222 protein-coding genes, 6 pseudogenes and 1 riboswitch (1 of these 229 only partly in view) are annotated in these 206,640 nt (G+C 36.2%); of the genes and pseudogenes, 192 read left to right on the forward strand and 36 right to left on the reverse strand.

The features are described 5' to 3' along the window. The 7 genes in view from cbiB to J2S19_RS01195 are tightly spaced (at most 39 nt apart) and all read left to right on the forward strand, a layout consistent with a single transcriptional unit that may run on beyond the window. On the forward strand, positions 1–394 hold the final stretch of the coding sequence (gene cbiB / locus J2S19_RS01165; protein WP_307335940.1) for an adenosylcobinamide-phosphate synthase CbiB. The gene continues 590 nt to the left of window position 1, outside the view; only the last 394 of its 984 coding nucleotides appear in the window; its start codon lies off the left edge, out of view; it ends in the stop codon at positions 392–394. 16 nt (positions 395–410) lie between these two features. Continuing rightward, positions 411–1,496 carry a threonine-phosphate decarboxylase CobD gene (gene cobD, locus J2S19_RS01170; protein ID WP_307335944.1) on the forward strand — a complete coding sequence of 362 codons (1,086 nt, stop codon included), beginning with the start codon at positions 411–413 and terminating at the stop codon, positions 1,494–1,496. Next, complete coding sequence (locus tag J2S19_RS01175) at positions 1,493–2,044, forward strand: bifunctional adenosylcobinamide kinase/adenosylcobinamide-phosphate guanylyltransferase (RefSeq protein ID WP_307335948.1); 552 nt, start codon at positions 1,493–1,495, stop codon at positions 2,042–2,044. The genes cobD and J2S19_RS01175 overlap by 4 nt, the downstream gene beginning before the upstream one ends. Further along, positions 2,041–2,799 carry an adenosylcobinamide-GDP ribazoletransferase gene (cobS, locus tag J2S19_RS01180; protein WP_307335951.1) on the forward strand — a complete coding sequence of 253 codons (759 nt, stop codon included), beginning with the start codon at positions 2,041–2,043 and terminating at the stop codon, positions 2,797–2,799. Before J2S19_RS01175 ends, cobS begins: the two co-directional genes overlap by 4 nt. Continuing rightward, on the forward strand, positions 2,751–3,380 hold the full coding sequence (locus tag J2S19_RS01185) for a histidine phosphatase family protein (RefSeq protein ID WP_307335953.1): 630 nt from the start codon (positions 2,751–2,753) through the stop codon (positions 3,378–3,380). The genes cobS and J2S19_RS01185 overlap by 49 nt, the downstream gene beginning before the upstream one ends. Further along, entirely contained in the window at positions 3,332–3,760 is a 429-nt protein-coding gene (locus J2S19_RS01190; RefSeq protein WP_307335956.1) for a bifunctional adenosylcobinamide kinase/adenosylcobinamide-phosphate guanylyltransferase, read from the forward strand. The genes J2S19_RS01185 and J2S19_RS01190 overlap by 49 nt, the downstream gene beginning before the upstream one ends. A gap of 39 nt (positions 3,761–3,799) precedes the next feature. Then, positions 3,800–4,627: a cobalamin-binding protein gene (locus tag J2S19_RS01195; protein WP_307335960.1), complete on the forward strand. Its 828-nt coding sequence runs from the start codon at positions 3,800–3,802 to the stop codon at positions 4,625–4,627. Between the two features lie 224 nt (positions 4,628–4,851). Here J2S19_RS01195 and map read toward each other — a convergent pair whose 3' ends face one another. Together map and J2S19_RS01205 are read right to left on the reverse strand one after the other, a co-directional pair. Further along, positions 4,852–5,595, reverse strand: coding sequence for a type I methionyl aminopeptidase (gene map / locus J2S19_RS01200; RefSeq protein ID WP_307335964.1), 744 nt, complete (start codon positions 5,593–5,595; stop codon positions 4,852–4,854). A 426-nt stretch (positions 5,596–6,021) separates the two neighbouring features. Then, positions 6,022–6,168 carry a hypothetical protein gene (locus J2S19_RS01205; protein ID WP_307335967.1) on the reverse strand — a complete coding sequence of 49 codons (147 nt, stop codon included), beginning with the start codon at positions 6,166–6,168 and terminating at the stop codon, positions 6,022–6,024. A 216-nt stretch (positions 6,169–6,384) separates the two neighbouring features. Between J2S19_RS01205 and J2S19_RS01210 the strand changes: the two genes are divergently transcribed. From J2S19_RS01210 to J2S19_RS01255, 10 genes are all read left to right on the forward strand, one after another. Beyond that, complete coding sequence (locus J2S19_RS01210; RefSeq protein WP_307335970.1) at positions 6,385–7,395, forward strand: macro domain-containing protein; 1,011 nt, start codon at positions 6,385–6,387, stop codon at positions 7,393–7,395. Between the two features lie 78 nt (positions 7,396–7,473). Then, on the forward strand, positions 7,474–8,124 hold the full coding sequence (locus J2S19_RS01215) for a vWA domain-containing protein (protein ID WP_307335974.1): 651 nt from the start codon (positions 7,474–7,476) through the stop codon (positions 8,122–8,124). A 265-nt stretch (positions 8,125–8,389) separates the two neighbouring features. After that, the gene (locus tag J2S19_RS01220; RefSeq protein ID WP_307335977.1) at positions 8,390–9,430 is read left to right on the forward strand and encodes a LacI family DNA-binding transcriptional regulator; all 1,041 of its coding nucleotides are present in this window, start codon (positions 8,390–8,392) and stop codon (positions 9,428–9,430) included. Positions 9,431–9,633: 203 nt separating this feature from the next. Then, entirely contained in the window at positions 9,634–10,950 is a 1,317-nt protein-coding gene (locus J2S19_RS01225; protein WP_307335980.1) for an ABC transporter substrate-binding protein, read from the forward strand. A gap of 68 nt (positions 10,951–11,018) precedes the next feature. After that, complete coding sequence (locus J2S19_RS01230) at positions 11,019–11,927, forward strand: carbohydrate ABC transporter permease (RefSeq protein ID WP_307335983.1); 909 nt, start codon at positions 11,019–11,021, stop codon at positions 11,925–11,927. 55 nt (positions 11,928–11,982) lie between these two features. Further along, on the forward strand, positions 11,983–12,861 hold the full coding sequence (locus J2S19_RS01235; protein WP_307335986.1) for a carbohydrate ABC transporter permease: 879 nt from the start codon (positions 11,983–11,985) through the stop codon (positions 12,859–12,861). An 84-nt stretch (positions 12,862–12,945) separates the two neighbouring features. Beyond that, the gene (locus J2S19_RS01240; protein WP_307335989.1) at positions 12,946–13,419 is read left to right on the forward strand and encodes a VOC family protein; all 474 of its coding nucleotides are present in this window, start codon (positions 12,946–12,948) and stop codon (positions 13,417–13,419) included. A gap of 12 nt (positions 13,420–13,431) precedes the next feature. After that, entirely contained in the window at positions 13,432–13,905 is a 474-nt protein-coding gene (locus tag J2S19_RS01245) for a VOC family protein (protein WP_307335993.1), read from the forward strand. A gap of 12 nt (positions 13,906–13,917) precedes the next feature. Then, a complete protein-coding gene (locus J2S19_RS01250; RefSeq protein ID WP_307335998.1) occupies positions 13,918–14,619 on the forward strand; it encodes an SDR family oxidoreductase in 702 nt (233 codons plus the stop codon). Positions 14,620–14,699: 80 nt separating this feature from the next. After that, on the forward strand, positions 14,700–15,347 hold the full coding sequence (locus J2S19_RS01255) for a ThuA domain-containing protein (RefSeq protein ID WP_307336002.1): 648 nt from the start codon (positions 14,700–14,702) through the stop codon (positions 15,345–15,347). 95 nt (positions 15,348–15,442) lie between these two features. On the opposite strand, the gene J2S19_RS01260 is transcribed toward J2S19_RS01255, so the two are convergent. Further along, a complete protein-coding gene (locus J2S19_RS01260) occupies positions 15,443–16,543 on the reverse strand; it encodes a 5-methyltetrahydropteroyltriglutamate--homocysteine S-methyltransferase (RefSeq protein ID WP_307336005.1) in 1,101 nt (366 codons plus the stop codon). 105 nt (positions 16,544–16,648) lie between these two features. Continuing rightward, positions 16,649–16,749, reverse strand: a riboswitch (SAM riboswitch). 614 nt (positions 16,750–17,363) lie between these two features. Here J2S19_RS01260 and J2S19_RS01265 point away from each other — a divergent pair. From J2S19_RS01265 to J2S19_RS01300, 8 genes are all read left to right on the forward strand, one after another. Continuing rightward, positions 17,364–18,002, forward strand: coding sequence for a 2OG-Fe(II) oxygenase (locus J2S19_RS01265; protein WP_307336009.1), 639 nt, complete (start codon positions 17,364–17,366; stop codon positions 18,000–18,002). 230 nt (positions 18,003–18,232) lie between these two features. Continuing rightward, positions 18,233–19,762 (forward strand): malate:quinone oxidoreductase, encoded by a 1,530-nt coding sequence (locus J2S19_RS01270; protein ID WP_307336013.1) that lies wholly within the window; start codon positions 18,233–18,235, stop codon positions 19,760–19,762. A gap of 226 nt (positions 19,763–19,988) precedes the next feature. Next, positions 19,989–21,011, forward strand: a complete 1,023-nt coding sequence (locus J2S19_RS01275) for a Wadjet anti-phage system protein JetD domain-containing protein (RefSeq protein ID WP_307336016.1) — start codon at positions 19,989–19,991, stop codon at positions 21,009–21,011. Then, the gene (locus tag J2S19_RS01280; RefSeq protein WP_307336019.1) at positions 21,002–22,513 is read left to right on the forward strand and encodes a replicative DNA helicase; all 1,512 of its coding nucleotides are present in this window, start codon (positions 21,002–21,004) and stop codon (positions 22,511–22,513) included. The genes J2S19_RS01275 and J2S19_RS01280 overlap by 10 nt, the downstream gene beginning before the upstream one ends. After that, entirely contained in the window at positions 22,503–23,240 is a 738-nt protein-coding gene (locus tag J2S19_RS01285) for a DUF6063 family protein (protein WP_307336023.1), read from the forward strand. The genes J2S19_RS01280 and J2S19_RS01285 overlap by 11 nt, the downstream gene beginning before the upstream one ends. Beyond that, positions 23,227–27,633 (forward strand): coiled-coil domain-containing protein, encoded by a 4,407-nt coding sequence (locus J2S19_RS01290; RefSeq protein ID WP_307336026.1) that lies wholly within the window; start codon positions 23,227–23,229, stop codon positions 27,631–27,633. The genes J2S19_RS01285 and J2S19_RS01290 overlap by 14 nt, the downstream gene beginning before the upstream one ends. 27 nt (positions 27,634–27,660) lie before the next feature. Next, positions 27,661–28,032, forward strand: coding sequence for an iron chaperone (locus tag J2S19_RS01295; protein ID WP_307336028.1), 372 nt, complete (start codon positions 27,661–27,663; stop codon positions 28,030–28,032). Between the two features lie 190 nt (positions 28,033–28,222). Further along, entirely contained in the window at positions 28,223–29,914 is a 1,692-nt protein-coding gene (locus tag J2S19_RS01300) for a methyl-accepting chemotaxis protein (protein ID WP_307336031.1), read from the forward strand. 73 nt (positions 29,915–29,987) lie between these two features. On the opposite strand, the gene J2S19_RS01305 is transcribed toward J2S19_RS01300, so the two are convergent. Continuing rightward, entirely contained in the window at positions 29,988–30,278 is a 291-nt protein-coding gene (locus tag J2S19_RS01305; RefSeq protein ID WP_307336032.1) for a hypothetical protein, read from the reverse strand. Between the two features lie 146 nt (positions 30,279–30,424). Here J2S19_RS01305 and J2S19_RS01310 point away from each other — a divergent pair, with 146 nt between their 5' ends. The 11 genes from J2S19_RS01310 to J2S19_RS01355 all read left to right on the forward strand — a co-directional run bounded on the left by J2S19_RS01310 (position 30,425) and on the right by J2S19_RS01355 (position 36,461). Next, positions 30,425–30,853, forward strand: a complete 429-nt coding sequence (locus tag J2S19_RS01310; protein ID WP_307336034.1) for a GNAT family N-acetyltransferase — start codon at positions 30,425–30,427, stop codon at positions 30,851–30,853. A 10-nt stretch (positions 30,854–30,863) separates the two neighbouring features. Next, positions 30,864–31,358, forward strand: coding sequence for a hypothetical protein (locus J2S19_RS01315; RefSeq protein ID WP_307336039.1), 495 nt, complete (start codon positions 30,864–30,866; stop codon positions 31,356–31,358). Between the two features lie 127 nt (positions 31,359–31,485). Further along, positions 31,486–32,130, forward strand: coding sequence for a DUF3885 domain-containing protein (locus J2S19_RS01320; RefSeq protein ID WP_307336042.1), 645 nt, complete (start codon positions 31,486–31,488; stop codon positions 32,128–32,130). 36 nt (positions 32,131–32,166) lie between these two features. Beyond that, on the forward strand, positions 32,167–32,475 hold the full coding sequence (locus tag J2S19_RS23810) for a hypothetical protein (RefSeq protein ID WP_503128642.1): 309 nt from the start codon (positions 32,167–32,169) through the stop codon (positions 32,473–32,475). Further along, positions 32,403–32,699: an NUDIX hydrolase gene (locus J2S19_RS01325; protein WP_307336045.1), complete on the forward strand. Its 297-nt coding sequence runs from the start codon at positions 32,403–32,405 to the stop codon at positions 32,697–32,699. The genes J2S19_RS23810 and J2S19_RS01325 overlap by 73 nt, the downstream gene beginning before the upstream one ends. 158 nt (positions 32,700–32,857) lie before the next feature. Further along, entirely contained in the window at positions 32,858–33,271 is a 414-nt protein-coding gene (locus J2S19_RS01330; protein WP_307336048.1) for a VOC family protein, read from the forward strand. A 36-nt stretch (positions 33,272–33,307) separates the two neighbouring features. Then, entirely contained in the window at positions 33,308–33,493 is a 186-nt protein-coding gene (locus tag J2S19_RS01335) for a hypothetical protein (RefSeq protein ID WP_307336052.1), read from the forward strand. A gap of 82 nt (positions 33,494–33,575) precedes the next feature. Further along, positions 33,576–34,172: a DJ-1/PfpI family protein gene (locus tag J2S19_RS01340; RefSeq protein ID WP_370875007.1), complete on the forward strand. Its 597-nt coding sequence runs from the start codon at positions 33,576–33,578 to the stop codon at positions 34,170–34,172. 353 nt (positions 34,173–34,525) lie between these two features. Beyond that, positions 34,526–35,554, forward strand: coding sequence for a stage II sporulation protein D (gene spoIID / locus J2S19_RS01345; RefSeq protein ID WP_307336056.1), 1,029 nt, complete (start codon positions 34,526–34,528; stop codon positions 35,552–35,554). A 135-nt stretch (positions 35,555–35,689) separates the two neighbouring features. Beyond that, positions 35,690–36,046, forward strand: a complete 357-nt coding sequence (locus tag J2S19_RS01350; protein ID WP_307336058.1) for a VOC family protein — start codon at positions 35,690–35,692, stop codon at positions 36,044–36,046. 16 nt (positions 36,047–36,062) lie between these two features. Further along, positions 36,063–36,461 carry a DUF4275 family protein gene (locus J2S19_RS01355; protein WP_307336060.1) on the forward strand — a complete coding sequence of 133 codons (399 nt, stop codon included), beginning with the start codon at positions 36,063–36,065 and terminating at the stop codon, positions 36,459–36,461. A 261-nt stretch (positions 36,462–36,722) separates the two neighbouring features. Here the strand turns inward: J2S19_RS01355 and J2S19_RS01360 are convergent, their stop codons facing one another. Then, a complete protein-coding gene (locus tag J2S19_RS01360) occupies positions 36,723–37,574 on the reverse strand; it encodes a LysR family transcriptional regulator (protein ID WP_307336062.1) in 852 nt (283 codons plus the stop codon). 146 nt (positions 37,575–37,720) lie between these two features. Between J2S19_RS01360 and J2S19_RS01365 the strand changes: the two genes are divergently transcribed. The 9 genes from J2S19_RS01365 (at position 37,721) to J2S19_RS01405 (ending at position 45,238) form a co-directional block, all read left to right on the forward strand. After that, positions 37,721–38,689, forward strand: coding sequence for a DMT family transporter (locus tag J2S19_RS01365; protein WP_307336064.1), 969 nt, complete (start codon positions 37,721–37,723; stop codon positions 38,687–38,689). Positions 38,690–38,827: 138 nt separating this feature from the next. Then, a complete protein-coding gene (locus J2S19_RS01370; protein WP_307336067.1) occupies positions 38,828–40,936 on the forward strand; it encodes a penicillin-binding protein in 2,109 nt (702 codons plus the stop codon). Between the two features lie 229 nt (positions 40,937–41,165). Next, positions 41,166–41,603, forward strand: a complete 438-nt coding sequence (locus J2S19_RS01375; protein ID WP_307336070.1) for a GNAT family N-acetyltransferase — start codon at positions 41,166–41,168, stop codon at positions 41,601–41,603. A 56-nt stretch (positions 41,604–41,659) separates the two neighbouring features. Next, positions 41,660–41,926: a DUF3986 family protein gene (locus J2S19_RS01380; protein ID WP_307336073.1), complete on the forward strand. Its 267-nt coding sequence runs from the start codon at positions 41,660–41,662 to the stop codon at positions 41,924–41,926. 14 nt (positions 41,927–41,940) lie between these two features. After that, the gene (locus tag J2S19_RS01385) at positions 41,941–42,429 is read left to right on the forward strand and encodes a hypothetical protein (RefSeq protein WP_307336076.1); all 489 of its coding nucleotides are present in this window, start codon (positions 41,941–41,943) and stop codon (positions 42,427–42,429) included. 183 nt (positions 42,430–42,612) lie between these two features. Continuing rightward, entirely contained in the window at positions 42,613–42,984 is a 372-nt protein-coding gene (locus J2S19_RS01390; RefSeq protein WP_307336079.1) for a GntR family transcriptional regulator, read from the forward strand. A gap of 1 nt (position 42,985) precedes the next feature. Further along, positions 42,986–43,858, forward strand: a complete 873-nt coding sequence (locus J2S19_RS01395; protein WP_307336082.1) for an ATP-binding cassette domain-containing protein — start codon at positions 42,986–42,988, stop codon at positions 43,856–43,858. Position 43,859: 1 nt separating this feature from the next. Then, a complete protein-coding gene (locus J2S19_RS01400) occupies positions 43,860–44,636 on the forward strand; it encodes a hypothetical protein (RefSeq protein ID WP_307336085.1) in 777 nt (258 codons plus the stop codon). A gap of 32 nt (positions 44,637–44,668) precedes the next feature. Then, on the forward strand, positions 44,669–45,238 hold the full coding sequence (locus J2S19_RS01405; RefSeq protein WP_307336575.1) for a nucleotidyltransferase family protein: 570 nt from the start codon (positions 44,669–44,671) through the stop codon (positions 45,236–45,238). Between the two features lie 98 nt (positions 45,239–45,336). Here J2S19_RS01405 and J2S19_RS01410 read toward each other — a convergent pair whose 3' ends face one another. Continuing rightward, positions 45,337–45,903 (reverse strand): TetR/AcrR family transcriptional regulator, encoded by a 567-nt coding sequence (locus J2S19_RS01410; protein WP_307336089.1) that lies wholly within the window; start codon positions 45,901–45,903, stop codon positions 45,337–45,339. Positions 45,904–46,279: 376 nt separating this feature from the next. On the opposite strand from J2S19_RS01410, the gene J2S19_RS01415 reads away from it, so the two are divergent. From J2S19_RS01415 to J2S19_RS01435, 5 genes and pseudogenes are all read left to right on the forward strand, one after another. After that, positions 46,280–47,206, forward strand: coding sequence for a DsbA family protein (locus J2S19_RS01415; protein ID WP_307336092.1), 927 nt, complete (start codon positions 46,280–46,282; stop codon positions 47,204–47,206). Positions 47,207–47,527: 321 nt separating this feature from the next. Then, positions 47,528–47,998: pseudogene (locus J2S19_RS01420) on the forward strand (AraC family transcriptional regulator); the annotation flags it as partial. A gap of 417 nt (positions 47,999–48,415) precedes the next feature. Then, positions 48,416–48,859 carry a VOC family protein gene (locus tag J2S19_RS01425; RefSeq protein ID WP_307336577.1) on the forward strand — a complete coding sequence of 148 codons (444 nt, stop codon included), beginning with the start codon at positions 48,416–48,418 and terminating at the stop codon, positions 48,857–48,859. Between the two features lie 121 nt (positions 48,860–48,980). Continuing rightward, positions 48,981–49,403: a FosM family fosfomycin resistance protein gene (gene fosM / locus J2S19_RS01430; protein WP_307336094.1), complete on the forward strand. Its 423-nt coding sequence runs from the start codon at positions 48,981–48,983 to the stop codon at positions 49,401–49,403. A gap of 162 nt (positions 49,404–49,565) precedes the next feature. Next, positions 49,566–50,333: a MerR family transcriptional regulator gene (locus J2S19_RS01435; RefSeq protein ID WP_307336098.1), complete on the forward strand. Its 768-nt coding sequence runs from the start codon at positions 49,566–49,568 to the stop codon at positions 50,331–50,333. 69 nt (positions 50,334–50,402) lie between these two features. Here the strand turns inward: J2S19_RS01435 and J2S19_RS01440 are convergent, their stop codons facing one another. Further along, positions 50,403–50,879 (reverse strand): small multi-drug export protein, encoded by a 477-nt coding sequence (locus J2S19_RS01440; protein WP_307336101.1) that lies wholly within the window; start codon positions 50,877–50,879, stop codon positions 50,403–50,405. A 284-nt stretch (positions 50,880–51,163) separates the two neighbouring features. On the opposite strand from J2S19_RS01440, the gene J2S19_RS01445 reads away from it, so the two are divergent. The 4 genes from J2S19_RS01445 (at position 51,164) to J2S19_RS01460 (ending at position 54,447) form a co-directional block, all read left to right on the forward strand. Further along, the gene (locus J2S19_RS01445; RefSeq protein ID WP_307336104.1) at positions 51,164–52,168 is read left to right on the forward strand and encodes an ROK family protein; all 1,005 of its coding nucleotides are present in this window, start codon (positions 51,164–51,166) and stop codon (positions 52,166–52,168) included. Positions 52,169–52,191: 23 nt separating this feature from the next. Further along, positions 52,192–53,400, forward strand: coding sequence for an MFS transporter (locus J2S19_RS01450; protein WP_307336106.1), 1,209 nt, complete (start codon positions 52,192–52,194; stop codon positions 53,398–53,400). Between the two features lie 190 nt (positions 53,401–53,590). Continuing rightward, on the forward strand, positions 53,591–53,782 hold the full coding sequence (locus J2S19_RS01455; protein ID WP_307336109.1) for a hypothetical protein: 192 nt from the start codon (positions 53,591–53,593) through the stop codon (positions 53,780–53,782). Positions 53,783–54,003: 221 nt separating this feature from the next. Beyond that, positions 54,004–54,447: a VOC family protein gene (locus J2S19_RS01460; RefSeq protein ID WP_307336113.1), complete on the forward strand. Its 444-nt coding sequence runs from the start codon at positions 54,004–54,006 to the stop codon at positions 54,445–54,447. 41 nt (positions 54,448–54,488) lie between these two features. Here the strand turns inward: J2S19_RS01460 and J2S19_RS01465 are convergent, their stop codons facing one another. After that, on the reverse strand, positions 54,489–54,644 hold the full coding sequence (locus J2S19_RS01465; RefSeq protein WP_307336115.1) for a hypothetical protein: 156 nt from the start codon (positions 54,642–54,644) through the stop codon (positions 54,489–54,491). Positions 54,645–54,856: 212 nt separating this feature from the next. Between J2S19_RS01465 and J2S19_RS01470 the strand changes: the two genes are divergently transcribed. The 6 genes from J2S19_RS01470 to J2S19_RS01495 all read left to right on the forward strand — a co-directional run bounded on the left by J2S19_RS01470 (position 54,857) and on the right by J2S19_RS01495 (position 59,247). Further along, a complete protein-coding gene (locus tag J2S19_RS01470; protein WP_307336117.1) occupies positions 54,857–55,450 on the forward strand; it encodes a TetR/AcrR family transcriptional regulator in 594 nt (197 codons plus the stop codon). A gap of 44 nt (positions 55,451–55,494) precedes the next feature. Beyond that, positions 55,495–57,462 carry a cyclic peptide export ABC transporter gene (locus J2S19_RS01475; RefSeq protein ID WP_307336121.1) on the forward strand — a complete coding sequence of 656 codons (1,968 nt, stop codon included), beginning with the start codon at positions 55,495–55,497 and terminating at the stop codon, positions 57,460–57,462. Between the two features lie 52 nt (positions 57,463–57,514). Next, positions 57,515–58,000 carry an HIT family protein gene (locus J2S19_RS01480; RefSeq protein ID WP_307336124.1) on the forward strand — a complete coding sequence of 162 codons (486 nt, stop codon included), beginning with the start codon at positions 57,515–57,517 and terminating at the stop codon, positions 57,998–58,000. 25 nt (positions 58,001–58,025) lie between these two features. Then, positions 58,026–58,469 carry an HIT family protein gene (locus tag J2S19_RS01485; protein ID WP_307336127.1) on the forward strand — a complete coding sequence of 148 codons (444 nt, stop codon included), beginning with the start codon at positions 58,026–58,028 and terminating at the stop codon, positions 58,467–58,469. A gap of 47 nt (positions 58,470–58,516) precedes the next feature. After that, entirely contained in the window at positions 58,517–58,753 is a 237-nt protein-coding gene (locus J2S19_RS01490) for a hypothetical protein (RefSeq protein ID WP_307336130.1), read from the forward strand. Positions 58,754–58,884: 131 nt separating this feature from the next. Then, positions 58,885–59,247 (forward strand): VOC family protein, encoded by a 363-nt coding sequence (locus J2S19_RS01495; protein WP_307336580.1) that lies wholly within the window; start codon positions 58,885–58,887, stop codon positions 59,245–59,247. A 165-nt stretch (positions 59,248–59,412) separates the two neighbouring features. Here the strand turns inward: J2S19_RS01495 and J2S19_RS01500 are convergent, their stop codons facing one another. Further along, complete coding sequence (locus J2S19_RS01500) at positions 59,413–59,556, reverse strand: hypothetical protein (RefSeq protein WP_307336133.1); 144 nt, start codon at positions 59,554–59,556, stop codon at positions 59,413–59,415. 28 nt (positions 59,557–59,584) lie between these two features. Beyond that, positions 59,585–59,716 carry a ribbon-helix-helix domain-containing protein gene (locus tag J2S19_RS23640; protein ID WP_370875008.1) on the reverse strand — a complete coding sequence of 44 codons (132 nt, stop codon included), beginning with the start codon at positions 59,714–59,716 and terminating at the stop codon, positions 59,585–59,587. A gap of 576 nt (positions 59,717–60,292) precedes the next feature. Between J2S19_RS23640 and J2S19_RS01505 the strand changes: the two genes are divergently transcribed. The 39 genes and pseudogenes from J2S19_RS01505 to J2S19_RS01695 all read left to right on the forward strand — a co-directional run bounded on the left by J2S19_RS01505 (position 60,293) and on the right by J2S19_RS01695 (position 97,123). Beyond that, on the forward strand, positions 60,293–61,516 hold the full coding sequence (locus tag J2S19_RS01505; protein ID WP_307336136.1) for a phenylacetate--CoA ligase family protein: 1,224 nt from the start codon (positions 60,293–60,295) through the stop codon (positions 61,514–61,516). A 27-nt stretch (positions 61,517–61,543) separates the two neighbouring features. Beyond that, a complete protein-coding gene (locus J2S19_RS01510) occupies positions 61,544–62,893 on the forward strand; it encodes a phenylacetate--CoA ligase family protein (RefSeq protein WP_307336138.1) in 1,350 nt (449 codons plus the stop codon). 19 nt (positions 62,894–62,912) lie between these two features. Next, positions 62,913–63,677, forward strand: a complete 765-nt coding sequence (locus J2S19_RS01515; protein ID WP_307336140.1) for an amidohydrolase family protein — start codon at positions 62,913–62,915, stop codon at positions 63,675–63,677. A gap of 4 nt (positions 63,678–63,681) precedes the next feature. After that, positions 63,682–65,031 carry a phenylacetate--CoA ligase family protein gene (locus tag J2S19_RS01520; RefSeq protein WP_307336142.1) on the forward strand — a complete coding sequence of 450 codons (1,350 nt, stop codon included), beginning with the start codon at positions 63,682–63,684 and terminating at the stop codon, positions 65,029–65,031. A gap of 63 nt (positions 65,032–65,094) precedes the next feature. Beyond that, a complete protein-coding gene (locus J2S19_RS01525) occupies positions 65,095–66,207 on the forward strand; it encodes a 3-dehydroquinate synthase II domain-containing protein (protein WP_307336144.1) in 1,113 nt (370 codons plus the stop codon). A 31-nt stretch (positions 66,208–66,238) separates the two neighbouring features. Further along, positions 66,239–67,084, forward strand: a complete 846-nt coding sequence (locus tag J2S19_RS01530) for a class I fructose-bisphosphate aldolase (RefSeq protein ID WP_307336145.1) — start codon at positions 66,239–66,241, stop codon at positions 67,082–67,084. Between the two features lie 20 nt (positions 67,085–67,104). Next, positions 67,105–67,614 carry a tetratricopeptide repeat protein gene (locus J2S19_RS01535; protein WP_307336148.1) on the forward strand — a complete coding sequence of 170 codons (510 nt, stop codon included), beginning with the start codon at positions 67,105–67,107 and terminating at the stop codon, positions 67,612–67,614. Beyond that, positions 67,601–68,539 carry an ABC transporter ATP-binding protein gene (locus tag J2S19_RS01540; RefSeq protein WP_307336151.1) on the forward strand — a complete coding sequence of 313 codons (939 nt, stop codon included), beginning with the start codon at positions 67,601–67,603 and terminating at the stop codon, positions 68,537–68,539. Before J2S19_RS01535 ends, J2S19_RS01540 begins: the two co-directional genes overlap by 14 nt. Before the next feature lie 16 nt (positions 68,540–68,555). Next, on the forward strand, positions 68,556–69,899 hold the full coding sequence (locus J2S19_RS01545; RefSeq protein WP_307336153.1) for an ABC transporter permease: 1,344 nt from the start codon (positions 68,556–68,558) through the stop codon (positions 69,897–69,899). Between the two features lie 155 nt (positions 69,900–70,054). Further along, positions 70,055–71,530, forward strand: coding sequence for a class I adenylate-forming enzyme family protein (locus J2S19_RS01550; protein WP_307336157.1), 1,476 nt, complete (start codon positions 70,055–70,057; stop codon positions 71,528–71,530). Positions 71,531–71,568: 38 nt separating this feature from the next. Further along, complete coding sequence (locus J2S19_RS01555) at positions 71,569–72,342, forward strand: tetratricopeptide repeat protein (protein WP_307336160.1); 774 nt, start codon at positions 71,569–71,571, stop codon at positions 72,340–72,342. A gap of 91 nt (positions 72,343–72,433) precedes the next feature. Further along, the gene (locus J2S19_RS01560; RefSeq protein ID WP_307336164.1) at positions 72,434–72,856 is read left to right on the forward strand and encodes a hypothetical protein; all 423 of its coding nucleotides are present in this window, start codon (positions 72,434–72,436) and stop codon (positions 72,854–72,856) included. An 82-nt stretch (positions 72,857–72,938) separates the two neighbouring features. Beyond that, a complete protein-coding gene (locus J2S19_RS01565; RefSeq protein WP_307336167.1) occupies positions 72,939–73,352 on the forward strand; it encodes an acyl-CoA thioesterase in 414 nt (137 codons plus the stop codon). Between the two features lies 1 nt (position 73,353). Continuing rightward, on the forward strand, positions 73,354–74,319 hold the full coding sequence (locus tag J2S19_RS01570) for an ACP S-malonyltransferase (RefSeq protein ID WP_307336170.1): 966 nt from the start codon (positions 73,354–73,356) through the stop codon (positions 74,317–74,319). Positions 74,320–74,334: 15 nt separating this feature from the next. Then, positions 74,335–75,084, forward strand: coding sequence for a 3-oxoacyl-[acyl-carrier-protein] reductase (gene fabG / locus J2S19_RS01575; RefSeq protein ID WP_307336173.1), 750 nt, complete (start codon positions 74,335–74,337; stop codon positions 75,082–75,084). Positions 75,085–75,096: 12 nt separating this feature from the next. After that, the gene (locus tag J2S19_RS01580; RefSeq protein ID WP_307336175.1) at positions 75,097–75,399 is read left to right on the forward strand and encodes a phosphopantetheine-binding protein; all 303 of its coding nucleotides are present in this window, start codon (positions 75,097–75,099) and stop codon (positions 75,397–75,399) included. Beyond that, positions 75,392–75,883 carry a 3-hydroxyacyl-ACP dehydratase FabZ gene (gene fabZ, locus J2S19_RS01585; RefSeq protein ID WP_307336178.1) on the forward strand — a complete coding sequence of 164 codons (492 nt, stop codon included), beginning with the start codon at positions 75,392–75,394 and terminating at the stop codon, positions 75,881–75,883. Before J2S19_RS01580 ends, fabZ begins: the two co-directional genes overlap by 8 nt. Before the next feature lie 17 nt (positions 75,884–75,900). Beyond that, positions 75,901–77,016, forward strand: coding sequence for a hypothetical protein (locus J2S19_RS01590; protein ID WP_307336181.1), 1,116 nt, complete (start codon positions 75,901–75,903; stop codon positions 77,014–77,016). A 23-nt stretch (positions 77,017–77,039) separates the two neighbouring features. Next, on the forward strand, positions 77,040–79,454 hold the full coding sequence (locus J2S19_RS01595) for a beta-ketoacyl-[acyl-carrier-protein] synthase family protein (protein ID WP_307336183.1): 2,415 nt from the start codon (positions 77,040–77,042) through the stop codon (positions 79,452–79,454). Between the two features lie 15 nt (positions 79,455–79,469). Then, positions 79,470–79,868, forward strand: coding sequence for a holo-ACP synthase (acpS, locus tag J2S19_RS01600; protein WP_307336186.1), 399 nt, complete (start codon positions 79,470–79,472; stop codon positions 79,866–79,868). Positions 79,869–79,939: 71 nt separating this feature from the next. Continuing rightward, complete coding sequence (locus J2S19_RS01605) at positions 79,940–80,485, forward strand: hypothetical protein (RefSeq protein ID WP_307336188.1); 546 nt, start codon at positions 79,940–79,942, stop codon at positions 80,483–80,485. Between the two features lie 467 nt (positions 80,486–80,952). Next, entirely contained in the window at positions 80,953–81,237 is a 285-nt protein-coding gene (locus J2S19_RS01610) for a hypothetical protein (RefSeq protein WP_307336191.1), read from the forward strand. A gap of 60 nt (positions 81,238–81,297) precedes the next feature. Continuing rightward, on the forward strand, positions 81,298–82,266 hold the full coding sequence (locus tag J2S19_RS01615) for an SMI1/KNR4 family protein (protein WP_307336193.1): 969 nt from the start codon (positions 81,298–81,300) through the stop codon (positions 82,264–82,266). Between the two features lie 392 nt (positions 82,267–82,658). Next, positions 82,659–83,216 carry a cache domain-containing protein gene (locus tag J2S19_RS01620; RefSeq protein WP_307336196.1) on the forward strand — a complete coding sequence of 186 codons (558 nt, stop codon included), beginning with the start codon at positions 82,659–82,661 and terminating at the stop codon, positions 83,214–83,216. Between the two features lie 18 nt (positions 83,217–83,234). Continuing rightward, entirely contained in the window at positions 83,235–84,443 is a 1,209-nt protein-coding gene (locus J2S19_RS01625; protein ID WP_307336201.1) for a methyl-accepting chemotaxis protein, read from the forward strand. Continuing rightward, complete coding sequence (locus tag J2S19_RS01630) at positions 84,444–84,746, forward strand: hypothetical protein (protein ID WP_307336204.1); 303 nt, start codon at positions 84,444–84,446, stop codon at positions 84,744–84,746. It begins immediately after the preceding gene. Positions 84,747–85,448: 702 nt separating this feature from the next. Beyond that, the gene (locus J2S19_RS01635) at positions 85,449–86,165 is read left to right on the forward strand and encodes a class I SAM-dependent methyltransferase (RefSeq protein ID WP_307336207.1); all 717 of its coding nucleotides are present in this window, start codon (positions 85,449–85,451) and stop codon (positions 86,163–86,165) included. 174 nt (positions 86,166–86,339) lie between these two features. Continuing rightward, positions 86,340–86,674 (forward strand): annotated as a pseudogene (locus J2S19_RS01640) (IS1595 family transposase); the annotation flags it as partial. Positions 86,675–87,523: 849 nt separating this feature from the next. Beyond that, the gene (locus J2S19_RS01645) at positions 87,524–87,724 is read left to right on the forward strand and encodes a helix-turn-helix transcriptional regulator (RefSeq protein ID WP_307336209.1); all 201 of its coding nucleotides are present in this window, start codon (positions 87,524–87,526) and stop codon (positions 87,722–87,724) included. Positions 87,725–87,728: 4 nt separating this feature from the next. After that, complete coding sequence (locus tag J2S19_RS01650; RefSeq protein WP_307336213.1) at positions 87,729–88,154, forward strand: hypothetical protein; 426 nt, start codon at positions 87,729–87,731, stop codon at positions 88,152–88,154. 307 nt (positions 88,155–88,461) lie between these two features. Beyond that, positions 88,462–90,783, forward strand: coding sequence for an RNA polymerase recycling motor HelD (helD, locus tag J2S19_RS01655; protein WP_307336215.1), 2,322 nt, complete (start codon positions 88,462–88,464; stop codon positions 90,781–90,783). A 208-nt stretch (positions 90,784–90,991) separates the two neighbouring features. Continuing rightward, positions 90,992–91,597 carry a transglutaminase domain-containing protein gene (locus tag J2S19_RS01660; protein ID WP_307336218.1) on the forward strand — a complete coding sequence of 202 codons (606 nt, stop codon included), beginning with the start codon at positions 90,992–90,994 and terminating at the stop codon, positions 91,595–91,597. Between the two features lie 435 nt (positions 91,598–92,032). Further along, positions 92,033–93,715, forward strand: coding sequence for a diguanylate cyclase domain-containing protein (locus tag J2S19_RS01665; protein WP_307336221.1), 1,683 nt, complete (start codon positions 92,033–92,035; stop codon positions 93,713–93,715). A gap of 662 nt (positions 93,716–94,377) precedes the next feature. Continuing rightward, on the forward strand, positions 94,378–94,671 hold the full coding sequence (locus J2S19_RS01670) for a hypothetical protein (RefSeq protein ID WP_307336224.1): 294 nt from the start codon (positions 94,378–94,380) through the stop codon (positions 94,669–94,671). 112 nt (positions 94,672–94,783) lie between these two features. Further along, the gene (locus J2S19_RS01675) at positions 94,784–94,972 is read left to right on the forward strand and encodes a hypothetical protein (protein WP_307336227.1); all 189 of its coding nucleotides are present in this window, start codon (positions 94,784–94,786) and stop codon (positions 94,970–94,972) included. A gap of 35 nt (positions 94,973–95,007) precedes the next feature. Then, positions 95,008–95,421 (forward strand): hypothetical protein, encoded by a 414-nt coding sequence (locus J2S19_RS01680; RefSeq protein ID WP_307336231.1) that lies wholly within the window; start codon positions 95,008–95,010, stop codon positions 95,419–95,421. A gap of 83 nt (positions 95,422–95,504) precedes the next feature. Beyond that, positions 95,505–95,810 carry a hypothetical protein gene (locus J2S19_RS01685; protein ID WP_307336234.1) on the forward strand — a complete coding sequence of 102 codons (306 nt, stop codon included), beginning with the start codon at positions 95,505–95,507 and terminating at the stop codon, positions 95,808–95,810. Between the two features lie 122 nt (positions 95,811–95,932). After that, the gene (locus J2S19_RS01690) at positions 95,933–96,280 is read left to right on the forward strand and encodes a GNAT family N-acetyltransferase (RefSeq protein ID WP_307336237.1); all 348 of its coding nucleotides are present in this window, start codon (positions 95,933–95,935) and stop codon (positions 96,278–96,280) included. Between the two features lie 276 nt (positions 96,281–96,556). Next, positions 96,557–97,123, forward strand: a complete 567-nt coding sequence (locus J2S19_RS01695; protein ID WP_307336240.1) for a histidine phosphatase family protein — start codon at positions 96,557–96,559, stop codon at positions 97,121–97,123. Between the two features lie 31 nt (positions 97,124–97,154). On the opposite strand, the gene J2S19_RS01700 is transcribed toward J2S19_RS01695, so the two are convergent. Beyond that, on the reverse strand, positions 97,155–97,604 hold the full coding sequence (locus tag J2S19_RS01700; protein WP_307336243.1) for a DUF1569 domain-containing protein: 450 nt from the start codon (positions 97,602–97,604) through the stop codon (positions 97,155–97,157). A 211-nt stretch (positions 97,605–97,815) separates the two neighbouring features. Here J2S19_RS01700 and J2S19_RS01705 point away from each other — a divergent pair, with 211 nt between their 5' ends. From J2S19_RS01705 to J2S19_RS01715, 3 genes are all read left to right on the forward strand, one after another. Next, positions 97,816–97,956 carry a hypothetical protein gene (locus J2S19_RS01705; RefSeq protein WP_307336246.1) on the forward strand — a complete coding sequence of 47 codons (141 nt, stop codon included), beginning with the start codon at positions 97,816–97,818 and terminating at the stop codon, positions 97,954–97,956. A 236-nt stretch (positions 97,957–98,192) separates the two neighbouring features. Beyond that, positions 98,193–98,576 carry a nuclear transport factor 2 family protein gene (locus J2S19_RS01710; protein WP_307336250.1) on the forward strand — a complete coding sequence of 128 codons (384 nt, stop codon included), beginning with the start codon at positions 98,193–98,195 and terminating at the stop codon, positions 98,574–98,576. Between the two features lie 39 nt (positions 98,577–98,615). Then, positions 98,616–99,371: a DUF3891 family protein gene (locus J2S19_RS01715; RefSeq protein ID WP_307336253.1), complete on the forward strand. Its 756-nt coding sequence runs from the start codon at positions 98,616–98,618 to the stop codon at positions 99,369–99,371. 43 nt (positions 99,372–99,414) lie between these two features. Here the strand turns inward: J2S19_RS01715 and J2S19_RS01720 are convergent, their stop codons facing one another. Next, positions 99,415–99,681: a hypothetical protein gene (locus J2S19_RS01720; RefSeq protein ID WP_307336256.1), complete on the reverse strand. Its 267-nt coding sequence runs from the start codon at positions 99,679–99,681 to the stop codon at positions 99,415–99,417. 197 nt (positions 99,682–99,878) lie between these two features. Here J2S19_RS01720 and J2S19_RS01725 point away from each other — a divergent pair, with 197 nt between their 5' ends. The 7 genes from J2S19_RS01725 (at position 99,879) to paiA (ending at position 105,857) form a co-directional block, all read left to right on the forward strand. Next, positions 99,879–100,736 carry a hypothetical protein gene (locus tag J2S19_RS01725; RefSeq protein ID WP_307336259.1) on the forward strand — a complete coding sequence of 286 codons (858 nt, stop codon included), beginning with the start codon at positions 99,879–99,881 and terminating at the stop codon, positions 100,734–100,736. Between the two features lie 49 nt (positions 100,737–100,785). After that, on the forward strand, positions 100,786–101,484 hold the full coding sequence (locus tag J2S19_RS01730) for a hypothetical protein (protein WP_307336262.1): 699 nt from the start codon (positions 100,786–100,788) through the stop codon (positions 101,482–101,484). Positions 101,485–101,519: 35 nt separating this feature from the next. After that, the gene (locus tag J2S19_RS01735; RefSeq protein ID WP_307336265.1) at positions 101,520–102,179 is read left to right on the forward strand and encodes a suppressor of fused domain protein; all 660 of its coding nucleotides are present in this window, start codon (positions 101,520–101,522) and stop codon (positions 102,177–102,179) included. 40 nt (positions 102,180–102,219) lie between these two features. Further along, entirely contained in the window at positions 102,220–103,020 is an 801-nt protein-coding gene (locus tag J2S19_RS01740; protein ID WP_307336267.1) for a class I SAM-dependent methyltransferase, read from the forward strand. A 133-nt stretch (positions 103,021–103,153) separates the two neighbouring features. Beyond that, on the forward strand, positions 103,154–104,125 hold the full coding sequence (locus tag J2S19_RS01745) for an NAD(P)-dependent alcohol dehydrogenase (protein ID WP_307336270.1): 972 nt from the start codon (positions 103,154–103,156) through the stop codon (positions 104,123–104,125). 742 nt (positions 104,126–104,867) lie between these two features. After that, positions 104,868–105,320 carry a MarR family winged helix-turn-helix transcriptional regulator gene (locus tag J2S19_RS01750; RefSeq protein ID WP_307336273.1) on the forward strand — a complete coding sequence of 151 codons (453 nt, stop codon included), beginning with the start codon at positions 104,868–104,870 and terminating at the stop codon, positions 105,318–105,320. A 21-nt stretch (positions 105,321–105,341) separates the two neighbouring features. Next, positions 105,342–105,857, forward strand: coding sequence for a spermidine/spermine N(1)-acetyltransferase (gene paiA, locus J2S19_RS01755; protein WP_307336583.1), 516 nt, complete (start codon positions 105,342–105,344; stop codon positions 105,855–105,857). Positions 105,858–105,959: 102 nt separating this feature from the next. Here the strand turns inward: paiA and J2S19_RS01760 are convergent, their stop codons facing one another. The 3 genes and pseudogenes from J2S19_RS01760 to J2S19_RS01765 all read right to left on the reverse strand — a co-directional run. After that, positions 105,960–106,457: a DUF3231 family protein gene (locus J2S19_RS01760; protein ID WP_307336276.1), complete on the reverse strand. Its 498-nt coding sequence runs from the start codon at positions 106,455–106,457 to the stop codon at positions 105,960–105,962. A 15-nt stretch (positions 106,458–106,472) separates the two neighbouring features. Continuing rightward, a complete protein-coding gene (locus J2S19_RS23645) occupies positions 106,473–106,661 on the reverse strand; it encodes a DUF3231 family protein (RefSeq protein WP_370875010.1) in 189 nt (62 codons plus the stop codon). A gap of 17 nt (positions 106,662–106,678) precedes the next feature. Then, positions 106,679–106,969 (reverse strand): annotated as a pseudogene (locus J2S19_RS01765) (DUF3231 family protein); the annotation flags it as partial. Positions 106,970–107,436: 467 nt separating this feature from the next. On the opposite strand from J2S19_RS01765, the gene J2S19_RS01770 reads away from it, so the two are divergent. After that, the gene (locus tag J2S19_RS01770; RefSeq protein WP_307336282.1) at positions 107,437–108,000 is read left to right on the forward strand and encodes a dihydrofolate reductase family protein; all 564 of its coding nucleotides are present in this window, start codon (positions 107,437–107,439) and stop codon (positions 107,998–108,000) included. Positions 108,001–108,078: 78 nt separating this feature from the next. Here the strand turns inward: J2S19_RS01770 and J2S19_RS01775 are convergent, their stop codons facing one another. Continuing rightward, positions 108,079–109,590, reverse strand: coding sequence for a glycosyltransferase family 2 protein (locus J2S19_RS01775; RefSeq protein ID WP_307336586.1), 1,512 nt, complete (start codon positions 109,588–109,590; stop codon positions 108,079–108,081). Positions 109,591–110,153: 563 nt separating this feature from the next. Between J2S19_RS01775 and J2S19_RS01780 the strand changes: the two genes are divergently transcribed. Genes J2S19_RS01780 through J2S19_RS01795 form a run of 4 tightly spaced genes read left to right on the forward strand, consistent with a single transcriptional unit; the run spans position 110,154 to position 117,898 of the window. Further along, positions 110,154–111,212 (forward strand): Wadjet anti-phage system protein JetD domain-containing protein, encoded by a 1,059-nt coding sequence (locus tag J2S19_RS01780; RefSeq protein WP_307336286.1) that lies wholly within the window; start codon positions 110,154–110,156, stop codon positions 111,210–111,212. After that, positions 111,203–112,717, forward strand: coding sequence for a hypothetical protein (locus J2S19_RS01785; RefSeq protein WP_307336288.1), 1,515 nt, complete (start codon positions 111,203–111,205; stop codon positions 112,715–112,717). Before J2S19_RS01780 ends, J2S19_RS01785 begins: the two co-directional genes overlap by 10 nt. Then, positions 112,714–113,460 (forward strand): DUF6063 family protein, encoded by a 747-nt coding sequence (locus J2S19_RS01790; RefSeq protein WP_307336290.1) that lies wholly within the window; start codon positions 112,714–112,716, stop codon positions 113,458–113,460. Before J2S19_RS01785 ends, J2S19_RS01790 begins: the two co-directional genes overlap by 4 nt. Next, entirely contained in the window at positions 113,438–117,898 is a 4,461-nt protein-coding gene (locus J2S19_RS01795; RefSeq protein ID WP_307336292.1) for a coiled-coil domain-containing protein, read from the forward strand. The genes J2S19_RS01790 and J2S19_RS01795 overlap by 23 nt, the downstream gene beginning before the upstream one ends. Positions 117,899–119,312: 1,414 nt before the next feature. On the opposite strand, the gene J2S19_RS01800 is transcribed toward J2S19_RS01795, so the two are convergent. Further along, entirely contained in the window at positions 119,313–119,636 is a 324-nt protein-coding gene (locus J2S19_RS01800; RefSeq protein ID WP_307336294.1) for a winged helix-turn-helix transcriptional regulator, read from the reverse strand. A gap of 230 nt (positions 119,637–119,866) precedes the next feature. Here J2S19_RS01800 and J2S19_RS01805 point away from each other — a divergent pair, with 230 nt between their 5' ends. The 11 genes and pseudogenes from J2S19_RS01805 (at position 119,867) to J2S19_RS01855 (ending at position 127,821) form a co-directional block, all read left to right on the forward strand. After that, positions 119,867–120,718, forward strand: coding sequence for a VOC family protein (locus tag J2S19_RS01805; RefSeq protein ID WP_307336296.1), 852 nt, complete (start codon positions 119,867–119,869; stop codon positions 120,716–120,718). Between the two features lie 15 nt (positions 120,719–120,733). Then, positions 120,734–121,795, forward strand: a complete 1,062-nt coding sequence (locus tag J2S19_RS01810; RefSeq protein WP_307336298.1) for an LLM class flavin-dependent oxidoreductase — start codon at positions 120,734–120,736, stop codon at positions 121,793–121,795. 42 nt (positions 121,796–121,837) lie between these two features. Next, a pseudogene (locus J2S19_RS01815) lies at positions 121,838–121,971 on the forward strand (NADPH-dependent oxidoreductase); the annotation flags it as partial. Positions 121,972–122,020: 49 nt separating this feature from the next. Beyond that, on the forward strand, positions 122,021–122,659 hold the full coding sequence (locus tag J2S19_RS01820; RefSeq protein WP_307336301.1) for a nitroreductase family protein: 639 nt from the start codon (positions 122,021–122,023) through the stop codon (positions 122,657–122,659). A gap of 372 nt (positions 122,660–123,031) precedes the next feature. Beyond that, entirely contained in the window at positions 123,032–123,181 is a 150-nt protein-coding gene (locus J2S19_RS01825; protein ID WP_307336303.1) for a hypothetical protein, read from the forward strand. Positions 123,182–123,477: 296 nt separating this feature from the next. Continuing rightward, entirely contained in the window at positions 123,478–124,500 is a 1,023-nt protein-coding gene (locus J2S19_RS01830; protein WP_307336305.1) for a serine hydrolase domain-containing protein, read from the forward strand. A gap of 40 nt (positions 124,501–124,540) precedes the next feature. Beyond that, positions 124,541–125,368 (forward strand): GNAT family N-acetyltransferase, encoded by an 828-nt coding sequence (locus tag J2S19_RS01835; RefSeq protein WP_307336308.1) that lies wholly within the window; start codon positions 124,541–124,543, stop codon positions 125,366–125,368. A gap of 399 nt (positions 125,369–125,767) precedes the next feature. Next, a pseudogene (locus J2S19_RS01840) lies at positions 125,768–126,290 on the forward strand (DinB family protein). A gap of 53 nt (positions 126,291–126,343) precedes the next feature. Beyond that, positions 126,344–126,550, forward strand: coding sequence for a hypothetical protein (locus J2S19_RS01845; protein ID WP_307336310.1), 207 nt, complete (start codon positions 126,344–126,346; stop codon positions 126,548–126,550). Positions 126,551–126,977: 427 nt separating this feature from the next. After that, a complete protein-coding gene (locus J2S19_RS01850; RefSeq protein ID WP_307336589.1) occupies positions 126,978–127,277 on the forward strand; it encodes a PadR family transcriptional regulator in 300 nt (99 codons plus the stop codon). Next, positions 127,264–127,821 (forward strand): DUF2812 domain-containing protein, encoded by a 558-nt coding sequence (locus J2S19_RS01855; RefSeq protein ID WP_307336312.1) that lies wholly within the window; start codon positions 127,264–127,266, stop codon positions 127,819–127,821. The genes J2S19_RS01850 and J2S19_RS01855 overlap by 14 nt, the downstream gene beginning before the upstream one ends. 107 nt (positions 127,822–127,928) lie before the next feature. On the opposite strand, the gene J2S19_RS01860 is transcribed toward J2S19_RS01855, so the two are convergent. Then, complete coding sequence (locus J2S19_RS01860) at positions 127,929–128,405, reverse strand: pyridoxamine 5'-phosphate oxidase family protein (RefSeq protein ID WP_370875020.1); 477 nt, start codon at positions 128,403–128,405, stop codon at positions 127,929–127,931. A 261-nt stretch (positions 128,406–128,666) separates the two neighbouring features. On the opposite strand from J2S19_RS01860, the gene J2S19_RS01865 reads away from it, so the two are divergent. From J2S19_RS01865 to J2S19_RS01890, 6 genes are all read left to right on the forward strand, one after another. After that, the gene (locus tag J2S19_RS01865) at positions 128,667–128,987 is read left to right on the forward strand and encodes a putative quinol monooxygenase (protein ID WP_307336318.1); all 321 of its coding nucleotides are present in this window, start codon (positions 128,667–128,669) and stop codon (positions 128,985–128,987) included. 60 nt (positions 128,988–129,047) lie between these two features. Beyond that, positions 129,048–129,380 (forward strand): chaperone CsaA, encoded by a 333-nt coding sequence (gene csaA, locus J2S19_RS01870; protein ID WP_307336322.1) that lies wholly within the window; start codon positions 129,048–129,050, stop codon positions 129,378–129,380. 518 nt (positions 129,381–129,898) lie between these two features. Further along, complete coding sequence (locus J2S19_RS01875; RefSeq protein WP_307336325.1) at positions 129,899–130,276, forward strand: GntR family transcriptional regulator; 378 nt, start codon at positions 129,899–129,901, stop codon at positions 130,274–130,276. Next, a complete protein-coding gene (locus J2S19_RS01880) occupies positions 130,276–131,157 on the forward strand; it encodes an ABC transporter ATP-binding protein (RefSeq protein WP_307336329.1) in 882 nt (293 codons plus the stop codon). Before J2S19_RS01875 ends, J2S19_RS01880 begins: the two co-directional genes overlap by 1 nt. Further along, positions 131,138–131,746, forward strand: a complete 609-nt coding sequence (locus J2S19_RS01885) for an ABC-2 transporter permease (RefSeq protein ID WP_307336332.1) — start codon at positions 131,138–131,140, stop codon at positions 131,744–131,746. Before J2S19_RS01880 ends, J2S19_RS01885 begins: the two co-directional genes overlap by 20 nt. Positions 131,747–131,809: 63 nt before the next feature. After that, complete coding sequence (locus J2S19_RS01890; protein ID WP_307336335.1) at positions 131,810–132,109, forward strand: YfzA family protein; 300 nt, start codon at positions 131,810–131,812, stop codon at positions 132,107–132,109. A 277-nt stretch (positions 132,110–132,386) separates the two neighbouring features. Here J2S19_RS01890 and gnd read toward each other — a convergent pair whose 3' ends face one another. The 4 genes from gnd to J2S19_RS01910 form a co-directional block, all read right to left on the reverse strand. After that, positions 132,387–133,790, reverse strand: a complete 1,404-nt coding sequence (gene gnd / locus J2S19_RS01895) for a decarboxylating NADP(+)-dependent phosphogluconate dehydrogenase (RefSeq protein ID WP_307336338.1) — start codon at positions 133,788–133,790, stop codon at positions 132,387–132,389. A gap of 89 nt (positions 133,791–133,879) precedes the next feature. Continuing rightward, the gene (locus tag J2S19_RS01900) at positions 133,880–135,226 is read right to left on the reverse strand and encodes a GntP family permease (protein ID WP_307336341.1); all 1,347 of its coding nucleotides are present in this window, start codon (positions 135,224–135,226) and stop codon (positions 133,880–133,882) included. Positions 135,227–135,249: 23 nt separating this feature from the next. Beyond that, a complete protein-coding gene (gene gntK / locus J2S19_RS01905) occupies positions 135,250–136,785 on the reverse strand; it encodes a gluconokinase (protein WP_307336343.1) in 1,536 nt (511 codons plus the stop codon). Beyond that, entirely contained in the window at positions 136,778–137,509 is a 732-nt protein-coding gene (locus J2S19_RS01910; protein WP_307336345.1) for a GntR family transcriptional regulator, read from the reverse strand. The genes gntK and J2S19_RS01910 overlap by 8 nt, the downstream gene beginning before the upstream one ends. Positions 137,510–137,818: 309 nt before the next feature. Between J2S19_RS01910 and J2S19_RS01915 the strand changes: the two genes are divergently transcribed. The 6 genes from J2S19_RS01915 to J2S19_RS01940 all read left to right on the forward strand — a co-directional run bounded on the left by J2S19_RS01915 (position 137,819) and on the right by J2S19_RS01940 (position 143,199). Beyond that, positions 137,819–138,892, forward strand: a complete 1,074-nt coding sequence (locus J2S19_RS01915) for a PQQ-dependent sugar dehydrogenase (protein ID WP_307336347.1) — start codon at positions 137,819–137,821, stop codon at positions 138,890–138,892. Between the two features lie 296 nt (positions 138,893–139,188). Beyond that, positions 139,189–139,617, forward strand: coding sequence for a MerR family transcriptional regulator (locus tag J2S19_RS01920; RefSeq protein ID WP_307336350.1), 429 nt, complete (start codon positions 139,189–139,191; stop codon positions 139,615–139,617). Continuing rightward, on the forward strand, positions 139,614–139,964 hold the full coding sequence (locus J2S19_RS01925) for a DUF4260 domain-containing protein (protein ID WP_307336353.1): 351 nt from the start codon (positions 139,614–139,616) through the stop codon (positions 139,962–139,964). The genes J2S19_RS01920 and J2S19_RS01925 overlap by 4 nt, the downstream gene beginning before the upstream one ends. Positions 139,965–140,389: 425 nt before the next feature. Beyond that, the gene (locus J2S19_RS01930; protein WP_307336356.1) at positions 140,390–140,830 is read left to right on the forward strand and encodes an NUDIX domain-containing protein; all 441 of its coding nucleotides are present in this window, start codon (positions 140,390–140,392) and stop codon (positions 140,828–140,830) included. Between the two features lie 1,250 nt (positions 140,831–142,080). Beyond that, entirely contained in the window at positions 142,081–142,701 is a 621-nt protein-coding gene (locus tag J2S19_RS01935; RefSeq protein ID WP_307336358.1) for a DUF7010 family protein, read from the forward strand. A 336-nt stretch (positions 142,702–143,037) separates the two neighbouring features. Next, positions 143,038–143,199 carry a hypothetical protein gene (locus J2S19_RS01940; RefSeq protein ID WP_307336361.1) on the forward strand — a complete coding sequence of 54 codons (162 nt, stop codon included), beginning with the start codon at positions 143,038–143,040 and terminating at the stop codon, positions 143,197–143,199. 407 nt (positions 143,200–143,606) lie between these two features. On the opposite strand, the gene J2S19_RS01945 is transcribed toward J2S19_RS01940, so the two are convergent. Together J2S19_RS01945 and J2S19_RS01950 are read right to left on the reverse strand one after the other, a co-directional pair. Then, complete coding sequence (locus tag J2S19_RS01945) at positions 143,607–143,999, reverse strand: rhodanese-like domain-containing protein (protein WP_307336364.1); 393 nt, start codon at positions 143,997–143,999, stop codon at positions 143,607–143,609. Between the two features lie 19 nt (positions 144,000–144,018). Beyond that, complete coding sequence (locus tag J2S19_RS01950; RefSeq protein WP_307336367.1) at positions 144,019–144,438, reverse strand: MarR family winged helix-turn-helix transcriptional regulator; 420 nt, start codon at positions 144,436–144,438, stop codon at positions 144,019–144,021. Positions 144,439–144,904: 466 nt separating this feature from the next. Between J2S19_RS01950 and J2S19_RS01955 the strand changes: the two genes are divergently transcribed. The 3 genes from J2S19_RS01955 to J2S19_RS01965 all read left to right on the forward strand — a co-directional run bounded on the left by J2S19_RS01955 (position 144,905) and on the right by J2S19_RS01965 (position 147,223). Further along, on the forward strand, positions 144,905–145,360 hold the full coding sequence (locus tag J2S19_RS01955) for an NUDIX hydrolase (protein ID WP_307336370.1): 456 nt from the start codon (positions 144,905–144,907) through the stop codon (positions 145,358–145,360). Positions 145,361–145,995: 635 nt separating this feature from the next. Next, the gene (locus J2S19_RS01960; protein ID WP_307336373.1) at positions 145,996–146,454 is read left to right on the forward strand and encodes a GNAT family N-acetyltransferase; all 459 of its coding nucleotides are present in this window, start codon (positions 145,996–145,998) and stop codon (positions 146,452–146,454) included. A 109-nt stretch (positions 146,455–146,563) separates the two neighbouring features. Continuing rightward, positions 146,564–147,223, forward strand: coding sequence for a CPBP family intramembrane glutamic endopeptidase (locus J2S19_RS01965; RefSeq protein ID WP_307336376.1), 660 nt, complete (start codon positions 146,564–146,566; stop codon positions 147,221–147,223). A 562-nt stretch (positions 147,224–147,785) separates the two neighbouring features. Here the strand turns inward: J2S19_RS01965 and pdxR are convergent. After that, complete coding sequence (pdxR, locus tag J2S19_RS01970) at positions 147,786–149,231, reverse strand: MocR-like pyridoxine biosynthesis transcription factor PdxR (protein WP_307336378.1); 1,446 nt, start codon at positions 149,229–149,231, stop codon at positions 147,786–147,788. Between the two features lie 170 nt (positions 149,232–149,401). Between pdxR and hisC the strand changes: the two genes are divergently transcribed. The 3 genes from hisC (at position 149,402) to J2S19_RS01985 (ending at position 152,706) form a co-directional block, all read left to right on the forward strand. Beyond that, positions 149,402–150,472, forward strand: a complete 1,071-nt coding sequence (gene hisC / locus J2S19_RS01975; protein WP_307336382.1) for a histidinol-phosphate transaminase — start codon at positions 149,402–149,404, stop codon at positions 150,470–150,472. A gap of 316 nt (positions 150,473–150,788) precedes the next feature. Beyond that, positions 150,789–152,099: a hypothetical protein gene (locus tag J2S19_RS01980; protein ID WP_307336385.1), complete on the forward strand. Its 1,311-nt coding sequence runs from the start codon at positions 150,789–150,791 to the stop codon at positions 152,097–152,099. 217 nt (positions 152,100–152,316) lie between these two features. After that, positions 152,317–152,706 carry a tautomerase family protein gene (locus J2S19_RS01985; RefSeq protein WP_307336387.1) on the forward strand — a complete coding sequence of 130 codons (390 nt, stop codon included), beginning with the start codon at positions 152,317–152,319 and terminating at the stop codon, positions 152,704–152,706. A gap of 289 nt (positions 152,707–152,995) precedes the next feature. Here the strand turns inward: J2S19_RS01985 and J2S19_RS01990 are convergent, their stop codons facing one another. Continuing rightward, the gene (locus tag J2S19_RS01990) at positions 152,996–153,964 is read right to left on the reverse strand and encodes a helix-turn-helix transcriptional regulator (protein WP_307336390.1); all 969 of its coding nucleotides are present in this window, start codon (positions 153,962–153,964) and stop codon (positions 152,996–152,998) included. 106 nt (positions 153,965–154,070) lie between these two features. Here J2S19_RS01990 and J2S19_RS01995 point away from each other — a divergent pair, with 106 nt between their 5' ends. Next, the gene (locus J2S19_RS01995; protein WP_307336393.1) at positions 154,071–154,550 is read left to right on the forward strand and encodes a GyrI-like domain-containing protein; all 480 of its coding nucleotides are present in this window, start codon (positions 154,071–154,073) and stop codon (positions 154,548–154,550) included. A gap of 206 nt (positions 154,551–154,756) precedes the next feature. Here J2S19_RS01995 and J2S19_RS02000 read toward each other — a convergent pair whose 3' ends face one another. Beyond that, complete coding sequence (locus J2S19_RS02000; RefSeq protein ID WP_307336396.1) at positions 154,757–155,629, reverse strand: helix-turn-helix transcriptional regulator; 873 nt, start codon at positions 155,627–155,629, stop codon at positions 154,757–154,759. A gap of 195 nt (positions 155,630–155,824) precedes the next feature. Here J2S19_RS02000 and J2S19_RS02005 point away from each other — a divergent pair, with 195 nt between their 5' ends. The 4 genes from J2S19_RS02005 (at position 155,825) to J2S19_RS02020 (ending at position 158,149) form a co-directional block, all read left to right on the forward strand. After that, positions 155,825–156,394 carry an NADPH-dependent FMN reductase gene (locus J2S19_RS02005; RefSeq protein WP_307336592.1) on the forward strand — a complete coding sequence of 190 codons (570 nt, stop codon included), beginning with the start codon at positions 155,825–155,827 and terminating at the stop codon, positions 156,392–156,394. Positions 156,395–156,425: 31 nt separating this feature from the next. Beyond that, positions 156,426–156,728 carry a Dabb family protein gene (locus tag J2S19_RS02010; RefSeq protein ID WP_307336398.1) on the forward strand — a complete coding sequence of 101 codons (303 nt, stop codon included), beginning with the start codon at positions 156,426–156,428 and terminating at the stop codon, positions 156,726–156,728. A 49-nt stretch (positions 156,729–156,777) separates the two neighbouring features. Beyond that, a complete protein-coding gene (locus J2S19_RS02015; protein WP_307336401.1) occupies positions 156,778–157,521 on the forward strand; it encodes an SDR family oxidoreductase in 744 nt (247 codons plus the stop codon). A gap of 244 nt (positions 157,522–157,765) precedes the next feature. Beyond that, positions 157,766–158,149, forward strand: coding sequence for a DUF1398 family protein (locus J2S19_RS02020; RefSeq protein WP_307336404.1), 384 nt, complete (start codon positions 157,766–157,768; stop codon positions 158,147–158,149). 181 nt (positions 158,150–158,330) lie between these two features. On the opposite strand, the gene J2S19_RS02025 is transcribed toward J2S19_RS02020, so the two are convergent. Beyond that, on the reverse strand, positions 158,331–159,779 hold the full coding sequence (locus J2S19_RS02025) for a serine hydrolase domain-containing protein (RefSeq protein WP_307336407.1): 1,449 nt from the start codon (positions 159,777–159,779) through the stop codon (positions 158,331–158,333). 166 nt (positions 159,780–159,945) lie between these two features. Between J2S19_RS02025 and J2S19_RS02030 the strand changes: the two genes are divergently transcribed. Together J2S19_RS02030 and J2S19_RS02035 are read left to right on the forward strand one after the other, a co-directional pair. After that, positions 159,946–160,698, forward strand: a complete 753-nt coding sequence (locus tag J2S19_RS02030) for a class I SAM-dependent methyltransferase (RefSeq protein ID WP_307336410.1) — start codon at positions 159,946–159,948, stop codon at positions 160,696–160,698. A 201-nt stretch (positions 160,699–160,899) separates the two neighbouring features. Then, complete coding sequence (locus tag J2S19_RS02035; protein WP_307336413.1) at positions 160,900–161,937, forward strand: NAD(P)/FAD-dependent oxidoreductase; 1,038 nt, start codon at positions 160,900–160,902, stop codon at positions 161,935–161,937. A gap of 403 nt (positions 161,938–162,340) precedes the next feature. On the opposite strand, the gene J2S19_RS02040 is transcribed toward J2S19_RS02035, so the two are convergent. Then, positions 162,341–162,724, reverse strand: a complete 384-nt coding sequence (locus J2S19_RS02040) for a RidA family protein (RefSeq protein WP_307336417.1) — start codon at positions 162,722–162,724, stop codon at positions 162,341–162,343. A 106-nt stretch (positions 162,725–162,830) separates the two neighbouring features. Between J2S19_RS02040 and J2S19_RS02045 the strand changes: the two genes are divergently transcribed. After that, a complete protein-coding gene (locus tag J2S19_RS02045) occupies positions 162,831–163,166 on the forward strand; it encodes a winged helix-turn-helix transcriptional regulator (protein ID WP_307336420.1) in 336 nt (111 codons plus the stop codon). Between the two features lie 44 nt (positions 163,167–163,210). Here J2S19_RS02045 and J2S19_RS02050 read toward each other — a convergent pair whose 3' ends face one another. Continuing rightward, on the reverse strand, positions 163,211–163,417 hold the full coding sequence (locus J2S19_RS02050) for a DUF5316 family protein (protein ID WP_307336424.1): 207 nt from the start codon (positions 163,415–163,417) through the stop codon (positions 163,211–163,213). 187 nt (positions 163,418–163,604) lie between these two features. Between J2S19_RS02050 and J2S19_RS02055 the strand changes: the two genes are divergently transcribed. The 6 genes from J2S19_RS02055 (at position 163,605) to J2S19_RS02080 (ending at position 169,689) form a co-directional block, all read left to right on the forward strand. Next, the gene (locus J2S19_RS02055) at positions 163,605–163,793 is read left to right on the forward strand and encodes a hypothetical protein (protein ID WP_307336427.1); all 189 of its coding nucleotides are present in this window, start codon (positions 163,605–163,607) and stop codon (positions 163,791–163,793) included. A gap of 462 nt (positions 163,794–164,255) precedes the next feature. Further along, on the forward strand, positions 164,256–164,588 hold the full coding sequence (locus tag J2S19_RS02060) for a DUF3221 domain-containing protein (RefSeq protein ID WP_307336430.1): 333 nt from the start codon (positions 164,256–164,258) through the stop codon (positions 164,586–164,588). A 465-nt stretch (positions 164,589–165,053) separates the two neighbouring features. Beyond that, positions 165,054–167,174: an MMPL family transporter gene (locus J2S19_RS02065; protein ID WP_307336433.1), complete on the forward strand. Its 2,121-nt coding sequence runs from the start codon at positions 165,054–165,056 to the stop codon at positions 167,172–167,174. A gap of 52 nt (positions 167,175–167,226) precedes the next feature. After that, on the forward strand, positions 167,227–167,898 hold the full coding sequence (locus J2S19_RS02070; protein WP_307336436.1) for a response regulator transcription factor: 672 nt from the start codon (positions 167,227–167,229) through the stop codon (positions 167,896–167,898). Beyond that, on the forward strand, positions 167,895–169,277 hold the full coding sequence (locus tag J2S19_RS02075; RefSeq protein ID WP_307336439.1) for a sensor histidine kinase: 1,383 nt from the start codon (positions 167,895–167,897) through the stop codon (positions 169,275–169,277). The genes J2S19_RS02070 and J2S19_RS02075 overlap by 4 nt, the downstream gene beginning before the upstream one ends. Positions 169,278–169,293: 16 nt before the next feature. Beyond that, entirely contained in the window at positions 169,294–169,689 is a 396-nt protein-coding gene (locus J2S19_RS02080; protein WP_307336442.1) for a hypothetical protein, read from the forward strand. A 367-nt stretch (positions 169,690–170,056) separates the two neighbouring features. Here J2S19_RS02080 and J2S19_RS02085 read toward each other — a convergent pair whose 3' ends face one another. Further along, positions 170,057–170,539 carry a CBO0543 family protein gene (locus J2S19_RS02085; protein ID WP_307336445.1) on the reverse strand — a complete coding sequence of 161 codons (483 nt, stop codon included), beginning with the start codon at positions 170,537–170,539 and terminating at the stop codon, positions 170,057–170,059. A gap of 188 nt (positions 170,540–170,727) precedes the next feature. Between J2S19_RS02085 and J2S19_RS02090 the strand changes: the two genes are divergently transcribed. The 4 genes from J2S19_RS02090 to J2S19_RS02105 all read left to right on the forward strand — a co-directional run bounded on the left by J2S19_RS02090 (position 170,728) and on the right by J2S19_RS02105 (position 173,763). Next, the gene (locus tag J2S19_RS02090; protein WP_307336447.1) at positions 170,728–171,516 is read left to right on the forward strand and encodes a hypothetical protein; all 789 of its coding nucleotides are present in this window, start codon (positions 170,728–170,730) and stop codon (positions 171,514–171,516) included. Positions 171,517–171,521: 5 nt separating this feature from the next. Continuing rightward, complete coding sequence (locus J2S19_RS02095; RefSeq protein WP_307336449.1) at positions 171,522–171,980, forward strand: hypothetical protein; 459 nt, start codon at positions 171,522–171,524, stop codon at positions 171,978–171,980. Positions 171,981–172,539: 559 nt separating this feature from the next. Next, entirely contained in the window at positions 172,540–172,998 is a 459-nt protein-coding gene (locus J2S19_RS02100) for a 2-thiouracil desulfurase family protein (protein WP_307336452.1), read from the forward strand. A gap of 327 nt (positions 172,999–173,325) precedes the next feature. Further along, the gene (locus tag J2S19_RS02105) at positions 173,326–173,763 is read left to right on the forward strand and encodes a hypothetical protein (RefSeq protein ID WP_307336455.1); all 438 of its coding nucleotides are present in this window, start codon (positions 173,326–173,328) and stop codon (positions 173,761–173,763) included. Between the two features lie 702 nt (positions 173,764–174,465). Here J2S19_RS02105 and J2S19_RS02110 read toward each other — a convergent pair. Then, positions 174,466–175,113, reverse strand: a complete 648-nt coding sequence (locus J2S19_RS02110) for a nitroreductase family protein (protein ID WP_307336458.1) — start codon at positions 175,111–175,113, stop codon at positions 174,466–174,468. 108 nt (positions 175,114–175,221) lie between these two features. On the opposite strand from J2S19_RS02110, the gene J2S19_RS02115 reads away from it, so the two are divergent. Beyond that, the gene (locus tag J2S19_RS02115; protein WP_307336460.1) at positions 175,222–175,590 is read left to right on the forward strand and encodes a helix-turn-helix domain-containing protein; all 369 of its coding nucleotides are present in this window, start codon (positions 175,222–175,224) and stop codon (positions 175,588–175,590) included. A 357-nt stretch (positions 175,591–175,947) separates the two neighbouring features. Here J2S19_RS02115 and J2S19_RS02120 read toward each other — a convergent pair whose 3' ends face one another. Then, the gene (locus tag J2S19_RS02120) at positions 175,948–176,784 is read right to left on the reverse strand and encodes an AraC family transcriptional regulator (RefSeq protein ID WP_307336463.1); all 837 of its coding nucleotides are present in this window, start codon (positions 176,782–176,784) and stop codon (positions 175,948–175,950) included. 354 nt (positions 176,785–177,138) lie between these two features. Between J2S19_RS02120 and J2S19_RS02125 the strand changes: the two genes are divergently transcribed. The 21 genes from J2S19_RS02125 (at position 177,139) to J2S19_RS02225 (ending at position 196,583) form a co-directional block, all read left to right on the forward strand. Beyond that, positions 177,139–178,770 carry an extracellular solute-binding protein gene (locus J2S19_RS02125; protein ID WP_307336467.1) on the forward strand — a complete coding sequence of 544 codons (1,632 nt, stop codon included), beginning with the start codon at positions 177,139–177,141 and terminating at the stop codon, positions 178,768–178,770. A gap of 89 nt (positions 178,771–178,859) precedes the next feature. After that, positions 178,860–179,840, forward strand: a complete 981-nt coding sequence (locus tag J2S19_RS02130; protein ID WP_370875012.1) for an ABC transporter permease — start codon at positions 178,860–178,862, stop codon at positions 179,838–179,840. Positions 179,841–179,852: 12 nt separating this feature from the next. Continuing rightward, positions 179,853–180,728 (forward strand): carbohydrate ABC transporter permease, encoded by an 876-nt coding sequence (locus J2S19_RS02135; RefSeq protein ID WP_307336469.1) that lies wholly within the window; start codon positions 179,853–179,855, stop codon positions 180,726–180,728. A gap of 509 nt (positions 180,729–181,237) precedes the next feature. After that, positions 181,238–181,648 carry an SRPBCC family protein gene (locus J2S19_RS02140; RefSeq protein ID WP_307336472.1) on the forward strand — a complete coding sequence of 137 codons (411 nt, stop codon included), beginning with the start codon at positions 181,238–181,240 and terminating at the stop codon, positions 181,646–181,648. Between the two features lie 20 nt (positions 181,649–181,668). After that, a complete protein-coding gene (locus J2S19_RS02145; protein ID WP_307336474.1) occupies positions 181,669–182,049 on the forward strand; it encodes a VOC family protein in 381 nt (126 codons plus the stop codon). A gap of 360 nt (positions 182,050–182,409) precedes the next feature. Further along, the gene (locus J2S19_RS02150; protein WP_307336477.1) at positions 182,410–182,658 is read left to right on the forward strand and encodes a hypothetical protein; all 249 of its coding nucleotides are present in this window, start codon (positions 182,410–182,412) and stop codon (positions 182,656–182,658) included. A gap of 346 nt (positions 182,659–183,004) precedes the next feature. Continuing rightward, positions 183,005–183,481, forward strand: coding sequence for a hypothetical protein (locus J2S19_RS02155; protein ID WP_307336480.1), 477 nt, complete (start codon positions 183,005–183,007; stop codon positions 183,479–183,481). A 59-nt stretch (positions 183,482–183,540) separates the two neighbouring features. Then, the gene (locus tag J2S19_RS02160; RefSeq protein ID WP_307336483.1) at positions 183,541–183,717 is read left to right on the forward strand and encodes an amino acid transporter; all 177 of its coding nucleotides are present in this window, start codon (positions 183,541–183,543) and stop codon (positions 183,715–183,717) included. A 968-nt stretch (positions 183,718–184,685) separates the two neighbouring features. Further along, complete coding sequence (locus J2S19_RS02165) at positions 184,686–186,362, forward strand: glycoside hydrolase family 2 protein (protein ID WP_307336485.1); 1,677 nt, start codon at positions 184,686–184,688, stop codon at positions 186,360–186,362. Positions 186,363–186,771: 409 nt separating this feature from the next. Next, positions 186,772–187,302 (forward strand): hypothetical protein, encoded by a 531-nt coding sequence (locus tag J2S19_RS02170; RefSeq protein WP_307336490.1) that lies wholly within the window; start codon positions 186,772–186,774, stop codon positions 187,300–187,302. Next, positions 187,278–187,646, forward strand: a complete 369-nt coding sequence (locus J2S19_RS02175) for a YxiH-YxzG fusion protein (RefSeq protein WP_307336493.1) — start codon at positions 187,278–187,280, stop codon at positions 187,644–187,646. The genes J2S19_RS02170 and J2S19_RS02175 overlap by 25 nt, the downstream gene beginning before the upstream one ends. A gap of 119 nt (positions 187,647–187,765) precedes the next feature. Continuing rightward, positions 187,766–188,809, forward strand: a complete 1,044-nt coding sequence (locus tag J2S19_RS02180; RefSeq protein ID WP_307336496.1) for a flavin-containing monooxygenase — start codon at positions 187,766–187,768, stop codon at positions 188,807–188,809. A gap of 138 nt (positions 188,810–188,947) precedes the next feature. Further along, positions 188,948–189,151 carry a hypothetical protein gene (locus J2S19_RS02185; RefSeq protein ID WP_307336499.1) on the forward strand — a complete coding sequence of 68 codons (204 nt, stop codon included), beginning with the start codon at positions 188,948–188,950 and terminating at the stop codon, positions 189,149–189,151. A gap of 237 nt (positions 189,152–189,388) precedes the next feature. After that, the gene (locus J2S19_RS02190; RefSeq protein WP_307336502.1) at positions 189,389–189,829 is read left to right on the forward strand and encodes an NUDIX hydrolase; all 441 of its coding nucleotides are present in this window, start codon (positions 189,389–189,391) and stop codon (positions 189,827–189,829) included. A 397-nt stretch (positions 189,830–190,226) separates the two neighbouring features. Then, positions 190,227–191,267: an ABC transporter permease gene (locus tag J2S19_RS02195; RefSeq protein ID WP_307336505.1), complete on the forward strand. Its 1,041-nt coding sequence runs from the start codon at positions 190,227–190,229 to the stop codon at positions 191,265–191,267. 149 nt (positions 191,268–191,416) lie between these two features. Next, positions 191,417–191,596: a DUF4083 domain-containing protein gene (locus tag J2S19_RS02200; protein WP_307336508.1), complete on the forward strand. Its 180-nt coding sequence runs from the start codon at positions 191,417–191,419 to the stop codon at positions 191,594–191,596. Positions 191,597–191,888: 292 nt separating this feature from the next. Continuing rightward, positions 191,889–192,221, forward strand: coding sequence for a peptide ABC transporter permease (locus J2S19_RS02205; RefSeq protein ID WP_307336511.1), 333 nt, complete (start codon positions 191,889–191,891; stop codon positions 192,219–192,221). 765 nt (positions 192,222–192,986) lie between these two features. Continuing rightward, a complete protein-coding gene (locus J2S19_RS02210) occupies positions 192,987–193,319 on the forward strand; it encodes an ABC transporter (protein ID WP_307336514.1) in 333 nt (110 codons plus the stop codon). A 778-nt stretch (positions 193,320–194,097) separates the two neighbouring features. Beyond that, positions 194,098–194,511: a DUF3139 domain-containing protein gene (locus J2S19_RS02215; protein WP_307336517.1), complete on the forward strand. Its 414-nt coding sequence runs from the start codon at positions 194,098–194,100 to the stop codon at positions 194,509–194,511. 214 nt (positions 194,512–194,725) lie between these two features. Then, positions 194,726–195,499: a phosphatidate cytidylyltransferase gene (locus J2S19_RS02220; protein WP_307336520.1), complete on the forward strand. Its 774-nt coding sequence runs from the start codon at positions 194,726–194,728 to the stop codon at positions 195,497–195,499. A 631-nt stretch (positions 195,500–196,130) separates the two neighbouring features. Next, complete coding sequence (locus J2S19_RS02225) at positions 196,131–196,583, forward strand: hypothetical protein (RefSeq protein ID WP_307336523.1); 453 nt, start codon at positions 196,131–196,133, stop codon at positions 196,581–196,583. Positions 196,584–196,655: 72 nt separating this feature from the next. Here the strand turns inward: J2S19_RS02225 and J2S19_RS23815 are convergent. Next, positions 196,656–196,994: pseudogene (locus J2S19_RS23815) on the reverse strand (hypothetical protein); the annotation flags it as partial. Between the two features lie 825 nt (positions 196,995–197,819). Between J2S19_RS23815 and J2S19_RS02230 the strand changes: the two are divergent. The 4 genes from J2S19_RS02230 to J2S19_RS02245 all read left to right on the forward strand — a co-directional run bounded on the left by J2S19_RS02230 (position 197,820) and on the right by J2S19_RS02245 (position 201,199). Next, positions 197,820–198,845: a DUF1835 domain-containing protein gene (locus J2S19_RS02230; protein WP_307336526.1), complete on the forward strand. Its 1,026-nt coding sequence runs from the start codon at positions 197,820–197,822 to the stop codon at positions 198,843–198,845. A gap of 557 nt (positions 198,846–199,402) precedes the next feature. Continuing rightward, complete coding sequence (locus J2S19_RS02235) at positions 199,403–199,954, forward strand: SMI1/KNR4 family protein (RefSeq protein WP_307336529.1); 552 nt, start codon at positions 199,403–199,405, stop codon at positions 199,952–199,954. Positions 199,955–200,092: 138 nt separating this feature from the next. Continuing rightward, positions 200,093–200,527 (forward strand): GNAT family N-acetyltransferase, encoded by a 435-nt coding sequence (locus J2S19_RS02240; protein ID WP_307336532.1) that lies wholly within the window; start codon positions 200,093–200,095, stop codon positions 200,525–200,527. Positions 200,528–201,031: 504 nt separating this feature from the next. Beyond that, entirely contained in the window at positions 201,032–201,199 is a 168-nt protein-coding gene (locus J2S19_RS02245; RefSeq protein ID WP_307336534.1) for a hypothetical protein, read from the forward strand. Positions 201,200–201,351: 152 nt separating this feature from the next. Here J2S19_RS02245 and J2S19_RS02250 read toward each other — a convergent pair whose 3' ends face one another. Beyond that, entirely contained in the window at positions 201,352–201,813 is a 462-nt protein-coding gene (locus J2S19_RS02250) for a YozF family protein (RefSeq protein WP_307336537.1), read from the reverse strand. Between the two features lie 560 nt (positions 201,814–202,373). On the opposite strand from J2S19_RS02250, the gene J2S19_RS02255 reads away from it, so the two are divergent. The 5 genes from J2S19_RS02255 to J2S19_RS02275 all read left to right on the forward strand — a co-directional run bounded on the left by J2S19_RS02255 (position 202,374) and on the right by J2S19_RS02275 (position 205,910). Then, positions 202,374–202,985 carry a group-specific protein gene (locus tag J2S19_RS02255; RefSeq protein ID WP_307336541.1) on the forward strand — a complete coding sequence of 204 codons (612 nt, stop codon included), beginning with the start codon at positions 202,374–202,376 and terminating at the stop codon, positions 202,983–202,985. A 154-nt stretch (positions 202,986–203,139) separates the two neighbouring features. Beyond that, positions 203,140–203,556 carry a hypothetical protein gene (locus J2S19_RS02260; protein WP_307336544.1) on the forward strand — a complete coding sequence of 139 codons (417 nt, stop codon included), beginning with the start codon at positions 203,140–203,142 and terminating at the stop codon, positions 203,554–203,556. 66 nt (positions 203,557–203,622) lie between these two features. Further along, the gene (locus J2S19_RS02265) at positions 203,623–203,883 is read left to right on the forward strand and encodes a hypothetical protein (protein ID WP_307336549.1); all 261 of its coding nucleotides are present in this window, start codon (positions 203,623–203,625) and stop codon (positions 203,881–203,883) included. A 136-nt stretch (positions 203,884–204,019) separates the two neighbouring features. After that, positions 204,020–204,874 (forward strand): DUF3888 domain-containing protein, encoded by an 855-nt coding sequence (locus J2S19_RS02270; protein WP_307336552.1) that lies wholly within the window; start codon positions 204,020–204,022, stop codon positions 204,872–204,874. A gap of 262 nt (positions 204,875–205,136) precedes the next feature. Continuing rightward, positions 205,137–205,910 (forward strand): GNAT family N-acetyltransferase, encoded by a 774-nt coding sequence (locus J2S19_RS02275; protein ID WP_307336555.1) that lies wholly within the window; start codon positions 205,137–205,139, stop codon positions 205,908–205,910. A gap of 358 nt (positions 205,911–206,268) precedes the next feature. Here J2S19_RS02275 and J2S19_RS02280 read toward each other — a convergent pair. Further along, on the reverse strand, positions 206,269–206,640 hold a 372-nt coding region (locus J2S19_RS02280), incomplete at its 5' end, for an ExeA family protein (RefSeq protein WP_370875016.1).

Genomic DNA, 206,640 nt, shown 5'->3' on the forward strand with positions numbered 1-206,640 from the left:
TGACAAATATGAAAAGTTTGGCTGGGCTTCTGCACGCTTAGATGACATTGCAAACTGGATACCTGCACGATTGACTGCTGCTTGTATGTTTGTTGCATCATTGTTTATAAAAGGGTCAAAGAAGCAAAATGGTTGGAAAATTGTCCATCGTGATGCAAGGAAGCATCCAAGCCCGAATAGTGGCTGGTCAGAAGCACTCGTTGCCGGCTTGCTAGGTGTACAGCTTGGCGGTTTGAATTACTATCAAGGTTTAAAATCAGAAAGAGCGACGATGGGAGACCGAACGAGACCACTAAATCGAAATGATATAAGAAAGACGATTACATATATGCATGGTGGCTGGATTGTTTTTACAGCTGTCGGCATGTTGATTATGTTTACGATGGGCAAGTGAGACAGAGGTGAAAAAAATGAAGTGGCCAAATCATGGCGGACAGCCGGAAACGATAAAAAAGTTACTACAAATTGAAAGTGAAAAAACGATGCTTGATTTTAGTGCAAACTTAAATCCGTTAGGACCACCTTCTTGGTTAAAGGAATCATTATTTGAAGAGTTTGAAACAGTGATACGTTATCCAGACCCTACTTATGAGAAGAGTACTTCTGCTATTGCAACAAATGAAGAGATTAATGAAAATCAGGTGCTCGTAACAAATGGAGGCGCTGAGGCGATATTTTTAGCAGCGAAGAATTTTGAAGGTGGGAAAGCTCTCGTTGTTCAGCCAACCTTTCTCGAATATGAACGGGCATGCAGTCATTACAATATCGAAGTTGAAGATTACTTTTTAGACATGGAAGACGATTTTACACTATCAGGTCATAACTTAATTGAAAAACTACCCGATAAAGATGTCATTTTTATTTGCAGACCGAATAATCCAACGGGGACAGTTATTCCTGAGGAGATACTTAGAGATATTGTTACTGCAGCGGAAAATACTGGGACATATGTTGTTGTCGATGAGGCTTTTGCTGATTTTTTACCAGCTTCAATACCTCCGCTAACAAACTGGCTGGCTAGCTTTGACCATCTTATTTTATTGCGCTCTTTAACAAAGATGTACACGATACCTGGGTTGAGATTCGGTTATTTAATGGCGAGTCCGACAATTATTAGTAAGCTTAAAGGTGTGCAAATACCATGGAGTATTAACGCGCTAGCTGATAGTATTGTGCCAAAACTTCTTAATGACAAAGCGTTTCTCGAAAAAACGAAGGTGTGGCTTGCAGACGAATCAGAATTTGTTTTAAGGCGACTGAACGAAATGGATCTTGAATTAACTGATACGAAGACGAACTTCTATCTATTAAGAGATAAGAAAGCACCGAATCAAACGGAGCAACTATTCCGTTTCCTCTTACAACAAGGTATTGTGACAAGACATACTCATAACTTTAAAGGTTTGAATGGCGATTTTTTACGAATCGCTATTAGGTCAAGAGCTGAAAATGAACGTTTAATTGAAGCTTTTCAGAAATGGAGACAGCTAGAATGATCGTATTTATTTCAGGTGGAGCGCGTTCAGGGAAAAGTCAGTTTGCGGAGGACAAAGCATTGGCACTGTTTGAAAAGCAAAAGCAAACAAATGAAACAGCTTACCTTTATTATGTAGCAACAGCAAAAAGGACAGATACGGAAATGGTGGAGCGGATTGGTATCCACCAGCAAAGCAGGTCAAATAAGTGGTCAACAATCGAAGAGCCGTTTCATGTTCTAAATGTGCTAAAGACTTGTCGGACAGGTGGTGTAATTCTGCTAGATTGTTTAACGATATGGCTAAGCAATGCGATGTTTGACCATCACAAGTCAAAAGAAGAGTTAATAACGATAATAAATAGCTGGATTGATACTGCCAAGTTACGAAATATCCAGTTAATCATTGTCTCAAACGATGTAAATGAAGGTTTTCCTGTAACCGATAAATATGTCAGCAATTATATGTACCTTCTTCAAAAACTGCATCAGCTAATTGTAAATAGAGCGGAGCATGTCATCCAACTGCAAGCAGGGATTCCGACTGTTTGGAAGGGAGGGGGCTTATGAATCAGGTTTTGGCAGGTTTTTTGCTTGCGATTCAATTTTTGACACGCATACCAATCCCGGTCGAGGTACCATGGAATCAGCAATCAAGCCGATGGGCTTTACGGTTCTATCCGGTTGTGGGATTAATTATTGGTGTAGCGCCAGCATTACTTATTAGTTTTATAATCCCGCATATTTCGTTGCCGATTGCAACGTTGCTAATCATTTCGTTATGGGTTTGGATGACGGGTGGGCTGCATTTAGACGGGGTAATGGATGTTGCGGATGCTATCGGGTCAAATGCACCACTAGAGAAAAAGTGGGAAATTATGCGTGACCCACATGTAGGCAGCTTCGGTCATCTCGCGCTTTATTTTTTACTTGCCTGGAAAACAGTTCTCATTTATAGTCTCTTAAAAATTGATGTACCTATATTCAATTTCCTACTCATACCTGCATTTGCGCGTTATGGTGCAGCACTATTTATTACACTGTTACCAACAGCAAAGCAGCAAGGGCTTGCGTTCGAATGGAAAAAAAATATAACAATGCTTGATTGCATCTTTGCCGCAGTACCGCTTGTCATCATTGTACTATTTGTTCCGCAAGCTTTGTATATGCTTATTGGCTATTGCCTCTATTTTGGTGCAGCAGCGGTTTGGATTCAAAAGACTTTCAAAGGGACGAATGGAGACTTATTAGGCTCGACAATTGAAGGAGGAGAATTATGGGGACTAATCATAACTTGGATTTATATCTCGTACGTCATGGTGTAACGGATTGGAATCAACAAAAACGGTATGTTGGCCATACTGACCGACCGGTTATTGAAAGTGAATTATCGTTATTAGCTCCTTTGAAACAAGCGTTAGCAAATATCGAGTTCGACAAAATAGTTGTCAGTGACTTGCGCCGTTGTCAGGAAACCTTCGCCTATTTACAAATAGATGGTGAACCGAATACAGATTCCCGTTTACGAGAAATGAACTTTGGTGATTGGGAAGGGAAAACATATTACGAATTAAAGGATGATAAAGTCTATCAAAACTGGTTAAACAATTGGGAAGAGCATACAATTCCTAATGGCGACTCAGGAGATGATTTTAAGTCACGAGTTGATTCAGTTTTGCAAGAGCTATTAGCTGAAGCAAAAAGTGAGTCAAATGTTCTTCTTGTCACACATGGTGGCGTAATTCGTTATATTGTTCAAAAATATCATCATACTACATCATTTTGGGACTTTCCAATTAAGCATGGTACAGCAATTACGCTTTCATTAAGTTTTAATGAAGAAAAGGGGGAATGGCAATGCATCTCATTATCGGCGGTGCCTTCTCAGGAAAGCGACAACGTGTAAGAGAAACTTATAAAAAAGTTCACTTTGTAAGTGCATATGATGGGTCGCAGTTAACAGATTGGCGAGAAAACTTGCACGAAGGTACTATTATCGTGTTGGAGGGCTTTGAAAAATGGCTCGAAACAGAGCTTTTAGAAAACAACAATAATCAACAGATTCGTGAAAAATTTAGAAGTTTTTATGACGAAATGGTTCGTACGGAGCAGGCACGAAATGGAACCATTGTTTTAATCATGCTCGAAATTGGGAAAGGCATTGTTCCACTTGAGGAATCCGAGCGAAGATTGCGTGATGTGATGGGGTGGATAACTCAAGATGCAGCACGTCTTGCGGACAAGGTTGAACTGGTATGGAATGGGTTAACGAAACGGATGAAATAAGTAGCTTGCTTTTTCATCGATTGAGAGGAGAAGAGAACGATGAGGTTAATTTCGATATGTCCTAGTAATACAGAATTGGTCGCATATTTAGGTCTAACAGACTCATTAATTGCGATTGACGATTACTCAGATTGGCCAGAACATATTAAAGACCTACCGCGGTTAGGCCCAGATTTGTCCATTGATTTACAAAAGGTAGAAGAGTTAAAGCCAGACCTTGTGCTTGCTTCTCTTTCGGTTCCTGGTATGGAGCAAAATATTGCAGGGCTCAAGGAGCGAGGGATCCCTTATGTTGTTGTTCCAAATCCTAAGTCATTATCAGAAATTATTGATAGTCTTTTATTTGTGGGTGAAGCAACGAATTCGAGTGAGAGAGCTAGACAGTTAGCTAAAAAGTTTAGCGAGATTTTGAAGCAGTATGAACAATTAACCGAGCAAATAGTAACGCCAAAGTCGATTTATTGGGAATGGTGGCCAAAGCCCATTTTTACTCCGGGAAAGACAAATTGGATCACGGAAATTAGCCGATTAGCAGGTGGACGCAATATATTTGCGGATGTACCTGAAGCAAGTGTGAAAACAGAATGGACTGAAGTAATAAAGAAAAAACCGGATGTTATATGTTTAATATGGGTCGGTGTTCATAAGGAAAAGGTGAATGTGAAGGTTGTTGAAAAACGGGAAGGTGCGGAAAATCTAAGTGCTTTAAAGGAGAATAAGCTATATGTTCTAGAGGAGCCTCTTTTTTGTAGGCCTTCACCGCGCTTATTAGTAGGGTTAATGAAAATTGCGTATCTTCTTCACCCTGATGTGTATCCACCATATGACGAAGGCTATGACCCGTTAATAGAACTAGTTTGTAATTAAGGTAGGGAAACTGAACATGGTTTCACTGCCTATTTTGTTCTAGAAAATGATGAACATGGAACAAGATGCATCTGTTAATTCAGGTTAGTGAAATCGGAAGTGTTACTTCAACACTTCCGGCTAATGACTTGAAACATGACCGAGACAGAGATAACTATGCATGTGAAGATAAGGTGGAGGTTCCTCTTACTTCCAGGAAGCAAGAGAACCGTCCCCACGCTTCTTTATTCGGTGATGACGACGGGGCCGTCTTTTGTGACGATGACGGTATGTTCAATTTGGGCGACAAAGCTTTTTTCTTCAGTTGTGAATGTCCAGCCGTCATCCTCTTGATAAATTTCTTCGGCTCCAGTTGAGATAAATGGTTCGAATGCTAGGACCATTCCTTCTTTTAAGAGAATCGGGTCTTGTGGATCATAATAGTTTAATATATGGTTTGGTTCTTCATGTAAGGCGCGACCAACACCGTGTCCAGTTAAGTTCATGATAACCGTAAAGCCATTTGAACGTGCTGTTTGAAAGACAGCTTTCCCAATTCGATTTAGTCGTGAACCTGGTTTCATTTTTGTTAAACCAGCATCGAAAGCTTTTTTTGCTACTTCACAAATTTGAGTTAATACTGGGTCACCGTTACCGACAACAAATGATAAACCCGTATCAGCAAAGTAACCATTTTTCGAGCCGGAAACGTCAATGTTTACTAAATCACCTTCATGAATGACGCGATTACCGGGAATTCCGTGTGCAACTTCTTCATTAACGCTGATACATGTATAGCCAGGAAAGTCATATTCACCTTTAGGGCCTGAAATGGCACCATATTTTTCAAAAAGCTCACCTGCAAAATCGTCAAGCTCCTTCGTCGTTACTCCTGGTTTGGTCATCTTTATCATTTCGTCACGGATTGTCCCGCAAATTTTTCCGATTTCTTTTAATGCTTCTAGTTCTTCTGTTGTTTTAACGATCATTGTATATCCTCTTTTCTAATCAAACTATAGTATTCATTCTACCACTTATTTTACTTGAATTTACGATGAATGAAACAGTAAATTTATTATTGGTGTTTTTACTCTTTATTAGTATGTGACAAAAGCTAGATTAAACTAATGGTTTCAATGTAACCGATTGGCTTGGAAAATGGAGTAATACATTTGCTCCGGATGAGAAAGGACTTCGAAAGATAGTGTTGATTCATTAATAGGTAGAAATTCTTGATATAGCCAAATTTGTATTTCTCTATTAAAAATACTTTCTAGATTGTGAGAATTATGGTGTTGATATTGATAGAAAGAGACATCTTTCAAAGCTTAGGCATATCTGTTTATGATTATCGTTTGCCACAGTGAAATGAAGGACCAATTGAATAAGGCTTTTATGGATGATTTCCATCTTTATTAATTGAAAGTCGTGAAAACCCCATGTGGAAAAATGGTATCAAGTAATCGACTTTCTAACGTATGAAATAATTTTTGATACGTTGAGACGTTTTGTTTCCATTTTTTATCAACACGCTCTAGTTGTTCATCACTTATATTGTCCATATTTTGTGCTACATGCAAGTCAAATGTAAAATAATCAAGTCAATTTGCTCCTGTTCAACCTTCAGTTTATCTGATGCACGTGGTAAATAAACGAATGTTTGTTCTGTAATATATTATACAAGGATTTAAGTATTGGAGCAAATCGAATATCTTTCTATTGTTGAACATAGAAAAGTTTCGTTATGATAATAGAAGTTACATAGTGGAGGTGGGGACATGCCGTTGCAAATTGTCCGTGATGATATTACGAAGATGAAGGTTGATACAATCGTAAATGCTGCAAACCCGCAGTTGAAAAAGGGTGGCGGTGTTTGTGGTGCAATTTTTCAAGCTGCTGGAGCAAAAGAATTACAAAAGGCTTGTGATGAAATAGGGGGCTGTTCGATCGGACAAGCTGTTATAACGGATGGATTTCGTTTATATGCTAAGCATATTATTCATACACCTGGTCCGATTTGGCGTGGAGGCAAATATAATGAAGCAGCACAGTTAGCCGCTTGTTATTTCAATTCGCTTCATTTGGCAAAAGACTATCAGCTTCATTCAATCGCAATTCCTCTCATTTCGACCGGGATATTCGGTTATCCTAAGGATGAGGCGTTAAACATAGCTGTTTCAACAATAAGTGAGTTTTTATTGGTTCATGAAATGGACGTCTACCTCGTTGTATTTGATAAACAATCTTTTCATTTAAGTAAAAAGTTGTTTCATTCGATTCATGAATACATTGATGAGCATTTTGTCAAAGATGCAGGGCTTAAAGGAAATAGGCGGGAAGAGGCATTTATCCTAGAAACTTTGCAAGAGGAAAGCATTCGATCGGATTATGCAATTGAAAAGGATAGACCTCTAGAGGGTACGAGCTTAGTAGAGTATTTGAATATGCTAGATGAGACATTTTCAATGAGACTACTACGAATGATTGATGAACGGAGAATGACGGATGTTGAAGCATATACAAGAGCAAATATTAGCCGGAAGCTATTTTCAAAAATTCGAACGAATCACGATTATCAGCCGAAGAAGAAAACGGCTTTAGCATTTGCAATTGCATTAGAATTATCGGTTGCAGAAACGAATGAATTATTGCAAAGTGCAGGATATACACTATCACATAGTAGTAAATTTGATGTCATCATTGAGTATTTTATCATTCAACGAAATTTTAATATACATGAAATCAATGAAGCGCTGTTTGCGTTTGACCAGCCTTTATTAGGAGGATAAAATGTCGCTTCAGAAGCGACCAATTTGAAGCCATCCATTGTTATCCTTAGTTTACCAACTAACAAAGGATGATTTGAAATGACAAAGGAAAGTATTGAATTGGTATTTATTCTTGATAAAAGTGGCTCAATGGCTGGATTGGAACCAGATACAATTGGCGGCTTTAATGCGATGCTTCATAAGCAACAAAAGGCAGAAGGCGAAGCATATGTGACGACGGTGTTATTTAATCATCACTATGAACTTATCCATGACCGTATCAATATAAATGCGATTTCTCCAATGACAGAAGATGAATATCGTGTCGGTGGTTCGACTGCACTATTAGATGCTATTGGGTCAACGATTCAAAAAATTGTTAATGTCCAAAAGTATACAATAGAGGAGCAGCGGGCTCATAAAGTTATGTTTGTCATTACCACAGATGGAATGGAAAATGCTAGCCAAGAATATACGGCTAGAAAAATCAAACAAATGGTGCGTCATCAAAAGGAGAAATATGGGTGGGAATTTATCTTCTTAGGTGCAAACATCGACTCTATTTCAACAGCTGCTCAGTTTGGGATAAATGAAGATTTTGCAGTTAATTACCATGCAGATAATCTTGGTACACAACTAAACTATGAAGCAGTCAATGAAGCGGTTATGAATATGAGGAACGGGAAGAAAATTGACCGCAGCTGGAAAGACCAAATCGAAAAAGACTATAAGCTACGTTCAAGTAAGTAAAAAATATACAAATAAAGATTAGTTAACCCTAAAAATCATTCATGAAAAGTGGAGAGGTTTTAGGGTTTGCTCTTTACTTAATAATAGGTTGGAAGCATTGTATAAAAAATAGTGTTCATAATATTGTTCAACTTACATATCTTTTAGTTAAGAAAGCGCGTTCACGAAAATTTCAAAATATTTCTACATTTCATTGACATGCAAATCATATGAGCTTAGAATAAAACCAATTAATAAACACGTGTTCACGGAGAGGGAAGATAATGTGAAAAGAAATAAAGTCAATAGCACACAAATTGCTCAGCTTGCTGGTGTTTCGAGAAGCACCGTAAGCAGGGTAATTAACAATTATCCCAGTGTTCCCCCAGAAACTCGCGAAAAAGTAATGAAAATAATCAAAGAATACAACTACTTTCCTGATATGTCCGCACAGGTTCTTGCTGGAAAAAATATGAGAAATATCGGGTTATTTATCATCGATAAAGGCAGCGTTTCAAGTGATCCGACTAGTAATACCCTAATTACTAGTGTCATAGAAGAAGCATCTGCACAGGATTATTATGTGATCACGAATATTATTCGAGACTGCAAATCACCGAAAAATATTGAACGTGTGAAAACAGTTTTTTATCAAAATAGAATTGATGCTGGAATTTTTATGGGCGCTGATAACCATGAACCTTTTATCGAAGAACTGATTGCTGAAGGCTTTATCATTGGTATTGTAGACCAAGATTTACCTGGGCGAAATGAACCGAATCGAATTGTTTATAGTTTCGACAATGAAGATGGTGCCAAAAAAGCGGTAGATTATTTAGTTAGCTTGAAACATAGAAAAATAGGAATTATTAACGGTGATTTGAAAAGGCATGCTGGATCTGCAAGATTTGACGGCTTTGTGAAGGCGATGAAGCTTCATGGATTACCTGTAAAAAAAGAGTGGGTCATTCAATCGGATTTTAGCAGCACGAGCGGCTATCATTCCATGAAACATTTTTTGAAAACAGCTACTGATTTACCTACTGCATTTTTCGCTGCAAACGATAGTATTGCATTTGGTGTTATTCGTGCACTAAACGAAAAACAAATCAATGTTCCGTCAGATGTATCGATTATTGGGATTGATGACCACGTACTTAGTAAATTGTATCATCCACCACTAACGACTTTTAAAGCGGATTTCAGTAAAATGATGCAAAGCCTAACAGTTGATGTAATAAATTCAATCGAACAATCAAATAAGAAGGGGATTAAAGTGACGATGGGTTCTAAATTGATAGTCCGGGAGTCTTGCCGTTCACTTTAATCTACTTCTCCTTTTATTAATGAAATGTATGCGTTTACTTTTACTAAAAATCTATATAAGCCACTTCACCAAAAAATAAACGCGTGTTCACAAAGCGTATTCTATTTAAAGGGGGTGAGTACAGCAAAATATCGTGACAATTTCATCAATGTTCGTTGTTAATTACTTGGGGGAATTTTTCATTTAATTTAGGGGGAATTAGTTTGAAGAAAATCATCTCAAAAAGTATGGTCTTATTCCTTATCTTGTCTTTGGCGCTTTTTGGTTGTTCAAGTTCAGAATCTTCTTCATCTACATCAAGCGGAGACTCCGATAGCTTTACATATTGGTACCCGTGGGGTGGGGATTCTGAAAAATGGGATAAAGAACGAATCGCTGCATATGAAAAAGAGGAAGGAACGAAAATTAATGCAGTATACGTTCCAGACGGTATTACAAATGGGAAGTTGCTTTCTTCTATTTCTGGGGGGAACCCGCCGGATTTAGTATTAGGGGATGGAAATGATTATCAACTTGCATATAGCTTAGCGGCTCAAGGTGCATTAGAACCTCTTGATGAATATTTAGAAAAGGCAGGCTTTGATGAAGATAGTGTACTTGATGGTTTTCGAGATTTAATGAAGCAACCAGATGGAAAAACATATATCCTGCCACAAGATTCGAACGTTAATTTGCTGTACTACAATGTAGAAATGTTTGAAGCGGCTGGATTAGACCCGGATAATCCTCCAAAAACAATTGAAGAACTAGATAAAGCTGCAGAAGCGTTAACAAAAATAAAGGATGATGGAAGCTTTGAAACACTAGGTTTTATTCCTTGGATTGATGCTGGTGAAGATCCATATACGTGGCCATGGGCATTTGGTGCAACAATGTATGATACAGACACAAAAAAAGTGAACTTGAATGAAGAACCAATGGTAGAAGCATTTAAATGGATGGACGGATATGCGCAGAAATATAATCCAGAAAAAATAAAGTCATTTACATCCGGATTTGGAGGAGCGTTTTCACCTGATCATCCATTTATGAATGGAAAAGTAGCAATGACGGTAAATGGAAACTGGTTCGCTAATGCGTTAAAGATTTATTCACCGGATACGAAATATAAAGTGGCAGCAATTCCAAGTCCACCAGAGGGAAGAAAAGATGCAACGGTATTTGGAACGAATGTATTTTTTATTCCTAAAGGTGCAAAAAATCCTCAAGCTGCAGTTAACTTTGCACTATATGGAAACCAAGACAAAGTATTAGCGGATAACATAAATATTTGGCGCTCGATTTCAATTTGGAAGGAGAAATCTGATGCGATCAATTGGGATAACGATCACGTTTATGAAACCGTGTTAAAGGTAGCAGAATCAACAGAATCAGGGCATCCGGCCTTAACTGCTGTCGCGAGTGAGATGGGGGATGAAATAACAAGTATTCGTGATGCAGTTATCTATAATCACGAGGACCCTGTTCAATTGCTTCAGAAATCTCAGGATAAACTCCAAGAAACTCTTGATAATAAGTAAGGTAAATGTTAGCCGGATTTTGTGTAGGCAAAGTCCGGATCCTTTAATAAGTTGAGGAGGGAGATTTTATGAAGATGGCACTCCCGGCATCGGAGCCGCACCAACAGCGTAAGTTGGTTCCTAATCAGGGTAAAACTAGGAGATTCGATAAATTAAATCGAAAAATGAGTAAACTATTAGTCTATTTGATTTTACTATTATTCTCTTTAGTCTTTATTGTACCGTTTCTATGGCTTATCTCAGGCTCATTAAAAAGTAGTACGGAATTGTTTGCAGACCCGCCTATTTGGATTCCAGAGGTTTTAAATTGGTCAAATTATAAAGAAGCTTTTTCGTCCTTCCCGTTTCTTTTATATTTAAAAAATACACTGATTGTTGTTGTTTTTTCATGTGTTGGAGCTGTGCTATCTAATGCTTTTATAGCTTATGGGTTTTCAAGAATTGAATGGAAATATCGCGATGCTGTATTTATTGTGGTTCTGGCGACTTTAATGCTACCATTTCAGGTCATTATGATTCCGTTATTTCTATTATTTAAAGATATTGGTTGGATAGGGACGTATTTACCATTAATCGTGCCACATTTTTTTGGCAATGCTTTCTTTATCTTTTTGCTGAGACAGTTTTTTAAAGGCATCCCAAAAGAATTGTCAGAAGCTGCAAAAATGGATGGGGCAAATGAATTTATTGTGTTTTGGAAGGTTATTTTACCGCTGTCTAAACCTATTTTAGCAACAGTTGTTATCTTTCAATTCATCGAAGCTTGGCGTGATTTCCTTGGTCCACTTATTTTCTTGAGTGATAATAGCCATTACACGCTTTCGCTAGGTGTGCAACAAATTATGTCTCAAAATGACCCGAGATGGGGCTTGTTGATGGCAATTGGGGTTGCGATGACATTGCCAATTATTATTATCTTTTTCTTCCTGCAGAGATATTTCATAGAAGGTATTACATTTACGGGTTCGAAAGGGTAAAGATGACAATGAACCAACACCTTTTCCTTATTATTAAAACAGGGGTGCTCATTTTATGAATATACAAAGAAGGAATTTGAGAAATGGTCTCCTTTTCATTTCTCCGTGGATTATCGGGTTTCTTTGTTTTACAGCCTATCCAATGTTTAGTTCACTTTACTATTCAATGACAGAGTACAATTTAATTGCTGATCCAGTTTTTGTGGGTTTGGAAAACTATAACCAGCTTCTGTTTAAAGATGACTTATTTTTCAAAGTTCTCGGCAACACCTTATATATGATTTTTGTAGGTTTAACAATGACAACGATTGTCACAATCTTTATTGCAATTCTATTAAATACGAAGAATATTAAAGCGATTTCTTTCTTTAGGGTTGTCTTCTTTATTCCAACATTAGTGCCTTTTGTTGTCCTTGCAATTTTATGGATATGGGTATTACAACCTGATTCAGGTGTTGTGAACTCATTGTTAGGAATGATTGGAATTGAAGGGCCTGGATGGTTTTCGAGTCCTAGTTGGGCAAAGCCTGGCTTTATCATGATGTCAATTTGGATGTCAGGAAATATGATTTTAATTTATTTAGCGGCTTTAGGTGATATCCCTAAATCGTTATATGAGGCAGCTTCAATTGATGGTGCAAATGTATTTCAAAAGGTCTTTCATATCACATTACCGGGGTTAAGACCTGCAATTCTCTTTAATTCAATTACCGGTATGATTGGTGTTTTTCAATCATTCGCAGAGGCGTTTATCATTACAGATGGTGGTCCAGATAATTCGACCTTGTTCTATTCATTATATCTCTATCGAAATGCCTTTCAGTATTTCAATATGGGGTATGCTTCTGCACAAGCATGGATTCTTTTAATAATTGCTTTACTGATGACAATGACCTTTTTCAAATTGTCCAAAAAATGGGGATTCGATGACTAATTTTTTTACTACTAATAGTGTGTATGGCAATGGATTATCCATTGTTAATATAAATCATCTTATATACAAAGGAGAGAGTATTCAATGACAAATAAAACTCAAGAAAATAATGGTGTGTTAGGTACAAATGTAATCGCGCAAATTGGTATTTTAGTTCATGATATTGAAACCGTTTCACAAAGCTATGCAGAATTTTTTGGTGTTGAAAAGCCACAGTGGAGTTGGACTGATCCAATCGATGTTGCCCAAACAGAATTTGAAGGTGCACCTTCTGAGGCACGTTCCAAGTTAGCCTTTTTCGATATGGGGTCACTGCAATTGGAGTTAATCGAACCTGATGAACATCCTAGTACATGGAGAAATCACCTCAATGAACATGGGGAAGGGCCACACCATATCGCATTTATCATTAATGGTATGAAAGAGAAAGTAACATTAATGGAAGGGAAAAATATGCCTCTAGTTCAAAAAGGTGAATATACAGGTGGACGCTATGCTTATATGGATACGTTTAAAGATTTGAAAATTATGCTCGAGCTACTTGAAAACGATAAATAGGGGGAGTTGCTTTTGAACAAAATTGATAATCCTCATCTAGTTAAATTAGGCTTAGTTGTTGATGATATTGAAGCAACGGCCAAACACTTTTCACGATTATTTGGAATTGAAATGCCGAAAATTATTATGCCAGCAGAAGAGTATAGCCCTGATCCAACGGGGGCTACTTATACAGTGTTTCGTGGTGAGCATGTTCCGGCACGAGTCAAGCTAGCGAATTTGCAAATGGGGGCAGTTACGGTTGAACTGTTAGAACCAGTTGATGACAAAAGCCCTTACGCAGAATTTAAACAAAAGCATGGTCAAGGGGTACAATTTATTACGTTTACAGTTGGTGGCTTTGAAGAAAACATTTCATTTGTTGAAAATCAAGGTATACCACTCGTACATAAAGGTGAATACGGGTCTGGACGTTATTGTTTTATGGATTCTGTTCAGCAATTAGGTGTCATGCTAGGTTTACAAGAATTAGGTCCGAAAAAATGATAGGAGGTTTATATGAAAGTACTTATCACAGGGGCAAATCGTGGTTTAGGTCTTGAATTAACTAGAGAAGCGGTGAAAAGAGGGCATAGCGTGTATGCAGGTGTTCGAAATCTAGAGTATCGTGTGGAGCAATTACAACAATTACAATCGGACGCACAAAGTCAGGTTTCTATTATACAACTAGATGTTGCTGAGGAAGCAACATGTCAGCAGGCTGCTTCAAAATTAGCTAGAGAAAATATGAAGCTAGATGCAATCATTAATAATGCAGGAATCTTAACTGAACGCTCTAAAACGATTGAAGAATTAGACATTGCACAGGTTGAGCGAACATTTCAGATTAACCTTTTTGGACCGATGCGGGTTATAAAACATTTTTTACCGTTAGTAAATAAAGGACCTGATGCAACAATTATTAACATTTCATCAGAAGCAGGAAGCTTTCAAAATGCGTATGGCGGGGATTACCCTTATGCATTGTCTAAAAGCGGATTAAACATGTTCTCTGAGCAATTAAGAAAATATTTAGCAGATAAAGAGGTTTCTGTCTATGCGGTTCATCCTGGCTGGATTAAAACAGATATGGGTGGTGAGCATGCTCCAGGTACACCAGAGGAGTCTGCACGCGGTATCATGGATATAATTGAGAAAAAACAAACTATTAATCATTCATCTTCTTTTATTAATAGTAGAGGAGAAGCAATGCCATTGTAGTTCACTGTCCGATAATGGAATGTAATAATTAGTAAAGTGTGAGAGATTCTATCCGTTAAGTTTTTTAAGGAGGGGTGAACATGAAAAGAATTATTGCCGTTTTAGGTGATTATTATCATCCGAAAGAAAGGATAGTAGATTCGTTACATCATGCTGTTAAATTTATCAGTGAGCTGGAGGACATTGATCTAGTAGAAATCCAACTAGAACAACTATGCTCCGAATTGGGGAAAAAGCCTGATGCAGTGATTTTGTTTAAAGAAAATCGGATCAATCCTACTGATGAAAAAGTCGATACGTGGATGACAGAGGAGATTGGAACTGCGATTACTGAATATGTTAATCAAGGTGGCGGGTGGCTAGGCTGGCATTCGGGGCTTGCTTCGTATCCACCTGATAGCAACTATATTAAACTGTTAAAGGGTCACTTTGAATACCATCCAGAGCTTCATCAACAAGTGAAATATACGAGTGTAGATGGTAATGATAGCTTTGGAGCAGTTGCTTTTGACATATTAGATGAGCATTATTTTGTAAATGTAAATGAAGCGGAAACGAACATCTTCTTAACATCACAATCTGAAGATGGGCATTCTGTTGCAGGTTGGTCACATTCTTTTGGGAATGGCAGGGTATCCTGTTTAACTCCAGCGCATAATAAAGAGGGGTTAGAGAACGGGGAATTTATTAAACTTCTTGCAAAGACAATAAAGTGGGTTTGTGACTAATAGATTAAAAATAGTAAAAACATCATCCTTACTTATGGAGAATTTTTTCTCCGAAATGAGGATGATGTTTTTTATTATTTACTATCTAGGTTATCTTAACCCCATATTTCTTTTGAAATATCAACAATATACTTTAACTTCGCCCATTGCTCATCTTCAGTTAAAATATTACCGTGATGTGTTGATGCGAAACCACATTGTGGGCTGAGACATAATTGCTCTAATGGGACATATTTTGTTGCTTCTTCAACACGTGCTTTAATCGTTTCTTTGTCCTCTAATTTACCGTGTTTTGAAGTGAATAAACCTAGAACAACTTGTGGTCCACCGTTAGGTATGTGCTGTAACGGTTCGAAATCTCCTGAACGGTCATCATCATATTCTAGGAAAAATCCAGTTACTTTTTCTTTAGCAAATAGTGTTGGCGCAATTTTCGCATAGCTGCCTTCGAAAGCCCATGTAGAACGGTAATTTCCTCGACATAAGTGTGTTGTAATCACTAAATCTTCAGGCTTATCTTCTAATACACCATTGATTACACGTAATGCTAGTTCAATCAATTGTTCGCGGGAATAACCGCTATCGTTGAACGGAATTTCTGGTGCATTCAGACCTGCAATATAAACATCATCTAGTTGTAAATAACGACAGCCAGCATCATAGAAAGCTTTCACTGCATCGCGATATGTTTGGATAACGTCATTTGTGTACTCTTCAATGTCAGGATAGATTTCAAGGTTACGTATCCCTGCATTAAATAATTGATTTGGACTAGGAATCGTTTGTTTCGCAACAGCGCGGTCACCAACGATTTCTTTAAACTCGATAAAGTCTTTTATATGAGGGTGATTTTGATTAAAGGAGATTTTCCCGATGACACGCACATCGTATCTTTCCGTTTCCTCACCATTAAATTTAAAGCCGTGGCCTGGTACATAACCTTCAACACCATTTAAATGTTCTAAGAAATCGGTGTGCCAAAATCTACGACGAAATTCTCCGTCTGTCACAGCTTGTAGACCAACTTCAATTTGTTTGTCGACAATTTTTTTGATTTCTTCTGTTTCGATTGCATGTAATGTTTCTGCAGTAATGTTTCCTTCTTGAAAATCTTTGCGGGCACTATGTATTCTTTCTGGTCGCAATAGGCTTCCTACATGGTCTGCTTTGAAAGGTGCTTGTACGTTTTGTGTCATAATGTTTTCCTCTCCTAGATGTGTATTTTTCTATCTATTAAGCTTGGATCTAAAAACCCTCTTCCTGTTAATAAGAAGAGGGGTAGATAGTAAATGAATCTTCTCCTCTTATCTATTAGCAAGTTTGCTACTGGAATTGGCACAGTACGAAATCGTCCGCTGCCGAGGAGTCATTGGGCCAGTCCCTCTTCCTCTCTTGATAAGAAAATGTCGAAATATGAAATTATACTTTTCACAATATACCTAATCTTTAAAATTGTCAAGGAAGGGGAAAGCACAGGGACGGTTCTTCTGCTTCCTTTTGGAAGCAGAAGAACCGTCCGAGGCCACTGAAAAAGTCTTGTTAATAGAAAAAAGAATCGATTTTACAAAGTTGACGTTCACTTTGATTTCCGCTACAGTACTCGCTTTCCGCGGGGTGGGTGCTGAGCCTCCTCAGCGCAAACGCCTGCGGGGTCTCAGCTCTCCCACGCATCCCGCAGGAGTCTCGCACTTCCGCTCCAATCAAACTATACGTAGGATAAGCCGCATTATATGTACAATAAATTGCTTGAAAGTAGATACTTATCAGAAATCAGTATACTTTTTCAGTGGTTTCGAACCGTCCCCGCGCTTCCATAAAAAAAAGATAGTCAATATTTAAAAGAGGGAGTAAAATATTTTCATGCGATATGCTAGTTTGCTCTATTATCTGTTTTATTGAAGGGGGAAGGGACAACTAAATAGTGTTCAAATAGTGATTTAAAAATAGATTTGCTGATTTAAAAATGTTCTATTTTAAAAGAATTAGAAATATACAGTGAAGGTCGAGGAAATCACGATGGAAACAAGAGAATTAGCTTTAAAAGAACAAACAATTTTTAATCACTTAGGTAATAAAATTAAAACAGATGATAGAGAGATTCACATTATTGCGAAATTCGACGAACCATTAATTGTAATATTAGGAAATGTGTTAAGTAACGAAGAGTGTGATGAACTGATTCAATTGTCAAAAGATAAACTAAAACGGTCTAAAGTAGGAAATAGCCGTGATGTTCATGAACTAAGAACGAGCAGCAGTATGTTTTTTGATGATGGACATCATGAATTAGTTGAAAGAATTGATAAGCGTCTAGCTCAAATCATGAATATACCTGTAGAGCATAGTGAAGGATTACAAGTGCTGCATTATGAGGTGGGACAAGAGTTTAAAGCACACCATGATTATTTTGTAGCAGCAGAAAATACGAGAATCAGCACTATAGTTATGTATTTAAGTGATGTTGAGCACGGTGGAGAAACATATTTCCCTAAATTAAATTTAACAATTTCTCCACAAAAGGGAATGGCTGTTTACTTCGAATATTTCTATAATGATAAAACAATAAATGAGTTAACACTACATGGTGGTGCACCTGTCATCGTTGGCGATAAATGGGCTGCAACACAATGGATGAGAAGGAAAGCGGTACGGTAAGGAGCACAGGGGCGGTTCTTTTGCTTCATTTGGAAGCAGAAGAACCGTCCCCTTGCTTCGTTTTTCACAAATTGATATTTTAATTTTCAAATAATAATGATACACTAGAAGCAAGCTTTAATCGCTCCAGAAATGATGTGAATTAGGTAGCGCATTGGGTTTCTGTGTTTTTTAGCAGGTTTAGCGCCTACATCCTTTCTGAAAATCTTAGGGGTATAAGGAAGGTTATTATGAGCAACAGTGAAACGAAATCAGACGTTATCTTAATTGGGGCCGGCATCATGAGTGCAACATTAGGGACACTTTTGAAAGAGTTAGTGCCGGACATAAACATTAAAGTTTTTGAAAAGCTCCCAAGTGCTGGAGAGGAAAGCTCGAACGAATGGAATAATGCGGGGACGGGACACGCGGCACTTTGTGAACTTAATTATACGGTTGAAAAACCGGATGGCACAATCGATATTAGTAAAGCAATTAACATTAATGAACAGTTTCAAGTTTCAATGCAGTTTTGGTCTTATTTAGTAAGTAGGAAACTAATCAAAAAGCCACAAGATTTTATTATGCCATTGCCACATATGAGCCTAGTTCAAGGTGAAGAAAATGTAGCGTTTTTAAAGAAACGTTTTAAAGCGCTAACAAAAAATCCTCTTTTTAAAGGAATGGAATTTTCTGAAGACCCAGAAAAACTGAAGAAATGGATTCCGCTTATTATGCAAGAACGTGAAACAACTGAACCAATCGCTGCAACGAAAATCGACAGTGGAACAGATGTTAACTTTGGTTCGTTAACACGTATGTTGTTTACACATTTAGAAAATCAAGATGTTCAAATTCATTATAATCATAGTGTAAATGATATGAAGCGAACTGCTGATAATAAGTGGGAGTTAAAAGTTAAGAACCTAGGTAATGGTACGGTAGAAAGGCATACAGCAAAATTCGTCTTCATCGGAGGCGGTGGTGGCAGCCTTCATTTATTACAAAAATCAGGAATTCCTGAAGGGAAACATATTGGTGGATTCCCGGTTAGTGGAATTTTTATGGTGTGTAATAATCCTGAGGTAGTTGAACAGCATCATGCTAAAGTATACGGAAAGGCAAAGGTTGGTGCTCCACCAATGTCTGTTCCTCATCTTGATACTAGATTTATAGACAATAAAAAATCATTATTATTCGGACCATTTGCAGGGTTCTCACCTAAGTTTTTAAAAAATGGCTCGATGTTTGATTTAATTACATCTGTAAAACCAGATAATATATTAACCATGTTAGCAGCTGGTGTGAAGGAAATGGCTTTGACAAAATACCTTATTCAGCAGGTCATGTTAACGAAAGAGCAACGTATGGAAGAGTTACGTGAATTTATTCCGAATGCAAAAGCAGAAGATTGGGATTTAGTTGTCGCTGGACAACGTGTCCAAGTCATTAAAGATACAGAGGCTGGTAAAGGGACACTACAATTCGGTACAGAGGTGATTACGGCTAGTGATGGTTCCATTGCTGCATTGCTCGGTGCTTCACCAGGCGCATCTACAGCAGTTCACGTCATGCTAGAAGTGATTAGAAAATGCTTCCCGGAAAACATTGATAAATGGGAACCGAAGCTGAAGGAAATGATCCCTTCATATGGTTTATCACTGATGGATAACCCAGATTTATTGAACAAAGTTCATTTGTCCTCAGCAGAAATATTAGGTTTAGTTGGAACTAAAAAAGCTAACTTGAAAACAACTACATCCTTTTTACAAGAAGCATAGTCTGCCATTGGTAGATTGTGCTTTTTTTTATTGATATAGTAAACAGTAGTAGACATTTGCAGTCACAATAAGTGCCCATTCCCAAAGATGAGATTGTAATAATATGAGAGTACTACCACTTTTTTAATTGCTCAATGAAGCATTACCTCGTCAATCATTACTGACTTCCTACAAATAGTCTTGTAAAATAGAACTTATTAGATTTACATGTGTTGAGGTGAATCGTATGAAATCCATAATCATTCAAAAACTATTAAACTATCCAAAAAAAACAATAACATTAGAAGAACTTGAAACAATTATAAGTAATGACATGATGTCATATGATTTGTTTGCAAATCACATTCTTGCATTAGAGGACGAGTCTGTTTTAGAAATGATAAAAACAAAGGGGAGAAATACCCGCACTCCATCGTTAGCATATTCCTATCGAATTCATAAGCAACAGCTAAAAAAAGATTATCATGATGAATTGAAACGATATCGACTCAAATTACACCGGGAGATACAGCTAGACAGTTACTTTCGCTTAGACCCTACACAATGGCAAAAGGACCTCCCATATTTACAATCTATTCATACTTATCTTCAAGTGAATGGATTTCCAGATTATAAAGTGCCAGCACCGGAGCGGAGTGTAGAGTTATTTGGTGATGAAAAGTGGATAACCGAGGGAAATGGTAAAGAATTACTAGAACGAATTGGTTTATGGTCAAAATTGAAAATTATGCCAGTTTCAGACCCATTAATGTTTGCGATAAATCCTACTACTCTATCAAATTTGGAACACAAACATTTAATCGTTGAAAACAAAACAACATATCAAGCACTTGTTGAGATATTACCTGAAACGGATTTTACATCACTTATTTATGGGAGCGGAAATAAAATAATTAAAAGCATTGAGCAGTTTGAACGTCAGCTACCGCTACCATGTCGGAATGACTGCTTTTACTATTTTGGTGATCTTGATAGGTCCGGATTGTTTATATGGGAACGACTAAATGAAAAGAAGCCACCGATACAGCCTGCTTTACCTTTCTACAGGGCATGTCTCACAAAGCCCCCAATAGCTGGTAAAACGAATCAACGATTAGATGCAACATCAATCGAGAAATTTGTAATGTACTTTACAGATAAAGAGCAGGCTGTGATTCAATCTCTATTAAACAGTGGACATTATTATCCGCAGGAAGTTCTGAAAACACGTGAACTGCAACATATATGGAGGCATTCTGAATGGAACTAACCGAGTTATCAGATATTACAGGCGGTTTTCGCGAGCGAATGCGGCGTCTTGCTTTATTTGACCCGTTATATGAGCTTGATAGAAAAAAAGTAAAGGATGAACAAGGGGAGCAAGTAGATATGAAAGGTTTAGGCTTGCTTACTCTCTTATTCTTTTTTGAACAAAAAATTGCTAGAAATCACAAGGTTGGGACGAAAGATTTAGCTGTCTTTTTAAAACGTCTTACCGAAAGACAATATTTGTTATCTGTCCAAGAGTGTGAGGAAATTGCAGCAACGCTTATCCAAACGTTTCGGCCGACAACAGGGAAAAAGCGAACTTATCCCTTTTATGATTGGGAAGCAACTGATTATGGTGAATTAGACTATTCGATTTTAAAGGCAAACGCATTTGATTCAAAGACGAATACGCAATATTACACATTAGATGATGATGGGCTTGAGCTTGTGTTTGCAACGAAGGAATTTTATAGTGAATTTCAGCTTTCGATTAACCAATTAATGCTACGAAAACAGCTTGAAAAAGGCGAGTTTCGTGGGGCTTTACGGCAAATAAATGAAATGCGGATTGATGTGGAATCACTTAATGACCGGATGGTGAAATTACGCCATGAAATCCAACGAAGCATTGTTTCAGAGGAAACGTTTGAAAGGTACAAGCAGCTGCTTGAAGATATCCACGCACGACTAGAGCGTGAAAACGATGAATTCTCTGAACTTAGACAGTTTGTGAAGGAAACGAAGGAAAGGTTATATGAAAAGGATTACCATCAAAAGGAAGCGAAAACATATGCATACATTCTTGAAATTACGAACGAGCTCGAAGAAGTTCATTATGAACACTCTAGACTGCTTGAACAAAGCATCGAGCTTAAAAACCATACATTAAAAGCAGCACAAGAATCATTATATTATACTGGAATTGATGCGTTTAATTTCGACCAAGACATTAATGCGAGATTAATTAGTGCACCTCTTCCGTTAGAAGCGATGAAGGGCTTGCTGCATCCGTTTTTACCTCTACACCATGAATTGCAATGGTCACCGTTAACAGTCTTTGCTGAACAAAATATTCGTGAAGACCGTGAAGAGACAGTTGATTTTCGGTTTATTGAGGTTGGAAATGACCATGAGAACTACGATGATAAACGTGTTAGGAAAAACTTTGGCTATGTAATGAAGGTAGCATTACAAGCAATTGACTTAGGCTGCAACGAACTCGCACTTCTTATCGACTATGTAAAAAAGAATGAACCGAAATTATTAGATGAGCGGGTTTTTTATGATTTTTGGATGATTCTTCACCAACGCTCACCAATTGTCTCGGGTAAGCTTGAAACAGAGGAAGATGACCAAACACATCTATTGGATGATGCATTAGCAGCACTAGGAAACCGAACTTTACATGTAAAAGAGCTCCCAGAAACAATACATGTGACAGACCGTTTTTCTATTCAAAATATGGATATAACACTAGTGGAGGTGCCAGTAGATGAACTATAGTGAGCACAAGGTGATGCAAGCATTTGAGCTGTACACAAGTTTAGCTCGTAATGGATCGGCTGATGCTGAAGCACAATCGTTATATATAGCAGATGATTCTATTCGCGGGTTAGTGGATAGCTTTGCCCATCATGTCGATTGTGTCGTGATTCGTGCAGGTGATATGCTTTATATGATACCTAAAACGAAGCTATCCCCATTTCATGTTAATAACGACTTTTTGAAACGGACTTATTTAAAATCTGGTGCAACGAATGCTGATCTGTATTTACTTTATTTTTCAACAATTGTCTTGTTTGGTACGTTTTATGATAGTTATCAAACGTTAGAGCCTACCCGGGATTTTATCGCACTTGATGATTGGGTGCGCCATGTAAATGATCGGATTAGTCTATTGATGGAGCATGATGAAGAACAGCTTCGTGCTAAAGAGCAGGAATTTTCTTATAATTGGAAGCAGATAATTGAAAAATGGGAAGACATGAATGATATTAAAGAAACAGCAAAAAAACAGGCAGGGAACACGATTAGCAGATTAAGCTTCATTGATAGTGCAAAACGTTTTTTAATTGACCAAGCACTCGTTAAGGAAATTGGTAATAACGAAATTACGTTAACAGAAAAGGCAAAAACAATTGTACAACGATTTTTCATGGAGGTTGAATACAACAAAGGGATTTTAGAATTTATTTATGAGTGGGAGGAGGAAGAGCATGCCATCAATTAGTAAAATCCGTTTTACAAATGTCGTATATGAAGACGGAATGAAGCGCTATAATAATGAAATTTTTAAATTTGATGGGTTTAACGGGGCAATTCTCCTTGAAAATGGGGGAGGGAAGACCGTTTTTATCCAAACTGCGCTTCAAGCGATTATCCCACACACAAATCTTTCTGACCGGAAAATTAAGCAAACTCTCCAGCTCGATAATTATCCTGCCCATATTGCGATTGAATGGATAATAACTGAACAGCCACGTCGATATTTAGTTACTGCGGTTAGTTTGTTTTTAACTAAAGATGGGTTAGGGTCATATCGTTATGTGTACCCATACCAAGCAGGTGACCGTCATCGTATTGAAGAAATTCCGTTCGTCCGTAAAGATTCAAATCGACCTGCTGACCGTGGTGAAATTGCTGATTATTATCAGCAAATGGCACAACAGCATATGAATGCACATACATTTTCAACGATTAAAGACTTCCAGCAGCATATTGAAGAACAATATCATATTATCGCAAATGAATGGGATGCAATTGTGAAAATTAACAGTACTGAAGGTGGAGTTGAAGCGTTCTTTGATGAGTGTAAGCAAACAAACCAGCTATTTGACAGGCTGCTTATCCCGACAGTAGAAAGTGCGATCGCCGGTCATCATGAACACACTTTTGCAGATACATTCGAAAAGCATCGTGCCAGCTTCAAATTATATAAAGAACTGAAAGAACAAATCGAAGAAAATAAATCAATCGAAGAACAATTAAATCGTTATGTTGCGACGTTTGAGCATTTACATGACAGACAGCAGGCCTATGAGCACAAGAAACAGCGCGCAAAAGCAGTGTTGAACCTTATCCACCTTCAGGAGAAGGAGCATGAAGCAAAACTTTTGGCGCTCGAGGAAAAACGCAATACTGCAAATCTTGAACTAAGAGAACTCCAAGAAAGTGAGCAATCATTAAACATTCAGATTGAACAATCGAAGTTAACAGACTTAAAAGTAGAATTACAGGAATACACTAGTCTTCTGGAACTAAGCAAGAATGACTTCACTCATGCGAAAAAAAGCTTCTATTCTTTAAAGCTAGCAGAGCAAAAACAGGCTCATAAAGTAGAGCACGATCGTTTGCGCTCTCTGCAAGATCAGTTAGAAGCACTCGAACAAGAGGAGGATTTTCAGGAATTATCCGATAGATTTACTGAAAACAGTGAGCAGTTAAACGGTTATTTTACAAATGAATTAGAAGAAAGCAAGAAGCGTCAAAATGGTTTGAAAATTGAAAAGCAGCCGTTAACCGACGGAATAACCGAGGCAGAGACTCATAGAAAAACGTTACGACAGCAGCTTGAACAGACGAAAGGGATATTCAACAAAAATGTTGGAAAGATCGATTCTTTAGAAATGCAAATGGACCGGATTCGTCATAAAATATTGGCTAAGCCTGACCAGGAAGCAGTAGATGATTTTGTAGGACAATGGGAGAAACGTCTCGTTTACTTGGATGAACAGATTGTTTATTTGAAGACAGAAAATAAACAACTGCAAGGCAAAATAAAAGATTTGAATGGACAGCATGATACGATAAAGAGTTTAATCGCTGAAAACGAATTAAAACGTACTGAGATTGATATGGAAGTAAAGCAAGCAGAACAAGCACATCTAAAGATGATTGAAGAATTAGGGTCATTACGCCCACAATGGACGAGCTTGGATTCCGTATATTTAAAAGAGGATTCACTAACCCAACAAGTTGCCGATTCGCTTGAACGTTTAAAAAAGGAACGAAATGATTGCTTATATAAAGAAAGACTCGCCCACCGCTTTATTGATGACTATGGCAGCCAGGATATATTCTTTGCTGATCCTTTTGTTGAACAACAAATAAAGCAATGGAGCAATCAATTTCACTTGCTAGAGACAGGGAGCCAATTTATCCAAGGGCTAGAAGGGTCTCATCTCGAACAGGCAAAAAATTATCCGCTTTGGCCGATTACATTAATTACAACAGAAGTGGAACAAGCGCAGCTAAAGGAAAAAATCATCCACGTTAACAAGCGACTTCAGTTTCCAATTGACGTATTATCTATCGAGCAGGCACGTGCGATTGTTCAAGGTGAGTATCAATCAACATTAACGATTACACCAGCTCATTGGCTAGAAAATCAACAAGTGACTTCCTTTCAGCAATGGAAACTAACAATGAAGGAAAGAGCAGAAACGGCTTCACAAGCTCGGGTCGAAGTGGAAACAAAGCTGGATAGTTGGAAACGAGTATTGGAGAAACTAGCAAACTTTTTTGTTGATTACCCATATCACAAACAGCAGGAACGAAAGGAACAATTAACAAGCATTGCTAAAGCTGTTCATGATTTAGGAGTAGAGCAACAAGAAATAGCCGCGAGTATTGAGGCTAGTGGTCAGCTTCTTACGACACAACAAGAGCGCATAGATACCTTTGAGAAGGAATACCAGGGCTTGCAAACAAAACTAGACCTAGGCTATGACTATCTTTCATTTTCAAAGGAAACGAAACAGCTAAAGAAAACGCAGGATATGCTTTCAGAGCAATTAACAGAAATTGACCGTATTATAAAAAAACAAGAGCTTCATATTCGAAGATTGTCAGATGAAAAGGACCGAATTGAAGAGCATGAACGGGATGAACGCTATTATTTTAATTCATTGATAGATGACCCCTTATATAATGAAGTGAAAAAAGAACGTACCACATTTACGGACAAAGAGCTTGACATATTAAAAGAAGAACGTGAAGAGCTTAAATTATCATTACGCAAGCTCTCAACGACAAGAAATGAGTTAATCATTAAGCTGGAACATTCACAAAAGGAAATCAATCGGCTTAATAAAGTAATTGAAGAGTTAATCAATGATTATGGTCCGTTAGATGAACAGCTCTCTTTCCCGCCAAATGGGACCGAACAAATTACTTTGTTGCGCGAGCGGATTAGACAATTAGAAAAACAGGTTGATGAGATAACAGAAAACTATCATCGTGCCAATGAGGAAAAGCTCAAACAGGAAAAGGTTGTAGAACTTGCCCTAGACCAGTTTCATCAGCAGTTTGCACATGAAAAGCCGAAAATATTTAATGAGCCGCTCTCAGATGTTCGTGAACAACTTAAACTAGAAAATCAAAAAGTATTAGCGAAGTTTGAGTATTTAGATCGTGAAAAAGCACGAACAGATAAAGGGCTTAATTCAATCAGAACTGCCTTTCATGAGCTTGATCGCTATGAGGAAGCCCACCATTTTAAAGGTCCATCTGTACAAGCAGATATGTTATCAGATGGAGAGATTCAAGACTTTTCATATGAACGAATCAATTTTGTGAAGACGGTCACCACAGCATTAAAGCAAGCGAAAGCGCTAGTTTCTAAAGAGCAGGAGAAGGTTGAGCATGCAAAAGAAATGTTTAAAGCATTTTGTAAAACAAAAATTACAAATGTAAAAATGCAAAAAATGGCCCGCGATGGCATTGAGACAAAGCGGACCTATAAAGAGGTCATTGAATTCCAGGCAAATATGCAAAAACGAATTCAAACAGCGATAAAATACAATGAAACCAGTATCATTGACCATGATAAACAGCTAGAGCAATTTGTGACACATATTAATAGCCATTTATATACAATTGCTGGTGAACTCGAGCTCATTCCGAAAAAGACTAAGGTAAAGGTAGAAGATAAATGGAAGGAAATTTATAAGTTTACTATCCCTGAGTGGACAGAAGAGGATGGCAAAAGTAGAATTCGCAAGCATATTGAATGGATTTTAGAACAGCTAGAGTCAGAACGCTTTAAAAGTGAGGATGGTGTCGAGGATTACGGTAAGGTACGCAAGGAAATTGAAACATGGATACAATCAAAGCAGCTTCTGCGTGTTGTCATGAACAATGAAACGATGAAAATTACCTGTAGGAAGGTTACGAATGATAATGAAGTGACAACACGTTCGTATTCGTGGGAGCAATCAAATGTTTGGTCTGGTGGTGAAAAGTGGAGCAAAAACATGACACTGTTCTTAGGCATACTCAATTATGTTTCAGAAAAGAAGCATGTCGATTCAAGAATGAAACGCAACCGTGTTGTCATCCTCGACAATCCGTTTGGTAAAGCATCTAGTGACCATGTGCTAAATCCTGTATTTTTTATCGCCGAACAACTCGGTTTCCAAATCATTGCCTTAACTGCACATGCGGAAGGGAAATTTTTAAGAGACTACTTTCCAGTTATATATAGCTGCCGATTACGGAAAGCTGCAGATTCGAATAAACAAATTATGACGAAGGTTAAACAGCTGCACCAAGCATATTTCCAAGACCATGAGCCACAAGCGCTTGAACGGCTTGGTGAGATGAAGCAGATGGAGCTATTTTAAATCAAACATACTTTTGGAGGTTTTACTATGGAAATCTTTGCTGAGTTTTTATCGAAAATTGATAACGGCGAGCATCGCACTCGAATAGAAGAAGTATTAACATGGATAGGTGACAAATACTCAAATCTCGAGCCAGTTGTGAAGTGGAATCAGCCGATGTTTACAGACCATGGCACTTACATCATCGGGTTTAGTGTTGCAAAGAAGCACTTTGCTGTAGCTCCTGAACAAGTAGCAATGACTCGCTTTACGAAAGAAATCGAAGAAGCTGGCTATGAGTACACAAAGGAATTGATAAGGTTTAAGTGGGACAAGCCGACAAATTATGAACTGCTAGAGAAACTTATTGACTTTAATATTTCAGATAAGGCAGATTGTACAACGTTTTGGCGGAAATAAAGATAAACAAATTAATAATGTTACAAGCGATACTTTGATTTGTGAAGTATCGCTTTTGTTTTGAAATTTAAGAATAATTATCTAATCTGAATATAGTGAAAATTATAACTTTAGGTTCAGCTATTAAGGTTTTGTTCGTTCATCCGATATTATGATAAGGCTAATTATTGGAAGAACGAGGAGTGTCAAAATGAAAATGTTGAAGTTAAATAGTATCAAGAAAAAAATCATATTCGGTTTTTCAATTGTATTATGCATTGTTGTGTTACTAGGTGTTTTTAACTTTTTATCTATAAAAGCTTTAAACGATAACGCAGATAAAATCATTGAAGAACAACTACCACTATTAATTCTTGATGAAAAAATTGCGTTAAATATGTCAGAGAGAACGTCATTAATTCGTGGTTATATTCTTTATGGAGATATTGAATTTAAAAATGAATTTGAAAGCTTCATCGAAGAAAGTATACAACTTGAGAATGATTTATTAAAGCTTAGTAATACTGACAAAACAAAAGGTCTGATAGAAAAGAAAATCTTGTGGGGTGAAACGATAAACAGAGTGCTCGCTGCATATGATGCAGGAGATAAAGAGGCAGCAATGCACATATTAGATACAGAGGTAATACCATTAGAGCAAGATATCATGGAGGGATTTAAGGAGTTAGCAACGACAAGAGAGTCAATTATATCTGAAATAGGGAAAGAGATTCAAAGTTACGGTGAATCTACATTGATTGTTGGCATCATCGTGTCAGTTATTGTTATTATCGTTGGTTTATTTGTAGCACTTAAAACTGCTAGTCATTTATCAAAACCGATAACCGCTTTGAAAAACCGAATGAAGCTGATAGCGGATGGAGATCTCAGTCAAGAAGCATTAGAAATTAATTCAAATGATGAAATTGGACAACTAGTACTCGCAACGAATGAAATGACAGAGAAAACTAGAAGTGTCCTGTATAAAATAAATAACGTTTCCGATACAGTATCTAGCAAAGGGGAAGAATTAACTAAGGCATCGAGTGAAGTCAAGTCAGGTACTGAACAAGTTGCCACAACAATGGAAGAGTTAGCGATGGGTGCTGAAACTCAAGCTAATCGTGCCGGAAACTTAGCAGAAATAATGGATACGTTTGTCAATGGAATTACCGAGGCAAATGATAACGGGGAACGCATTCACGCTCATTCAGGTAATGTTTTAAAAATGACAAATGAAGGTAGCAGGTTAATGCAAACGTCAACGACGCAAATGATGAAAATTAATGACATTGTGAGAGACGCAGTAGGGAAGATGCAAAATTTAGATAATCAATCACAAGAAATTTCAAAGCTTGTTGCTGTTATCAATGATATTGCCAATCAAACAAACCTTTTAGCATTAAATGCAGCGATTGAGGCGGCACGAGCAGGAGAGAATGGTAAAGGCTTTGCCGTTGTTGCAGATGAAGTGAGGAAGCTTGCTGAACAGGTAGCAAGCTCAGTTAATGATATTACTGGGTTTGTAACGAATATCCAAACTGAATCCGGTAATGTAGCGAACTCCTTAAAATTAGGATATGAAGAAGTCGAGCTTGGCACTGCCCAAATAGAACAAACAAGTTATACATTAAATGACATCCAATCAGCGGTTATAGATATGGTGGAAAATATTCAAGCGGTATCGACAAATCTAACAAGTATTGTCGCAAACAGTCAGGAAATGAACAGCTCAATTGAAGAAATTGCCACGGTTACCGAAGAAGCCGCAGCAGGTGTTGAACAAACTGCTGCATCCGCACAACAAGTAAGCAGCTCAATGGAGGAGGTAGCGAGTAGTTCAGCGCAGCTATCTAAGCTTGCTGATGAAATGAACGAGATGGTTAAACAATTTAAGCTATAAAGTAGAAAAAGAATAAGTAAAAAGACCGTTTCTCGATGGAGGAACGGTTTTTTACTAGAGAATGTTTCAAATCTCACATCGGGTCATTATCAACATTTACATAAGAATTGATTGCTTGCTCTAGTGCATTATGTGCTTGACCGAATGCTGCCGATGGAGAAAAGTCCTTTGCTGTTTCCATGTGAGCGATTGAATGCTGGGCATGGATAAGAGAGTTTATCGCATCTTCAATCATTGTCCCTTTGTCGCCATACTGTTCTTTTGCTTGCTGTAATTGTTTAATCGTATCGTCTAAACTAGCTGTGTTAGGATTTTCATACGCTTTTTCTACATTTTTAATCGCTTGTTCCAGGATTTCCTTCATTATTTTCCTCATCCTTTCATGGTTAGACTCCACGTAATAGGTTGACCTAACGATAAAGTTCTATACTTGGATTTTTTGGTAATAAAAAGCTTTCCCTAAAAAGTTCCAGAATATATGATAGATTAATAGGAAAGGAGTTTGAGGCAATGAATTATTCTATAACAAAACAGATAGATGAGCATGGAAAACAGTATGTCAATAAGGAGCTGTATCAATTTAATTTGGAGCATTTTCCACAAGATTTAGCTGGGAGGTATGAAGAAGTCGGCCTAGTTTTAAAGGATGAGAATGACAATATTCGTGGAGGAATCATCGGTGCTGTCTGTTGGAATTGGTTTGAAGTCGACAAATTTTATTTAGATAAAAGTGTGAGAAAAATGGGTTATGGCACAAAAATGTTAGCAGAAATTGAGAAAATTGCTTTAGAGAAACAATGTGATTTTATTAAACTAGACACGTTGAGCTTCCAAGCATTAGGTTTTTATGAAAAGAATGGCTATCAAGTTTATGGCAGTATTGATAATGTTGGGAGAGAATTTACGCATTACTATTTAAAAAAGGACATACAGAAGTGAGGAATTGTGAATGCTTACTACGCAAACATATATTCAAGATGTGAAGCAAAATTTACAGAAAGCGTCAGAAAAATTAATACAGCAAATACGCCATTCGGTCAATTTTCAATATGATGAGAGGGTCAAAGTGTTGGATTACACTGCATTTACTCAAGTAAACGAACTTTCGATTATGATGTACTCGATGGACAGAAGCGCAAATGAAGTATTTTACCAAGGAGAAGAGAAACATCTATTTGCGGGCAGCTATGAGGTGCTCGAGGATATAAGCTTTTACCCAGTTTCTGACGAAGAACTCGATATTTTCTGGGAGTTTTATGGGCAAAATGACGAAGAACTCTCGAGGATGGAAACAGAAGTGATTGTAGCTTGGTTCATTGATTGCTGGAAACAAGCAGGTGGACAAAATGCAAAGGTACATTCATATTTTAGCTTTCACGATGTTGATAAATGCTATGACTTACATGACGATAAGTGGATTACCGATGGAGACAAATGGGAGTAAAGAGTCAGTTAATCAGTTTTGTATTTTATACAATTCATACTTCGGGAGTAATCATTGCGATTGTTAGTAGTTTCAATAGAGAAGAGTTATAGAAAATAATTAAGTCTTGTATTTGAGGTGTTTGGCTATGAATGTTACTGATTTTATGAGAGAAGCATTTCCAAATGTTAAGCTCGAGCCAGGATTGTTCTATAGTTGGGATATTGGTATGCGCTTTGAACTTGGTGGAAAATGGACAAATGAAGATGATGAAAAATATCCTGATAGTCCGTATCTTAACAGGTGTTATCAACGAACAATTACTTTATTCGAAGCATTGCATAATCCAGAGGACGATTTGTTTATCGTCATCGATGTTTATGATTATAAAAACGGAAAAAACATAAAGCGGCAGTTAGTCAATTTTCCACGTTATGTGGAGAAATCGTTCGTTAATAAAATAAAACATCAAAAGATTAGGTATCCTTATTCGGAAGGTGCGGAGGAAGATACATATGATATCCATCGCTTTTCATTAAAGTGTAAACGGAATGATTTTAAGTACAAAGCTTTGTTAAAAGCAATTTGCAATCATGACATGGGAGTTAGACCTGCTATTTATCATCCAGTCTATTTTATTAATATCCATAAAAGGACCATATTTCATGTTTATGATGACAGAGGGTGTGATTTGTTAGCCACTGCACCTGAAGCGATTCGTAAAATCTATGAAACCTATAATAATTGGATTTTGGATTATGATCGAGCTGAAATTGATCAAGTTTTTGCATAAGTGAAATAAGTAATAAAGGTGATGGAGCGTGGAATCATGGTGAAATGGCAAACGTTAAAATCAGAGTATGTGTATAAAACACCTTTTGGGAACTTGCGAAGTGATGCTTGTAAACTCCCTAATGGTCAAATTATCGAACGTTACTATGTAAATGAATATCCTGATTGGGTTAATGCGATTGTGTTAACGAAAGAGATGAAGGTTGTTCTTGTCAAGCAGTACCGCCACGGGGGTGAAGATTTCTTTCTGGAAAAATTGAAGCTGGTGAATCGATGGATGAAGCGATTTTGCGGGAGGTTAGGGAGGAAACTGGCTATCACTCTTATGAGGCACCCATTAAATTAGGAGAGTTTTTTGTTAACCCTGCAACGCAAACAAATAAGGTAATCACCTATCTTATTAAGGATGCGGTAAAGCTGTATGAGCAAGACTTAGATGAATATGAAGAAATTGACGTGTACTTGTTTGACTACAAAGAACTAGATGTAGATGAGGCAATAAAACAAAATAGAATTAAGACACAGCTTTTCACTGTAAACGCATTTTATATGGCAAAGGATTATTATTAAGGAGAAAACTGTAGTATCTAACAGCGAAAACAAACGACTTCATTAATAGTGGAATACTTATGAAAAAAATATTGTATAACTTTTTGTAAGTCATTAAAAGGAATATGTTGGAATTCGTAGAATGGTAGTTATATCTGAACTTGAAAGAGGTGTTGTTGATGTCTGCTACGGATAAAAAATCATTATTTAGTAGAGTTGGATATCTTTATATTCCGGCTAACAATATTGATGAATCAATTGAATGGTATCAATCAAAGCTTGGTTTAACGCTTAAAATGCCGAAGTTTCAAGACGATATTGGCAATGTTGCTGTCTTATCACCTCCAGAAGGGGATGTGGTCATCTTACTTGCAGAAACAAAGGATGATACAACTGCTAACTTTTTACGTAATGGACTGCCATTTCAAACAGTTACGTTAAATTGTCCTGATCTAAAATATACGCATGAGAAGCTAAAGGACAGTGGTGTTGAAGTGTCTGAAATCCGTAATCGCGGTGAAAATGCTAAATATTTTTTAATAACAGACCCTTCAGGAAATTTGATTGAGGCTGCTTGGTCAATATGGGATTAAACTATTTTCGCAGCTTTAAGGATTTGTGAAAGTGGGGTGAGTTTCCTGAAAAAAAGTTCTTTTCTGATCCAATTAGCAATTACGATTATGGTCATTTTTGGTGGGATATTCCTGATTCGTTATGTTAGAACAGGTGAACTTTTAATCGACCAGCTGATTGGTTTTGCAAGTGGTGGAATTTTGTTAGTTGCAACAGTTGGTTGGAGGAAAATAGTTAAATAGTTTTGTTCACTAATTATTCAGCGTAATCCGGCAAACGATTTGAATTCCAAATGCCTTTTATAAAGTAGGAGTTGAGGATGTTATGACGATGAAACAATGGTCTGTCGGGATTTTGTTATTTGATGAAGTTGAGGTGCTTGATTTTGCAGGTCCCTTTGAAGTTTTTTCTGTTACGACATATAAGGATTTTACGACGAATGCTTTTAAGGTATGTACGTTATCAGAATCTGGAGAAATGATTCGTGCAAGAAATGGACTAAAAGTTCAACCTGATTATTCGTTTGAAAATGCTCCTGCTTTCGATATTGTTGTCATACCAGGTGGGCCTGGGGCAAGAGAGAAAGAGGTACATAATAAACGTGTTATCACTTGGATTTCTCAGCAAATGGCCAAGGTCGATATTATGACTTCAGTTTGTACAGGGGCGTTTTTATTAGCAAAAGCCGGGCTGCTTGATAACAAAACAGCTACAACTCATTGGTTTACATATGACCGCTTTGAAAGAGAGTTCCCATCGGTGGCACTAGAGAGAAATGTGAAATTTGTTGATGAAGCGAATATCGTAACATCAGGGGGAGTTTCGGCTGGTATAAATATGTCGTTTCATATTGTTTCTCGCCTGCTTGGGAAAGAGATTGCCAAGAATACGGCACGGGGAATGGAGTTTGAGTGGGATTGAAGTTACCGGCCCACACAATAAGAGGTGTGTAATCATTTGGTGATAATCAATTTGGTGTTTTATAAACGCCTTACGATGAGCAATGAGTAAAGCGAGAATAATGATTACACCACGTGAAAGGGGGAGGTGTTATTGACTAGTGGTATGTCGGAGGATGATGTGTTGGAGTTGATGCTTAATCAGTTTCGATAATAGATGAGTATTTTTAGCTTTATTTCAGTATACATGTATCTAACTGTTAGTAAAATTTGGATATGCTTGGTCTACTAATTTGCATTTTCTAATAGAGTTTAATAAGAACATGTATATTGGAGGTTAGTTATGGACAGAAGGAAAAGAAGCCAAGGAAAAACATGGACAAACCTAGTATTATTTTTTTTATTTGTATTATTACATTGATTTTGATTGTCCCTTCAATCATCGTTATGCCTTTTAGTAATCAATCAAAAGTCTTTACAAAAAGCTCAAAGGAATCATCTAAAACAACACAACCTGTATTTGAACAACAAGAAAAAAATAATTTTGATGTTGCTGTTTATCGAACAGGTGAAGACCAGATTGAGTCTGTACCGATCGAGGAGTATGTTGTAGGGGTTGTTGCTTCAGAGATGCCAGTTACATTTGAAATTGAGGCTTTAAAGGCACAGTCATTGGCAGCGAGAACTTTTTTAGTCCATCGTATGGTTTCCAATTATGTGTATGAAGGGATACCTGATGATGCCCATATTAGTGATAATCATTTAATTCACCAAGTTTATAAGAGTATAGAGGAATTAGAGCAGCAATGGGGAGAGCGTAATCAATCAAATATTGAAAAGATAAAGGATGCAGTAAACGCTACGAAGGGTGAAATTATAACTTATGAGAATAAACCAATTGATCCGTCATTTTTTTCAACGAGTAATGGTTATACAGAAAACTCAGAGGACTTTTGGAGTAGTAAGCTTCCATATTTAAGAAGTGTGCCAAGTCCTTGGGATAAGGATTCTCCAAAATTTAAAGGGGAGAAAATATTGACCATCCAGCAAGTAGGAAAGGCTCTGGGTGTTCAATTAAACCCAAATGGAAAAGTAATCGGAAATAAAACACTGACAAAATCGAATCGAGTAGCAACTATTCTAATAGGTGGAAAAGAATTCACAGGGCCTGAAATCAAAAAAGCACTAAACCTTCCCTCAAGTGACTTTGACATAAAGCAAGAAGATGGGAAATTAATAATTACAACGCTCGGAAATGGTCATGGTGTCGGCATGAGTCAGTATGGTGCAAATGGCATGGCGAAAGAAGGGAAATCATACGAGGAGATTGTTAAATATTTTTATCAAGGTGTCGAGATATCTTCAATTGAACCATATCTTAATAAGGGGATCATGAAAAAATAGAGAGTGTTGCTGGTAGTCGTGTTTTAGCAATTAGTAATTTGTTTATGATATTTAGTTTTGTAACCGTTATTCTTTATACTTACATAACAAAAGGATATTTGCCGATGTAAATCAAATTATTAAGGAGTTTTTAATATGTCGATTTCGCTAAATCTTGTAGTGATTCGCGTTTCAAATCTTGAGAAGTCTGTTGCTTTCTATCAAACACTTGGACTCCATTTTATAAAGGAGAAACACGGGGATGGTCCTGAACACTATGCGTGCGAACTTGAACAGCTTGTCTTCGAAATATACCCTAGTCAAAAGGATAGCATTGATCATACGTTAAGGTTAGGATTTCAAGTAGATAATATAGAGATGATAATGAAAAAGTTTTCATCTTCTGGAGACATAGTTGTTTCTCCACCAACTGTGAGTCAATGGGGAAAACGTGCTGTATTGAGAGACCCTGATGGATATAAGGTAGAATTGCTCGAGAAAATAACTGAATAATATTGTGAGGATGAAAATGAATTTAGTAACAAAGCTGCAGAAAAAAGGTATCATTGTAACAGAGTATGAATCTAGAGGAGAAGAATTTAGAAATCGTTGGATTGACACGTTTTTTGATTTTAATTATGAACGCCGTCCCTTTTTATGGGAGCTATTCATCGGTATAGAGAAGGGACTACAAGAGGGGAAAGCTGCTAACGAAGCCTTCAATAAAGGAAATAAACAATATTGCTATATCTTTTTTCAACTTTCGAATGATGTCTTCAAGGTGGAAGATGGTTCTGAATTGAAGGCAGTGGATTTGTTTCATGAGATTGGTGACTATAGCGATGTGTATGTTGTTGATAAAGGGTTCAATTGGACATATATCGTTCCTCATGAAAGGGACTATGGTCCGTATTTTTATCGGAAATGAAAGTAGTATAAATTATACGTTATTCTATCTGAACACTAGTCTTTGAATTAATTATTCATCCTATATTTCTTTTCTTGGCTTGTTTATTACGGCTTGATTGGTTTGTCAATATTTATCTATATAACTTTAAATGCGTATAGGAAATTTAGGAGATTTCTAATTTCATAATTAAAATCGAAAATGAGTCTGGTATAATACCAAACTCATTTTTTTGTATGCGTTGTTTGGAAGCATAAGAACCGTCCCTATGCTTCACTACATCTATTTATTTGCCTCAATCGTCTCAATAAATTTTTCAATTGTTGAGGTTAAGTATGTGTCAGCTCTTCTTATAAAAACAGTTTTAATTTTACTATATTTTTCAGGAAGGCTATGGCATATGATGAGACCATTTCGTTCCATTTCGAGTACAGCAGATTTCGGTACAAACGTAATTCCTAGACCCATTGCGACACTGCGAAGGATTGTTTCTAATGTTCCGAATTCCATAATTTTTTGAGGTGCGATGTTTTGGTCTTTATACCATGATTTGAGGCGTGCTCGGTAACCACACCCTTCACTAAAGCATAATATTGGTTGACCGTTTAATTGTTCTAATGTAGTTGAGCGTGTATCTGAAATTAAGACAAGCTCCTCTTGAAATACTTCGTGTGAAACTAAATCTGGGTGAAATGTTGATTCTGTCACGAATGCTCCGTCGAGTTTATGTCGTAATACTTCTTCCTCCAATGTTTCTGTAACACCGGTAAAGAGTGAGAGATCGACATTTTTATATTTTTTGATATAGGAAGATAATATTTTAGGTAAATGAAAAACTGTTTCGACTGTTCCGATTTCTAGTTTTCCGTGTGGTTCTTCATTGCTTTGGACCACTTTTTCCATTTCATCTTTTAATAGTAAGATTTGATTACTATAAGATAATAGTTTTTTCCCCTCTGGTGTTAAAGTCATACCACGGCGATGGCGATTAAATAAGCGGGTATTCAATTCCGTTTCAAGCTTTTGAATTCTTGATGTAATGTTTGACTGCACATATTTAAATTCTTTTGCAACCTCTGTAACCGTTCCTCTTTCCGCTACTTTTTGAAAGATCTCTAAATCTTTAAATTCCATCGCGATTTCACCTCAATGACATATTTCGTTTATCTTTATGATATCAAAAATATTGATAGTAATCATTATAAACATTCATTTTACAAGATGTTAAAAAAGCCTGATGATTATGGTATTGATATTGCAGATGAAGAGAGGTATGTATATTGAAAAATAATGTTTTAGTAGGAGCGATTTTATGTTTTATTGCGGCAGCTTCATGGGGAGCGATGTTTCCTGTCGCACATGCTGCATTTAAACATATTGATCCCTTTTATTTTACAATTATTCGTTATGGTGCAGTTACTGTTATTTTAGTTGCGATGCTGTTGTGGAAAGAGGGTAAGCAAGCATTCCGGTTTGAAGGAAAAGGTGTAAAGTTGTGGTTTTTCGGTACGATGGCGTTTACCGTATATAATTTACTCATCTTTTGGGGAGAGGATTTATTAGGCTCGTCAGGAGTGATGGTCGCTTCAATTATGGAATCGCTCATGCCAATGATATCGATTGTTATTGTATGGATGCTATATAAAAGACGACCGTATCGATTTACATTACTATGTGTTCTTATCTCGTTTATAGGTGCTTTGTTTGTCATTACAAAAGGGAATATAAACACGTTTCTAAGCGCTACAGATTCACTTTTTCCAACGCTTCTCATCTTTATTGCCGTGATTGGCTGGGTTATTTATACGATGGGTGGCAGTGAATTCCGTGGCTGGTCTGTGTTACGGTATTCAACGTTAAGCTGTTTACTTGGAACAGTTACGGCAATTGTTATTGTTGTAGGTGCAACGATGTTAGGGATGATATCTGTACCGACGGTCAATAGTATCAGCGAAGTAGGTTATCATCTATTGTTTATGATTATTTTCCCGGGTGTCATTGCACTGCTTGGTTGGAATGTTGGTGTGAGTATTTTATCACCGTTAAATGGACTGCTGTTTATAAACTTTGTTCCGGTGACAACGCTAGCTATTTCAATTTTTCAAGGGAATCCTGTTACTAGATTTGACCTGATTGGGACAGTTTTTATTATCGTTGCCTTGTTAGCTAATAATCTTTATGTGCGTATGCTACAACGGAAAAAGTCTAATCAGAGTGTTCAAGCAACATTGCAAAGTAGTAGTACGTAAGATTCATTAAATAAACAAGGCTGTTTTCGTAGACATTGTTGCTTTAGACATAGGATTGGTCTTAAAGTTTGTCTTAAAAAAGTAACAATCTTTTAGCTAAGAGCCATAATCAAAGAGAAAACGTTCAAAGGAGTACAAATGAAACCTGTTAAGTCGTCAAATATGAAAAGAGGGGCTTCAATTTTATCACTATTATTTCTAGGATGCTTTTTAATCGTATTGGCGAGATTTATTTATATCATGGCGACTGGACATATTCATGGTGTCAATCTGCTTGAAGGGCAGGAGAAAGTCGTAACAGCGAGCGAGACGATTAAAAGCACGAGAGGTGAAATCCGAACAAGAGAAGGTAAAAAATTGGCCGTACAGTCACAAGTTTATTCGATTGTGGCAATTCTAAGTAAAAAAAATGATAATCATGTCAAAGATATTTCCCATACAGCAGAGAAATTGTCAGGTGTATTAAATGCTGATACAAGCAAAATCGAAGCTCTCCTTACGAAAGATAAAAATGCATATCAGGTTGAGTTAGGTAAAATTGGTAAGAATATTACAATAACTCAAATGCAAAAGATTAGTAAGCTAAAGCTTCCGGGCATCGTGTTAATACCGGAGATGAAGCGGACGTATCCATTAGGTGATTTTGCATCACATATCGTCGGGCTTACGAATTTTGAAGGTGAAGGAATAGCCGGAATTGAAAAGCAATATTCACCGCAATTAACAGGTGAAGATGGGTTTATTAAACAAAAGGTCGATGGTTTTATTAATTCAGGTTTAAGCTTACCTTCTGATGCGACTACTTCAAAACCGCCGAAGAACGGTAACCATATTATCACGACAATTGATCGAAACATTCAAACTGTGTTAGAGGATGCGATGAATCAAGTGATAAACAATTATCAGCCTGAAAAAATCATCGCAATTGTCATGGACCCGAAAACTGGAGAAATCGTAGCCTTAAGCAATCGACCGTCTTTATATCCTAATAAAGAGAATGAAGTAAACTATCTTAACTATGCGATTTCTTATCCATTTGAACCAGGTTCAACAATGAAGATATTCACCTTAGCAGCCGCAATAAATGAAGGAGTTTACAATGGGAATGAGCAGTTCAAATCAGGCTCAATTACGATTTCAGGAGAGACGATTCACGATCATAATGACCATGGCTGGGGTATGATTACGTATGACAAAGGCGTCCAGCTCTCTTCAAATGTTGCGTTTACGATCATTGCAAAAGATAAGTTAGGGTTTGATAAATATTATGATTATCTTCATGATTTTGGATTTACTAGTACAACTGGGATTGATTTAAGCGGTGAGAAGAAAGGAACTTTGCTAAAGGCGTATGAGATTGAGAAAGCAACAACATCGTTTGGTCAAGGCTCAACGATATCCCCAATCCAATTGGTCACTGCTGCTTCAGCTATCGCAAATGATGGGAAGATGATGAGGCCATATGTGATTAAGCAGGTAATGAATGATGAGGAAGAAGTCCTGAAAGAAAAGGTACCAGAAGTAACAGGTACGCCGATATCGAAAGAAGCTGCATTGGAGACGAGAAATCTTCTTGCTACAGTTGTGAATGATGGCACCGGGAAGAAGTTTCAGTTAGCTGAATACGAAGTAGCAGGGAAAACGGGAACGGCTCAAATTCCCGATGGCAATGGTCGCTATCAGACAGGGAGAAATAACTACATCTTCTCATTTCTAGGAATGGCACCAGTGCAGGACCCAAAATTAATTGTTTATGTAGCAGTCGAAAAGCCCCAATTAGCTGCAGACGAAGTCGGTGCAAATCCAGTTTCGGAAATCGTCAATCCTGTGATGGAATATGGATTGAAAAAATTAGATGCTACGGCAGATAAAGGGACAAAGAAGGTTACAAAAATAGATGTAGCTTCGGTTAGCTTAGAAAATTATGAGAATAAGCCGGTTACAGATGCTGTTGAGGAGTTGAAAAAAACAGGATTGGAACCAATTGTTTTAGGAAATGGCAAAAAGATAATCGAAACATCACCAGCAAAAGGAGAGCAAGTGTTGAATGGAACGAATATCTTGCTGAAAACAGATGGTGCTATGATAATGCCAGACTTAAAGAATTGGAGTTTAAGAGAAATAAATCAATTTAGTAGATTTACTGGTTTGGAAGTTCAACGTGAAGGTAATGGCTTTGTGACGTCACAAAGTATAAAACCAGGAGCAAAAGTAGGTGATGGTGTATTAAAAGTAAAGCTAGAATAATGAGATGAAATTTTCAACCCCTTCTTTCTTGTAAGAAAGGGTTTTTTTTGATGTATCTCGATTATTTTAGACTTTCAGATGTTTTGGGTATATATCTGTTTCAATTTTTAATAGCGAGCGGCTAGTATATGGTATAATTTGGATAAAATATACACCTATTTAAAATTAGTATTGATCAGCTTGTATACAAATCTATAAAACTAAGAAACTATAAGAGAGGATAGCTAAAATGGAGATTAGAGAAGCTACTTCCAACGATGTAAATGATTTAGCACGATTAATGTGCGAACTCGGTTATCCGACAACATTTGAACAAATGAAAGTAAGGTTCAACGATATTGTCAGTACGCCACATCATTATACGCTTCTGGCCTGTATAGACGGGAAGGTTGTCGCAATGATTGGTTTTCATACAGGTCATCTCTATAACATGGATGGGATGTACGCTCGTATTGTCGCGTTTGTCGTTGATTCAAGTTACCGCAATCTAGGAATCGGCACCCTTTTATTACGTAAAGTTGAAGAATTTACAAAAAAACTAGGTGTAGATGGAATTGTGTTAAATAGCGGTAACCGTGCAGAACGCGAAATCGCTCATAAGTTCTATGAAAGTCATGGCTATTTAGTGAAAAGCACCGGCTTTGTCAAAACACTTAATGAACTATGATAATCATAACGTATCAATCTCAAACAATTGAAGGCTTATCAATGAGGTGAAGTATAATGGTATATGACGATAGATATCATCTACATATAGGTTATTATGAAAATGGTCATGATATTGAAGCGATTGCTTTAAAAAGACTTAATGAAGATATTTGGGATATTTTCTTTGATTTTGAGTTCTATGGTTTTCAAGTTCCTACAGAGAAATCTGAACGATTAGAGTATTTTGGTATTAAAATATTTTCTATTGAAAACGAAGAACTGGACTATTTTGACGGAGCGAGGAAATTTGAACAATGGTTATTAACTAATAACCTACTATAAAATTTTTGGGGTGTATGAACATTTTTAGAATAATGAAGAAAGCTCATTTTCTCAGTTTCGTACTAATTATCTGTTACCTAGTTGGTTGTAGTCATAACGACGAAACAAGTAAGCAACAGCAGCTTACATTTACAGGTGAAAGCGAGTCATGGAATGTAACAGGTTATGAAGTAGCAATAACAGCTGATTCTTTCAAAGCAGGTAACGGTACTTTAACGATGAAAACTGGAAACGAGCATCTAGCTGACTTTTTTCAATATAAAATATATGCAAATTTGAATGGTGAAGATACACTCATAAATAGTAGTTCATTTTCTGGTGAAGCAGATATTAATATTGCTGAAAAGACGATAGGGTCGACGAATGGTGGAGCATACTTAGATGAGAATGGTAAGCCGATTACATTCGATGACATGCGTGATTTTTATCTCATCGTTGAATGGCAAGACAAAGGGAAACGTGATGTTGTGAAAGAAAGGATAGACTTGATAAACAACGAATAACGAAGATAACCCCGTTAACTTACATATTAAATGAACGTTCAAGCTAAGGAATCTATAAAGTTTCTTAGCTTTTTTCTATTGACTTAAAAGGTTGTCCGGTGATATGGTTATACACATAAGTATATAACCATACAACAGTTAAGGATTGAGAGTTGATGTTTAAGATGAAGAGTGGTGAAATCATTGAGTAAATTATTAGATCAAGATAAACCGATTTATTTGCAAATTCGTGAGAGGATTGAGGATCAAATTGTGAATGAGCAATTGAAAGAAGGGGAACAGGCTCCATCAACGAATCAGTTAGTTAGCTTTTATAAAATTAATCATGCGACTGTATCAAAGGGAGTTAACCAGCTAGTAGAAGAAGGTATCTTATTTAAAAAGCGGGGGATTGGAATGTTTGTAGCCGATGGTGCAAGAGAGAAGCTGGTTCAAAAAAGGAAAGACGCATTTTTAGATAATTATGTTGTTGGTCTCGTTCAAGAGGCAAAGAAGCTTGGAATTACGATGCAGGAATTAGTCGAGTTAATCAAATCATGCAAAGGAAGTGAATAAAATGACAATGCAAATTGAAATGAATAATCTTTCATTAAAATATAAGAGTAATTATGCACTTAAGGAAATAAATTGCCAGTTAAACGGTCAGGGGATTTATGGTTTGATTGGAAGAAACGGAGCGGGTAAAACGTCTTTGTTATCGATGCTTGCTTCATTTCAAGAGCCGACTAGCGGAACGCTCACAATTGATGGAGAAACTCCTTTTGAAAATGCAAAAATCATGCAGCAAGTCAATTTTATTTTTAATAAAGATTATACAGATGAAACGGATAATGTTAGTCAACTATTAAAATGGGTTAGCCAGTATCGGCCACATTTCGATAGCAAGTATGCAGATTACCTTGTGCAAAAGTTTAGGCTGCCTATGAAAAAGTCAGTGAAAAAATTATCAAAAGGTATGCAAGCTGCTGTCAATGTTACGATCGGTTTAGCAAGCAGGGCACCAATTACGATTTTTGATGAAGCATATAATGGGATGGATGCGCCAACAAGAGAGATTTTTTATGAGGAGCTGTTAGAAGAACAAGCGAGATTTCCACGCATGATGATTCTGTCTACACATCTTGTTTCTGAAATGGAGCATTTATTTGATGAAGTGTTGTTTCTTCATAAGGGGAAGCTGATTCTTCAAGAGGAGTTTGAAGCGGTTACTTCGAAAGGAACCGCAGTTACTGGTCCTGCTGAAGATGTCGATTTGTTTGTTCAAGAAAAGAAACAACTAAATACAAAATCGTTAGGTCATCTAAAATCAGTGATGATTTATGGTGAATTAAGTGACTCGGAGCGAGAAAAAGCGCAGGCGAATGGACTTGAATTAGGACCGATTTCTTTACAGGATTTATTTATCCATTTAACAGAGGAGGAGGAATAAGATGAGGCAGCCGCGAATTTATCCAAAGGTCGCAAAAGATATGTTTTTTATTCAATCGAAATGGGCATTTCAATTTCTTATTGTGATGTTGATTATTCAAGTTGTCAAAACGGTCACAACATTTTTCAAATCATCTAATGAGAATTCGTTTTATGATGCTACATTTATTGCCGCGAATATTTTTATGCTAGTCATTGGAATTATTTCAGCCATCGCATTTTTACCTAGTTTTGTTCGAAATGGTGTGACGAGAAAAGATTACTTTAAGGGGACATTGATTGGCACATTCGGTGTAGCCGTCGCGATTCCAATTATTAGTGCAGTTGTATCGACTATTCTTGACCTTATTTTTAAAATCATGAACGTCCGGGTAGTATACGAATCGTTTGAAAGTTTAAATGTTGTCGACGAAGGGAATGGAATAGCCGATATTATTATTTCTATAATTTTTACACCATATGTAGATTTAAGTTCTAATTGGATTCTTGCATTGGTCGTTTTTGCAATAAATCTTTTCACATATTATATAGCAGGATGGTTAGTTGGCGCTGCGTTTAGTCGTTTAGGAATTTTAGGTATCGTTTCGATTGTATTGGCGTTTATATTGATTTATGTTCAGGATTTACTCGTATCGATTAGCTTTGGGTTGCCTGTTCCTGCCTTTTTGAAGGAATTAGAAGTTCCAATCGTATTTCCGTTGATTGGTATAGTTGTTGCAATAGTTCTCGTTTGTCTGGTTATTCGCGTATTAACAAAACGAATTATTGTGAAATATTAAGAAGGTGAGATTAATTGGAAAGGTGCCAAGTTATGTTGCAAACGGAACAAGATATTATTGAACTCATTAAAGAAGACGAATGGATGATGGACGTACTCGTTATGGCAAAGCAATTACAGCTTCCAGATTGGTGGATTTGTGCGGGGTTTGTCCGCTCGAAAATTTGGGACACCCTACATCATTTTCAAGCACGTACGATTATACCTGATATCGATGTCATCTATTTTGATCCATCAAACATTAGTAAAGCAGAAGAAAAGCGCTTGGAAGGTGAGTTAAGAAGGCAAAACCCGACTGTACCATGGTCTGTTAAAAATCAAGCGCGAATGCACCTTGCCAATGGAATTGCTCGCTATACATCTTCTGTCGATGCGATTTCAAAATTTCCTGAAACCGCCACAGCATTAGGGGTAAAGCTCGATGAAGAAGATAATCTATTATTAACTGCTCCATGTGGGCTAAGCGATGTCTTGAATTTAGAAGTAAGGCCAACCCGATATTTTGCTGAAAATGATGCGTTGAAGAATGTATATCATGAACGGGTTGCGAAGAAGAATTGGCAAGATAAGTGGAATAAGGTGAGAGTGTTTCAAATTGAATGAATGTAGAAAGCCTAAATAAGCGATAGGAAATAGCCAGCTTATTTTAGGCTTTTTCTTATAGAAGGTAGTTTTAAACGTATGCTATGTATGTAACTAGGTCATGTTTTCGAACGAGCTATTCCTGACAGGATATAAGGAATGACGGATTTAATATAGTTTTCAGGAGTAACCTTTTCACGATTTCTTCTCCATTCAACAGAAGCCCCGAATATTCCCCAACTGAGGACGACAGCCGTCATTCTTAATGGTTCATCTTCCTCAAGAGAATGTTGTTGATGCAGCATTTTGTAAAAAATGATTTCGAGTTGTTCCCTAATAATTCTGCTAATGGTCTCTTCGTATCCTCTATGACAGCGAGTAGATAATGATTTTTGAAAATTTGTGATCGCGAAGAAAATTCGAACGAAGACGTCTTCATTGAGAGTGTCATGTTTGTAGTAATCGTAGTTTAAATTTATTAACAACACTTCTGATAATGCTTTTTCCAATAAGTCATAAATGTCTTCAAAATGATAATAGAAGGTTGTACGATTAATCATTGCTGCTGTTGTAATATCCTTCACGGTAATATCTTTAAACTCTTTCTTACTAGATAAATCGATAAAGGAATCCATAATTAATTTACGAGTTCGTATGATGCGCGGGTCTGTTTTTGTTTCCGTCATCGCAAATCTCCTCTCCTACTTTTCCAACAATTTTTATCATGTGTCGGATATCCAACACATTTAAGGAACTATTGGTATGCTTCGATTTTATTATCTACTAAACTACTAGTAAGAAGCAAATAAGTAGTCTGTCTAGGGCTCTAGTACAGTATTTGCCAGATTTATATTGGCTCTTTTCAAAAGATTGTGGCTTTTTGCACTAACCTTTTTAAGGGTTTGTTAGTCGATAGCCGCCGAAGCTAGACAGGCTCACCACCCACCCCGCGGCGAGTACTGTAGAGAAGACAAACCCTAAACGACAACTCAGTTAAAAGCAACAATGTTTACGAAAACAGCCTTTATATTAAAAACTCAGTTGAAAAGGGGAATGATTAATATGACAAGCAATAACCTTGTATGTGATGTGGAAACAGGTGTATGTGGTGTAGCAAATGACGATGCCGTGCAAACGATTGATTTTAATGAGCCGGTGAAAAAGATTGAGATGTATTATGTAACAGACCCTATTTGTTCACATTGCTGGGCATTAGAACCAATTTTGCGTCGATTTATGAAGCAGTACGGACAATATGTGCAGTTCAAAACGGTTATGGGCGGATTATTAGAGAAATGGCATGGAGGTCCGGTTGATCCAGCTAACGGCATTCATGGCCCAAGTGATGTAGCCAAACATTGGAGAGAAGTAGGGGAACATTACCGGATGCCGATCGATGGTTCATTAATGATTGACAATCCCGTTCAATCATCATACCCGCCATCACGCGTTTTTAAAGTAATTCAAAAACATTACGGTGAGGAGAAAGCATTTACGTTCTTGCGACGTGCGAGAGTCGAGCTATTTGCGTTCAATAAAAATATTGGTGAGGTACATGAGCTAGAAGCAATCGTAAACGGCGTGGGGCTAAATGGGAAGGCGATTGTAAAAGAAGCCAATGAACAAACTGGAATTGATTTATTAAATGAAGACTTTGCACTAACTAAAAAGCTAGGTGCGAGAGGATTTCCGACCATTATACTCGTAAATGAAGAAAAGAAAGGCGTAAAAATCGTTGGGAGTCGCCGTTTTGAAGATTATGTGTCAGCATTAACACAAGTGCACGGTGAACAACCAATTCCATCTCAGCAACAACCTTTATCTGCTTTACTTGAAGAAGAGGCACTGCTTTTCTCAAAAGAAATTGAAGTAATGTATCAGCTTGAAAAATCGGATGTGAAAGCCTTTGTTGAAAAAGAGCTATCGTCAGCACAATATGAGGTGAAGGAATTACTTGGGGAATCCTTTTATACGATTGCAGTAAAATGAGAGTTGATTAATAATGACCTACGTATAAGATTAAAATGATGAAAAGGTTTAGGGGTGTTTGACCCATTGTAACCTTTTGGTAGCTATCGGTTTTTGTATCAGTACCCTGAAATTTGCTGCTTGTTCGGCTCAAGAGGTATGACCACTTTCAAAGCCTTCATTTCCTCACTAATATCTTCAGGCTACTTTCACCACTATCGAAGTACGGTACTTATTTAAAGTATCGTTTTTTTTTTTTTTTTTTGATGTGATTTAGGAAGAAGGAATTCAAAGATTGATAGAGAAGTAAGGATAATATTACCAATTAAAGGGGTGAGAAAGTTGGAAATTGAATTGGTCGAACTACCCTCATATGAGGTTGCATGCTTTAGAAAGGTTGGTAGTTATCGTGAAGCAACGGGAGAACATTGGGAGAATTTATTAAAATGGGCCCTTGAAAATGAGCTATTTCCACCAGAACAAGCATTTATCGGTATTTCTTTGGACAATCCCGATTTTGTAGCAAGTGAAAGGTGTCGTCATGATGCATGTGTGACAATACCTGCACATTTTGATAAGGGGAATCATCAAGAGATTCAATTTAGAACATTAGACAGTGGCTTGTATGCGCTGTATCGATACTATGATACTCCTAATAGGCTAGAGCTAGGTTATAAGTATATGTATGGTCAATGGTTGCCCGAGAGTGAGTATGAGCCCGACTTTGAACGGTTAACTCTTGAATTTAATATGAATAATCCCGCAGATGATCCGGAAGGGAAGTCTATCATTCATTTATATGTACCAATTAAAATGAGGATCTCAAGGACAACTCCAAAGATAAGTAACCATGTCCCACAGCTCCTATACGACGGTGCTCAAATTGATGTCCACTATGAAAACCATGATGATGTGATTAAATGGTTTGAGCATTATTTAGGATGGAGAATTGAACAACAAGAAGCGTGGCTAGTTGACCCTAGAGCCATCAAAGGAAAGATGACACATATGGGAATGGGAATGTGGGTAGTATCCTATCTATCAAATCAACAGCTTCCTTTTCACTATGCAAATCGAGGTACGCCGAGTCCAGCAATCCGTCTTTGTTTTAAGGCAACAGATTTAAGTAAAACACATGTAAGTTTCTCTGAAAATCATATACAGGTTTCAGACATCTATGATGGTCCAGGTGGTCACAAATATTTTGATGCATGGGTAACTTCTGAACGGATGAGAATAACGTTTCAAGATGACATAAAAAATTCTCAGGTAGCATTTCCAGACAGTGATAATTTCAGTGATACATGCGTTCGGATTGGTGTGGGAGACTTGGAGAAATCAGTTAAGTGGTACAAGGATTTTGTTGGTATGGAATTAGAAGCTGAAAAGGTTAATGAAGATTTTGTCGTGATGTCATTAGGTGTGAATCATGATCCGAATGGAAAGTCAAAATGGATTCTTGAAAGGACTTCAGACCATAATGGGAGAACTGATGGTAGCATTCGACCGATCTGTTTTATCCAAAATCGAGATGACTTTTTTCAGTATTATCATTTCCTCAAAGAGAGCGGCATTGAAGTTGGTGAAATTGGAGGTTTTACGGAAGGAGGATTGTCGATGTTTCATTTCTATGATTTAGACGGTAACCGGTTTAATGTCAGTTCTTTTGTTTAAAAGGAGTTTACGTAATGATAGAGAAATAGATAACAAGACAATTAATAGAGTACTCGACAGGCATAGCTTCGATATTATTTGAACTAGCCTTCCGTGAAATATACTCACCTGAGGTGGTTACATGTCAATAAAAGGTTTAAATCATTTTTTATTTTCTGTGTCTAATTTAGCAAAATCAATTACGTTTTACGAAAGTGTCTTTGATGCTAAGCTGCTAGTGAAGGGGAGGAGCACTGCCTATTTTGATTTGAATGGCATGTGGCTTGCGTTGAATGAAGAACAAGATATCCCGCGCAATGAAATTAGTCAGTCTTACACACATATCGCATTTTCAATCGATGAGACGGAATTTGATACGATGTACGATAAACTAATGCGATTAAATGTAAATATTTTGTCAGGACGCCCGAGAGAGGAAAGAGATAAAAAGTCTATTTACTTTACAGACCCCGATGGACATAAATTTGAATTTCATACAGGTACTTTGCAGGATAGACTGGATTATTATAAAAACGATAAGACGCATATGGAGTTTTATGATTAATTCATGCAATGTATATTTTTTGATAATAATCGTGGACTAATCGTATGCTACGTTGTTGAAATGGTCATCTACATGGCAGTTATATCTTTCAAATTTCCTCTTGAACCTCTAGTAACTAGAGGTTTTATAATGGTTATATACTTTTTTATGGAGGGAATGTGAATGAAAGGGACTAGGAAATATTCAATAAGTGAATTTTCAAAGAAGACTGGAGTCTCAATTCGAACGCTTCATTACTATGATGATATCGGACTACTGAAACCAGATAAGCATCCCACCTCTGGGCATCGGATATACGATCATCAAGACATCTTAACATTACAAAAAATCTTATGTTTAAAGTTTCTTGGGTATAGCTTGGATAATATTGCTGACTTGTTAGGTGAAGCAAGTTTTACTAGCGATTTAAATCGTACGTTGGCACTTCACTTACAAGGATTAGAGAATGAAAAAGAGAGAATTGAACAATCGATGGCTGCTGTAAAACGAGTGATGATGCTTCTTGAAAAAGAGGGTGAGGTAGATAGTGCCATCTTACTTAGCCTTATTCATAGTATGCAAACGGAAGCGAAGCAAAGAGAATGGATGGAACACTATTTGTCAGAGGATGTTGTTGAAGGTTTGTTAAATAAATCGGAGCAGGAAAAAGTCAACTTAGACCAAACGTTTATTCAACTATCTAAGGAACTAAAAAAACTATATGGTAAACCTATTGAGGATGCTGGAGTACAAGCGATGATAAAAACGTATCTTGAGGCAACGTTCTCATTTCTTGGTGAGGATTTGATGAAACATTTAGCAGATGTTGATGTGGAGGAAATGGAGATTCAAGAATTTGAAGACATGACTCCATCGCCATTTACAGAAGATGAACAGCAATGGCTAAATCAGGCGGTTGAATATTATATGAAGCAAGCGGAAATGAAATGAACGAAATAATCATTTTGAATGTTGATGACAAGCTTAAATTGGCATCAACATTTTTAGTTAGCTTCAGTTTTATATCAAATTTAAAAGACTAAAACCATAAACCGATCCTACAGCAAAGACAATTGTCCATACTGCTAAACTAAATGTCATCCATCCGACGACATAGATTTTTGAACTCCCAAAGGTAAGTGCGATAATTGCGGCAATATCAGTACCTACAAATATGGGTGCTAGTAATGCCAATCCGGGAATACCATATTTCTCCCAAATTTCACGTGAGCGTTTTTCTTTTTTGGTTGGATTGATTATGCCTTTCTTTTGCTTTCGATTTTCCCGCCATTTGTCAATTTGCTTAAAGAAAATACCTAGTAAAAATAGTAATAGAAAATTACCAAAGAATGCCACGACGCTGACACTAATTGCAGGCAATCCCCAAACAATTCCTAATGGTACGATAATTGAGACATCCATCCACGGTGCTAATGCTAACAAAAAGAGAACAATGTACTGGATAAATATATTTGCTTCCTGAGCCCATTCGATCAACAGCAGTTTCCTCCTGACTATTCATTAATCGTTACTATTATAAGGAATTAGCAGGTGAGGCTACCATTGATTGTTCTTACAATAAACCTATCTATGTTACAGTTTTGTCACATTATTTCGCCTTTAAGAAAATTATATTTTTTAACTACTAAAGTTTTTTAATAAACTCGATTGTTAACCCCAATTCTATATGGTATAGTATCCTCATTACTTATTAAACGGATTAAATAAGTTTTTTAATGGCACTTTTTAAAGTTATTTAATAAGTGTTGAAGGAATAGGTGGTGAACGATGTGGAGCTTAGTTCCAAATCAATGAAAAAGGTAATACTTAGCAATATAAGGACTACTCTTATCGAATTAGGTAGTGCAACAAAGGTTGAAATGAATGAGAAATTAGACATAAGTTTTCCGACGATAAGTAAATTTTTAGCAACTATGGAGAAAGAAGGGGAGATTTTTTCGGTCGGCCTAGATGAGTCCAGTGGAGGGAGACGGGCAAAGCGATATCAATATAACCCTGAGTATATGCTCGGCCTAGCGATTTTTTTAGAAAGAACAGAGACGAATTATACAATCTTTAATTGTTTAGGAGAAATAAAGGAACAAGGCACCTTTTCCAGTTTTCTAATCGATGATGGGTTACAGATTTTAACAACCTATATTGATAGCATTATGACTAGGCATCCAAACATTAAATCGTTAGCAATAGGTGTTCCAGGAGCAGTAGATGAGGGGCGAATTTTTCATATTCCTGACTATGAGCAGTTTAAGCATTTTGATATAAAGGGATATTTTGAAAATTACTTTTCAATCGATGTCGTTGTAGAAAATGATATGAATGCTGCAGTACTTGGCTATCACAAAAGACAGGGAAATCAGAACAGCCACTCTTTAATCTATTTGTATATAGGTCAAAATGGACCAGGTGCCGGATTACTGATTAATGGAGATGTTGTGCGCGGCAGTACGTTTTTTGCAGGAGAGGTTTCATTCGTTCCTCAATATGATGACCGTAATTTTTGGCAGGCGTTGGAAAAGGGTAAGCACGGGGATGAAAAGGTAGATGCGATAAGTCGATTAGTTGCCTCGTTTACGGCAATGATGAATCCGCATAGTTTTATTTTTTGTAACGATGACCTTGATGAATCCTCAATTGAGAAAATTATTGAATGCAGCACAAATTATATAGCAAAGGAACATTTACCGGAGCTGACGAGAAGTGATTGGAAGGAAGATTATTTATTCGGGTTACAAAGTCTCGGGCTTCAGTTAATGATAAATAAATGATTTGTATTTAGGAGAGGTTTTTTATGGCAACATTGCTTTTGTTAATTATTTATTTAGCGTTTATTAGTTTAGGTCTACCAGATTCGTTATTGGGAGTTGCGTGGCCTGTTATGCAATCGGATTTTGATGCACCGCTTGAGACTGCAGGTTTATTGTTTATGACGATTGCAGGTGGTACCATTATTTCAAGCTTATTAAGTGGTAGAGTCCTGAAGCGGTTTGGAACGGCAAAGGTGACAGTTGTTAGTACGTTAATAACTGCATGTGCGTTGCTCGGCTTTTACTTTGCACCATCACTTATCTGGTTATTTTTATGTGCGATACCACTCGGATTAGGTGCAGGTGCAATTGATGCGGGATTAAATGATTATGTCGCGATTCATTATAAGGCACATCATATGAGCTGGTTACATAGCTTTTGGGGAGTTGGGGCAACGTTCGGTCCTGTCGTAATGGCTCAATTTATTTCTGGAGGCAATGCTTGGGGGAACGGGTATCTTGCGATTGCCGGGCTTCAATTTACTTTAGTATTGATTCTTTTGCTTTCATTACCATTGTGGAAAAGGGTTACAGCAAAAAGTAACCAAAACACGAATGAAGTAGCAGCTGATTCAAAAGCTTCTGATATGGAATTAGAGGGTAACCAGCTAAAACCGTTACAAATTAAAGGAGTCAAATGGTCACTTGCCGCCTTTTTATTTTATTGCGGTGTTGAAGCAACAGTCGGTCTATGGGGAAGCAGCTATTTAGTAAATATAAAAGATATTTCTGTTCCAGTTGCTGCACAATGGGTTTCCTTTTATTTTGCAGGAATCACGGTTGGGCGCTTTATTACTGGCTTTATTACATTTAAAGTGAGTAATCGGACGCTTATTCGCACCGGACAAATAATCGCTTTATCAGGTGCAGTATGTTTACTACTACCATTGCCAGCACTTTTCTCTCTAATTGGTCTTATTTTAGTTGGTTTAGGGCTAGCACCAATTTTTCCTTGTATGCTTCATGAAACACCAATTCGGTTTGGGAAGAAGCACTCGCAGACAATTATGGGGTATCAAATGGCAATTGCCTATACGGGTAGTACATTTTTGCCACCGTTACTAGGATTTGTGGCATCTAATACAACAATCGGAATCTTTGCATTTTATATTCTATTATTTGTTGCAGCCATGCTAGTAAGCTCTGAAAGATTGAATCTCATACTTGTTAAAAAAGGAATTGCCGCGAAATAATTCGTACTTTCCTTATGATAGAAATATAATGCGTTGCTACACGATGTAGTGACGCTTTTTTAATGATTTAGTAAAGGACATAACATAGTTACATAAAAAAAGCTAGAAAACTAGATGATGGAATAATTTGAGAGAAATTTATTTTTATTGTAACATATACATAATATAACATTTGTGAAGGAGACTTTCTATGCAAGTATTAACAATCGTTAAAATCCTGCTTTTTTTAACCGTGATCGGGCTATTTATTTGGACATTTATCGGACCAAAAAAGGCTAACAACAAAAATCATTACGATAATGGCACGTTTAAGTACGGGAAATATATGATTTATTTACTAACTTTTGAAGTCGCATTAATTGTGATTTTTACTTATGTTTAATTGTTTTCGAGATTAACAGTATTTGTTAATATTACTCTGAGACGGTGAAGCTAACGTTGCTTTTCAAAAGATGATTGAAGATAATTGGAAGATATTACAAATACAATTAATTCTTGTCTAAGCGTTAAGCCTATGGTTTAATGCTTATTTTTTGGGTAAGGAAGGGAATTGAAAAATGATAGAGAAGTAAACAGAATACCAATTAATGGAGGCTTAAAATTATGAACCGTATCAATTTACTAACTCTTGGTGTTAAGGATATTGTAAAATCTCATCAATTTTTCAAGGAACTTGGCTTTGAAACTTCTATCAAAGGCACTGAGGAAATTCCTGCGATTGTTTTCTTTCGAAATGAAGGAACAAGACTTGCGCTATATCCTCTTGAAGAACTAGCAAAAGATATAAATAAAGACAATACACCTGTGGTTTCAAATGGGTTTCCTGGCATCACTTTAGCGTATAATGCAAAGTCTGCGAAAGAAGTAGACGAAGTAATGATACGTGCAAAATCAGCTGGAGCGAAAATTGTGAAAAAGCCGCACAGAAATGATTGGGGCGGTTACGGCGGTTATTTTACTGATATTGATGGCTACTATTGGGAAGTGGCATTTGCTGAGGATTGGGAGTTTGATGAGTCGAATATGTTGGTGATAACTGACCAATAGATGTAGAAATGAAAAAGGCACATGATAAAACGTGTGCTTTTTTACAATATAAAGAACAATATTCCATTTATGGCTATTAGTGTTGCGACTAACCCGATAACTAGTTTTTTATATGAGAAGCGAATGGCACCTTTTTTTAAACCATTGAAGATGAGGGTAATAGTTATGAATGTGACGAGAAGGATAGTTAAATTCATAGGAACACTCCTTATTGCGTGAGAGATGTATACTCAGTTATATGTAAAATTATAACGTGTGATATTGTTTTTTGATATACATAATTTTGCGAAGTTGGAAATACTTGCAAGGAATTTGTTTACATATTTTACCGAATAAGGTATTATGAATAAAGATTAAATGATTGATTAATCAATCATTTTTATTTTTGATGAAGTGGAGTGAAAAGAAAATGGAATCTAGTGAGAAAAAAAGAACAGTAGAATTGAAGAAAGCTGAGGTACTTCAAGCTGCGACTGAATTGTTTAGCGAGAAAAGCTATGAAGCAACAACAATGTCAGAGATTGCAAAGAGAGCAGGAGTAAGTTTTGGGAGTGTCGCTTCATACTACGGAAATAAGGAGTCGTTATTTACTCGTTGTGTAGAACTTCCCTTAAAAGAGCTAAGCGAGTCTTTTTTGAATTTTGATTTACACCCAGTATCTTTTGCAGATGAGTTACAAAAGATGATGAAGGGCCATTTTGAACTATTTCAGAATATGAAAGTCTTTTTAAGATTAGTTGTACAAGTGATTGCTCAACATGAACGTTTTCCAAATCAATTTAATTTGGTTGTTGAACAAACAGCTTTTATTCAAGATGAAGTGACAATATTTATTCAGAACGGCCAACAAGCAGGGCAATTTCGTGAAGGTGATGCGAGTAGATTGTCAATTGTCTATATAAATCTATTATTTGGGACAATCCTTTCCTATGCGTTTAGACCAAGCCAAGAGGATGAGGCAGAATTCATTTCATTTGCAATACGAATGTTTGGACCAGTATAAATTATCAAGTACTTACTAAACTATGAGGGGTTGGAGATGTAAACGTGAATCTTGAAGAGTTCTTATTGTTAGACAAAATAGTTGGTATTTTGCTAATTGTAATAAGTTTTGTCAGTTTAGTAGTCATATTTTTTTATTTAAGATTATTTCGTCAAATAATTAAAAGGGAAAGAAGATTTAACGGATTTCATAAGCAACACGTTGTTCATTCTGTTAGTTTAGTTTGTTTTTTAATCATTTTTGCATGGAGTCTATACGATTTACCAGCAGTTTTATCAAGTGGATCCATTTTATGGGGAGATGCTCTGGAGTTGAAACTTTTCAGCGTGCTAGTAATGAGTATGTTTGTTCTTATTTCGTTAATGTTAAGCTATTATTTTGTTGCCAGTCTATTTCAACCAGATAAACATAAAAAAACAATCTTCTTTTCTATTATGTTAAGTATGAGTGTAGGCTTTGCAAATGCAGTTATTCTTTTTTTAATGAATGAATCGATATCAAGAGTAGAACTTTACGGGGCAGAATCACTGCATCATTTAATCAGTTTCTTTGTTTTATCCGTTTTTGTCTATATTTTTGGACAGAGGATTCTGAGATTAATATTAATTAAGATGACAAATGATGTTGTATATGAAAAGAGAATCGGAATTATTGGTAAATTACTAGATTCGTCGTATCATCAACTAGAAAAGATTGAGAAGGAAAAAATTTATGCAACATTAAATAATGATACAGAACGAATTGGTGGATTTGTCAACAGTCTTGTCATCGTGTCTACAAGTATTATTACAGTAATTACTTGTTTTGCTTATTTAGGATTTATCCATTTTTACACGTTTCTACTATTTACGATTATGTGTGTATTATTTATCACTGTCCATCAACTATTTGCAAGATCTGGTAACAAAATCTATAAAGAGGTTAGAGATGCACAAAATGTCTTTTTTAAGAAAATAGATGAGTTCATAAATGGATTAAAGGAATTATTTTTACACCGTGGTAGAATGAATGGATTTAAAGAGGATGTATATGATGTATGTAATCATTATCGCACGAAGCGAACGCGGGCAGATCATCTTTTTACAAATGTCAGTTTACTTGGTGAGCTAATTATTTTTACTATGATGGGCTTAGTTGTATTAGTCTTTCCGATATACTTTAGTACTTTTGATAGTAGCTCGCTACGATCGTTTATTTTTGTGTTAATCTTTGCAATTGGCCCAATTACATCGATACTTAATTTAATTCCAGATTTAGCACAGATGAAAATTAGTTGGGACCGAATTAAGGAAATCGAAGGAAGAGTTAATAAGTTAAATACCATCAATATCGCAATGCGGGAGAGCGAGCATGTCGATGAACTGCAATTAGTGAATGTAGAGTTTACATACGAGAACGAAAATATAGGTGAAACCTTTTATTTGGGACCAATTAACCTCACGCTCCGAAGTGGTGAAATTACATACTTAACAGGTGGGAATGGTAGCGGGAAAACGACATTAGCGAAAGTGTTAACAGGTCTATATGTTCCAACTAGTGGTAAGGTGTTATTAAATGGGAAGGAAATACCAGTTGACCAGCTTGGCCAATATTTCGCAGCGATTTTCAGTGATTATTATCTGTTTGAGAACTTGTATGGTATTGATTTTGATGAGAAAGAAAAAGAGATTGAAGAGTATTTACAGATGTTTAAGCTCGAACATAAAGTGAGTGTTCGAAATGGAAGGTTTAGTACGACACAGCTATCAACAGGCCAACGGAAGCGGTTAGCCTTAATGATTGCCTATTTAGATAATCGCCCGATATATTTACTCGATGAATGGGCTGCTGATCAAGACCCGCAATATCGTGCCTTTTTTTATGAGAACATTTTGCCAGACTTGAAGACAAAGGGGAAGTCGGTCATTGTCATTTCTCATGATGATAGATACTTTAATCTCGCAGACCAATTGATTAGGCTTGAGTGGGGCAAAATTGTCGTTGATTCTAATACAGTCCTTGCACCGAACTAATAATGTTTAAGTGCCTTTAGTAATTTATAATATGTAACGCGGAGGCGAACAGATGAGAGAAGTTACCTTATCAAACGGTCAAAAAGTGAACGTAGATTGTTTAAGTTGTGCACTAACAAGCGGGGTGGTTGAGCCTGATGGCGGTGTCGTAGTGGAATCGGATTATTTTCATGCTCACCAAGATGTAGCATATCCGATTAAAGGGTTAATCATTTTAGCATCGAAACGACACATCAAATGTTTTGATGAACTGACTGAAGAAGAAAAACTAGATTATATGAATGTGTTAACGTCGATTCGAAAAGCACAAAGAGAAGTATTAGGCATTCAATCTGTTTATTATTTTTATAACGAAGATACAACACATCATTTCCATACTTGGATGGTCCCTCGATACGAGTGGATGTATGAGTTCGGGCGTTCAGTTGAATCGGTTAGACCTGTATTGCTACATGCAAGAAATCATCTGAACACTGAAGAGAACAAAAAAGATGTTGTGGAGGCCATTGCATTATTAAAGACGACTTTAAATCAATAGATTACTATAAGGTTGGAGGCTTAATATGAATAGATATTCGCATGCACCTGAAGAATACGAGTGTCCGTTTTGTCGGATTGTTGCAGGGATTGAAAAACAAAACAAAGGAACAAAACAAAGAGATATTATTTATCAAAATCATGATGTCACTGCGTTTGTTGCAAGTAAATGGTGGCCGAATAACAAAGGACATGTACTTGTTGTTCCGAATCAACATTATGAAAATATGTATGAGCTTCCCGCAAATATTGCTGCTGAAATCCATCGGGCTGCACAATTAACAGCGTTCGCGATGAAAAATACATATCATTGTGATGGGATTTCGACGAGGCAGCATAATGAACCAGCTGGGAACCAAGATGTATGGCATTACCATCTTCATGTTTATCCGAGATATGAAAATGATAATCTTTATTTAACGAAAGGTGATGATACTGAACCAGATGTAGCGTCCTTACTATGCAAATAAACTGCGAATGTGGATAAATGAAAATCATGGAGAGGTGAGGTTGAGACATGATAATTAAAATCGATGGTTACTACCATCAAAAGCTTCTTACTGGTAAAAAGTGTACGAAACAGCAGTTGAAGCAAAAATATTTGGAAGTAAAAGCAATAACAAGCGAGATGAAGGACTTGGCAGCAGTTTTTTGCAGACTCAACAATTTTGAAGAAATTGCAGATGACGACGAGATTGAAGTTGATTTTGTGATTGATACGGATACAGATAGAATTTATTCCCCATCTTATTAATTGTTAAAAGCTATTGATAAGGAATTCTTATTAAGTAGCTTAATATTTTAATATTATCCTTATTGGTAAAGATTCGATAAACTAGAAGAAGATTCAAAATGAGTGTTTAACATGAGGGGGATGGATGGATGATGATTCTAGGCTTACATCATGCACAAATAACGATTCCAAGTGGGGCTGAGGAAGAGGGCAGGACATTTTATTGTAGTCTACTCGGTATGCCTGAAATAGAAAAACCGGAATCTTTAAAGGGTCGCGGTGGCTATTGGATACAGGTTGGAACTCAAGAAATCCATATCGGGACAGAAGAAGGTTTCGATCGGTTAACGACAAAGTCTCATCTAGCTTATTTAGTTGAGGATTTGGCATATTGGAGAAGTCAATTAGAACAGCATAACATACAAATCATTGATGGTATCCCAATTCCAGGTTTTCAACGTTTTGAGTTCCGAGACCCGTTCGGAAACAGGGTGGAAATGATTCAAGAAGAGTAGGAAGCAGGGGGACGGTTCTCCTGCTTCTTACATTAAATACCAATTAAGATTTGCGATCGTTACATAAAACAAAAAACTTTCTCACTAAATGTTAACGGCAAGTTACCTACATCATTCTTTGCAATGCTGTTTACTTCAGGTTTAGCTCCAATTACCGCGAAAACTTCACGAATTAATTGCTTTAAGTGCCATTTCAGTATCTATTTTCTCTTCTAACACTAACATTCCAACTATTTTTACATCTCGCACTTTATTTACCTCTAATACTTTTAAGTAGCGTATGGCGGTCAAGATGACTAACGCAAGCACAAATGATTCTTCTGTAATAACATTTTCATCAACAACATTTGCAGGGGTGATGCCGAATCGAAGTTTTTAGGAAATCAGTTCGATTGGAATAAAACCCCTGTTCAACAAATAAATCAACCTTGCCTAAAAATTGATTATTAACTTTTCTGTGCTCTCCCACTTATCCCACAGGAGTCTTTCACTTCCGCTCAAACCAAACTATACATAGGAAAAGCCACATATATATTCATAAAATTGCTAAATATTGAACAGAAATCAATATACTTTTTTAGTGGCTTAGAATCGTCCCGATGCTTCGTTTCAATCGGAAGCAAAGGAACCGTCCCCGCGCTTCCCGATCACTTTAGCTCTATTGAATAAAGGAAGCGGAAGAACCGTCCCTATGCTTCTTGTTGGTAATTTTATCCTATTTAATTTGCAATTTTCTTTGTTTAATGCGGTTGTTACAATTTTTGGTTATTTGTGACTATGAATATAGGTCTTTAGGTGATTTTGAGACGGTGACTTAAAAGGGTTGGTAGTAATTGGCTAGAAAAAGTTATTCGTGTATGTGTAGTTTATTGTCAGAATGTAAAGAATATATAAAGTTTTCTAAAAATTTGTTGACAAAATTCTCGCTATCATCTATTTTGGTTTTAGTGCGGTTGTATATAATTACCTTTATTGGAAGTGGTAGGTAATAAGGTCCAATCCGTACTTCCTAGAAATAAGCGTAAAATCGAGGGGTGGTGGAACTATGGAACTAGATGGTGCGAAGGAGAGAGCGGTTATTAGTCGGGCATTGCAGTCAGCGTTTTATAAAGAAAAATTGAAATCACATGCGATGGCTAGCATTCAGGAACTTCCATTTACAAGTAAATCTGAATTAGGCGGGCTTGATAAAAAGGAGACTATTACGAGTACATCTAGGAAAAGTTTGCATTATCACGAATCGTCAGGCTCTTCTGGACAAGAGTCATATGCGTGGTATACGAGAGATGATATTATCGCGAATGCAAAAAGTATTTTATCTAGAGGGATTAATCTAGAACAAAGCGATTATGTACTCATTCGGTTCCCGTTTTCGTTGTCATTACCAGCTTATTTTATTCAGGAAGCTGTTTATCAAGCAGGTGCAACACTCATACCGGCTAGTAGTAGAAATACGATAGCAACCTATCCAAAGGTGCTGTCATTATTGGATGAGTTGGAAATTACGGTGTTTGCAGGCTTGCCACGTGAATTGGAATTACTAGCTGAAACAGCTAAAATGACGAATGCGAACTTTGCTAAAATAAAAAGGAATATGAAATTACTAGTTATTTCCGGAGAATTAGTAACAGAAAAACGAAAGCAATACATAGAACAATTGTGGGAAACACCAGTACAAGTCATGTACGGGATGACAGAATTGGGCAATATCGCAACGACTTGTGAATTCGGATATCTTCATTTTGATGCAAATGATTTCTATGTCGAAGTGTTTGATTTCGAACTACAGGAACAAAAAACTTTTGGTGAAAAAGGAATAGCTGTCATTTCTTCTTTATACCAAGAAGGGTCGACTAAGCTTCGATTTGTGACAAATGATATCGTCTCTATACATGATCAATGTTCATGTGGAGCCACGAATGTCATTGATGTGCATGGCAGAATGTCCGAACGAATAAACGTAGATGGCAATGTTTATGATAGTGCCGATATTCAAAGCTTGATTTATGGTATGCGTCAAGTTCCTTTTGCATGGAAATTGGAATGTACTGATGAGAAGTTCATGTTTTATCTTCAATATGAGGATATGAATGGTATCGATGAGCAGGAAATTATCAGCTATCTTAAAAAGCAATTTCCTTCTTCTGTACAGGTAGACGTACATTTTGACAAGCTGCTTTTTGATACAAATACATTAACTGAAACAACTGTGAGTATGAAACCAAAATATATTGAAAAAATTGAAGGAAAGTTAGCTCAAGCGACTTAATTCTTCAAACGAACAGGGGTGGATTAAATGTCAACTTTCCCAGGCCTTGACTTGGCACCGTCAACTCGTAGGCATATTACGTTTGCTTCTAGCTTTAATGAAACGTTAGAGGCTAATGGTAGAAATTTCGAAACGATTCAAAGAGATGAGAAGAAAAGCTACCATCTTGAAATGCTGAATAGGCTTATGTTGCATGCAGTTGAAAACAATGAGTTTTATCGAAAGCAATGTGAACAAGTATTATCTCAAACGAAAACAATTACCTCCTTAGATGATTTTGCAAACATCTCCTTCTTAGAAAAAGAACACATCTATGACAATCTTGAAAGAATTTTATGTGTACCTCGTCATGAAATAGCTCAATTTCACTCAACATCAGGAACATCAGGAAAATCCATTTATACATGTTTAACTTTAAATGATATGTACGTCCACGAACAATTTGCAAAATATGAAGACACACTTTTTGCTGATATTACCCGTGAAGATGTCGTGGGCATTTCATTACCGTATGAATTAGCCCAGCCTGCACTTGGGTTTCATCGCATGTTTCAATTAGGCTTTGAAACTTCTGTTGTTTCTTTAGGTAAGGGTGGCTATATGGCCCCGCCAAAACGAACAGTGCAATCAATGAAAGACCTTGACGTCACCATTTTGATTACTACACCTTCCTATGTTTCGATGCTCATTGAGATAGCAGAAGAACTAGGACTTGATGTGAACGAAGACTTAAAGGTTAGAAAAATGATTTTAACAGGTGAAGGCTGTTCCAGTACATTCCTTAGTCGCTTAAAGGAACTATGGGATGTTGAACTCGAGTTTCATTACGGCTCAACTGAATGTGGGTTGGTCGGTATTCAAAAAGACTCACAACCATATTACACACTGTTAGAAGGTGGTAATTATGTTGAGATTGTAGACCAGGATACATTAGAACCTTTGGGAGATAACGAGATTGGTGAAATTGTCGTTACGACGTTATTAAAGGAAGGGATGCCGTTTATCCGCTATCGTACTGGTGATCTCGGCTTTGTACAAGGTTCCGATATGGAATCCGGTTTAAGGAAATTACATTTAAGAGGCCGAAAAGGAAGTTCTCTGTTCATAGAAGGTGTTGAATATAGCCCGATTGCGATTGAACATATTTTATTAATGCATAAAGAGGTTGGTCTTTGGTATCAACTAGTCGTTGAGGATGAAGAATTAACAATTGAAATTGAACCGAGACGACGTGATGCCAATGAAAACTATCTTGATGCATTAGTTCAATCTGTGCGCAGTCATATGTTCAGTGTCGGGGGAATTCCTTGTCACATTACGATTAATCAACATATCGAGAGACAATTTACGAAGGTTGTTAGAGTCATAAAAAAATAAACTGCTAGAGGGTGTAAAAATGGTTATTGATAGTCATGTTCATATTTCAAATGAAAAGTATTCGAATTTAGAAACGTTAGAAGCAGCGATGAAGGATGCAAACATTGATAAAGCTGTCCTTGTTCCAGGTGGGATGATCGATGTTAGAAAAATGACAAAGTACATCACTGGCAAGGAGCAGCCTGAGCAAATGGAGCCGCCAAATGACATCGTTAAAGAAATCATTACGAAATATCCTGATAAATATAAAGGCTTCTTCGTCGTAAACCCTAATAAAGGGGCAGACGACTGCTTAGAAAAAATCGAACAGTATAAAATCGATGGCTTTTCCGGTCTGAAGTTTTCGCCAGTCGTGTACCAGTTCTCATTGCTAGGTAAAGTATCTAAGGCGATTGTTGAGCATTGTGGAAACTTAAATTTACCAGTGTATACACATACATTGTTTCATCCAAGTGCAAATGTTGCTTCAGCGGCAGCTTTGGCAAAAGAGTTTCCAAATACGACTGTGATTATTGGGCACTTCGGCTTTGGTCCTGCAGATGTAGAAGCAATGCAATATGCAAAGGAATTGGACAACCTTTATTTAGAAACTTCAACGGCAAATTATTTAGCATTAAAAGAAGCAATTGGTATATGCGGCTCAGAGAAGATGCTATTCGGTTCAGAATTTCCACTGTCAGACCCATGTGTAGAAAAATTAAAAATTGAGCGCTTACCAATTAGTGATAAAGAACGAGAAAATATTTTCCTGAACAATATTACTAATATTTTAAGAAAGGAGTAAGCGGATGCTAAACCCTTTGACAAAACAGGACAACGAATTTTATTTAGATGCTTTAGTCGATTGGTTTCAGCAGTTCGACGAGCATGAAAGCATTGAAAAATTTTCTAGAGCTGAATTAAATGAGTATCATGCTTTTTGTTTAAGTGGCTTACTGCAATATGTCACAGAGAATAGCACCTATTATGCTAAAAAGTTCAATAACCTTAAGGCAGAAGTAGCATTGGATAATTATTTGGAATTTTTTGAGCAGGTGCCTTTTTCAACAAAGGACGAAATTAGAACAAGTTATAAAGATATGCATGTAAACAAAGATATTGCCCAAGTGTGTAAATCGACAGGGACTACTGGTGGACCTCCTACCTATATCGGTTCAACGTACAATGATTTGAACAAATATTATCCAGCTGTCGAATATAAGCAATTATTAGGGAAAATTAGAAACAGTGTTGTAGCGAATGCATTACCTTATGAGATGAGTTCATCAGGGTTAATTTTCCACCATTCATTTCAAAATTCGCTAAACTGTAACATGCTGCCGGTCGGAAAGGGTGGAGCATACTCGGATCCGAAAGATGCACTTCAATTTATGAAAGACTGGGATATTAATGTTTTAGTCACAACACCTACGTATGCGATTATCTTAAGCGAAATTGCTGAACGAGAAAACATTGATTTGAGAGAGTTTAAGCTTGATACATTGTTTTTGACTGGTGAAGGTACATCTGATAGTTTCCGTAAACGAATTGAGAAGATATGGAATTGTAAAACAAATATTTTATTTGGTTCATTAGAAGCACAGTTAGTCGGGATTGAGTGTAGTAATCAAAATGGGATCCATTTAGCAGAAGGAAATCTCTATGTAGAAGTTATTAATCCACAAACAGGTGAAAAGTTAGACAATGGTATGATTGGGGAAATTGTCGTTACAACCTTGATTCGAGAAGGTATGCCATTAATTCGCTATCGTACAGGGGATATTGGCTATTTAGATGAAACAGAATGTACATGTGGTGTAACAAGTAGCCGCTTAGTATTACGAGGTCGAATCCATGATCAACTCGTGCTCGAAAATGGCAGCTATTCTCCGTTTTACTTGGAAGATATTCTCATGAGAAATGAGCTAGTCGGAAATTGGTATAAGTTCCATATTGAAAATAAGAAATTAACAATTGAAGTAGAGCCAAGCAATTCAGAGATTGATAAAGAAGAAATCGCAGATGCTGTCATTAATTCGTTTGAATTCCACTTAAATGAAGAAATTCATGTCATCGTAAATAATGAAGTTGAACGAGCTTATTCAGGTAAGGTGAAAAGAATCTACTACACTGAAAAACAAGCAGTAGCAGGTTCATAAAATAAAAGAATTGCATATTTGTTATTGATCGAAACTAAAACTCACCAGTAGGGAGATACGAAGATGGAACGTAAAATTTGGTTAGATGCACGAAACAATCTTAATAGTGAATTTGTCATTACAGCAAATCAAATTGCTTGTTTTAATGGTGTTTTATTTAGCTTAGCAACGTTTTCAGAAAACACGGTTCAATTTTCTGAACGGATGCAAATCTCCGTTTTTTTACAATCACTAGACGAGCTGAGTGAGTTTTCTCAAATCGAAAATAAACAAGTGATGATTATATCAAATGACCCTGCTGTACTGAACGAAGCGAAATCACAAGGCTATCCAACAGGCTATTATATCTATATCGTTGACCAAAAAACGATGGATATGTCTCATGAAATTGGGATACATCATCATCTCGTCATTGCAGAATTTAAGGACCCAACGAATATACCATTAGAATTAATTATTGCAAAATTACAATCTACAGATGTCGATGTGCTAAAGCATGTTGTCTCGAGCGAAGAGGCTAAAATTTCTTTTGATGTAATGGAGATTGGCTCAGAGGGTGTGCTACTAACGACAGACCGGATTGAGGCAATGTTTGACTTCAAAAATCAATTTGAACATAAGGAGAAACAAAGTGTGGAGATTGTAAATGCAAAAGTAACGAATATTGAGCATATAGGTCAGGGGTATCGATCATGTATTGATACGACAAATCTATTAACAGAACAAGAGGCAATGATTATCGGGTCAACATCATCGGGTGGTCTGCTCGTCTGTTCGGAAACACATTACTTACCATATATGGATTTAAGACCGTTTCGCGTTAATGCCGGTGCAGTACATAGCTATGTTTGGTGTCCGGAAGATACGACGAGCTACTTAACCGATTTAAAGGTAGGATCGCAAGTGATGGTCGTTGATATCGAAGGGAACACGAGAACGGTTTCAGTTGGCAGAGTAAAGACTGAAATTAGACCGCTCCTCTTAATTGAAGCTGAATATGAAAACAAAAAGATTAATACAATCGTTCAAGATGATTGGCATATTCGTATCTTTAATGGGAAAAAGGAACCGCAAAGTGCAACAACGTTTAAAGTTGGAGACGAGATTTTAGCATATGTGTGTGAAACAGGACGCCATGTCGGGATAAAAATTGAAGAGACCATTGAAGAAAAATAAGCATAATGGTTTCGATATGAGGTGATGAAAGATGGTAAAGGCACATAGATTGAATAGACTTATTGATTCGAAATCGAATAGGTCAATTTTTTTGCCAATTGACCATGGTACTTCGCTAGGACCTTTGCAAGGAATTCGACCGCTTCATAAACTTGTGAATCTATCTATAGAACATAACATTCAAGCGATAATCGCTCATCAAGGTGTGATTCAAAAAATCATATCAAGTGGGATAAACACAAAAGGGTTGGAATTTTTGCTCCATGTTTCGTGTTCAACAAGCATGTCGAGTGACCCGTTACATAAGCAAGTGGTCTCATCTGTCGAACATTGTTTGCGCTTAGGAGTTGCAGGGATTTCAGTTCATGTCAATTTAGGGGTCGAAAAAGAATATGAGATGGTAAGAGATTTAGGAAGCCTCTGCCGAAAAGCATATGAGTGGGGCGTACCTGTTTTAACGATGATTAATGTCCATGAGAAAACGGTCGGTTCCACACATAAAGAATTTGCAAAAAATGTTTCCCATGGTGTTCGATTAGCGGGAGAACTTGGCAGTGATTTTGTTAAAGTTCAGTATCCGGGAAGTTTTGAACATGTTCTTGATGCTGTAACCGCTTTTGATTTACCGGTGTTACTTTCCGGTGGTGAAAATGTGAGCAACCACCGAGAGTTATTTAGTCAAGTGAAGACTGCAATTGATGCAGGAATGCAAGGTGCTTGTATTGGCAGGAATGTATTTGACGATGAAAATCCTGAGTTAATTAGTCATTGCCTTAACGAAATCATCCATCAAGACAAGCAACTTGACGAAGTGTGGAATTATTATGAAGCAACAAAAGTAAAACAAAAAGAAGCCGAATTAATTAACATAAGATAATACGAAGCATGAGGTGGGTTATGAATACAGTTGAAGAACGAATTGTTGATTTCATTGCAGCGAAGCAATATGATGCAGGAATTCAATACGTAAAGGGTGTCTTGAAAGAACATCCGACTGATGGTGATAGCTATGCGTGGTTGGCAGCCATTTATGGTCTTGTCATTGAAGAAGTAAATTTTAGTGAGAAGCTCAATTATGTTGAGCAACTTGAAGAGAACATCCTAAAGGCACTTAAATATAGTCCGAACTCGAAGCTTGTTCGTAAGGTTAACGGTATCCGCTTAATTAAAACACCAAATGAGTATGGCGGCGATAGTCAGGAAGGAATTGAGCTTTTAGAAGGATTGCTAGCAGAAGGTGAATCCGAATATGATCTTTATTATCATCTCGCCGTTGCATATACGGAATTAAATCAGTTTGTAAAAGCAAAGGAATACTTAGCTAATGCTATCCAATTAGACCCTAATGGACCAGAAGTAAATAAACTGAAAGAATATATAGGAATTGTTGAACATGAAGATTATTGAATTAACTGAGGTATCAAAAGCATACGGTGAAAGTACGGTTGTAAATGGCATTGACTTAGAAGTAAACGCGGGAGAAATCTTTGGCTTCATTGGTCCAAACGGAGCCGGGAAATCTACTTCAATCTCAATGATGAGTGCGCAATTAGACCCAACGCGAGGCACAATTAAAATCGATGGGGAACTGATTACGAATAAAAATGACACAATTAAAAATAAAATTGGCATTGTTCCGCAAGATATCGCGCTTTATGACACGTTAAGTGCATATGACAATTTAGACTTTTTCGCTTCTTTATATGGCATGAAAAAGAAAGAAAAGAAGGAAAAAATCAATTGGATTCTTGATATGGTTGGCTTACAGGATCGTTCAAAGGAGCTCATCCACACATTTTCTGGGGGAATGAAGCGACGAATTAATATTGCTGCGGCTTTGCTACATGATCCGAAAATTATTTTTATGGATGAACCGACAGTTGGGATTGACCCGCAATCACGTAACAGCATTTACGAACTTATCAAAGTTTTAAAAGATATGGGGAAGACGGTCGTCTATACAACACATTACATGGAAGAAGTTCAATCAATGTGTGACAGGGTCGCGATTATTGATAAAGGTGTCATTATTAAACGTGGAACAGTCTCAGAACTCGTTGCAGAAATATATGATGGGTTATTGGAAATTAAGTTAAAAGAACCTTGTCCAGAAGCAATTTTAAATGAATTAAAAGAAATTGATGGCGTTATGAACATGCAAAACAATCAAGCAACAGAGTTATCGATTGTCATTAAGGATCCTCAACAAATCATAAGTAAGATTATGAGTCTTTTAAATGAAAATGACCAAGTGATAGAAAATATTCAATTATTGCCGTCGAATTTAGAAACATTGTTTCTTTATTTAACAGGTAAAAAATTGAGAGATTAATAATGGAGTCGAAACTATGAAATTAAGTGCAATTATTAAAAAAGATGTAAAAATATTATTTAAAGATAAAGCTGCTTTAGTCGTGCTATTTTTGTTACCACTAATGTTTATAACAGTAATGAGCTTTGCATTAATGCCTGTTTTTAATGCAGACGGTGGTAATGTAGTCAAGGTTTTAGTCGTTGACCAAGATAAGACAACACAATCTAAGCAATTTATAAAAGATATTAATAAAGTTGAAGGAATTAAAGCAGTTACAGAAATCGATAAAAAGACGTTGGACTTGAAGGAATCAAAGCAATATATCACAAATGGAAAATATCCGTTGTTAATTGAAATTCCAAAAGGTTTTGAAACCAATGTCGTAAAAAATGAAAAAGTAACATTGAATGTCTTTGAAGACCCTGCCCAAGCGAATACAAACTCAGTGATTACAAAGGCAGTCGAAGGGGTCTCTCGTGAATTTTCGATTCAATTTTTAGTATCGATTATGGTTGATAACCAGGTGAAAAATATTCAAACGATGGTTGATGAAGAAATCGATACGATTCAAACTGACTTGAATAGCGAAATTCAAACGGAGCTGGACAAAATTAAAGAGCAAAGTGGTATCGATATCGCGATCCCTGCTGTTGCGAATGAAGAAGAGAACTTAGATTATGACGGGATTAAAGATGACTTAGTCACAGAAGCTGGAAATGCATTGAATGAGCCGGCAATTCAAACGAAGTCTGAAACTGTTTCTGGAGGAAATGAAAGCAAAAAGCCAGACTCTTTCCAACAAAGTGTTCCAGGCTATACGGTCATGTTTGCGTTCTTTATCGTATTATTTGCATCACGCTCGTTCATTACCGAACGGAATGAAGGTACATTTAAGCGGATTTTAGCTGCACCTGTCAGCAAAGGAAGCTTATTTGTTGGGAAAATGATTCCGAACTTTATTATTGGCTTAGTGCAAGTATTTTCAATGCTCTTATTTGGACGATTTGTGTTTGGTGTCTCATTAGGGGATTCATTGCTTGGGTTAATATTAATTTCAGTGGCAATGGTGTTTGTTAGTTCAAGTCTTGGGATGTTTGTCGCTTCGTTCGTCAAAACTGAAGCACAAGTTGTCGGGTTATCAATGATGATCGTTTTAACTCTTGCAGCACTTGGCGGTACGATGGTTCCGTTATTCATTATGCCTGAGTTCATGCAAAAAATTGCGCTCATTACTCCACATGCTTGGGCATTAACAGGATACCAGGATTTACTTGTCCGTGGTCAAGGGTTAGCTGATATATCTTTAAACATTATAGTGCTTCTCTGTATCGGACTTGTTTTAACGACTTTATCTATTTTCAGAATGAAATTTGATTGACCTGTAGTCAGCTTTTGCAAAGGAAAACTGAAGGGAAGCAAATCGTGAGAGGTGAGTACTTTCCCATGATTTGCTCCTCACTTTTCGTGAGGAGTCCCTTTTTTATGGTTTTCATTCGGAACGGAACGATTTTAGCTTTTTAGAGGGAGGAAGAAATGAGTATTTTCTTTACACATTTGAAGCTGAATAGCCGATTTATACCAAATCGTACGGCACTGCTTCATCATGAACAATCAATTTCTTACTCTGAATTATTTCAAACAACATTATCAATCAATCATTATCTTTATCACAAATATGCAAAAAAGAAACAGGATTTTATCGTATATCTCGAAAACGGTAATGAATTAGCACAACTGTTCATTGCATTAGATTTCCTCCAAGTTAACATGACGATTATTCATCGTGATACAGCGCTTGAAAACATCATCGAGCTGTTTAAAGTTGATGAGTCTAAAGTTCTCCTAACTTCAGCGCGTTTATTGAAAGAGATAGAAGCATACCTTCACCGGGATGTGGTCGTAGAAGTTGTTGAGAAAATAGATGCCCAGGAGATTACTTCCGAGAATAGGCTGCAAATAACGACAAACCCTTGTCACATTATTTTTTATACGTCTGGTACTTCTGGTCAGCCAAAAGGTGCCCTGTTTAATAAAAACATTTTTCATGCTGGTGTTTGGAGTCAACATGAGGAAGTGCATAAAGTGTATTTGAATACTAGACCACTATATTTTAAAGCGCACTTTTCACTATTTGCATTGTATATGCAAACGGGGCAAACATTGATTCTCCAGTCTGATTGTGAACAATTTAATGCCGATGTTTGTCTTAAACAAATTGAAAAATATAAGGCAACTCACATTATGTTGAGTCCACACGAGCTGCAGTTGTTATTGACATTCTTAAAGTGTGAACGTAAAAAGTTGCCATCAGAAGTGAAGGAAGTCTGCTGTTTAGGCTCGAGTGTACCGAAGAAAGTGGTAGAAAGTTTTCATAAACAGTTGAGTTGTAAACTAACAACAATTTATGGCACGACCGAGACAGGGATTATCTCCTGTAATCAGGATTTACAGCTTTCTAATGTAAGCAGCGTAGGCAAACCGTTTCTCGGTGTGGAAGTAAAGATAGTTGATGAAAATGACGAGGCGATAGACGTACTTACACGAGGGGAAATCTGTATTAAAACAAGTGGCATGATTGAAGACTATGTCGATAATCAGGACTTAAAACCAATGAATATGTGGAGAGATTATTTTCGCACCGGTGATATTGGCTACGTAGATGAACAGCAGCAATTGCACATTATCTCAAGGAAAAATGGCCTCGTCAATATCAATGGGAATCATTTTGCAATAAGTGGCCTTGAGGATGTGATTCGTGAGCTTACGGTTGTAGAAGGATGCTTTGCACATATTGAACGGACAGCAACTGATGTTTCAATTGTTTTGTTTGTTCAATTAATCGAGCATGCATTTCCAGATGAAGTGAAGGAAATCGTAACAAACTATATTACTTATAAGTTACCTAAGTATATGCATCCTAAAGAAATCATTATTGTGAAAGAATTGAAGGCTAACTACGCAGGGAAAATGAGCGTAGAACGTATGAAGGATTTAAGAAGTCTCGTTTGATGGTGAAAGTCAAATAATGAAAATTGGAGAAATTTTTAATGAAGAGGTATTTTATGCTAATTGCATCGATTGTTGTCATAGTTATTGTAGGATCGTTGTTAGGTTACTTTTATTATCAAAAAAATCTTTCTTTACCGGAAAGAAATGTTGAACCTGTAAGTAAAGAAATCACTGAACACGACGAAGCATCCGATCAGTCAAATAACGAGAATACTGCAACAGAAGATCAAGAAGCTATCAATCAGACTGAAGAGCAGACGACGGATAATACGGAAGATGAAACAGAGGAAGCACAACGAGAAGTACCTGAGGAGAAAGAGGTTCGCCATTTTATTATGGATGATGTGACGAAGGAGGCCTTTCAATTAATTGAGGAAGAAAATATTGACGAGGCCATTGAAATGCTAGAAGCACATGCGAATGAGGAACAATCGGCCGATCGCTATGCATGGCTGGCCGCAGCTTATGGGAAAAAAATTGACTCAACTGATAATGTTGCAAAAATAATGGGACTTAATTCAAAAATGTCAAACGCATTGAATAAAGCTTTTGAAATAGACCCGGATTCATTGGAAGCGACGTTTGTGAGAGGCAATAAACTATTGAACACGCCAAGCTTTTTTGGAGGAGATACAAACAAAGCGTTAAGTGATTTTCAAACATGTCTAGATCAAGGTATTGCCAGTGAAGAATTGTTCCTCGCTGTTGCAGATGCTTATGCGAAGCTCGGTGATACCGTGAAAGAAGATGAATACCGACAAAAGGCCGCTGATTTATCGAACGTTTCATTACGTAGTCCAATGGCAAATTGATGATAGAAAGGTGTGTTGAGCCATTATTAGCAGAAGAAAGAATCGAAATATAGGTATAATTCCATTAACTTATGGATTACTGGCGCTAGTTATGCTTACGCAAATGGGAAATCTCGGTTTTGATAAGGTGTTTCCATTTTATACGTTAATACCAGTAGGGGTGTTATTGAGCATTCTCTATATGTTTATCATTCCGATAAATATTCGATGGATTTTGCTTCCTTCTGGCATTCTAATTTCATTTGGGCTTATGATGCAAATCGCTATTTTCCTAGATAAATTACAATTTGTATGGGTAGGTATTCCAATTGCGATATTATGCGGGTATTTAATGCTAAGATGGGCTGGTGAAAATCATCCAATTACAAACCGAATCTTTTTTATATTAATTGGAGCAAGCTCCCTAATTGTTGTTTTCGTTTTATTCTCATTCATTATTAATCAAATAAGTATCGTGTTAATCGCATTAGCGTTTTTAATCATTGGTGTATATATTGTATTTTTTAGAAAGTAGTACAATTTGAAGTAGATTATGGAACTAAGAATTTTCGTGTTTAAAAAAAGTAGCAGTTATTAGATGTGGTGGTGGAACCAACATGCGAAAAACAGTTGTAGAGCTTGAGGTGTATTTTAGTGATTGTGATCCTACAGGCTTTGCACATAGCTCTAAGCATTTTCAATGGTTTGAGCAAGGTAGAATTACACTATTGAAAGAGGCAAATATCGATAGCAGCTTCGTGAGTGATTATCATTTCATGACAATTGATAGCTACTGCAAATATAAAAGCAGTGTGCGCTTTGGAGATAAATTAATTATCGAGGCCACTATAAATGAAAAAGATATTAGTAGAATTTTAGAATTTAATTATAAAATCACAAAAAAGCTAGGGAAAAAGCTTGTCGCAACTGGGAACACAAGACATGTTTTAACGACGATTAATGGGCAGCTGTTACAGCGTATTCCAGTCTCAATAAGAGAAAAGCTGAACCTGTACATAGAAGGTGAATGAGATGCAGGCATTTTTATTTCCGGGCCAAGGTGCACAAACAGTTGGTATGTTAAAAGATTATTATCAGCGCTATCCATCGATTTTTCGTCCACTATTGGAAGAAGCAAACGAACAATTGGGCTTTGAGATAGACGATTATATGTTTAAAGGCCCGAAACGTGTGCTTGACCAAACTGAAATCACACAGCCAGCGATGCTTATTTCAAGTGTAGGAATTGCATATTTGTTGCAAGAAGAGGGAATTTACCCAGATGTTGTAGCAGGACACAGTGCAGGTCAATTTTCTGCACTTGTCATCGCAAATGCCCTTTCATTTTCTGATGCTGTTAAGATGATTCATGTGAGAGGGAAATGCATGGGTGCGGTTGACAAAGATGGTGCAATGTTGGCTGTTCATACGAAGAATCGTGAAACCATCAACGAAATCTTACATTTTATAACCGGTTATGGTATTAACGTAGCGGCACATAATTCACCAAGTCAGCTCGTACTTTCAGGTGATAAAAAGATAATTGAGGTCATTCAAAAGGAATTAACAGCTATTCCAGCGGTGATGACAAAATCGTTAAGTGTTAGCCAGGCCTTCCATTCAACATTAATGGAGCCGGCCCGAACCCAGTTTTTACAGGAAGTAGACTTGAATTGTATTAAAAACCCTACTATTCCGATAGTTTTAAATTGTAATGCAAACAAGAGCACTTCTCGTATAGACATCATCAATGATATTATTGGGCAGTTTACTGAACCGGTTCTATGGTCGAAGACGGTGGATGAGCTTGCAGCAAGCAGTGTTAGTACGTACATCGAGGTAGGTATTGGAAAAGTTTTATCAAAGCTGTTACGTAATTTTCAATATGGTGGTCGTGCTTTTTCAACGGATACAACGAGCGGCTTTCAAAAGCTTATAAAAGTGAAACAATCGATTGGACAACCTTTAAATTCAGTTGTGGAAGATATAAAAGTATAGCATGAGGTGGAAAACATGTTTTTCAATGGAGAAATTGTCGTCGTTACTGGGGCATCACAAGGGATTGGCAGGGCGATTGCCACTGAATTTGCCAGCTATCCGGTAACGCTCATTCTTACCTATAACAGAAACGAAGAGAAAATGAATCATTTGCTTAACGAGCTTGAACAAAGCGGACAAGCCAAAGTCTATGCCTATAAAGTAAATATCGGCAATGAAGACGAGGTAAAAGAGCTGTTTAAAACGGTTAAAACGAAATATGGTAAAGTCGACATTCTCGTCAACAATGCCGGGATTACGAATGATGGGTATATTTCGATGATGAGTAACAAGAAATGGGATGAAGTCATCGATATTAACTTACGTGGTACGTTTATGTGTACACGAGAAGCAGTGAAGCAAATGATGAGTAAAAAGAGTGGAGCAGTGATTAACATTTCATCTACGAGCGGTGTTTTTGGGTCAAAGGCTCAAACGAATTACGCTGCTGCAAAAGGTGGAATGATTTCGTTTACGAAAAGCTTGGCACTCGAGCTAGCTGATTACAATATCCGCGCAAACGTTGTGGCACCTGGCTTTATTGATACGAGTATGACAAAAAGTCTTCCGAAGGACATGGTAGCGGACGTTTTAAAGATGATTCCGATGAAACGGTTTGGTAAGCCGGAGGAAGTGGCCGGGATTGTTACATTTTTAGCATCGCAAAAGGCTAGTTATATTACAGGGAAGACTTTCACGGTTGATGGTGGTCTTATCAATGGATAGGAGGTTTAAGGGATGACTGATATGAATGATTTAATCTACCAGGCAAATCAAAGAAAACGATTAACGAGTGCACTTAAGGAACTCATTGTTGATTCTCTCGATTTAGATATTGACCCGCATTATATTACCGATGATCAACCAATCTTTGGACGCGGACTCGGGTTAGACTCAATCGATGCATTGGAATTGTTCATCGCACTTGAAGATAAATATGGGGTGACAATTTATGATGATGATGTTGAGGTGTTCTCCTCCATTAATAAGCTAGCAGATTACATTGAAGAGAATGCAGAAAAGGAGCTTATTGATGCGTAAAGAGTTAGGGATTCAAGAGATATTAAAAATTTTACCACATAAATGGCCGTTTTTATTCGTTGATAAAGTGACTGATATCGAACCTGGTAAAAGAGGGATTGGGATAAAAAATGTGACAATTTCTGAGCCTTACTTTGAGGGACATTTTCCACAGTTCCCAATTATGCCGGGGGTTTTAATCGTTGAAGCCGCTGCACAGACTGCTGCTGTTATTTTTGCTGCAGGCGAGATTGAAAGGCTATCGAATGAGCCGTCCGGGGGAAGCCGTGTTAGTAAAAAGGAAATGACTGACAGCCCATTTCTAGGCTATCTCTCTTCGATAAAAAAAATGAAATTCAAAAAACCAGTCGCACCAGGCGACCAGTTGAAAATAAAGGTTCGCATTGGCGCGAGCTTAAATGGTCTAACACAGGTCATCATCGCGGTTTCAACTGAAAAAGAAACGGTCGCTGAGGGTGAAATCATTATCGCGAAAAAACAATAGGATGGAGGATGATTCATTTGAATACAACTTTAAAGCTTTCTTCCTTTACTCAATCGACAAGCCAAAATGCTGAGCTTGTTGATAAAGCAGGTTATGGTGTTGTTGAATACTATACTGACGTAAAAGCTGAGTATAGCGCAATACGTCATGGAGCAGGAATTTATGATGCGACTGCAAATGGACTAATCAAAGTTTCAGGCGGGCAATTTCTAGAGTTTGTAAATGACTTCATTACAATTGATATTGAATTTTTAGATATCGAAAAATCAGTGTTTTCACTTATTTTAGATGAACAAGGTAACATCATAGACTTAGTTACAGTTTATTTATTAGACGAGTCCATCATCATTGAAACGTCGCCGATTAAGCGAGAAACGATTTTTACGAGATTAAGAGAGTTGTCAACTGTACACGAAGTGGAAATAGAAGATTTGACTGAAAGCACAACACTTCTTCAAATTGAAGGTCCCTACTCGTGGAAGGTATGTGAAAAGTTAATTGATTTTGAAATCTCCTCGATTCCTTTTCAATCGTTCGTTGAATTCGAGTATAACGAACAAGCCGCGATACTAGCAAGAACGGGGGTAACAGGTGAGTACGGCTATAAAGTGTTCGTTAAGCATGAACATGCCGTGGAGCTATATAATTTTTTGCTAAGTCAAAATCATCGCGAATTCCTAGTAAAACCTGTTGGCTACAAAGCGTTAACGATTACGATGCTTGAAATTCGTCAACCGCATATTGAATTTGATTTAAACGGTTTATCCGTCTATGAAGCAACAGCTGAATGGTTGATTTCCTTTAATAAAGAGCAGTTTATCGGTAAAGATGCTTTATTAAATAAACGTGAGCAACAATCAAATCGAATCATTGTTGGTTTTGCGCTTCAAGCAGAAAATGAGTTACAAGCAGGGGATGTTGTTTGTGTAGATGGACCAATTGGTGAAATAATTCAAATTGAATATAGCTATGAATTAAAGAAATATATTGGATTAATCCTCATCAATAAAGAAATCGGTGTCTCCAATTTGACGATTGATTTGACAGTAGAACGACTACAAAAATCAACACAAATTCAGACGATTTCCTCACCATACATCATTCCAATCTCTTGGAAAAATAAAATCACGTAATGAAGGAGGAGCTGGAGGTGTATATGAAACACGAAGTCGTCGTCACTGGTATGGGGATTATTTGTGCAAATGGCCAAAATGTGGATGAATTTTGGCGCAATATTCAGGCAGGAACATCAGGGATTGATCAATCTAGCTTTCATATCGATGGCTTTGGTCCGGTATATGCAGGTGAAGTAAAGGAGATTAGCCCCACATTAATCGACACCTATAAACTGCATCATCATGACAAAGTTTCTCAATTTGCCGTAATTGCCGCAAACGAAGCTATTCAAATGGCCAGCTTGAACATAGAACATGTTGACCCTTTCCGTGTTGGTATTATTGTCGGGACATCATTAGGAGGAGTCGTCAACGGTGAGGCATTTTTAACACAATGGCTAGAGGAAGGCCTGGAACATGCAGATGGAGAGCTAATTAATGATTATCCTCTCCATGCCCCTTCCGATATAGTCGCTGCTAAGCTTGGTATTAAGGGTCCGAAAACAACGATTTCCAACGCTTGTGCTGCAGGTTCGAACGCGATTGGTATAGCATTAGATTACATCCGTTCAGGGATGATTGATATTGCGTTAGTTGGCGGTGCAGATCCACTATCCTATCTATCTCTTTCTGGTTTTAATAGTTTAAATGCATTGTCAACAGGACATTGTTCACCTTTTTCAACTAGTGATGGGATTAATATCGGTGAAGGTGCAGGTTTTATCGTTTTAGAAAGAAAAGATTTTGCTGATGCTAGAGGCATTGATGGTATAGCGAAAATTTACGATTATTCGTTGTCGGCGGACTGTTATCATCCGACTGCACCTGATCCTGCTGGGTCTGGTGCATTGCAAGCGATGAAAAATGTATTGGAAAAAGCAAATATACCAGCAATAGACGTTTCATATATTAATGCTCATGGAACAGGGACACAAGCGAATGACCTGTCTGAACCGAAGGCAATTCGTTCAATGATGAAAGATGTAATACCGCCAATTTCGTCTACAAAATCGATGACAGGTCATATGTTAGGTGCAGCAGGACTAGTAGAGGCAATTACGAGTATTTTAGCGATTCGAGATGACGTCCTGCCACCGACTGTGAATTTCGATGAACGCCAAGCGAAGTATGAGATGGATTTTGTGCCAAATCATTCAAAAGCTGCTACCGTTGATATTGTGCTGTCAAACTCATTTGCATTCGGAGGCAACAATTGTTCTGTTTTATTCGGAAAAAATGACAAGGACACCTTACCGACACCGCAAATTGCACAGCAAAACGTTGTCATCACAGGCATTGGTGCGATTGCGGGCAATGCTGAGAATACAGACGATGTATTCAAAATTTTATCTGGTGAGAAAGTGGCACTTGATAAACGGAAGTATGAACAGATTGAGTCGTTTACAGGGGAAATTAGTCCAATCCGCTATGAAAAATTTATCAATCCAAGCTATGTTCGTAAAATGGATGCTTTAAGCAAACAGGCGGTACTGACGACCAAGTATGCAATAAAGGATGCTAGTTTAAGAATTTCGAAACAAAATAGTGAGCGTATTGGCTTAATTTTTGCGACAGGGACAGGCCCTCTTGATACCGTTCACTCGTTTTATAAAAAAGTTTTACTTGAAGGACCACAGAAGGCTAGTGCAAAATTGTTTCCCAATACAGTGATGAATGCTGCTGCAGGTCATATCGGAGTCAACGTAAAAATAAAAGGGCCAACATCGACAATTTGTGCTGGTGGTGTATCCGGTATCAATGCAATGCATTATGGTACACTCCTTATCCAACAGGATATATGTGATCAAGTCATTGTTGTAAGCTCTGATGAATTTAATGAAACGATTTTTTTAGGTGCTTCGAGAATGAAGAACTTTTTATCGCATGAAAGAGCGAAGCCGTTTGACCGAAACCGAAATGGCTTAAACTTAGGTTCAGCAAGTGTTGCCATTGTTTTAGAAAGTGAAAGCAGTGCGAAACAGAGAGACAAACAAGCATACGCAACGATTTCTGGCTTCGGAATGGCAAGTGGCCAGGCACAAACAGAGAGTATCGACCGAAAAGGGGAGTCTTGGCAGAAAGCAATAGAGCTGTCACTATCAACTGCCGGGTTGCAGCCTGATGATATTCAACTCGTTTCATCAGCCGCATCAGGTCATAAAATTGATGCATTAGAAGCAAAAGTAATCTCATCTATTTTTCAAGAACAGGATGTACTTGTGAATGCAACGAAAGGATTATTTGGCGAAACACATGCTTCAGCAGGTATGTTAGGCATATTAGATACGATTAATGCATTTAACGGTACAGTTTCAAGTGTAGGAAACGAAACCACTGACCCGATTTCTAAATTGAAGTTGGCAAATGTAACACTGTTCAACCAAGACATCCAACATGCAGTTGTCAATACGTATAGCTTTGGAGGGAATTATGCCTCGATGGTCTTAAGCAAATAATGGGGTGGAACATAAATGGGTATTGGATTAGGCATGGATTTAGTGGAATTAAATAGAATTAACCTATCGTTAGAACGCTCCTCTGGAAATATAATTAAGAAAGTTTTGCATCCTAGTGAAATCGAACGCTATGAGGAGCTTGAACAACCTAAAAGAAAACTAGAATGGTTTGCTGGGAGATTAGCTGCAAAAGAAGCAGTAAAAAAGGCAATCGGGAATAGTATCGAAATGAAACTGCGCTTAATCGATATTATCATTAGGAATGACCGGTTAGGAAAACCTTGTGTCCAGCTTTCCGAAGAGAAAAAAACAGGCTTTGAGGAATATGCGATTGAAATAACAATAACCCATTCGGAGAGAACTGCCGCAGCAGTCGCAATACTCTATCCGAAACAAGTATTTAACATACAGTAATATGTTGATTATAGGGTAAATTGATGTACTTAAATGATAGAAGGTTTTGTTAATCATAGTGAGGTGGCCGGATGATTACAAATGTAAAGAAAGCAGAAGAAATCATTATCGAATTATTATTAGTATCTCAAGACCGAACGACAGACATCCTTGAAATTATTACAAACGAAAAACTACAACCTAAAATATTGAAGCAAATGGATGCAAGTGAACTTTTGCATAAGGACAAGCATTCTAATAGTCAATTAGGTGCAGGGATATTATTGCGAGAGACTTGCTTATATACTAGTATTTCTCAACGGTTAGTCTCTCATAATTCAGGGCTCATTTGTCAGGACCTCGTCCCAAGCGAACTCTATACAGGGATTACGGAGAAAAAGCGTGGTATCGGGGACTTAATGGCAAGTATAAAAGTCGCAACAACTCGTAACATCATCGAATGTGGCTATCGCGAAAATGATAAACTAACCGATATTTTCGGAAACAGAGTCACAAGCCACTTCGAGGATACCGAAGCGCTAATCCCCTTCAAAAAATACGAGCTAACATTTAACGGACACAACCAACCAGGCATCTACCTTCTAGAATACTTTAATCCGCAAATCGTCGGTAGCTAGGAAGCATGGGGACGATTCTTCTGCTTCCTTTAAGAGTAGGAAGCAGAGTGACGGTTCTCATGCTTCCTACTAATTGTCTTCCACTATGTTTCTAACTTATCGAAGCATGTTCAACCACAACGAATTAATTTTCTTTATTAGAGCTGGATTTCAATATTTCATCTAGCTTTCTCTCGATCTCGTCCAACCGGATTTTTGTATTGTTCATAAAGTGAGCGACTCTTGATATGAGGTAAATCATTAGTACAAAAAATAGCAAGTTTATAATAGTTCCAAATATATCCATACTCCCTCCTTATCATACATCTAATACATCTACCATTCTGTAGATACGATAAAATAACCTTCCCCGAAATCATTTTTCTTTTAAAGTTTCCTAAAAATAGAAGGGTGATAAATAAAAATGTGAAACGATATTCAAAATAATCCGTATATACTAATAAGGCTAAGTATGTAGAGTGATTTAGATGAGAGGAACGATGTCTGTGATACCTACCCTTTTAACCGTTATATTAATTGTCACATTAATCATTTCAATTACAATCGTTGTGAAAAAGCGAAGAAAAGCTGGCATAACAGGAATAAAAAGTGCGTTAACTTCCATATGTTTTTATGCCATCGGGATTATTAATTTAGTAGCTTATTGGTTTGATTTTTTAGGCTTAGTAAGCTGGACGTTAAGTTTTATTTTGATTCTTTTAGGGGCTTATTTTATGAAATATTTACCGATTGATAAAGAGGCATTGCGTTAATCAACATGGTTAGCGCATCTTTTACTTTTACTAGATTGTTTTAAAGGAGAGCAAACCAATATGTCTTATTTTTTGAAACTAGATATGAAAGATTTCTGGGATAATAGCCAATATGCAGAGCAACATTACATATCAGAGCCACCTACAGATGAAATGATTACGAAAATTGAAATCGATTTAGGCTACAAATTGCCAAAATCCTATATCTTGTTTATGCAGCATCAAAATGGAGGAATCCCGAAAAATACTTGCTTTCCAACAACTGAACCGACATGCTGGGCGGAAAATCATATTGCGATTTCAGGTATTTTTGGAATTGGCTATGAAAAAAGTTGCTCATTGGGCGGGGAGTTTGGTAGTGAATTTTGGGTCGAGATGTGGGATTACCCAAACATCGGCATTGCAATAGCCGATTGTCCATCGGCCGGACATGATATGATTTTCCTCGATTATCGTGAATGTGGTCCCACAGGAGAACCGTGTGTTGTCCATGTTGACCAAGAAGATGACTTTAAGATTACGTGGTTAGCAGACGATTTTGAAAGTTTTATAGTTGGATTAGTACATGATGATGTTTTTTCTAATCATGAAGAGGAAAAGACAGCAACGTTCCATATGGTAAATACTGCAGCGTTTTCGACAGAGTTAATGAATTTATTGAGTAAGCAAAGTGACATTCGAGATCTTGAAACAAAATTGAGAAAGCTATGCAAGGGAATTGTTGAGGAAAAAGGCTATTTTGCGTTACATTCTGACAGGAAATCACTGCTCCTTTATGATCTACAATTTTGGTTATATAGTAGTTATTATGATGAAATAACAGCTGAACGATTTTTGGATACCTACCCGAAGTTTATTGCCATGCCTAGTGAGGAGGAGGTTGTGTCAAGTGGGGGTTATGCACCAGACTTTGTTCGTGATTGGCTTAAGCAGCGGATGGAAGAAGGGGCAATTGTTGAGGTGGGATATTATATTCAATTTACAGAAAGGGAAAAGAATAGGTTAATAGAAAAATTTAATGAGATGTAAAAGTGTTAAGTGCTTCTGACTTAAAAAGTATCAGCTGTTGAAAAATCCGAACTATACGGAAATTCTGATTGGAATTTCGTATTAGGTCGGGTTTTTCTTTGCTTAATTATCGTGGAGTTTGTAGAAAGAGGTTAAATCATATTTAATTAAAATAGGAAGCAGGAGATATAGTGCACTCGCTTCCGTTCATTATGATTAAACAATCTTTATAAATTAGCGTAGAGATTGTTGGAATAAGTTTATATCATTATTATTTTAAAATAGGAAGCAGAAGAACCGTCCCCGTGCTTCCCCGTGCTTCCTTCCCGCGCTTCCCAGTAATCCCCTCTACAAATTTCGACATTCATGAAGTAGAATTTACATAATTACATGTTTGGGGGGGAGAAGGAATCTTGAAATTACGAACTAGAATGCTAGTACTATTGATAGGAGCAGTATTTGTCATTTTCGGCAGTGTGTCAGCCTATAATATATACAATACAAGTCAGATGAATAGAGATAATGCAAAGGAAATGTTAAAGAGTGATGCTGAAAATATTTCAAAGGACCTTCAATTAAGTGTTGAAACGGCTTTAACGAGTGCTAGGTCGATGGCCCATGCCTTACAAGGAATGAAGGAAATTCAAGCAACAGACAGGGAAACCGTTAATGCGATGTTATATTCACTTGTAAAAGACAACCAAGCTTTTGAAGGGGCATGGACAATTTGGGAGCCAAATGCCTTTGATGGGAAGGATAAGGAATATGTGAATACAGAGCTACATGACGAAACAGGAAGATTCATTCCGTACTTCTATCGTTCAGCAGATAACCAAATAGTCGGAGATTTAAGTGTAAATTATGATAATCCAGAAGATGCACCTTATTATTTTGAACCAATGGAAAAGGGACACGAGGTAATTATAGAGCCGTACCTCTATGAAGTAAACGGTGAAGAGAAAATGTTCTAATCTGCTGTAGTACCTATTATGCAGAATGATACATTTTTAGGTGTAGTCGGTGTTGATATCGTTTTAGACCAAATTCAATCAATGATTAATGATTATCAACTTTTTGATTCAGGTGAAGCTATCATCTTTTCTAATGAAGGACTAATTGTCTCCCATCAAAAAAAGGAATTGGTAGGGAAGGATTTAGAAGAAATGATTCCAGCTCCAGCATCTGAAGAGGTAAAGCAACTGATTAAAAATGGTGAAACGAAAGGTCATACATTTGACACAACGATGGTTGAGTATGTGCCAGTCATGTTTGGTCAAACCGATGCTCCATGGTCAGTAATGGTTGCAGTGCCAGAAAAAGAAGTAATGAGTGAGTCTCATCAATTGTTTATCGCCTCAGTAACTGGTGTGATTGTTGGTCTCATGCTTATTTCTATCGTAGTCATGTATATTGCGAACCTTATTGTGAAGCCAATCAAAGCCACAACAGTTGTCGGTAATCATTTGGCACAAGGCGATTTCACACAAAATATTTCGAGTAAATATTTGCAAAGACGAGATGAAATTGGCGATATCTCTAGAAGCTTTAATACGATGAAGCAAAATCTTTCTGCAATGATTAGTAATGTATCGTCTCATGCAGAACAGGCTGCTGCCGCTTCTGAGCAACTAGCAAGTAGTGCACAGCAGACAGGTGAAACATCACAGCAAATTAGTATGACAATTAATGAAATTGCCGATGGAGCAAATAAACAAACATATAGTGTGAACTCAATTTTAGAAAAAATGAAGAAAACCGTAACTGATGTAGAAAATGGGCAACAAGCTTCTTTAGAGGCGTTGGATTTAGCTATAAAATCAAATACTTCGGCTCGTGAAGGTGAAAGTGTTGCCCAAACAACTGTGAAGCATTTACAAGAGGTAAATCATCAGGTGAAAAATTCCGCTGAATCAGTGAAGGCACTTGGTAATCGTTCAGAGGAAATTAGTAGTATCATCACGGTTATTTCTGAAATTGCGAATCAAACAAATTTATTAGCGTTAAATGCAGCGATTGAAGCAGCTCGAGCAGGAGAGCATGGGAAAGGATTTGCTGTTGTCGCCGATGAAGTTCGAAGACTGGCAGAACAAACATCAACCTCAGCGAATATGACGACAGATATTATTAATGGTATTCAACAAGATACGAAAAACATTGTTCAGGTGATTGAAGAAACATTTGCAATGGTTCAAAAGTAAATGACATATATCGAAAACCTAGGTCAATCATTACAAGAAATCGTCGTGAACGCATCCGATACAGAACATAAGAGCGATGAGCTGAAAGACCTTTTAGCAAATGTGTTGCATAATTCACAGCAAGTTCTATCTTCAATTGAGGATATTTCAAACATTATTACAGAATCAGCCGCATCATCAGAGGAAGTTGCAGCTGCTGCTGAGGAGCAAAGTGCAACAGTTGAGGAAGTCACATCTAGCTCATCAAGCTTAGCTCAAATGGCAGAAGAATTAAATCATGAAGTATCCCAATTCAAACTATAATCTTTCGGAAGCGGGGGGACGGTTCGAAGCCACTGAAAAAGTCTTGTTTATAGATAAATAGTATTTATCATACAAGGTTGACGTTCAGTTTGATTTCCGCTACAGTACTCGCTTTCCGCGGGGTGGGTGGTGAGCCTCCTCGGCGCTAACGCCTGTGGGGTCTCACCTCTCCCACGCATCCCGCAGGAGTCTCGCACTTCCGCTCCAATCAAACTATACATGGTATGAGCTTCTATATCTGTACAAAAAGTTCATGAGGCATGGTACTTATCTTAACATAGTATACTTTTTCAGTGGTCTCGGACGGTTCTCCTACTTCCTTTTACATAACAGGAACGATTTTTACGTGCTAATTGATAATGAGCTAGCAAAACTATGGATTAGGACCCTAACTATTATAGGAATTCTAGGAATAGGGGAAGGAATATTTCTAGACATGTTTTTCCTTAATTAAATAGAACTTCACCGCCAAAACAATATCACTTATGGTTGAATAATATTTCTTTCAATTTATATTTAGTGCGTGGAGATTTTTAAAGAGGAATGAAGTCTTTGATGTTCTCTTTCTTTTAAATAAGGTTGGTTTTAAATTGGAAGTTTACCTGAATAAAAATAATTTTGCATGTCATGATCCACTTGGAAGGATTATTGAATTACATAATCGAAGTAGTTTATGCCGAAATCTTAAGAAAGAGGTGGAATATGCATAATAGAGTGGTAGACACCTTTAATCAGCTTGCGAGTGTTTATGAACATACAGTAGATACAATGAGTTTGTATAATAGTGAATATGAAAGGCCTGCAATGATGCAGCAATTACCTCAGGATTTACAAGATTTAAATATTCTTGATGCTGGTTGTGCTGCTGGATGGTATACAGAGCAATTGGTAGACCGAGGAGCACATGTAGTTGCAACAGATATCAGCCCTGAGATGGTCAGTGCGACGAAAAGGCGTATTGGAAATAAAGCCAATGTGTTGTGCTTGGATTTACAAGGGGAATTGCCCTTTGAGGACAGAACCTTTGACATCATCATCAGTTCATTAACACTTCATTATCTGAAAGAATGGGGTCCAACATTAAAAGAATTTCAAAGGGTGTTAAAACCTGATGGGCTGTTGTTATTTTCAATTCATCATCCTTTTTCAGATATCAAACTTCTTGGAAACCCTAATTATTATTTTACCGAATTAATCATTGATAAATGGTATAAGGAAGGGAAATACTTTGAAGTACCGTTTTACCGCAGACCTATACATTCTATTATTAATGAAACAGTAAATTATTTTACAATAGAAAAAATTATCGAACCACAACCGACAACGACATTCAAAATGCAAGAACCTGAAAAATATGAAAATCTCATGAAAAGCCCACAATTTCTCATTATAATAGGGAGAAAGCTGGGTGAACGTTGACTGTATCTAGTTAAAAAGGTAGGTCGTTCTAGTAAACAAAAAAACTGCAACCAAGAGGAAGAAGACATATCATTAATAATATGATAATTACTTTAATGAGAACTTTATGATAACGCCAGTAGAGTTCTTCTTCTTTTTTTAAGGCTCTTTTCGCATAAATCGTTGCTTTCTTGACCGACTTTTTTGTTATGCTCAGATATAGCAACGAACTACAAGAAATTCGTTCAAATTATGGCACTTAAACACGAGTCGATGAACCTAAGCAAAGAGGGTTATGTCAAAAGGGCTTCTACCATTTGCAAAATGTCAAAAACTATCATAAATGTCTAAAAGGCTGGATAGATAGATTCCAAGGAGTGGCTATAAAGTATTTGGATATTTAGCTTTACTTGTTCAGCTTCGTTCAGTAAAACAAAAAGTTGGCTGAAAAGGTGCAGATAAACCAAATGCTCCTCTATGCTTGCCAAAATTCAAATAGTATTTCCGCCAATTTCTTACGTGAGATATAAAAAAACAGCCATTCCTATGTTGGAACGACTGTATTTCTTTTCAGTTAAAGCCCTCTTTAAATGAATGGACGGAACACATTCTATTAATATAGCTGACTAACTCAATTTTTCAGGATTTAAAGCATAAAGTTCTATAAAGCCACAGTTAGAACAAACATAACAAGGAGAGACCTCACTCATAGTTTTAGAGTTTACCTTTTCTGTAGATTTATAAACCCTGATTGGGTAGCTATCTAACTTTGCTTCCACCATTGCCGATTCGCATTTAATACAATTTTCCCTCATAATACTCAACCTCCTATTATTTATTCGCCTATTCCGTTTAACTTCTAGTTAGCTAATTAAGCCTCCCTTTATAGAATACCATAAAAAGTAAATAAATGGATAAATTAATGGTAGGATAAGAAAGGAAGGTTTCAGCTTTAAATGAAGCAAAACCCGTCTGAGACCACTGAAAAAGTATACTAATTTTAAATGAGTAACTCTTATCAATTAATTTGTTGTACAGATAAAGTAGGCTATCCTATGTATAGTTTGATTGGAGCTGATTGAGAGACTTCTGCGGGATGTGTGGGAGAGGTCAGACACCGCAGGCGTTTACGCTGAGGGAGGCTCAGCACCCACCCCGCGGAAAGCGAGTACTCGTGCTGCAATCAAACTGAACGTCAACTTTGTAAGATAATACTATTTTTCTATAAACAAGACTTTTTCAGTGGCTTCGAAACGTCCTTGTGCTTCTGAAATGTAACATATATATTGAATTATTCCACATATATGTTACAATGCTCTTAAGGAATATCGCTGGAAGGAAGCAGAACCGTCCCCATGCTTCCGAGGAGGGTGGAAGCTTTGGAGAATAATGTGAAGATTGCGAGGACGTTAGTTGGGTTGACGCAGCAGCAGTTGGCTGAGAGGGTTGGTGTTACAAGGCAGACGATTAGTTTGATTGAGAAGGGGAAGTATAATCCGTCGTTAAAGCTTTGTCTGGAAATTTGTTATGTGGTGAATAAATCGTTAGATGAAGTATTTTGGGTAGAAAAGGGGGAGTAGGGGTATGAAAAAAATCAAGGATGAGCGGTTAGTATTACAAAACTTAAAAAATGTTCGGATTGCATATCTGATTCAAACGTTGGGGATCCTCGGTATTTTAGGCTATGATTTAATCACAAAAGGTGTCGAAGGAATGAGAGAGAACCCCCTTTGGCTTGTGTTTATGATTACGACAGTTATTTCCGCCTATTTATCTATGAGTATAGGTGTCGATCATGAGAAAAAAACAAATGAGTCGAAAAAAAGTATAACCATATCACTCATTGTCATTACGATTATATCAGCAACGGTCGGAGTGCTCGTATCAATTACAGATGGCGGTATGTTAGGAATGATTACTGGTGGAATTATCTTTCTATGTAGTCTTATACCTGTTCTCTATATCGATTATCTTCGTAAAAAAAGAAAAGCTGAAGATATAGAGGATTAATTTTATATGAAAAAAAAGTCGGTTCCTTCGCTAGGAATTCGACTTTTTTGGTTTTTTTTAATTGTGTGTTATGTAGTAATTTTGGGTATGTATTTACAGAAGAAGGACAAATGTTAATTTGAATAGACAGAGGATACACAAAAAGAATTCTATTCTTATCATTGAAAAGAATGAATTCTTGTGGTAAATTTATAAAGATGCACATCGAATGTACATTATATGACATATTTATCCCTATATTAATTATACGATGTACGTTGTATGTTAGTCAACCCTAATATAAAACTTTTTTTCGAGGAGTGTTGCTATGAGCTTGGATTTAAAGCAGGAGCAAAAACGGGTAGAACACGTAATGGAGTCAATTGAGAAGGAAATTAACAGATTAGAAGAAGAAACGACTCGACGTAAAAATGAAGTTGTTCATATTCGTAAACACTTCTGGGAGGAAGTTAAGGTTAATACGGATACGTTTGATGATTTTCTTGAAACAATTATCGGTTTGCGACAAGAGGCTCAAGCGTTGTCTGTAAGCCAAAGCACTCATAGACACGCCTCTAAACGACTAGCAACGCTGCGCCGTATGAAAGAGATTCCCTATTTTGGCCGAATTGATTTTATCGAAGAAGGAAATTCCTCACATGAAAAAATTTATATTGGGATATCTTCACTTAGTGATTCGAGTGGAGAAGATTTTCTCATTCACGACTGGAGGGCTCCTGTTTCTAGTGTTTATTATGATTACCAGCCAGGACCGGCTTCGTATCAAACACCTGGTGGCACTGTTTATGGGACTTTGGAGAAAAAGTATCAATACCTTATTCGTGGTGGCATTCTTCAATCGATGTTCGATACGAGTCTTACGATAGGAGACGAAATTTTACAACAAGTCCTGGGCAAAGGTACCGATAAACAGATGCATAATATCGTAGCAACCATACAGCAGGAACAAAATCGGATTATTCGCCACGATCAGGGCAGGCTTCTTATTGTTCATGGAGCTGCAGGCAGTGGGAAAACATCAGCTGCTCTGCAACGAATTGCTTATTTACTCTATAAATATCGAGAAAGTTTACATGCTGACCAAATCATTCTATTTTCACCGAATTCTATGTTTAGTAACTATGTTTCGAATGTGCTTCCTGAGCTAGGAGAAGAGAATATGCAGCAGGTTACTTTCCAGGAATACTTGGACCATCGGCTAAGTAGAGCGTTCAAAATTGAAACTCCGTTTGAGCAATTGGAATATGTATTGACGCAAGCAAATAGTCCTTTCTACAAAACAAGACTTGCGAGTATTCGATTTAAAGCTTCTACCTCTTTCTATGAGGTAATTCAAGCTTATCGACAATCATTAGAATCATCGGGCATGATTTTTAAAGATATTTCGTTTAAGGGAAAACCAATTGTGACAGCCCAACAAATTATAGCCAGGTTTTATGAATATGAACCTTCACTCCGCTTCCATAATAGGCTTGAAAAATTGCAAGAATGGTTGCTGGAACAAATTCAGGCATTTCAAAAGGTTGCAAGGAAACAGTCGTGGGTACAGGAGGAAATTGAGCTTCTTAGCAATGAAGAATATCATAAAGCACGTGTCTATTTAGCGAGAAAACGCGGGTTTAATCGAGAAGAAATCGCCGACTATGAAATCGAGCCAAAAGCACTTGCTCGCTTAATTGTTCATAAAAGATTGAAGCCGTTACGAAAACAAATTCGTCAGCTTCAATTTATTGATTTAAATGGTATTTATAAACAGTTATTTGCTAACCCAGAGATAATTAGACAATTAAAAGAAGAATATATTCCACCAGACTGGCCTAGTATTTGTCAACAAACGGTGATCAAGCTAAGCAATAATCTATTATCTTATGAGGATGCAACACCGTTTTTACTGTTGAAGGAATTGATTGTTGGTTTTCATACGAACAGTTCAATTAAACAAATTGTTATTGATGAAGCTCAAGATTATTCACCTTTACAATTTGAATTTTTAAAGCGATTATTCCCTGCAGCGAGGATGACAGTATTGGGCGATTTTAATCAAGCGATTTTTGCCCACGCTAGTGAACATGTAGATTTCAATTCACTTACAAGCCTTTACGGACGTGAGAAAACCGAGGTCATCAATATGACGAGGAGCTATAGGTCGACAAAACCTATTATTGAGTTCACACGTAGACTCATTCCAAATGGAGAAAAAATAACTCCGTTCGAACGAGATGGTGACAAACCAATTTTAAAACAAGTAGTTGACCATGTTGAACTGCACCGTTGTATTACCTCCAAAGTCACACATTTGCGTAGTCTAGGATTTAGTAGTATTGCGATTATATGTAAATCTGCTGAGGAAAGTAGTCAAGCATATCAAACACTATCAGGCATTGATGATTTGAAGCTGATAAAAAGCAACTCTAGTGAATATGGACAAGGAGTTGTTGTCATACCGACCTATTTATCTAAAGGAATCGAATTTGAAGCTGTGATTATTTATGATGCATCTGAGCATGTATACGGTGATGAGAACTTGCGTCGAACTTTCTACACTGCCTGTACGAGGGCTATGCGTTTTTTACAGCTATACAGTGTTGGTGAACCGAGTCCATTTTTACAAACTGTGCTAAAGAGATAGTTTCATTGAAGGTTGACTAAACAAGGTTTGATTCTTTCAACATACACCGATAAATAGAATGGGAAGCTACTTTTCGTTCTGTTTATCGGTTTTTTTGAGGCGCATTTCTTAATAGAATTAAAAAACAATAGATAATACTGAAAAAGGTGGTTGTATAAATATACAATATGATGTATTATAATGTAAATTTCTTAAAGAGGTGAATCCAATGCAACTTATTCCTGAATCAACTGAGTTGAGCAATTATCTAGAAGAAACTGAAGTTGTTAACTTTTCACATCCATCGATTCAAAATGTACGTCACCAATTGTTTCATGGCAAAACAGAACTTGAGAAGGTGGAAGCAGCATTTCACTTTGTTAGAGATGAAATATCGCATTCGTGGGATATTCAAAGTAACAGGATTACGTGTAAAGCTTCTGACGTGCTTCAATTTAAGGAAGGGATATGCTATGCAAAGGCTAATTTGCTTGCAGCATTGTTAAGGGCGGAAGGGATTCCGACTGGTTTTTGCTACCAACGGCTCACGATATTTGATACACCGGAGCAAGGCTACTGTCTTCATACATTAAATGGGGTATACATACAGCCGTTGAAGCGCTGGATTCGTCTCGATGCCAGAGGAAATAAACAAGGTGTTCAAGCTGAATTTTCAATAAAAGAAGAAAAACTTGCCTTCGAGATTCGAGAACAATTCGATGAAAAGGACTATCCAATCATCTACACAAAGCCGAATGAAAAAACGATTACAGCATTAGAAACAAACATGGAAATCCGACAATTGTATACCAATCATTTACCAGATGCCTTATAGGGATGCGTGAGGCAGTTTAACTAAATCAGTCTAATTACACGAGGTCTATATGCAAGAAATTATTCAGTGGTTTGCAGCTTATGTATAAGGTAAATTCCTGTCAACCCGTTGTTAGCGATTATCTCATGTTGAAAGCAAAACCTAAGGATAACTAATCGAAAAAATATAAAGCTGAAGAAGTAATCAACAACAATCGGACCTTATAAAAAATATTCCATTGATCAACTATATCACTCTCCATCAAATGGTAAATAGTAATATGGATCTATCTATTTTCAAAAATCACAACTAAAGCATTATATGCTTAAATGGAATAATACATATATGATTACATTAATAATTTGTAATACACATAATGGTAGTAGAACATATATTCATTGTTATCTAATATTTCTATTTTTATCATGAATTATTGTCCTGGAGTGGTGTGAGACGATGGAAGGTATAGAGAAGTACAAAGAACTTTTAGAAGTAAATCATGCGGTAATCTTTCAACTTAGTGTAGATGGCGTGTTTACGTCATTGGATAAGAAATGGGAACAATTAACGGGGCTAAAGGTATCTGAGACATTAGAAACGCCTGTCGTGGATTATATTTATGAGGACGATAAAAGAACGTTTCTAGACATTTTAAAGGTTCTGGTAGAAGCACAACGAGATGGAATACATCATGAAATCAGATTTTATGTAAATGGAAAAGATGTGGAGAATACGCATTTATTTATAAAGGGAAACTATGATGATCATCAAAAAGTTGCATCTTTTTCTGGAACGATTGCATCATTGTCCTCTCGTGTGATGGATGTTGACGACTTCAGAGAAAATTTTGAAAATTATCGCTTAATATCGGAGCATATGAATGATTTGGTTTCCGTTCTAGCTGCGGATGGTTTAGTTCTTTATGCATCACCTTCACATACAACGATTCTAGGAAGAAATTTAGATGATTATGTGGGGAGTTATCCAATTCAACATATCCATCCTGATGACCAGGAACGAGTATTTCACTTTTTTGTGAAAATGGTAGAGAAATGGTCAACGTTAGAAATAGAGTACCGCTGCTTGCATAATAATGGGGAATGGCGTGATTTGGAAATGAAGTGCACGCCAATGAAGGGACCAAAGGGTGATCTGCAGATTGTTTCAGTAAGTAGGGATATTACTGTAAGGAAAAGGGCTGAGGAAGAGTTACGACAGACAACAAATAAGCTTGAGACGTTAATAGCCTCACTACCTTACGGGGTACTAGTTGTCGATGCCAATGGAATGATTACTTTATTTAATAATGCATTTTTAGATATATTTTTTAGAGGGCAGAAAAAAGAATCTATGTCTGAAGAGGAACGCGAGAACATCATTCAAAAATCTTATGATATATTTGAAAACCATCACGATTTAAATACAAAAACTAATGAAATAACAAAAAATCGTTTAAACTATCCGTCAGAGGAAATGGAGATAAGTGATGGAAGAGTTGTTGAACGTGAGGGAATCCCAATAATAGAAGCTGAACGCTTTGATGGCTATCTATGGATTTTCCGAGATGTAACAGAAAAGAAACGTTCCGAGAAAAAGTTGAAGGAAGCGAATGAAATTCTTCAAAAGCTCTCAATGATTGACGGGTTAACAGGAATCCCAAATCGACGCTCATTTGATATTGCACTGCAAAAGGAGTGGGAAAGATTAACCGACTTATCAGAACCACTCTCCTTACTGCTATTTGATATCGATTATTTCAAATCCTTCAACGATATTTACGGTCATCAAGCAGGGGATGCTTGTTTAAAGGAAATCGGACAAATACTTAATAATTTTCCACTACATCCACATGACATAGCTGCTCGATATGGAGGCGAGGAATTTGTAATCCTCCTACCAGGTAAAAGTGAACAACAGGCTTTTGAAATTGCCAGTGAAATTCAAGAAGAGGTTAAAAAGAAGCAAATCCCTCATAAAGGGGCTAACCATTCAGAATATTTAACTCTTAGTATTGGCATCTCTACATTAATTGCAACGACATTAGAAAAACCAGAAAAACTTGTAGAAGAAGCAGACAAAGCCTTATACGAAGCAAAAAGAAACGGCCGAAATCAAATTAGAGCTTATGTTCAGAGATGAAGCAAGGGGACGGTTCGAAGCCACTGAAAAAGTATACTGATTTCAGATAAGTATTAACTCTTAAACAATTTATTGTACATTTAATGTGCTTATCCTCCGTATAGTTTGGTTGGAGCGGAAGTGCGAGACTCCTGCGGGATGAGTGGGAGAGCTGAGACCCCGCAGGCGTTTGCGCTGAGGAGGCTCAGCACCCACCCCGCGGAAAGCGAGTACTGCAGCGGAAATCAAACTGAACGTCAACTTTGTGCGATAAATTCTATTTTTCTAATAAGAATACTTTTTCAATGGTCTCGGACGGTTCCTCTGCTTCCACGATAAAAAGGCTTGACAGTGTGACCACGAAACAAAAAACACTGTAAAGAATTATAAGAGAAAATGGACTGTATTTCGTTAACATATGAAACCCGAGAATCCTGTTATTTAACAATTTTCTCGGGTTTTTTGCAGCATTTTTGAACTTACTAAAGAGTCCAGTGACATTACCATTCAAATAAGTGAAAAAAGTTCATGTTATTTAGTACAAGGCCTGCAAAAGATGTCAAAATACGTAACTTTTCAATACCATTTATACCCAAATGTGTTAAAGTTGAATAAGGAATCTTTAAGTATAATAAAAAACGAATCAACATCAATCTGACAATACCTTGTAGGGAGGTTACGATGTGGAAACAGTAACTTTGACAGAATGGTTAAAAGGAAACCATCTCACTGGAAACGAAATTGACTTCCTCGTTACACTCATACCAACATTCACTTTTTTACAACACAATCCTGAGAAAAAAGCTCAAGCTTTTAGCATGTTAGCGGAACAATTTCCAGACTTTTACGTGAATCCAGAAGGAAACTACATGGAATATGATGTGATAAACACTACGATTCAAAAAAATATCCCAGGTAAGATTTCTACTAAGGAAGTTTTGAGGCGGATGTCTGAACAAGGGTTATGTAGGTCATAATGTCAATCTATCCTTCACAACATAAGTAGAGAAGCACCACTAACGAAAAATGAAACAAATGACGGAGTAGGAACGTAGAAATATATAGACTTTCATGCAGTAGGAGGATGGGATGAACAAGTTAAACAAATTATCTAATGTTCTACTATTCATTGGTCTTGGATTAACTAGTGTAGGGTTAATACATATTTTAGATGTTTCAGACCATGTCTTTTTTAAATACACGTATGGGGCCGGTTTTCTGCTAATTGGATTAAGTATATTACTGAGTGTTTTCCCAATAAGAAGGAAAAGTAGATGATTTAGTAGTTAAGAGCAAACGAAGGATGGGGTATCATGAAAGGTTCTGAGTATTGGCTAGATGTTAATATAACGAAAGCAGATTTTAATAGATTGATAAAAAAATTATTGCCGCAAAAGAGAGTCCTATATGCATACATTCCGGAATCCTATAACGATTTTCTTACAGAAATGTCAACAAAGTTTGTTACAATTAAAAAGATTATTGATGATAAATATACTTATCCGAAATGTGTTTATACATTAGGATACATTGAAGATGATGAATTGGAATTTGCATTTGAATTTTTTGAGAGAGCTAGTATTATTCGTTTTGTTATTGCTACTGAAACGATTTGTGTTAACGGAGTAGAGGAAGATTTAGAAAAGTTCTACGATTTCTTTATGGGGGAAAACACACCTCATATTACGATAGGACCAGATCAACAGTATGTTACATATTATAGTTAAGTTTTTTATAAAAGGTTTGTAATCTTTTACATATTAATTTTTATTTAAAGCTACTCTTCTTGTGAACTGGATGGGGGTCCATAATGAAAAAAAGCCGATTTGCTCTATTCTTTATTCTCTCATGTGTTGTTGTTTTGTTTGGATATTTTCATTTTTTGAAAATGAATTTAGATAATCGAGTTGTTGAACATTTAATAACCGAGCAACATATCCCAAAAGATACAATTATTTCTACAGAGCCATTTATATCAAACTTAGAAGGAAATAAACATTTGATGGTCAGCGTAAAATTGAAAAATGATGATAGAACGTATTTTTATTATAAGGGCAAAGAGAATAATATTATTTTAGAATCTTATACCGGAAATGGAACGGAATATGTACAATGAACAATTACCGTTACGTCACTAATTTTTATGATGTTACTGTCTTTTAAACCGAGATGTGGAGGTACTATCTTGACTATTAAATGACTAAACTCCTCTGAAAAACCATTTTTGCAGCAAATCTCATGAAACTATATCAAGATGCTGGCTGGTGGGCTGAACGTAGTGAACAGCATATTGCAGAAATGTTAAGCAATGTACCAGCAGTTGGTGCATGGAAGGATGATACTCTGGTTGGATTCGCAAGAGCTGTTACAGATGGAAAATTTAGAGCATACATAGAGGATGTTGTCATCCATCGTTCATATCAAGGTACAGGATTAGGAACAAAACTAGTATCAACATTGCTAGAGGAACTAGCACATATCGATGTCGTTAGTTTATTTTGTGAGGAACAGTACATACCTTTTTATGAAAAGAACAGGTTCAAATATAGTAAGTCGCATTTTGTAATGCATAGGTTGAAAGGGTAAGTCGATTATAAAAATAGTAAAGTATTGATGATAGGAGAAGATGATATGAACGTTAAAAACTTATTTTCTAAAAGATTAACAATTTTACAGCGTATTTCGATTATCGTATCTATGTTTTTTATCGTAGGGTCATCGTTAATTTTTTGCTCAAAGTTATTTTAACAATAAGGAGATAAGCCTATTTACAGACCAATGTTATAATGCCGGTGGTTCTCCAACAGTTGAAATGACACCTTTGAATTTAGGTTATTCATTCTCATGTGTGGGGGAAGAGTGATGGAATTATATTTTATCCGGCATGCGCAAGCACAACACGTACTAAATCCGCCCGAAAGCTTACAACTAAAAGACCCCTCTTTAACGAGTACTGGAGAAAATCAAGCAAGGAAACTACACGAGATTTTTCCTATTTCTAAAGAAGATTTGCTGATTATTAGTCCACTGAGGCGTACGATTCAAACTGCGTTAGTATGGACAAATGATGTAAAGTGTCAAATGATTGTTAGCCCACTAGTTGGACCTAGAATGTTCCCGTTATTATCAGCAGCAGATGCTTATGCTTGTGACGAGAGCTTATCGAGACCAATGATTGAAAGAGATTTTCCTCAATTAGAGGTAGTAAATTGTGATCATTGGGAAAAAGGTATTAATGTGATATCAGAGCCTGAGTTTCAACAGTTAGCTGAACAATTTATTAATTGGTGCAGAGACTTTCGTCAAGATAAAATCTACATAGTTTCCCATGATGGAACAATTACTTCCTATCGTCAATTTTTAGGTGAGTCTGTTACACGGGAAGATTTTTTAGGGGATACTGGCTGGTATCGAGTTAATGTTTATTAAGATCCTTCAATATTTGGCTAGTTCCTTTTTGTTATACACCAAACTGTCCTAAATGATGGTCAAGATGCTTGTAGATTCCTTTTCCCCATTGTTCGGGAGTTAGTTTTCCGAAAAAAGGATGTGGCAGATTTGTACAATACTCTCGTCCTGTCTTTTGAAAAGCTTTTATTTTTTGTATCAGCTGCTCCTTTTCGAAAACAAAGTCTTTTTCACTTGTCATTAATGTCGTTGGAATCGTAGACATATTATGAGGTAAAGGCTTGTCATTATAAAAGATTGGCTTTGCAAATCTGCCTACGAAGATTCCTAACCAACTTCTTTGAACTTTTGATTCTCCTGTAGCGATGTCTTGAAACGAAGAGCAATGAGCAAGCATTTGAGCTGCATTCATTTTTCCCCACTTTGGTTGTGCATTTTCGTTTAAGTTTTCAATGCGATTTAATACTTCGTTTGTATATAAAACTTCAAAAATACTTTTCATTAAAATCATTCCTTTCCTGATAGTTGCGGTAACGTTGGTACTTGTTAATAGAGTAATTCAACTGTACGTCTATTTTTTCCTGCTTACAAATGAGCTCTAGACAAGGTTTTTTCAGATAGTTAATTGTAAGGGCTCTTTTCTAAGAGATTGTGGCTTTATGCACTAACCTTTTTAAGGGTTTGTTGGAGCGGAAGTGCGAGACTCCTGCGGGATGCGTGGGAGAGGTGAGACCCCGCAAACGTTAACGCTGAGGAATACGAAAAGCGTAGGCGGCTTGCCCATCGACGTACAAACTGGAGGGGCATCGACTAAAGATTTAGGAATCACGATGAGCCGAATGGCGAATCGATGATGACTTATCGTAGGGAGGTGACCTGAAGTTTGCTAGTCGATAGCCGCCGGAGCTAGACAGGCTCAGCACCCACCCCGCGGAAAGCGAGTACTGTAGCGGAGACAAACCCTAAACGACAACTGAGTTAAAAGCAACAATGTTTACGATAACAGCCATTGTAAAAATCCTTAATTAATTTTCAGTACTATCCATTATAAATGTGGAATATTCTGGTACAATAAAAGGGAGGGTTTGTGATGAATACGAATGAAATAAAACAACTAATTGAGAAATATATATACGCCTACAATGGTTTCGACATTGAAGGGATGATAAAACTACTGCATACAGATATCCAATTTCGAAATTATACAAATGGAGTAGTTGATACAGAAGCTAAAGGGATTGAAGCATTTAGGGAGCTTGCTGAACATGCTGCGAATTTGTTTACCAGTCGCTGTCAGACGATTACGGACTTTGCTGTCATAAACGACAAGATTATAGTGGGAATTGACTATGTGGGGATTCTTGCGGTTGACTTGTCTGTTGGACGAAAAGCAGGGGATGAGTTGCGGCTAAAAGGGAAGTCTGTCTTTCAAGTAAAGGATGGGAAAATAGTAGATATTGAAGATTATAGTTAACGATTTTACTTGATAGGATGAAAATAGAGGAGAAAAAATATGATCGTCATAAAAGCTGGAGATTATTTAAAAATGACTTCCCAACATGACCATGCGAATTTTTCTGGGGAACTCGCTACACATTTTGCTGATGACTGGTTTATCGATTGCAAGCGTAAAGAATCCGTTATCCGGGCGATAAGTGAACATGACCGTGCTTGGATACGCTTGGACGATGTACCTTTATGGAATGATCAGACGAATCTGCCTTATTCATTTATGGACTATCCTTTGTTCCAGAAGTTGGCGATGTACAGCAGAGGGATTGATGAAGTCGAGGAAATGGATCCATATGCAGCTTTGTTATGCAGTATTCACTATACTTCCTTCGGTCACATCCGTCGGTCGAAACAACAAGATTGTATCGATTACATGAATCATGAGCTTAAGCGACAAACAAGGTTAAGGACATCTTTACATAATCCGGATGATGCGATGTTGGATAGACATTATAAACTATTACAGTTATGCGATGAGCTCTCCCTTTACGTATGCCTTAATAAAGATGGTGCATCAAAAGCGGAGGAACATCCGTGGTATGTTAATGGTTTTGAAACAGAGATAAATGGGCAACGATTTCAAGCGGAATGGAAAAGCACGTCTGAAATTAAGATAACGCCGTTTCTGTTCAAGGAAGAATTTGAAATTGTTTTTAAAACGAAGTATGTTGCGACAGATATGAGAGAAAAAATTGGGATAAACGCCGCATATTATTGTACGAATGACACGCTAAAAAAATTAATGGTCATCCGGTGAGTAAAGTCTAGTAGGGCAATTTTTGTGTCACTTCGGACGTAGCTTATTCTTGACTAGTCTTTTTAGCGTATTCATATTTCCTCGGGATAAAATAAACCAACATTCCGATACAACTGAACGTAAACATCCGTGCATCAACTTCCGGAAATTGCGCGGTTAAGAAATACCATATAGAAAAAGTGATAAATATTAACGCAAATCCTGTTTGAAGTTCCCCGAACTTTGCGATTGTTCGTTTTCTCATGTTAAAGAATGGTTCAATGACACACTCTAAAATCAATATGAATAATAACGGAATAATGATAACCACGTTAAACCCTCCTCGTGTTTAAAACTATCATACCATTTTGCATAAAAAAGAAACATACTCCAAAACAATGATTATACTCTATTAATACAGGAATTCTATAACTCTTGTTTAACGTAGGGGTTTGTCGAACGATTTGAAACGAATTCCATTTCTATACGTATTATTATCAATAAATAGTGAAGTAAGGAAGTGCTGTGATGCAAAAATCTAAGATAAGTATTTTCGATATTTTTGCCTATTATCAAGATGAAGGCTTTTATTATAAATATATTCCTGAAAACTTATTAAACTACATAAATAAAAAATATGATGTGCCAAAAGAGGAAACGATTATTGCGTTTTTACATTGTGGATTTAAAACAGGGCTTTGCTTTACAGAGAAGGGTGTCTATTGGAAATTGTTTGGACAAGCAAAAGGAAAAAGCAAAGGGATGTTTTCGTGGGAGTATCTGAAGCAAATAGAGGATTTTAAAATTGAAAAAGATAACTTCTATCTAAATAAAGAGAAGGTTTTGATGATAGCAGGTACGTCATACCCCCCGAATGACCTTGTTCAATTATTTGAAGAAATTAAGTGGAAATGTTTTGAAGAGGAAGATTTCTTAACTATGGATATAAATGTGGAAAACGATTTTTCTTTTAATCTGAATGAAGTGTTACGTCTTTGTACTACCTTTAAAGGAAATGAGGATTGCCTACTTTGTATGATGTTAAACATAGATGTCAAGACTTCTGACGCACTTTCTCAGAAAACAAGAGCTTCTTTAATAAAGAAAAATAATATGAGTGAAGATGAAACGTTAATTGCCTACGTTAATACCTATATGGGAATTGGGACAAATGGGGTAACGATTACTGAAAAGGGTGTTTTCTTTTCTCGAGAGTTTTTGTCGGTATTTTATCCGTGGCATATTTATAAACAAATTAACTTCGAATACAATCATGAGAGTAATAAATTGTTAATAAATGATAGAATTGTGATGAACCTAAGCTGTTCGATTATAAAGGCTGATGACATCGTGTTATTTTTAGGGCAGTTGCAAAAGCAAGTGTAAAATATAATATATTTATCTACATTATCTTCGTGTAAGTGTGGTGAACTCTTTGATAGAACTTATTCTGCTATTCGCATTACTGTTGTTAACACAGCTTGCAAGATACCTTGTATATGGTGCATTTGAGCCACTTACATTTGCCTCGCTTTTTCTGTTGCCAGCATCATCTTACGTACTCTACCTAGTCAGTAAGAAATTTGCTGACAAGGAACGTGCGTATCAGCCTAAAAATATCAAGGGGTGGTCGTTTTACAATATTCAAAAATCATTGATGATTAAAAAGCCACTTTTTCATGGGGATAGGGATAGAGGGTATATAAAACGATATTTTCCAAAGAAGTGGCAATATGCATTTGCAGATATATTCGGCTTTAATTGGTACTTATGCTTAGAGATTAGCATAGACAATGATACATATAACGTGCAATGGTATCGTAAAAAGTGGTTTACAAATCAGGAGCATTGGTACATTTTCAAAAATGGTGTTCAAATTGGTTCAGCACGAACTCTAGTGAATCTTAAAAATACGTCAAAATTAAAAGAAAGTATCTCCTTTGCATTTACTGATACAGAGTATGTATCTCAGGCAACAACAATTTCCACTACGATTCAGTTAACAGAGAATGATAGGGTGATAGGGACGCTCAAACGCAATCATTTATTAAGCAATGTTCAAGTGATTGATGTAAAAGAAGACCAACAAGAAGCGTTAATCGCCTTAATTGTTCATTCATATAATTTTAAATAGAAAGAAAAATGACAAAAGCAAACGAGGAGAAATTATTGAATGTAGAAGAGTATAATAATCGTGCAAAAATAGAAGAAGATTGGGCACCAGGCTGGGAAGCAATTGACGAAGCATTTGAGCAATTATATCCGAATCAAACACCTGCACATTTCGGAACGAACTTACATGCCCGAGCGGTTTTTGGTGGTGACCAATATCTAGATGGATATAGTATCTATGCTTCACCAAATGGCTACAAACATATTGTTTCATACGGATTGACCGAGCTTTATACGAATGAGGAGGCTTTCGGTGGTGAATGGAGCGGCTGGGGTTATGAAATGACTTTTAAGCTTTCGGAGGAATCAAATGAGGAATGTATGTGGGCACTGGATATGTTTGCGAATCTTGCCCGCTATACAAATACACAAAAACGATATTTCGAACCTCTTCAATTTATCGGAGGGAATGGAACGTCAATTAAGCTTGGTTCGGATTCAAAAATCACTGCATTACTTATTGTCAACGATACGGAAGCGAAAGCGATGAACACGGTTCACGGCAAAGTTGATTTTCTGCAATTAGTCGGAATCACAGAGCGTGAATTGGATGTCCTTAAACAAGACCGTACACAAGCAGCTGTACTTGTTGAGAAAATGAAACGAGATAATCCATTTTTAGTGACAGATATGAGTCGTACTTGTTCATTTTTATAAAAGGGGACAGTCCCCCTAAAATGAGAAGGGTTGAGGTTAGATGAGTAGAGTAAATAGCAAATATGATGTGATTGGAAAGACATATAACCAGACTAGAAAACCAGATGAGAGAATCGTAAACACGATAATCGAACAAATGAACCTGAATAAGCCTGCAACCATTGTAGACATCGGAGCCGGTACAGGGAATTATAGTTATGAACTGGCCGAGCGAGGTTTCAATGTCTTGGCTGTAGAACCTTCAAAAGTAATGAGGGATCAGGCAACGCCACATGCAAATATGACGGTGATGAATGGAGTTGCTGAAAATATTCCACTTGCCGATGCAATGGCCGATGCTGTCATTTGTATCCTTGCAACACATCATTTTCAAGACTTAGAAACTGCCTTTCATGAGATGAGCCGAATCTTAAAGGAGAATGGAAAGTTAGTCATGATGATTGCAGACCCGCGCCTTTGTGGCAGTGATTGTTGGGTAGCTACTTATTTCTCTCCAATTTTTGAACAGGCCTATAAAGTGTATAAACCTTTAAACGAGGTCACAGATATTTTGAGTCATGTGTTTAAGAACAAGGTACAAATCTTACCGTTTCTAGTCCCCCATGATATTGAAGACAAGTTCTTCGTTTCAGCGTGGAGAAAGCCGGAATACTATTTACAAGCATCATTCCGGGCTGGAGTATCGCCATTGGCAAATGCACCAGCAGAAATTCTAACCCCAATTTTAGAGCAATTAACAGATGACTTAGGGAGTGGCCAATGGGAAAAGAAGTATGGTCACGTTTTAAAACAAGATGTTTATGAGGGTGGTTATCGGTTTTTAGTTTGTGAGAGAAAGTGAATAAATAGAAGATACTAGCGTTTGATGCGACAATTATATCATGCGAATTACCTATTAAAAAGTACTAACTAATGGTCTAATTATTCGTCATCATCGTATGATATATGGAATCTAACGAATTTGAGGTGAATGAATGAAAGCAGTTGTGTACACAAGGTATGGTAGCCCCGATGTTCTTGAACTTAAACAAGTTGAAAAACCGATACCGAAAGAAGATGAGATTTTAGTAAAGATAAAAGCTACTACTGTAACAGTAGCAGATATCCGTTCGCGAAGTTTTACTGTTCCTCCTGAGTTTTGGCTTCCTGCACGGTTAACACTCGGTCTGACAAAACCTAAAAAAGAAATTCTAGGTGTCGAGTTAGCTGGTGAAGTAGTGGAAGTTGGTCGCGATGTTAAACGGTTTAAAGAAGGTGACCAAGTTTTTGCAGCATCGTTAATTAGATTTGGTACGTATGCTGAGTATATTTGCTTGAAGGAAGATGGTCCTGTTGCGATGATGCCTTCTACTATCTCCTATGGAGAAGCTGCTGCACTTCCAATTGGAGCACGAACAGCATTATTTTTTCTTAAGCTAGCGGGATTGAAGAGCGGTCAATCGGTTTTGGTTTATGGGGCTTCGGGTAGTGTGGGCAGTTATGTCGTACAACTTGCCAAACATCTTGGGGCAACTGTTACAGGAGTTTGCAGTACAAAAAACGTAGAATTAGTAAAATCTCTCGGTGCGGACAACATCATTGATTATACTGCAGAGGATTTTTCCAGTGCAGACGAAATATATGATGTCATTTTTGAAGCAGTGAACAAAAGTTCCTTTTCAGCTTGTATGAAAGTGTTAAAGAACAACGGTACGTACATAAATGTAACAGAACCGCTCCCAACAGTTGAAATGTTATGGACGAAATTGACGAGCAGTAAAAAGCTAATACTGAGCCGAAATTCTCCTGAAACGTCAGAAGCACTAGATTATTTAAAAGAACTCATTGAAACAGGGAAGTTGAAAGTGGTCATTGACAGGGCTTATTCTTTGGATAAAATTGTTGATGCTCATCGTTACGTTGAGGAAGGGCATAAGAGGGGAAATGTCGTGATTAATGTGGAATAGTTTAGTAGCTAATTGAGGAGTTAGTCACCATTAGACTGACTATGTATGTTTTAGTCGAAAGCGAATAAGCTTAATCAGGTTAACTAGTGTATTTATTAGTTGACCTTTTTTTATTAGTAGCTAGATTTGGAGAATGACTATTTAAAGTATAATAGATAGTTTGTCTATAGGAGATGAAGACGGAAACGTGAGAGAGGTAATTTGGGGAAATCCTTCATTAATGTGATGAAGACGACTGTGGGTAAGGGAAACTTGAGGAAAGTTCTTCATAGATTAGATAAAGTTGAAAATGCGTAAGTGGGATTTAGGATATGTTTAAAAATGCGATGAAGCCCAAAACGAGTAAAGAAATAAATGGAAATGTCCTTCATAAATGTGATGAAGTCCAAAACGAGTAAAAAAATAAATGGAAATGTCCTTCATAAATGTGATGAAGCCCAAAACGAGTAAAGAAATAAATGGAAATGTCCTTCATAAATGTGATGAAGTCCAAAACGAGTAAACAAATAAATGGAAATGTCCTTCATAAGTGCGATGAAGCCCAAAACGAGTAAAGAAATAAATGGAAATGTCCTTCATAAATGTGATGAAGTCCAAAACGAGTAAAGCAGAAATTGAAAATGTCCTTCATAAATACATAACTGGACTTATCTTTCTATTGAGTATATTTTTGTTGCAAATACAACATAATATCACGTAAAATAATGGTGTATTTGCAACAAAATTAGCTAAGGAGATTACTATGAACGATATTCTTCGTGAAATTGGGATGATTGCGAGGGCATTAGATTCGATTAGTAATATTGAATTTAAAGAATATGACTTGACGAAGGGTCAGTATTTATACCTTGTACGCATATATGAAAACCCTGGTGTCATACAGGAGAAGTTGGCTGAGATGATTAAGGTAGACCGGACAACAGCAGCACGTGCAATTAAAAAACTTGAACAGAATGGTTTTATTGAAAAGAGGCATGATGATCATAATCAGAAAGTAAAAAAGCTATTTCCAACAGAGAAAGGGAAAGCGATTTATCCATTTATTAAAAAGGAACATGACCATTCTAATAAGATTGCTCTTGATGGGTTTTCACGGGAGGAAATTGATAACCTCTTTCAATCTCTGCAAAGAGTGAGAAGAAATATCGAAGTTGATTGGGAGCTTGTGAAAAAGGGTCATAAACGAAATTATTAATGAGAAGGGACTAAATTGAAAATGATGTTAAGCTTTAAAGAATGTACGGATGAAGAAATCTTATTGCTACAAAAAATTAGTATCGAAACATTTGATGAAACGTTTAGGGAACAAAATAGCCAAGAAAATATGGTAGCGTATTTGGAAAAGGCATTTAATTTACAACAATTAAAAAATGAATTATCCAATGCATCTTCACAATTTTATTTTGTATATGTGGATGAAAAAGTGGCGGGATATGTAAAGGTCAATACCGCCGATGCCCAGACTGAACAAATGGGGGATGAAGCGCTTGAGATAGAACGGATATACATTAAAAGTCAATATCAAAAACACGGACTTGGCAAATACCTGCTAACGAAAGCAATTGAAATAGCTAAGAAGCAAAATAAAAAGCACATTTGGCTTGGAGTTTGGGAACGAAATGAAAATGCGCTGGCGTTTTATAAGAAAATGGGATTTGTTCAAACGGGTGCTCACGCATTTTATATGGGTGATGAAGAGCAAACAGATTTTATTATGACATTGTCTCTATAATATTATTCAGTTTTACCACGGTTTTTTCATAAAAAGGAGCTTATCAAAACTCCTTTTTATTTTATACTCATTAGGGTATTTGTGTTGGAATTCTAGTTATTTTTATGATTGTCCTAGCTTCATACGATTTTCTGCTAATGGTGGCTGCTCAAGCCAGTGATGCTCGATCATGATGTTGACCCATTCATTTCCGATTTTTAAATCTTCCATTATCGAGGTCATGTATTTTGGAGATAGGTCCCGTCTAGGGGAGGTTGCCCAACCAGTCCCGTAATAAACCATGGCTGATGAGAACAAAAAGCCTATTTGAAACATCCATAACTTATCAGAAAAAGGCGAGAGTGTAGAATCAGTTAATTCAGCATCTAGGATTGGTGGACTAGGAAGTTTTTCTGCCAATAGAACTTCAAAAAAGGTTTGAACATGATTTTCTTTCATTTTTACTGCTTTTTGAAAAAACTTTTTGACCTTATTTGACTTTGCAACTTGATTGGCTGCAACGACAATTGCCTTAGCAAGGATGCTTTTCTTTAAATTAAAGTATATATCAGTGATTTCGATACAGCTTAATGCTCTTTTATCTCCAAACCAGCCTGTCAAATAGTGTTTATCATCCTAGTTTGAACGGTCTGGTGGTTGAATCGTCGGTGGACGATAATAAATGCCTTTCTGGAGCATGATATCTTTTGTTCTGTTGACTAATTCAGTTGTAGTTTCCAAACAGTTTGTGAAATATTTTCGCACATCTGCTCTCGTACTTGTCGTAACTGCTCCTGTATACCCGTGACAACCGTGTAGAGACATAATATTAATGTAATGCAAGCATAAAATATCAGAAAAAAGGCGTGGGGTATTTGGAGTGTAATCATAATCCTTAAATCCAATTGGAACGGGAAGCCTTCTACTTGGAAGAACTCTTTTATCTTTTCAAGATGATTGTTGCTTAGTGACATTCCGTATTCAAATACATTTAGAATAGCAGCATCCTCGATATGTTCCATCATATGCTTATGAAAGCAAATACTCGCCGTTTCATTAACATATTGTGTCCACAGTGCAGCGATTTCAGCTGAAGTCAATTTAACATTCTGTGCTTGTTGCAGTGTTAACACCTCACGATTTCCTCATGATTTATTCATATGGTAACCAAGAATTTGAAATACATTCGAATTCCGTTACTTAAGAAATCTGGTTTTCTAATCAAACTCGAAGCTATAATGATGATGAAAAAGAAGATGAATAATTAACGGATTAATCATATAAACTAGCCTTAGTGTTTTCTATAAAACACTACATTTCTAAGTGTGGAGGGAGATACTTTGAATATTCTTTTAAGTACCATTATTGGCTTAATTAAAATGGGTGTTCAAGTTAATGAGATGTTACAGAGCTTACTCTTAAAGGTACAACAGTTGTTAAGAGTCCCTTCACTAGCATAAAGTTCTGTAAAGAATAGATGTCAGAGGTGAGCAATCGTTGCTCACCTTTTATCTTATAACAAAATTGTAACACTACAAGGAATCTTTCTTCGTTATAATGTATGAATTGAAAGCTTTTTATATAAAGGGAGGAAGAGTGAGTGTCCAACATCATAAGACCAAGAAGAATCCTGTTAGATTTAGCGGTTAGTCTAGACGGTTTTATTGAAGGGGAAAATGGCGAAATTGATTGGTGCATCATGGAGCCTGAGATGGGGTTTCATCATTTTTTAAACCAAATCGATACAATTTTCTATGGAAGAAAAAGCTATGAGTTATGGGGACAAATTACTCCGGAGGAAAATGATCCTGATAAAGAGCTGCGGGAAAAAATTAACAGTAAAGCCAAATATGTGTTTTCACGACAAAAATATATAGATCATCATAACGTCATTTACATAAACGATCACATTCTTGATGAAGTGATGAAAATAAAGAATACGCCTGGTAAAGATATATGGCTTTATGGAGGGGCGAGCTTAATTACAGATTTTGTTAAATTAGGACTTGTTGATGAATTTAGATTATCCGTCCACCCTGTTATTTTAGGTAAAGGAAAGCCATTATTTACGGATTTAGACGACAGATTAAATTTGAATCTAGTTGAGACGAAGAAGTATTCTTCGGGCGTTGTGCAATTAATCTATCACGTAAAAGGGGATTGATTTTTTTATAACCCCAGTAAATGTGCCGATTATTTACTGGGGTCGTTAGTATAGGGAATGAGTACTACCGTTATCTCATTAAGCAGTAACTTTTCCACGTAATGTCCAAATTTGATAAAACATATGTGCACTCGCGATAATGGTTAGAATCGTTAATGTAACCCAGCCCGTCATTAAATAAGGCTGTAAAGCAGCTTGAACGGGTTCACTCGTTAAATAGTCTCGATGATCTATACATAGGTAGACAACACCTGAGATGGCTAGGATTATCACGATAATCCCTTGTATGAGTTTGCTTTGGGTTTTACCTCTTTCGGCATTGTATTGATTAGCCCAACCGTCTTTTTTATTTGCTGACAGCTTGCCGAGCCATACTTGTGAGAAGGTTATCAAGTTGGCCCATAAGTAGAGTTCGGGACTAATCAGCAGTGCAGCAAGGATGACATCAATTGGGCGATGCATTGGTGTTTTAATCGCGAGTATTGTATTTAATACAGATGCTAAGGCGATCGGTGTGAGCCAAAACCATGACCAGTAAAATTGATCTGTCGCAAAAGCAAGGGCCAGTAATACGATAAATAGCACACGTGTAATCAAGTCCATGAATGTTTTTAGCTCAGAACGCCAGATTTTGCCGATATGTCTAGTCTTGACGCCGATGTCATTATTTGTTAATAGCTCGACTGTTCCTGACTTCCATTTGTTACGTTGTTGTCTGAAAGTATGATACGACCGCATCGCATCAACAAAACAGCGTGCATCAGGGCTGATTAATGTTTTCCAGCTTGATTTTTGCAATTGCCACGTTAGCAGCATATCCTCCACATCACTATCATTTTGCCATGGTCCGTCAAGTTTATTTTCGTTGACAATGTCTTGCAATGCTTCAGGACGGAACAATGTCGCTTGACCACCAAGTACATATGTACTTCCGCCATGGTATTGAAGGTTTAACAACCAGCTTGCCATGTCTTGCTTTTGTTGATGGGTCCACCATCTGGTAATCGGACCACCATATTCGCCACTTGAAATTTTTTCCTCATAATGTACATCGTCTTTTGAAAGCAAGCTCTTTTTCTTTGGCATTCGCATCGTATATTTCGCCATGACACCGCCAATATTCCGTGCACTGCTTAAACCTTCCCATAAAGATTTTAGCGCACCAGGTGCTAAACGGCTATCGGCATCCATGCCAAGGATGGCCTTGACAGATTTTTGGTAAAGATGCTGATAAATAGATAGTTGCCGATCATATAAATCTAGTACATCACCATAAATATACTTCCAGCCGTGGTTTAATGCCCCAACTTTACGAAGCTTATTGTTTTCTGTCGTTAATACCTTAACGTTTAATTGAAATTCTTCTGCCGCCAGCATTGCCTTTTCTTCGGTTCGGTCGGTACAATTATCAGCAACTACAATGATATCTAGGTCTAAGTTTTTCGGTAATGATTGATCGGCTAGCCCTGCTAGGCAATCTCGGATTGATTTTTCTTCATTGTGCGCGGGGATAATCGCGACAATTCGAGGCTTCATATACGTGTGCTTCACACCAGGTACTTGGAAGATGTTATCACGATTAAGTTCCATTTGTAAGGTATCATAAATCCTATTCGTAGTTTCAGGTACATCCATTATGATTCTACTCATCCAACTTAACTCCAATCTTTTTATATTTTTTTATTTTTTAAGCAAGGATTTCGTTCAAAGAACACATTTGTTCTTTTTTGAGAACTTGTTTTCAAAAAAAACCGATACTTCTTTTATTCTATGTTGTTCGCTTCAACATTATGTCTTTATACTAGAGCAACTTCATTCGTCCAATTTTACTCACCCCGCGGAAAGTGAGTAACCGTTATTGAATTCAGTTCATAAAAAATCTATCGTTCTTTATATAGAACATTTATAGCTATAAATTACCTGACAAGTGAAATGTTTTCAACACCTTTTTACAAAGTTCGTGCAATTTGGGTCGAGAGCCCTATTTTTGGATGCGCAATTCGACAGAGGGGTGTTCATAAATAAACATTGTTTCATGAATAGATTTGTAGAAAATCCATTTACCAAGAATGACCGAACTAGTTTATAATAATAGGAGAGCTAGTAGGATGGTCTCCTACATAATTGATGATAAGTAGGTGAGGACAATCGATATGATTGAAACGAGGGTACGCGGCTTTATAGCCGATATTCAACACCCGAAGCAAAAGAAAAAAATTAATGTAAATGATCTCGAGCTGCAATTACGGAAGCTTACGGAAGATTACTTCGAAATGGACGGATATACGTTGTTTTACAATGCAATGGAAGCATTGCAAGCAGAAGGTATGGTCATTCCGATATTAAATAATCAATATAACGGAAGAACGCCAACATTACCGCTTTATTTCTGGGTTGATCGTAAGATAGAGCAATCAACGTGGGATCGGCTTGAAATGATGAAGCTAGCAGACCAATTCGATTTCTCCTATTATGAGCGACATCCAGAATGGCAAACGGAGCAAGAATGGTTGCGGATTAAAAATGTTTATACATTTCTTCAAACTAGTGATGAACGAGAAATGGTCTCTGTCGAAGAACGCTGTTTAGAATTGTTCGGACATGAGAAATTTTTACTAGATAGCAAGATGTTTCCTGAGGGACTAGCGTTTTTATCGAGAATTGGTGTAACAGAGGAACAACTGAAAATGGAGCACTATGGTGAGCCGTTTGTGTTTTGGTTGAAGCAAGGGAAAGAAATCGCCGATATTCAGCGTGTATTGATTGTTGAAAATCTATCATTTTTTCATACAGCAATAAAGTTAGTAGAATTAGATATGCTAGATTATGAGCCTGAACTAATTATTTATGGTGAAGGAGCAAAAATTGAACGAAGCTTTTCGTTTTTCTTCAACATGTTTCCGCCTAAATCCTACCTAATTTATTATTGTGGTGATCTTGATGCCTCAGGTTATGGAATCCTCATTCGACTAATCGAAAAATACCCAGATTGCTGTATTCAGCCAGCATTAAAAATTTATCGGAAAATGCTAGATTGTCTTGATAGGCAAAATGATCAGAAAGCAGGACAGACTGAAAACCCAAGCTATCGTGATCATTTTTTTAGGTGGTTTACGGAAGAGGAACAGGAATTACTAAATCAATTATGGCAAAATAACAAACGGATTCCCCAAGAAGTGCTGACAATTGAAACATGGAGGAGATGGATGTGAACGAATCATGGGAAGGGTTTGCCGAGCGGATGCAGCGGTTGAATCCTCTATTTGCACTTGGACGTGGGATGGAGGTTGGTGAAATCAAGCCGCATCTCCAAACGATTCTCATGCAGGTGCTTCTTGCGATTTTTTACCGCGAATTAAATGATGATGCCAACAGGAGGAAATCAGATATAAAGTATATTGTCGATGATTGCATAAAGCAAATGAAGCTGCTAGCAGATGAACGGCAAATTGACCGGATTACGAGCGGGCTTTTATATCAAGGAAAGGAAGAGCTGAGCCAGCCGTTTGAAGCATTGTATTATGATGAACTTAGACAAGCATGGGATACGCAAGTGTTTCGCTACGTGACGATGGATGAATTGTATACGAACTTAGAAATGGGCGGTGCAATTATTTATAAATTGACTGATGTCGCCCAGGAAATGATTTTCATGAGTCGGGAAATGGCCGAGGAATTTTCGATTACGATTGAGCAGCTTTACAGCATGCAGTTGATTAAAAATGGTAACTTCCGTAAGGCGACGAGAAATCTTGACCATCTCATTTCCCGAGTGAACCGGCTGATGGCAAATGAATTTTCATTTCAAAAGGAAATGATGAACAACCCGAAAATTTTGTTAGCTGAAGAGGAAATGCAAAGAGCGGATAATCGTGTTGAAATTGAAAACCAGTTTGAGGAAGAAAAAAATCATTTTCGAACGATTACAAGCATGATTGAAAAAACGAAACGTCGAAATGAAGCAGATGATTTTATTCAAAAGGAACTCATAATCCTCCAAGAAAAAATTAGCCATACACGGCAGCTCCATGATCGCTTCGCAAAGCTAGTCATTCAAAATATTTCCTACGAGATGAAATTAAAAGCAGAAAACCCATCCTTATTTTGGGAAAATAGTCTCGTTTCTTTTCGCGAGCATTTTTATGAAAATTGGCTCCTTAAAGAAGGGGTGAAACAATTTACTCAGCTTGAAACAGTGTTAAGTCCATTGTTTTCACCGAAAAACGAATTTATCTTGCCGCTTGACTGGATTTGGGGTGAGCAGGAATTCGATGAGGACATGCAGCAGACTCCGGTTATTGAAGAGGAAGCCGAGGCTGAGGTGCCAACACCGCGTGTTACAAATTGGGAATCAGTCGTGAAAGCTTGGAGCTATGTGTTTCAATATTTACAAACGTATAAACAATTTTCATTAGCCGACTTAGCTGATCTACCAGTTGAAATCCAAGATTTGTGGTTTGAAGAATCAGAAACAATTGACCTATGGATGATGTTTGATAAAAAACCGTTAAAAATCCAGGTTCTTCATCGGAAGGAAGAAACGTTAAGTGATGAACGGGAAATTTTGCTTTATAAGCTAATGAAGGAATATCCGCAATTTCAAATATTTGAAGGCTCAAACATTTTTACGGAGTTTGACCATCGTGCCAAGCCACTTAGATGGCAGCGGATGAAAATGACCCCATTTAAAATTTGTATAAAGGAAGAGATACGATGAATCCAGAAACGATTAAAAAGGCTTCAGCAGTCTACTTCTCATTATTGAAGGAAAAAGTGATCGATGAAAATAGTGAACATTTTAAAAACTACTTTGAGCCTGAAGTCAGACAAACGGTTCTGTTAATGGCTGATGAGTCAGGTACATACATTATCGAAGCACCGAAACGGATTCACTTAGTTGTCCAGCCAACAGGCTCTGTGTTTGCGACGAATTTTACGCATATGAAGGATAAACACAAGCAGATTGAAACGAAGAAGCATTTTCATTTAATGAGTATCATCATAATGGCGTTCTTAGCAGCAATCGACCAAAACCAAGCAGCTAAAATCAGGACGAAGCGTGAAGGGATTAGCTTCTACGCATTAGAGCGTCAAGTGAACGACCTAATTATGAATTGGGATAGCCTGTTAAAAGCAAAGCCAGACTTCGGTGCAGAAGAGCGGATTGATATGAAGGATGTCGTGACAACGTGGAAGTTTATGGAGGTTGACACAGAAGACTATGGTTTGAAAAAGGCAACGCGCAGAACACGAATTGGCTTAATTGCAAGCTCGATGCGTCTTTTAGAAACAGAAGGACTTATTGTCATATTAGACCGTGATGACCTGCCAAAGGTAATTCCGAAGCAGGAATTATTTGAGCGGATTGACTATTTATATCATGACTATGACCGTTATGAAATGTTTAAGAAATTGATGACGAAAGAGGAGGATGAGCATGCCGAAAATCCATCGCATTAGAATTGTCGGCCTCAAGTATGATGGCATGCAGAAGCAATATAAGGATACGACGTTTCATTTCCATAATGAAGAAACGTCAACAAACGGCCTCATCGCGATGATGAATGGCGGTGGGAAAGGTGTCTTCCTGCAGACGATTTTCCAAATTTTAAAGCCAGGTACGGCTTGGGGAAAACAAAACAACCGTTATTATCAGCAATTCTTTTTTAACAACAAAGAGCAATTTATCCCGTATACATTCCATGTCGTTATCCAATGGGAATTAGATGGAGCGGATAAACGCCACCTTATTACAGGGGGTATGTTTTCTGCCGAACAGCGAATTTCGATGAGTGAAGAAGGGCTAGACCGGAAAACGCTTGAGCAAGAAGCGAAAATCCTTCCGAATATTACGTTTTACACCCGCGAATATGAACAAAATGAAGAAGCTGCACTTGAGCATATTCCACTTTATGAAAATGAAGAAGTTGCAGACACTGAAGGCTTGAAGGATTACTTAAAATGGAACGGCTATGACGTATATCGAGATACGAAGAAGCATTACCGCATTCTTGATACTTATGGGATTAATCGCAAAGACTGGGACATTATGAAGGAAATCAACAAAGATGAAGGTGGTGTCGGCAAATATTTTGAAGGTGCTGAAGATGACCATTCTCTTTTCCAAAAACGAATTATTCCAACGATAAGTACGGTTTTACACCGGACTGAGCATCAAAAAAATGATTTGATTGAAATTTTTAAAAGCCAGGCGAGCATCGCAAAAGACTTACCAGTGCTTTTAAAGCGTGAACAAGCCCATAAAGAATTTTTAGAAGATATCGTTCCTTTTGAAGAATACGTCGCAAAAGGTCTTGAGCATAAGGCAATTGTTGACGAAAGCATCAAAGAAGGGCGGCAGCTGCTCGGAGCGTTGCAGCATTTGAAGCAGGCAGAAGGGGAACGGTTGCTTACTTTAACGAAAGAAATTGAAGATTTAACGGAAAAACAGACAGATTTACGTTATCAAAAGGATAATTTAGAATATGCAAAGGCACATCGGGAGCTTCTTGATTGGGAAAAGAAATTAGGCGAGGAAAAAGAAAAGCATAAAGCACAAGAAGCATTCGTTGCAGAAAAACAACAGCATAAAGACGAGCTTGCGTTTCAAGCATTACTGAAGGAATGGCATGAAAACGAACAAACCATTCGTACCTATGCGCAGCAAATCGCCAAGCTTGAGCAAAATAGCGGCCTCGAGCAAGTGAATCAACGGATGGACGAGGTAAAGCTAGAAGCACAATCCCAATGGGAGCAATCACAGCTTGCGATGAAAGATGCGGTGAAATCTTATTTTGGCTATCAAGCTCACTTAAAGAAACAAGAAACTGAGCTCTTGCGTCAGGATAAACAGAAAACGAAGGCTATTGCCCAGCTCGATACTGAAATTGATTTTCTCTATACGCAAATGAATGACTATGAACAGCGTGAAGCGGCATTAATTAAAGACTATGGTGACAGGCTAACGTATGATCTGTCAGGCTTTATTGAAAGCTTGCATAAACAAATTGTTGAGAAAAAGGTACATGTGGAAGAGATTCACTCAAAAGAAAAAGCGGCAAATGAGCAGCTAAACAAAATTGCAAGCTCACACGGTACTGTTGTACAAGCAATCGAATATGCCACCGAAAAATGTGAACAGCTTACGGCAAAGCATGCTGAGCAACAGAAAAAGGAAGCAAAGCTCGCTGACAAGCTTCACGGCTTATTGGACGATGTGACAGGACCATTTACTCAATCGCAGCTATCAAAATATGTCATTCAAGTTGAAGAAAAACTTAAGCAAAACCTTGAGCAGAGTGAACAAATCAAGAAGGAGCTCTGGGAAACACAGCTCGACCATTCGTTAAACGATGAACATTTCTGGATTCCGAATAAAGATGTCAAGGAACTGAAAGAATGGATAGATGACAAAACAGGCATTGATGTCTTTTACGGGACACAATATTTGCAATCATTATCTGCTGATGAAATGGCAAAGCTTTTAGCCAAGTATCCACTTCTCTCATACGGTCTCGTCGTCAGTCAGCACCAATGGGAAAAGGTGAACAAGCATGTGTTAACAGGCAGAATGTACAAAAGTCCGGTGCCTATTTTTATGCGTGAAGAAATGAAGCAAGACAATGAACACCATTTATTTGAGCTCATTCACGGAACAGAGAAAGACCTGTTAACTGATAAACACCAATTTACAAATTGGAAAATTAATATCGCTAAGCAAATTGAAGAGAAGAAAGATACATTACTGGAATTAGAGAAAACTGAACAAGCATTGCGTAAGCTTTTAAAAGAAATTGACCGCCTGCTTTCTGGAGAACTTGCGAGTGAGCTGGAAAAGGCGATTGCGAGTGAAGAAAACTCACTTGCAGCGAAGAAAATACAGTTACAGGAGCTTACGACTGAAAAGGAAAAACAACAGGAAGTATTACTTGAGTTAAAACAGCAGCTTGATAAAACGAACCGTAAGCTTGAGCAGCTGGCCAAAGATGTCGAGACACTTGAGCAATTTACGAAGGATAAAGCTGACTATGAAGAAAACAAGCGCGTCAAGCAAGAAAAAGAAAACAAAAAAGACCAGTTAACAAAGGAACAGCATGAAATTAGCAGAGAGCATCAAAAAGTTGTCGATTTAAAAAATGAATGGAATGAAACATATGTTGCCTGGAAGCTTACTATTGAGCAGCAACTTAAGGGAATTGCAGTGTTTATTGAAGCTGCGAGCTTTCCGGCTGAAGAAAAAGGTGAGCTCTCAGAAGAGGTGCCACGCTTCAACACTCACCTATTAGAAACGATAAACGGCAGCATTGATGAACTCAACCAGCTGCAAAAATCGAAGGAAGAGCAAGCGAAAGAATTACTCGTTATCCAGGCGAAAAAGGAATCAGAGCAAAAACAGCAAAAAAAGCTTGTGAAAAAATTATCTTCATTGAACTCGGACTGGAACGAGGCGCCTGAACCAGATGAACCAATTGCGATCCTTGAAACTATGCTGCAAACCGCACAAAAAGAAATGAAAGCAGCAGAAAAAGCGGAGCGTGAACAAGCAACAGCAGTAACCGTTGCTGACACCTCTGTTAAGCATGCGACAGAACAGCGTGAAAAGCTTGCGAAAAAAGTCGCAAAGCATGAGAAACAGCCTGAACCGTGGGAGGACCTTGATTTAGATGTCAAGGAAATCGAAATTAAGGATGTTACAAAACGAACGAAGTCAGAATTGAAGAAGGCAGAAAAGCATCTTAAAGACACCGAAGCGAATATTACTAGCTATGAAGGTGATTTGTTAACTCTTTCTGTTATTTTAAAAGAAGATGCAGCAGCGTTTACAGAAGAAGACATCGAGAAGCTTAAAACTCAAGGTAAACAATGCATTCTTTCGTGGTGTGATGACCACCAAGCAATCCAGGAAGACGGTCAAGAGAAGCACGCGAAAATTGAGCAATCATTAAGGAATGTGAAGCTAACGATTGAAGGCAAGGATTGGGAAACTCGTTTCAAAAATGAAGTGTTAACAACACTCGACCATATGGATACACGTCATTACGCCCATATTCAAAGTGTTGTGAAAAATATGAAGCGTTTTTCACAAAGCGGTCTTGAGCAGCTTGAACGTGATAAGGAGCGTGCTGAAAATGCACAAAACTTCTGGGCAAGCCGTGCGAGCATGAAAGTGATGGGCATTGCCGAAGCGATCCGCTCGATGCTTGCAAAAATGAAACTCAAAAACGAACGCGGTTCATTCCCACTCGTCCAGCTCAAAGAGGATATTTTACCGAAAAAGGCTGAAGAAATCGAACCATTGCTAAAACAGCATTTCGTTACTGCGATAACGAAAATTACGAAGCAATTTGACGTGATTGATGATCAAAACAGGGCACTTGACCAAGAAATTAACGAGCTGATTGGTGATGAGCAAATTTTATTTGTCGCCTTAAGAAATCGTTATCCAGAGCTGCTCGTTTACAATATGCGCACAGACAATGCATTCATGTACGGCAAGCCGCAGCGGGAGCATTATTCAACATGGCAAACGATTAACCAAGGTTCGAAAACGAAATCAGACGGAAGCGGTGGACAAAAGCTCTCCGCCCGAATGGTGATGATGATGATGCTTTTATCCGTAAAAAGTGAAACAGATCAAAGCTGGGTCCCATTAGTATGTGACAATCCATTCGGACAAGCAGCATCAGCACACGTTTTAGACCCAATCTTTGCGGTGGCTGAGAAGCTGAAATTCCAATTCATCGTCGTGACACCGCCTGAGCTCGTCAAAACAGAAATAAGCCAACGCTTTGAAGCGTATTACAAGCTCGATTTTATCCGTGAAAAGGGCAGGGAAATTGTTTCAGATACAATTGTTCCGGCGTTTCGGATATATCAGGAAGAGGAAGTTTTGCAGTAGGGTTAGATTTTTTGATTCATTTGTTTACATTAAGAGCCAAACCGATGTGATTTAGTGTTTGGCTCTTTTTTATGGATTTGATTTTATCAATTTAGAATCGAAGGTAGCTTGAATGAATAATGTTGTATTCTATATAACCCGTAGAAGCTGGTAAAATAAAAGAATTAAAGGTAAAAAAGCACTGGTTTAATAATCCGTAGAAGCAGGAAATGGAGACAGCGGTAAAATAGGATTGTCTAATAGCCCGTAGAAGCAGGAAAAAAGAAATAACGGTAAAATAGGAATGTTTTAATAGCCTGTAAAAGCAAGAAAAAGGAAACAACGGTAAAATAGAATTGTTTTAATTGCCCGGGAAGCAAGAAAAAAGAAACAACGGTAAAATAGGATTGATTTAATAGCCTGTGGAAGCAGCAAAAAAGAAACAACGGTAAAATAGAATTGTTTTAATAGCCCGTAGAAACAGCAAAAAAGAAACAACGGTAAAATAGAATTGTTTTAATAGCCCGTAGAAGCAAGAAAAAAGAAACAACGGTAAAATAGGATTGATTTAATAGCCCGTGGAAGCAGGAAAAAAGAAACAACGGTAAAATAGGATTGATTTAATAGCCCGTAGAAGCAGGAAAAAAGAAACAACGGTAAAATAGGATTGATTTAATAGCCCGTAGAAGCAGCAAAAAAGAAACAACGGTAAAATAGAATTGATTTAATAGCCCGTGGAAGCAAGAAAAAGGAACCAGCGGTAAAATAGGATTGTTTTAATAGCCCGTAGAAGCAAGAAAACGAATCAACGTATAAAAGATTATTGCTTTTTAAAGCTAATTCGAAAATGACAAGGAAGAATATGTTAATATGGAAGTAATATTAGTAATTGACTTGTCATGTACAGTGTATAGTCGCTAGTGAATTAGTTAGATTCCAATTGAGTCTAATAGGAATTCGTTTACGAGTCGGATTGTATACCTTAATCCTTGGAAAGTATGATGAGCTTAAGCCAGGCTCTGTGCATATATCAGCTTTCTAAGTAACGTGTTGTACTTCATTCCATAATTAGCAGTCATACAATAATGAATCTAGAGGAGATGAGCCTTTTGGTTATGGTTTTAAATCAAATATTTCAAATCTCAGCAGTTATCTTACTTCTCTGTTCATTCTATTATTTTCGTCATTTTAAAAAGGTGAAGAAAGAAAGAGACCTTACTTTTACTGAGTTTTCGATTTATGTGATTACACAAATTGCTATTTACCTTTGTGCCGGTAGTTATATCCTTTTGTTTTTGGATAGAAATTTTGGCTAGAATGCCCTTACATGTCCAAAGTGACAAATATAAATGAGACATGAACATAGTGACTCCATTAGGAATCCTATGTTCATGTCTCTTTTTGGTTTTTCACGATTTGCATATGAATGATTCCTTTACTGGTAATCAGATAAATCAACCCAAGTCTGAGACCAATCTTCTATTGTTTTTAAAATAGGTTGCATCGATTGTCCCTTTTCTGTTAGTGAATACTCGATGATGACTGGAGTTGCTGGTATTACCTCACGTTTTACTAACCCTTGTGTTTCCAAGTCTTTTAAACGCTCGGATAATACTTTTCCACTTATCCCAATGGCTGATTGAATCTCGTTAAACCTTTGTGTCCCTAATAATAATTGATAAATGACTAATGCTGTCCAGCGTTGACTTAATAGTGATATGGCTTTTTCAAATTTTGGGCAGATTGCAGGCTGCTTCATATCTTACACCTCTCTTTAGATTTCTATTGTATCACAAACTGCTATCTAATTATAAATTTATATTTAGTTACTTGACATAATTTTGTTTATTAAATATACTTAGTTACATAAAGTAACTTAATGAGAAAAGGAATAGTAATGACCTTACATTTTTTACAATCTAATCTTTCGAATTTTTGTTAAATACTAAAGAAAAACAGAAAATATCTGTGTACTTGAGGAGGAACAAAATGAATTTTCATACAAAACCAACGACATTTGTGGGACATGTAAACATTAATGTCGAAAAGCTAGCACGTTCTATACAATTTTATCAGGATATACTAGGATTTGATATTTTGGAACAGACAGCTTCAACAACGAAGCTTACAACCGATGGAAAGATGAGTATTTTATCGCTTGAGCAACCGGAAAATGTAATCCCGAAACAAGAAAGAACAACAGGCTTGTATCATTTTGCATTACTTTTACCTACTCAGAAAGATTTAGCCAATATCGTTGTCCATTTAATGAACAATGGTGTTCGATTTGGTTCTTCAGATCATCTTGTGAGTGAAGCATTGTATTTAAACGACCCGGATGGAAATCAAATTGAAATTTATATTGACCGAGCACCATCTGAGTGGCATTGGAATGCTGATGAGGTGGACATGGCGGTTGATCCTTTAGATTTTCAGCAGTTATTAACGCATGCAACACCTAATTCACCATGGCAAAAGATGCCTGTTGGTACAGTGATGGGGCATATCCACTTACATGTTTCAGAGCTAGTGAAAACAGAGGAATTTTATGTAAAAGGATTGGGAATGGACGTTGTGAATCGGTTTGGATCACAAGCTTTATTTCTATCCTATGGAAAATACCATCATCATGTCGGAGTCAACACATGGAACGGTGTAGGGGCTCAAGCTCCTGCGCAAAATAGTGTCGGCCTTAAATCATTTACACTAATTTTTGATAACGATGGGGTTCGCAAACAAGTGATAACAAATTTAAAGCAAGTTGGTGCAGAGGTAGTAGAAAAGGATTCAACATTTATAACTTCCGATCCTTCTGGGAACACCATCGAGTTAGCGATATAAATAGGGGGAATCCAATTGACAACAACAGGGAAAACTAGCATCGAGATAGGTGTATATACACTTGCAGACATTGGCCCTAACCCGTTAACAGGTAAGACGATAACACCTAAAGAAAGAGTAACTGAAATCATCCAAGCTGCAAAACTTGCTGATGAGGCTGGACTAGACATATTTGGTATAGGCGAACATCATCGCCTTGATTATGCGTCCTCTTCTCCTGCAGTCATCCTGGCTGCAATCGCACAAGCAACTAACAACATTCGCTTAACGAGTACAACAAGTGTATTAAGTACGCTTGATCCGGTTCGACTATTTGAGGATTTTGCTACATTAGATTTACTATCCGATGGTCGCGCTGAAATACTTGCTGGAAGAGGGGCGTTTATTGAATCGTTTCCGCTATTTGGGTTTCGGACAGACGATTATGATGAATTGTTTGAAGAACATATGAACCTCCTTTTACAACTGAATCAAAACGAGACGGTCACTTGGTCAGGAAAATTCCGTTCATCAATACAGGATGCTGAAATCGCGCCAAGACCAGTGCAAGATGAATTACCAATTTGGATTGGAGTCGGTGGATCACCTGAGAGTGCCGTCCGAGCTGGGAAATTTGGCGTCGGGATGGCGATGGCGATTTTAGGTGGGAATCCAAATCGGTTTAAGCCACTTGTCGATCTGTTTCGCCAGACAGGTAAGGAAGCTGGCCATGCACCTGATATGTTAAAGGTTGGTGTAACGGGTCACGCATATTTTGCCAAAACGTCCGAGCAAGCACGAGATGAGTTTTATCCTTATTATGCAAATTATTGGGAATATGTAAACCGTCAACGTGGAATGGGAACAAGATTATCCAGAGATGATTTCGAACAAATGGTTGGGCCTGAGTCAGCACTATTAGTAGGGAGCCCAGACCAAATCGTCGAGAAAATACTTAAGCAGCATGAACTATTTGGTCACCAACGCTTTCTAGCTCAAGTAGATATCGGTGGACAACCTTTTGAATATGTCATGAACAGCATTGAATTATTAGCAACAGAAATTGCTCCACGTGTACGTAAAGAGTTACAAAAATAGCTTTTATTAGGCGGTGTATGAAAATGGGCTTTATAGATAAAACATCCAACATTAAGTTTATTGACAGACTTTGTTAACGGCTACAGTTTAAACCACAAGAATTACATCTAGATAATGTAAATACGATGCTTGAAGAGGTCGTCGCTTGGAGTAGAGCATTAAAATCTTTACGTTAATTGTACGTGTATTTTAGGTAGATAATCTTTTTTTTAATGGGGGAGCATAGTGAATTTTAAAGAGTTGGTACAAGCACGTCATTCAGCTGTAAATTTTGTTAAGAAAGAGAAATTAACTGCTGAAGAGATAAACAATATTTTTGAGTTAACAAAGTTAGCGCCAAGTGCTTACAATTTGCAGTTTACAGATTACTTGGTCATAACAGATGAAGAAAAAAAGGAACGTATTAGAGAACTAAGCTATAACCAATATAAAATCCATACAGCAAGTGCTGTCATCATTGTCATGGGGAATAAGAACAGTATTGAAATGTCCGAAGTAGAAAAAATCTATCAACCTATGAAAATGCTAAAAATGATGGATGATATTGAATACGACATGACAATCAATCAAATTAAAGACTTTAGTGAGAACTTAAAGGCAGATCCACATAAATTAGAAACGGAATTAGTTAGAAATACAGGTCTTCAAGCCATGCTCCTTATGCTAAGCGCTAAGGAAAATGGATTTGATACGTGCCCAATGCATATTCATAATGTGGAGCAGTTACGAGAAGAGTTCCACATTCCGAATCACTTATTGCCTATCATGATGATAACGATTGGCAAAAGCGTCGATAAAACCCGTCCACGCGGGTACCGGAAACCTGTGGGTGAATTTGTTCATGTGAATGGGTTTGGTGAATAGTAGTAATGGTTTAACGATTTTGTTTGTGTTTGTTAAATTAGATTGAGTGTTGAAAAAAGCAATATATTATAAAGCGGTTTTTTACAAGGAAAGAACGATACTTTATTATGGGTATCGTTTTTTTGTGTGTTGAAATTTTCATCATCGTGATTGTGTAGAATTTTTCATTCAGCTACAATTCACAAAAACGTCTTCATCACATATTCTAGGAAGATTTCTCCAAATTTATCTTGTAATTATGTTTTCATCATGCCTATTTTATGATGAGGAAAGTAATAAAGATAAATGGTATAATAAGGTAAAAGAGGGTACTTGTGGATGTTCTGAAAGCTGAATACATTATTTAGTCTGCTAATAGGAGGAGTGAGCAATATGCAAAAAATCATTGACAACGGAAGAGAAGGTCATGAATGGCTACTGATTATTATCGTTCTTTGTTCTTTGCTAACCTTTAAAAAGATAAAAAAGTTAGAGGATTTTAAAGCTAGATTAAAAGATAACTTCAAGTATTTTGATTTTTAAAATGAGCTATAAAGTCATGTAGTAAAACAAAAGGAGATAAAGGAAGGGAGTCGAATATTGAAAACATTGCATCAGTTATTGTTTCAATTCTTTGTGTGTCCGTCGCCGGTTTTCAAATGCTACTTCGGTGATCCAATGAAAAGTACTACTTTTCCTATTAACAAGTAGTTGAACAAGTAGGGCACTGATTATGCGGTACCTACTTTTATTGGATTCAAACGAGTATACCTCTATGTGGATAAATATGGTGAAATAAATATGATAGATTATAAAATAAATATTGTTGGAGTGTAATGATGGAAGCAAATATTCTAAGTCAAATCACCGAACTTCAGGGGCGTAATCATTTCTCAGGAACAGTTCTTGTAAAAAAGAAAAGTGCAGTATTAACAGAGGGTAGCTACGGGTATGCAAATCGATCTGAACAAATTGAAAATCACTCAAGGACACGCTATGGTATTGCATCGGGCTGTAAGTTGTTTACAGCGATTGCCGTTTGCCAGCTTGTAGAGAATGGAAGGTTATCTTTTGATACGAAATTGGAAGATTGTCTGAATGTTTCTTTTCCGCATTTTGATAAGGATATTACGATTCATCATCTTTTAACACATACATCTGGAATACCCGATTATTTTGATGAAGAAGTAATGGAAGATTTTGAGGAGTTGTGGGTTCAGCAGCCGATGTATCATATGAGAAACTTAGAAAACTTTTTACCGCTATTTCATAAGCAACCAATGAAATTAAAGGTTGGCGAAAGGTTTCATTATAATAATGCTGGCTATATTTTACTAGGGTTGATTGTCGAACAAGCAAGTCAGATGAGATTTACCGAATATGTTGAGAGGTTTATTTTAAAAAAGGCAAATATGGTGGACGCTGGGTATTTTGAATTAGATGCTCTTCCTAAACATACTGCACTAGGTTATATTGACTTTCCGAATGGTACTTGGAAGACGAATTTATATTCAATTCCTGTTAAAGGTGGTTCAGATGGAGGTGCATTCGTTACTGTCAGCGATATGGAAAGTTTATGGGAGTCGCTCATAAATTTTCACTTGCTTAGTGAAAAATATACAAAATTGTTGCTTACTCCACATGTACGAACAGGTGACGAGAATGAATACTACGGTTATGGGGTATGGATTGAGAAAGATGACAAGGACGTTTTGAAATATCATATTATGGGTTACGACCCTGGGGTTTGCTTTCATTCTGCATACTATCCAAAGACCTCAATTAAAACTGTCATTTGCTCCAACAAATCCGACGGTGCATATGAGATGATGAAAACAATTGAGGATGTAATCTATAGGTAGATTAATAGAAATGTAGTGAGAATGAACAAGGAGGGAGCTTATGATTATAGAATTAGAAAGGTCGGAATTTTATAAATGTAAACCGTTGTTGTTTGAGCAAGGTTCTCTTGAGCCGAAAGCAGTTGTTGAAGGCGTAAATCCTGGTCGGATATTTGTTGATGACCTTGTTACACCCACTACAGGACTTATATGGTTAGGTAATAACGATGGATTTTATTTTATAGGTAATGAACATAACGAGGCGTTTAATAACGAATTAAATCAATTTGTCGATACAGTCATTATACCAGAAGCAAGAAAAGTAGGATTAGCCTGGTTTGAGGGAATTGGTCATCACCCGAAGTGGGATGATGTGATACAAAAGGTGTTTGGCAATCGTCTATTAGGTAGTTGGAATCAAAAAGTGTACATGCTGGAAACGACCGATTGGAAAGTGGATATTGATCCGGATATTGAAGCAGGGTATCAGATTGTTAGAATCGATGAAAGCCTGTTAAAAAATAATGATACGTTTAAAAATATTGAGTTTTTGGATTTCAAAATAAGAGAGTGCTGGGAAACAGTCGAGGAGTTCTTTTTAAATGGAGGGATTGGGTATTGTGCCGTTTATAAGAACGAAATTGTCAGTGTATGTCTATCGAGCTTTATCGTTGATGATGTTCACTGTATCGATATCGAAACGCTAAATGAACACCAAGGTAAAAAGTTAGCGCAAACATTAGCCAAATCCTTTGTAAAAGAATGTCTCGCTAATAACAAAATTCCATACTGGGATTGTATGGAGTTAAACAAGCCTTCGATTGCGGTTGCAGAAAAGGTAGGCTTTAAAAATGTCTTAAACTATAAAGGGTACGATTTTATGTTATAAATAAGAACTTGAATAATGAGTAGTGCTACATAGTTTCTTTAACTAGTGTTGGGTACTGTGGCAACTATGCAACTTACTTGAGGGAGGTATCCTGTTGCCTATTTATAAAATGTCGTATCGTTGTGTAGCCCTCAATATTGTGCTAAGTTTCATCATTATTACTGCTATCCAAATTTTCAATGGGTTTTCGGGGATTTTTATGATTAGTATCTTGCTATTGCCTATGGTGTCGTTCTCTGGAATATGCCTAGGAATAGGAGCACTTTTCATAAAAGAACCTGTAATAAAAGCGGTGCTTGCGATTATACTGAACGTTGCATATCTGTATCTGTATTTCTATTTTTTTAGAAACCTTTAATTTTATCAGTTGATTTACTTTAGCGTTAAGGAGGGATTGTGATGGTTTACGATTTAAAAGGGGAAACAAACATGTCACCGATTGTTGGAATGCTATATTCAGCGGTGAAGGAAAATGCCGAGCGGTTACAAAGTATTACTGTGGGTGTGTCACAAGAGGAAATTGATTACAAGGGGCCAGGACATGACTTTAATAGTACGGCACAGTTAGTAAGGCATATCATGTATGTCGACCTTAATTGGGTATACAGAATTAAAGGTCAACACCTTCCTGCTTCCTTAATAGAACAATATGGACCAATGATTGATGCGAACAATAAGCTTCCAATGAATAGGGAAGTTGATAAATACTCTGATGTCTGAATATGATGTCGTGTTAACGATGCTGACGGATATATGTGAACAACTAACAGATGCTGATTTAGATAAAATCGTTCACTTTGGACATGAACATGAAAAGCAAGCAACAATTCACTGGGGACTATGGCATATGGCGGATCATAATCGCTATCATCAGGCACATATTAATCAGCTTAGGAAGTGGTTTCAGGAGGAGTTTTGTTGAACTTATATGATTTAGTATAGATGTTAACCATATTACTAATAGGAGTGATTCAAATGGATTTCTTAAATTGGTATGACTGGATTCAACCGACGAACCCTTATGCATCGCTATTGTTTGGGGTTATTTTCACGATTATTATTGGTTTCGTTATATGGTTAGATAAAAAGCATGTTAAAACGGTTAGTGTGGCGGTTGCTGCTGGATTAAGCGTAACGTTTATTGGGGTTGCAGTTTTAAATTGGGTTGGATTCTATGGTTGAATTTATTAGATATGAACAAGTAATGGTGGCGTCTGTTTATCCCTCCTGGTATATGGGGAACTTTTAGTCTCACATTTTGCCACTTCAGATTCAATCATTTTTTATAGACCCGACACTGGAGATATACTCTCTCTAAACTAATTTCCCTAGATATCAACCTCCATCAGAGGTAGCCTAAAGTTTAGTTGGTGAAGCCGGACCTCGTGTGCAAATACGTACATAGTTATAAAATAGTAACTTTCCATCAACAATAGTATCGTATGAACGGGTGCATTTCTTGATTAGAAATGTATTTTTTTTTGCATTTTTTTGAAGGATATATTGACAGTCGATATATAATCGTCTATATTATGAGTATCGATATATCGTCACTCAGGCTATATATGGGGGGATTCCTATTAATCCATTATCAGAATCTACATATTTAATTTTATTAGCCCTTTATCAAGGCTCACTGCATGGTTATGGCATTATAAAAGAAATTGAAAATACGAGTGGCGGAGACTATGTCATTGCACCTGGAACCCTTTATGGAGTATTAAAAAACTTACAGAAGCAAGGGTTGATCGAAACAGTAGCAATTGAAAAGGAAAACCGTATGAAAAAAACATATTGCATTACGAAGCTAGGGAAAGAAGTTTTGCAAGCAGAATATGAGAGGTATATTCGAATGATACATCTATCAAGAAAAATAATTGAAAGGGGGAGAGAAAATGATGAAAAATAAGTCGATTAAAAAGGTGACAAAACATTTTTCTGATTTTTCTAAAGAAGAAGAGTGGTTGCAAAGTATGTTACATAAAGGGTGGATTCTAAAAAGTTATGATTCTGAGGATGTTGATGATTGTCAATATGTTTTTGAACCGCTAAATAATGAAGAATTACAACATGTCATTTATAAAATTGACTTTCGTGAGTTTAATAAAAAGGAAGAGTTTGAAGAGTATAAAGAGATTTTTCAAGAATCTGGCTGGACCTTACTTTCAAAAAACAAGTGGTACTCCAAGCATATTTTTTATACAACCTCAGCTAATGCACAAAGAGATATTTTCTCGGACCAATCGTCATATCGAGATAGGGAGAAAAGGAAAATGTCTTCTTCACTTATGCAAGCAGCTATATACTTAATCGGTTTTATCATTTTTCTTGTACTTTATCGTATTTTTGAAAGGTCTGCTTTTGGTGGAGTGGGAATCTTTTCTTTATTTTTCAGTTTTAAGTATCTGGTAGATTACTATAAGCATAGAAAGACTTTAAAATCATTGCTTTGAATATTGGATATCCGATTGAATTTTTCCTATCAATTTCTAACCAGCCACTTTACATAATTCACAGTAGTAAAAAGAGTTGTCTTTAAACGAGACAACCCTTTTTATTACTAATTAAATTCAACCGTTTCATTAATATCTATACCTCTAGAACTTTGCCCAGTCATCCGTTTATAGTAAAACACCATATTCTTAATGAGGTTTCCTTGTTCCCAATATTCGGCTGCTTCGACGTTTACCTTTATTAAGATTACGTTAGGGTCATCGTAGGAAGTTTGCATGATTTTTTCATATACTTTGCTCCATAATTGCTTTTTCTTGCCTAAGTCTTCAACGATTTCTGCTACTCCGCGGATGGAAACATATGAATTTCCTACATATGCGACATTGACATCTTGGTTATGTAAGATTTCTTCATATTTGTTCGTTTCTTTTTTTGTGAAAAACCATAGGTCACCGTCAAACTCGACTTCTTGTGTCTTCATCGGACGGGACACAAGTCCTTCTTCAGTAGCGGTCGTTAACATCGCTGTGTCGATATCTTTAATTAATTCTCTTATCGTTTTGATTTCATCGCGATTCATCATGTTGGACAATTCTAACACCTCTTTCGAAAGTTTATATTTCCCTTAATAGAAACATTTATTCATAAATGAATGCGGAGATATATAACTTAGCGTTGCCTCATCCTATGTTTCCCTTTACCTCTAGTCATACAGACAAACGGTATTATCGTGTTATTTTTTTATAAACTTTATATCATAGCTTGAATTATTTTTTAAGAAATAATAGGAGAAACGTCTGTAAAAGTAGAAATATAAACAATTGAGAGAATGAAGGAGGACAATATGAGCAAATTTAGCTTGTTTGGCAAGTTTATCGTACAAGAGGGCGAACGAGACACAATGGTACATATTTTGTTGGAAGCAGCAGAATCAATGAAGAATCTGGATGAATGCGAAATCTATCTCGTAAGTACTTCAGAGAGCGAACCACATGCAGTATATGTTTATGAAGTGTGGAGGAATGAAGCTGCTCACCAAGCCTCACTAACTCTTGAATCAACACAAACATTAATAAAACGTGCAAAACCTATCATTACGGGTATGGTGAGAATTAGTACCCTAGAGACTAGGGGTGGGAAAGGCATCTTTAACGAAGCTAACTAGTCTAATGGGTTCTTTAACTTATTTTAAATTCAAAATCAAATGGGATAGGAGGGGTAAATTGTGGTAACAATAGAGGATTTTTCGAAATTGGATATACGAATTGGCACGGTCATTAGCGCAGAACTTTTTCCTGAAGCACGAAAACCTGCAATTAAATTAGAAATTGATTTTGGTGAGGAAGTTGGCATTAAAAAATCTTCAGCCCAAATTACACGGAGATATACACCTGAACAACTTATTGGAAGTCAAGTTGTTGCAGTAGTAAACTTCCCGCCGAGACGTATCGCAGGTTTTAAATCAGAGGTATTGGTAATTGGTGGTGTTCCAGAAGAAGGTGACGTGGTCCTATTAAGACCCGACGAAGCTGTTGAAAATGGTACGCCAATTGCATAGTAGAACGACAGCGAGAGAGTACTAGAAAAGCGATGAGAAAATCACCATACGGATAACCATCTTCTTCAAAAAAAGCAAAAAGGATCTAGTCATGATTTCAATGACTTTAAAATCTGTATGAAATGTAATGATACAGACTTACAAAAATGTGCAAACTGACTGGTTGCAATTGTTGATTTTTGTTAGTAATGTACAGAGGAAAATCATCTACCAATCGTAGAAGATTTACTGCACTTGCTCTCATGGTGTTTTAAGATGTGGGATTGAGGTAAAGTGTACTTACATAAACAGGAAGCTTGATGGAAAATATAATACAAAAAACGCTTGGGTGTTTAGTTAACCAAGCGTTTTTTGTATTATATTTTATTGTATAATTTGCTCTTTTGATTGCCAAGTTTTTAATACACAGTTATTTTAACAAATTTTTGATATTTCATGTTGCAATGATTATGACATTTGTATATATTGTATATAAAGTATATATACATTATTTCACACTCGATAAGTGAGGTCGTAACATGCAAATTATCATTACGAATAATTCAAAAGAACCCATCTATAAGCAAATTTATACACAAATAAAGAAACAGATTATTACAAATGAACTACATGCTGGCCAACCATTACCGTCTATGCGGCAACTAGCAAAGGATTTGGATATAAGTGTTATTACGACAAAGCGTGCCTATGAAGATTTAGAGAAGAATGGATACATATATTCAGTTATCGGAAAGGGTTCGTATGTATCTGAGCAGAACAATGAAATGATTAAAGAGAGGAAAATGAGAGTAATCGAGGAGCAATTGATTGCGGCGATTCAAAATAGCAAAGAAATTGGGATTCATCTTACGGAATTACAGGAATTGCTTACGATACTGTATAGGGAGGAAGAATGATGGAACATGTAATTGAATGTAAAAATGTACATAAAAAGTTTGATGGTTTTCAATTAAAGGACGTATCGATAACGATTAAAAAAGGGTTCATCACAGGGTTTATCGGTGAAAATGGAGCTGGGAAATCAACAACTATTAAATTGATGATGAATTTATTGAAACCTGATAGCGGAACAATTTCGGTCTTTGGACTGAATTATCAGGAACATGAAAAAGAGATAAAACAAAGAATTGGCTTTGTTTATGACAAAAATATCTTCTATGAAAATATTACATTAGCGGAGATGAAACGTATGATTAAACCAGCCTATATAAAATGGGATGACAATCACTTCGTTCACTATGTTAAAAAATTTGAATTGCCGTTAAATAAAAAAATGAAGACATTTTCTAAGGGGATGATGATGAAAGCTTCATTAGTAATCGCTTTATCACATCATGCGGAACTTATCATCATGGATGAGCCTACATCTGGATTAGACCCAAGTTTTCGGAGAGAATTGTTAGATATTTTGCATGATCTTATGCAAGATGAGGAGAAAACAATCTTCTTTTCCACTCATATTACGTCTGATTTGGAACGGATTGCGGATTATATTACGTACATACATAATGGTGAGCATATTTTCACTAAAGAATCCTACGAAATCGCAGAGGAGTACGCCATCGTCAAAGGTGGAGTTGAGTTATTAGACCGCGATACAGCACAGGAATTTATCTCAATTCGGAAATCAAAGCATGGGTTTGAGGCTTTATCATCTAATAAGGCAAAAGTAGAGAAACAGTTTGGAGATATGGCGTTAATTGAGAAACCTACTCTTGAAGATATTATGTATTTTACAAAGAAAGGGGAAAATCAATATGCTCAATTTACTACGTAAAGATATCATCTTGCACAAACAAATGTTCGTGATTCTGTTACCGATACTGCTTGTTTATTTATTTTTAGGTGCTTCTCATATATTAGTAGGCTTTGTGTTTAGTACGGTAATGGTTATGACTTCTTTTGCAATGGATGAAAAGTCGGAGATTAATATGTTACTTAATTCTTTACCTTATACACGAAACGAAATTGTCAGTTCAAAATATCTAGGTGTATTTGTCTTAACTTTTATCGTCGTAGTGACCATATTTATTGGGAATATCATTTTTAATCAAGAATTAATACCTTTTATCGATATATTCTTTATTTTTATTATCGTGATGATGTTTGCAGCTGTCTTGTTGCCTTTTTCTTATAAATTTAAGAGCCAGTATTTGTTAATAGCTTCGATTGTTTTATTTCTAGTCTATATGGTAGTCGTTAACTTCCTCATCAGAAATTTAAACGATATCATTAGAGAGTTTATACAAAGGTTGCTAAGCGCACAAAACATGATGGTTTACTTGTTTATCACAGTGATTATTGGAGGTATATATGCAGGTTCCTGGATTCTTTCCACTCATATATATAGGAAGAAATTATTTTAGGGGTAGCCCTACTAGTAGCTAAAATATATTTGCAAACTAAAACTAAAAACGGGGGATGAACAGATGGTAATGAAACGAAAGAAAGATGGTCCTGCATCATTGCGTCGATGTATTGCAGCTCTTGGACTTTTTCTTTGTTTGCTATTAATGATGTACCTTTTTGATACTACACCGTGGACACTTAATTTTCGCGAAGGGACCTTATTTGAAAATCTATTAAATTCTACTTTTTTTACGGAATGGTTTGTTCCATACCGGACACCAGAGTTTAACGTTTTAACGGTTTTGTTTGCAGTAATTTTTGTACCAGAAATTATTATTAGTACGATTGAATATATTAATGCCAGAAGGAAAAAACAATAAATTGAACTTTTTTAAAGGAGTATGAAATTGATTGTTTTCAATTTGTGAAGAGAGTGGGGGAAAGTGTGTAGAAGCTAGACGGCTAAGGGGCAGACCCTTCCAACATCCACTTGGGTATGAAGTGACTCAAAACAATAGCGTCATTTTCTTGCAACCTTTAACGATTTTGAACTGCCCAAGGGTATAAAAATAACATTTGGTTGGTAGTGTTAAATGCATAAATAGAAAAGCCCTCATGAAGCATAAACACTTCATAAGAGCCTAATATACATTCTACTTATTGCCAGTTTGTATGGAAGACACCTTCACGATCAATTCTCTCATAAGTATGAGCACCGAAGTAATCGCGTTGAGCCTGAAGGAGACTGGCATTAGAACGGCCATTTCGATAGCTGTCATAGTAAGTAAGTGATGAGCTAAGGCATGGGAACGAAATACCTGAAAGAACGCCATCACTGACAACCTTGCGTAAGCCGATTTGGTATGCTTTCACCTTATCAGCAAAGAATGGGGCAAGAAGTAGATTTGTTAATTGTTCTTGTTTACTGAATGATTGGCTAATTACATTCAAAAAGTCTGCACGAATGATACAGCCACCACGGAAGATTAGTGCGATATCCTTTAAAGGTAAATCCCAGTCATAAAGGTCTGAGCTCATTTTATATTGCGCAAAGCCTTGTGTGTAGGCGCAAACTTTCCCCATGTACAATGCTTGACGAATAGACTCGATCCATTGTTCTTTATCAAGCTCTTGTAGCTCAGCTTCTGGACCGGATAAAACGTCTTCTGCTCGAACACGTTCTTCTTTTAATGAAGAAATATAGCGAGCGAATAATGATTCGGTAATGATGGATGATGGGATACCATTATCAATTGCTTGCATGCTTGTCCATTTTCCGGTTCCTTTTTGACCCGTTTTATCGAGGATAACATCAATTAACGGAAGGCCTGTTAATTCGTCTTTTTTACGTAAAATTTCCGCAGTTATCTCGATTAAATAGCTTTTCAGTTCACCTTGATTCCAAGTTTCAAAAATTTCCGCAATTTCATCAACTTGTAAATGTAGTCTATTTCGTAAAAATGTGTAGGCTTCAGCAATTAATTGCATATCGGCATACTCGATCCCGTTATGAACCATTTTGACAAAATGACCGGCACCCTTTGGACCAATATAGACACAGCAAGGGTCTCCGTCAACTTGTGCAGCGATTTTCGTTAGAATAGGTGCTACCTTATCGTAAACGTCTTTATCACCGCCAGGCATTATCGAAGGTCCTGTTAATGCACCGACCTCACCGCCAGAAATTCCGATGCCTAAATAGCCAATTCCTTTTGTCTTTAACTCATCATAGCGACGCTCAGTATCTTGATAGTGGGAGTTACCGCCATCCATAATGACATCGCCTTCCTCAAGGAAAGGAACAACAGAGCTAATAACAGAATCAATCGCTTTTCCAGCCGTTACCATCACAAAGATTTTACGTGGAACTTCTAAAGATTGGACAAAGTCTTGCACTTCATAATAGGGGAGAAGAGATTGTGCTTCCTTTTTTTCCATAAGTTTGTCTGTTAAATCTCTCGTGTAATTATAGACTGCTACTTTCTCTCCATGATTCGCCATATTTAAGGCGATATTACTTCCCATAACTCCTAAACCGATAACACCAATTGTATTAAACATTTTATTTACTCCCTTTTTCTCAGATGAATAGGCAGTAAACTCGCACAAAAAAGATAGAGTTTACTGCCTTACCTATAAGTAGTATGGACTTACACAAATAAACTTAGTAATAAAGTAAATCCTAATCCTGCTACAGCAATGATTGTTTCTAGTAATGTCCATGTGGCGAATGTTTCTTTCATGGTTAAACCGAAGTATTCCTTAAACATCCAGAAACCTGCGTCATTTACATGTGATGCGATGACACTACCTGCACCTGTTGCTAGAACGACTAACGCAAGGTTTACGTCAGATTGACCTAACATTGGAATCACAAGTCCTGCAGTTGTTAAGGCTGCAACGGTTGCTGACCCTAATGAAATACGTAGGATTGCAGCGATTATCCATGCAAGCAAGATGGGTGATAAATTTGTTGCACTAAATAAATCTGCTACATAATCACCAACACCGCCATCAATTAACACTTGTTTGAAGGCACCGCCACCACCGATAATTAATAGCATCATACCGATATGTGTGATGGCTGTTGTACAAGATTCCATCACGGTTTTGATTGGGATTTTTCTCGCTAAGCCCATTGTATAAACAGCAACTAATAATGAGATTAACATAGATGTCGATGCATCCCCAATAAAACGAATTGCAGCAAGTATACTATTATCTTCAAAGCCGATTGTTTTTTGCAATAAATTAATAATGGTTGCAATCGACATTAAGATGACCGGAAGCATCGCAGTAAAAACACTAATACCAAATCCAGGTGTTTCTTCTAATTTAAATGTTTTTTGTTCACCTAAAGAGGCAATACTACCTGTTTTTGTGAAAGAGTTCGGAACAAGCTTTTTCGCAATTTTTGTGAAGATTGGACCTGCTAAAATAACAGTAGGAACGGCAACGATAAAGCCGTAAAGTAATACCTCACCAAGGTTTGCCCCATATTCACCAGCGATGACGGTTGGGCCAGGGTGGGGTGGTAAAAATCCGTGTGTGACTGACAATGCTGCTGCCATCGGAATACCGAGAAACAAAACTGAAACTTTTAATTCTTTCGAGATTGCAAAAACAATTGGAATTAATAAAACTAGTCCAACTTCAAAGAATAAGGCAACACCAATAATAAATGACGCAACAACGACAGCCCATTGAATATTTTTTTCGCCGAATTTATTGACGAGGGTCATCGCAATCCGTTGTGCACCACCGGCATCAGCGATTAATCTTCCAAGCATTGCACCAAGTCCGAAGATTAATGCTAAATGTCCGAGAGTTCCGCCTAATCCAGCTTCAATCGTTTTAACGATCTGGTCAAGTGGCATTCCAAGTGCTAAAGCAACACCGAAGGAAACAATGATTAACGAAATAAATGTGTTTAATTTCAATCCCATAATTAAAATGAGTAATGCTACGATTCCGATAGCTACGATAACTAATGGCATGATAAATCCTCCAAATGTTTATTCTAGTTGAGTAAATTTCTTTGATAAGTCGCAATACGTGTATAATCTTCTGTTAAGACTCTTGATAAACTGATGAAAATTGGCATCAATTCTCGATATTCCTTTGTAGCTTCCTCTTTTGGAGCATGCTTATAAGTGCTGCCAATCATTTCTGAAACGATTTCAAAATTGTCAATCTTCCCAGTTGCATAAAGACCTAAAATACAAGCACCAAGGCATGAGCTTTCATAGCTTTCCGGAACGACTACTTCAGATTCAAAAATATCGGCCATCATTTGGCGCCATACTTCTGATCGTGCGAAGCCTCCAGTTGCCTGAATCCTTGTCACAGGACCATCCATACATTCTGTTAAGGCAAGAAACACTGTGTATAAATTGTATATGACACCTTCCAAGGCAGCGCGAATCATATGCTCTTTTTTATGTGACATTGTTAAGCCGAAAAATGAACCGCGTACATCTGGATTCCAAAGTGGGGCACGTTCACCAGCGAGGTAGGGGTGAAATAAGAGTCCATCAGAACCTGGTCTTACTCGTTCGGCAATTTTTGTTAATACCTCGTATGGGTCAATGCCTAATCTTTTCGCTGTTTCCACTTCAGAGGAGGCAAGCTCATCTCTTATCCAGCGAAGCACCATTCCGCCATTGTTAACAGGACCACCGATTACCCAATGGTTTTCCGTTAAGGCGTAACAAAAAATTCGTTCTTTATCATCTGTTTGCGGCTTATCAATGATTGTCCGAATGGCGCCGCTCGTTCCTATCGTTATCGCGACTTCACCTTTTTGAATCGCGTTAACTCCAAGGTTTGATAAAACACCGTCACTTGCCCCGATGACAAATGGTGTGTCAGGATGAATTCCGATTTGTCGGGCTAATTTAGGTTGGCAGTTGCTAAATAGTTCTGTAGTTGGTACGAGTTTCGATAATTTATCAGTTGTAATTCCCGCAATTTGTAAAGCTTCTTCATCCCATTGCAACGTTTCGAGATTCATCATTCCCATTGCAGAGGCGAGGGAGTGATCGACGACATATTCGTCAAAGAACTTGAAGAAAATATATTCCTTAATACCGATATACTTTTTCACCTTGTTAGCGATTTCACGACGGTCATTTTCAATCCAGGTAATTTTCGTTAATGGTGACATTGGATGAATTGGTGTACCAGTTCGCCTGTACACTTGATGACCGTTTAATTCATCCTTGATTTTATGGGCCCATGCTTCACTGCGATTATCTGCCCATGTAATACATGGTGTGAGCGGCTTATCATCTTGTCCAACGGCAATCAAACTGTGCATTGCACTGCTGAATGAAACAAAGCCAACTTTCTTTTCCGGATGTTTTTTCGTAATCGATGTCATCGCTTGTAATACAGCTTGAAAAATTTCATCTGGATTTTGCTCTGCCGTCGAAATATCGGGAGTATGTAGCGGGTAACCGATATTTTCATTCGCAATAACCTGACCCTTTTCAGTAAATAAAACTGCTTTCGTACTTGTCGTACCAATATCAATCCCTAACATATAGCTAGTCATTATTTTGTTCGACTCCTTTTGAATACATTTGTTGTGATATCCATAGGTCTTCAACTTTTCCTTGAACATCATCAAAGTTTTCATGTAAAGACTTAATCATCAGTTCGCGATTTCGATTTTTAATCGCTTCCAAATATAGCTCATGATTGTTAATGATTCTTGTGAAATCCTCATGCTTTTCTTTGAAACGAGTTCGCATTGAGATAAGAATAAAGCTTTCCATAACCGGCTTTAAATTTTCCCAAATCATCAGGATGTATGAGTGGTTAACTGAGCGAATAATCGTTTCGTGAAACAGGACATCTTGATAGGAAAAATCGTCAGCGTCATGATATTTAATCGCAACCTTCATCATTTCGATTATTTTGCTAAGTTCAATGACGAGCTCGGTTGTGTCAATTTTGACAAGTCGCTCAAACACAAAAGTTTCAATGAGTAAGCGGACATCATAAATTTCTTCAATTTCCTTTTCGGTTAAGCCAATGACAACTGCACCCATTCTTTCTAAGCGAATGATATTTTCAGATGCAAGAATTTTTAGTGCGTCTCGAATAGGAGACCTACTCACGGCAAAATCGGCAGCTAATTTATTTTCAGATAGAACGGTACCGCTTTCAATTAGGCCAGAAATAATTCTCATTCTTAGCTCATAAGCAACTCGGTCGCCAGCGGAAGCCTTTGCTAGCCATTTTGAAGGATAAAGTAATTCCTTTGATTCTGACATTTTTTCACCTGCTTATTATTCAAGTATACTTGTATACAAGTATTATATCGAAAATGAATAGCATTGCAAGCGTTTTACAAAAAGTTTTTCCTGATTGTAAATCTCAGTTTTAATGTGGAAGGATAGAAATGGTTGATTTAATAGGGGTTTAGACATGTTGGGATAATAGGTAATAGATAGTAAGATAGTAGTGAGTATTGGCTATGATGTGACTAGTTTCACTTTTTTATATAAAATATAATCTGAATATTATAAATTCATAGGGAGGAGATTGAATACTATAATTTTTCACGAGGAGAGGTTAAACAATTGAAAAAAGTCTTTATTGTATATTTAGTGTTTATTTTCTTACTAGTTGGATGTTCATCAAGTAGACAGCAAGATGTTAATATTGAGTCCAATCGTGAACAAAAAAATGACCAATTAGAAGTAATTGCTGACAATCTAAATGTCCCTTGGTCGATTACAAAGCTTGATGATACGTTTTATCTGACGGAAAGACCTGGAACAATTGTGAAAGTAGAAGATGGAATTGTGGAGAGACAAAGCGTGGAACTAGCAAAGAAGGTTTCGACGACTTCAGAGGATGGGGTGCTCGGGTTTGTGCTCGCGCCTGACTTTAAGGACTCGGGTCTCGCCTATGGGTATTATACATATGAGGACAATGGCGGTATGTTGAACCGTGTTGTCACACTTCAATTAGAGGGTAACATTTGGAAAGAAGAACGTGTGCTTCTCGATAAAATACCAGGTAACTCCTGGCATAATGGTGGGCGCCTCAAAATTGGACCTGACGAAAAGCTCTATGTAACAACTGGGGATGCATATGAGAATAGTATATCCCAAGACCCTGCTAGTTTAGCTGGGAAAATATTGAGAATGAATCTAGATGGAACGATTCCGACTGATAACCCGTATCCGGATTCATACGTCTATAGCTATGGCCATCGAAATCCTCAAGGGCTGACTTGGTTACCGGATCGAACGCTTTATGCGAGTGAGCATGGGAACAGTTCACATGATGAAATCAATAAAATTGAAGCAGGTCTTAATTACGGCTGGCCAGTAATTGAAGGTGATGAAAAGCAGGAAGGCATGGTTCCGCCTCTATTTCATTCGGGACATGACGCAACTTGGGCTCCATCTGGTATGGAATATCATGACGGGAAACTGTATGTTGCTGCATTAAGAGGAACGGCTGTTTTAGAATTTAACCTTGAAACAGGAGAGTATCAGAAAGTGATTTCTGAGCTTGGTAGAATTCGAGATGTCTATATTGAGGATAACTATCTCTATTTTATTAGTAATAATCGGGACGGTCGGGGAGAGCCAGTGGAGAATGATGATAAGCTATATAGCATATTGCTTTCTGAATTCGATTAATTGTTGGCAAGTAAGCTGCTTAGCATAGATTTTTTAACCATTATTTTTTAACGTAGTTAGGGATGAGAAAAATAGAATATTCTTAATTACAAAAAGTGCAAAGGTTTGATAGGTGAGGAAGTTGTGACATCAAAATCGTATACCAATACTTAATGGACGCTATTCTTTAATAGGATAGCGTCCATTTTTGAGGGCCATTTTACTTATAGATTCATAAGTTTTAAGTTCGTGCTTAGAATTACTCTTGACCTTAGAGCTTACTCCAATGTTAATGTTGTATGTAAGGAGTGGTGAATATGCAAATTAAAGACTTTGCGAATAAATATCAAGTGCAGGCTGATACAATTCGTTATTATGAGAAAGAAAATATCCTGAAGCCAAAAAGACGCTCAAATGGGTATCGTGAATATGACGAAGAATGCGAAAAGCAGATTGAGCTAATCATCGTGTTAAAGGAATTAGGATTTACATTAAAAGAAATACAACAGTTACTCTTACTAAAGGACGAAGCAATATCAACCAGTTGCAACAACACAACCGTTTTGTTGTTAAATGACAAAATAAGCAAACTTGAGGACAAAATTCTTTTTTATCAGAAAGCATTGAAAGTCGTGCAAACCCTTAAAGAACTAATAGTCGAGGAAAAATATCAAGAAAATAAAAAGGTGATTGAAGAAATGATAGACATGTTTTTTCGAAGTGTACATGAACGGAGGATGTTATGAAGATGAAACAAGTGGTACGTATTGAAAATGGAATAGCCTTTGTCCTTTCGTTCTATCTATTTACACTGTTAGATTTTCCGGTCTGGTTATTTTTTCTTCTCTTAATGATTCCTGATATCACAATGGTTGGCTATGCATTTAACAATAAAATAGGTGCAAAAGTTTATAATTTCGGGCATAGCCTTGTCGTCCCGTTGCTGCTAACAATCGGTTATTTCTTCTATTTAAATGAATATTTACTTCTTACGATTATCATCTGGGTTGCTCATATTTTTATGGACCGTTTTCTAGGGTTTGGATTGAAATATGAAGATTCCTTTAAAAGTACACATATTCATAGGCTTTAATAATAAGATACGGAAAGTACTGCAGGTATAGCTGTTGTAGGGAGGCATGCCCATTGAATGACATGATTAGTTTAGCATGCACTACCTGGGATTTATTTTGTTTTTTTAATCAGAAACGAGCAACAAACGTGAAGTTTTAGTATACCTTATTAATTATTTGATGATGAGGATATTCTAGTTGCAGATTCTAAAAATGAAAATAGCAGGTACTTTCATTTTCTAATGATTAATAGTAAAATCAACATGAACTGGAAAAATGTAGCTAGGGTTCCGCTATTAGATAGGTCAGTGACCGAGGGCTATATCTTTTACAATATGTAAGAGGCACCTATTGACATAAAAGGTCCGAGGGGAAAGGTTCAGCGTATTTGGTATGCGTTGAAATCTTTCTCTTCGGACCTTTTTTATTTTTCAAGGAGGTTTATATGAAAAGGATTGATGATGTAAAAGCTGGTGTTGCAGTAGTTATTTTGACGAAGGATAACCAAGTGTTGTTGCAAAAAAGGGCAGATGTTGGACTTTGGGGAATTCCTTCAGGACATATCGAAATTGGAGAAACAGTTTCGGAAGCTGCTATAAGAGAAGTAAAAGAGGAAACAAATTTAGATATAACCATAAAGAAATTAATTGGTGTTTACTCTGACCCGAAATCACAAGTATTTGAATACCCAAACGGTAAAGTCGTACATTTTATTACAACGTGTTTTCTTGCAGAGATTACTGGTGGAAAACTTACATGTCATTCAGAAGAGTCATTAGATATTAAGTTTTTTGATAACGATAAACTACCGAATGATTTATTGAACATGCATCCGAAATGGTTAAAGGATGCTTTGTCTAATAGGGGGGAAGCGTTTATTCGTTAGGACCTTTTTATTTTAAAAAACTGGTACGTTACTATAATGTGCAGAAACACTCAGGGAATGGTTGAATGGAAGAAGGATTCTCATATAAAGTCGTATTCTGAATAATAAGAATAGCTAGGTGATAGGACCTAGCTATTTGAAAGCTCATCAGGTTGAGGGTATATTTTTTCAAAAACCTTTTGAAATACAAAGTTTAGTAAGGCATCGGTAATGAGTAACAGAAAAAAATATATAGATTTCACCTTAATGTTAAAGACATTAAGCTTCTTGAATAAAGCAACGATTGGAAAAGCATAAATAATATCTCCAACAAAATTTATTAATATGTATAGTAGGAATTTACCTTTTGATAAATAGAAACTCCACACTGTTAATACTATGTAAGGTCCAAATAAAAGTAAGAATGTTGTTTGTGTAAGGCTTTTCTTACCACCTTTTACCTTCCATAATTTATGAATGGAAAAATAAAAAATTTCACACATGACGACCACAGTAGAGAACAAGGTAACAGGAAGGTATTTTATAAAAACCTTTTTCTTATTAGGGATAAAAATTACAGATATCCATGAAATTAAAAATAGGGATAGTCTTATGTAGGTTTGCATGATTATATTATTCCCTTAGTGTTTATAAAGTAGGATTCAATGAATTTATTTCTGGTCTTAATTATTTGAAATAATAATATCCGACGATAACTGTGTAGAATAATCAGATCAGAATAACCACTAGTGTGATTATTCTGATGTGTTCTTATATACTTTACTGAGTAATTCACTCATCTTTGTGTGATGAAAAATTGTCAAAGAAATCATAATAAGGCTAAAAATTGCTGAGACTATTGTACTTAATAACAAACCTCTAATTACATTTTGATTAAACAGTTGTATCACCCTTTCGTACATTCATCATAACTATTATTCATGCTAATCAGTATAAATATTCATAATGTAAGTTTATTTCTAAATCGTATATCTGTTTAAGGTTAAAAAAGACCACCACAAAGTAAACTATCAATTTCTACAGTAAATTCCTGTACATATAGTTAATGGACAACATTTTTAATTAATCTACTGTAATAGTCCCAATATCTAATTGGACATATAATTAAACATACAAAATGGTTCAGTCATTTGTCTATCTGAATATAAATGTTAAGAAGGTATCAGCTTAAATCGCGAATAAGCTGCTTTATCATTAATCCTAGTTGAAATATTGTATGAACAAATACGTTAATAAGGGGATTGTTATTTGTGACACAAACTACAAGTACTATTTCTGGAACAGAAGTACGGGAAACGGCATCTGGTGTATTTTTCATGGCGTTTTTCGGTACTTTATGGGCGTATACAGGCATTATGGGATTGCAAGGTTGGGGAGTTGCATTGTTGTTAGTTGCTGCGATTGCCATAGGTATAGTTCTGTTCCTTGGTGGTGTTTTATTAATTCATGGATCGCGGAGATTAACGAGTCAAGTTCCAAAAGTAGATTTAAGTCAAAAGAAGCGTACGACGTTTAGGTTTAACATCATTTTCGCGGCTGAGGGTTTGGCTATAGCGATTGCGATAGCTGTCTGTCATGCTACTCAACGTATTGAACTACTGCCTATCGTAATCGCAATGATTGTCGGTGTTCATTTTATCCCACTTGCTCACTTATTCAAAGTTAGACTTTATTATGTTACAGGGATACTTCTATGTTTACTAGCTATTATGACATTACTATTTGTTCCTTTGAAGCTTACAATGGGAGGACATAAAATAAATGCCTTTATGTCCGTGGTGGGCTTCGGATCTGCCATAATAATATGGGGAACTGGTTTGGCTATATGGTTAATAGGTAGTAGATTGCTAGGAAAGATTCAGACAACATAATTAATAAGCTAGGACTTTTCTCCAACGAATGGGCGCTTCATTTTAGTGGCGTCTTTTATTTTATGGCATTAACAAATGTGAGGATAGTTATAGTTAAACTCAATGAGTATTGCTACTCTGTAAGTTTAAGTAGTGTAGTGTTACAACGGAAGCAATTCTTGTACTACCAGCTATAGAGAAACTAACGCAAAGTAGAGTTGAATTTATTGTAAATAAGCAACAATACGATAAAACGAAAAGCCGTTGGTACATACTTAATCTTGATAATGAGGATCATCAAATCTATCACTTACACTACCATGATCATAACGGGGGCAGGGAAAGGTTTGGAATGGATTGTTACTTGCTCGTTATCTAAAAAGCAATGAGAATACAAATCGAAGAAAGTTTGCAAAGCTTACCCCATATACAGTTAATGGAATACAAGCTGGGTTCTATGACCCGTGGGCTAATGATCAAGACTGGGGCTTAAATTTCATGTTTGACTATATGGATTAAAATAAATTAACGGGTTGATAAGCTAATATTTATAAATAGTATAGATTTAGTATTGCTGTGCTAGTATTATTCAGGAGATTAGAACGTTCTAATCTCCTGTTTGCTAATGATTTAAGCACCATAGCTAATTCTTCGTTGAATATTGCAAGTAATAAAAATCAATATCTTCGGCAAGGTACAATATTATTTTTCATCCTCACTTGTTAGACATGCTCATCAATTATTTTGTGAGTACTTTCTCAGAAATTAACCAAAGGAGAGTAATAAATAACCGAAACACTCTGTTTTCATCTTTTTGAAGGTGCAGGTCTTGACAATTGCTTAGTAAATCGACGTTGGACTGCATGCGTTCGATACATAATCACATGAAGCAACGCAAGTCCAAAGCCTGTGATACTGCATTAGATTCAGCACCCACAAGTATCAGACGGTTCAACATCTAGAGATGAATCTGTTACAGGAAAATTCATTTCCTTCCAAGCCGCAATCCCGCCGCTCAATTCTTTTACTTTATAACCACGTTCTAACAAAAAAGCTGCTACTTTGACTGCTGTGTTACACCAGACATCCCAACAGTATACAATGATTTCCTTATCTTTTGGAATTTCATGTAAACGTTCGTGTAGCTCTTGTTGTGGAATGATAGCAGCATCCTTAATTGTTACACTTCTTACATGTTCAGGACCGTTTCTTACATCAATCAAAAAGTATTTTTCTGGTTCGGCTTGTGCCAATCTTAAATAATCCATCGGACTAACAGTTGCTTCCAAACGTGCATGAAAATAATCAAGTGCATTCATAAATAAGTTACCTCCAGTTTTAAAGTGTACGCCAAATTTTTACGAGAAACTCCTTCAGCATTTGTTTTTCTTGATTGTTTAAAGGAGAAAGTACTTCTAGTTCTGTTTCAATTAGAAATTCCCAACGTGAATCTAAAACTTGATTTCCTTTAGGTGTGATTAAAAGACTATAGGATCTTCTGTCCTTCGGATTCCTTGTTCTCTCTACAAATCCTAAAGTTTCTAGATGATCGATATGGCTTACCATCGTTGTCCGATCAATTTGGAGATTTTCGGATATATCCTTTTGCGAAGAATAAGGATTGCCGCTAATAAATAAAAGAACTCCATATTGTCTAGCATTAATGTTATAAGGGGTCAGTCCCTCAGCAAACTTTGTTTCCATTTGCTGAAGAACTTTTCCAAGCAAAAAACCGTAAGATTGATTCCATTTTTCCAAACTTAATAATCACCTCAATATATAATCAGTAAAATATATAATCAGTATAACTGACTAATTTCGAAAATTCAAGTGCTTGAGTCAATTTCTGTTATGAAATACAGTAACTTTGAATTGTAGGGTTACACAAGGATTTGAATCGAATTAATGCATATGTTGCTCTAAACAATGTCAACTCTATGAAGTTATTAGAAAAACTAGAATTTGTAAATGAAGGTGTGTATCGAGAGAAGCATTTGTTTAGAGGAATTATTATGACCATTATTCGCTTTCATTGTTGAAAGGGGATTGGATGTGATACGAATGGTATTTCAAACGAATCTACATAGATTTCTAGTCCCAATAAAAGGTGCGATACTTCAATAAGAGGTACCGCTTTTTTCTTGTTATATTGGTGGAAAAAGAAGGAAACCCCTTACCTTAGTCGAATAAAACTATAATCTGATTCGTTCTGGAGGATATTAATATGTTTATAGTTAATGTAGAAGGTGCAATTTATCGTGATAATAAATGGTTATTAATTCGAAGGAGTGTAAAAGAGGAACACGAAGGGGGTACTCTGTCACTTGTTGGTGGAAAGTGTGAAATAGAGGGAGATTCGAAAGATATTTTAGAAAGAACTTTACGTAGAGAAATTTTTGAAGAAGTAGGTATTGAGGTAGCAGTTAAAAATTATGTGAATAGTTCATCATTTGTTACTTCATCTGGCTTGAATGTTATAGATATAGTATTTCTGTGCGAGCATAATTCTGGAGAGCCGTATGCTAAAAGTACCGAAGAAGTCGATGATGTGATTTGGTTAACAACTTCAGAAATTTTATCTCATTCAGATTTGCCTACCTACTTAAAGGAAAATATAAAAATTGCAGATGAATTGTTAAAAAAATCAACAGGTGAAAAAACATTGGGAGTAAGCAATTGAATTGATGAGAACGAAGTAGAAGAAGTTTCGCTATGTCCTAATGTTTTAATAGCACCAATAGAAAAGGTGAATATGTGTACGATGTCCATGCAAGGTGGGAAAAAGGAAGTTCAGGTTATGCTTTTGTACTTGAAGTTCAATAAGTAGTCGCTTTCTATATTGAGAGGTTAGTGTAATAAAGTAGAATAAAGTAAATTACAAAATGTTACAATTATTTTAGAGGCAAAGTCTACATTTTAATTAAAAAGGAGAATTTTAATGGAGAGGACTTTGATAAAAACTGCTATATATTCATTTATTACTTCTTTCTCATTGATGATAGTTCTAATTCAAAGGGTAAAAAGTACAACAGATGCTAATGGGATGGTATCAGGAGAAGAAATTCCTTATCCAGAGTTTTTCTATATGATTTTGAAAAACTCAATAATTATTACTATCGTCATGGTCGTTATAATATTTTTATACAAAAAATTAAGAAGGTAGATGGTTGTCATTAGGTAGGCGGTTGTTTTGTATAGGCAATCGCTTATTTGTTTTAATGGCTATGTATTTTTGTATGGATGCTAATATGAATTGTTAAAAAATACTCTTAAAGTTTTTGGAAATCATTCAAAAACCGATTTGGGGTGGGATGTATGGTTAAGAAAAGTTGGGAACATGAAGACTATCTTATTACTATTGATAAAGCTGATTTAGAACTGGATGTTATTTATAACTTTTTGAGCAATGAATCCTACTGGTCAAAAGGAATTTCAAAAGAAGATGTTATTAAATCAATAAACAATTCTTCTCTTTGTTTCGGCTTGTATTATATAAATCCTATTGATAGAAAGAAGAATCAAATTGGATTTGCACGAGTCATTTCTGATTTGGTTACTCATGCTTATATACAAGATGTGTTCATTTTAACTCCGTATAGAAAAAAAGGGTTAGGGAAATGGTTGCTTAAAGTCATTACTAATTACGAAGAATTAAATATTCGTAGAATTATGTTAAGTACAGATGATGGACATTCATTTTATGCGAAATTTGGTTTTACCCCATTTGATAAGCCAACATTTTTTATGCAAATTAAAGGTAAGGGTGCAATTTAACACTAGTTATCATACATATCTATATTGTAAATCCTTACGAAGCGAACGGGTTGATACTTCTCAATAAAATGTACGAAAGAAGCGGTTTCGTGAAGAAGGAAGTGTTGTTTTGGTAAATGTAAAAGTAAATAATCATTATATTTGGGTATATTTCATGATATTTTTTACCATCTGGTGTATCAGAGAATTATGGTTTGTTCAATATTTAGATTTGATAGATCCTGTTCCCAGAGCTATAGCAAGTGCTGTCACTAAATTAGTGATTTGGATTATACCAGTTATATTTATTATTAATATTGTGGAAAATACCGATCCGTATTCCTTTTTGGGATTACGCAAAAACATAAAAAAAGGGTTAATATCGACAGGTTGGGTAACCTTAGTGTTCATATCCTATTTTGTAGTTGTTAATATCATTATTCTAGGGAAAAATATCAATTTTCAAATAGAGTTTAATCAATGGCTTAATACAGTTTTACTAGTTGGGATAACCGAGGAAATTGTCTTTAGGGGATTTTTATTAAGAAAATTGATAGATTCATATAAATTTTGGATAGCAAACACAATAACATCTTTACTTTTTGTATCTATCCATTTTCCCATTTGGCTTTATAAAGGTTTGTTTCAATTCCCTAATATTTTAGGTTCCATAATAAGCGTTTTTGTTTTGAGTATAATATTTGGGTTTGTATATAAGAAAAGTAACTCTCTTTGGTCAGTAATTATCGTTCATTCTTCATATAATTTATTCGTTTTACTTTTCTACTGATAGGTAGCGATTGTTCATTTATTTTAGTCGTTTCACTTTTCTTATGACCAAATAAACTTTGAATTACTAATATTATTTGTGCATGACTGCTCGTTTTGATATCCGTTGATTACTATATCTCATTTGTGGTTTGCTCATATGATGTGGAAGTCTTTTTATTACGAGATAGATGTTTCATTTACTTCTCTAATCTCTACATATTGCTTTACGCAAATAGCATCACACAGAATATTCAGTTATACTTTACTTTCGTTTTCACCTTTACCTCTAACGATTGCAGAATGATTAGGGCAAATAATGTTTTCTTATCAAGTGTAATAATTTCCCTCAAAACGAGAATCTGGAGAACATAAACACAAAGAAGGATTACCATCATGGATTTCTTAAGGATTATAGAACAAATTTAGGGTTATATTGGATAAATTAAGAGCATGTTTTAATCAATTGTAAATTAAGGACACGCTCTTTATTATTCTATTATCAAGGATTTAACTATCAAATTATTCCAACCTTTTTTATAAAGTAACACCAGAGGACGAAATAAATCTTATTTTACTCAATTTTATTCAGCACTCCATGCCTTATTGAGTAATTCAATACCCGTACGAATGTCCATCTCGGATAACCCTCCAAAGCCGAGCAAAACCGTAGGAGTGGCAGTTAATTCCTGTTTCAACGTATAAATAGAAGTCGGATAAACGATAACGCCCTTTTGCTTTGCAGTTTGGACGAGCTGTGTTTCGTTCATACCGTTTCTTACCCTGAGCAAAATATGTAGACCCGAGCCAGTGCCAATTATATCGATGTTGATGTCTTGAAAAACGTGTCGAATGGCCTGTAACAGTATGTCATGTTTTTTATGATATAAGCTTCGCATTTTGCGCATGTGCCGTTCAAAATCGCCTGACTGCATGAATAACTGTAACGTTTTTTGGAAAATCGGTGAGGCTAGTTGATCATAACTATGCCTTCCTAACCGAAACTGCTCCAGTAGAGTATGGGGGAGCACGAGATAACTGATTCTGAACGAAGGAGTCAACACTTTGGAAAATGTACCAACATAAACAACCCGTTCATCATTGTCAAGGCTTTGCAGCGACGGAATAGGCCTACCGTTGTAACGAAATTCTCCGTCATAGTCATTTTCAATGATGTAGGCATTGTGTTCCTTTGCCCAGTTCAATAATTTAATCCGTTTGTTAACCGATAAGGTCATACCGAATGGAAATTGGTGAGAAGGTGTTACATAAACAGCTTGTGCTTTACTATTGTATACTTCCTCAATTCGGATTCCGTCACTTTCTAAATGAAGAGGATGTAGGTCGAAACGGAACTGTTCTAACAACGCTTTCACTCCATTGTTGACGGATTTCTCCACTGCCATGCAGGATACATCTCTCTTGAGCAACTGAAAAAGTAGGTCTAGTGAATGATAGGTACCGGCGCCGATGATGATTTGCTCTGATGAACATCGTACACCACGGATTTGATGTAAATATGTAGCGATTTCCTCACGTAGCTCAGGATCCCCTTGCAAGTCACCATACAGCAGGAGACGACTGTTTTCTGGCAGTAAGCACCGATTCATCAATTTCCGCCATTTTGTAAGTGGGAAACTGTCCAAATCGACGCTGCCGTAGCCAAAATCGTAAAGGGCCAGATCTTCTTGGGATGAGTGATATGATCGTGGTATTGAAGGCGGTACGTTGGACTGATCCTTTAAGTATGTAGTTGGTGGTGAAATGGAGAATGTTTCTACATCAGCTGTATAGAATCCACTTCGGGGTTTACTTATGATATACCCCTCAGCAAGCAGCTGGTCGTATGCCAGCGCTACTGGTGTTCTGCTCACACCGAGATGGGCGGATAGTCTTCGGATAGAAGGTAGTCGGTTGTTCGTTGGAATACGACCCGCCACTATTTCGCCACGGATATAGTGGTATAACTGCATATACAAAGCTTCTTCTAATGTCTCATCGAGTCTTGGTGTAAGTTCAATCATCGCCATTCCTCCTCTTATTTTATCCAAACTGACATTGATAAAAGTACAAAACTGACCATTTTAAGAATGACAAATTCCAATTATGCTTATCATATCATCATGTTCACTGACCATAAAGACTGGGTACCTCAAATATGGACAGTTTCATAAATTAATAGCTATAAAGGAGAGATAAAATGAACTTTATACTACCACATATCCAACGATTGAAGCCTTATGCATCGGGAGCCCAACCACCCGGAGGAAGTAATGTAATAAAACTAAATCTGAATGAAAATCCGTATCCTCCATCACAAAACGTACTTAATGTGCTACGTACAATTGACGAGGAAGCACTACGACTCTATCCTGATGCTCGATGTGATGAGCTTCGTGAAGCATTGGCACAACAGTACGGTGTAGACAAGAAACATACATTTTGTGGAAACGGTTCGAGTGAAATTATCTCTATTATATTCACAGTGTTTGTAGAATCATATTCACGTATCGCGATTCCGGACCCATCCTTCTCGCTCTATCATAGCATAGCGTCTATTCATCAAGTAGAATGTGTAAGGATTCCGACTCGAGAGGATTTTTCAGTAGATGTAGACATGCTAGTTGAAAGTGGAGCACAGGTAATCGTACTCGTAAATCCAAATGCGCCAACTGGAAGGCTACTGCCTTTTTCAGATGTAGAACGGCTTGTCCAGAACTTTCCGGGACTTGTTATTGTCGACGAAGCCTATATAGATTTTGCAGAATCCAGCTTGTCTGCAATCCCGTTGATAGAATGCTATGAAAATTTGGTGGTTGTTAGGACTTTTTCTAAAGCTTACTCTCTGTGCGGGGCACGTGTGGGTTACTGTTTTTCTAATGAAAAGTTGATTAACGCGTTAGAGAAGGGGAAAGGTCTTTACAATGTTAACATAATCAGCCAGAAACTAGCATTGGCGGCTTTGCAAGATCAAGAGTACATGAAGAACACCACGGCTGCAGTGCGACGTACCCGTGGTGCATTCTCTGCAGACCTCCGTAGATTAGGATTCGACGTCATACCTTCCCAAACCAATTTCATCTTATGTACACCACCTCCTCAAATGGGAGAAAACGGAGCTCAGGAATTGTATGAGAAACTGATGGAGAGGAATATATACGTCCGTTATTTTAAAGATACTCGTCTTTACGATAAGCTGCGCATCTCTATCGGTACTAAAGAGGAAATGGATACTTTATACAATGAACTCCATAGTTTACTAGTAAAATGAAATTGCTATGACCTTCAATTGTGGTGATAGTGAAAAAGGAGGTGAGCATGAAGTTAATTTAAATTTGTGAAACTATTACACGAGCAAAATTCACTTAAAGTGTAGCGATACTTTAACAAAGGGTTATAAACAGCACATTGTCACCGTCTGAACAAAATGAAGTGAAAATCTGTAGCAATCATATATGATTAAGTTAATAGGAATTTGATATTTTATCAATTCAATCCTTTAGGGTAATAGCAATTCGTTCATTTAAGTAGCTGATGTATGATTGGCTAGTAGAAAACGACAATTTTTTTGATGAAAGGATAGAGAGATGGATTACATATATATCGATGAAAAAGGGCCGCAAGAAACGATTAGAATTACAGCTCCCTATGATGAAGAGATGAAAATCAAGTTGGGAAGCGACAGGATGAATGTTTATGTTGCTGATTTAATTAAGGTGAATGAAGCGCATCTTCACGAAGTAGAAAAGAGATTTGTTTTAATAGAAGAAACTTATAAGTCATCGAGAAGATTTTCTAGCCAGAGGGAATTGAAAGGTATGGATATCATAAAGGATAACTTTGAATTTGGTATTGCAAGTCTTAAAGACAATGAATTACATTTGTTCCATTCATTGTTTGACTTGCTGCTTGAAACTAAAGTTGAGAATCTACTATTTTCAATCAATAAGATGTCTCTAGTAGCTGATAAAAGATTAAGAAGTTGGATACTCAATTTAGAGGAAAAAAGGCTTATCGATTCTGCTTGGCTTTTAAAATACTCACTAGTAAAATATTTAGAAATTGAAGCAAGTAGTGAGGTCGTTAAAACGATTTTCGACTTAACGAAAAGCAATAAAGAGGTTCTAACGGAAATTCAAAAAGACATGACAGCTTTCGTTCATAAACACAAGCATATTCGAAGAATGGAACTCCAATTATTAGAATATAAGAAGATTATTCAAACAATTAGAAACACTAAGCATTTTGTTCGAGATCGTCCATTTGATAAAGTTTCTTTTGATTGGGAAAAGGTTTCTTTCGATGTTGATTTATGGTTGACTGAAATGTTCTTTGCAAATAAATATAATAAGAGTTCTACAGAACTGATTCTTGACCAAGGAATACCGGTAGAACCATTTAAAAATTTGCAAATTTCATCTATTAAAAATGATCAGAATTCCACAGAGCATGTTGGACTTCGAATTTCAGATATCTTGGTCGTACTTTCAGGTAAATATATGTCCAAGTTTACGAGAGAACTCAAATATGATAAAAACAGTCCAGAAAAGAGAAAAGTTTTGTCGATTGAATGGTTTCAATTAGATGAAAAACAATTTCACTTAATAAAAAAGATAAAAGAATACCTCTTTCCAGAACATTCAATGTATTGTTTTATCGTTGATACGTATTTTGATGATTCTGTATTTTTTGAAACCTATCTAAAATATATAAGTAACTATGAAACGTTCGATAAATATATAAAAGATTTACATAACCATTCAGAGCAACATTTTGCTTTTTTCACAAATCTTGCAATAACAAGGTGGCAAACAGCAATAAATAAAGAAAGAGAAATAAGTGCGACATATGGTAGTGTGAATTCTGGCATTAACAAAGGTATTGTTCGTCCGATATAATTGCATCCGTATATTGATTTTCTCAAAATGGTATATGGCTGGGGTTGCTTACAGGTTTAATTGCGAAGGTTGGTGATGTGTAAAAAATTACATAATTGTAAAAAATGGGTGGAATTTTTCCTGCGATAGATATATTCTTATTAAGAAGGTATTTTTAAATCCCATATAGAATAGTGTGTATGGTCAGCCGAGTTTAGAAGAGAAAGGTGAGATGAGCGTGGGGCAAATTAAAATTTATGGTGTAAAGGACAGATTAAATCCAATGAAGGAAACGTTGTCCGCTGTGATTCATTCATGTATGGTGGATGCACTTCAGTTTCCTACGGATAAGAAATTTCAGCGTTTCTTTCCGCTGGAGAAGGAAGATTTCTATTTTCCGAGTGGGAGAACTGAAGCGTATACTGTTATTGAAATTAGTATGTTTGAAGGCAGAACGGTAGAAGCGAAAAAAAAGTTACTAAAACTCCTATTTGAGCGAATAGATACAGAATTAGGAATATCCTCTCAAGATGTTGAGATTACGATATTTGAAACACCGAAACATAATTGGGGAATTAGGGGATTGCCTGGGGATGAATTGGCACTGAATTATAAAGTGAATATTTGAGGGCAGGGCGGTCACTAGTTGATCGCCTTTTTTTGATTTTGTAAAGGTCTATTAGTTGAAAGGAGAACATCTTTACAGGAATGCTCACAATCTTAAAATTACGTTAGTACTCTCTAAAAGGAACAGATAGGTTTGATTGTACAGATGTAATAAAATAAGCTCTAATCAGATACAAAACTTTAGTCGTGAAATCAAGAGGGGGGTCTCAATAAGCAGTGGCAGCATTTAGGTTCGAAAGTAATCATAACTAGGAATTAGGCAAACCTAAAGTTGCTGGACGTTTGACTTATTATTGCTTATTGCAAAATAAAGATAGTCTCTCTCGTAAACTTTCTAAGACCTCCGTTGGAACTTCTTTATACGTGATATCGTCTCCAAGGAATAACAGCCAACTTGTGATATCCGTCAATTCTTCGGGCATATTAAGGTTGATAAAAGTCTTTAGAATGGCTGTGGCTTGATAAGGATTCGTATAGGAAATTGTATAGTTAGATGGATGGTATTTTTTATACTGCGCAATCGCCTTTGGACCAAGTTCGATGACGAGATTGATTTGTTGTTCCTGCTTACGTAGTTTTTCTAAAACCTTTTTTTGCGTTACTCTTTTTTTCGTGATGTATGGTTCTACATCAGTGAGGTGGTCAACAGAAACTGTCATCCTATTTTCTTCCTCTAAGTGAAAGCCCTCAATTTTCCAGACGTTTTTCTCGCGATAAAGATGTAAGAGAAAAGTGGGATAAGACTTTATTTCCTCTCCTTCTTTGACGGTTATTACTAAATGGTTATCCAAAAGAATGAGTTGGATGAGCTTTTCTAACATCGGGTGTGGGAGGTCTGACAGATCAAGTAATTCAGGATTATTTGGATTAGTTCCTTCGAAAAGTAAGATTTGATTTAATAAAACTAAAGTCTCTTGTTGGTTTTCTGGGATGAGGCCAAGTAACTTTTCAGCTAAGGACTGCCGACTTTTTAAATAGGGAAGTTGAAGATTTCTTGAGGCCATAAAGGCGATAAAAAGGGCTTTTACTTCATTATCGGTAAAGTTAATTGAAGGCAGGATAGAGTTGTTCATGACAGAATAGCCACCATCTCTTCCAACTTCCGCTTCAAGCGGCATCCCCATTGCTTCAATTTCTCGAATATCCCGAATCGCAGTCGAACGTGAGATGTTAAATTCACGCATGATTTCAGAAATGGTAAAGTAGGAGCGATTGTTAATATACCGCATCATCGTATTAATTCGTTCAACTTTTTTCATTTGGACCACCTAAACAGTGTCATTTTTTGACATGATTTAATGCTATTATAAAGCTAGCAAGAAGAAAACAAAACATTTTGTTTCATTTAAAAAGGAGGAATTTAAAATGGCAAATTATCGTTTAGAAGAGAAGGACAGCTTTACAGTGTTAGGTATTGGAATTGAGCTTAAGAGTGATTACACAGACTATGCTGGGATTAATAAGGAAAAAGCCGACTTTTGGCAAGCAATCAATCAAGATGGAACACTAGATAAATTAACATCTATCGCAACAAATGACTACATTTTTATCGTAAACGAAGCAGTAAATAACAAAATGATGCATTACGCTGGAGTGATGACAGAGGAATCCTTGCCAGAAGCAACGAGACTAATTCAATTTCCTAAGGGAGAGTACATCGTTGTGGAAGGGGAAGCAGATTCAGATGAAGAGTTGAGTAACAAGCTTACTGGTATTGCTTTTGGAGAAGTACTGACAGTAGTAACGGATGTAGCCTATGTTGGTGGCCCAAATGCAGCTGTTGTAATGGGACAGAAAGATGGATCCGTTTATGGCGAAATGTGGATTCCTGTTGTGAGGAATTAATGAGTTAATACGGTGGAGAAACATCCATTTACTTTTAATAGTAAGTGTATCGATTCGTGTTAGAGCGACGTTCATGTCCTATTAGCAAAACAATAAAAACAAAAATTAGGTATAAATATTACTTAATTAATTGTAAACATGGTTAAAAGCTGAAGAATTGTCAATCTTCAGCTTTTTATTTAAATGTAGTTCTTTGATTATGTTATTTAAGTAGAAGTAACAAATACCCTCGAATGTTCTTGTTTGTAATCACTTATCAACCGCTCCATTTTTGCCACCGTGCCATCCTGATGGGGGACGTGGATGGACACCTTCAAACTTGGATTCTCCACATATTGAAACGACACAAGATCAAAATTTAATAGCCCGAGATTCGGACAATGAAGTGCTTTTGGCGCATCAATGGCATCGAGGACCTCATGAGATTCCCAAAATTTCCGGAATTCATGGCTTGCTTGGCATAGTGCATCGAACTGCTCAGACCACCAAGGGTCATCAACATGACTCGCATATCCTGCGTGGAAAGTAGCTACGATCCTGCGTGCATGTAACTCCCATTGATCGCCCTTGAGATAGCGAAACCGGGGGGAGGTAAAGGTCATCCAAACAAGATTTTTCTCCTGTTCCGTCATGGCTGAAAGGTCGCCGTTCAATGCGCAGTAAGCGGTATTCCAGGCAATGATATTCATGCGTACATCCATGACATTCGCTGGGGAAGTGTTTTGGCTATCCAAAAAACGTTGAAGCTCCTGACTAACCTGAGGTGATTCTTTGGTTTCTGTAATGGGGAATAGTTTCCGTGCAAGAATAAATAAATATTTACGTTCTGATTCATTGAGTCTGAGCGTATTGGCTATACGCTCAAGAACATCAACGGATACATTGATGTTTCGACCTTGTTCTAAATACGTATACCAATCTAATCCGACATCTGCAAGCAGTGCAACCTCACTGCGGCGAAGTCCGGGTGTGCGTCTGCGTCCGGATTCCGGCAAACCGACTTCCTTTGGGGTAATTCTTTCTCGACATGTACGCAAAAAACGGGCTAATTCCTCGTAACGGTCCAGCTGTATCGACATCTAAGCTATAACTCCCTTCGAATGCTGAATGTAGGATTCCTAATCCTAGGATAACATGAACTCTTCCTAGATTTGTCAAGTCCATATACACTAGTTTATGCCATCCTTCAGGATGAAAGCAAGAATGGAAGAGACTGGATCGGTGACTAAAACTGGTTCATGTTGATTCGCACAATAAAATTAGAGGTGATAAAAATGAAGGTAGTAGCTATTGTCGGTAGTATTCGTAAGGAATCATACAACTTGAAGTTGGCCCACTATATCCAAAACCGTTTCAAGCATCTATTTCAGATGGAGGTTTTGAGCATTCGGGAAATTCCTTTTTATGATCAGGATATTGAGAATTCCCCACCGCAATCGGTTATTGACTTAAAAAAGAAGGTTGCAGCCGCAGATGCGGTATTATGGGTAACTCCAGAGTATAATTCGACGATTCCAGGTGTGATGGCGAATGCGATTGATTGGTTATCCCGTGTTGATAAAGTCATGGTCGGGAAACCTTCATGGATTGTAGGTGCATCTATGGGCTTACTAGGTACGGTGAAAGCTCAGGGTCATCTGCGTGATATCCTTTTTGCGTCAGGTATTTCGTCACCACTACTGCCGGGAAATGAAGTATACGTAGGTCTTGTACATGAAAAATTTAATGAGAAGGGTGAGCTGACAGACGAACCAACCCGTCAATACTTGGATCTTGTAGCGGAGAACTTCGTGAAGTGGATGAAGGAGCAATCTCGTCTGAAGCAAATCCAAACCGCTAAATAACTCACATAAATGAATCGAGGAGGTAAGAAAGATGTTTGAACATATCGTACTATTGAAATTAAAACCAAGTGTTACAATCGACGAACAAGAAGAAGTGGTGAAGTACACCTATACGTTTAAGGAAACGATTCAGGGAATTGTAGACATTAGTGCTGGGATTAACATCACCGAGGAAATGGAGCACAAACACGGTTATACAATAGGCATTCGAATAACATTTGCGGATCAGCAAGCTTGCCGGGATTATATCCAGCATCCACAGCATCAGACCTTTTTGAAGCGGATTAGCCCAATAGTGGAAGGAATCGTAATAATGGATTACCCGTTCGCATGAACGTTGCCCTTCTAACGTTATGAAATACTTAAAAGGAGTGATGACAGGAATGGAAACGAAGCTTGCCGGCAAAGTCGCTTTAATCACGGGAGCATCCAGAGGAATTGGCAGAAGGATAGCCGAAGAATTCGCGCAGCACGGAGCAAAAGTAATCGTAAATTTTGTAAGTAGCTCGGATCAGGCCGAAGCAGTTGTTCACGGCATTAAAAAAGCCGGGGGAGATGCTGTAGCGATTCAAGCCGATATCAGTCGGTTAAGCGAATTAGAGCGACTATATTTAGAAACACTTAAGACCTTTGGAAAACTTGATATTGTAGTAAATAACGCCGGAATCATTATAACTAAACCGATTATTGAGATGACGGAAAGCGATTATGACAAGTTGTTCGCGATTAATGTGAAAGGGACGTATTTTTCCTGTCAACTAGCAGCCAAACATTTAAGTGCGAACGGCCGCATCATCAACTTTTCCACTTCTGTGGCCGGACAGATGTTCTCATCCTACAGTTTGTACGCTGGTTCCAAAGGTGCGGTTGAACAGTTTTCTCGTCAATTGGCGAAGGAGTTTGGAAAGAAAGGGATTACGATAAATACTGTGGCACCTGGTCCTGTCAATACTGAGCTTTTCGCAGTTGGGAAAACGCAAGAACAAATTGAAACACTTATCGCAATGAACGCATTCGGACGTCTTGCGGAAGTCGAAGATATTGCGTCTGTTGTCCTTTTTCTTGCGAGTGAAGAGTCTCAGTGGGTAACGGGACAGACAATTCGCGCTAATGGTGGATTTATTTAATAAATTGCTGATAAAAGGGTCTATTCGTTTCATTTAACCCTGAGTATTTTTTATTGAGCAAAAGGGGCACAATTCATGAAAAAATTGTGCCCTTTTTAGGATTTAATTGCGAAACTGCTCCAAGAAATGCTGAAGAGGTAAGACTCTCATTCCTACGCACTTACTTCAAAAGAATAAGAAGTGAATCGGGGGTTAGAATGATGAAGGAATGAATGAAGACATTACTCAATGAGGAGGAATATTCGTGAATGACAAACTAACAGAAGTTGAGTTCCAAGAGATTATTTGCAGAAGAAGCAATGGTAAGATAAGCTTCCAGCAATTCTTAGAAGAATTATCGCTAATAGGCATAAATGAATACGAAATTGAGGTTGCTTCAGGGCAAGCCACGTATAAAGGAGTCCATTCGGAGTTTAAGACGGATTCTCAAATAAGCCTAGTAATTTCAGATACATTTAATAGAAATAAGGCACTTGAATCAATCTCTAATATCGCTCTCCCATTTTTAGATTTTTTAAAAGAAATTGCAGCGTCTGGAATTGTATCCTATCGTATATCCATTCCTGAGAAAAAGGTTACATATTTCGGCATCGGAAATGAACAAATTGAAGAACAGCTTCAAGTTTGAAATAATTTAGAAACCGATAAGTAAATGAATAAATACAGTACAGTTGCTATGGCGATTCTTAGGCTGACTTTTATTCGAATCTATATAAGAAACTGCCCCCCAATTGCTTAATTGTGCCCCCCAATTGCTTAATTGTGCCCCACAATTGGGTCTCATTTCTCTAACTTTTTCAAGCTTTCATTCATGTGATTCGATAAAAGATTCTCAGCAGTGTAAGAACAATTCCAATAAGGAAAACAATCGCTAAGAAAAACATCGCAGCTGGGTAAAGGCCAAATGCATCAAGTGTTGTTGAACTATTGTTTTGTAATGTTGGGACAATGAAAAACAGCCATCCGATTAAGAATGTTGGAATGAATTGTGGAAGTAATCGTAGGATAAAGCGCCACGTAGGACGATGCTTCCGTTTATCCGACCATTTTTTCGCTCGTAAAACTCCCCTCACTCCTAGTAGTAAGTAAATTAATGTGAAGACACCTAGTGACAAATCGATAATTTTAGCTGTTGGTGCTTTTGTTTCAGGTTGCTGGCCCTCAGTCAATTGGATAATACTTGAACTAATTTCATAGGCGTGTTCAAACGTAGGTGTAAAGCTATTTAGTAAAACTGCAACCGCATACCCATTGCTTGGAACTATATCTTGTTGAGATTGATACGTTGATACTGCTCCACTATGAGAAATTCGTGTTGGGTCGATATTTGCTGAGCTTAACGACCAACCAAGGCCATAATTTTTGCTACCTGGTTGCGGAGTATAAGATTCCTCCAATAATTCTTTCGATAATAGCTGATGTCCTGAACTCGTTTTACCATGATTCGTATGCATAGCAAGCCATTTTCCCATATCAGATGCTGTTGAGATGATACTTCCAGCCCCCATATTCATTGCCTCAAGTTCTGTCCAAGGGATTGCCGATCCATATGCTGTTACATATCCTTTTGGTAATCCTTTTACAACATCAGTAGAGTTTACAGTTGTAAGTGAATGCTCCATTCCTAATGGAGAGAATATCTTTTGTTTCATATACAAAGCGAAGTCCATTCCGCTTACTTCCTCCACCAAGTATGCTAAGAGCCAGTAATTTGCATTGCTATAATAGTATTTCTCTCCTGGTTTCGATTGCAGCTTCCAATTATGAATACGTTCTACTCCTGCTTTTAAATCGCTCGCGGGTGGCACAATAATCGGATTTGGAATACCTGACGTGTGACTCATTAATTGGCGTATTGTAACATCTTTCCACCTTGAATCATCAAGTTTGACATCTGGTAAATAGGTAATAACTGGCTCATCGAGTTGGATTTTCCCTTCATCAACGAGTTGTAAAACGGCAAAGGCTGTAAATGATTTAGATGTGGAACCAATTCGCATGAATGATGTTTCGGTTATCGGTTTACCGTTAGAATCATGACCATATCCTTTCGCGTACTCTACATGACCATCTTTTACGACGACAATCGATGCACCAGGTAGTCCGTTACGTTTTATGTAAGTAGTAACATATTTATCAATATCCTCTGGTTTAAATGGTTGGCTAGCTTTAACAGGGAGGTGGAACATAGGTATGACGAGAATTAGTAGTAACATAATAATGAACATTTTCACTATGTTTTTTGAAGGTGTTTTCAAATCATTTTCCTCCAATATTTTTTTAAAAATGACTATTATTAGGTTAACCTGCTATGTCATGATTATTATTTATTCTCCAAATGTATATAAATAATAGATTTTTCCTTACTATTTTTTCATGCTGGAATTTTAAAGAATGGCTTGTACAAAAGGAGTAGTCAATCTAATGAAATCAACAAATACTTTCACAAACAAAGCCGAACTATATGCAAAATATCGACAAACTTATCCTTCTGACTATATTGACTATCTCGTTTCTAAAGCTGACATAAATGACGATTGTATTATCGCCGATATTGGGTCAGGTACTGGGATTTTAAGCAAACAGCTTCTTGAAAGGTGTTTTACTGTTATCGGAGTGGAACCTAATGATGATATGAGAGCAGCAGCGGAGCAATCGTTAAAGTCTTGTTCCCGTTTTACTTCGGTTAAAGCTACAGCTGAAGAGACAACTTTACACGATCACAGTGTCGATTTCGTAACTGTCGCACAGGCGTTTCATTGGTTCGACATTGATAAGTTTAGAGTGGAGTGCCAACGGATTTTGAAGCATGATGCAAAAGTTGCACTTGTATGGAATATCCGCGATGAATCAAGTATTTTAAATAAAGAAAGTGCTGCTATTTGTAAGAAGTATTGTCCGAGTTTTACAGGGTTTAGCGGTGGTATGCATGAAAATCCGCTTCCTTTTCATCAATTCTTTAATGCTGGGTTTGAGGTGAAAACCTTTCGCAATGACTTGCCTTTTCATTTAGATGGATTTTTGGGAAGGTATTTATCTGCGTCGTTTGCGCCAAAGAAGAATGACAAGGAGTATAATCCATTTATAAATGCATTGAAGGAACTATTTGAAAGGTATAGCAACAACGGTACGATCATTATTCCGAATCTAACGAGGAGCTATTTGGGTGAGGTGTAGGATAGGGACTTTAGGTAATAGGACTGTCAAAAGACGGTCTCTTTTTGCTTTTAATCTGTTATGTTTTTTATTAATTGTCATTTATTCTGAATAATAACATTAATCAAATAATGATTGATATCAATTATCATTATCATTATAATGATAATAGTTGAGAATTATTTTCACTGTACAAATTGGTTGGTATAAGGGGAGATGACAATGGATTTATTTGATGTAACAATAATTGGTGGCGGTCCTGCTGGTTTATATAGTGCTTTTTATAGTGGTTTACGAAATATGAAGACGAAAATAATCGAAGTGCAACCGAACTTAGGTGGCAAGGTGAATACATATCCTGAGAAGGTATTGTGGGATGTTGGCGGGCTTCCACCGATGCAAGCACAACAATTTATTGAAAATTTAATCAATCAAGCGAACACTTTTTTACCAACCATTTGTTTACATACGAAAGTGGAGCAAATTACGAAAAATGGTGACATTTTTGAAATATCAACGAAATCAGGGGACGTTCATTATTCTAAAACGATTATTGTTGCTGTAGGTGGAGGGATTTTAAATCCGATTAAGCTTGAAATTGAGGGCGCGGAAAAATATGAAATGACGAACTTACATTACACCATTTTAGGATTGGAACGTTTCCGTAACAAAAAAGTCCTTGTATCTGGTGGAGGAAATGGAGCGATTGATTGGGCAGTCGAGCTTTTATCAGTGGCGGCAGAGGTTATAGTGATTTATCGTAAGGAGCAATTAACAGCACATGAATCACAAGTAGAGATGCTTAAAGAACATGGCGTTCAAATATTGCTTCAAGCAGAAATTGACTCCTTAATAGCAAATGATAAGAAAACAGCGATTGAACAAGTGATCATCTCCAGAAACGGGGAGACTTATTCGATACAGGTTGATGAAGTTATCATTTGTCATGGCTATAATCGTGAGGTGTCATTAACATTCGCTAATGATATCGAACCACAACGCAAGGATAACTATTATTTAGTAAGTCAAGGTCAATGTAAAACATCGGTACCAGGAATTTTTGGTGCTGGCGATATCATTTCATATGATGATAAAGTTGGTTTATTAGTCGGAACATTCCAAGATGCAGTGCTTGCGGTTAATAACGCTAAGTTGTATATCGACCCAGAAGCAGACCAATACGCAATGGTATCGTCACATAACGAGAAATTTAAAGAGAAAAATAGAGAGCTTTTAAAAGAAGTCATTTGTAAGGCTTAACCTAGTAATCTAACTTGAACAATTTGTCATAAAAACGAAACGAACTATGTAAATTTGAAATATTATAGAGTTAAAATCACTTCTTTTGTTTAACATAGAAGTGATTTTTTGTTACATCTATAGACTTTTACAAACGAGTAATTTTACAATCTAAAATACTTTTTCGTCGATTATTGAATGAAGATAGTTATAATAAAGGAAACGGAGTTTAGACGTCTGTATGAGGAACACGTCATGATTAAGAATCAAGTGATGCAAGTACGTTTTCCATAATCATAGTGTAGGGATGACGAATGCTTTATAATATCTGTATTGATATTTCATTAATAAAAAAAATATCAATACAGATTTGTCTATTACATAATTTTAAAGATAAATAGGTTAAAAGCTACGCTGTAGTTCCTTAATCTGTATGTGCCACAGCTGAAATTTCAATTAGTTGCTCTGGGAATGCTAAGTACGTTACACCTATGAGACTGCCAGCAGGCCGGTGTGTACCTATGTATTCCTTGTACATGTTAATAACTGTGTCAAAATGAGCTTCCGGCTTTGTTAAATAAAGTTCTACATACGCAAGGTTATTTTTTGTAACATTAAATTCCTTAAGAATGCGGTCGAGGTTTTCAAACGTTAAGCGAGTTTGTGCTTCGATATCATCTGTGCCGGTGAACTGACCTTCTTGATTGTAAGAAAATTGCCCGGAAATGTAAATCGTGTTGTCGACGCTGTAGCCTTGTGAAATGCCGTGGTCCCATAGATTGTGATGAAACGTTTTAATTTTTGTCATGTGTATCTCTCCCTTATTTGAATGTAAGGTCATTATAAAATGAACAAATTGAAAAAAATAGAACGCACTTTTTTGATAGCTACTACCTGAAAGGATAGTGTTAAAGATGAGTATGGCGAATTTCGAAGAAGCGGGGAATATTAAAGAAACACCGTTTGGGTATACGATGTCAGTGATTGGAGGCAAATGGAAGATGCTGATCCTTTACCTCCTTGCAGAAAATGAAACCGTTCGTTTCAATGAGATGAAAAGAAAAATAGGTGCAATTACCTATAAGACATTAAGTTCACAGCTGAAAGAGTTGGAAGCGGATGGGATGGTGAGACGGGAGGAGTATCCTCAAATACCTCCTAAAGTGGAGTACAGTCTTACACAAAAGGCTGAAACGCTATTACCGATATTGGAACAGTTGTGTGAATGGGGAGATAAACATAAGCCATAACGTTTTTTATCGTAAAAAAACAGACCGGAATACGGTCCATTTGTTTATAAAAAGTAGATGAATCCAGCAACACCGAAAGAAAGAAGTCCTATCAAACCAGAGAATACAGCTATTTTTGTTCTGGAATTGCGATGATCTATTGTTTCAGAATGAAAATTAGCTCTTTGTTGTTGTCCATTCGTCCAAGCTCCGATGAAAATTCCTGAGATAATCATGCAGATAATGCCCATGATAATAATTAAATTTAACATATGGGTGCCCCTTTCTATCTATACTCTACTTACGTTTCGGAACTTAGATTAGTTTCAAAAAAATTCACAATGTTCGTACGGAAGATAATCTTAAGCTATTATATATAAAGGTCATGAAAAGATAGTAGATTGATAGTATTTTTAAAACTAAATGACACAGTTTGTTTAATATGAGAGAAGGTAGAAAATGATGCAGAAGTTAAATTGGTTGTTCCAGACGTTAATTGTTACCGGTGGAGTTGCATACACATTAGCATTTTTTGAGATTGGCAGTGAATTTTTTGATAGATATTATAGTTGGTTTTTGATTTTTCTATGGGTAGGTATAGTCGGTAATTTCATACTAAAATGGTATGAAAAGAAACAAGGCAAATGATAGCTCAGCTCGATAAATGAAAGATGTACCTGATAATGTCGTAATGAAATAACTTTGTAAAACCATTATACATAAACAAACGGATACGATACTTCAACAAAGGGGTATCGTATTTCTTATTGAATTTTAGTCTAAGAGTGATCGGTTCCTTAGCCACTCCCATTTGACGCGCGGATAGTTTGCCTGTTTTCGTTAAGGTCAATTGTTCGGTAGGAATTGTAGGTGTGTACATACAATGAGATGGAATATGAAAGAGGTTGCAAAATTTTTATTTCCTGAGTGGAAAATCGTTCAGTTGGGTTTATATCTCCATGTTTTAATGATTTCCTATGTACTATACGAATGGGGTTGTTATAATAATAGTGAAGATGGATTGAACAACACTTTAAGATGTGTAAAAGTCCAATGTTCGTTTTTAAGCAAGAGTTTCCTTTAAACATATTAACGGAGGAATTATGAGGTGTGAAAATAATATTTAAGGCATTAGCATTCATTTTTTTATTAACCATTGTCGGGTGCGCTACTTCACCAAACAGCAGTGAAGATAAAAACAATGAAAACAAAACGGAAAGTTCCAGTTTTATCGGAACAATCAAGGAAATTAATGGTGATGGTGCAATTGTTTCTGCGAAAGTATTTGAGGGGAATCCTGAAGGTGATGTGTTTGTTGACCTTTCAGTGAATAGTGATGAAGTTTTCCAAGTAGGGGACAAGGTGAAAGTAGGATTTGATGGCACCATTAGAGAATCGTATCCAGCTCAAATTAATACTCTTTTTGTTGAATTGGTTGATTGATAGAAAAAGTACCGTGTTCTATTAACATTAAATCTAAAAACATATCCTTACAATATGCAGCGATACTTCAAAGAGAGGTGTCGCATTTTCTTTTTACATGAAAGATTAGTATGAAAAGACTTATCTAATTCCTGTTACAGATAGTGTTGTAGGGGAATATCATATTGCTTTCAAAAGGAAGATTTGTAAGTTGTGTGATTGTTCTAGAATGTTCGTTACAAATCGTTGAATTAACACCTTGTTCAGATATGTGGACCACTTCATGTGGATACGAAGAAATTAGAAGTGGAAAAGCTAGATTTGCATGTGAGTTAGAAGTTAAGTGTTTTATCGATATGATGTTCGTTTTAAGAGATGTATTCTATATACGAAAAATCAGTTTTTCAAAATGTAAACAAAAGTTGAGATTAAATTTATATTAATTTAGTAAGATTACATTCGAAAGCATGATAGGAGGTTTACATTTTGAGAAAACTGTTATATCCCATTACAGATTGGGTTTCAAGTAAACGGGGGATGTGGATTACGATTATTGCTTGGCTAGTCCTGATGGTCGGATTAAGTGCGGGACCAAGGCTTGGTGATTATAAAGTGAGTAATTTCCAATCGCTTCCTGATGAAGCACAATCGATAATAGCTGAAAAGAAAACAGAAGAGCTATTTCCAAATGAGCAAGGGACACCAGGTATCCTTGTATTCCATAATGAAAATGGAGACATTCGTACCGATGAGGTTACACAAATAATAGAAGGAATCGTAGCAGAGGATATTAAGGGAATTGAGGCCATTGTTAATATAAGCTCACTTCCACCTCAAGCGTTAACGGGCTTTATCTCTGACGATCGTACAACGATGATTGTGCCGATGGAATTAGAACAGGACCTTGGTAATAGTGAATTTGCCAAAATAAACGATAAAGCTTCAGAGATAGGCAATAAGATTGCGGACAAGTTTGACAATATGTCTTTTTATATCACTGGTCCAGCAGGAATCGCTGGGGACACGCTTAAGTTATTTGAGCAAGCAGACGTGGTGTTATTACTTGCAACGATAGGGATTATTTTAGTATTACTTATTGCCATTTACCGCTCACCTTTACTTGCGTTTATACCTTTATTAGCAACAGTGATTGTTTATCAGGTCGTGAATCAAAGCATTGCATTACTAGGATCGGGCGGGTTAGAAATTAATAACTCCACAACCTCAATTATGAGTATTCTACTTTTTGCTGCAGTGATAGACTACTCACTGTTTGTATTCTCTCGTTACCGTGAGGAGTTAAATAAAGTAGAAAATAAATATGAAGCTATGAAGCTTGCAATGCGTGCAACCGGGGAACCTGTATTTTTCGCTGGAGGAACGGTATTAGCAGCAATGCTAATTTTATTCTTTGCCAATTTTCGTGACTACCAAAACTTTGCTCCTGTTTTTGGGCTTGCCATGTTCTTTATTATGTTAGCTTCGATTACATTGGTTCCAGCTTTATTTACACTCTTTGGACGAAAAGCATTTTGGCCTAAAATTCCACAGTATGGCCAAGAAAAAGAAATTAAACACGGAATTTGGGGGCCATTTGCTAAATTTGTTGTGAATAAACCAGGTTTATCTGGTGGCATTGTTGGTGTATTCCTTCTCATTACTGCATTTAATATAGTTAACCTTGATTTTGAATTTGATTCCGTCAAAAAGTTCCCAGAGAATCTACCTTCGCGAGTAGGTTATGAAATTGTAGAAACAAGATATGACAAAGGGGAGCTAGCACCGACAACATTAGTAATTGAGAGTGATGAAGCAATCGTTCCAGAAAAAGTGTCAGCTTTTACAGATAAACTAGAGGAATATGATGAAATTGCGTCTGTACGATTGACTGCACAGTCGGAAGAATCTAATGTATTAAAACTAAGTGTTGTGTTATCAGAGGATCCATATTCTACAGAATCTATAGATATGATGAAAGAATTGCGTGAAGATACTCCGAATCTATTGAAGGACATTTCCATTTCAGGAGAAGCATACTATAGCGGCGTGACTGCAAAGCTAGTAGATGAACGAGATGTCAATACGAAGGATCTCTTTACAATCGTCATACTTGAAACAATTCTCATATTTGTTCTCTTATTTGTCCTAACTCGTTCAACAAAAATGTCAATATATATGATGGCAACCATTTTACTTTCCTATGTATCAGCTTTGGGACTTGGTATATTCCTTGTCGATACATTGTTTGGCTATGATGCATTAAGTACTCGAGTTCCAGTGTATGCTTTTATTTTCCTTGTGGCACTTGGTATCGATTATAATATTATTCTTGCCTCACGATTCATTGAGGAGAGAAGGAATGATCGCGTTAAAGATGCCCTTGAAGTTGCGATCCGTAATACAGGAGGAGTTATTTCTTCTGCGGGTATTATTTTAGCTGCTACTTTTGCGGCGCTCACAACGATGCCAATTGCTGATTTATTTGTATTTGGATTCATCGTGTCGATTGGAATCTTAATCGATACATTCCTCGTACGTGGAATGTTATTACCAGCTTTGATTTTGTTATTTGAAAAGGACAAGCAAGTCTCCCATAATGGACAGTAATAAAGGATACAAGTGACTTGCTTTGTATCCTCCCTTTTAGGAGGTTTCTACAATGAAGATTCTAGTAGTAGATGATGATGTTTATATTCAACAGCTTGTATCTATCCACTTAGGCCGTGAAGGCTATCAAGTATATAGAGCGAATCATGCTGAAGAAGCCCTGGATATATTAGAAGAAAAAGCAGTTGATTTAGCAATTGTCGACGTCATGATGCCAGGAATGGATGGCTTTGAATTGACTAAAATCTTATCAACTGACTATGATTTACCTGTTATCCTGCTAACTGCCAAAGGGCAAATTGGGGATAAAGAACAAGGCTTCTTAGCTGGTTCAGACGATTATATCGTGAAACCATTTGAGGTTAAGGAACTATTATTTCGTGTTGCCGTCGTGTTACGGCGCGTTGAACGTGCCATGGAAACGGTCATAAAGGTAGGAAATCTAACGATTGATCGGAAAAATTTTGAATTAATCATAAATCAAGATACAGTTCTACCGCCATTAAAGGAATTTGAATTGTTAAGTTTATTAGCCTCACGTGCGAATAAGATTATTCCTAGAACTTTTTTAGTTGAACAAGTATGGGGAGTAGATTATGAAGGCGGAGAACAAACGCTTAACACTCATATTAATCGAATAAGAGATCGTTTGAAAAAATATGATGCAACGGTGGAAATTCATACAGTTCGAGGGATTGGCTATAAGCTTGAGGTAACGAAATGAGAACGTTATATCAAAAATTTATTGTTGCAACACTATTCATTTTAATCGTAAGTGTGACGATTGGGATGATAGTAGCCAATTTTATTTACATGTCTACAACGAAACAGAAGATGGATCAGCAAAATGTCGAGATTGCGCAAACAATTACATTAAACCTCGAGAATATGCATTCGGACCATTCTTCGTTAGAGCCTTTCTTAGAATCGATAGGAAATCTCGGGTATCAACTATATGTGGTAAACGAATCAGGGGAAGATGCTTATTTTGGTAAACCTTTTACAAAGACAGAACTTCCTGAAGAAGCGAAGAAAGTAGTCTTAGAAAAAGAAATCTACCATGGAATGAGCCACTTTTCTAATAAGTTTTTAATGATGGGACATTTCTCAAATGATGTCAAAAATACGGTAGGTGTGCCCTTCACTATGGATGGAGAGGAATATGGTTTATTCCTACGTCCCAATAATAAATTGCTCTTTTCTGATATTCATATGATTTTAGCATGGTTCTTTATAGCGGTTACAGTTGTTAGCATTAGCGGGGTCATTCTGTTTGCAAAGCACCTCATCCAGCCGATTACAAAGTTAACAGAAGCTACTAGAGAAATTACCCGTGAGAACTTTCTTTATCCGATAAAGATTGAACGCAATGATGAGCTTGGGCAATTATCAGAAAGCTTTAACAATATGCAAAAGCAGTTGCTGCACAATGACGAAGCTCGAAAATCATTTATCAATAATGTGTCACATGATTTTCAATCCCCCCTAATGAATATTCAGGGGTATGCTGAGCTTTTATTATCACAAACAGTAAAGGAACATGAAATAAAAGAGTATCTACAGGTTATAGACCATGAAGCAAAGCGACTCTCCAATTTGACCAAGCAGCTATTATTATTAACTTCCCTTGATCAGAAAGCATATCCAAAGGTGATGACGGAGGTACAAATTGACGAACAAGTGAAACAAACAATCCGCAGGTATCAATGGAGACTACAGGAAAAGGAAATAGAGGTTTCTTATAAACTATTACCGATTCGGATGAAAGTTGATGCCGAACTGATGAGCAACGTGTGGGACAACTTGATAACGAATGCAATAAAGTATAATGCTCATGGTGGGAGTATTTGGATAAGCTTATCCAAAAGTGAGGAATGTATTACGATTATCGTGAAAGATTCCGGAATCGGTGTGCCTCAGGAAGCCCTTACCCAAATATTCGATCGTTTTTATCGTGTTGATTCTTCTAGAAAAAGTGAAGGTACGGGGCTAGGCTTATCGATTGTTAAACAAATTATTGACTTGCATGAAGGAGAAATGAAGGTTGAAAGCAAGGTCGGCGAGGGAACGACCTTCACCATTTCATTTCCAAATAAAGACTAAGTGGAGGAATAAGAAGATGGAACAAACTTGGAGTTTAAGACTCATTCGATTTGCAGCGATATTCGGAATCATTGGAACATTTATTGGGTCCCAAATGTCAGGTAGTATGGATTATTCAATGAGACCCATCCATGCACATATTCTATTAGTAGGGTGGCTATCTGTCTTTGCTTGGGGGATTTTTTATAAGGTATATACAATTAAATTCAAAAGACTTGTTGCTATTCACAGTATATTAGGAATGCTAGGTGCTGTAGGATTGACTTTAGGAATGTGGATGTACAACCTGAATCCATTTAATCTAAATGAAACCTTTGTAATGGTGTTCTTTATCGTAGGTGGCAGCTTACTTTTACTAGCTTTCCTATTGTTTGTACTTATTACCTTTTTAGTTGAAAAACAGGGAAAATAAAATGTAAATGGTATTCCTTATCACCATTCCTGCAAGAGAGAGAGATAAGTAATTTAACTGTTCTATTGCGGGTGAAACAGGCGGATGCAACTATGAATGTAATGGGAGTTTTTATGCTGCTTATGCATAGTTGCTATGAGGGATTCAGAGTATGAATGGAGGCGATACTTCAACAAAGGAGGTATTGCTTCTTCGTATTGTATTTAAGGTAGTAGTTTACATGTGCAATGGTTATTATGTTAGTATGTGAGAGTTGATAATTAATGCGTAGGGTTTTTTAAAAAGTTTATTCATCGATTTCAGTCGATTATTTTATTGGGTCATCTATAGGTAATATTGCTGATTTATATTTGTTGTAGTTCTAATATTATTTAAAGAACCACTTGTAAAAGCGGTGTGACACAAAATTAGATAGACCCATTGAAATAAAACTCATATATATATTCCATTTTCTATACCGAATTAACTTTGTATATTTGACAATTAAAACTTCAAAACTTGCAAGAATCGATGTATGTATAAATGTGTAGATCATTTTTATCCAACTTGCTTTTGATTCAGGGTAATAAAGGTTATACAAAACACAAAATACAGGATACAAGAAATATTCAAAACAAAAGCTTCCTTTGTAAGTGTCTTTGAATATTAGGCGGTACGGATATTCTATAAGTTTTTTTTCAACTACGATTAATCCAAAAAGCCATGTTATCACTTGTTTAAAAAGAAAAGGGACAGTAGCGTGACGAATTTTATCTTTAGGTACAAATTTGATTAATAAAAAGATACTTAGTAAGTATCGGGTATGAAGAAAATAAAACTGCTTTTTCTTTTCGATTTGTAGCCATAACATAACCCCAATGCAATTTTGTTATTGATTAATATCTACAATCTAAAGAAAAATATTCTCCTATTAGAGAACGGTCTTGTTACTACAAGTATATGAACAGTCACGCAAACATCTAATATTATGTTTAAGTTAGGGATAAATCCTTTCCACATTAGGAAATATAATATAAATAGTTCCTGAAGGTGGATTAAATGGATAACTACACAAATGATAATACTGCGAGACGATATAGAGCTCATGTTAGTATTTTAGGAACAACTCAATTGCATTTAAGGAACCCTTATATCATTGCTTGGTGGTCGGCAGCATTTCCTGGTTTTGGTCATATGCTTTTGTCGAAATATCTAAGAGGATATGCATTATTTATTTGGGAAGTGATTGTTAACGTAAAAGCACATGTTAATTCTTCCATGATTTATTCGTTTCAAGGAAATATCGATATGGCCAAAGAAGTTCTAGATACAAGATGGCTACTCATGTATATCCCTGTTTACATTTTTGGTATTTGGGATAGTTATCGGACAACTGTTGATATGAACAAGATTCATCTATTAGCCGAAAGAGAGGAACATCCTTTTAATACCTTTACGATCGGCTCATTAGAAATTAACTATTTAGATAAGAGAAATCCCATCCTGTCCGTAATGTGGTCATTATTTATCCCCGGTTTAGGACAATTATATATCCATAGGATATTAACTGCTTTTTTTATCATCATCTGGTTAGTCGTATTTTATTATTTTTCTCATGTTCAAGAGGCAATTGTACTCCTGTTTTTAGGTCATGTAAAAGAAGCAACCACTGTTTTAAAGCCTGAATGGCTCCTTTTTATCCCTTCACATTACGGTTTTGCTATTTATGACTCTTATATCAATACTGTCGAGAATAACAAACTTTTCGATAAGGAATTAAGAAAACATTTGTGTGAAAATTATCAATCAAAAAATTTTCGAATACTAAAAGGACATAAAGTGAAGTGAGACGATTGCAGATTTTTTCAACCTTTGAAACTACAGAATTTTTAGAAATGGCAATAATAACTTTAGAAAAGAGAGGCATACCGAAAGAAAGCATATTTGCTGTGCCTCTCGACAATCGAAATGAAAATCGCAAAATCTTTGATACATTGCATCGATCTGATGGAACAAGCCTTATTGATATTGGGATGGGTCTTGCAACGGCTTTCTCTGTTATAGGAGCGAGTATTGGGTTTAAATTAGCATGGGGGCCTATATATTGGGGTCTTATAGGTGCAATTGTTGGCTTTGTTCTCGGTTTCGCTATTCGACTCTATATGGAATTAGTTGTAAAGAAAAATAAGAAACTTTTAAAAGGAAAACAATCTGAAATAATTATTATTATTGATTGTGAAGAGACTCAAGCTGCATTTGTTGAAGAAATACTTTGGGATCATTTTGCGTTTGGCGTAGCAAAAGTAAAATGATTTTCATTAAAGGCAGTTTTTAAAAAATTGTGGTTAATGGCCTTACTTTTTAAAATAGTTAGTTGTAGCTGATTGCGAGACTCCTGGGATTCGTGGGAGAAGAAGAAACCTCGGATGCGTTTACGCTAAAGAATTTGAAAAGCAGAGACCTTAAGTTTGGTAGTCTATACCCGACCAAGCTAGACAGGTTCATCACAGCCATGTGGAAAACGATTATTGCAAAAGGAGACCATCCTCTAACGATAACTAAGTAAAAAGCAACAATGTTTACGAAAACAGCCTTATAAAAAGGTCAGGAGCTTATATAAACTCCTGACCTTTTTAATGATATCATATATAGATAAAAACAGTTTCCAGAAAGTTTGGGTAAAATAAGCAACAAATCGCATTATTGTTAGAGAACTGGTTTAACTTATTGACAAGATATATAAATTTTTCTACTTTTTAGAAATGAACTAAGGTATCGAAAAATTCAATCTACAAGTAATTTCTGATAAACTAATTAGTTTTCTTGTAATAGATAGGTTACCTTTAATACTAATAATACGGGGGGATATAAATGATATTGGTAAGTTCGTGCTTAGCGGGTCTGAAGGTGAGATATAACAGTACACACAGTTTAAATAATGAAATCGCTAAACTGGTAGAAGAAAATAAAGCTATGACAATATGTCCAGAATTACTCGGTGGATTTTCAACTCCAAGAGAACCTGCTGAAATAATAGGGGGAGATGGAGAAGATGTACTGGATGGAAAGGCTAAAGTCATTGAAAAGTCAGGTAGAGATGTCACGGATCTTTACATAAAAGGTGCTTACGCTACTCTAAATAAAGCGAAAGAAATCAATGCGTTCGTAGTAGTTCTAAAGGAAAACAGTCCATCCTGTGGCAGTTCAATGATTTATAACGGTGAATTCATTGGGAGAAAACTTGAGGGGATGGGTGTTACTTCTGCTTTATTAAAAAGAAATGGATTAAAAGTCATTTCAGAAGAACAATTTGCAGAAGCTTTTCTTTAACCAACATTTCTGAGATTGTTTACCCACTGACCCGATAAAAAATGCTTCCTCAATGACAGAGCGAAGTTTTAAATGTACATAAAATACGGTAGCGGTACTAGATTAAGAGGTATCTTTTATAAATCGATAAAGTTAGTATAGGTACAAGTTCGTTTCAAGGTTTGTTCTAAAAACGCTTTGTGACGGTATTGGGTTAGGACTTATAAATAAAATCAACAACTGAAACTGTACATTAAATGTGAAAAGGATGATTTGAACCTCAATTTTTCAAGGACTAAAGTAATAGAATAAATGACAAATAGTTATCATTATAGGGGTGGGTTACTTTTGAAAAGAAAATTATTAATTTTTACATTCGTTATTTTTTCGTTTGCAACTTCTGTTCAGGCACTAAGTTGGGCTTATTCTTTTGTAGTTTGGAATGGGAATGTCTATGAAGTTACAGACGAAAATGTATCTGAAAGTGAATTAGGCAAGGGAATAGGGGAAGTGAAAACGAAACCTAATGATATGACGGGTAGTTATTATGGAAACGCTTCAAATACTTATCCAAAGGGAACAAAATATTATGAAATAAGTGGTACATCCACGGAAGTAGCAATTGCGGTCGAGGTCGAGGAAAAGCAGTGGGTAAAAGCTGTTTATGTTCACGATGCACCTTTTCATTGGATGGATTTTGTCACGAGGATATTACCTGTTCTTATATTAATTGCAATTGTTGCTATCATTATAATACGAATGAGGAAGTCAGAATTTAAAATGTAATGGAGGGTAAAGAGCAAGAAATAGGACAGTAGATTCGTCATTTTGTACGGTAGGACAAGTAATATCCTTATTGTTTAAAATGACGAATCTATAGGACACCTGTATAAAAGATGAACGATATAAGGGGTAACAAGCAACACTGCTGAACAGACCAGGCAGTGCGTTGTGCAATTCTATGAATAAAATTTAGAAGACCTCCTTGGGTGATATGAATGATGTTATATATTAGATTAGCGTTAATTGTAAAAAAACGGTAATGAGTTTAGCGAGATTCGTAGAGCAAATATTTAGTAAAAATGATTAAATTAGTGACCATCTAATCTATACACGTCTTAATTTAAAGTAACGCATTTACCTTCTTATTGGGAGAAGGATATATAGCACAATATACATAGATTATCTATGTACATTGTGCTATCCTTTTACAAGTATAGGAAATAAAATACCTATCTATAAGTGATAAAAATTCTTTTGTTAAATCATGATGGGAGGGTGTCAGCATCATTAAGTTAATTGATAAAATGACAATCGGATGTATTATTCTAATGTTACTATTGTGTTTCGTCATACCGTTCGTGACAGTTTTTATTTTTGTCTTCCTATTGCCCGAAGCAGGTACGCCGCCACTTCTACCTTGGTTGTTTAAAGAATAATAGGCTTTATGGAAGTGTTAGTTATACATTATTATTAAGTACCGATTGATTAAGCCCAAGTTGTCGTCGTTTCAACTGGTAATCGATAGGAAGGATATCCCTCTTGGGCTGCTTTGCCCAGTGAGATTAACATAACTGGTTGGTACCTCTTTTTATCCAAGCCAAAAGCTTCTGCGATTTTGTCCTTCTCATAACCGGCCATCGGGTTGGTGTCATATCCGTGTGCCCGGGCTACAAGCATCAATTGCATTGAAACGAGACCCGTGTCAATCAGGTTCACGTCACGCAAATCGGATTCAGTTATACTAGCATAATAAGGTTTCGCTTGTTGCAAAATCGTATCCTTGACGTCCCCTGGCATATATCCAAGCTCGACAGCCTTACCGTAAATTTCGTCTATATACTCAACGTTGTTTGCATCGTAAAAAACCGCAATGACAGCTGAAGAAGTCAGTACTTTCGTCTTGTTGAAGGAGGCTAGAGTTGCTAATTTTTCTTTGCCCTCAGCGCTGTCAATGACAAGGAAACGCCATGGTTGCATGTTAATCGCAGAAGGGGCTTGAGAAGCTTCCACCAATATTTCGCGGATTTCCTCCCTGCTAATTTTTACTTCTGGATCGTAGATTTTAACAGAACGACGCTCCAGAACGATTTTATTAAAATCGTTTGTTTTTTGGACTTTGCTTGTTGTGTTCATAATGATTTCTCTCCTTTTTTATCATTTGTGAGGTTGCTTTCCTTCACTTTGAAAATTGTAAACTATGAAGTATACTTTATAGCAAGCGGAAAAAATGAGGTGACGAATATGAAGATTAGTGAAGTCGCAGAAGCTATCGACCTTCCGATATCAACGATCCGTTATTATGATAAAATCGGGATAATTCCTGACGAGTATGTACAGAGAGACGAGAATAATTACCGAAACTACGCGATAGAAGTCGTACATCATCTACAAGTGGTGAAAAATTGTATAGCTGCTGGTTTTTCCATTCATGAAATACAAGCAATGATTTCGAGAGAGTCACTATCCAAAGATGAACAAACAGATATTCTTAAACAAAAAATAAGAAATATTGAAGAAGCTCAAAAAAGATTAGAGGAGTCAAAGCAATCACTTTATGAAATCATTGACTTGGATATTGTGTGTGAGAGTGGGTTTGGAAAATATAAATGAGCATTGACAAGTCCTGTCAATTTCGTTTGTATAACAAAATGTATTCTCCCACGAATATACCACGCACTGGTCTCCATAACCTCTCTAGTAGCGTTTTCTATAGGTGTTGTCAGAGGAGATCAATGCTGACTATATTTGGTATAGATTGAAGCCAATAAATATACTACTCCATAGATTCATGCTTCTTCATTACATTCTTCACAGGTTCAAGAAGACGTTCAACCTCACTTCAGTTAAGAACACTCGAATCCCGCTTATCATTTGATCCTTATAGGACTAGGTTTCTAGAAAAGAAGGGTAGTTTGAGAGGTTTAATAGAATCCTATTACGATATATTATATCTCCTAACCTCTAACCTCACCAAACAAACTTCGAAGGCGGCACTTTATAATATTTTTTAAACGCCTTCGAAAAGCTGTAAGGATCGGGATAGCCGAGCATACTTGCAATTTGCTGGATTGAATAGCGCTTAAGGTACAATAATTCTCGGGCGCGGTTCATTTTTAATTGATAAATGTAGCGTCCTGGTGTCAGACCAATCGATTGCTTAAAGTAGTAGATAAAATATTTCTCTGACATGCCGGCTACATCCGCAATCTCTTCAACACGAATCGGTTGATGAAGGTGTTCATGGATAAAATCGAATACAGGCTGGAGCTTCACGAAATCCATCGATAATTTCTGATTAGTGGAGTCTTGCATGAATTGCCCTCGATATTGATTAAGGCCGTACTGTTCGATAATTTTCGCGATTAACATCGTAAAGCAAGCTTTCAAACGAATTCCTGACATGGGGACATTATGCTTATATTGGTGATATGTATCTAAAAAAAGTTGGAGCTCCTGTTCGACAAGTGTACGACGAATAATCCCGGATAGCTGAAAATTGTCTAAAATCCGCAGGTGGTCGCCAAGACTGAGCTCGAAGTGTGTGAAGATAAATTTGCAGCCATCACTTAAGGTTGTAGCAGTATAGGCAATTTGTGGAGTGAATAGAATCAAATCCCCCTCTGAAGCGAGAAATACCTCATCTTGAATACGAATCTCAATCTGTCCTTCTTGAATGCACCATAAATCATAATCCTTATGTTGTCTTCTCTCCATCCAACTATTAGGATGTGCTACATCACTACAAGAATTGATTGCTAGATTGATAAGCTCTGATAGTTCATTGAAAATATCTAAACGATTCATCAGTAATAACAACCTCCATACTTTTAGACAAATTTCTAATACTTTTCGACATTTCTCTATTTTTTTATTATAGCATAACAATTTGAAGGAGTTATTAAATCGTACTAATTGACATGAAGTGCTTACTCTCTTGCATTTCTAATGATGTAACCGCTATCTATAATGGGAGATATTAATTGGATTGGAGGGGAGTTCTATCACAATTAAGCCTAGGCTAGTCGTGTTAGGAGCAGGGAGTATGTTTTTCGGTCGTCATTGTTTTTGTTACACAGCGACAGCTCGGTCTTTAGTTTGTACGGGCTGATGAATCGAACTAGCTTGTCAACGGATGATAAAAGGGAGGTTATGCTTAACATGATAAGAAAAATGAAAACGCTATCTGGATTATTTTTACTTCTGCTATTTTTATTGTTTGTTGCTGGGTGTTCTGGCAATAAGACATCGAGTGAAGCGGAGAAAGGAAAGGAAATAGAATTGAAGGATCCAGAGGACGTAGGATATCCGGATGAAATTACTTATTGGACTGAGTTAGTTCCGAATGTGGCCGCAACATCAAAAAGCTTAAATGATGTAGCAGCATATCTAGAGCTAGAAAAGATTACGGGTACAAAGGTTGAGTTTAAACATCCGTCAGGGGAAGGGTCGGATATTACAGAACAGTTTAACCTGATGGTTGCATCTGGTAAGTTACCTGATGTGATTGAGTACAATTGGCGGACTGTTCCAAATGGTCCTGATCAGGCAATTGAAGCAGGTACAATCATCCGCTTGAATGAATTGATCAAGCAATATGCTCCAAATCTAACTAACTATTTAAATGAAAATCCCGAAGTGAAGAAAATGGTCACAACCGATGATGGGAATATTTATACGTTTCCATTCCTTCGCGGTGATGAATCACTCATGGTATTTTTGGGGATGATTATCCGTCAAGATTGGCTGGACAAACTTAATTTGGAAATGCCGACAACGATTAGTGAATGGGAGGAAGTTTTAACAGCGATTAAAAACGGAGACCCTAACGGTAATGGCAAGGCAGATGAAATTCCGCTAATGGTTCAGCTTAATGATTTTAAGTATATTGGAGCGTTTGTTGGCGGGTATGGAATTCATGCGCAATTTTATAACGACAATGGAACTGTTAAATATGGGTCGATTCAACCGGAGTTTAAAGACTTTTTAACAACAATGAATAGCTGGTATGAGAAAGGATTACTCGATCCTGATTTTTCTGCAGTTGATTCTAAGTTAATGGATGCCAAGGTAACGAATGACCAGCTAGGTAGTTTCTTTGGCTTTAGTGGTGGTGGAATTGGTAAATATACAGGGTTAATGAAAGAGAAGAATCCTGATTTTAAACTGATCCCTGCTCCTAATCCTAGCCTTAACGAAGGAGAAAAGGCAGCAACAGGTCATCTCGAGCATGCATATTCCGGTATGCATAGTGCTGCGATTTCAGGTTCTGCTGAAAATCCGGAGGAAATTGTGAAATGGCTTGATTTTGCATATTCAGAGGAAGGGCATATGCTCTTTAACTTTGGGGTTGAAGGAGAAAGCTATGAAATGGTTGATGGAAACCCTATTTATACAGAAAAAATTACGAAAAATCCAGATGGGCTGCCAATGACGCAAGCTTTAGGAAAATATATAAGAGCTTCTTATGGTGGACCGCTCATTCAAGATAAGCGTTATTTAGAACAATATTATGAATTACCTGAACAAAAAGACGCGGTTAAAATTTGGGGTGAATCAGCCGAGAATCACATTAATATGCCGCCAACGACACTAAATGTTGAAGAAAGTGAAGAATTCAACTCGATTATGAGTGACTTAAATACGTATTATGATGAAACTGTTATTCGCTTCATCATGGGCGATGAACCGCTCGATAATTTTGATGAGTTCGTTGACACACTAAAAGGAATGGGGATTGAAAGAGCAATCGAACTTCAACAAGCTGCATTAGACCGTTATATGGAAAGATAATCAATGTGTTTCTGCTGTTGTGTTAAGTGAGTCTGTAGCACAACAGCCTTCTATAAACATCCATATATGATGGAGAAAGGGGAGGAGTAATGGCGAAATTAGTAAAGGAAGGTGCAACGATTAACACAAGCCCGGGTAAGCGGAACACAAAATTTGCTAGCTTTATAGAGAAAGTCAAGAAGGATTTCAAAAGAAACAAAGTGATTTATTTAATGGTTTCTCCGGTAGTTCTCTATTATATCATCTTCCAATACGGCCCAATGTATGGGTTGCAAATTGCGTTTAAAGATTACTCACCAGTCCTTGGTTTTCTTGGAAGTCCGTGGGTAGGTTTTGAGCACTTTATTGAATTTTTTAATAGCTACTATTTTGGGAGACTGTTAACAAATACGATTTTACTTAGCCTTTATAGCTTGCTGTTTGCCTTTCCAGCAGGAATCATCCTCGCCTTATTACTTAATGAGGTGAGAGGCAGAATATTCAAGCGAACCGTTCAAACGATTACCTACATGCCACACTTTGTCTCATTGGTCGTTATTGTCGGGATATTATTTGATTTCACCGCAAGAGACGGTGTCGTAAATAGTATATTAGTAGCAGTATTTGGTATTGAACCGATTGCGTTTATGAGAGAAGCGGAATGGTTTAGAACCCTGTTTATCGGATCAGACATTTGGCAAAATGTCGGTTGGAGCTCGATTATTTTCCTAGCGGCGATGTCTAATATTGATCCGGCATTGTATGAAGCAGCAAAGATGGATGGTGCCGGTCGCTTTAAACAAATGATTCATATTACGTTACCGGGAATTATGCCAACTATAGTCATCTTATTAATCCTGCTTATTGGGAAGTTTATGACAGTAGGTGATGAGAAAATTTTATTAATGTACAATCCGACAACATACGAAACGGCTGATGTCATCGGAACCTATGTATACAGAAAAGGGATTTTAGAGAGTAACTTTAGCTACAGTGCTGCCGTTGGTTTATTTAAGGCAGTTATCGCCTTTACGTTGTTAATTATAGCGAATGGGATCGCAAGAAAAGTTGGAGACACGAAACTGTGGTAGGAGGGATCGAGGATGAAAAAGACAATAGGAGAGCGATTATTTGATTTTTGGAATATACTTTTTCTCGTATGTTTATCAATCATCACGCTATACCCACTCCTTTATATTTTATTTGCATCTGTGAGTGATCCCACCTATGTTGCCCAAAATAGAGGGATTATGCTGTCACCAAAGGATTTCACCCTAGAGGCGTATACTTTAGTATTTAAAAACCCGATGATTGTAACGAGTTACCTTAACACATTATTTTATGTTGTAATTGGTACAATTCTCAATATTTTTCTTACATCTTTAGGTGCCTATGCGCTTTCTCGAAAAAATGTCATGTGGGCTAACTTGATTATGTTTTTAATCGTGTTCAGTATGTTTTTCGAAGGAGGACTTATTCCTTCTTACTTGCTTGTCAGTGAGTTAAATATGATTGATACTCGCTGGGCGTTAATTTTCCCAACGGCAGTAAGTGCGTTTAATCTCATTATAATGCGGACTGCCTTCCAAGGTATACCTGCAAGCTTAGAAGAGTCGGCGCGTATTGATGGTGCAAATGACTTTACGATTCTGTTTAAAATCATTTTGCCGCTTTCACTACCTGTCGTCGCCGTTATGATTCTATTCTATGGTGTCTATCATTGGAATTCATGGTTCCCTGCGATGATTTACTTGCAGGATAGGGAGCTTTTCCCGGTTCAGCTCATTTTACGTGAAATTTTAATTGCAAACGACACAAGCAGCATGACATCAGGAGTCGGTTCTGTTGATGCGATTCCGATTGGAGAGACGGTCAAGTACGCGACGATCGTTGTCGCAACATTACCTATTCTATGTTTATATCCTTTCTTACAAAAGTACTTTGTTAAGGGTGTAATGATAGGCGGGATAAAAGGTTAGTATATTTCAAATGTTGATTAATAGAAGAAAGATGGTTAAGACACGTAATGAAAATATTTTGATGAAAAAGGCACAGGCAAATTAACCTAGTAATAAGTAGTTCAGTATTCGTGGAGAAAATAGAAAATAGCAGTATTAATGTCGTGCTAAATCACTTATGGTGGTTTTGCACGACATTTATTGTTATTAAATCAATGGTTGTATAGATTATTACCGATAATTAACATATCAATAACACTACAAATAACAGAGTGACAATATCTGTTGTTACATTAATGATACTGCGAATTTATGTGCGATTTGGTATGTTAATTTTTCAGGAAGCTGTAAGGTGCCTTAGAAAATTGACAAATATGATATGAGAAGAAAAAAAGTTGGTGAATAAATGTTCTTAAACTAACAGGGCAGATTGGTTAAAAAAGACTTTGGATAAAAAAGGAATTATTAGTAGATATCAAGAACTTAATATAAGAATTTTAAATTTTGTTTTTTAGATGAGAGGTGAAGAAATGGACACACGGAGAATTGTTGGTCAAACTAAAACGGTTGGTTTCCAAGTAGGAATTAGAAGGACCTTTCCAATTTCACAGGAAAAAGCCTGGGAATTTGTCGCATCTGAAGATGGATTAAAATTATGGTTAGGTGAAAGCACGAAAATAAATCTTCAACCAGGTCAGAAATTCTATACAAAAATGGGCGAAGGTGAAATTCGAATTGTTAAACCTCTACAACAACTTCGACTTGCTTGGAAAAAAGAAGGATGGGAAAAAACGTCTACCATTCAAGTTCGGATTATACCAAAAGAAAATACAAAAACGACCATTAGCTTTCACCAAGAAAATCTCTCTGATCAGAATGTGAGAGAAGAAATGAAGCATTACTGGGAAAAAATTCTTAAACAAATAGAAGAAGGGATTTAATTTAAAAGGATGGATAAGTTATGAACCCATTTAGTCACATTGACCTTAGAGTAAATAATTTAGAGGAAAATTTACCATTCTATGAGGGTTTTCTTACCGCATTAGGCTTTATTCAAACATTCCATAGTGATAAGTGGAAGGTGTTTGCAGCCAATGGGAATCTTCCAAGTGTAGCCTATTTTGCTATCACTGAAGATCCATTACATAAACCAAATGGCAATCTAGTTGGATTTTGGGTGGAAAATCGTAATGAAGTTGACAGACTTGCTACACTAATTAAAGAAATTGGCGGGAAAATTACCTCTGGACCACAACAATTTCCCATTAGCCCTACTTACTATGCAGTCTATTTTGAAGACCCTTGTGGAAATCAATATGAAATTGTTCATCGTTTGAACTAAACTATAATTAAACTCCATGAGTTTTATATTCTTGATATGTAATTGGTTTCATTCACTAAAGGTGATTTTAGGAGACTATTCCACTCCCTCGAAATGGGTTTGTCAACGGAACAAGCAAAGGTTCCTTTTTTAAAAAAGTTTGTGAAATAATGTACTTGAACTATAGGCTGCAGGCTGCAAGGGTTGAAGAAATACAATAGTTGCTGCGGCAGCCTTTTTTCTTTATCGTTCTTCAACTAAAGGTGCAGTATAGTTTAACAAAAATATGATAATGAACGTTGTTTATTTCAAATAAAGGAAACCTATGCTTCACTTAAAATGTATAAATATTTAGTTGGAAAATAAAATTGAGGTGATTGGATGTATTGGAAACTAAGGATTCCTTTATTTTTATTTATTATAGGTACGATTTCTGGTCTTTTTCAAAGGTATTCTGAAATCATTCTTGTAAATACATCGTATTTTATAAAGAGTGCGATATTTATTGGTCTAATTGGAATTATTTTTACAATTTTTGAGAAGTCAAAAATAAATGAAATGAAGGTTCATATCACTATTGGTATTGGTTTGATATTCTTAGGTATTTTTATTGATTATTTAATGATTTAGTTTGGATTAGAATTATCAGAATGTACTATATTGTGAAATGATACACTTAAACTAACTGGTGCGATACCTCATTAAAGTGGTGTTGCATTTTTATTAAACTAAAGGAGCAGGTTAGTGGAATAAGGATTCAATCAAGCACCAATATATAGTATACTCGAGTTACAATATTTTCTAATTTGTAACATTGAGTTTAGTTCTTAAAAAAACCTAAATGATGTGTGTTACTTCAGTTAGTATCCTTATTAGAATTAAAGAAGAAAAGAGCTTTTAAGGACTCGTTTGTATGGTTACTGTGTTTCTAAACACTTAATACAACAATGATAATTTTTTTCTAAGGGGTCTTTTTATGAAGATAGATTCAAAAATGAGAAGAATACAACAAAAATATAGAAATGAAATATCATTAAAAAATAAAAAGGGTAAGAACGCTATAGAAGTAATTTGTATTATTTTTTTTATTATCTTGTTAATATACTTTGGAGCTGAATTTCCAATTATTGAATCTGATTATAATCAGTTTACTGAAATAGAAGATTTTGAAAAAAGATGGATGACTGTTACTCGGTTAATTGATGATGATATAAAAAATAGTAGCTCGGAATATGTAGGTATAGCAATAGATTTCAAACCTAAACCTATAAAAATTATAATAAAAACATCGCTAGAAAAATTAAAATTAAATGATGACGACAATCTAAATGAGTATATTAACATTGCTAATGAAAAAATAATGACATATATAGAAAATGATTCCTACGAAATAATTGTAACTGGAAAAAATAAAGAAGAAATAACAAGTAAAGTATTTACCAACGATAGTTAATTAGTCCTTATATCTCGACTAATGATAAAGAAAAAAATTTGAATATAGGAGAGATGAAAATGTCTGATAAAAAGCCTATTAATGATGCAATGGAGCACATGAGTAACATTGAGGGTTATCCGACAAGTGTAGATTTAAAGAAATTACCTAAACCATTAAAATATTTTGGTTATTTCTTCATAGGTTTTTTTTCTATATCAATACTATTCATAATTATCGCTAAGTTAATTTTGTAGTATAGTTGTTTGACCACTGGGCTACGCCCTATAAGTCTTTTTTATGAAGTAATGAAATAGTAGCTTCCCTTTAAAGGTAGACATTGTGAATAAATACACTAGAATAAGGAGGATTTTTATGGAGAGGACTTTAGTAAAAACTGCTATATATTCTTTTATTACTTCTTTCTCATTGATGATAGTCTTAATTCCAAGGGTTAGAAGTACAACGGATGTTAATGGGGTGTTTTCGGGAGAGGAAACTCCTTATACAGAGTTTTTCTTTATGATTTTAAAAAACTCAATAATTATTACATTCATTATGGTCGCTTTAATATTTTTATACAAAAAATATAAAAGGTAGATGGTTGTGTCCATTAGGGACCTGTGTTTTTAGACTTTTAATATTTATCTTAATTTCTTTGTAAAGAACTTTATTGGTGTAAGAAATAAAAAGTATGTGAACAATTATACTTAAACTAACGGGTGCGTTAGTTGAAGAAAAAAGAACTAAAAAACGCTTGGAATTTTCCAAGTGTTTTTGTTTATTATTTAGGGTGTTAATATCGATGTTTTTTGGTGTGAAATTTAATGTGATATTTTACTTTTTCTTCACGTTATCCGAACTACTTAACTTAGTAAGTTTGCGCTTTTTTATTTACTGAAGATTTGTTGGTCCATTTTTTTCTCATCAGGTAGGGAGATCAAATCATAGTATCCATTATAGTAGTATAAGCGAAATTTTCAGTTGATTAGAAACGCCCTCTATTTTCATTCGGTCATACATTAAGTAATATTGCAGGGCTTAACACGAACTATACATTAAGCTAACCCAACTTTTAGACATACACCTGTTAAACTATGACAATATTAAAACTCATCGATAGTATCTAATCTTACTTTTTGACATGAACTGCTTACTCTCTTGCATTCCATATTTGTACCAGTTTTCTATAATTGGAGATAACGAATCTTATGGAGGAAATTGTATGAATACGAGATTATTTCAAAATCACAATGTGCGTAAAGAAATCCCGCTTCATCCTGTTTGGGAATTTCATACGTTAAATTCAGAGGAAGAAAAAGTAGAAAAGTTCAGCATGCTTGTTCCAGGCTGCTGGGAGAGCAATCCGAAGCTATCGTCTTATAAAGGAAAAGCGGTTTATTCGAAAAAAGTAACCTTCGGCGGTAATGCCCGTCTTGTATTCAAAGGGGTCAGCCATACTGCAACTATTTACCTGGACAAGAAACAGGTTGGCTACCATTACAATGCCTATACAGAATTTAACGTATTATTAGAGGATATACCATATGGCGAGCATTTAGTAGAGGTGAAGGTCGATAATTCTTTTCACGAGGAATCAGCTCTGCATGTAAGCAATGATTATTATTCATATGGCGGAATTACCCGTCCAGTTGTCATGGAAGAAATCGGTGAAATGTTTATTGAAAATGTTCAGTTTATTCCATATCAGGAAAATGGGATTTGGCATGCATCAATTAGCTCCACGGTAAGGAACCTTTCAAATGAGCCGAAAAAAGTAACAGTGAAAATAAAAGTTGGTGATGAGGAGGTTGCCTTTTCTGACAAAGCTCTGAAGCCAAATGCTAAAACAGTAATGAAGGAAACCTTTGCATTTCCATTAGCAAAGACATATACATTGGAAAACCCTACATTATATATGTTGGATACTAAGCTTTTGTACAATGAACAGGTAGTTGACGATCTCATTGACAGAGTAGGCTTTCGTGAAATAAAAGTTGATGGTAAGGATATCTTGTTTAATGGCGAAAAAGTGGTTATTAAAGGGGTAAACCGTCATGAAGATTACGCGGAATTCGGATGTGCAATTCCGATTGAAGCGATGTATCGTGATATCGAAATCATTAAATCATTAGGTGCAAATTGCATTCGAACGAGCCATTATCCTAACGATGAGAGATTCCTTGATTTATGTGATGAAAATGGACTATTAGTATGGGAAGAGTCACATGCAAGAGGATTAAGTGAAAAACAAATGAGACATAAAAACTTTGAAAAACAAAGCTTGGACTGCATTAAAGAAATGATTGAAAACCATATAAACCATCCATCGATTTATGTATGGGGGATTTTAAATGAATGTGTGAGCAACACAGAGTTTGGAAGAGAATGTTATTCGAAGCAATTTGAGCTTATCAAAAGTCTCGATCCAAGTCGTCCGGTCTCGTTCGCGAGCCTTGAAGCTCATATAGGATCAGATATGTGTCTTGATTTAGTTGACATTGTATCGTTTAATATTTATCCGGGCTGGTACCATAATACACCAGTAAGTGATTCTTTAACAAATCTTAAAGATTTCGTAAATCGTACTGGTGGAGCAGGTAAACCGTTACTGATTAGTGAAATCGGAGCGGGCGCCATCTATGGTCATCGAAGTAACAATCAGGAAAAGTGGACGGAGGAATACCAGGCACATGCTTTAGATGAACAAGTCACATCGATTTTATCCGACGACGATTTAAGTGGTGTAATCATCTGGCAATATGCAGATTGCCGGGTAGACAGCGGCTGGTTCCATGGCAGGCCAAAATCGCAAAACAATAAGGGGTTAGTCGATACGTATCGCAGAGAAAAGCTTGCTTATCATAAGGTGAAGGAGATTTTTCATTCATTTGAGAAGTAGGTATAGTGGTTGGATGATTTTGTGAGTTTATTAAACTAGGACTAACTGAAGGGGGCTCAATCCGATTTTTAATGAGGGATTGGGTCCTTTTCTAACTTTTGATTATGATAGAGAGGGTTTATTTATTTTCAAACGAGGAGAAATGGTTTACCCTTGACAATTTTTTGAATTATAACGCAGATAAACGATAAATTGGTGGCTGATGAAAACATTAAAGAAGAATAATGATTTATTCAACAGATGCGATATTTCAATAATTGAGGTATCGTTTTTTCTATTTAACTAAAAAACAGTTTAGTCGAATAAGTCCAAATGATAAGATAAAAGAAATAATGGCCAATATAGGGGGCGATTCAAAATGTTTTAGGAGAGTTTATTATGGCTATAAAACTCTTAAAATATGATCGAGGTGATTGAAATCGAAAAATTAGTGTTAGAAAAGTGTATTGATTATTCCTCAAATTTGAATTTTATAAGCGGTCAAATAACAAAAGATGGTACCCTACTATTAATTGAAAGTCATTTACAGGAATTAGATTTTTTCCAACGACCTGTGCCAAAAAGAAATTGGACAATCCAAGTGATAAAAGGTAAAAGTGTAGAAACAGTAGAACTAAAGAATGTTCCTCTTATCCCAACAGAAGTGGACCTATTTTCAGATGGCACTTTACTTATTGTCCAAGGTCGTTGTTTAAAAGATGGTAAAGATGTTGAACGAAATGCGAGAAGATACAATCCGAACGGACAGTTAATAGATGCTTTTACACTTGGAGATGGTATTCAAGACGTGCAAATTGATGACAACGATACAATTTGGGTGAGTTATTTTGATGAAGGTATATTTGGTAATTTTGGATGGGAACAGCCGATGGGAAGTGCAGGACTTATCGCTTACAATATAAATGGGGATAAGATGTGGGGGCGGGTAGTTATGGAATGATAGATTGTTATGCCCTTAATGTTGTAAGTTCAAAGGAAGTATATTTCTATTACTATGACGATTCTTTTCTAGTGCAGCTAAATGAGATGAATGAGGCGATTCGCTATCGAATAGAAGGTGATACAATAAGTCAATTTATATTCGATAAAACTGGTTTAATTGGACAAATAGATATGTATACAATCAAGCGTTTTCGAATAAGAAATCGGACAATTATCCCAAAGGAAAAAATACAATTAACTGATGAAAACGGCAAGCCCATCAAAGGTCCTATTTTTATGCGAGGTTCGTTTATTTATGCATATGGTAAAGATGGGATATATAAAAGAGATTTTAAAGATTAGAGCTTAAAGTTACTGGTGCGATACTCCAACAAAAAGGTATCGCTTTTGAATACAACGACAATAGAATATCGCCCAGTTGGAAAGTATGCCATATTAGGAGAAGAGTGAGGAAACTAACAATGTATGATTCAATTGTAATTGGGTGTGGTCAAGCTGGTCTTGCAATTGCTTACTATTTAAAAAAGACAAATCAAAACTTTTTACTGTTGGATAAAGGAAGTGAAATTGGAGGTACTTGGAAGGAAAGATATGATTCGTTATTGTTATTTACTCCGCGGGCTTACAGCTCATTGCCTGGATTGCCTTTAAGTGGTGAAGCACAGGGATTTCCTACTAAAGATGAGATTGTTGAGTATCCGAAAAACTATGTAGAGAAATTTGATTTTCCAATTCACTTAAATGAAGAAGTTATACATGTAAATAAAGTAGATGATACATTCTTAATCAAAACGAATAAAAATGAATACAGGGCAAAGAATGTCGTAGTTGCAACAGGTCCTTTCCAAACACCGAATATCCCTTCTTTTTCAAAAAATCTATCTCCTGCTATCTATCAGCTTCACTCATCACAATATAAAAATCCACGCCAATTAATAAACGGGAATGTATTGGTAGTTGGCGGAGGAAATAGCGGTGCGCAAATAGCCGTTGAACTATCAAAAGAGAAAGATACATATATCGCAATCAGCAAGACACTTAATTACTTACCATTAGTAATACGGGATAAGAGTATATTTTATTGGTTTGATAAGGTAGGAATCCTTAAAGTAAAAAGTAATTCGTTTTTTGCTAGGATACTCCAAAAAAGGGGCGACCCTATATTTGGTTTTGAATTAAAAAAGGCAATTACTAATAACGAAGTGAAAGTGAAAAAAAGGGTCATGAATGCAAATGGGAATGAGCTATTATTTGAAGATAATTCAACACTTAAAGTTAGCAACATCATATGGGCAACAGGGTTTAAAACTGAATTTCCGTGGTTGAAAATAGCTGGTATTTTAGATGAACAGGGGAACGTATTACATAGTAGAGGGGTTTCCAATATCGACGGATTATATTTTATTGGTTTGCCGTGGCAATATCGACGTGGTTCTGCATTATTACAAGGAGTAGGCTATGATGCAAAATATATTGTTGCCAAAATGAATGAGAAGATTTATTGAATTAATGAAGTTTTACAATGGTAAGCCTTTGTATTCAACTATTGGTAGGATTCTTGTTATCACGTAAGCGAAAAATGATAGGTTTGTGAGGAAGTAATTATAGCGAAATGATGCCTATATAGATAGGGAGATGACCAAATGGATAAGACAGTCACGTTTTCATTTAGAAGTTCAAGTTTTGAAGCTACAGGGGCAACGGAAACATTTCATTTTAAAGAATTAGGTCTTGATGGGGATATGGACGATGAAGCAATGAAAATACAAATTGATAAAATTTTTCAGGCTTGGGTTCGGGATAAACTTAATATTTCTTTTAGTATTGTGATAGATGAGGATGAGTAGGCTGCTATTCGGAGAAAAAAAAGAAGAAATAGGTTTAACGATTTAAGTTGGGGAAAATGTCGCTGTTAATGAAGCAACTCTTTAAAGAAAATGAGCTAATGCTATATCATCCTAATGGTGTTGAAAGTTAACTTAAATCATCGTCACCTTATACACTTCACTTCAAGTTTAATATATTATTTCCTAATACTTTAACTTACAGGTTGGTTGAAGAAGAAAAAATGGGGGGAGAAGAAATTGGTTATCGTTTTTGGGAATAAAATTGATGGTGTAGATTATCAAGTAAGAAAGGCAGTTTATGCAGTTATTTTCAACTCTACTAATGAAAGGGTTTTAACTGTCCAGAATTCCAAAGGAGATTATTTTTTACCTGGAGGAGGAATTGAAAATAACGAAAATCACCAAGAGTGTCTTGTAAGAGAAATGTTTGAAGAAACGGGATATGCTGTATCTATAGGTTCCTTCATTGGAAATGCAAAGAGGTTTTTTCAATCAACTAATAATGAGCATGTAATAAATGATGGCTACTTTTACTTGGCAGATTTGTTACATAAAGAACAAGAACCAATTGAAGTTGACCACTTTATCAAGTGGTTCGATATAAACAATATTAAAAGATTCTTAGTTCACGAACATCATTGTTGGGCAGTTAATGAGGGAGTAACTAAGTTTCGCTGAAAGCTTATTTTTTAACTAAAGTTGGTACTGGAATTTAACAAAATTTTCCTCGTAATAAAGGAGATCCTTGTTATTCTACAGAATAGGTTAGAGTGATATACAGAATCCTGATGCGTTTAAACTGTTTAATAAAGTTTCCAGAAACAAAAGACGTATCAGTTCTAAGTAAAAGTTAATTTGCCAAGTTTCAAGCTAATTCAAAATATACAATTGTGCCATTAGGTTAGTATTCAAGAAAGTATGGTGTACTAATGGATATAAAATCTTTATGGGGTATTAGAGTTAAGGATTTTTACAGAAAGATGTTCAGCTACTATTCAATAATTGGTGCGAATGTTGTTTATTTTTTATTAATCATTAGTAGCATCTTTATTTATTATTTTCATTCATTTCTTCAATGGATACCTCCTCACACATCTCAGTTGAAGGACTTTTATCTCTATTTGTAACCTTCCTTTTAATACGGACAAAAGTTCGGACATTTATGAAAAGGGCGGATATTATCTTTTTGTTGCCACTTGAATGGGGATTAAAGCCATATTTTATTAAATCACTAGTATATAGTTTTGTTTTAGATGTTGTGAAATTGCTAAGCTTCATTACTGTTTTCATAACCTTATTTTTACATACTACAACTATAAAACCTTCCCTTCTGCTTTTTATAGTGGGAATTGCCGCTTACAACATTTTAATGAAGTGGACTGAACAATGGCTAGAGAACCAAGTGCAATTTGTGTTACATAGGTTAAATAGGCTTTTTTCAATATATTTAATCTGTTATTTTTTGTTGAAAGATGACTGGGTTTTTGTGCTTGTTTTAATGAGTGTAAATTCCGTTTATTGCATTTTTTCGATAAGAAAAAACAGAAGTTTGAATTGGCAGTGGTTAATAGATGAAGAAGAAAGTGCCTTATTAAGACACTTTAAATTTATCAATATATTTATCGATGTCCCTCATCTTAAACGTTCTTTTCGTAATCGACGTTTGCTTACCATGGTTTTAAAAAGGTGTATCCCATATTCTCAGACAAGTACATTCGTATATTTATACTCACATTTGTTTGTTAGATATAATGATTACTTTTACCTTTATGTAAGGCTGACCGTAATTGGCATCTTTGTAAATTATGCTGTGCCAACAAGCGGTTGGATTGTTAATCTCCTAATCTTATTTATAACTGGATTTCAATTAATTCCTTTACAGCATGAATTGAAACAAAATGTATTACTTTATCCAATTCCTAAATCCAAGGTGAATGATTCTTTCTTAAAGTTTGTCTTAGTTATATTATATGCACAATTATTTATTCTGTATTGCGCCATGTTCATTCATCTTTCTACTGCTAAAATATACGATCTTGTAATTGGTAGTCTATTTGTTTATGGTTTTGTGTATTTCTTTGTATCAAAGAGAGTCGATGTTTCGGGTAGTGTCTAGTTGGGTCAGTTTTGTTCTTAATTTACAAATCTTTGTTACTAACTTTGGCTTCTTAAACGATAAAAATAGGATTATTTAATAAGAAATCAATAACAAGTCAGGAACTTATTGTAAAATATACTTAGAGAGTCTTATTTAGGAGGTATATTATGAACAGTTTTAATCTTGGAGATGCATTATTTCAGTTGTTTTATCTTGCATTTATTGTACTAATTGTTGTGTTAATCGTGTCTTTTTTACGTTCTAATAAAAAGCGAAACAATCAGCTTGATAGAATTGAAAAGAAAATCGATGATATGAATCAACGTGTGAAAAAGGATGCTGAGTAAGGTTTGTATAATGACACGGAGTATAGCGATTCGGGTTTGTTGTAGAGGAAATAATCTTTTTTAGGGAATTAAGTCAGTATAAGATGAAGTGGTCACATTTATGATGCTTTTTTAATTTTACTTACTCTAAATGAAATTAGCACAGTTTTGAAAGATTTTTATGATGATTGGAAGAAAAGGAATTAATATAAAAATATTTCTTTTCGCTAACTGGTGCGGTACTTCAAGAAAATGTATCTCTTTTTCCTTATCATACTCAAGGTGCAGGATTGTTTAATAAGGAGGCAATGAATTGGGACTAAAAGTCGAGATTTATGAAATAATCATTTTTATGCTTGTCTATGGCGGTCTATTTTTATATACATTGCGTTCTATTTCTTCAAAGAACAAAACATTAGCTTATATAAAGTCGATATTCCTAATAATGTTGTATGTTTTTATTACAACTATTATTTGGTTCAACTATAAAGCGGAAGAGTATCATATTAACAATCATAGCGGACTTGAACCAATTAGTTTTACGGCTGAAGCAATCGTTGTGGTAATTTCTATAAGTATCTATAATATAATTCTATTATTGTTTGGCATTCACTTTAAAAGAAAGAGGCATTCCGTGAATCCATAATAGTTCTGATACTATATGCTTGAACGTGAAAACATATTAAACGATAAGGAGCAACATCACTGGAACGTTTCTCCTTTCTAGTTGTAAATCCTTTTAGTGTAAAATTCCTCTCATAATCGGTCACTTAATTAGGCATTATCTTTGTCGTTTATGCCCCATTAAACTCTAAATTAGCCCCTATATGAACATGTAAGTTATTAAAATCTGTTTGTGAGGATTCTATTCGTCTATCAGATTCATATAATTAATTCCCAAGCCTTGGACAATAACAAATTTTCATCGCCCTTATCGTTTTATTACTTAAAGATTGTCATATTAAGAAATTGAAACATGAAAAGGTTACTTTAAATAAAATTAACGAAAATTAACAACTTTAATTGGTATTTATAGTAAAATATAAATATGTTTTCCATAAGGGGGAGAGTTATGGGGTTAATTAATCCTGCGGGAATTATAATAGCTTTAGTGGGCATTTCTTTGTTTGGAATCCTGATTTATAAGATTGTAAAGTCTTTGAAGAATTCATAAGATAATTTAATAGATATATACTCTTCTGCTTAATAATAGAAATGGAATTAGTTGGAACGCCATATGCGGTGAAAGTCGGACGAACGGTGAGAACCGGGGGAAAAGAGAGCGATTCAAAACCTAAAAAAAGTATCGATTTTTTATTGTACTAAAAATAGCAGAATAGTCGTACGGTAATTGATATATATGTGTAACTACATTACAAATTTGGACGTGATTAAAACGGATAAAAGGTTAATGGAGATATATGACGAATGGGAAGATAAGATAGCTAATGACGAGTGGTATTTTAGTAATGCTTTTGAATCAATAACGAACGGTATGTCTGCTGAAGAAGCCTATAACTACATTCCAAGTGTTATAGATTTAATGTTGAAATTAGACGATGACTTTTTACTAGGGGAAACTATTTACTTCTTAATTGGGATATATAATATTGCTGATACCACTGAAATACACCCATATCTTGAAAATAATTGGTTTGTTTTAACCCAACATTTGAACAATTATCAAGAATCGAATGCTACACCATTTAAAGAACTTAAGATGCAGTTGAGAATAAAAGATTGATTGTTTACCTTCTTCAATTTTCGTGGGCTTGAGTTGAGGGGCGAGGTTGCTGTGGCAGCCTTTTACTCTATTGGTCTACACCAAAATTTTGTAGTGGAAAATAATTTGCCAATTTCTAGTTATCAATTAGAACAGTTAATATAGCAAAAATATGAAGAATAAGTAGCTCATTCTTCAAGTGATGGGGTAAGTGCTGAAATAGGAAGGTGCTAGGGCTGCTTTTTCTAATGATTGCGAATAATTTCACTTGCTAAGTGATGAAGTGCGATTTTGTACTAGATGGAGGCACAAATCTAGATAAGAAAGGAGCAATTTTAATGGTGGTTGGTCTATTTGTGTTAGGTATAATACTTCTGATAATAAGTTTTTTAACACCTATTGCCTCAGGTACAACATTATTGATTTCTGTATTATTATTTGCTACTGCAATCGTGCTTTTATTTAAAAAAGGAAGAAGAAAAAATTCTTGATTCTAATTTAATGGGTAGCGTTAATATATTAACATTCCCAATTTATTTCTTCAGAGTAGTAGGTTAATCTAATATACTTGTTAATCATTGTTTTTTAAAATGCGAACAAATGCTCCTTTTTATTATAGACTTATACAACTAACTTGTGCTTATATTCAATTTCCCTGCTAATTGGCAGCTTTTTTTTATTTTACTAAAGAAGAATAATAGAACAAGGATAAAATATTTTTATGGTAAATTTTATGTAGAGAATTGCTTAGGTTTAGTTCAGCAAATAGACCATTTTGTGAAACGTTGGGGGAAATAATATGAAAAAAAGTATGTGGATAGCGATAAGTGTAATTTTAATCCTTGTTATTGCAACTCCTTTTGTATTTATTTACTTGTTAAACAACGGAAATCCTTATACAAAATATGTGGCAAATAAAAATGTACCGGTTTATTTGGAGGAACAGGGATACACAGAAAGCGACATAGTAGAATCACATTATGTAGAGCCGAAATACACCACAAATAAAGATTTTTATCATGGTCATTATCTGGTTGTTTTTAAAGACGAGCCAGACGTGACGTATTATTACGGAATAACTAAAAAAGGTAAACAGGTTAAACAATTTTGTGAAAAAGATAAGTTATTGCCCGATGGTGTTACAGATATTTTTGAAGATGTGACAATGCATAGTGAAGAAAATTGTATTTCTTCCCTGGAAAATCGAAATTAAGCAATAGGGCATGATTATAGAGAATCGTCATTTTCCTTCTTGAAATAACGGGTGGATACTTCAACAAAGAGGTATTGCATTTTCTTATTGTACTAAAGGGGCAGGTTAGTTTAATAAGAAACGATAAATTTCTCTTATGTTTCTTAACCTCTTTAATTTTATAGTATAATTTACTCTATACTACAAAAATAGAAATTTAAGGAAGTGTAAAGGTTTGAAGGAACGTATAATAACAGGAATTATTATGGCTATTTTATTTTTAATTCCTTTTTATTTAGGGAGTTATTGGTTTTCAGCTTTTTCCTTAATTCTAGCAATAATAGCCTATTATGAATTTACTGCGATTATTAAAGTTAGGTTTAGGATTAAATGGTTTGTAGGTCTTATAGGAGTTATTTTTTTATTTTTACCTCTGTTTAGTTTGGGTATTGAACAGATACAAATTAAAGTCCTGATAGCTCTTGTTCTCTTTTTTATTACAGCGACTATTTTTAATGAGGAATTTTCAATTGATAAGGCAGGGGCATTACTAATTGGTGTTTTATATATTGGATTTGGGTTAGTATCATTAGCAGAAGCACGACTAGATAAAGGATTACTTTGGACGTTATCTATATTATTAACAATTTGGACAACTGATTCAGGAGCTTATTTTATAGGAAGAAAATACGGTAAAAGGAAACTTGCTCCAAAAATTAGCCCTAATAAGACCGTAGAGGGTGCAATAGGAGGTATTGTAACAGCAATTATTATTGGAACAGTTCTCCAATTTATATTAAACACCTTTTCAAACTACTTTGAAACTTTAATTATAACTATAGTTGTATCTATTGCTGGTCAAGTTGGTGACTTGGTTGAATCAGCTCTAAAACGTAATTTTGGTGTTAAAGATTCGGGGAAAATATTACCTGGTCACGGTGGAGTTTTAGATAGGTTGGATAGTTGGATTTTTGTTTTTATCGGACTGTATATAATTGGCTTGATATAAGAAATAAGAAACTTTATCTTCAACTAACGGGTGCTTTAATGGAATAAGGATTACAGAAATGATCAAACTTTTTTATAAAAGAATGATTCAATTGAATATATTAAAAGCGTTTTAATCAATCTTTCTCCAAAACACGCTTTTTCTATTTGTTCTATTATCAAGGTTTATTGAGTTAATTTATTCAAACTTTATTTCAAGACTACAACTGGGGCAATTCCCCTTCAAAATTTTCACAAAGCATACCTTAATATATTGAAATATCAAGCTGTGAGTAGTTAAATGAAAGGGATGGAATCACGACAACGCAAATACAATACTGCCCTATTTTTGATTTTACCTCTCAAACATTCAAGGTTTTATAATAATCAATTCTCAAACATTCTCCCATATAAAGCAAAATAATATTTTGGGTTAAAGGATATTTTTTTCACAAAAAGTACAAGCTCTTATTTACTCGTAATTTCTCTCATTTTTATATTTGAAATGTAACAAGATAATCGGTACAATTTTTCTGAACTTGAGAACGTAAAAATACAGCTTATGAATTACCCCTTTTTTATGTCTCACAATGTAAAGACACCTATAAATTAATTCATTCTTTATTTCACTTTATTTGAAAGGAAGAAATTTATTGAATTTTAATCAAGAAAATATTGAACAAGATATTAAAAACATAAAGATGAGGACTAAAAGAGGTTGCCTTATTTTCGTAGCTATTTTAGCGTTAATAATAATACTACCGATTGGCAAATTTATTTATGATGCGGAATATAGAGAGTATCCTCTCATTGTCAGCCATTCTCCAAGTAATACCAATACTATCGAGGTTGTAGAGGTAGGTTCTCCCTGGTTTTTTACTTCTTCAAAAGTTAAAATAAAATACAAATCGATACATATAAACAGACCTTTACACAATGACGGTGTCGGTATCTCTAATGAAAATGTTATGGTTGATTGGAAGAGTGACTATGAGGCAACGATAACTCTTTACGGAGATAAGCAAGAACCTGACACAGTAGAGTTTACAGCAAGGGATAAAAATAATAAAGATAAACCAAGTTTCCGAGTTAATAATACGGATTAGAAATTGTACTGTAAAACAGAGTACCATACACTTAATTCGGGTATGGTACTCTATTTCGGTTAATTTTTGGTGCTAAAAGGTCTCCTTCTCTACTCTTTTTAGCAGGGTATCTTTAAAAGCTTCAGATAAATAGTAAGCCTCATCATTAGTCATATTCGGAACTTTAAATCCACTTTTAAGAATCATCCTTAAAGCTGCTAGGTCAACATCGCTACCATAAACATATTCATGAACAGTAGTATGTAAAAACTCCTTATTTTTTCTGAACCTATTTTCGAAAAAACTGGTATTTCTAGTTAGAACATCCCCTTCATAGTAACTTAAAAATGCATGATAGAGTGTTTCGTGCTTGCCTTCTTCCCACCTTTTTGCAATATTAACAGCATCGACATCTCCAGCCCAGTCATCAAACGAAAAAGTTTTCCTTGTTTACCGACGTGTAAAAGAGTATGAAAATCAAAAAAGATGTGACGATTTTAACGGAGAATAGATTGTTACAATAATTCATATTTACTATTCATTGGAGCAAAAGACTGAGTAAAAGGATAGTCAGTACAAATCTGACTATCCATTTTAATGAATTTTAGTATCTATTTAGTATAGAGTTTTATAATCCTTGTTGCCACTGGTGTAGCTTCGAAATAAAGTTGCGATGTTTATAAAAAAGTCGCGATGTTTTAAAGAAAGTTAAACCGTTTTTCCTCTTTAATGGTCCTTATGAATAGGAACGTTTTTTTTCTCCTTAGAACTAAGGAAATTAATGTTAAAATTAAGTTGTGGAGTAGTCGATGTTATTCAACTAACAGTGCAGTAATAGTTAACTATGCCTTTATATTAAATAGACAAATACTGTCAGAAAGTAATATCGTTCACGATAAAAACTATTTATCTGTTAGGTGTTCAATAATCCGGCCATTTAACGGAATAAGACTTCAGAACAAAAATTGGCTAATTGGGTGAGTTTGTGAAGAAAAATACTTAAATTATGGGGCTACTAGTTGAACAAGGATAAAGGGGAAAAGTGAGAGATTATCGAAATTGAATTTAACGATGATATTAAAGAGTATAAAAACGCTTTAAAACTTCAGAATAATGTTAAAAAATATAAAATAATGATGAAGGGAGTTGTTCGCAATAAAAACTAAAATCAGTTACCCATTTATTTATTTTTTTATGGAACCCAATGTAGTTTTCGTTTACAAAATAGAAACACAAAATTATGTTAGCGTTTCAGACTTGAACGAAAATGGGGAATGGCAAACGTATGAATTAGAACATGAAAATGAATTTGAGATGTTTAATCATGAAGAGAGTAATCCGCTTGAGGGTAAAGGATATGCAATTAAACAAAGCGATGTTAATACAGTGGTAGAAGTCATTAATAGTTGCATTAATAGTAACCGCCGTTCTTTTTCATCCAGCTCGGTTGAGGTAGGTTGTGATCAAGTTTCAGCTGTACATATCGTTTGCTCAGAATCTGCAGCAGGTTCTTTAAGAGTAGGACTTGAAAGACCCAAGGTTGTGATTGGCTTTCCAGACTCCTTTTCGATTGGGCCATTGTGGAAGTTAGATGAAAAAGTGGGACAAACGTTTCGAAATGAATGGATTTATGAAAATATCAATTATGAACAGGATAATTTTGAGTACGAAAATAAATTTGCCAATACATTGAGGGAGATAGAAGATATTATTAGTCAGGTTCCAATATACATCTGGTATGGAAATAATGCAGATGAACAAACTGGTCTGCGGTTTCTTCTCTTTTTACTGCGTGACAAAACAAATGAGGTATTTCTCATGAATTCCACCGAACTCTATGAAAGATACATAATGGCTGAAGATAGAGGTCAAAATATTTCACACACAGGCCATATCGAACCAAAAGATTTAAGATTCCTATTTGAAAAGGGCAGAAAGACCCCATCGATAACGGAACAGGAACGGGTGCAGCTTCAAGCAGAGTGGAATTCCTTGGCACAAACAAAAGAAGTCCTACGTCTATGGATAAAGAGTATAAAGGGTGTTGAAGAAAATCACTTTGATCCACTGATTATAAATACCATTGAAATGCTCCATTCTAAGCAGGAAATAAGAGGCTTTATCAAGGCAGGAATAGTAATTGGAGAAATCCTATCGGGGACAAATGAATTGATTAATGCTTTCTTCTTAGAGTATAGGATTCGGTATTTAGTATATAGTGGGTTACTCGAACTTAAAGGAATACCAAAATCAATGAGAAACTATAGTGTTAAACTAAGGTGAGTAGTAATTATAAATTCATATCTACCAGTATTTGGTTCTTTAGTTGAAGAAGAACACATCATTCTCTCAAGGTCTATTTATGCGCAGTACAAATAAATTACGAGCTATACAGTATTTTCAACTAAAGAGTCAGATTAGTGGAAGAATCGTATGGGTTATTATGGTAATATGAATGTAGAGTAGGTTGTCCAAATGAAGCTGATTTTACAAGCATTTTTTTGTTCAATTATAATTCATATAATCTATATAGTCGGTATGATGTTAGTCAGTTATATCAAAACAAGAAACTACAAACCAGATATAGCAAGTATGTGGGATAAAGCAGAAACACTTCAAAGTGAAGTAGTTTTTGGTAAAGTTAATTCTACTTTTCTTTCCTTGTATACTTTTATAGGAGTAACAGTGATTTGCGGAATTATTATATTTTTTATAATGTGATACTAAAAGGGGTATCGCAATTCTTATTGAATGAATGAAGAAGTTTAATGGAAGAAGGAAAGTAATTATTACAGAGAATAACTTAGGTATAATCAGCTGCACTGAGGGAGAGTTGTTGGATGTTTAAAGAAGGTAACATAGTTAAGCAGACCATAAATTCCTTAATAAAGAGATTGAATGAAAATGGCAATATAATTCAAGTTCAAACTAATGAAGGATATCTGTACAATGCAAACTGTACTTTTAATCCACCTGCAAGTGATATAGATATTTCTAATTTTGAAAAATCGACGGGGTTAATATTGCCTGTCGATTATAAAGAATTTTTGAAAATGACCAACGGGTGTCGTCTATTTGATGATATAAATTACGGTGGAGAAATTGAACTTTATAGTTTAGAAAAGATTATTGAATTCAATCATAAAGGCTACGATGAATGTGAAGGATGTTATGATATTGCGTATATTTATCAAGATAATATCGTGATAAATTCTAAACTCGTTTCACAGGATAAAAGGAATTACCTGTTTTGGAAGGACCATATAGAACAATTTTATGATGCAGTTCCATTAAAAATGAACTTTGAATTATGGTTTGATAGATTCGTAGTATGCCAAGGAGCAAAGTTTTGGTGGTGGTCATTACGTACAGGTGAAAATTATTACAAGTAACCTTCTCTTAACTTTAAGGTGATATTCTTAAAGACCTGGCTGCTAAAATGGACGAGCTTTTTCCTATTCAACTAACGGTGCAGGTGAGTTTAACAAGTGTGTATCTGAAATCGTAATAATCATAGAGGGGGTAGTAGTGTGAAGACAGTCGTTGAGGCTAGTAACGATGACTTAGAGAAATTAGTACAAATAGATAGTAAAGTGATAGGAAACACAAGCAGAAGAAATTATATTGAGAGGTCAATAGAGTTTGGAAAATGTATAGTTGCGAAAGAAAATGATGTTATCGTCGGTTTTTTGATATATGAAGTTAATTTCTTTGAATGTGCTTTTATTTCCCTAATTATTGTTTCACCATCCAGCAGAAGAAGAGGATACGCAAGTTTATTGATGGACTATATGGTAAGTTCATCTCCAACAACAAAAGTATTTTCTTCGACTAATCGCTCTAATATTAATATGCAAAAAGTATTTGAAATAAATGGGTTTATTCAGAGTGGGGTGGTTGAAAACTTAGATGAAGGAGACCCTGAAATCATTTATTTTAAATCAAAAATTGAGTTGTTGAACTAAAGAGAACGATACTCCATTAAGAAATATGGTGTTTTTCTTATTGTACTAAAGAAGCAGTTTAGTTCAATTTTATTGTTTCCACTTCCTCCCAAAAGTACGGTTAGTAATGTTAAAATTAAAATGTAGTAAAAGCTAGAGAAGGAAGGAGCAATTTTAATGGTGGCTGGTCTATTTGTATTAGGAATAATACTTCTGATTATAAGTTTTTTAACACCTATTGCCTCAGGAACAACTTTATTGATTTCTGTTTTATTATTTGCTACTGCAATCGTGCTCTTATATAAAAAAAGAAGAAGATTAAATTCTTGATTCTAAATTAATGGTTAGCGTTATTACAACAAACAGTCCCAAGTTATTTATTCACCAGAAGGGTGCGTTAATCTAATAAGGATTAGCGTTTTTTTATTGTACTAACGAGGCAGGATTGTTTAAGAAGAAATGGAACTTTTATTGTAGGAGCTTCGTATGTGAAATATCAAAGGTTTAAGTTAGGGGCTGTTTTCTATGTTTGATATTACATTTTTATTTATTATGGCTTTTGCTGGTGGAACTATAGTTATCATTGGTATTTCGGTTATATTAGGTCGAAGAATTACGGAACCGAAGGAAGAACTCCAACAGAAAGTTAAAAACCTCGAAGAAGAGGTTAGGAAGCTAAAAAATGAGAAATAGAAACCTAATTTATTTATCTATCAAGGGCGTTTCTGCAATGGCAGTAGAGACGTTTTTCGGACTAACGGGGCAGTTTAGTTGAAGAGGAGAAACTAGTCTTTTAATTAAAATTTTAAAAATAAAAAAGAGAGGGGTTACCTCTCAGGTGTCTGTTACTGTTTGAAAACAAACTGTTCTCTATATTTACGTTGGTTGCTAGGATTATCGCCTTCCTTTATCCAGGTTACAACAACTTTAAGCTCTTTTGCTTTTGTATATAAAGGAAAGTTTGAATGATGAAACGGGGGATATAAATTCTTATTAGGTTCACTTTCAACAGTAAACAGTTCATATTCAGTGTTTATATTAGGCTCGTCTCTAAATGCTTCAATCCTTACCAATTCAATATATTCATCACCAATGTTCTTAATGTTAAGACTATAAAATTTATATAACTCTGGTTTATCAGAAATATTGGCTTTTGGGTCTTCGTTATCAGGCTTGCCTATAACTACTTCCCATTGGTTTGAAGATTTCTTCACAGGAATTTTATCCAAGGTAGTAGCTAAGCAATTACTAGGTATTAATGTTAACAGTAAAAAAGCAAATAAAGTATATGTTACTATCTTCTTCAAAATATCACGTCCTTTTTTGTTTATTTTGCTTAAGGGGAATGAAGTTTATACACATTTATATTTTTTACTTTGTGTCTCATTTCGAACAAAATACTTCCTGAATGATAGGGAGTTGTGTAGGATATCTCTTGCTTATTGCGATAACGACGAGGTTAATCTAAGAAGGTAACTCTGGGGAAGACTACCAATCGGTAAATAAAAATTATAGGTTGGAGATGACTCAATTCAATGTTTCTAAAAAACTAACTCTTAGCTTATTTTTGATAGTAACATTCCTATTGGGAATTGATGAAAAGAAAGTGTTTGGTATTTTAGGAAAAATTGAAAGAAATCAAAAAGAATTAAATATAAATAGATATAAGGGTTATTATTCATTATTTAAACTCCCAATAAATCATGATAATCCTGTAGGTGGATATTGCGTTGGAATCAGAATGATACATATGTAGTTCAACACTGAGCGAGGAACAGATGATTAATATAGCTAAATCGATAGAATAATCTTATTGAAATATAGAAGCAGGTTAGAGCAAAAAAATAATTGAAGGAGGAATGTTTTTATGAAGGATAATCATGAAAAAGTACATAGTGGATTTGAAATAGAAATAAACGCACCCTACTCATTAAATTATTTAATATATGTTCAAAACATATTTTTGAACAGTAGAAATCAAGATAGAAAAATACCGTTATTTCCATATGTTGATAGTTCAAAGTGGGGAATTTTAGATGGAGAATTTGAACAGACCTTTAAAGAAGTTTGGGAAGAAACATTTAATAATAACCTTAATGGAATGTATGACCATAACGGAATATTAGATTCTGATAAAGCATTATTTCAAAAATTGTTTGAGAATAATGAAACAGGTGTCTTTGGATATTTAGAAAGTGTTAAGTCCTATTTAGCATGGTGGGACGGGATTTATGGACAGATAGCCATTGAGGGTATATTTGATGAAGATAGAATGAATAAGATATATAAGGAATTGTCGAAATCAATAAATTCCGATAAAAGACTAAAAATTGATTTGATTTATGATAGACCAATATTAATTGGACAATCTGTAGGTTCTTGGTATGCAATTTTAACTATTCAAGATGTTTTTACTTTTAGGTATGAACAAAGACCAGAGGTAATATCAAAATTATTAAAGTGTTGTGGTGTTAATTAGACTTAATTGTTCATAAGTAATGCTTGCATTACTTATAGTACTGATAATGTGTGACTTCTTTCTTGTTGAACTAAATGTGTAGGTTAGTTGAATAAGGTTCTGGTTATTTATGGTATTATAAAAGAGAGTTTTAGGGGAGGGGGAAGTCATATAAATGCTAAAGAATCCATCTATTTTTGGATTAGGTGCTGCAATATTATCAATTGCTTTATGGTTAATATTAAACTTCTTTAATCCATACTCAAATGAAACTAATAATGAACCCACTTTAATAACTTTATTTATGCTGGTTTTTCCTGCATTTATAGCAGTAATTTCATTTTTTACATCAAGAAAATTATTAATGTTAATTGCTTTCATATGGTCTTTACCTTTAAGTTTGTATATGCTAATGACGCCAGGTATATTTCTACTGTTTGGAATTACTTGTTTTTTTTATTTGTTAAGTTATATCCTTATGAGTAAAAAAAAGGGTATAAGAATACTTCTTATATTAACAGGTAGCTTTACTTCAACAAAGAGTAAGGCTTTACTTGTTCCGCTAACTGACCAGGATAGTTTAATAAAATAAATAGACTCTATTGGTAAAGTTAAAGTGAATCAATTACAATTTATCTGTTTAATGAGGGGAATTACAGTGGAGAAAAAGAAATCGAATAAAAGGTGGATTGCATTATCTTTTTTTTGTTTTATAGTAGGAGTGGCTTTGTGGTTGCCTAACTTTATTCTTCAATATGGTTATGGCTTTTGGATGTTAACATTTATTATAAATCCCCTCGGTATATTATTTGGCTTTTTAGGGAGAGTCAAGATTGGCATTATCGCGAATATAATTATGACTTTTAGCTTTTTTATCATTATGTTTGTTGGTTATCTTATAGAAGCAATGTTTGGGTAAACATTTATCGTAGAAACGTGTGCGATTGCTAAATAAGCAATCGCCTTTTCACTAACGATGTAGTTTAGTTGAACAATAATTTAAAGATTTCAGGTAAAAATACTCATTAATTAAATCTATATTAAAGGAGTATTTGATGAAGAAAATCCTGGTAATATTATCTTTTGTTCTTCTTAGTATCCATATTAATAACCATCAAGTGGTTGCGGAAAAACTCCCGAATGAGGTCTTATACAAAGATTCTTTGTTGACATTAATTTCAGAAAGTCTTAATGCCCAAAGTGAACAGCCTGATTATAAACTTATTTATGATACTTTGATTACAACACTATTCCCCTCCGTAGATAAAGAAATTATTAATTATTATGGCTATCCCAAACAATATGAGGATGCTAAAATTCTGAGTATTACAAGAGAGCATGAGGGCAGTTTTGATTTTAATACAGAAGTCCAAGTCACAACATTTGAACATGCACATGACCCTCCTTATGGTAAGGAAACAATGACTTTTAATATAAGTCCATATGGGGTTAAAACCATTAGCTTTCAACATGAGGGCGATAAATTTGAAAAGGATATAAATGAATTTTATAAAGAAACACTTTCAGATATAAAACAGTCTTTTAATTTGAATTTAGAGTCTTACTCTTCTTACACATTCAATCAATTGCAATACCAAACAGAAATAAATAAGGAATTTAAATCCCTATTTATTATTGCAGAAGAAATAGTAACCAACATTTTGCTTCCTGAGAGAAAGATACCCTACAAAAATGATATTGACCCTGTAACCATTATAAAAGGTAATACAGGTTATATACTCTTTAAAAAGTCCAATGGTACAAATGTAAATTATCAAGTACAAAAGAAAGATAGTAATTGGATAGTAACAGATATAAATAGTAAACGAGGTAAAAAAATGGATTATAAATTACCATGGTATGTATGGGAAAAAGTAAAGTCTACTGATAAATTAGTTAGGCTTTTTTAACTAACTGGTAGCTTTCCCACAACAACGGGAATGCTTCTTTTTTATGTAAATAAAGAGGAAATTAATGTTAAACTATAGTAGCATCTACTTAAGAGAGAGTACTTAGGTTTAGTTAAATAAAATAGTATAAGTGGTGATTTCAATAAAATTCGTATATAAAACTTTTGATAGTTCTTTTTATGATACCGTTTGCGATTTCTTAATTGAATTATCAAAAGATGACCACAACCATATCAATTGGAATTGGGCAAGGTGGGAATGGATGGTATTTCATCCTGAGTTTGATAATAGCTTGGCTGATAAAATAGGTTTATGGTTTTATAATAATGAAATGGTAGGTATGACAACTTATGACCACTACTTTGGAGAAGCTTTTTATGCAGTTAAGAAAGATTATGAAGAGCTGGAAGAAGAAATATTAGAATATGCTATTACAAACTTTAGTAACGAAAATGGTATAGGTATTGCAGTAAATATCACTGATAGTCATACAATAGACTTATTACATAGATATGAGTTTGTGAAAGTTAAAAACACTGAAAACATACTTGAGAATATATTTGATGGAAGCAGATTTGATTACAAGCTTCCTAAAGGGATAGAAGTAAGAAACCTTGACATCAAAAATGATTTGTATAAGCATCATAAAGTATTATGGTATGGATTTGAAAACGATGGCGATTTGCCCATTGATGAACAAACTATGGATAAACAAAAAAGAATGTTATCAGCTTCCCATTTAAACTCATATCTGCATGTAGTCGCAGTAAATGAAGATGGCGAATATGTTGCTTACTGTGGATGTTGGTACAATTCCAAAACTGATTATGCTTATGTAGAACCTGTATGCACAGTTCCTCAATACCGCAAAATGGGGATTGGAAAAGCATTAGTTTTGGAAGCGTTAAAAAGGTGTTATTCCGAAGGTGCTAAGAAAGCATATGTTATTTCCGATGACCCTTTTTATAAATCTATGGGATTTGTTCAACATTCTTGTAATCGAGCACATTATTCCAGATACTTGTTTTCACATTAATCCAGGAGAAAATCTGAAATAATGTGCTACTTTTTCCACTATATTTCGGAATGTGCAAAAATTTGTTCATATTACTCCAGCTTATAATAAAGAAAATAAAACCCCTAAAAAGGGGCATTAACTGGCAGATAATTTTGTATTTCTATTCGTACCTTATACACCTCAAAAGTGTGGAGTACAAACCTTACGTCACTGTCCAGAGTTACGAACCAATCAAAATCCTTCTCCAAATATGCATGTAGATATCTATTCTGGATCCGTAAATCAAATGCATAGCCTTGACCTATCCAGTAAGGCTGTTGTCCTATCCAAACTCTCCATTCCTGCTGATGATGGTCAAATACTAATAATCCTCGCCTCATGATAACCCATTATTCTCTACAGCTAATCTTATGATTTCCTCGTCAATCTGACCTTTCTTTAATTGGAACCCAAATAATAAACTGTTAATTGTTAAGGTATTAATGACCCGTGGCCATCCTTGGGATCGTAATGCGATTGCTTCTAATGCTGTTTCCGTAAAAATGGGCATCTTCGCTCCTGCTAACTTCATATGATGATCAATATAACTAAAAACTTCCTCTCTAGTTAAAGGCTGAATCTCATATTTCATAATCAATCTCTGAGAAAGTGGACGATGATGATTTAACGCTAATCGTGTCTTTATATGTGGTAAGCCTGCCAAAACTAAGATAAAAGGATTCGTCGAATCCATTTGAAAATTAAATAA

This window comes from Metabacillus malikii, from assembly GCF_030813355.1.
GTDB classification, from domain to species: domain Bacteria; phylum Bacillota; class Bacilli; order Bacillales; family Bacillaceae; genus Metabacillus; species Metabacillus malikii.

What these genes read in the sequence shown, in the direction of transcription:
- J2S19_RS02005 (WP_307336592.1), top strand. Translation starts at nt 155,825, where the DNA reads ATGAAGGTAGTAGCTATTGTCGGTAGTATTCGTAAGGAATCATACAAC.
- J2S19_RS02070 (WP_307336436.1), top strand. Translation starts at nt 167,227, where the DNA reads ATGAAGATTCTAGTAGTAGATGATGATGTTTATATTCAACAGCTTGTA.
- fabZ (WP_307336178.1), top strand. Translation starts at nt 75,392, where the DNA reads ATGCGTAAAGAGTTAGGGATTCAAGAGATATTAAAAATTTTACCACAT.
- J2S19_RS02110 (WP_307336458.1), bottom strand. Translation starts at nt 175,113, where the DNA reads ATGAACACAACAAGCAAAGTCCAAAAAACAAACGATTTTAATAAAATC.
- J2S19_RS01320 (WP_307336042.1), top strand. Translation starts at nt 31,486, where the DNA reads ATGAATGTTACTGATTTTATGAGAGAAGCATTTCCAAATGTTAAGCTC.
- J2S19_RS02195 (WP_307336505.1), top strand. Translation starts at nt 190,227, where the DNA reads ATGGATACCTCCTCACACATCTCAGTTGAAGGACTTTTATCTCTATTT.
- J2S19_RS02260 (WP_307336544.1), top strand. Translation starts at nt 203,140, where the DNA reads ATGCTAAAGAATCCATCTATTTTTGGATTAGGTGCTGCAATATTATCA.
- J2S19_RS01305 (WP_307336032.1), bottom strand. Translation starts at nt 30,278, where the DNA reads ATGAAGGAAATCCTGGAACAAGCGATTAAAAATGTAGAAAAAGCGTAT.
- J2S19_RS01175 (WP_307335948.1), top strand. Translation starts at nt 1,493, where the DNA reads ATGATCGTATTTATTTCAGGTGGAGCGCGTTCAGGGAAAAGTCAGTTT.
- J2S19_RS01210 (WP_307335970.1), top strand. Translation starts at nt 6,385, where the DNA reads ATGCCGTTGCAAATTGTCCGTGATGATATTACGAAGATGAAGGTTGAT.
- J2S19_RS02215 (WP_307336517.1), top strand. Translation starts at nt 194,098, where the DNA reads ATGAAAAAAAGTATGTGGATAGCGATAAGTGTAATTTTAATCCTTGTT.
- J2S19_RS01750 (WP_307336273.1), top strand. Translation starts at nt 104,868, where the DNA reads ATGAACGATATTCTTCGTGAAATTGGGATGATTGCGAGGGCATTAGAT.
- J2S19_RS01255 (WP_307336002.1), top strand. Translation starts at nt 14,700, where the DNA reads ATGAAAAGAATTATTGCCGTTTTAGGTGATTATTATCATCCGAAAGAA.
- acpS (WP_307336186.1), top strand. Translation starts at nt 79,470, where the DNA reads ATGGGTATTGGATTAGGCATGGATTTAGTGGAATTAAATAGAATTAAC.
- J2S19_RS01705 (WP_307336246.1), top strand. Translation starts at nt 97,816, where the DNA reads ATGCGTGGGAGAGGTGAGACCCCGCAAACGTTAACGCTGAGGAATACG.
- J2S19_RS01700 (WP_307336243.1), bottom strand. Translation starts at nt 97,604, where the DNA reads ATGAAAAGTATTTTTGAAGTTTTATATACAAACGAAGTATTAAATCGC.
- cobS (WP_307335951.1), top strand. Translation starts at nt 2,041, where the DNA reads ATGAATCAGGTTTTGGCAGGTTTTTTGCTTGCGATTCAATTTTTGACA.
- J2S19_RS01740 (WP_307336267.1), top strand. Translation starts at nt 102,220, where the DNA reads ATGAGTAGAGTAAATAGCAAATATGATGTGATTGGAAAGACATATAAC.
- J2S19_RS01855 (WP_307336312.1), top strand. Translation starts at nt 127,264, where the DNA reads ATGATGAAAAATAAGTCGATTAAAAAGGTGACAAAACATTTTTCTGAT.
- J2S19_RS01535 (WP_307336148.1), top strand. Translation starts at nt 67,105, where the DNA reads ATGAATACAGTTGAAGAACGAATTGTTGATTTCATTGCAGCGAAGCAA.
- J2S19_RS01955 (WP_307336370.1), top strand. Translation starts at nt 144,905, where the DNA reads ATGTTTATAGTTAATGTAGAAGGTGCAATTTATCGTGATAATAAATGG.
- J2S19_RS01920 (WP_307336350.1), top strand. Translation starts at nt 139,189, where the DNA reads ATGCAAATTAAAGACTTTGCGAATAAATATCAAGTGCAGGCTGATACA.
- J2S19_RS02030 (WP_307336410.1), top strand. Translation starts at nt 159,946, where the DNA reads ATGAAATCAACAAATACTTTCACAAACAAAGCCGAACTATATGCAAAA.
- J2S19_RS01525 (WP_307336144.1), top strand. Translation starts at nt 65,095, where the DNA reads ATGGAACGTAAAATTTGGTTAGATGCACGAAACAATCTTAATAGTGAA.
- J2S19_RS01405 (WP_307336575.1), top strand. Translation starts at nt 44,669, where the DNA reads ATGTTGCAAACGGAACAAGATATTATTGAACTCATTAAAGAAGACGAA.
- J2S19_RS01715 (WP_307336253.1), top strand. Translation starts at nt 98,616, where the DNA reads ATGATCGTCATAAAAGCTGGAGATTATTTAAAAATGACTTCCCAACAT.
- J2S19_RS01495 (WP_307336580.1), top strand. Translation starts at nt 58,885, where the DNA reads ATGATTCTAGGCTTACATCATGCACAAATAACGATTCCAAGTGGGGCT.
- J2S19_RS01595 (WP_307336183.1), top strand. Translation starts at nt 77,040, where the DNA reads ATGAAACACGAAGTCGTCGTCACTGGTATGGGGATTATTTGTGCAAAT.
- J2S19_RS01250 (WP_307335998.1), top strand. Translation starts at nt 13,918, where the DNA reads ATGAAAGTACTTATCACAGGGGCAAATCGTGGTTTAGGTCTTGAATTA.
- J2S19_RS02075 (WP_307336439.1), top strand. Translation starts at nt 167,895, where the DNA reads ATGAGAACGTTATATCAAAAATTTATTGTTGCAACACTATTCATTTTA.
- J2S19_RS01355 (WP_307336060.1), top strand. Translation starts at nt 36,063, where the DNA reads ATGAATTTAGTAACAAAGCTGCAGAAAAAAGGTATCATTGTAACAGAG.
- paiA (WP_307336583.1), top strand. Translation starts at nt 105,342, where the DNA reads ATGATGTTAAGCTTTAAAGAATGTACGGATGAAGAAATCTTATTGCTA.
- J2S19_RS01540 (WP_307336151.1), top strand. Translation starts at nt 67,601, where the DNA reads ATGAAGATTATTGAATTAACTGAGGTATCAAAAGCATACGGTGAAAGT.
- J2S19_RS01885 (WP_307336332.1), top strand. Translation starts at nt 131,138, where the DNA reads ATGCTCAATTTACTACGTAAAGATATCATCTTGCACAAACAAATGTTC.
- J2S19_RS02235 (WP_307336529.1), top strand. Translation starts at nt 199,403, where the DNA reads ATGTTTAAAGAAGGTAACATAGTTAAGCAGACCATAAATTCCTTAATA.
- J2S19_RS01945 (WP_307336364.1), bottom strand. Translation starts at nt 143,999, where the DNA reads ATGAATGCACTTGATTATTTTCATGCACGTTTGGAAGCAACTGTTAGT.
- J2S19_RS01725 (WP_307336259.1), top strand. Translation starts at nt 99,879, where the DNA reads ATGCAAAAATCTAAGATAAGTATTTTCGATATTTTTGCCTATTATCAA.
- J2S19_RS01890 (WP_307336335.1), top strand. Translation starts at nt 131,810, where the DNA reads ATGGTAATGAAACGAAAGAAAGATGGTCCTGCATCATTGCGTCGATGT.
- J2S19_RS23645 (WP_370875010.1), bottom strand. Translation starts at nt 106,661, where the DNA reads ATGTCTCTACACGGTTGTCACGGGTATACAGGAGCAGTTACGACAAGT.
- J2S19_RS02120 (WP_307336463.1), bottom strand. Translation starts at nt 176,784, where the DNA reads ATGAATCGTTTAGATATTTTCAATGAACTATCAGAGCTTATCAATCTA.
- J2S19_RS02275 (WP_307336555.1), top strand. Translation starts at nt 205,137, where the DNA reads ATGGTATTTCATCCTGAGTTTGATAATAGCTTGGCTGATAAAATAGGT.
- J2S19_RS01960 (WP_307336373.1), top strand. Translation starts at nt 145,996, where the DNA reads ATGGTTAAGAAAAGTTGGGAACATGAAGACTATCTTATTACTATTGAT.
- J2S19_RS01790 (WP_307336290.1), top strand. Translation starts at nt 112,714, where the DNA reads ATGAATCCAGAAACGATTAAAAAGGCTTCAGCAGTCTACTTCTCATTA.
- J2S19_RS01510 (WP_307336138.1), top strand. Translation starts at nt 61,544, where the DNA reads ATGTCAACTTTCCCAGGCCTTGACTTGGCACCGTCAACTCGTAGGCAT.
- J2S19_RS01630 (WP_307336204.1), top strand. Translation starts at nt 84,444, where the DNA reads ATGACATATATCGAAAACCTAGGTCAATCATTACAAGAAATCGTCGTG.
- J2S19_RS01795 (WP_307336292.1), top strand. Translation starts at nt 113,438, where the DNA reads ATGCCGAAAATCCATCGCATTAGAATTGTCGGCCTCAAGTATGATGGC.
- J2S19_RS01625 (WP_307336201.1), top strand. Translation starts at nt 83,235, where the DNA reads ATGCAGAATGATACATTTTTAGGTGTAGTCGGTGTTGATATCGTTTTA.
- J2S19_RS01505 (WP_307336136.1), top strand. Translation starts at nt 60,293, where the DNA reads ATGGAACTAGATGGTGCGAAGGAGAGAGCGGTTATTAGTCGGGCATTG.
- J2S19_RS01425 (WP_307336577.1), top strand. Translation starts at nt 48,416, where the DNA reads ATGAGAATAACGTTTCAAGATGACATAAAAAATTCTCAGGTAGCATTT.
- J2S19_RS01460 (WP_307336113.1), top strand. Translation starts at nt 54,004, where the DNA reads ATGAACCGTATCAATTTACTAACTCTTGGTGTTAAGGATATTGTAAAA.
- J2S19_RS01570 (WP_307336170.1), top strand. Translation starts at nt 73,354, where the DNA reads ATGCAGGCATTTTTATTTCCGGGCCAAGGTGCACAAACAGTTGGTATG.
- J2S19_RS01680 (WP_307336231.1), top strand. Translation starts at nt 95,008, where the DNA reads ATGAAAGGTTCTGAGTATTGGCTAGATGTTAATATAACGAAAGCAGAT.
- J2S19_RS01580 (WP_307336175.1), top strand. Translation starts at nt 75,097, where the DNA reads ATGACTGATATGAATGATTTAATCTACCAGGCAAATCAAAGAAAACGA.
- J2S19_RS01675 (WP_307336227.1), top strand. Translation starts at nt 94,784, where the DNA reads ATGAACAAGTTAAACAAATTATCTAATGTTCTACTATTCATTGGTCTT.
- J2S19_RS02055 (WP_307336427.1), top strand. Translation starts at nt 163,605, where the DNA reads ATGATGCAGAAGTTAAATTGGTTGTTCCAGACGTTAATTGTTACCGGT.
- J2S19_RS02035 (WP_307336413.1), top strand. Translation starts at nt 160,900, where the DNA reads ATGGATTTATTTGATGTAACAATAATTGGTGGCGGTCCTGCTGGTTTA.
- J2S19_RS01485 (WP_307336127.1), top strand. Translation starts at nt 58,026, where the DNA reads ATGAATAGATATTCGCATGCACCTGAAGAATACGAGTGTCCGTTTTGT.
- J2S19_RS01375 (WP_307336070.1), top strand. Translation starts at nt 41,166, where the DNA reads ATGGAGATTAGAGAAGCTACTTCCAACGATGTAAATGATTTAGCACGA.
- J2S19_RS02015 (WP_307336401.1), top strand. Translation starts at nt 156,778, where the DNA reads ATGGAAACGAAGCTTGCCGGCAAAGTCGCTTTAATCACGGGAGCATCC.
- J2S19_RS01325 (WP_307336045.1), top strand. Translation starts at nt 32,403, where the DNA reads ATGGATGAAGCGATTTTGCGGGAGGTTAGGGAGGAAACTGGCTATCAC.
- J2S19_RS01235 (WP_307335986.1), top strand. Translation starts at nt 11,983, where the DNA reads ATGAATATACAAAGAAGGAATTTGAGAAATGGTCTCCTTTTCATTTCT.
- J2S19_RS02140 (WP_307336472.1), top strand. Translation starts at nt 181,238, where the DNA reads ATGGACACACGGAGAATTGTTGGTCAAACTAAAACGGTTGGTTTCCAA.
- J2S19_RS01315 (WP_307336039.1), top strand. Translation starts at nt 30,864, where the DNA reads ATGCTTACTACGCAAACATATATTCAAGATGTGAAGCAAAATTTACAG.
- J2S19_RS01360 (WP_307336062.1), bottom strand. Translation starts at nt 37,574, where the DNA reads ATGGAATTTAAAGATTTAGAGATCTTTCAAAAAGTAGCGGAAAGAGGA.
- J2S19_RS01205 (WP_307335967.1), bottom strand. Translation starts at nt 6,168, where the DNA reads ATGGACAATATAAGTGATGAACAACTAGAGCGTGTTGATAAAAAATGG.
- J2S19_RS02245 (WP_307336534.1), top strand. Translation starts at nt 201,032, where the DNA reads ATGTTTGATATTACATTTTTATTTATTATGGCTTTTGCTGGTGGAACT.
- J2S19_RS01190 (WP_307335956.1), top strand. Translation starts at nt 3,332, where the DNA reads ATGCATCTCATTATCGGCGGTGCCTTCTCAGGAAAGCGACAACGTGTA.
- gntK (WP_307336343.1), bottom strand. Translation starts at nt 136,785, where the DNA reads ATGACTAGCTATATGTTAGGGATTGATATTGGTACGACAAGTACGAAA.
- J2S19_RS01565 (WP_307336167.1), top strand. Translation starts at nt 72,939, where the DNA reads ATGCGAAAAACAGTTGTAGAGCTTGAGGTGTATTTTAGTGATTGTGAT.
- J2S19_RS01875 (WP_307336325.1), top strand. Translation starts at nt 129,899, where the DNA reads ATGCAAATTATCATTACGAATAATTCAAAAGAACCCATCTATAAGCAA.
- J2S19_RS02180 (WP_307336496.1), top strand. Translation starts at nt 187,766, where the DNA reads ATGTATGATTCAATTGTAATTGGGTGTGGTCAAGCTGGTCTTGCAATT.
- J2S19_RS02160 (WP_307336483.1), top strand. Translation starts at nt 183,541, where the DNA reads ATGTCTGATAAAAAGCCTATTAATGATGCAATGGAGCACATGAGTAAC.
- J2S19_RS01230 (WP_307335983.1), top strand. Translation starts at nt 11,019, where the DNA reads ATGAAGATGGCACTCCCGGCATCGGAGCCGCACCAACAGCGTAAGTTG.
- J2S19_RS01265 (WP_307336009.1), top strand. Translation starts at nt 17,364, where the DNA reads ATGGAAACAAGAGAATTAGCTTTAAAAGAACAAACAATTTTTAATCAC.
- J2S19_RS01520 (WP_307336142.1), top strand. Translation starts at nt 63,682, where the DNA reads ATGCTAAACCCTTTGACAAAACAGGACAACGAATTTTATTTAGATGCT.
- J2S19_RS01980 (WP_307336385.1), top strand. Translation starts at nt 150,789, where the DNA reads ATGGATTACATATATATCGATGAAAAAGGGCCGCAAGAAACGATTAGA.
- J2S19_RS02090 (WP_307336447.1), top strand. Translation starts at nt 170,728, where the DNA reads ATGGATAACTACACAAATGATAATACTGCGAGACGATATAGAGCTCAT.
- J2S19_RS01285 (WP_307336023.1), top strand. Translation starts at nt 22,503, where the DNA reads ATGAACTATAGTGAGCACAAGGTGATGCAAGCATTTGAGCTGTACACA.
- gnd (WP_307336338.1), bottom strand. Translation starts at nt 133,790, where the DNA reads ATGTTTAATACAATTGGTGTTATCGGTTTAGGAGTTATGGGAAGTAAT.
- J2S19_RS02210 (WP_307336514.1), top strand. Translation starts at nt 192,987, where the DNA reads ATGGAGATATATGACGAATGGGAAGATAAGATAGCTAATGACGAGTGG.
- J2S19_RS01660 (WP_307336218.1), top strand. Translation starts at nt 90,992, where the DNA reads ATGCAACTTATTCCTGAATCAACTGAGTTGAGCAATTATCTAGAAGAA.
- J2S19_RS02150 (WP_307336477.1), top strand. Translation starts at nt 182,410, where the DNA reads ATGTATTGGAAACTAAGGATTCCTTTATTTTTATTTATTATAGGTACG.
- J2S19_RS02050 (WP_307336424.1), bottom strand. Translation starts at nt 163,417, where the DNA reads ATGTTAAATTTAATTATTATCATGGGCATTATCTGCATGATTATCTCA.
- J2S19_RS01340 (WP_370875007.1), top strand. Translation starts at nt 33,576, where the DNA reads ATGACGATGAAACAATGGTCTGTCGGGATTTTGTTATTTGATGAAGTT.
- J2S19_RS01835 (WP_307336308.1), top strand. Translation starts at nt 124,541, where the DNA reads ATGATTATAGAATTAGAAAGGTCGGAATTTTATAAATGTAAACCGTTG.
- J2S19_RS01450 (WP_307336106.1), top strand. Translation starts at nt 52,192, where the DNA reads ATGGCAACATTGCTTTTGTTAATTATTTATTTAGCGTTTATTAGTTTA.
- J2S19_RS02100 (WP_307336452.1), top strand. Translation starts at nt 172,540, where the DNA reads ATGATATTGGTAAGTTCGTGCTTAGCGGGTCTGAAGGTGAGATATAAC.
- J2S19_RS01910 (WP_307336345.1), bottom strand. Translation starts at nt 137,509, where the DNA reads ATGTCAGAATCAAAGGAATTACTTTATCCTTCAAAATGGCTAGCAAAG.
- J2S19_RS01300 (WP_307336031.1), top strand. Translation starts at nt 28,223, where the DNA reads ATGAAAATGTTGAAGTTAAATAGTATCAAGAAAAAAATCATATTCGGT.
- J2S19_RS01900 (WP_307336341.1), bottom strand. Translation starts at nt 135,226, where the DNA reads ATGCCATTAGTTATCGTAGCTATCGGAATCGTAGCATTACTCATTTTA.
- J2S19_RS01275 (WP_307336016.1), top strand. Translation starts at nt 19,989, where the DNA reads ATGAAATCCATAATCATTCAAAAACTATTAAACTATCCAAAAAAAACA.
- J2S19_RS02165 (WP_307336485.1), top strand. Translation starts at nt 184,686, where the DNA reads ATGAATACGAGATTATTTCAAAATCACAATGTGCGTAAAGAAATCCCG.
- J2S19_RS01780 (WP_307336286.1), top strand. Translation starts at nt 110,154, where the DNA reads ATGATTGAAACGAGGGTACGCGGCTTTATAGCCGATATTCAACACCCG.
- J2S19_RS01805 (WP_307336296.1), top strand. Translation starts at nt 119,867, where the DNA reads ATGAATTTTCATACAAAACCAACGACATTTGTGGGACATGTAAACATT.
- J2S19_RS01605 (WP_307336188.1), top strand. Translation starts at nt 79,940, where the DNA reads ATGATTACAAATGTAAAGAAAGCAGAAGAAATCATTATCGAATTATTA.
- J2S19_RS01560 (WP_307336164.1), top strand. Translation starts at nt 72,434, where the DNA reads ATGCTTACGCAAATGGGAAATCTCGGTTTTGATAAGGTGTTTCCATTT.
- J2S19_RS01310 (WP_307336034.1), top strand. Translation starts at nt 30,425, where the DNA reads ATGAATTATTCTATAACAAAACAGATAGATGAGCATGGAAAACAGTAT.
- J2S19_RS01695 (WP_307336240.1), top strand. Translation starts at nt 96,557, where the DNA reads ATGGAATTATATTTTATCCGGCATGCGCAAGCACAACACGTACTAAAT.
- J2S19_RS01415 (WP_307336092.1), top strand. Translation starts at nt 46,280, where the DNA reads ATGACAAGCAATAACCTTGTATGTGATGTGGAAACAGGTGTATGTGGT.
- J2S19_RS01380 (WP_307336073.1), top strand. Translation starts at nt 41,660, where the DNA reads ATGGTATATGACGATAGATATCATCTACATATAGGTTATTATGAAAAT.
- J2S19_RS01350 (WP_307336058.1), top strand. Translation starts at nt 35,690, where the DNA reads ATGTCGATTTCGCTAAATCTTGTAGTGATTCGCGTTTCAAATCTTGAG.
- J2S19_RS02000 (WP_307336396.1), bottom strand. Translation starts at nt 155,629, where the DNA reads ATGTCGATACAGCTGGACCGTTACGAGGAATTAGCCCGTTTTTTGCGT.
- J2S19_RS02115 (WP_307336460.1), top strand. Translation starts at nt 175,222, where the DNA reads ATGAAGATTAGTGAAGTCGCAGAAGCTATCGACCTTCCGATATCAACG.
- J2S19_RS01515 (WP_307336140.1), top strand. Translation starts at nt 62,913, where the DNA reads ATGGTTATTGATAGTCATGTTCATATTTCAAATGAAAAGTATTCGAAT.
- J2S19_RS01845 (WP_307336310.1), top strand. Translation starts at nt 126,344, where the DNA reads ATGGATTTCTTAAATTGGTATGACTGGATTCAACCGACGAACCCTTAT.
- fosM (WP_307336094.1), top strand. Translation starts at nt 48,981, where the DNA reads ATGTCAATAAAAGGTTTAAATCATTTTTTATTTTCTGTGTCTAATTTA.
- J2S19_RS01185 (WP_307335953.1), top strand. Translation starts at nt 2,751, where the DNA reads ATGGGGACTAATCATAACTTGGATTTATATCTCGTACGTCATGGTGTA.
- J2S19_RS01410 (WP_307336089.1), bottom strand. Translation starts at nt 45,903, where the DNA reads ATGACGGAAACAAAAACAGACCCGCGCATCATACGAACTCGTAAATTA.
- J2S19_RS02010 (WP_307336398.1), top strand. Translation starts at nt 156,426, where the DNA reads ATGTTTGAACATATCGTACTATTGAAATTAAAACCAAGTGTTACAATC.
- J2S19_RS02185 (WP_307336499.1), top strand. Translation starts at nt 188,948, where the DNA reads ATGGATAAGACAGTCACGTTTTCATTTAGAAGTTCAAGTTTTGAAGCT.
- fabG (WP_307336173.1), top strand. Translation starts at nt 74,335, where the DNA reads ATGTTTTTCAATGGAGAAATTGTCGTCGTTACTGGGGCATCACAAGGG.
- J2S19_RS01370 (WP_307336067.1), top strand. Translation starts at nt 38,828, where the DNA reads ATGAAACCTGTTAAGTCGTCAAATATGAAAAGAGGGGCTTCAATTTTA.
- J2S19_RS01865 (WP_307336318.1), top strand. Translation starts at nt 128,667, where the DNA reads ATGAGCAAATTTAGCTTGTTTGGCAAGTTTATCGTACAAGAGGGCGAA.
- J2S19_RS01455 (WP_307336109.1), top strand. Translation starts at nt 53,591, where the DNA reads ATGCAAGTATTAACAATCGTTAAAATCCTGCTTTTTTTAACCGTGATC.
- J2S19_RS01930 (WP_307336356.1), top strand. Translation starts at nt 140,390, where the DNA reads ATGAAAAGGATTGATGATGTAAAAGCTGGTGTTGCAGTAGTTATTTTG.
- J2S19_RS02085 (WP_307336445.1), bottom strand. Translation starts at nt 170,539, where the DNA reads ATGTTATGGCTACAAATCGAAAAGAAAAAGCAGTTTTATTTTCTTCAT.
- J2S19_RS01385 (WP_307336076.1), top strand. Translation starts at nt 41,941, where the DNA reads ATGAACATTTTTAGAATAATGAAGAAAGCTCATTTTCTCAGTTTCGTA.
- J2S19_RS01435 (WP_307336098.1), top strand. Translation starts at nt 49,566, where the DNA reads ATGAAAGGGACTAGGAAATATTCAATAAGTGAATTTTCAAAGAAGACT.
- J2S19_RS01215 (WP_307335974.1), top strand. Translation starts at nt 7,474, where the DNA reads ATGACAAAGGAAAGTATTGAATTGGTATTTATTCTTGATAAAAGTGGC.
- J2S19_RS01555 (WP_307336160.1), top strand. Translation starts at nt 71,569, where the DNA reads ATGAAGAGGTATTTTATGCTAATTGCATCGATTGTTGTCATAGTTATT.
- J2S19_RS01995 (WP_307336393.1), top strand. Translation starts at nt 154,071, where the DNA reads ATGGCAAATTATCGTTTAGAAGAGAAGGACAGCTTTACAGTGTTAGGT.
- J2S19_RS02125 (WP_307336467.1), top strand. Translation starts at nt 177,139, where the DNA reads ATGATAAGAAAAATGAAAACGCTATCTGGATTATTTTTACTTCTGCTA.
- J2S19_RS02040 (WP_307336417.1), bottom strand. Translation starts at nt 162,724, where the DNA reads ATGACAAAAATTAAAACGTTTCATCACAATCTATGGGACCACGGCATT.
- J2S19_RS01330 (WP_307336048.1), top strand. Translation starts at nt 32,858, where the DNA reads ATGTCTGCTACGGATAAAAAATCATTATTTAGTAGAGTTGGATATCTT.
- J2S19_RS02135 (WP_307336469.1), top strand. Translation starts at nt 179,853, where the DNA reads ATGAAAAAGACAATAGGAGAGCGATTATTTGATTTTTGGAATATACTT.
- J2S19_RS01830 (WP_307336305.1), top strand. Translation starts at nt 123,478, where the DNA reads ATGGAAGCAAATATTCTAAGTCAAATCACCGAACTTCAGGGGCGTAAT.
- J2S19_RS02255 (WP_307336541.1), top strand. Translation starts at nt 202,374, where the DNA reads ATGAAGGATAATCATGAAAAAGTACATAGTGGATTTGAAATAGAAATA.
- J2S19_RS02080 (WP_307336442.1), top strand. Translation starts at nt 169,294, where the DNA reads ATGGAACAAACTTGGAGTTTAAGACTCATTCGATTTGCAGCGATATTC.
- J2S19_RS01800 (WP_307336294.1), bottom strand. Translation starts at nt 119,636, where the DNA reads ATGAAGCAGCCTGCAATCTGCCCAAAATTTGAAAAAGCCATATCACTA.
- J2S19_RS01775 (WP_307336586.1), bottom strand. Translation starts at nt 109,590, where the DNA reads ATGGAACTTAATCGTGATAACATCTTCCAAGTACCTGGTGTGAAGCAC.
- J2S19_RS01270 (WP_307336013.1), top strand. Translation starts at nt 18,233, where the DNA reads ATGAGCAACAGTGAAACGAAATCAGACGTTATCTTAATTGGGGCCGGC.
- J2S19_RS01530 (WP_307336145.1), top strand. Translation starts at nt 66,239, where the DNA reads ATGGTAAAGGCACATAGATTGAATAGACTTATTGATTCGAAATCGAAT.
- J2S19_RS01860 (WP_370875020.1), bottom strand. Translation starts at nt 128,405, where the DNA reads ATGATGAATCGCGATGAAATCAAAACGATAAGAGAATTAATTAAAGAT.
- J2S19_RS02130 (WP_370875012.1), top strand. Translation starts at nt 178,860, where the DNA reads ATGGCGAAATTAGTAAAGGAAGGTGCAACGATTAACACAAGCCCGGGT.
- J2S19_RS01880 (WP_307336329.1), top strand. Translation starts at nt 130,276, where the DNA reads ATGGAACATGTAATTGAATGTAAAAATGTACATAAAAAGTTTGATGGT.
- J2S19_RS01480 (WP_307336124.1), top strand. Translation starts at nt 57,515, where the DNA reads ATGAGAGAAGTTACCTTATCAAACGGTCAAAAAGTGAACGTAGATTGT.
- J2S19_RS01545 (WP_307336153.1), top strand. Translation starts at nt 68,556, where the DNA reads ATGAAATTAAGTGCAATTATTAAAAAAGATGTAAAAATATTATTTAAA.
- pdxR (WP_307336378.1), bottom strand. Translation starts at nt 149,231, where the DNA reads ATGGCGATGATTGAACTTACACCAAGACTCGATGAGACATTAGAAGAA.
- J2S19_RS01690 (WP_307336237.1), top strand. Translation starts at nt 95,933, where the DNA reads ATGAAACTATATCAAGATGCTGGCTGGTGGGCTGAACGTAGTGAACAG.
- J2S19_RS01685 (WP_307336234.1), top strand. Translation starts at nt 95,505, where the DNA reads ATGAAAAAAAGCCGATTTGCTCTATTCTTTATTCTCTCATGTGTTGTT.
- J2S19_RS01395 (WP_307336082.1), top strand. Translation starts at nt 42,986, where the DNA reads ATGACAATGCAAATTGAAATGAATAATCTTTCATTAAAATATAAGAGT.
- cobD (WP_307335944.1), top strand. Translation starts at nt 411, where the DNA reads ATGAAGTGGCCAAATCATGGCGGACAGCCGGAAACGATAAAAAAGTTA.
- J2S19_RS02155 (WP_307336480.1), top strand. Translation starts at nt 183,005, where the DNA reads ATGAAGATAGATTCAAAAATGAGAAGAATACAACAAAAATATAGAAAT.
- J2S19_RS01745 (WP_307336270.1), top strand. Translation starts at nt 103,154, where the DNA reads ATGAAAGCAGTTGTGTACACAAGGTATGGTAGCCCCGATGTTCTTGAA.
- J2S19_RS01195 (WP_307335960.1), top strand. Translation starts at nt 3,800, where the DNA reads ATGAGGTTAATTTCGATATGTCCTAGTAATACAGAATTGGTCGCATAT.
- J2S19_RS01400 (WP_307336085.1), top strand. Translation starts at nt 43,860, where the DNA reads ATGAGGCAGCCGCGAATTTATCCAAAGGTCGCAAAAGATATGTTTTTT.
- J2S19_RS01635 (WP_307336207.1), top strand. Translation starts at nt 85,449, where the DNA reads ATGCATAATAGAGTGGTAGACACCTTTAATCAGCTTGCGAGTGTTTAT.
- J2S19_RS01240 (WP_307335989.1), top strand. Translation starts at nt 12,946, where the DNA reads ATGACAAATAAAACTCAAGAAAATAATGGTGTGTTAGGTACAAATGTA.
- J2S19_RS01465 (WP_307336115.1), bottom strand. Translation starts at nt 54,644, where the DNA reads ATGAATTTAACTATCCTTCTCGTCACATTCATAACTATTACCCTCATC.
- J2S19_RS01490 (WP_307336130.1), top strand. Translation starts at nt 58,517, where the DNA reads ATGATAATTAAAATCGATGGTTACTACCATCAAAAGCTTCTTACTGGT.
- J2S19_RS01610 (WP_307336191.1), top strand. Translation starts at nt 80,953, where the DNA reads ATGAGAGGAACGATGTCTGTGATACCTACCCTTTTAACCGTTATATTA.
- J2S19_RS01990 (WP_307336390.1), bottom strand. Translation starts at nt 153,964, where the DNA reads ATGAAAAAAGTTGAACGAATTAATACGATGATGCGGTATATTAACAAT.
- J2S19_RS01665 (WP_307336221.1), top strand. Translation starts at nt 92,033, where the DNA reads ATGGAAGGTATAGAGAAGTACAAAGAACTTTTAGAAGTAAATCATGCG.
- J2S19_RS01260 (WP_307336005.1), bottom strand. Translation starts at nt 16,543, where the DNA reads ATGACACAAAACGTACAAGCACCTTTCAAAGCAGACCATGTAGGAAGC.
- J2S19_RS01295 (WP_307336028.1), top strand. Translation starts at nt 27,661, where the DNA reads ATGGAAATCTTTGCTGAGTTTTTATCGAAAATTGATAACGGCGAGCAT.
- helD (WP_307336215.1), top strand. Translation starts at nt 88,462, where the DNA reads ATGAGCTTGGATTTAAAGCAGGAGCAAAAACGGGTAGAACACGTAATG.
- spoIID (WP_307336056.1), top strand. Translation starts at nt 34,526, where the DNA reads ATGGACAAACCTAGTATTATTTTTTTTATTTGTATTATTACATTGATT.
- J2S19_RS02145 (WP_307336474.1), top strand. Translation starts at nt 181,669, where the DNA reads ATGAACCCATTTAGTCACATTGACCTTAGAGTAAATAATTTAGAGGAA.
- J2S19_RS02270 (WP_307336552.1), top strand. Translation starts at nt 204,020, where the DNA reads ATGAAGAAAATCCTGGTAATATTATCTTTTGTTCTTCTTAGTATCCAT.
- J2S19_RS01925 (WP_307336353.1), top strand. Translation starts at nt 139,614, where the DNA reads ATGAAGATGAAACAAGTGGTACGTATTGAAAATGGAATAGCCTTTGTC.
- J2S19_RS02045 (WP_307336420.1), top strand. Translation starts at nt 162,831, where the DNA reads ATGAGTATGGCGAATTTCGAAGAAGCGGGGAATATTAAAGAAACACCG.
- J2S19_RS01550 (WP_307336157.1), top strand. Translation starts at nt 70,055, where the DNA reads ATGAGTATTTTCTTTACACATTTGAAGCTGAATAGCCGATTTATACCA.
- J2S19_RS01280 (WP_307336019.1), top strand. Translation starts at nt 21,002, where the DNA reads ATGGAACTAACCGAGTTATCAGATATTACAGGCGGTTTTCGCGAGCGA.
- J2S19_RS01615 (WP_307336193.1), top strand. Translation starts at nt 81,298, where the DNA reads ATGTCTTATTTTTTGAAACTAGATATGAAAGATTTCTGGGATAATAGC.
- J2S19_RS01785 (WP_307336288.1), top strand. Translation starts at nt 111,203, where the DNA reads ATGGATGTGAACGAATCATGGGAAGGGTTTGCCGAGCGGATGCAGCGG.
- J2S19_RS01650 (WP_307336213.1), top strand. Translation starts at nt 87,729, where the DNA reads ATGAAAAAAATCAAGGATGAGCGGTTAGTATTACAAAACTTAAAAAAT.
- hisC (WP_307336382.1), top strand. Translation starts at nt 149,402, where the DNA reads ATGAACTTTATACTACCACATATCCAACGATTGAAGCCTTATGCATCG.
- J2S19_RS02200 (WP_307336508.1), top strand. Translation starts at nt 191,417, where the DNA reads ATGAACAGTTTTAATCTTGGAGATGCATTATTTCAGTTGTTTTATCTT.
- J2S19_RS01710 (WP_307336250.1), top strand. Translation starts at nt 98,193, where the DNA reads ATGAATACGAATGAAATAAAACAACTAATTGAGAAATATATATACGCC.
- J2S19_RS23810 (WP_503128642.1), top strand. Translation starts at nt 32,167, where the DNA reads ATGGTGAAATGGCAAACGTTAAAATCAGAGTATGTGTATAAAACACCT.
- J2S19_RS01290 (WP_307336026.1), top strand. Translation starts at nt 23,227, where the DNA reads ATGCCATCAATTAGTAAAATCCGTTTTACAAATGTCGTATATGAAGAC.
- map (WP_307335964.1), bottom strand. Translation starts at nt 5,595, where the DNA reads ATGATCGTTAAAACAACAGAAGAACTAGAAGCATTAAAAGAAATCGGA.
- J2S19_RS01470 (WP_307336117.1), top strand. Translation starts at nt 54,857, where the DNA reads ATGGAATCTAGTGAGAAAAAAAGAACAGTAGAATTGAAGAAAGCTGAG.
- J2S19_RS01825 (WP_307336303.1), top strand. Translation starts at nt 123,032, where the DNA reads ATGCAAAAAATCATTGACAACGGAAGAGAAGGTCATGAATGGCTACTG.